At 63.4% G+C, this 230686-nt stretch carries 200 protein-coding genes, 1 tRNA gene and 3 pseudogenes; 92 read left to right on the top strand and 112 right to left on the bottom strand.

Annotation, left to right across the window (positions count from 1 at the left end):
* Window positions 1-60 precede the first annotated feature (60 nt).
* Genes CBW50_RS00985 through mpl form a run of 4 tightly spaced genes read right to left on the bottom strand, consistent with a single transcriptional unit; the run spans window position 61 to window position 4710 of the window.
* Window positions 61-2148 (bottom strand): RNB domain-containing ribonuclease, encoded by a 2088-nt coding sequence (locus CBW50_RS00985; protein ID WP_086143765.1) that lies wholly within the window; start codon window positions 2146-2148, stop codon window positions 61-63.
* Between the two features lie 2 nt (window positions 2149-2150).
* A complete protein-coding gene (locus tag CBW50_RS00980; RefSeq protein WP_086143981.1) occupies window positions 2151-2756 on the bottom strand; it encodes a chorismate lyase in 606 nt (201 codons plus the stop codon).
* Complete coding sequence (locus tag CBW50_RS00975) at window positions 2753-3337, bottom strand: YqiA/YcfP family alpha/beta fold hydrolase (RefSeq protein ID WP_086143764.1); 585 nt, start codon at window positions 3335-3337, stop codon at window positions 2753-2755. The genes CBW50_RS00980 and CBW50_RS00975 overlap by 4 nt, the downstream gene beginning before the upstream one ends.
* Window positions 3334-4710 carry a UDP-N-acetylmuramate:L-alanyl-gamma-D-glutamyl-meso-diaminopimelate ligase gene (mpl, locus tag CBW50_RS00970; RefSeq protein WP_086143763.1) on the bottom strand — a complete coding sequence of 459 codons (1377 nt, stop codon included), beginning with the start codon at window positions 4708-4710 and terminating at the stop codon, window positions 3334-3336. Before mpl ends, CBW50_RS00975 begins: the two co-directional genes overlap by 4 nt.
* 147 nt (window positions 4711-4857) lie before the next feature.
* Here mpl and CBW50_RS00965 point away from each other — a divergent pair, with 147 nt between their 5' ends.
* The 8 genes from CBW50_RS00965 to CBW50_RS00930 all read left to right on the top strand — a co-directional run bounded on the left by CBW50_RS00965 (window position 4858) and on the right by CBW50_RS00930 (window position 11806).
* Complete coding sequence (locus CBW50_RS00965; RefSeq protein ID WP_086143762.1) at window positions 4858-5496, top strand: hypothetical protein; 639 nt, start codon at window positions 4858-4860, stop codon at window positions 5494-5496.
* 19 nt (window positions 5497-5515) lie between these two features.
* On the top strand, window positions 5516-6067 hold the full coding sequence (locus tag CBW50_RS00960) for a TlpA disulfide reductase family protein (RefSeq protein WP_086143761.1): 552 nt from the start codon (window positions 5516-5518) through the stop codon (window positions 6065-6067).
* Window positions 6068-6149: 82 nt separating this feature from the next.
* Window positions 6150-6587 carry a type II 3-dehydroquinate dehydratase gene (gene aroQ / locus CBW50_RS00955; RefSeq protein WP_086143760.1) on the top strand — a complete coding sequence of 146 codons (438 nt, stop codon included), beginning with the start codon at window positions 6150-6152 and terminating at the stop codon, window positions 6585-6587.
* Window positions 6588-6677: 90 nt separating this feature from the next.
* Window positions 6678-7142 (top strand): acetyl-CoA carboxylase biotin carboxyl carrier protein, encoded by a 465-nt coding sequence (gene accB / locus CBW50_RS00950; protein WP_070222155.1) that lies wholly within the window; start codon window positions 6678-6680, stop codon window positions 7140-7142.
* Window positions 7143-7243: 101 nt separating this feature from the next.
* The gene (gene accC, locus CBW50_RS00945; RefSeq protein ID WP_086137069.1) at window positions 7244-8659 is read left to right on the top strand and encodes an acetyl-CoA carboxylase biotin carboxylase subunit; all 1416 of its coding nucleotides are present in this window, start codon (window positions 7244-7246) and stop codon (window positions 8657-8659) included.
* Window positions 8656-9600 carry a 50S ribosomal protein L11 methyltransferase gene (gene prmA, locus CBW50_RS00940; protein WP_086143759.1) on the top strand — a complete coding sequence of 315 codons (945 nt, stop codon included), beginning with the start codon at window positions 8656-8658 and terminating at the stop codon, window positions 9598-9600. Before accC ends, prmA begins: the two co-directional genes overlap by 4 nt.
* An 8-nt stretch (window positions 9601-9608) precedes the next feature.
* A complete protein-coding gene (locus tag CBW50_RS00935) occupies window positions 9609-10856 on the top strand; it encodes a DUF3426 domain-containing protein (protein ID WP_086143758.1) in 1248 nt (415 codons plus the stop codon).
* Window positions 10857-10867: 11 nt separating this feature from the next.
* The gene (locus CBW50_RS00930; protein WP_086143757.1) at window positions 10868-11806 is read left to right on the top strand and encodes a carbohydrate kinase family protein; all 939 of its coding nucleotides are present in this window, start codon (window positions 10868-10870) and stop codon (window positions 11804-11806) included.
* Between the two features lie 38 nt (window positions 11807-11844).
* On the opposite strand, the gene CBW50_RS00925 is transcribed toward CBW50_RS00930, so the two are convergent.
* The 9 genes from CBW50_RS00925 to CBW50_RS00885 all read right to left on the bottom strand — a co-directional run bounded on the left by CBW50_RS00925 (window position 11845) and on the right by CBW50_RS00885 (window position 22290).
* A complete protein-coding gene (locus CBW50_RS00925) occupies window positions 11845-12156 on the bottom strand; it encodes a DUF167 domain-containing protein (protein ID WP_216356295.1) in 312 nt (103 codons plus the stop codon).
* On the bottom strand, window positions 12146-12679 hold the full coding sequence (locus tag CBW50_RS00920) for a YggT family protein (RefSeq protein WP_253251889.1): 534 nt from the start codon (window positions 12677-12679) through the stop codon (window positions 12146-12148). Before CBW50_RS00920 ends, CBW50_RS00925 begins: the two co-directional genes overlap by 11 nt.
* 83 nt (window positions 12680-12762) lie before the next feature.
* Window positions 12763-14040, bottom strand: a complete 1278-nt coding sequence (locus tag CBW50_RS00915) for a transcriptional regulator (RefSeq protein WP_086143755.1) — start codon at window positions 14038-14040, stop codon at window positions 12763-12765.
* A gap of 781 nt (window positions 14041-14821) precedes the next feature.
* Complete coding sequence (locus CBW50_RS00910; protein ID WP_070218582.1) at window positions 14822-15973, bottom strand: ribonucleotide-diphosphate reductase subunit beta; 1152 nt, start codon at window positions 15971-15973, stop codon at window positions 14822-14824.
* A 117-nt stretch (window positions 15974-16090) separates the two neighbouring features.
* The gene (locus CBW50_RS00905) at window positions 16091-19048 is read right to left on the bottom strand and encodes a ribonucleoside-diphosphate reductase subunit alpha (RefSeq protein WP_086143754.1); all 2958 of its coding nucleotides are present in this window, start codon (window positions 19046-19048) and stop codon (window positions 16091-16093) included.
* 381 nt (window positions 19049-19429) lie between these two features.
* A complete protein-coding gene (ampD, locus tag CBW50_RS00900; RefSeq protein WP_086143753.1) occupies window positions 19430-20041 on the bottom strand; it encodes a 1,6-anhydro-N-acetylmuramyl-L-alanine amidase AmpD in 612 nt (203 codons plus the stop codon).
* Complete coding sequence (locus tag CBW50_RS00895) at window positions 20019-21101, bottom strand: sigma 54-interacting transcriptional regulator (RefSeq protein ID WP_086143752.1); 1083 nt, start codon at window positions 21099-21101, stop codon at window positions 20019-20021. The genes ampD and CBW50_RS00895 overlap by 23 nt, the downstream gene beginning before the upstream one ends.
* Window positions 21102-21229: 128 nt before the next feature.
* Window positions 21230-21490 (bottom strand): PP0621 family protein, encoded by a 261-nt coding sequence (locus CBW50_RS00890; RefSeq protein ID WP_086143751.1) that lies wholly within the window; start codon window positions 21488-21490, stop codon window positions 21230-21232.
* A complete protein-coding gene (locus CBW50_RS00885; RefSeq protein ID WP_086143750.1) occupies window positions 21487-22290 on the bottom strand; it encodes an inner membrane protein YpjD in 804 nt (267 codons plus the stop codon). The genes CBW50_RS00890 and CBW50_RS00885 overlap by 4 nt, the downstream gene beginning before the upstream one ends.
* 327 nt (window positions 22291-22617) lie before the next feature.
* Here CBW50_RS00885 and CBW50_RS00880 point away from each other — a divergent pair, with 327 nt between their 5' ends.
* Window positions 22618-23157, top strand: a complete 540-nt coding sequence (locus tag CBW50_RS00880) for a hypothetical protein (protein ID WP_086143749.1) — start codon at window positions 22618-22620, stop codon at window positions 23155-23157.
* Between the two features lie 68 nt (window positions 23158-23225).
* Here CBW50_RS00880 and CBW50_RS00875 read toward each other — a convergent pair whose 3' ends face one another.
* The 9 genes from CBW50_RS00875 to CBW50_RS00835 form a co-directional block, all read right to left on the bottom strand.
* On the bottom strand, window positions 23226-24149 hold the full coding sequence (locus tag CBW50_RS00875) for an ABC transporter substrate-binding protein (RefSeq protein ID WP_226935525.1): 924 nt from the start codon (window positions 24147-24149) through the stop codon (window positions 23226-23228).
* Between the two features lie 372 nt (window positions 24150-24521).
* Window positions 24522-26516 (bottom strand): MacB family efflux pump subunit, encoded by a 1995-nt coding sequence (locus CBW50_RS00870; protein ID WP_086143979.1) that lies wholly within the window; start codon window positions 26514-26516, stop codon window positions 24522-24524.
* Window positions 26517-26521: 5 nt separating this feature from the next.
* Complete coding sequence (locus CBW50_RS00865) at window positions 26522-27709, bottom strand: efflux RND transporter periplasmic adaptor subunit (protein ID WP_086143747.1); 1188 nt, start codon at window positions 27707-27709, stop codon at window positions 26522-26524.
* A 91-nt stretch (window positions 27710-27800) separates the two neighbouring features.
* Complete coding sequence (locus CBW50_RS00860) at window positions 27801-28142, bottom strand: DUF3325 domain-containing protein (RefSeq protein ID WP_086143746.1); 342 nt, start codon at window positions 28140-28142, stop codon at window positions 27801-27803.
* Window positions 28139-29836, bottom strand: a complete 1698-nt coding sequence (locus tag CBW50_RS00855; RefSeq protein WP_086143745.1) for a PepSY domain-containing protein — start codon at window positions 29834-29836, stop codon at window positions 28139-28141. The genes CBW50_RS00860 and CBW50_RS00855 overlap by 4 nt, the downstream gene beginning before the upstream one ends.
* Window positions 29833-30114, bottom strand: a complete 282-nt coding sequence (locus CBW50_RS00850; RefSeq protein WP_083287002.1) for a hypothetical protein — start codon at window positions 30112-30114, stop codon at window positions 29833-29835. The genes CBW50_RS00855 and CBW50_RS00850 overlap by 4 nt, the downstream gene beginning before the upstream one ends.
* A 110-nt stretch (window positions 30115-30224) precedes the next feature.
* The gene (locus tag CBW50_RS00845) at window positions 30225-32423 is read right to left on the bottom strand and encodes a TonB-dependent siderophore receptor (RefSeq protein WP_157792363.1); all 2199 of its coding nucleotides are present in this window, start codon (window positions 32421-32423) and stop codon (window positions 30225-30227) included.
* A gap of 110 nt (window positions 32424-32533) precedes the next feature.
* Entirely contained in the window at window positions 32534-33517 is a 984-nt protein-coding gene (locus tag CBW50_RS00840) for a FecR domain-containing protein (RefSeq protein ID WP_253251888.1), read from the bottom strand.
* A gap of 5 nt (window positions 33518-33522) precedes the next feature.
* Window positions 33523-34032, bottom strand: a complete 510-nt coding sequence (locus CBW50_RS00835) for a sigma-70 family RNA polymerase sigma factor (RefSeq protein WP_086143743.1) — start codon at window positions 34030-34032, stop codon at window positions 33523-33525.
* A 290-nt stretch (window positions 34033-34322) separates the two neighbouring features.
* On the opposite strand from CBW50_RS00835, the gene ffh reads away from it, so the two are divergent.
* Together ffh and CBW50_RS00825 are read left to right on the top strand one after the other, a co-directional pair.
* Complete coding sequence (ffh, locus tag CBW50_RS00830; RefSeq protein ID WP_034746567.1) at window positions 34323-35690, top strand: signal recognition particle protein; 1368 nt, start codon at window positions 34323-34325, stop codon at window positions 35688-35690.
* Window positions 35691-36121: 431 nt separating this feature from the next.
* Entirely contained in the window at window positions 36122-36517 is a 396-nt protein-coding gene (locus CBW50_RS00825) for an SWIB/MDM2 domain-containing protein (protein WP_086143742.1), read from the top strand.
* A gap of 79 nt (window positions 36518-36596) precedes the next feature.
* On the opposite strand, the gene CBW50_RS00820 is transcribed toward CBW50_RS00825, so the two are convergent.
* Window positions 36597-37223: a lytic transglycosylase domain-containing protein gene (locus CBW50_RS00820; protein ID WP_086143741.1), complete on the bottom strand. Its 627-nt coding sequence runs from the start codon at window positions 37221-37223 to the stop codon at window positions 36597-36599.
* Complete coding sequence (locus CBW50_RS00815; protein ID WP_086143740.1) at window positions 37220-38959, bottom strand: proline--tRNA ligase; 1740 nt, start codon at window positions 38957-38959, stop codon at window positions 37220-37222. Before CBW50_RS00815 ends, CBW50_RS00820 begins: the two co-directional genes overlap by 4 nt.
* Window positions 38960-39163: 204 nt before the next feature.
* Between CBW50_RS00815 and CBW50_RS00810 the strand changes: the two genes are divergently transcribed.
* Entirely contained in the window at window positions 39164-39796 is a 633-nt protein-coding gene (locus tag CBW50_RS00810; protein WP_086143739.1) for an RNA pyrophosphohydrolase, read from the top strand.
* A gap of 100 nt (window positions 39797-39896) precedes the next feature.
* Here the strand turns inward: CBW50_RS00810 and mqo are convergent, their stop codons facing one another.
* Window positions 39897-41495: a malate dehydrogenase (quinone) gene (mqo, locus tag CBW50_RS00805; RefSeq protein ID WP_226935428.1), complete on the bottom strand. Its 1599-nt coding sequence runs from the start codon at window positions 41493-41495 to the stop codon at window positions 39897-39899.
* Window positions 41488-41754, bottom strand: coding sequence for a hypothetical protein (locus tag CBW50_RS00800; RefSeq protein WP_086143737.1), 267 nt, complete (start codon window positions 41752-41754; stop codon window positions 41488-41490). Before CBW50_RS00800 ends, mqo begins: the two co-directional genes overlap by 8 nt.
* 214 nt (window positions 41755-41968) lie before the next feature.
* Here CBW50_RS00800 and CBW50_RS00795 point away from each other — a divergent pair, with 214 nt between their 5' ends.
* The 3 genes from CBW50_RS00795 to CBW50_RS00785 all read left to right on the top strand — a co-directional run bounded on the left by CBW50_RS00795 (window position 41969) and on the right by CBW50_RS00785 (window position 46105).
* Complete coding sequence (locus tag CBW50_RS00795) at window positions 41969-42391, top strand: DUF1841 family protein (protein WP_086143736.1); 423 nt, start codon at window positions 41969-41971, stop codon at window positions 42389-42391.
* 100 nt (window positions 42392-42491) lie between these two features.
* Complete coding sequence (locus tag CBW50_RS00790) at window positions 42492-44639, top strand: hypothetical protein (protein ID WP_086143735.1); 2148 nt, start codon at window positions 42492-42494, stop codon at window positions 44637-44639.
* Complete coding sequence (locus tag CBW50_RS00785) at window positions 44639-46105, top strand: virulence factor (RefSeq protein WP_086143734.1); 1467 nt, start codon at window positions 44639-44641, stop codon at window positions 46103-46105. Before CBW50_RS00790 ends, CBW50_RS00785 begins: the two co-directional genes overlap by 1 nt.
* 2 nt (window positions 46106-46107) lie before the next feature.
* Here the strand turns inward: CBW50_RS00785 and CBW50_RS00780 are convergent, their stop codons facing one another.
* From CBW50_RS00780 to nirK, 3 genes are read right to left on the bottom strand one after another with little or no spacing between them, the layout of a single operon-like run.
* Window positions 46108-48387: a nitric-oxide reductase large subunit gene (locus CBW50_RS00780; protein ID WP_086143733.1), complete on the bottom strand. Its 2280-nt coding sequence runs from the start codon at window positions 48385-48387 to the stop codon at window positions 46108-46110.
* A gap of 14 nt (window positions 48388-48401) precedes the next feature.
* The gene (gene ytfE, locus CBW50_RS00775) at window positions 48402-49079 is read right to left on the bottom strand and encodes an iron-sulfur cluster repair protein YtfE (protein ID WP_086143732.1); all 678 of its coding nucleotides are present in this window, start codon (window positions 49077-49079) and stop codon (window positions 48402-48404) included.
* Window positions 49080-49111: 32 nt separating this feature from the next.
* The gene (nirK, locus tag CBW50_RS00770) at window positions 49112-50605 is read right to left on the bottom strand and encodes a copper-containing nitrite reductase (RefSeq protein WP_086143731.1); all 1494 of its coding nucleotides are present in this window, start codon (window positions 50603-50605) and stop codon (window positions 49112-49114) included.
* A 150-nt stretch (window positions 50606-50755) separates the two neighbouring features.
* On the opposite strand from nirK, the gene norR reads away from it, so the two are divergent.
* On the top strand, window positions 50756-52312 hold the full coding sequence (gene norR, locus CBW50_RS00765) for a nitric oxide reductase transcriptional regulator NorR (protein WP_086143977.1): 1557 nt from the start codon (window positions 50756-50758) through the stop codon (window positions 52310-52312).
* A 13-nt stretch (window positions 52313-52325) separates the two neighbouring features.
* On the opposite strand, the gene CBW50_RS00760 is transcribed toward norR, so the two are convergent.
* Both CBW50_RS00760 and CBW50_RS00755 read right to left on the bottom strand, forming a co-directional pair.
* Window positions 52326-52667, bottom strand: coding sequence for a cytochrome c (locus CBW50_RS00760; protein WP_086143976.1), 342 nt, complete (start codon window positions 52665-52667; stop codon window positions 52326-52328).
* A 14-nt stretch (window positions 52668-52681) separates the two neighbouring features.
* The gene (locus CBW50_RS00755; RefSeq protein WP_076566305.1) at window positions 52682-53011 is read right to left on the bottom strand and encodes a cytochrome c; all 330 of its coding nucleotides are present in this window, start codon (window positions 53009-53011) and stop codon (window positions 52682-52684) included.
* A 220-nt stretch (window positions 53012-53231) separates the two neighbouring features.
* Between CBW50_RS00755 and CBW50_RS00750 the strand changes: the two genes are divergently transcribed.
* The 8 genes and pseudogenes from CBW50_RS00750 (at window position 53232) to CBW50_RS00720 (ending at window position 62727) form a co-directional block, all read left to right on the top strand.
* A complete protein-coding gene (locus CBW50_RS00750) occupies window positions 53232-54101 on the top strand; it encodes a MoxR family ATPase (RefSeq protein ID WP_076566303.1) in 870 nt (289 codons plus the stop codon).
* 9 nt (window positions 54102-54110) lie between these two features.
* Window positions 54111-54761, top strand: a complete 651-nt coding sequence (locus CBW50_RS00745) for a GNAT family protein (RefSeq protein WP_086143730.1) — start codon at window positions 54111-54113, stop codon at window positions 54759-54761.
* Window positions 54755-55924 (top strand): VWA domain-containing protein, encoded by a 1170-nt coding sequence (locus CBW50_RS00740; protein WP_086143729.1) that lies wholly within the window; start codon window positions 54755-54757, stop codon window positions 55922-55924. The genes CBW50_RS00745 and CBW50_RS00740 overlap by 7 nt, the downstream gene beginning before the upstream one ends.
* A 312-nt stretch (window positions 55925-56236) precedes the next feature.
* The gene (locus CBW50_RS00735; protein WP_172404640.1) at window positions 56237-57424 is read left to right on the top strand and encodes a cation:proton antiporter; all 1188 of its coding nucleotides are present in this window, start codon (window positions 56237-56239) and stop codon (window positions 57422-57424) included.
* Entirely contained in the window at window positions 57425-58555 is a 1131-nt protein-coding gene (locus CBW50_RS00730; RefSeq protein ID WP_086143727.1) for a YbdK family carboxylate-amine ligase, read from the top strand.
* 288 nt (window positions 58556-58843) lie between these two features.
* Window positions 58844-59326: pseudogene (locus CBW50_RS29850) on the top strand (sigma-70 family RNA polymerase sigma factor); the annotation flags it as partial.
* 81 nt (window positions 59327-59407) lie between these two features.
* A complete protein-coding gene (locus CBW50_RS29845; protein WP_367301818.1) occupies window positions 59408-60160 on the top strand; it encodes a FecR family protein in 753 nt (250 codons plus the stop codon).
* A gap of 95 nt (window positions 60161-60255) precedes the next feature.
* A complete protein-coding gene (locus CBW50_RS00720) occupies window positions 60256-62727 on the top strand; it encodes a TonB-dependent receptor (protein WP_086143725.1) in 2472 nt (823 codons plus the stop codon).
* Here the strand turns inward: CBW50_RS00720 and CBW50_RS00715 are convergent.
* Together CBW50_RS00715 and CBW50_RS00710 are read right to left on the bottom strand one after the other, a co-directional pair.
* The gene (locus tag CBW50_RS00715; protein ID WP_086143724.1) at window positions 62724-63821 is read right to left on the bottom strand and encodes an alginate lyase family protein; all 1098 of its coding nucleotides are present in this window, start codon (window positions 63819-63821) and stop codon (window positions 62724-62726) included. The genes CBW50_RS00720 and CBW50_RS00715 overlap by 4 nt on opposite strands.
* Window positions 63818-64813: a gamma-glutamyl-gamma-aminobutyrate hydrolase family protein gene (locus CBW50_RS00710; RefSeq protein ID WP_086143723.1), complete on the bottom strand. Its 996-nt coding sequence runs from the start codon at window positions 64811-64813 to the stop codon at window positions 63818-63820. Before CBW50_RS00710 ends, CBW50_RS00715 begins: the two co-directional genes overlap by 4 nt.
* Before the next feature lie 217 nt (window positions 64814-65030).
* Between CBW50_RS00710 and CBW50_RS00705 the strand changes: the two genes are divergently transcribed.
* Genes CBW50_RS00705 through CBW50_RS00695 form a run of 3 tightly spaced genes read left to right on the top strand, consistent with a single transcriptional unit; the run spans window position 65031 to window position 66911 of the window.
* Window positions 65031-65348 carry a hypothetical protein gene (locus CBW50_RS00705; protein ID WP_226935430.1) on the top strand — a complete coding sequence of 106 codons (318 nt, stop codon included), beginning with the start codon at window positions 65031-65033 and terminating at the stop codon, window positions 65346-65348.
* Window positions 65345-66382 carry a 4-hydroxy-tetrahydrodipicolinate synthase gene (gene dapA, locus CBW50_RS00700; RefSeq protein WP_086143722.1) on the top strand — a complete coding sequence of 346 codons (1038 nt, stop codon included), beginning with the start codon at window positions 65345-65347 and terminating at the stop codon, window positions 66380-66382. Before CBW50_RS00705 ends, dapA begins: the two co-directional genes overlap by 4 nt.
* Before the next feature lie 10 nt (window positions 66383-66392).
* Window positions 66393-66911 carry a cobyrinic acid ac-diamide synthase gene (locus CBW50_RS00695; RefSeq protein WP_253251887.1) on the top strand — a complete coding sequence of 173 codons (519 nt, stop codon included), beginning with the start codon at window positions 66393-66395 and terminating at the stop codon, window positions 66909-66911.
* Window positions 66912-67044: 133 nt separating this feature from the next.
* On the opposite strand, the gene CBW50_RS00690 is transcribed toward CBW50_RS00695, so the two are convergent.
* The 7 genes from CBW50_RS00690 to kdpF form a co-directional block, all read right to left on the bottom strand.
* Window positions 67045-67794, bottom strand: coding sequence for a TorF family putative porin (locus CBW50_RS00690; RefSeq protein WP_086143974.1), 750 nt, complete (start codon window positions 67792-67794; stop codon window positions 67045-67047).
* A gap of 144 nt (window positions 67795-67938) precedes the next feature.
* On the bottom strand, window positions 67939-68637 hold the full coding sequence (gene kdpE / locus CBW50_RS00685; RefSeq protein ID WP_071321986.1) for a two-component system response regulator KdpE: 699 nt from the start codon (window positions 68635-68637) through the stop codon (window positions 67939-67941).
* Window positions 68634-71387: a DUF4118 domain-containing protein gene (locus CBW50_RS00680; protein WP_086143720.1), complete on the bottom strand. Its 2754-nt coding sequence runs from the start codon at window positions 71385-71387 to the stop codon at window positions 68634-68636. The genes kdpE and CBW50_RS00680 overlap by 4 nt, the downstream gene beginning before the upstream one ends.
* A 116-nt stretch (window positions 71388-71503) precedes the next feature.
* Window positions 71504-72079: a potassium-transporting ATPase subunit KdpC gene (gene kdpC, locus CBW50_RS00675; protein ID WP_086143719.1), complete on the bottom strand. Its 576-nt coding sequence runs from the start codon at window positions 72077-72079 to the stop codon at window positions 71504-71506.
* A gap of 10 nt (window positions 72080-72089) precedes the next feature.
* Window positions 72090-74168, bottom strand: coding sequence for a potassium-transporting ATPase subunit KdpB (gene kdpB, locus CBW50_RS00670; protein ID WP_086143718.1), 2079 nt, complete (start codon window positions 74166-74168; stop codon window positions 72090-72092).
* A 9-nt stretch (window positions 74169-74177) separates the two neighbouring features.
* Window positions 74178-75983 (bottom strand): potassium-transporting ATPase subunit KdpA, encoded by a 1806-nt coding sequence (kdpA, locus tag CBW50_RS00665; protein ID WP_086143717.1) that lies wholly within the window; start codon window positions 75981-75983, stop codon window positions 74178-74180.
* Window positions 75983-76072 carry a K(+)-transporting ATPase subunit F gene (gene kdpF, locus CBW50_RS00660; protein WP_034746483.1) on the bottom strand — a complete coding sequence of 30 codons (90 nt, stop codon included), beginning with the start codon at window positions 76070-76072 and terminating at the stop codon, window positions 75983-75985. Before kdpF ends, kdpA begins: the two co-directional genes overlap by 1 nt.
* A gap of 463 nt (window positions 76073-76535) precedes the next feature.
* On the opposite strand from kdpF, the gene CBW50_RS00655 reads away from it, so the two are divergent.
* The 6 genes from CBW50_RS00655 to CBW50_RS00630 all read left to right on the top strand — a co-directional run bounded on the left by CBW50_RS00655 (window position 76536) and on the right by CBW50_RS00630 (window position 86792).
* Entirely contained in the window at window positions 76536-78533 is a 1998-nt protein-coding gene (locus tag CBW50_RS00655; RefSeq protein ID WP_086143716.1) for a DNA topoisomerase IV subunit B, read from the top strand.
* Window positions 78533-80242: a molecular chaperone HscC gene (locus tag CBW50_RS00650; RefSeq protein ID WP_086143715.1), complete on the top strand. Its 1710-nt coding sequence runs from the start codon at window positions 78533-78535 to the stop codon at window positions 80240-80242. The genes CBW50_RS00655 and CBW50_RS00650 overlap by 1 nt, the downstream gene beginning before the upstream one ends.
* A complete protein-coding gene (locus CBW50_RS00645; RefSeq protein ID WP_086143714.1) occupies window positions 80239-82011 on the top strand; it encodes a J domain-containing protein in 1773 nt (590 codons plus the stop codon). Before CBW50_RS00650 ends, CBW50_RS00645 begins: the two co-directional genes overlap by 4 nt.
* A 63-nt stretch (window positions 82012-82074) precedes the next feature.
* Window positions 82075-84012, top strand: coding sequence for a J domain-containing protein (locus tag CBW50_RS00640; RefSeq protein ID WP_086143713.1), 1938 nt, complete (start codon window positions 82075-82077; stop codon window positions 84010-84012).
* Window positions 84013-84060: 48 nt separating this feature from the next.
* A complete protein-coding gene (parC, locus tag CBW50_RS00635; RefSeq protein ID WP_086143712.1) occupies window positions 84061-86415 on the top strand; it encodes a DNA topoisomerase IV subunit A in 2355 nt (784 codons plus the stop codon).
* Between the two features lie 98 nt (window positions 86416-86513).
* Complete coding sequence (locus CBW50_RS00630) at window positions 86514-86792, top strand: helix-turn-helix transcriptional regulator (protein WP_086143711.1); 279 nt, start codon at window positions 86514-86516, stop codon at window positions 86790-86792.
* Here CBW50_RS00630 and CBW50_RS00625 read toward each other — a convergent pair.
* The 12 genes from CBW50_RS00625 to CBW50_RS00570 all read right to left on the bottom strand — a co-directional run bounded on the left by CBW50_RS00625 (window position 86789) and on the right by CBW50_RS00570 (window position 104564).
* The gene (locus CBW50_RS00625; protein WP_086143710.1) at window positions 86789-87136 is read right to left on the bottom strand and encodes a hypothetical protein; all 348 of its coding nucleotides are present in this window, start codon (window positions 87134-87136) and stop codon (window positions 86789-86791) included. The two genes, CBW50_RS00630 and CBW50_RS00625, sit on opposite strands and share 4 nt — an antisense overlap.
* Window positions 87137-87162: 26 nt before the next feature.
* Window positions 87163-89265: a M43 family zinc metalloprotease gene (locus tag CBW50_RS00620; protein ID WP_301178796.1), complete on the bottom strand. Its 2103-nt coding sequence runs from the start codon at window positions 89263-89265 to the stop codon at window positions 87163-87165.
* A gap of 375 nt (window positions 89266-89640) precedes the next feature.
* Window positions 89641-90117 (bottom strand): hypothetical protein, encoded by a 477-nt coding sequence (locus CBW50_RS00615; RefSeq protein ID WP_086143709.1) that lies wholly within the window; start codon window positions 90115-90117, stop codon window positions 89641-89643.
* A gap of 215 nt (window positions 90118-90332) precedes the next feature.
* Complete coding sequence (locus CBW50_RS00610; protein ID WP_086143708.1) at window positions 90333-91550, bottom strand: acetate/propionate family kinase; 1218 nt, start codon at window positions 91548-91550, stop codon at window positions 90333-90335.
* Window positions 91547-92962: a bifunctional enoyl-CoA hydratase/phosphate acetyltransferase gene (locus CBW50_RS00605; RefSeq protein WP_086143707.1), complete on the bottom strand. Its 1416-nt coding sequence runs from the start codon at window positions 92960-92962 to the stop codon at window positions 91547-91549. Before CBW50_RS00605 ends, CBW50_RS00610 begins: the two co-directional genes overlap by 4 nt.
* Window positions 92963-92971: 9 nt before the next feature.
* Entirely contained in the window at window positions 92972-95182 is a 2211-nt protein-coding gene (locus CBW50_RS00600; protein WP_226935536.1) for a DUF3141 domain-containing protein, read from the bottom strand.
* Window positions 95183-95283: 101 nt separating this feature from the next.
* Window positions 95284-96408 (bottom strand): ABC transporter permease, encoded by a 1125-nt coding sequence (locus CBW50_RS00595; protein ID WP_086143705.1) that lies wholly within the window; start codon window positions 96406-96408, stop codon window positions 95284-95286.
* A 4-nt stretch (window positions 96409-96412) separates the two neighbouring features.
* Window positions 96413-99169 carry a ribosome-associated ATPase/putative transporter RbbA gene (rbbA, locus tag CBW50_RS00590; RefSeq protein WP_086143704.1) on the bottom strand — a complete coding sequence of 919 codons (2757 nt, stop codon included), beginning with the start codon at window positions 99167-99169 and terminating at the stop codon, window positions 96413-96415.
* 2 nt (window positions 99170-99171) lie between these two features.
* Window positions 99172-100245, bottom strand: a complete 1074-nt coding sequence (locus CBW50_RS00585) for an HlyD family efflux transporter periplasmic adaptor subunit (RefSeq protein ID WP_086143972.1) — start codon at window positions 100243-100245, stop codon at window positions 99172-99174.
* Between the two features lie 19 nt (window positions 100246-100264).
* Complete coding sequence (locus CBW50_RS00580; RefSeq protein ID WP_086143703.1) at window positions 100265-101722, bottom strand: efflux transporter outer membrane subunit; 1458 nt, start codon at window positions 101720-101722, stop codon at window positions 100265-100267.
* A 10-nt stretch (window positions 101723-101732) separates the two neighbouring features.
* Window positions 101733-102515 carry an enoyl-ACP reductase FabI gene (gene fabI, locus CBW50_RS00575; RefSeq protein ID WP_086143971.1) on the bottom strand — a complete coding sequence of 261 codons (783 nt, stop codon included), beginning with the start codon at window positions 102513-102515 and terminating at the stop codon, window positions 101733-101735.
* 615 nt (window positions 102516-103130) lie between these two features.
* Window positions 103131-104564: an IgA Peptidase M64 gene (locus CBW50_RS00570; protein ID WP_172404639.1), complete on the bottom strand. Its 1434-nt coding sequence runs from the start codon at window positions 104562-104564 to the stop codon at window positions 103131-103133.
* 202 nt (window positions 104565-104766) lie between these two features.
* Here CBW50_RS00570 and CBW50_RS00565 point away from each other — a divergent pair, with 202 nt between their 5' ends.
* The gene (locus tag CBW50_RS00565) at window positions 104767-105381 is read left to right on the top strand and encodes a TetR/AcrR family transcriptional regulator (protein WP_086143702.1); all 615 of its coding nucleotides are present in this window, start codon (window positions 104767-104769) and stop codon (window positions 105379-105381) included.
* Window positions 105378-106580, top strand: coding sequence for a DUF418 domain-containing protein (locus CBW50_RS00560; RefSeq protein ID WP_086143701.1), 1203 nt, complete (start codon window positions 105378-105380; stop codon window positions 106578-106580). The genes CBW50_RS00565 and CBW50_RS00560 overlap by 4 nt, the downstream gene beginning before the upstream one ends.
* On the opposite strand, the gene CBW50_RS00555 is transcribed toward CBW50_RS00560, so the two are convergent.
* From CBW50_RS00555 to CBW50_RS00545, 3 genes are all read right to left on the bottom strand, one after another.
* Entirely contained in the window at window positions 106571-107824 is a 1254-nt protein-coding gene (locus CBW50_RS00555) for a cyanophycinase (protein WP_086143700.1), read from the bottom strand. The genes CBW50_RS00560 and CBW50_RS00555 overlap by 10 nt on opposite strands.
* A 156-nt stretch (window positions 107825-107980) precedes the next feature.
* Window positions 107981-110725, bottom strand: a complete 2745-nt coding sequence (locus CBW50_RS00550; RefSeq protein ID WP_086143699.1) for a TonB-dependent receptor — start codon at window positions 110723-110725, stop codon at window positions 107981-107983.
* A gap of 33 nt (window positions 110726-110758) precedes the next feature.
* Window positions 110759-111658 carry a MurR/RpiR family transcriptional regulator gene (locus tag CBW50_RS00545; protein ID WP_226935432.1) on the bottom strand — a complete coding sequence of 300 codons (900 nt, stop codon included), beginning with the start codon at window positions 111656-111658 and terminating at the stop codon, window positions 110759-110761.
* Between the two features lie 309 nt (window positions 111659-111967).
* Here CBW50_RS00545 and CBW50_RS00540 point away from each other — a divergent pair, with 309 nt between their 5' ends.
* Window positions 111968-113104, top strand: coding sequence for a succinylglutamate desuccinylase/aspartoacylase family protein (locus tag CBW50_RS00540; RefSeq protein ID WP_086143697.1), 1137 nt, complete (start codon window positions 111968-111970; stop codon window positions 113102-113104).
* Window positions 113105-113108: 4 nt separating this feature from the next.
* The gene (locus CBW50_RS00535) at window positions 113109-114497 is read left to right on the top strand and encodes a YfcC family protein (RefSeq protein WP_086143696.1); all 1389 of its coding nucleotides are present in this window, start codon (window positions 113109-113111) and stop codon (window positions 114495-114497) included.
* A gap of 24 nt (window positions 114498-114521) precedes the next feature.
* On the opposite strand, the gene CBW50_RS00530 is transcribed toward CBW50_RS00535, so the two are convergent.
* Both CBW50_RS00530 and CBW50_RS00525 read right to left on the bottom strand, forming a co-directional pair.
* Window positions 114522-114935, bottom strand: coding sequence for a GNAT family N-acetyltransferase (locus tag CBW50_RS00530; RefSeq protein ID WP_253251886.1), 414 nt, complete (start codon window positions 114933-114935; stop codon window positions 114522-114524).
* A 162-nt stretch (window positions 114936-115097) separates the two neighbouring features.
* Window positions 115098-115295 carry a hypothetical protein gene (locus tag CBW50_RS00525; RefSeq protein WP_076566245.1) on the bottom strand — a complete coding sequence of 66 codons (198 nt, stop codon included), beginning with the start codon at window positions 115293-115295 and terminating at the stop codon, window positions 115098-115100.
* A 265-nt stretch (window positions 115296-115560) separates the two neighbouring features.
* Here CBW50_RS00525 and argH point away from each other — a divergent pair, with 265 nt between their 5' ends.
* Entirely contained in the window at window positions 115561-116958 is a 1398-nt protein-coding gene (gene argH / locus CBW50_RS00520; protein WP_086143694.1) for an argininosuccinate lyase, read from the top strand.
* Between the two features lie 51 nt (window positions 116959-117009).
* On the opposite strand, the gene CBW50_RS00515 is transcribed toward argH, so the two are convergent.
* Window positions 117010-117666 carry a hypothetical protein gene (locus CBW50_RS00515; RefSeq protein ID WP_086143693.1) on the bottom strand — a complete coding sequence of 219 codons (657 nt, stop codon included), beginning with the start codon at window positions 117664-117666 and terminating at the stop codon, window positions 117010-117012.
* Window positions 117667-118338: 672 nt separating this feature from the next.
* On the opposite strand from CBW50_RS00515, the gene CBW50_RS00510 reads away from it, so the two are divergent.
* The 12 genes from CBW50_RS00510 (at window position 118339) to CBW50_RS00455 (ending at window position 131063) form a co-directional block, all read left to right on the top strand.
* Window positions 118339-120870 carry a M4 family metallopeptidase gene (locus CBW50_RS00510; protein WP_086143692.1) on the top strand — a complete coding sequence of 844 codons (2532 nt, stop codon included), beginning with the start codon at window positions 118339-118341 and terminating at the stop codon, window positions 120868-120870.
* Window positions 120871-121124: 254 nt separating this feature from the next.
* The gene (locus CBW50_RS00505) at window positions 121125-122318 is read left to right on the top strand and encodes a type II secretion system F family protein (RefSeq protein WP_086143691.1); all 1194 of its coding nucleotides are present in this window, start codon (window positions 121125-121127) and stop codon (window positions 122316-122318) included.
* Window positions 122319-122352: 34 nt separating this feature from the next.
* Complete coding sequence (locus CBW50_RS00500; RefSeq protein ID WP_086143690.1) at window positions 122353-124059, top strand: GspE/PulE family protein; 1707 nt, start codon at window positions 122353-122355, stop codon at window positions 124057-124059.
* Complete coding sequence (locus CBW50_RS00495; protein ID WP_139842365.1) at window positions 124046-124834, top strand: hypothetical protein; 789 nt, start codon at window positions 124046-124048, stop codon at window positions 124832-124834. Before CBW50_RS00500 ends, CBW50_RS00495 begins: the two co-directional genes overlap by 14 nt.
* Complete coding sequence (locus tag CBW50_RS00490; protein WP_086143688.1) at window positions 124825-125379, top strand: hypothetical protein; 555 nt, start codon at window positions 124825-124827, stop codon at window positions 125377-125379. The genes CBW50_RS00495 and CBW50_RS00490 overlap by 10 nt, the downstream gene beginning before the upstream one ends.
* A gap of 53 nt (window positions 125380-125432) precedes the next feature.
* The gene (locus CBW50_RS00485) at window positions 125433-125987 is read left to right on the top strand and encodes a type 4a pilus biogenesis protein PilO (RefSeq protein WP_226935434.1); all 555 of its coding nucleotides are present in this window, start codon (window positions 125433-125435) and stop codon (window positions 125985-125987) included.
* Window positions 125984-126529, top strand: coding sequence for a hypothetical protein (locus CBW50_RS00480; RefSeq protein ID WP_086143686.1), 546 nt, complete (start codon window positions 125984-125986; stop codon window positions 126527-126529). Before CBW50_RS00485 ends, CBW50_RS00480 begins: the two co-directional genes overlap by 4 nt.
* On the top strand, window positions 126526-128415 hold the full coding sequence (locus CBW50_RS00475) for a secretin and TonB N-terminal domain-containing protein (RefSeq protein WP_226935436.1): 1890 nt from the start codon (window positions 126526-126528) through the stop codon (window positions 128413-128415). Before CBW50_RS00480 ends, CBW50_RS00475 begins: the two co-directional genes overlap by 4 nt.
* On the top strand, window positions 128412-128882 hold the full coding sequence (locus CBW50_RS00470) for a type II secretion system protein (protein ID WP_301178795.1): 471 nt from the start codon (window positions 128412-128414) through the stop codon (window positions 128880-128882). The genes CBW50_RS00475 and CBW50_RS00470 overlap by 4 nt, the downstream gene beginning before the upstream one ends.
* 5 nt (window positions 128883-128887) lie before the next feature.
* On the top strand, window positions 128888-129271 hold the full coding sequence (locus tag CBW50_RS00465; protein WP_216356294.1) for a type IV pilin protein: 384 nt from the start codon (window positions 128888-128890) through the stop codon (window positions 129269-129271).
* Window positions 129258-129794 carry a type II secretion system protein gene (locus tag CBW50_RS00460; protein WP_226935438.1) on the top strand — a complete coding sequence of 179 codons (537 nt, stop codon included), beginning with the start codon at window positions 129258-129260 and terminating at the stop codon, window positions 129792-129794. The genes CBW50_RS00465 and CBW50_RS00460 overlap by 14 nt, the downstream gene beginning before the upstream one ends.
* Window positions 129795-129839: 45 nt before the next feature.
* Window positions 129840-131063, top strand: coding sequence for a Xaa-Pro peptidase family protein (locus CBW50_RS00455; RefSeq protein ID WP_086143682.1), 1224 nt, complete (start codon window positions 129840-129842; stop codon window positions 131061-131063).
* On the opposite strand, the gene CBW50_RS00450 is transcribed toward CBW50_RS00455, so the two are convergent.
* Complete coding sequence (locus CBW50_RS00450) at window positions 131060-131323, bottom strand: hypothetical protein (protein ID WP_139842364.1); 264 nt, start codon at window positions 131321-131323, stop codon at window positions 131060-131062. The genes CBW50_RS00455 and CBW50_RS00450 overlap by 4 nt on opposite strands.
* 404 nt (window positions 131324-131727) lie before the next feature.
* Here CBW50_RS00450 and CBW50_RS00445 point away from each other — a divergent pair.
* Window positions 131728-132801 (top strand): annotated as a pseudogene (locus tag CBW50_RS00445) (glycosyltransferase); the annotation flags it as partial.
* 7 nt (window positions 132802-132808) lie between these two features.
* On the opposite strand, the gene CBW50_RS29840 reads toward CBW50_RS00445, so the two are convergent.
* The 18 genes from CBW50_RS29840 to paaA all read right to left on the bottom strand — a co-directional run bounded on the left by CBW50_RS29840 (window position 132809) and on the right by paaA (window position 151132).
* On the bottom strand, window positions 132809-133924 hold the full coding sequence (locus tag CBW50_RS29840) for an acyltransferase (protein ID WP_086143679.1): 1116 nt from the start codon (window positions 133922-133924) through the stop codon (window positions 132809-132811).
* Between the two features lie 514 nt (window positions 133925-134438).
* Window positions 134439-136490, bottom strand: coding sequence for a phenylacetic acid degradation bifunctional protein PaaZ (gene paaZ / locus CBW50_RS00435; protein WP_086143678.1), 2052 nt, complete (start codon window positions 136488-136490; stop codon window positions 134439-134441).
* Between the two features lie 19 nt (window positions 136491-136509).
* Window positions 136510-137124, bottom strand: a complete 615-nt coding sequence (gene paaY / locus CBW50_RS00430) for a phenylacetic acid degradation protein PaaY (protein WP_086143677.1) — start codon at window positions 137122-137124, stop codon at window positions 136510-136512.
* Between the two features lie 104 nt (window positions 137125-137228).
* The gene (locus tag CBW50_RS00425; protein ID WP_086143676.1) at window positions 137229-137960 is read right to left on the bottom strand and encodes an ABC transporter ATP-binding protein; all 732 of its coding nucleotides are present in this window, start codon (window positions 137958-137960) and stop codon (window positions 137229-137231) included.
* Window positions 137960-138715 carry an ABC transporter ATP-binding protein gene (locus CBW50_RS00420; protein ID WP_086137156.1) on the bottom strand — a complete coding sequence of 252 codons (756 nt, stop codon included), beginning with the start codon at window positions 138713-138715 and terminating at the stop codon, window positions 137960-137962. Before CBW50_RS00420 ends, CBW50_RS00425 begins: the two co-directional genes overlap by 1 nt.
* Before the next feature lies 1 nt (window position 138716).
* The gene (locus CBW50_RS00415) at window positions 138717-139700 is read right to left on the bottom strand and encodes a branched-chain amino acid ABC transporter permease (RefSeq protein WP_086143675.1); all 984 of its coding nucleotides are present in this window, start codon (window positions 139698-139700) and stop codon (window positions 138717-138719) included.
* Window positions 139697-140575, bottom strand: a complete 879-nt coding sequence (locus tag CBW50_RS00410; RefSeq protein WP_086143674.1) for a branched-chain amino acid ABC transporter permease — start codon at window positions 140573-140575, stop codon at window positions 139697-139699. The genes CBW50_RS00415 and CBW50_RS00410 overlap by 4 nt, the downstream gene beginning before the upstream one ends.
* 72 nt (window positions 140576-140647) lie before the next feature.
* Window positions 140648-141799, bottom strand: a complete 1152-nt coding sequence (locus tag CBW50_RS00405; protein WP_086143673.1) for an ABC transporter substrate-binding protein — start codon at window positions 141797-141799, stop codon at window positions 140648-140650.
* An 84-nt stretch (window positions 141800-141883) separates the two neighbouring features.
* On the bottom strand, window positions 141884-143089 hold the full coding sequence (gene pcaF, locus CBW50_RS00400; RefSeq protein WP_086143672.1) for a 3-oxoadipyl-CoA thiolase: 1206 nt from the start codon (window positions 143087-143089) through the stop codon (window positions 141884-141886).
* A gap of 31 nt (window positions 143090-143120) precedes the next feature.
* Entirely contained in the window at window positions 143121-144449 is a 1329-nt protein-coding gene (gene paaK / locus CBW50_RS00395; RefSeq protein ID WP_086143671.1) for a phenylacetate--CoA ligase PaaK, read from the bottom strand.
* A 48-nt stretch (window positions 144450-144497) separates the two neighbouring features.
* On the bottom strand, window positions 144498-144950 hold the full coding sequence (gene paaI / locus CBW50_RS00390) for a hydroxyphenylacetyl-CoA thioesterase PaaI (protein WP_086143670.1): 453 nt from the start codon (window positions 144948-144950) through the stop codon (window positions 144498-144500).
* Entirely contained in the window at window positions 144940-146508 is a 1569-nt protein-coding gene (gene paaH / locus CBW50_RS00385; protein ID WP_086143669.1) for a 3-hydroxyacyl-CoA dehydrogenase PaaH, read from the bottom strand. Before paaH ends, paaI begins: the two co-directional genes overlap by 11 nt.
* A gap of 1 nt (window position 146509) precedes the next feature.
* Window positions 146510-147301, bottom strand: a complete 792-nt coding sequence (gene paaG, locus CBW50_RS00380) for a 2-(1,2-epoxy-1,2-dihydrophenyl)acetyl-CoA isomerase PaaG (RefSeq protein ID WP_086143668.1) — start codon at window positions 147299-147301, stop codon at window positions 146510-146512.
* Between the two features lie 113 nt (window positions 147302-147414).
* On the bottom strand, window positions 147415-148494 hold the full coding sequence (paaE, locus tag CBW50_RS00375) for a 1,2-phenylacetyl-CoA epoxidase subunit PaaE (protein ID WP_086143667.1): 1080 nt from the start codon (window positions 148492-148494) through the stop codon (window positions 147415-147417).
* A gap of 40 nt (window positions 148495-148534) precedes the next feature.
* Complete coding sequence (gene paaD / locus CBW50_RS00370) at window positions 148535-149062, bottom strand: 1,2-phenylacetyl-CoA epoxidase subunit PaaD (RefSeq protein ID WP_086143666.1); 528 nt, start codon at window positions 149060-149062, stop codon at window positions 148535-148537.
* Entirely contained in the window at window positions 149062-149829 is a 768-nt protein-coding gene (paaC, locus tag CBW50_RS00365) for a 1,2-phenylacetyl-CoA epoxidase subunit PaaC (RefSeq protein ID WP_264296468.1), read from the bottom strand. Before paaC ends, paaD begins: the two co-directional genes overlap by 1 nt.
* A complete protein-coding gene (gene paaB / locus CBW50_RS00360) occupies window positions 149829-150113 on the bottom strand; it encodes a 1,2-phenylacetyl-CoA epoxidase subunit PaaB (protein ID WP_070224239.1) in 285 nt (94 codons plus the stop codon). The genes paaC and paaB overlap by 1 nt, the downstream gene beginning before the upstream one ends.
* A gap of 29 nt (window positions 150114-150142) precedes the next feature.
* Entirely contained in the window at window positions 150143-151132 is a 990-nt protein-coding gene (gene paaA / locus CBW50_RS00355; protein WP_086143664.1) for a 1,2-phenylacetyl-CoA epoxidase subunit PaaA, read from the bottom strand.
* Window positions 151133-151399: 267 nt separating this feature from the next.
* Here paaA and paaX point away from each other — a divergent pair, with 267 nt between their 5' ends.
* A complete protein-coding gene (paaX, locus tag CBW50_RS00350) occupies window positions 151400-152329 on the top strand; it encodes a phenylacetic acid degradation operon negative regulatory protein PaaX (protein ID WP_086143663.1) in 930 nt (309 codons plus the stop codon).
* A gap of 235 nt (window positions 152330-152564) precedes the next feature.
* On the opposite strand, the gene CBW50_RS00345 is transcribed toward paaX, so the two are convergent.
* A complete protein-coding gene (locus tag CBW50_RS00345) occupies window positions 152565-152819 on the bottom strand; it encodes a hypothetical protein (protein WP_070224236.1) in 255 nt (84 codons plus the stop codon).
* A 141-nt stretch (window positions 152820-152960) separates the two neighbouring features.
* Between CBW50_RS00345 and CBW50_RS00340 the strand changes: the two genes are divergently transcribed.
* Together CBW50_RS00340 and CBW50_RS00335 are read left to right on the top strand one after the other, a co-directional pair.
* Window positions 152961-154085, top strand: coding sequence for a M14-type cytosolic carboxypeptidase (locus tag CBW50_RS00340; RefSeq protein ID WP_086143662.1), 1125 nt, complete (start codon window positions 152961-152963; stop codon window positions 154083-154085).
* Between the two features lie 399 nt (window positions 154086-154484).
* Window positions 154485-156194: a methyl-accepting chemotaxis protein gene (locus CBW50_RS00335; protein ID WP_086143661.1), complete on the top strand. Its 1710-nt coding sequence runs from the start codon at window positions 154485-154487 to the stop codon at window positions 156192-156194.
* A 22-nt stretch (window positions 156195-156216) separates the two neighbouring features.
* Here CBW50_RS00335 and CBW50_RS00330 read toward each other — a convergent pair whose 3' ends face one another.
* Both CBW50_RS00330 and CBW50_RS00325 read right to left on the bottom strand, forming a co-directional pair.
* Complete coding sequence (locus CBW50_RS00330) at window positions 156217-157527, bottom strand: aminotransferase class V-fold PLP-dependent enzyme (RefSeq protein WP_086143660.1); 1311 nt, start codon at window positions 157525-157527, stop codon at window positions 156217-156219.
* Between the two features lie 18 nt (window positions 157528-157545).
* Window positions 157546-159954 carry a TonB-dependent siderophore receptor gene (locus CBW50_RS00325; protein ID WP_086143659.1) on the bottom strand — a complete coding sequence of 803 codons (2409 nt, stop codon included), beginning with the start codon at window positions 159952-159954 and terminating at the stop codon, window positions 157546-157548.
* Between the two features lie 454 nt (window positions 159955-160408).
* On the opposite strand from CBW50_RS00325, the gene CBW50_RS00320 reads away from it, so the two are divergent.
* A complete protein-coding gene (locus CBW50_RS00320; protein WP_139842363.1) occupies window positions 160409-161407 on the top strand; it encodes a hypothetical protein in 999 nt (332 codons plus the stop codon).
* Window positions 161408-161526: 119 nt separating this feature from the next.
* Here the strand turns inward: CBW50_RS00320 and pmbA are convergent, their stop codons facing one another.
* Window positions 161527-162879 carry a metalloprotease PmbA gene (gene pmbA / locus CBW50_RS00315; RefSeq protein ID WP_086143657.1) on the bottom strand — a complete coding sequence of 451 codons (1353 nt, stop codon included), beginning with the start codon at window positions 162877-162879 and terminating at the stop codon, window positions 161527-161529.
* Window positions 162880-162975: 96 nt separating this feature from the next.
* On the opposite strand from pmbA, the gene yjgA reads away from it, so the two are divergent.
* From yjgA to CBW50_RS00300, 3 genes are all read left to right on the top strand, one after another.
* Window positions 162976-163575, top strand: coding sequence for a ribosome biogenesis factor YjgA (yjgA, locus tag CBW50_RS00310; protein ID WP_086143656.1), 600 nt, complete (start codon window positions 162976-162978; stop codon window positions 163573-163575).
* A 106-nt stretch (window positions 163576-163681) separates the two neighbouring features.
* The gene (mog, locus tag CBW50_RS00305) at window positions 163682-164314 is read left to right on the top strand and encodes a molybdopterin adenylyltransferase (RefSeq protein WP_086143655.1); all 633 of its coding nucleotides are present in this window, start codon (window positions 163682-163684) and stop codon (window positions 164312-164314) included.
* The gene (locus CBW50_RS00300; RefSeq protein WP_086143654.1) at window positions 164311-164979 is read left to right on the top strand and encodes an alpha/beta hydrolase; all 669 of its coding nucleotides are present in this window, start codon (window positions 164311-164313) and stop codon (window positions 164977-164979) included. Before mog ends, CBW50_RS00300 begins: the two co-directional genes overlap by 4 nt.
* A 56-nt stretch (window positions 164980-165035) precedes the next feature.
* Here the strand turns inward: CBW50_RS00300 and CBW50_RS00295 are convergent, their stop codons facing one another.
* The 6 genes from CBW50_RS00295 to CBW50_RS00270 all read right to left on the bottom strand — a co-directional run bounded on the left by CBW50_RS00295 (window position 165036) and on the right by CBW50_RS00270 (window position 172912).
* Window positions 165036-166583: a S1C family serine protease gene (locus CBW50_RS00295; protein ID WP_226935440.1), complete on the bottom strand. Its 1548-nt coding sequence runs from the start codon at window positions 166581-166583 to the stop codon at window positions 165036-165038.
* A gap of 249 nt (window positions 166584-166832) precedes the next feature.
* A complete protein-coding gene (locus CBW50_RS00290) occupies window positions 166833-167399 on the bottom strand; it encodes a carboxymuconolactone decarboxylase family protein (RefSeq protein ID WP_086143652.1) in 567 nt (188 codons plus the stop codon).
* A complete protein-coding gene (locus CBW50_RS00285) occupies window positions 167399-168247 on the bottom strand; it encodes a fumarylacetoacetate hydrolase family protein (RefSeq protein ID WP_086143651.1) in 849 nt (282 codons plus the stop codon). The genes CBW50_RS00290 and CBW50_RS00285 overlap by 1 nt, the downstream gene beginning before the upstream one ends.
* 118 nt (window positions 168248-168365) lie before the next feature.
* Entirely contained in the window at window positions 168366-170090 is a 1725-nt protein-coding gene (locus CBW50_RS00280) for a serine hydrolase (RefSeq protein ID WP_172404638.1), read from the bottom strand.
* 177 nt (window positions 170091-170267) lie between these two features.
* Window positions 170268-171554 (bottom strand): nitrate/nitrite transporter, encoded by a 1287-nt coding sequence (locus CBW50_RS00275; RefSeq protein ID WP_172404637.1) that lies wholly within the window; start codon window positions 171552-171554, stop codon window positions 170268-170270.
* Between the two features lie 2 nt (window positions 171555-171556).
* A complete protein-coding gene (locus tag CBW50_RS00270) occupies window positions 171557-172912 on the bottom strand; it encodes a KamA family radical SAM protein (RefSeq protein WP_086143648.1) in 1356 nt (451 codons plus the stop codon).
* 291 nt (window positions 172913-173203) lie between these two features.
* On the opposite strand from CBW50_RS00270, the gene CBW50_RS00265 reads away from it, so the two are divergent.
* Window positions 173204-173662 carry a cache domain-containing protein gene (locus CBW50_RS00265; protein WP_034780434.1) on the top strand — a complete coding sequence of 153 codons (459 nt, stop codon included), beginning with the start codon at window positions 173204-173206 and terminating at the stop codon, window positions 173660-173662.
* A gap of 84 nt (window positions 173663-173746) precedes the next feature.
* Window positions 173747-175447, top strand: coding sequence for a methyl-accepting chemotaxis protein (locus tag CBW50_RS00260; protein ID WP_086143647.1), 1701 nt, complete (start codon window positions 173747-173749; stop codon window positions 175445-175447).
* A 175-nt stretch (window positions 175448-175622) separates the two neighbouring features.
* Here the strand turns inward: CBW50_RS00260 and CBW50_RS00255 are convergent, their stop codons facing one another.
* Window positions 175623-176186, bottom strand: a complete 564-nt coding sequence (locus tag CBW50_RS00255) for a DNA-3-methyladenine glycosylase (RefSeq protein ID WP_086143646.1) — start codon at window positions 176184-176186, stop codon at window positions 175623-175625.
* A 273-nt stretch (window positions 176187-176459) separates the two neighbouring features.
* Here CBW50_RS00255 and CBW50_RS00250 point away from each other — a divergent pair, with 273 nt between their 5' ends.
* Window positions 176460-177326, top strand: a complete 867-nt coding sequence (locus CBW50_RS00250) for an HDOD domain-containing protein (protein ID WP_086143968.1) — start codon at window positions 176460-176462, stop codon at window positions 177324-177326.
* Window positions 177327-177424: 98 nt separating this feature from the next.
* Window positions 177425-178633: a hypothetical protein gene (locus CBW50_RS00245; RefSeq protein WP_086143645.1), complete on the top strand. Its 1209-nt coding sequence runs from the start codon at window positions 177425-177427 to the stop codon at window positions 178631-178633.
* Between the two features lie 15 nt (window positions 178634-178648).
* On the opposite strand, the gene CBW50_RS00240 is transcribed toward CBW50_RS00245, so the two are convergent.
* Together CBW50_RS00240 and CBW50_RS00235 are read right to left on the bottom strand one after the other, a co-directional pair.
* Complete coding sequence (locus CBW50_RS00240) at window positions 178649-179161, bottom strand: DNA-deoxyinosine glycosylase (protein ID WP_086143644.1); 513 nt, start codon at window positions 179159-179161, stop codon at window positions 178649-178651.
* Between the two features lie 65 nt (window positions 179162-179226).
* On the bottom strand, window positions 179227-180105 hold the full coding sequence (locus CBW50_RS00235) for a hypothetical protein (RefSeq protein ID WP_139842362.1): 879 nt from the start codon (window positions 180103-180105) through the stop codon (window positions 179227-179229).
* A 146-nt stretch (window positions 180106-180251) separates the two neighbouring features.
* Here CBW50_RS00235 and CBW50_RS00230 point away from each other — a divergent pair, with 146 nt between their 5' ends.
* Entirely contained in the window at window positions 180252-180680 is a 429-nt protein-coding gene (locus CBW50_RS00230) for a DUF962 domain-containing protein (RefSeq protein WP_086143642.1), read from the top strand.
* Window positions 180681-180821: 141 nt separating this feature from the next.
* Complete coding sequence (locus tag CBW50_RS00225; protein WP_046684332.1) at window positions 180822-181271, top strand: glycine zipper 2TM domain-containing protein; 450 nt, start codon at window positions 180822-180824, stop codon at window positions 181269-181271.
* A gap of 21 nt (window positions 181272-181292) precedes the next feature.
* Here CBW50_RS00225 and CBW50_RS30145 read toward each other — a convergent pair whose 3' ends face one another.
* Window positions 181293-181424 carry a hypothetical protein gene (locus CBW50_RS30145; RefSeq protein ID WP_264296469.1) on the bottom strand — a complete coding sequence of 44 codons (132 nt, stop codon included), beginning with the start codon at window positions 181422-181424 and terminating at the stop codon, window positions 181293-181295.
* A 182-nt stretch (window positions 181425-181606) separates the two neighbouring features.
* On the opposite strand from CBW50_RS30145, the gene CBW50_RS00220 reads away from it, so the two are divergent.
* The 3 genes from CBW50_RS00220 (at window position 181607) to CBW50_RS00210 (ending at window position 183832) form a co-directional block, all read left to right on the top strand.
* Complete coding sequence (locus CBW50_RS00220) at window positions 181607-182560, top strand: EamA family transporter (protein ID WP_086143641.1); 954 nt, start codon at window positions 181607-181609, stop codon at window positions 182558-182560.
* Window positions 182557-183063, top strand: coding sequence for a GNAT family N-acetyltransferase (locus CBW50_RS00215; protein WP_086143640.1), 507 nt, complete (start codon window positions 182557-182559; stop codon window positions 183061-183063). The genes CBW50_RS00220 and CBW50_RS00215 overlap by 4 nt, the downstream gene beginning before the upstream one ends.
* 589 nt (window positions 183064-183652) lie before the next feature.
* Window positions 183653-183832 (top strand): hypothetical protein, encoded by a 180-nt coding sequence (locus CBW50_RS00210; protein WP_034746290.1) that lies wholly within the window; start codon window positions 183653-183655, stop codon window positions 183830-183832.
* Window positions 183833-183837: 5 nt separating this feature from the next.
* On the opposite strand, the gene CBW50_RS00205 is transcribed toward CBW50_RS00210, so the two are convergent.
* From CBW50_RS00205 to CBW50_RS00165, 9 genes are all read right to left on the bottom strand, one after another.
* Window positions 183838-185271 (bottom strand): glycine betaine ABC transporter substrate-binding protein, encoded by a 1434-nt coding sequence (locus CBW50_RS00205; protein WP_086143967.1) that lies wholly within the window; start codon window positions 185269-185271, stop codon window positions 183838-183840.
* An 89-nt stretch (window positions 185272-185360) separates the two neighbouring features.
* Complete coding sequence (hutI, locus tag CBW50_RS00200; protein WP_086143639.1) at window positions 185361-186587, bottom strand: imidazolonepropionase; 1227 nt, start codon at window positions 186585-186587, stop codon at window positions 185361-185363.
* Window positions 186588-186599: 12 nt separating this feature from the next.
* Window positions 186600-187175, bottom strand: a complete 576-nt coding sequence (locus tag CBW50_RS00195; protein WP_086143638.1) for a HutD family protein — start codon at window positions 187173-187175, stop codon at window positions 186600-186602.
* Window positions 187175-188551: a formimidoylglutamate deiminase gene (locus tag CBW50_RS00190; protein WP_086143637.1), complete on the bottom strand. Its 1377-nt coding sequence runs from the start codon at window positions 188549-188551 to the stop codon at window positions 187175-187177. The genes CBW50_RS00195 and CBW50_RS00190 overlap by 1 nt, the downstream gene beginning before the upstream one ends.
* Window positions 188536-189339: an N-formylglutamate deformylase gene (hutG, locus tag CBW50_RS00185; RefSeq protein ID WP_086143636.1), complete on the bottom strand. Its 804-nt coding sequence runs from the start codon at window positions 189337-189339 to the stop codon at window positions 188536-188538. The genes CBW50_RS00190 and hutG overlap by 16 nt, the downstream gene beginning before the upstream one ends.
* A 20-nt stretch (window positions 189340-189359) precedes the next feature.
* Window positions 189360-190919 carry a histidine ammonia-lyase gene (gene hutH, locus CBW50_RS00180; protein WP_086143635.1) on the bottom strand — a complete coding sequence of 520 codons (1560 nt, stop codon included), beginning with the start codon at window positions 190917-190919 and terminating at the stop codon, window positions 189360-189362.
* A gap of 19 nt (window positions 190920-190938) precedes the next feature.
* Entirely contained in the window at window positions 190939-192642 is a 1704-nt protein-coding gene (gene hutU / locus CBW50_RS00175; RefSeq protein ID WP_086143634.1) for a urocanate hydratase, read from the bottom strand.
* A 106-nt stretch (window positions 192643-192748) separates the two neighbouring features.
* Window positions 192749-194422 carry an amidohydrolase gene (locus tag CBW50_RS00170; protein ID WP_086143966.1) on the bottom strand — a complete coding sequence of 558 codons (1674 nt, stop codon included), beginning with the start codon at window positions 194420-194422 and terminating at the stop codon, window positions 192749-192751.
* A 73-nt stretch (window positions 194423-194495) separates the two neighbouring features.
* Window positions 194496-195122, bottom strand: a complete 627-nt coding sequence (locus tag CBW50_RS00165; protein ID WP_086143633.1) for a GNAT family N-acetyltransferase — start codon at window positions 195120-195122, stop codon at window positions 194496-194498.
* 17 nt (window positions 195123-195139) lie between these two features.
* Between CBW50_RS00165 and CBW50_RS00160 the strand changes: the two genes are divergently transcribed.
* The 7 genes from CBW50_RS00160 (at window position 195140) to CBW50_RS00140 (ending at window position 198903) form a co-directional block, all read left to right on the top strand.
* Window positions 195140-196312, top strand: coding sequence for a hypothetical protein (locus CBW50_RS00160; RefSeq protein ID WP_139842361.1), 1173 nt, complete (start codon window positions 195140-195142; stop codon window positions 196310-196312).
* Entirely contained in the window at window positions 196287-196757 is a 471-nt protein-coding gene (locus CBW50_RS28575; protein WP_139842360.1) for a hypothetical protein, read from the top strand. Before CBW50_RS00160 ends, CBW50_RS28575 begins: the two co-directional genes overlap by 26 nt.
* A 52-nt stretch (window positions 196758-196809) precedes the next feature.
* Window positions 196810-197259 carry a hypothetical protein gene (locus CBW50_RS28570; RefSeq protein ID WP_172404636.1) on the top strand — a complete coding sequence of 150 codons (450 nt, stop codon included), beginning with the start codon at window positions 196810-196812 and terminating at the stop codon, window positions 197257-197259.
* 123 nt (window positions 197260-197382) lie between these two features.
* Window positions 197383-197769, top strand: coding sequence for a hypothetical protein (locus tag CBW50_RS00150; protein WP_139842358.1), 387 nt, complete (start codon window positions 197383-197385; stop codon window positions 197767-197769).
* 348 nt (window positions 197770-198117) lie between these two features.
* On the top strand, window positions 198118-198216 hold the full coding sequence (locus CBW50_RS30255) for a BPSL0067 family protein (protein ID WP_367301817.1): 99 nt from the start codon (window positions 198118-198120) through the stop codon (window positions 198214-198216).
* Window positions 198180-198476: a BPSL0067 family protein gene (locus CBW50_RS30250; RefSeq protein ID WP_172404635.1), complete on the top strand. Its 297-nt coding sequence runs from the start codon at window positions 198180-198182 to the stop codon at window positions 198474-198476. Before CBW50_RS30255 ends, CBW50_RS30250 begins: the two co-directional genes overlap by 37 nt.
* Window position 198477: 1 nt before the next feature.
* Window positions 198478-198903, top strand: coding sequence for an STY0301 family protein (locus tag CBW50_RS00140; RefSeq protein ID WP_086143628.1), 426 nt, complete (start codon window positions 198478-198480; stop codon window positions 198901-198903).
* Window positions 198904-198918: 15 nt separating this feature from the next.
* On the opposite strand, the gene CBW50_RS00135 is transcribed toward CBW50_RS00140, so the two are convergent.
* The 3 genes from CBW50_RS00135 to ada all read right to left on the bottom strand — a co-directional run bounded on the left by CBW50_RS00135 (window position 198919) and on the right by ada (window position 202388).
* The gene (locus CBW50_RS00135) at window positions 198919-200571 is read right to left on the bottom strand and encodes a mechanosensitive ion channel family protein (RefSeq protein WP_086143627.1); all 1653 of its coding nucleotides are present in this window, start codon (window positions 200569-200571) and stop codon (window positions 198919-198921) included.
* A 75-nt stretch (window positions 200572-200646) separates the two neighbouring features.
* Entirely contained in the window at window positions 200647-201336 is a 690-nt protein-coding gene (locus CBW50_RS00130) for a 2OG-Fe(II) oxygenase (protein WP_086143626.1), read from the bottom strand.
* On the bottom strand, window positions 201333-202388 hold the full coding sequence (ada, locus tag CBW50_RS00125; RefSeq protein ID WP_086143965.1) for a bifunctional DNA-binding transcriptional regulator/O6-methylguanine-DNA methyltransferase Ada: 1056 nt from the start codon (window positions 202386-202388) through the stop codon (window positions 201333-201335). Before ada ends, CBW50_RS00130 begins: the two co-directional genes overlap by 4 nt.
* A gap of 182 nt (window positions 202389-202570) precedes the next feature.
* Between ada and hutC the strand changes: the two genes are divergently transcribed.
* The 8 genes from hutC to CBW50_RS00085 all read left to right on the top strand — a co-directional run bounded on the left by hutC (window position 202571) and on the right by CBW50_RS00085 (window position 213158).
* Window positions 202571-203290, top strand: coding sequence for a histidine utilization repressor (gene hutC / locus CBW50_RS00120; protein WP_086143625.1), 720 nt, complete (start codon window positions 202571-202573; stop codon window positions 203288-203290).
* Window positions 203291-203613: 323 nt separating this feature from the next.
* The gene (locus CBW50_RS00115) at window positions 203614-206958 is read left to right on the top strand and encodes a PAS domain-containing hybrid sensor histidine kinase/response regulator (protein WP_253251885.1); all 3345 of its coding nucleotides are present in this window, start codon (window positions 203614-203616) and stop codon (window positions 206956-206958) included.
* 78 nt (window positions 206959-207036) lie between these two features.
* Window positions 207037-207504, top strand: coding sequence for a response regulator (locus tag CBW50_RS00110; protein ID WP_086143963.1), 468 nt, complete (start codon window positions 207037-207039; stop codon window positions 207502-207504).
* 302 nt (window positions 207505-207806) lie between these two features.
* Window positions 207807-208133, top strand: a complete 327-nt coding sequence (gene trxA, locus CBW50_RS00105; protein WP_077408631.1) for a thioredoxin TrxA — start codon at window positions 207807-207809, stop codon at window positions 208131-208133.
* Between the two features lie 156 nt (window positions 208134-208289).
* Window positions 208290-209552 (top strand): transcription termination factor Rho, encoded by a 1263-nt coding sequence (rho, locus tag CBW50_RS00100; protein ID WP_034746249.1) that lies wholly within the window; start codon window positions 208290-208292, stop codon window positions 209550-209552.
* Window positions 209553-209833: 281 nt separating this feature from the next.
* Window positions 209834-210103 carry a type B 50S ribosomal protein L31 gene (locus tag CBW50_RS00095; protein ID WP_034746247.1) on the top strand — a complete coding sequence of 90 codons (270 nt, stop codon included), beginning with the start codon at window positions 209834-209836 and terminating at the stop codon, window positions 210101-210103.
* A 152-nt stretch (window positions 210104-210255) separates the two neighbouring features.
* The gene (locus CBW50_RS00090) at window positions 210256-211980 is read left to right on the top strand and encodes a glycosyltransferase family 39 protein (protein ID WP_086143624.1); all 1725 of its coding nucleotides are present in this window, start codon (window positions 210256-210258) and stop codon (window positions 211978-211980) included.
* 197 nt (window positions 211981-212177) lie between these two features.
* Entirely contained in the window at window positions 212178-213158 is a 981-nt protein-coding gene (locus CBW50_RS00085) for a choice-of-anchor A family protein (protein ID WP_086143623.1), read from the top strand.
* 74 nt (window positions 213159-213232) lie between these two features.
* Here CBW50_RS00085 and CBW50_RS00080 read toward each other — a convergent pair whose 3' ends face one another.
* Window positions 213233-214912, bottom strand: coding sequence for an AMP-binding protein (locus tag CBW50_RS00080; protein WP_086143622.1), 1680 nt, complete (start codon window positions 214910-214912; stop codon window positions 213233-213235).
* Window positions 214913-215065: 153 nt separating this feature from the next.
* Here CBW50_RS00080 and CBW50_RS00075 point away from each other — a divergent pair, with 153 nt between their 5' ends.
* Complete coding sequence (locus CBW50_RS00075; protein WP_086143621.1) at window positions 215066-217426, top strand: DNA polymerase II; 2361 nt, start codon at window positions 215066-215068, stop codon at window positions 217424-217426.
* A 1-nt stretch (window position 217427) separates the two neighbouring features.
* Here CBW50_RS00075 and CBW50_RS29220 read toward each other — a convergent pair whose 3' ends face one another.
* Window positions 217428-217580: a hypothetical protein gene (locus CBW50_RS29220; RefSeq protein ID WP_172404634.1), complete on the bottom strand. Its 153-nt coding sequence runs from the start codon at window positions 217578-217580 to the stop codon at window positions 217428-217430.
* A gap of 109 nt (window positions 217581-217689) precedes the next feature.
* On the opposite strand from CBW50_RS29220, the gene CBW50_RS00070 reads away from it, so the two are divergent.
* Entirely contained in the window at window positions 217690-219006 is a 1317-nt protein-coding gene (locus CBW50_RS00070; RefSeq protein WP_086143620.1) for a hypothetical protein, read from the top strand.
* A 67-nt stretch (window positions 219007-219073) separates the two neighbouring features.
* Here the strand turns inward: CBW50_RS00070 and CBW50_RS00065 are convergent, their stop codons facing one another.
* Together CBW50_RS00065 and CBW50_RS00060 are read right to left on the bottom strand one after the other, a co-directional pair.
* Window positions 219074-219838 (bottom strand): SDR family oxidoreductase, encoded by a 765-nt coding sequence (locus CBW50_RS00065; protein ID WP_086143619.1) that lies wholly within the window; start codon window positions 219836-219838, stop codon window positions 219074-219076.
* An 87-nt stretch (window positions 219839-219925) separates the two neighbouring features.
* Complete coding sequence (locus CBW50_RS00060; protein ID WP_086143618.1) at window positions 219926-221896, bottom strand: APC family permease; 1971 nt, start codon at window positions 221894-221896, stop codon at window positions 219926-219928.
* A 147-nt stretch (window positions 221897-222043) separates the two neighbouring features.
* Here CBW50_RS00060 and CBW50_RS00055 point away from each other — a divergent pair.
* Window positions 222044-222130 (top strand) — tRNA-Leu (locus CBW50_RS00055).
* Between the two features lie 47 nt (window positions 222131-222177).
* Here the strand turns inward: CBW50_RS00055 and CBW50_RS28555 are convergent.
* On the bottom strand, window positions 222178-222393 hold the full coding sequence (locus CBW50_RS28555) for a hypothetical protein (RefSeq protein ID WP_172404633.1): 216 nt from the start codon (window positions 222391-222393) through the stop codon (window positions 222178-222180).
* A 175-nt stretch (window positions 222394-222568) separates the two neighbouring features.
* On the opposite strand from CBW50_RS28555, the gene CBW50_RS00050 reads away from it, so the two are divergent.
* Window positions 222569-222871: a hypothetical protein gene (locus CBW50_RS00050; RefSeq protein ID WP_139842354.1), complete on the top strand. Its 303-nt coding sequence runs from the start codon at window positions 222569-222571 to the stop codon at window positions 222869-222871.
* 249 nt (window positions 222872-223120) lie between these two features.
* Window positions 223121-223354, top strand: a complete 234-nt coding sequence (locus CBW50_RS00045) for a hypothetical protein (protein WP_086143616.1) — start codon at window positions 223121-223123, stop codon at window positions 223352-223354.
* Window positions 223355-223540: 186 nt separating this feature from the next.
* Here the strand turns inward: CBW50_RS00045 and CBW50_RS00040 are convergent, their stop codons facing one another.
* Entirely contained in the window at window positions 223541-223786 is a 246-nt protein-coding gene (locus CBW50_RS00040; protein WP_086143615.1) for a hypothetical protein, read from the bottom strand.
* Window positions 223787-224113: 327 nt separating this feature from the next.
* On the opposite strand from CBW50_RS00040, the pseudogene CBW50_RS29835 reads away from it, so the two are divergent.
* Window positions 224114-224271 (top strand): annotated as a pseudogene (locus CBW50_RS29835) (PLP-dependent aminotransferase family protein); the annotation flags it as partial.
* A gap of 89 nt (window positions 224272-224360) precedes the next feature.
* On the opposite strand, the gene CBW50_RS00035 reads toward CBW50_RS29835, so the two are convergent.
* Together CBW50_RS00035 and CBW50_RS00030 are read right to left on the bottom strand one after the other, a co-directional pair.
* On the bottom strand, window positions 224361-224939 hold the full coding sequence (locus CBW50_RS00035) for an NnrU family protein (RefSeq protein ID WP_086143614.1): 579 nt from the start codon (window positions 224937-224939) through the stop codon (window positions 224361-224363).
* A gap of 69 nt (window positions 224940-225008) precedes the next feature.
* Window positions 225009-225401: an Imm10 family immunity protein gene (locus CBW50_RS00030; RefSeq protein WP_086143613.1), complete on the bottom strand. Its 393-nt coding sequence runs from the start codon at window positions 225399-225401 to the stop codon at window positions 225009-225011.
* Window positions 225402-225548: 147 nt separating this feature from the next.
* On the opposite strand from CBW50_RS00030, the gene CBW50_RS00025 reads away from it, so the two are divergent.
* The 3 genes from CBW50_RS00025 to CBW50_RS00015 all read left to right on the top strand — a co-directional run bounded on the left by CBW50_RS00025 (window position 225549) and on the right by CBW50_RS00015 (window position 227294).
* Window positions 225549-225965: a GNAT family N-acetyltransferase gene (locus CBW50_RS00025; protein ID WP_086143962.1), complete on the top strand. Its 417-nt coding sequence runs from the start codon at window positions 225549-225551 to the stop codon at window positions 225963-225965.
* 7 nt (window positions 225966-225972) lie between these two features.
* Window positions 225973-226728 (top strand): M56 family metallopeptidase, encoded by a 756-nt coding sequence (locus CBW50_RS00020; RefSeq protein WP_086143612.1) that lies wholly within the window; start codon window positions 225973-225975, stop codon window positions 226726-226728.
* A gap of 65 nt (window positions 226729-226793) precedes the next feature.
* Window positions 226794-227294, top strand: coding sequence for a hypothetical protein (locus CBW50_RS00015; RefSeq protein WP_086143611.1), 501 nt, complete (start codon window positions 226794-226796; stop codon window positions 227292-227294).
* A 1-nt stretch (window position 227295) separates the two neighbouring features.
* Here the strand turns inward: CBW50_RS00015 and CBW50_RS00010 are convergent, their stop codons facing one another.
* A complete protein-coding gene (locus CBW50_RS00010) occupies window positions 227296-228096 on the bottom strand; it encodes a class I SAM-dependent methyltransferase (RefSeq protein WP_086143610.1) in 801 nt (266 codons plus the stop codon).
* A 274-nt stretch (window positions 228097-228370) separates the two neighbouring features.
* On the opposite strand from CBW50_RS00010, the gene CBW50_RS00005 reads away from it, so the two are divergent.
* On the top strand, window positions 228371-230686 hold a 2316-nt coding region (locus tag CBW50_RS00005), incomplete at its 3' end, for an MHYT domain-containing protein (RefSeq protein ID WP_139842377.1).

The raw sequence follows: 230686 nt of genomic DNA, 5'->3' as shown, positions 1-230686 counted from the left end.
TACGTCAAAGGGCGGCGCTGGAAACAGTTTTAGTCCCGTTTTTCGCGCCGCCCCGCGGCCTTACTTGACCTCGGGCTCGCTGACCACGTCTTCGCTGGCCAGTTCCGCCACTTCCGCGTCGGCGTCGCTGACCTGGTTCGCCGCTTGCGGCGACGCTTCGGCCGCGACTTCTCCCTCGTCGTCGCCTTCGTCGCCCGCGTCTTCCTCGTAATCGAGCTCGGCGTCGGCCGCCACGTCGGGCACGGCGGCGATTTCCAGCAGGCGCGCTTCAATGCTCAGGTCGACTTCATCCCAGCGCAGCAAGTCCAGTTTCACCTGGGCGCCGCGCGCCACCGATGGCATGCCCGGCAGCTTGATGACCAGCGGAATGTCGACCAGGCGCAGGATTTCATCTTTCAGCACGACAGCATCGACCTGGCGCGCGTTTTCCTGATGCAGCCAGCGCAGGCACCAGTAGCGTTCCATGTTCGACTGGAAATCGCCATACGCGGCATAGGCGGCGTCGAACGCCGAGACGATGGCGAACAGGTTCGCGTCGCGCGGCTTGAACGGGGCCACCAGGGGCGCCGTCACGCCATGCTCGGCGCAGGCGATGATTTGCCACTGGTTGACCAGGTCCGTATAGCGGCGCAGGGGCGAGGTGCTCCATGCGTACTGATCCACGCCCAGGCCCTGGTGCGGCGCCGCATGGGTAACCATGCGCACCTGCATCTTTGCCGCCCAGCTATTGCCGCTGCCGCCGCCCTGGCTGCGGTAGATGCCGGGCACGCCGTGGTCGTGCAGCATCTTGCCCCAGGTACTGTTGGCAAAAATCATCAATTCGGCGACGATCTTGTCGAGTGGCGCGCCACGCTTGCGGCGCGCCACGGTAACGATGTCGTTTTCCACATAGAAGTTGAAATCGACGCGGTTGTTCTGTTCCGGCTTCAAGCCAAACGCTTCGCGCTTCTTCATGCGGCCCTGCTCCAGCTGCTGCGCCCATTGCCACAGGATGGCGAAGTCGGCCTTGTGCGGGTATTCTCCCTCGCCGCTGGCAAGGGTTTCCTCGTTGACCAGGTCATCGAGCTGGTTATGGCGCAAATTGCTGGCGATCGGCACCAGTTCGGCGCGCGTCTGCGTACTGACTACCGCCCAGTCCGCTTTCGGGTCCAGGGTGGCGTACAGCGACAGGGCCGGGCACGTCGTGCCTTCGGCCAGCGTGAAAGCATTGACGATTTCGTCCGGCAGCATGGTGATCTTGTCGCCCGGCATGTAGACGGTGGACATGCGCTGGCGCGCCATCTTGTCGATCACGTCTTCCGGACGGATGCCCAGGCCCGGCGCGGCAATGTGAATACCCACTTTCACGGTGCCGTCCGGCAGCGGCTGCACGGAGAAGGCATCGTCGATCTCGGTGGTGGTCACGTCGTCGATCGAGAAAGCGGCCACGTCGGCCAGCGGCAGCTTGGCCGTCACGGACGGTACGGGCACGTTGGGGAAGCCGGCGCCCTTGGGGAAATTCTCGAAGAGGAATTTCGACAGGTGCAAATCTTTCGGTGAAGCAATACCACCGACGGCCAGCATCAGGCGCGCCGGCGTCGTGTGCAATTCCGTGCACGCCGCTTCCAGCGCCTTGTATTCGATGGTGTTCTTGTCCGGCTTGAACAGCAGTTGCAGCACCATGGGCTGCATCGAGGCGGGCAAGCGGTTCTGTTTCAGCTCGTCCACATAGCCTGCCTGCACCAGCGCCTGCTGCTTCTTCTTTTCGATGCCAGCCAGGGCCGCCTTCAGCGACGCTTCCGGCGCCGCCTTGTAGCGGCCGCGGCCCTTCTTGTAGAAATACACGGGCGCCGAATGCAGGGAGAGGATCAGTCCGGCAGCCTCGGCAGGCAGCGGCGCATGGCCGAAATACTCGGCGCCCAGTTCGGCAAAGCCGAATTCGTCTTCGCCCGCCACTTCCCACAGGAAATCGAGATCGATCTCGGCGGCAATGCTCTTGGCCTGCTCCAGCAGCTCGGCCGGGGCCGGCTTTTCATACTGCAGCAGCACATCCTTGATCTTGACCTTGGTGCGCTTGCCGCTGGCCATCTCGACCTGGTAAGCCTCGCCCGCTTGCGACAGGACCGTGCCGACCTTGAAATCGCCGGATTCTTCAAAAAATAGATTCATTGTTATGCTTTGTTTATTAATGTGTCGGTTGCAACGGTGCGAGTGAGCTCAAACACCGCCGGCAGAAATACTTCCGTTACCAGCAGCAATCCTTGATGGCGCTGATACAGGCAGCGCCTGGCAAAAAACAGCGCCTTGTCACTGGTGCGCGTCCCCTCCAGCGCCAGCGCCGCCTGCGCCCGCTGCACCAGCGGGTGCCCGGCGCGCAAGCGGGCAAACTCCAGTGGACCGCGGCGCACCATGCGGTCGCCGAACAGGGTCGTGCCCAGCGAGCGTTCGCCCAGCGCGGAAAACAGGGGCCAGTCCGTGGCCGTCGCCTGCATGGGCACGACGGTATGGCCAAACACGGCCGGCCTATTATCACACCGCAGCAGCACTTCGCGCTCCCACACCCGGCCCGGACGGTGCAGGCCGATGCTGGCCGCCTCGTCGCTCAGGCAACGCGCAGTTTCCTGATGTAAACATTGCACGCGAAAGGCCCGGCTATGCGCTTTCAGCTTGGCCGTCAGCGAACCGCCGCCCGTCAGCCAGTGACGCAAGGCGGGCGGCGCATTGACGGCGTTGACGTGCGCATGCCACTGCGCCTGCCGCAGCGAACCCGGCCTCACCGGCACGGGTCCGTACTGATGCCGCAAAATTCGAGCACGGGCGCCACATAATCGGCAAATTCGCTGATGCCGTGATCGCTGCCCTCGATGACGAGCTGGCGCGCGCCCTGATAATGCGCCACCATGTCGCGGTAGTCGAGCACTTCATCGCCGGTGGCGGCGATCAGGAAGTAACGTTGTGGGTGAGTAATTTTCTCTACGGCAAAGGCAGCCAGTTCGTCCATATACTCGCGCTTGAACTCGAATGGCTTGTCAGAATGGAACTCGGTCGTCACGCCCACATGCTGCTCCAGGTCGATCAGGGGCACGATGGCGGGATTGAGCAATATGGCGCGACAACCAAGCTGCTCGGCCAGCCAGGTGGCGTAATAGCCGCCCAGCGAGGAGCCGATGATCGTCAAGTCGGCTCGCGCCACGTCTTTCACTAATGCCAGGGCCAGCTCGATGGCCAGCTTCGGCGAGGCCGGCAATTGCGGGCACAGCCACTGCGCCTCGCGGCCCAGCGCCTGCATCTGCCCAGCCAGCAGGCGCGACTTCATCGACAGCGGCGACGAGCGGAATCCATGCAGGTACAGAATCATCGGCCCAGCGCCTCCAGCAATTTCTGGTGCACGCCGCCAAAGCCGCCATTGCTCATGACCACGATCTGGTCGCCGGGACGGGCCCCAGCGGCCACGGCGGCTACCAGCACGTCGATTTCTTCATACGCGCTGGCAATCTTGCCCAGCGGTGCCAGCGCCTCGCCCAGGCTCCAGCCCAGCGCGGCCTGGCTGCCGTAACCGAAGACCAGGTCCGCGTCCTTCAGGCTGCCCGGCAGCGCATCTTTCATGGCGCCCAGCTTCATGGTGTTCGAACGCGGCTCCAGCACGGCCAGGATGCGGCCCGTCTTGCCTATCTTCTGGCGCAAGCCGCCGACGGTGGTGGCAATGGCTGTCGGGTGGTGGGCAAAATCGTCGTACACGGTAATGTTGTTGACGACGCCGCGCACTTCCATGCGGCGCTTGACGCTCTCGAACGTAGCCAGCGAGGCGCACGCCTGGGCGATCGTCACGCCCACATGGCGCGCGGCGGCGATGGCGGCCAGCGCATTGCTGCGGTTGTGCTTGCCCGTGAGAGCCCACGCCACATGACCTTCCTGCTTGCCATTGAACAAGACATCGAAATTGCCGTCGGCCTGCTCTTGCAATTGCCAGTTGGCATCTTGTCCAAAGCTTTCCTTTTCGCTCCAGCAGCCGCGCGCCAGCACGCGCTGCAGCGAGGCTTCGTCGCCGTTGAAGACGAGCCGGCCGATGCCTGGCACCGTGCGCACCAGGTGGTGAAATTGCGTCTCGATGGCATGCAGATCGGGGAAGATGTCGGCGTGATCGTATTCGAGGTTATTCATGACGGCCGTCTTCGCGTGGTAGTGCACGAACTTGCTGCGCTTGTCGAAGAAGGCCGTGTCATATTCGTCCGCTTCGATGACGAAGAAGTCCGAATCGGCGCTTTTACCGTCGATTTTGCCGCTCAGGCGGGCGGAAATGCCGAAATTCATCGGCACGCCGCCGATCAGGAAGCCCGGCGCGTAGCCCGCGTCTTCGAGTATCCAGGCCAGCATGGCGGATGTTGTCGTCTTGCCATGCGTGCCGGCCACGGCCAGCACCCATTTGTTGCGTAATATATGTTCGCCGATCCACTGCGGGCCGGATACATACGGCAGGCTGCGGTTGAGGATTTCTTCTACCAGCGGATTGCCGCGCGACACCACATTGCCAATCACATACAAATCCGGGTTCAGCTTGGTTTGTTCGGGATCAAAGCCCTGGATCAGTTCGATTCCCTGCGATTCCAGCTGGGTGCTCATCGGCGGATAGACGTTGGCATCGCAACCGGTGACTTTATGGCCGGCTTCCTTGGCCAGGACGGCCAGGCCGCCCATGAAGGTACCGCAAATGCCGAGGATATGAATATGCATGTGATCAGTGCGAAAGGTGCGCGTTCAAGGTGTACAAGGTACACATGAAGGTGCACGGTTAAAAAATAAGTGGGGCAATTAAAATGGGCAAGTATGGGATTTTACCTGACGCCATGGTTTTTTCCGCTTCGGAGTATCATCTCGCTCATGACGACTGATGCATTTGACGATAGCGCGCTGGTGCGCCTGGAAATCGCCGCCGCCGCCGCGCGCCTCGTGGCGCAGGACGGCGCCGACTATGGCAGCGCCAAGCGCAAGGCGGCGCGGCAGGTTCTGGGCGACGCGCCGAACCGGCCCAACATCCTTCCTGACAACGACATGATCGAAGAACAGGTGCGGCAATACAATGCCCTGTTCCTGGCCGACAGCCAGCCGGCGCGCCTGTTCCAGCTGCGCACGATAGCCTTGCAGGTGATGGAAGCGTTGCAACAATTTCATCCCCTGCTCAGCGGCCCCGTCCTCAACGGCACGGCCGGGCCCCATGATGAGATCTATTTGCAGCTGTTTGCCGAGAGCGCCAAGGAAATCCACATCTTTCTGCTGAATAAAAATGTCGCGCTCGACATGTCGGAAAGCCCCCATTTCAAGGGAGCGCGTTATGATGCGGTCGAGACAGCCAGTTTCTTGTGGAAAAACGAAGGCGTGCACGCGGCCATGTATGAACTCGACGACATGCGCGGCGCGCTGAAAGCCAAGGCCGACGGCAAGGTGTTGCGCACCGATATCGCCGGGCTGCGCAGCCTGCTGGCCGCCAGCCTCGCCGATGGCGCGCCGGCTGCTGACTAACATTGATATAGATAAAGTTATGACAAAAAAGAATTGGATAGCCTGTGCCATCGTTGCCCTGATGTTCGGCGGCATGGGCGCCTACGTGGGCATGCATAAAGAGAAAGAAAAAGCAGGCCCCCTGACAACGACCATCGCGCCGGGCGCGACGGGGCCGGTGAATGAACTGTATGCACTGTCGCTGCCGGACGCGGCCGGTACCACGCAAGCCTTGTCACAATGGAAAGGCAAGAACCTGCTGGTCAATTTCTGGGCGCCGTGGTGCCCGCCATGCGTGGAAGAAATGCCGGAATTATCCGAGGTGCAAGGCCACTATGCGGCGAAAAACCTGCAGGTGATCGGCATCGGCATCGATTCGGCCAGCAATATTGCCACCTTTGCCAGCAAGTTCAAGATTGCTTATCCCGTCTACGTCTCCGGCATGAGCGGCACCGACCTGTCGCGCCATTTTGGCAATGCCACGGGCGGCTTGCCCTTCACGGTGCTGATCGGCGCCGATGGCGAAGTGAAAAAGACCTATCTGGGACGCTTGAAATTTGATCAGTTGCGCGCCGACCTGGACAATTTGTAAATTCGGAGCGTGCTTTTTTCTCTTGCCAATGCGTATCTTTGGCGGCAAAATGCGGAACTTTCGCTAAAACGGTCTTCCATACATGGCAAAAAACCTCCTTCTGCTCAACGGCCCCAACCTGAATTTGCTGGGGACGCGCGAGCCTGAGGTCTACGGCGCCAGCACCTTGGCCGATATCGAACAGGCAGCAGTGGCGCAAGCCATGGCGGCCGGCGCCAGCCTGGCTTGCTTTCAAAGCAACCATGAAGGCGCGCTGATCGACCGCATCCATGCCGCGCGAGCGGAAGGGATCGATGCCATCGTCATCAATCCGGGCGGCCTGACCCATACCAGCGTCGCCTTGCGCGATGCGCTGGCCGGGGTGGCCATTCCGTTTGTGGAAGTCCATATCTCGAATATTTATCAACGCGAAACGTTTCGACATCACTCATTTCTCAGCGCGATCGCGCAGGGGACGATCTGCGGCCTGGGTATCGAAGGATATCGGTTTGCCATCGACTTTGCGCTTAAAAAACGTTAATCTACGCGATCTGCACGCATTTAGCGCGGCGATAGGTTCTGGACATCACCGCATCACTCATAAAACAAACTACATTCCTAGGGGTTTTACATGGATCTACGAAAACTCAAGACCTTGATCGACCTGGTCGCCGAATCGGATATCGCAGAGCTGGAAGTTACCGAAGGCGAAAGCAAGGTTCGCATCGTCAAATCGTCGGCCATGCCGCAAAACCAGATGGTCATGATGCAGCCGCAAGGCATGCAAGCCCAATACCAGCCAGCCGCGCCAGCCGCCGCCCCCGCTGCGGCACCTGCCGTCGTGGTCGCCGCCGAGCCCACAGGCTATGTGGTCAAGTCGCCGATGGTCGGCACCTTCTACCGTTCCTCCGCTCCTGGCAGCGCCGCGTACGTCGAAGTCGGTTCCACCGTCAAGGAAGGCGATACCCTGTGCATCATCGAAGCGATGAAGCTGCTCAATGAAATCGACTCGGACAAAGCCGGTGTCGTGACCCAGATTCTGGTCGAAAACGGCCAACCGGTCGAATTCGGTCAACCCTTGTTTGTGATCGGCTAAAAACCAGTCCACACGGCCGGCAACGGCCGTTTGCAGTTTTAGCCCCTCACACTTGTTGTTTCGCCGGCTCGCCGGCTCTCACAGACATACGCGAACCTACCATGTTTGAAAAAATCCTGATTGCCAACCGTGGTGAAATTGCCCTCCGTATTCAGCGCGCCTGCCGCGAAATGGGCATTAAAACGGTTGTAGTCCACTCCGAAGCCGACAAGGACGCAAAATACGTCAAGCTGGCCGATGAGTCCGTTTGTATCGGGCCGGCACAGTCCGCCCTGAGCTACCTGAACATGCCCGCCATCATCAGCGCCGCTGAAGTGACGGATGCACAAGCAATTCACCCAGGCTATGGTTTCCTGTCGGAAAATGCCGACTTCGCCGAACGCGTCGAGAAATCGGGCTTCGTCTTCATCGGTCCCCGTTCCGAATCGATCCGTTTGATGGGCGACAAAGTGTCGGCCAAGCAAACCATGATCAAGGCTGGCGTCCCATGCGTCCCCGGTTCGGAAGGCGCGTTGCCGGACGATCCGAAAGCGATCGTGCAAATTGCCCGCAAGATCGGCTATCCGGTCATCATCAAGGCCGCCGGCGGCGGTGGCGGACGCGGCATGCGCGTCGTGCACACGGAAGCTGCCCTGATCAACGCCGTGGCGATGACCAAGACGGAAGCCGGTACGGCGTTCGGCAACCCTGAAGTGTATATGGAGAAGTACCTGGAAAATCCGCGCCACGTGGAAATCCAGATCCTTGCCGACGAACACAAGAACGCCGTCTGGCTGGGCGAGCGCGACTGCTCCATGCAGCGCCGCCACCAAAAGGTGATCGAAGAAGCACCGGCGCCGGGCATCCCGCGCAAGCTCATCGAGAAAATCGGCGACCGTTGCGCTGAGGCCTGCCGCAAGATCGGCTACCGCGGCGCCGGCACGTTTGAATTCCTGTACGAAAATGGCGAGTTCTATTTCATTGAAATGAATACCCGCGTGCAAGTGGAACATCCGGTCACCGAAATGATCACCGGTATTGATATCGTGCAAGAACAGATCCGCATTGCCGCCGGCGAAAAACTGCGTTATCGCCAGCGCGACGTCATGCTGTCGGGCCACGCCGTCGAGTGCCGCATCAATGCGGAAGATCCGTTCAAATTTACGCCATCGCCGGGCAAGATCGTGTCGTGGCACGCACCAGGCGGTCCTGGCATCCGCGTCGATTCGCACGCCTACGCCGGTTACTACGTGCCGCCGCACTACGACTCGATGATCGGCAAAGTGATCGCTTACGGCGCCACGCGCGAGCAAGCGATCCGCCGCATGCAGATCGCCCTGTCCGAAATGGTGGTTGAAGGCATCAACACGAATATCGCCCTGCACCGCGAGCTGATGATCGATGCGCGCTTCATCGAAGGCGGCACCAACATTCACTATCTGGAACAGAAACTGGCCGACATGCCGGACCTGGGCAAGAACCTCAATGGCGGCAGCCCCAGCATCGCCAAGAAATCCGAAATCAAGGCGGGCGCATGAGCTGGACGGAAATCGTCATCGAAATCGCCCGTGACAACGCCGAGGCCATGTCCGACGCGCTGATGGAAGCGGGCGCCCTGTCGGTGTCGGTGGAAGACGCCGATGAAGGCACGGAAGCCGAGCAGCCGTTGTTTGGCGAACCGGGCATGGAACCGAAGGAAGCGGCGTGGGAACGCAGCCGCGTGGTGGCGCTGACGGACGTCGACGCCGACCAGGCCGCCATCGTGGCTGCTGCCGCGCAAGCGGTCGGCATGGCGCAGGCACCGGCATTTACCGTGCGCCCCGTGGAAGAGCAGGACTGGGTGCGTCTGACCCAGTCGCAATTCGCGCCGATTCACATCGGCAAGAATATCTGGGTCGTGCCCAGCTGGCACGAGGCACCGGACCCAAGCGGTCTGATCCTGGAACTGGACCCGGGCCTGGCCTTCGGCACGGGCAGCCATCCGACCACGCGCCTGTGCATGGAATGGCTGGAAGCCCATCCCGCCCCAGGCAAGACCGTGCTCGACTACGGTTGCGGTTCCGGCATCCTGGCCATGGTGGCCAAGAAACTCGGTGCGCAAACGGTGGCGGGCGTCGATATCGACCCGCAGGCGATCGAATCGGCGCGCGACAATGCCGAGCGCAACCAGTGCGACATCGAATATTTCTTGCCAGACACGTTTGCCACCTCGGCACACGCCACGGCCAAGTTTGATATCGTCGTCGCCAACATCCTGTCGAGCCCCTTGAAACTGATGGCGCCGATGCTGTCGGGCCGTGTCGCCGACGGCGGCGCCCTGATCCTGTCCGGCGTGCTGGCACGCCAGGCGGAAGAGGTGGCCGCCGCCTACGCACCGTTCATCCAGCTGGCTGTGTGGGCCGAGCAAGACGGCTGGGTGGCCCTGCATGGCCGCCTCGGCGCCACGCAAGCCCCTGCGCCGCGCGCGGAAGGTGCATAAGCACAGCAATGGCACTCGCCACCAAATGCCCCCATTGCAACACGATATTTCGGGTCGCTGCTGACCAGTTGAAGTTACGTGGGGGCATCGTGCGCTGTGGCACGTGCAGGGAAGTCTTTGACGGCAATGCCGCACTGGTCGATCCAGCTGCGGCATCGCCGTTTTTAACGTCCGGCCTTGGCCCTGCCGCTCCATTTTCCACCGCGTACCCGGCTGAGAACAGCCTGCCGTCCGTCACGGACGATGAACCCATTTATTCCCTCGATTTCGACACCTCGTTCGACCCGTTCGGCATCCTGCCGGAAACGGCGCAGCTCAAGGGCGACGCAGACGATAACGAACACATCGAACTGGACCTCGACGTCAGCCTGCCGGCCGAGGTACTGGCCGACGCGCCTGCCGCCGCCCCTCTCGAAGTCCCTGCAGAAATACCGGCGGAGCCGCCCGAAGCTCCCTTGCCCCGGCCGATGGCGCCGTTCAAGCGCCGCCAGGTCGATGACGCGCCTGCCTTTGCCACGTATTTGCGCGACAGCCGCCGCGAACCGGGCCTGGACGCGGACGATGCACCTGCGCTGGCGGTGCAGGAAAAAGTCAGCCTGGACAAGCCTGTGCCGCCACCCGCGCGACAGGAGCCGAGCCTGAGCGAGCCATCGTTCGCGCCGCCGCCCGCCGCCGCCGTGCCAGACCCGGCCGGGGAAACCGGCACAACAGAGGCACCGTTGCCGCCGGCAGAGGATGAACCGGCGTTTGTGACCCGGGGCCGGCGCCGCGAACAAAGCAGCAAGGCCTTGCGCGTGGCCATGGCCATCGGCTCGCTGGTGCTGCTATTCTTGCTATCAGTGCAAGTGATGACCACCTTCCGCAATCCGCTGGCGGCGCAGTTTCCACAGTGGAAGCCCACCCTGGTGGCGCTGTGCAAGCTCAGTGGCTGCCAGGTGGACTTGCCGGCGCAAATCGAGGCGCTGGCCATCGAGCAGGGGGAACTGCAAACCCTGAAGGAACAGACGTTTTCGTATGTCTCGCTGCTGCGCAACCAGAGCCGCAGCGTGCAAGCCTGGCCCAGCATCGAACTGACCCTCAACGACGGCGACGACAAGCCGGTATTGCGCCGCGTCATCGCGCCGCGCGACTACCTGCCGTCCAGCATCGACGTGACCCGGGGTTTCGCGCCGCGCTCGGAACAAACCATCAAACTGTACTTTGCATTAGACCAGCTCACGGCGTCTGGCTACCATATCGCCATCTTTTATCCTTAAAGCACACTATCATGACCAAAACATCGTTGATCTGCGGCTCGCTCGCCACCGACACCATCATGCAATTCCCGGGCCGCTTCGGCGAGTCCCTGCTGGCCGACCAATTGCACAAGGTGAACGTTTCTTTCCTCGTGCCTACCATGCGCACGGAATTTGGCGGCTGCTCGGGCAATATCGCCTACAGCCTGAAAATGCTGGGCGGCGACCCGCGCATCGTCGGCGTCATGGGGCAAGATAGCGCCGCCTACCTGGAACGCCTGCAAAAGCTGGGCATTTCCACCGCCAACATCCTGATCAAGGCCGACAGCTACAACGCGCAGTGCTTCGTCACGGCCGACGCCGACAATAACCAGATCAATGCCTTCCACCCTGGCGCCATGTCGTACGCGCATGAAAATCCGGTGGCCAATGCGGGCCCGGCCAAGGTGGCCATCATTTCGCCGGACGGCGACCAGGGCATGCTCAAGCACGCCGCCGATCTGGCCGAGCTGGGCATCCCCTTCATGTTTGATCCGGGTCAACAGTTGCCACGCTTTAATGGCGAACAGTTGATCGATTTCATCAACAAAGCCACTTATGTGTCGGCCAACGACTATGAAATGGAAATGTTGATGGAACGCACAGGCTTGACCCTGCCGGACATCGCCAGCCGCCTGCAGGCGCTCATCGTCACGCGCGGCGAGAAGGGGTCGGAAATCTATACGGACGGCAAGCGCATCGATATTCCTGTCGTGACCGCCAAGGAAGTACTGGACCCGACCGGCTGCGGCGACGCCTACCGCGCTGGCTTGCTGTTCGGCATCACCAACGACCTGGGCTGGGAAACCAGCGGCCGCCTGGCCAGCCTGCTCGGCGCCATCAAGATCGCCACCCAAGGCGCGCAAAACCATGTGTTTACACCGGCCAGCATCGCCGACCAGTTTGAAACGGCGTTCGGCTACCGCTATTAATAAGTCCGGCCTGCCTGGCACACTCGTGTCAGGCAGGCTCACTTGCCTTCCAGCAATATCTGCTGCGCCAGCTCCGGCGTCAGCGACGCTTTCGCCACTTCCAGCAATTTACGTTTATTGGTGTGTCCGTGCGTCAATGTCACGGCGCTTTTCGGTACGCCCAGCGCCTCGGCCAGGTAACGGATCAAGGCCAGGTTAGCCTTGCCTTCGACAGGCTGCGCATGCAGCTTGATCTTCAGGGCGCCGTCATGCACGCCCAGCACTTCCGTTTTCTTCGCATTCGCGGCAATCTGCACGGCCAGGCGTATGCCGCCTGGCAATGCCGAACACCAGTCTTGTTTATCGGACAACAATAATCATCCCCACCAGCACTTGCGCGATCTGCAGCACGATCAGGGCCACCAGCAGCGACAGGTCCAGGCTGCCCACCAGCGGCACCACTTTGCGTATCGGACGCAGCAGCGGCTCATTCAGGGCCCGTACGAACGGCGCCAGCGGCGCATGCGGGTTGACCCAGCTGAAGATGGCTTCGATGATCAGCAAGGCCATGAAACCGTAGAGTATCCATTGCAGGAAGCGTTGCAGCGACTTGAGCAGCACCACTCCGACGGGATAGCCGGAAATAAACAGGACCGAGCTGGCCAGCAAGACGATCAGGAAGGCGCCGATCAGGCTGGCCCAGTCATACCCGCCCACGCCAGGTACCACGCGTCGCAGGGGACGTACCAGCCAGTCGGACAATTGAAAGGTGAATTGCGCCACGGACGAAGGCGGCCGCACGCGTACCGCCTGCATCCAGAAGCGCAGCAGCAGGACGCCGCCCAACAGCGTGGCAATGGTATCAACGATCAATGTAAGTATAACGATCAGCACGACAAATTCTCCAAAAAAAAACCGCTGTGTGATTGAGTCACACAGCGGCGTGTTGCCTCATCCAGGCATCCGTCTCGTTGGGATTACGATGGGCGGGTGCTGGTTGGGAATGGCCAGGCTGCAGCCGGTGCCAACACGGTTTTTGCTACAGGTGCGATAGGTGCCGATGGTTTGGCGACAGCAGCCTTCTTCGGTGCGGCCTTTTTAGGCGCAGCCTTCTTGGCGGCTGGCTTGGCGGCAACGGCGGCTGGCGCCGCCGGCGCTGCTGCCGGGGCCGCGGCTACCGGAGCTGGCGCCACCACTGCTGGTGCTGCAGCTGGCTTGGCGGCAGGTTTCGCTGCGGCTTTCGCTGCCGGCTTGGCGGCTGGCTTGGCTGCAGGTTTCGCTGCTGGCTTCGCTGCTACCTTGGCCGCTGGCTTGGCTGCAGGTTTCGCTGCCGGCTTCGCTACAACCTTGGCGGCGGGTTTCGCTGCCGCTTTGGCTGCCGGCTTGGCCGCGACTTTCGCTGCTGGCTTGGCTGCCGCTTTGGCTGCCGGCTTCGCTGCTGCCTTGGCCGCTGGCTTGGCTGCTGCTTTCGCCGCTGGCTTCGCTGCTACCTTGGCCGCTGGCTTGGCTGCTGCTTTCGCTGCCGGCTTCGCTGCTACCTTGGCCGCAGGCTTCGCTGCAGCTTTTGCTGCTGGCTTGGCTGCTGCTTTGGCGACGACTTTTTTCGCTGCTGGCTTGGCTGCCGCTTTGGCAGCCGGTTTCGCTGCAGCTTTGGCGGCAGGTTTCGCTGCGGCTTTTTTCACTGCTGGCTTGGCTGCCGCTTTGGCTGCTGGCTTGGCGGCCGCTTTTGCTGCTGGCTTCGCTGCTGCCTTGACGGCCGGCTTCGCTGCTGCCTTGGCGACGACTTTTTTCGCTGCTGGCTTGGCTGCTGCCTTGGCGGCAGGTTTCGCTGCCGCTTTTTTCACTGCCGGCTTGGCTGCTGCCTTGGCGGCAGGTTTTGCCGCGACTTTTGCTGCTGGCTTGGCGGCCGGTTTGGCTGCCGGTTTGGCTGCAGCTTTTTTCACTGCTGGCTTGGCTGCTGCCTTGGCGACAGGTTTCGCTGCAACTTTCGCTGCCGGCTTGGCTGCCGGTTTTGCGCTGGCCTTGGCGGCAGATTTCGCTGCGGCTTTCGCTACTGGCTTGGCTGCCACTTTTGCTGCTGGCTTGGCAACCACTTTGGCTGCAGGTTTCGCTGCGGCCTTGGCGACTGGTTTGGCTGCGGCTTTCGCAGCTGGTTTAGCGGCAACCGTCTTGGCTGCGGCTGCCGGCTTCTTCGCGGCAGGAGCAGCCTTGGCGGCTGGTTTCTTTACTTCTGATTTCTTAGCGGCTGTTGCCATTTGTCTCTCCTTCATCTGAGATGAGAAATTTAAGCTACAAGATTTAAACCCGTCCGACCCACCACAGGGATAGGCCAGGCGAATTATTCATCGGCACAAACGGTCGTTTGCGCTAATGAATTCGGCACCAGCTGAACTGCTGCAACTCCTCACGTTTGCAGCACTTCAGCCATCGTCGGTGCCACCCTGCTTTATCTCGCAGCTGGTGGCAAAGTCTGAATTCGGTCATTCGTTTTCGATGCCGTGCGTTTTTTCGCTCCTCGCATCGCGCTCGCCACAACACCCATGCGTCAAATAAAAAACCGCCATGCCTGAAAAAATTCGGGCACGGCGGCAGACGAAAACGGTGTGGTTTTGTGCATATCCGTGTAAATCTGTATCCCTGTTTTGCGAGGTTTTTTCGTTACCGCGCTGGTCAAAAAACCCCGCATTCTAACGCTCGCATTTGCAATCTCATAAAGTACACGAAAACCTTGTCAATGCGCAACCGGCACGACACGTTTTCACGGGCTTTTTTGCACGATACGCGCGCTATCGCACAATCGCGCGCCAAATGCCGCCGCCAGCGTGTCCGGAAACGCTATTTTCCGCCTCCGATGCGGCCGCGCGTGAGCACTGAAAAAGCTGGCGCGGGCCTCCTCATATCGGCGCGGCCGCAGGCGCTTTTCCGGCCGTGCCGCTGATGCTTTTCGGCGCCCACCGGCGGCGGCATTTTTCTCGGCCAGGCACAAAAAAAAGCGCCGTCACAGTGACGGCGCTTTTGGCTTTTGAAAGCGAAGGCTTATTCCCAGTTCAGCGCACCACCCGTTTGGTACTCGGTCACGCGCGTCTCGAAGAAGTTGCGCTCTTTCTTCATGTCGATCATTTCGCTCATCCACGGGAACGGGTTTTCTTCCTGGGCGAACAGCGGCTCGATGCCGATCTGCTGCGCGCGGCGGTTGGCGATGAAGCGCAAATAGCCCTTGAACATCGGCGCGTTCAGACCCAGCACGCCGCGCGGCATGGTGTCTTCCGCGTACGCGTATTCCAGTTCCACGGCCTTCATGAACAGGTCCTTGATCTCTTCGCGGAAGGCGGCCGTCCACAGCTGCGGGTTTTCCATCTTGATCGTGTTGATCAAGTCGATGCCGAAGTTGCAGTGCATCGATTCGTCGCGCAGGATGTACTGGTACTGCTCAGCCGCGCCCATCATCTTGTTCTGGCGGCCCAGCGCCAGGATCTGCGTGAAGCCCACGTAGAAGAACAGGCCTTCCATCAGGCAGGCAAACACGATCAGGGATTTCAGCAGCTTCTGGTCGTTTTCCACCGTGCCCGTGACGAACGCCGGGTCGGTCAGGGTGTTGATGAACGGGATCAGGAATTCATCCTTGTCGCGGATCGACTTGACTTCGTTGTAGGCGTTGAAGATCTCGCCTTCGTCCAGGCCCAGCGATTCGACGATGTACTGGTAGGCGTGCGTATGGATCGCTTCCTCGAACGCCTGGCGCAGCAGGTACTGGCGGCACTCGGGCGCCGTGATATGGCGGTAGGTGCCCAGCACGATGTTGTTGGCGGCCAGCGAGTCGGCCGTCACGAAGAAGCCCAGGTTGCGCTTGACCAGGCGGCGCTCGTCGTCCGTCAGGCCGTTCGGGTTCTTCCACAGCTCGATATCGCGCTGCATGTTCACTTCCTGCGGCATCCAGTGGTTGGCGCAGCCGGCCAGGTATTTGTCCCACGCCCACTTGTACTTGAACGGCACCAGCTGGTTGACGTCCGTCTTGCCGTTGATGATGCGCTTGTCATCGGCATTCACGCGGCGCGCCACTTGCTCGGCGTTCGCTTCGGACGGCTCGGCGCCGGCCGGCAGGTTCAAATCGGTATTTCCCAGTGGCGCTTGCTGCGCCGGACGCGGCACAGCTGCCGACGTGGTTTCATCATCCCAAGACAACGACATATTCTTCTTCCTTTCCATGCCGGCTCACCGGCGTCTGCAACAGGCCCGTTGAATCGGACAATACAGACATTAACAACATTGAATCAACCCGGCCGTGCCGGGCTGACAACTAAAATCTTACTGGCAGGCTTCGCATTCTTCAAAGCCGTCATCACCGGGACGCAGGTAGCAGGCTTCACCATCGGCGTCGTCCGCTGCAGCGGCCACCGCTGCCGCCGGCGCCACGGCGGCAGCGGCTGCCGCCACGACCGCTGCCTGGGCGCTCTGCGCGCTGGCCGACATGCCGCCGTCGACTGCCACGGCGTTCAGGGCACCCGTCTTGGAGGTCGATTTCTCCATGTGGGTAGCGGCGATGGTGCGCAGGTAGTAGGTGGTTTTCAGGCCGCGCAGCCATGCCAGCTTGTAGGTCTCGTCGAGCTTCTTGCCCGATGCGCCAGCCATGTAGATGTTCAGCGACTGTGCCTGGTCGATCCACTTCTGGCGACGCGAAGCCGCTTCCACCAGCCAGCTTGGCGACACTTCAAAGGCCGTGGCGTAGATATCGCGCAGGTCTTGCGGGATGCGGTCGATCTTCACCAGCGAGCCGTCGAAGTACTTCAGGTCGGAGATCATGACTTCATCCCACAGATCGCGCGCCTTCAGGTCGCGCACCAGGTAGCCGTTGATCTCGGTAAATTCGCCCGACAGGTTCGATTTCACGTACAGGTTCTGGAACGTCGGCTCGATACAGGCCGAAACGCCGATGATGTTCGAAATCGTCGCCGTCGGGGCGATGGCCACGCAGTTCGAGTTGCGCATGCCGAACTTGGCGATGCGTTCGCGCACCGGGGTCCAGTCCATGGCCGACGAGGAATCGACTTCCAGGTAGCCGCCGCGCTCCTCAAGCAGCAATTTGACCGAGTCCTGCGGCAGGATGCCGCGGTCCCACAGCGAACCGGCGTACGACTCATAGCGGCCGCGCTCTTCGGCCAGTTCCGTCGACGCCAGGTAGGCGTAGTAGCAGACGGCTTCCATCGAGGTGTCGGCAAACGACACGGCGGCGTCCGAGGCGAACGGCACGCGCATCATGTGCAGGCAGTCCTGGAAGCCCATGATGCCCATGCCGACCGGACGGTGGCGCATGTTCGAATTGCGCGCCTTGTCGACGGCGTAGTAATTGATGTCGATGACGTTGTCTAGCATGCGCATGGCGGTGCGGATGGTCTTGGCCAGCTTGACGTGATCGAGCTTGCCTTCCTTCATGTGCGCCGGCATGTTGACGGAACCGAGGTTGCAGACGGCGATTTCGTCAGGGCCCGTGTTCAGCGTGATTTCCGTGCACAGGTTCGAGCTGTGGACGACGCCGACGTGCGACTGCGGGCTGCGGATGTTGCACGGATCCTTGAACGTGATCCATGGGTGGCCCGTTTCAAACAGCATCGACAGCATCTTGCGCCACAGGTCCAGCGCCGCGATCTTCTTGAAGACGCGGATTTCGCCGGCGGCGGCCTTGGCTTCGTAGCCCAGGTAAGCCTGTTCAAAGGCCTTGCCGACCTTGTCATGCAGATCCGGTGTGTCCGACGGCGAGAACAGCGTCCATTCGCCTTTTTCCATGACGCGCTTCATGAACATGTCGGGAATCCAGTTCGCCGTGTTCATGTCGTGCGTGCGGCGGCGGTCGTCGCCCGTGTTCTTGCGCAGGTCGAGGAATTCCTCGATGTCCATGTGCCAGGTTTCCAGGTAGGCGCAGACGGCGCCCTTGCGCTTGCCGCCCTGGTTGACTGCCACGGCCGTGTCGTTGACCACTTTCAGGAACGGCACCACGCCTTGCGACTTGCCGTTGGTGCCCTTGATGTGGGCGCCCAGGGCGCGCACCGGCGTCCAGTCGTTACCCAGGCCGCCGGCGAACTTGGCCAGCAGCGCGTTGTCCTTGATGGCGTCGTAGATGCCTTCCAGGTCATCGGAGACGGTGCTCAGGTAGCACGACGACAGCTGCGAGCGCAGGGTGCCCGAATTGAACAGGGTCGGGGTCGAGCTCATGAAGTCGAACGAGGACAGCAGGCTGTAGAACTCGATGGCGCGCGCTTCGCGGTCCGCCTCGTTCAGCGCCAGGCCCATGGCCACGCGCATGTAGAACGCTTGCGGCATTTCGATGCGCACGTCCTGGATGTGCAGGAAGTAGCGGTCGTACAGGGTTTGCAGGCCAATGTAGCCGAACTGCAAGTCGCGGTCGGCAACGATGGCTTTCGCCAGGCGCTCGAGGTCGAAACTGGCGAGTACCGGGTTCAGCAGCTCGGCGGCGATGCCCTTGGCGATATAGGCCGGGAAATACGTCAGGTATTCGGCGGCAGCGGCCGCTTGCGGCACTTCCTTGCCGAACACTTCCTTGCGCACCGTGTGCAGCAGGATGCGGGCCGTGACCTGGCTGTAGGCCGGGTCTTTTTCCATCAGCGCGCGCGCCGCCAGGATGGCCGACTTGTGCAGTTCTTCGACGGGCACGCCGTCGTACAGGTTTTTCACGGTTTCAGCGAGGATGGCGTCGGCATCGACGTGCTTTTCCAGGCCGGCGCAGGCGGCGTTGATCAGGTCGCGCACTTCCTGCATGTCCAGCAGGCGGCGCACGCCGTTGTCGGTGACATTCAATTGCGGTGCGGAAACTTGCGCGGCAGCGCCCTGCGCTTCCTTCTGCAGACGGCGCTCTTCCATGTGCTTGGCGCGGTACAGCACGTAGGCACGCGCCACGTCGTGCTCACCCGAACGCATCAGCGACAGCTCCACCTGGTCCTGCACGTCTTCGATGTGGAAGGTGCCGCCGCCCGGCTGGCGGCGCACCAGCGCCGCGACGACGCCAGCGGTCAGCTGTTCCACCAGTTCGCGGATACGGGCAGAGGCAGCGCCCTGGCCGCCGTTAACGGCCAAAAACGCCTTGGTCATGGCGATGGCGATCTTCGAAGGCTCAAATGCCACCACCGCACCGTTGCGGCGGATGATGCGATAGTCGCCCAAGGCCGCGCCCGTGCTCGCCACGCTATTGGCCGCGCTGGGCGCTGGCGATGCTGGCGTTGGATGGATGGAAATATCTTGAGGTGATTGCATTGAAGCTCCCGTTGTCAGCTAAAGTCAGCCTGCAGTTTTGCTGCCGCGTATGTTGTTGAATAGAACGCCCGATGGTCAGGGTTTCTTCAGGTATTTATTGCTAAATAGTAAATAATTCACAGTCAGAATTCATACAGCCAACCCGCACTGCCCGGCTGGCGTGAAACACGATCAAGGGTGATAAACCGCCAGTTCCAGTGCTTTATCAGCAATCCGGGTAGCTTTGACAATAATTATGAAAACGTCTGTGATGGCACTACATATAGTCGTTGAATCCAAATTCCGCACTAATTGTAGTACCCATCGAAAGGCGATGCAATAGTTTTCAGGCATCGCCCCTGGTAATTTTTTGTTCTTTCTTCTACGATTTCGGTTGACTTTTCAGCGCGCCGACGGGAAGCCCAATACCCGCGAAGTAAGCGCTAACGCCGGCCGTTCGCGCAGCGCTCCCAACCAACATTCCTGGTAGCAATTCCAGTCAAAATATGGCCCCGGATCCGTCTTCCTGCCAGGCGCGATATGTTCATGTCCGCGCACATGGGCCAGCCCGTAGCGCGCCGCCAGCGCGGCCGTCAATGCCGCCAGAACATGATATTGCCGCGGCTGGAAGGGAGTAATATCCGAGCCTTCCATTTCGATACCGATGGAATATTCATTGCACTGCGGGCGTCCCTCGAACGTGGACGTGCCGGCATGCCAGGCGCGCTGGTCAGCCGAAACATATTGCAACAACGCGCCATCGCGCCGCACAAAAAAGTGCGCCGACACCTGCAAGCCACGCAGGTCGGCGAAGGAAGGATCGGCATTATAATCTACCCGGCCCGTAAACAAGTCCGACACATGCGGCCCGCCAAAATGTCCCCCGGGCAAGCTGATGTTGTGAATCACCAGCAAGTCGATTTGCGCGCCTTCCGGACGCGCATCACAATACGGCGAGTCGTAGCGCACGGCGCCGTCGCACCAGCCGTCTTCATCTATCTTCCATGCCATCATCAAGCCAGGACTCCTGTATCATCAACTTTTGCATCCGGTAACGCAACTGGCGCGCACTGAGCCCCAGTTGCCGCGCCGCCCGTGCGCGGTGGTAGCGCTCGCGTACCAGCGCCAGCGTGATCATTTCACGCTCGGCCTGGCGCAAATACAAGGCCAGCGGCAGAAGCGGCGCCGCGTCGCGCGTCGCCATACCCGGCAGGGACAGTTGCCGCTCGACGCCCGGCAGGACCGTCTTCAAGGGCGTGACCGAGGCCGTCGCCGTGCTCGGCAAGCCCAGACCATCGAGTGCGATCACGCCATCGTCGGCAAAGGCCAGTGCCCGTTCCAGCAGGTTTTCCAGTTCGCGCACATTGCCCGGGAACGCGTAGTGGCGCAAGGCGTCCAGCACCGGCGGCGCCAGGCGCACGCTTTGCCGTGGCGCCAGGCGCGCCAGAATTGCCTCACATAATACAGGCAGATCGCCGAGCCGTTCACGCAGCGGCGGCAGGACCAGTTCAATCACATTGAGCCGGTAATACAGGTCCTGGCGAAAGGTACGCGCCGCCATGCCACGCGCCAGACCATGCTGGCTGGCGCACAGGATGCGCACATCAACGGCCTCATCGGCGCTGCCGCCGAGCTTGCGCACGCGCTGCTCCTGCAGCGCGCGCAGCAGCTTCACCTGCATGGCCAGCGGGAGGTCGTCGACCTCGTCAAGCAGCAGGCTGCCGCCGTTGGCCGCCTGGAACAGCCCTTCCCGCTCATGCAGCGCGCCCGTATACGCTCCCTGGCGGCAGCCGAAGAACTCCGCCTCCATCAGCGCCTCGGGGATGGCCGCGCAATTGACGGCAATGAACGGGAAGCGGGCGCGCTCCCCTTGCGCATGGATGGCGCGCGCCGCCAGTTCCTTGCCGCTGCCCGATTCGCCGCGGATAGCCACCGGCGCGCCGCAGCGGGCGATGCGGCCGATCTGCGCGCGCAAGGCCTGCATGGCGGCCGAGTCGCCAATCAGCTGCGGCGCAGGCGGCAAGCCCCTGGCCGCCTGCGTGCGGGCGGCCGACACAGTATGCGAATTGGACATATTCCCGGCTCCCTGCGATGGCGATATCGGATCGCTGCATGCAGATGGTACGCCTGGCGGGCGGCGGGGGGCGTTACGATACGGATGAGCAATGCAGACGCGGCGGCGAGGCCGGCGCGCCGCCCGCGCTACAGCGTGGCGTGCGCGTGGCTGCAGTAATCGTGGCCCTTGGCCTGCACGTTTTCGGAGGCCGGGTAATACACGCCGCAGTGGGCGCAGCACAGCATCAGCTCGGCATCGGGCAATTCCCGCGCCCGGCCTGGCGGCGTAAACGGCTGAGACGGCGGTTGCCGCTGTGCGCGGGCGCGCTGCTGCATGCCCCGGATCTTGCTGCGGATAGCAAACAGCACCAGAAACACCAGCGCCAGCCAGAACAAAACACGTGTCATGCGAATCCTCGGTGTAAAACCACTTCCAGTACAAAACGGCTGCCGACATACGCCAGCAGCAAGGTGGCGAAACCGGCCAGGGTAAAGCTCAGGGCCGTCTTGCCGCGCCAGCCGCGGAAACGGCGTCCTGCCAGCAAGGCGGCAAACAATAGCCACGACAGCATGGTAAACACCGATTTGTGATCCCAGTTCAGGGCCTTGCCAAACAGTTGTTCGGAAAACACGATACCCGACAGCACGGTCAGGCTGAGCAAGATGAAGCCCAGGCCGATCATGCGGAACAGCAACTTTTCCATCGTCAGCAGCGCGGGCAGCTGATCGAGCGCGCTGCCGATGAAACCGCGGCTTTCGCTGCGCGTGTGCAAACGCGATTCCTGCAGCGCCATCAGCACGGCGTGGAAAGCGGCGATCGTCAAGGTGCTGTAAGCGAGCACGGCCACCGCAATGTGCCAGCCGAAGACGGCCGACTTGCCTTCCATGCTGACCTGGCTGCCGGGAAAGGCCCACGCCAGGCCGATGGCGATGACGGCGCTGGGCATGACCATGCGGCGCAGTCCATCGAGACTGAAATTGCGGTTCTCTATCCAGTAAGCACCGACCGACACCCACAGCGCGGCCGAGAGCATGGCGGAAAAGCCGAAACGCAAGGTGCCCGGCGCCATCAGGTCGAACCACAGGGTGACGGCGTGCGCCAGCCACGCGACGCCCGTCAGGCCGGCGATGAGCCTGGCGCGGGACGAGGGAAGCACGGCACACGCTGCATACAGGAGGGCGGCAAGAAGAAAGAAATAGGTCTGCATATGTTAAGTTTACACCATAGCCGGCAAGCGCGATTCAAGCGACAGCCCGGGTGACAGGCATTCCGCCGCCAGCCAATGCTGCAAGCCTGCCATGATATCGCGCCTGAGGCGCAACGGGGTGGCGCACCCTCAAGATTTCCGCAATCTTTCCTTGCACTCCCTGTCGCTGGCAGCGGACACGTTGCCATCCTGACTAGCCAGTCCTATAATCGTGTCCGCAAAGCAATATTTGTCCACCCTTACTTCACCGCCGATCTCGCCATGTCTTTTCGAAAACTCTCCTGGACCTGTATCCTGCTGGTCGCCTGCACTGTATTAAGCGGTTGCATGAAAGACGCGCCTTCCCAGTCCACGTACGAGGAGTATTTCCGTACCTCGATCCAGGGCTATGACTTGTACAAGGATTACTTCGACATCGCGAAGCTGGAAAAGCTGAACGGCTGGAAAGAGAATGAGCAGTACGAAATCAAGGGCTCGGCCGTGCTGCGCGCCAAGGTGGGCTACCTGGAATTGCTGGCCGACGTGGCCGACAAGCTCGAGGCGCAGGCCAGGACGGACAGCACCGTCGGCATGAGCATGGGCCTGGGCTTGATGGCGCGCGGCATGGGCGGCGAAAACAAGGTTTTCCGCGAATTCTGGGCGCAGCAGCAGGAAAAGAAAGCGATTCCCGCGCCGCTGCTGGCGCGCCAGGCGGCGATGACGGCCGAGCGTTTCGAGAACCTGCTGCAATGGTCGGACCAGCTCGTGCAAGACAACTACGGCGCCATCATCAACCGCCAGTTGAAGAAGGGCGATGAGCTGACGCGCATCTATACCCTGAGCTTCCGGCAGACGGAGAAGGGCTGGATGGGTTTTAACGCCCGCTAAGGCCGTCTCCCCATCAAAAAACCTCCGCACCATTGCTGGCGCGGAGGTTTTTTTAATGGTTGCTTGATTTACTTCACATTCAGGCTCTTTTTCGCCTGCTCCAGCAAGTCCGTCTTGACCCAGTCCTTGGCCACGGGCGGTTTCGTCATGCGTCCCACGCCCGTTTTCACCATCACATCGGTGGTCACCTGGATATGCTCGGGCGAGATGTCATATGAATACGGCGAATTGCTGATCGCATCGTCGAAGTCGTCCTTCGTGATCTGGCCGCGGAACACGACTTCGCGCACGTATTTTTCCGCCGTCGCCTTGCTGTCGATAAAGGTTTTCGTCGCTTCGACGAAGCAGCGCATGAATTTTTCCGCCACGGGACGGCGTTCCTTGTAGAACTTCTCCGTCATCACCATGGTGCGCACGGGCTCGCCGATGGGCGTGTCGTACGGCTTTAATATTTCCACGCCGAAACCCTTGTTGATCGCCTGCGACGATTGCGGCTCCGACTGCATCATGGCGTCGATATTCTTGCCCATCAGCGCCTGGTTCAAGTCGGCGTAGGCCAGAAATACGAGCTGCACGTCCTTGCCCTTGGTTTCGGAATACGTCAGGCCCGCCTGCGCCAGCTCGGCCAGCAGCAGCACTTCCTGGATGCCGCCGCGCGTCACGCCCACGCGCTTGCCCTTGAGTTCCTTGACGCTGGCGATCTTTTGCCCCGCCCCCGCCACCAGGCGCGCGCCGCCCTTGGCAAAGCCGGCCACCACGTAGATAGGCGCGCCGCCGGCGCGGCCGGAAATGGCCGCCTCCGAGGCCGTCGCCCCCACGTCCAGCTCGCCCGCGATAATCGCCTGCATCACGTCGAGACCCTTGGCAAAGATATGCTCTTCCACCTTGATGCCGCACTTGGGGGCGATTTCCTTGATATATGACACGGCGCCGTAATGGGCAAATTTCAGGTTGCCCAGGCGCACTACTTCCTGGGCCTGGACGGCGCCCATGCCGAACGCCAGCACGAGGGCGGCGGCGATTCCGGTCTTCAAGGTTGATTTTTTCTGCATCGGGTTCTCCTGTGGTGGTGGGTATATGCCCGCAAGGGCATAAAACACGAAACACTGCTTTTTGTTATGGGGAGATAGTACCGCGTGTTAAGTAACCCTCGGGAAATTATTGTGAATTTATGACGAACAGAACCGGATGCTGTGCAAGGCGCCCGCTGCGACGCAGTGCGAGCACTGCTAGCTGCGGGCAACACCGCACAGCGCCGGTTATGGAAGTCAGAAATCACAATAATTTATTGGGGGTTACTTAAAGCCAGGGCAACATTTTTTTGCCGGCAGCCACGCTGCCGGCGTTGTTGCTACTCCCTGTTATTACTGTCCCGCCAGCGCCACCACCGGATCGAGTCCCGACGCCTTGCGCGCCGGCATGAAGCCAAACACCAGTCCCGTCACCACGGCGCAGGCAAACGCGCCGCCGATGGCGCTGAGCGAAAAGATCACGGGCACTTCCCACACAAGCAGCGCAGCGGCAAACGCCACGCCGGCCACGATGCCGGCCACGCCGCCCACCACCGACACCAGCACCGCTTCCGTGAGGAACTGGCGCAGGATGTCGCGCCGGCGCGCGCCCGTCGCCATGCGGATGCCGATTTCACGCGTGCGCTCGCGCACCGTCATCAGCATCACGTTCATGACGCCGATGCCGCCCACCACGAGCGAAACGGCCGCGATCAGGCTGAGCATCATGGTCATATTGTCCTGCGTGCGCGCTTCGGCCGCAATAGAAGCGGCCGCGTTGCTGATGCCGTAGTCGCGGATGCGGTGGCGCTCGAACATGACGGCGTCGACCGCCTTCTCGGTTTCGGCGATGCGCTTCACGTCGTCGGCCGCCAGCACGATATACGTGGGCTCGCGCTGGCCGAAGACGCGGATACCTGCCGTGGAAAACGGCAGCAGCAGCACGTCATCCTCATCCTTGTCGCCAGTCAGCGCGCCCTTCTCGCTCATTACGCCGATCACCTGGAACGGCACGTTGCCGATCAGAATATTCTGTCCCACCGGGTTGGCAATGTCAGGCATCAGCTTGTGCGCCAGGCGCCAGCCCAGTACGGCAACGGTGGCCATCTCGCGCTCGTCCTGCTGCGTGAAGAAGCCGCCATGCGCCAGCGGCCAGGTCTGGATCTGCGGCAGCGCCGCGCCCGTGCCCCGTACATAGGTTTGCACGTCGAGGTTGCCATGGCGGATTACCTTGTTGCCGGTAACGTTAGGCAACACGTGGGAAATGCCGGGCACGCCCTCAAGCGCCTCGAGGTCGGCCAGGGTGATGCTGCGCCCGGGGATGCGCGAGCTTTCGCCGATCGACGACATATATAAGAGGTTCGAGCCGAAAGCGCCCAGCTGCGCCATCACCTGCTGGCGCGTGCCCAGGCCGATGGCCAGCATGACGATCACGGAAGCGACGCCAATGATGATGCCGAGCAGGGTCAGACCCGTGCGGAAGCGGTTGATCCACAGCACGCGCCAGGCGGCGCGCGCCGCGTCGAGCAATTCCGTGCCCAGCGACGCGCCGGTATCATGAGCGGCGCGCGACATGTCCAGCGGCGGCAGGGCCGTCGACGTGGCGGGAATGGCGATGGCGCCCGTGTCCGCGATGATTTCGCCGTCGCTGATCTCGATCACCCTGCGCGCCTGGGCCGCCACCTTGCGGTCATGCGTAATGAGGATGATGGTGTGGCCCGCATCGGCCAGTTCCCCCAGCAGGGCCATGACTTCGGCGCCGCTGCTGCTGTCCAGGGCCCCCGTCGGTTCATCGGCCAGGATGATGCGCCCGCCATTCATCAGGGCGCGGGCGATCGACACGCGCTGCTGCTGCCCGCCGGACAGTTGATTCGGCCGGTGGTCGAGCCGGTCACCGAGTCCAAGGCGCTTGAGCAGCGCCTCGGAACGGGCATGGCGCGCCGCGGCCGGCATGCCCGCGTACAGGGCCGGCACCTCCACGTTCTCGCGCGCCGATTCGGTGGCGATCAGATGATACCCCTGGAAGACGAAACCGAACGCTTCGCGCCGCAGCCACGCCAGTTCATCGGGATTCAGGCTGGCCACGTCCTGCCCGGCAAAACGGTAGGAGCCGTCGCTGGGCCGGTCCAGGCAACCGAGCAAGTGCATCAGGGTCGACTTGCCGGAACCGGACGCGCCGACGATGGCGACGAATTCGCCGGCGCCGATAGCCAAGGTCAGGCCGCGCAGCACTTCCACGGCCGGCGCGCCGTCATGGCCGCCGTAGCGCTTGCGGATGCCTTGCAATTCAATCAACGGCGCCGCCGGACCCGCGTCGCCGGACGGGCCCAGCGACGCCACTTCGCTCATGGCGCTCATAGCTGGAACCTGCTGGCGCCGCCACCGGCCGGCTGCTCGCCCGTGACCAGCAATTCGCCTTCGCGCAAGCCTTGCAGCACTTCCGCGCTGAGGCGGTTGCGCACGCCCACGGTGACGGTGCGCGTGTCGACCTTGCCGTCGGCATCCATCACGCGGGCCGTGAACTGGCCAGGCGGCGCGCCGTCCTCGGTGGACGGTTTCAGGGCCGGCAGGGGCACGGCCAGCACATTCTTCTTCGCGGCCGTAACAAATACCACCTGCGCCGTCATCTGCGGCATCAACTCGCCATCGGCGTTGTCGACATCGAACAGCACTGTATACAGGATCACCTTGCTGGTCGACGGCGCCAGGGCCGTGCCGGCGCTGGTGCCGCCCGGCACCGGCGGCGCGGGCAGCACCTGCCGCACCTTGCCGCTCCAGCGCCGCTGGTCGCCGCCCAGGGTGGTGAAGTACACGGGCATGTCCGCGCGCACGCGGCGCACGTCCGCTTCCGACACTTCCGTCCACACCGTCATGGCCGACAAGTCGGCAATGCGCAGGATATTCGGCGTCTGGTACGTCGCGTTCAGGGTCTGCCCCTCTTTCGCATCCAGGCCCACGACGCTGCCGCCCATCGGCGCGTAGATGCGCGTATAGCCGAGACGCGCCTCGTCGGCCTTCAGGCTGGCCTGGGTCTGGTCGATCTGCGCCTTCAGGTGGTCGATCTTGGCGGCCGCCGAGGCCAGGGTGGCTTCCGCCGTTTCCAGGTCGGCCAAAGGCGTCGAGTCGAATTTCGCCATCTGCTTCTGGCGCACGTGCTGCTGGCCCGCCAGCCGGTGCTGCGCCTGCTGGTCGGCCAGCTGCGCGCGCAAACCGGCCAGCGCTGCGCGGCCCGCATCGACCGTGGCTTGCTGCACGCTGGGGTCGATCTCGGCCAGCAGCTGGCCTTTTTCCACGGCGCTGCCGGGCTGCACGTGCAGACGCGTGATCTGGCCCGACACCTGCGCGCCCACGTCGACATAGGTTTGCGGCTGCAGGGTGCCGATGGCCGTGACGCTCGCTTCGATATTGCCGCGCTTGACGGGCGCCGTGTCGAACACGGTGGCCGGGCCGCGCGTGGCCCATAGAACGCCGGCGCCAAACAGCGCCAGCAAGACCGCGCCGCCCAGGATGCGGGCGCGGCGGGAAGGCAGGCGGGCCGCCATCAGGAAGCCACTTTCAATACATTCAAAACATCAAACGGTGTCGCCAGGCGTAAAAAGTGCATCAGTCTATCCTTGAAAATGGCAGTCAACATTACTGCAGGAACGTCACAAGACCTGCCAGCGCGGCGACGGCTGCCAGCAGGGAACTACGAAACAGCAAGCGGGGCGCATACGGCAGCAACAGGGCCACCAGCAGCGCGCCGGCAGAAATAAAACCCAGCCAGGCGACCACGCCGACGGTGGCGCTCCAGCCGGCCACGCAGGGCCAGATGGCCAGCGCCAGCAGCAACGCACCGGCCAGCTGCAGCGCGCGCCGCACGTTCGGCGCCGCGTCGCGCCCCCATACCTGGCCGTGATGACGGTCCATGGCCAGCGAGAGGCTGGCCATGCCCGCATACGACAGACCCAGCGCGCAAAGGATGGTGTTGATCATGACTGTCCTTCCGTATTGACCTGCAGGCTGGCCACTGGCGTTGCCCTGGCGGCGGCCTTTTTCACCGGTTTTTCCTTGCGCTTGTGGACTTTCCACGCGCCCCAGACGGCCAGCAGGCCGAAGGCCATGCTGCCCAGTTCCACGCCGGCGCTTTCCCAGTCGCCGCGCGCGACCTGTGCCATCAGGTTGTCGCCCGTGCTCAGCACATTGAGGACGGGCAGCAACAGGCACAGGGCGGCCAGCAGGCACAGTTGCTCGATCCACGCGCGCTTTTCCGCGCGCAGGCAGGCGTGCACAAGCATCAAAAACCAGACGCCGAAGAAGGCGCGCACTTCCCAGCCGGCGCGCTGCTCGATGCCGACGGGGATCAGGCGGTTGGCCCACAGGAAGCCCACGCAGGCGATGGCCAGGCCGGCGATGGCCGCCACGTTCAGGCATTCGATGACGCGGTACACGCGCTGCGTATAGGCGCCGAACTCGCCGCCCGACTTCTGGCGGCGCTTGACCATGAACAAAATGGCGCCCGTGCCCATCATGACCGTGCCGGCCAGACCGCAAAAGAAGTACAGCCAGCGCATGGGCGTGCCGCCAAAACCCACCATGTGCAGGTTCGACATGACGGAGCGCGTCAGGCCTGCGCCGCCCGTGTCCGACTCGCCAGGACGGCGCAAGGCGGTCTGCTCGCCCGTGGCCAGCGCATAGCAGGCCCTGCCCGTGTTGGCGCTGATGCGCTCCATCGTATCCGTTTCTTCATTCCAGCCGTACATGCAGACGCGCATGGAGGCGTCGTTCGGATTGTCCAGCACCACGGCGCGGATTTCCTGGCCGATGGCCTGCTCGGCGCGCAGCGCGAACGATTCCAGCGCGGGAATGGCCAGCGGCTGGCCCGTCTTCACAGGTTTGCCCGCATCGTTCCAGTCTGCCAGGAAGGCTTTCTTTGGATTGTCCATGCCGTACTGCGCCGCCACGGGCGCCGGCACATAGTCGTCGCTGTAGAACGCCAGGCCCGTGTAGGCGATCATGAACTGGAACGGCAAGGTCAGCACAGCCACCGCGTTGTGCGCATCGAGCCAAGAGCGCTGCCCTTTTGCCGGGCGGAAGGTGAAGAAATCCTTGAAGATGCGCTTGTGCGTGATGACGCCGCTCACCAGCGCCACCAGCATGATCATGGTGGTGATGCCGACGATCCATACGCCGATGCGGCCCGCGTGCAGCTCATAGTGGAAATCGACGAAATGGTGACCGCCGATGGTTTCGCGCTCCGTTGCTTCGCGCGCATGTTCGATGACGGCGCCCGTCAGCGGATCGAGGTCCGCCGAGCCATAGCCGCCGCTGGGCTGGAACCAGTAGGCGGACAGGCCGTGGCCGGGACGCTGCACGGGCCAGATTTCCCACATGTCCGCCTTCGGGTGCTCCTTCGCCATGAAGTCGAGCGCCAGCTCCAGGCGGTGCGCGCGGTCCGTGACCTTCGGCAGCGGCGGATCGTTCGCATGCGCCGCCTCTTCCAACGCGTGTTCGGGCGTCATCCAGTGGCCGATCGGGTCGTCGAAGACGGCCAGGGTGCCGGTCAGAAAGATGGCGAACAGCAGCCAGGAAATCCACAGGCCGCTCCACGTATGCAGCCAGGCCATGGCCTGGCGCAGGCCGCCCTGCTGTGGCGTTTTCACCACTTTGTCTACCTTGACGGCGTTCATGCGGCCCCCCGCGACAGCAGCAGGCCGATGCCGCCGCACAGGATCGCTGGCAGCAGCATGCCGAGCCAGGCGCGGCGCAGGTCTTGCACGGCAAAGACCCAGATCACGGCGCAGGTGTAGACGACAAAGGCGCTCAGGGTCGCCGTCAGCACGGCTTCGGCGCGCGACAGCGGCAGCACGGCCGCCAGCAGCACGGCCACGCCGGACGTGAGCGCATAGCCGCCGAAAACGGCGGCGAGCACGCGCGAAAACAACATCATATTGGCCGATTTCATCATCGCGGCGCTCCCTGTGGCATACGCTGGCCCGCGCCGTCGCGGGCCAGATTCAACTGCACATCCATAAGCCATGCATCCTTCATCAAGATAGGTCATTCAAAAGTGATTGTTTACAGTTTGTAGTTCAATGTCAGCATCACGTTGCGCGGCGCCCCTGCCAGGTTGCCGAAGACATCGGAATAGATGCTCTGGTAATAGTGCTTGTCGAGCGCATTGTTGACGTTCAGGCGCAGCTCGGCGCGGCTGTCGATCTGCCAGGCCGCGTTCAGGCCCACGATCGCATAGCGGCCCTGGCGCAGATGGTAGGTGCCGTCGCTCGACTCGGTCGCGCCCTGGCCGTACACCGAGGCGCCGACGCGCCAGCCCTGCGCCGCGCCGGACAGGCGGTAGCTGGTGGCCAGCTTGAGCTGCTGGCGCGGATAGCGGCTATTAAAATCCTTGCCGATATTGGCCGGATCGCTGTCGCGCGTAAATTGCGCCTTCACATACGTAAAACCGGCCGACAGCTGCCAGTTCGGCGTCAGCGCGCCCGCCACGTCCAGTTCCACGCCTTCGCTGCGCACTTCGCCCGAGGCGCGCTGGCAATAGCCCCAGGTGCTGCCGGGGCAGGGAGTCGGGCCGGCCAGATCGTCCACGCCGCGGTTCTGCTGGCGGATCTGGAACACGGCCGCGCTGGCATTGAGAGCGCCGCCGAAATATTCGCCCTTCACGCCAGCTTCATAGTTGGTGCCGCTGATCGGCTTCAGGGGCTGCGCATGGACGTCCGTGGCCGCCTGCGGCTGAAAGATCTCGGTCCAGCTGGCGTACACGGAATGCTGCTTGTCGAGGTCATACACGACGCCGGCGTAGGGCGTGAATTCGCGCGCCACCGAATAGCCGGCGTCGTCCTTGTACCAGCTTACGCGCCCGCCCAGCACCAGCGACAGCGGGTCGGCCAGGCGCAGGCGCGTGCCCGCATATATGCCGCTTTGCTCGGTGATGCTGGCCGTGCGCCACTGCGCGTAGTTGATGACGGGGCGCGCCACGCTGCCCGCGTCCCAGTTGTACGGGTCAAGCACGGGCGCGTTCGCGCCCCAGCTGTACGGCGCCCATCCGCCATAGCTGTTTTTCGACGAACGGCGGTGGCTGGCGCCGACCGTCAGCTCGTGCTGGCGGCCGAACAGGCCGTAGCTGCCGCTCGCATACGCGTCGTAGCTGGTGTTGGCCAGTTCGGCGCGGTAGCTTTGCGAATTGAAGCGCAGGGTGTCGCCACGACGGTTGATGCCGGAAAACGTGGTATCGATCTCCGGCGTCTTGCGCGTGGCCGCCAGCCTGGCCTTCCAGCCGTTGCCGAAGCGGTGTTCCAGTTCGGCGAAGATGGTTTTATCGGTCTGGCGCCAGCCGTCGAAGTCGCTGCCCAGGTAAGTCGAGCGGGGCAAATTCAAGAAGCGGCCGTCGGCGGCCGTGACCACGCCCGTCGTGACGCCGTCGTTATCGGTCTTGCGGTAATGCGCACCCAGGGTCAACGTGGTGTCAGGGCGCAGGTCGGCCTCGATGACGCCGTACAGCTGGTGATTGCGGCCATGCAGCACGTCGACAAAATCCTTCTTGTCCTGCAGCGTGACGACCATGCGCCCGCGCACGGTCTTCGCTTCATTGAGCGCGTTGGCGGCGTCGGCTTCCAGGCGGTAGTTGCTCCAGCTGCCCACGCTGGCCGAGAACGACGCCTGCGGCGTGGCCGTCGGGCGCTTGCGCACCATATTGATGGCCGCGCTGGGCGTGCCGCTGCCCGTGGTCAAGCCCGTGGCGCCGCGCACCACCTCGATGCGGTCGTAGATGGCCAGGTCGTCATTGTCGCCATTAAAAGTATTGTTCGCACCGAGGCTGGTGGGCAAGCCGTCGAGCAGGATGTTGTCGACTGGAAAGCCCCGTGCGCTGAAACTGCCCGAATCGCCCGTAAAGTTGCCTTTTTGCATGACCAACCCCGTGATCGACTGCACGGCGTCGTCCAGCGTGGTGATGCCCAGGTCGTCGATCTGCTGGCGCGTCAGCACGCTGACCGACTGCGGCGTCTCGCGCAGCGACAGGTTCAGCTTGGTTGCCGTGTTGCTCACGCCCGTCGTATAGGAGCCGCTGCCTTCTGTCGTCGCATCGCGCCCCGCGGTGACGGAGACGCCGGCCATGGTCTGCTCGGACGCAGGGCCGGCTGGCGCCTGCTGGGCCAGCGCCGGCAGGCCCGCGGCCAGGCACAGGGCCGCAGCCGCCTGCGCCAGCGGGCGCAGTCTGGAAAGATGCGATGTCGAAATAGCAATTTGCAAAGCTTGTGGCATGAAAAATCCTGAAAATGGCGTCATGAGACGGTAAGAAATAGGCGCCTACTCTGTAGGTGCCGCGAAAACTAAAAACGGGCAATCGAACTGTAAATATTTTTACGGGCCTGCTATGGGGCGGGCTCCACCGTCACCCAAAACGGCGTGCGGCTGCGCACCTGCACCGGCAGGGAATGGGGCAGCATGGTCAGGATGCGCTGGGTGTCGTCCAGCGGGAATACACCCGACAGGCGCAACCGGGCGACCTCCGGCGCACAATGAATCACGCCGGGGCGATAACGGGCCAGGTCGGCCAGGAAATCGCCCAGGGTCACGTCGTCGACGATCAGCTGCCCGCGCGACCAGCCGTCGGCAGACGCATCGATGGCGTGCGGCGCGCCGGGCGCGTGGCGCGAAAACGCCACGCCACGCCCGGCCGCCAGCCGCATTGGCACGCCATCGCCGTCGCGGGGGCTGATGTCAACGGCGCTTTCAAACACGTCCACCGTGCTGGTGCCATCGTGCTGGCGCACGGCAAAGCGCGTGCCCAGCGCGCGCACCACGCCTTCGCGCGTGACCACTTCCAGCGGCGCGGCGCTGCCGGCGCCGTGGCCGCTGGCGACGAGGATTTCACCAGCCAGCAGCTCGATCAGGCGGCGGCTGGCGTCAAAACGCACGTTCACGGCCGATCCCGTATTCAGGCTGAGCATGCTGCCGTCGTCCAGCGCCACCTCGCGCCGCTCGCCCGTGGCCGTGCGGTAGTCGGCGCGCACGGTGCGGACTGCATCCCAGGCGCCCGTCTGCGCGGCCAGCAAACCGCCGCCGGCCGCCACGCCCAGCCACGCCAGCAACTGGCGCCGCTTGCCGTTGGCGGCGTTCTGCTGCGTGCCGGCCAGCGCCTGCGCGGCCGCGCTGCGATGCAAGCCGTTGAAGCGCTGCGATACCGCTTCAATATGCCGCCAGGCCCGTTCATGTTCCGGGTCGGCTGCGCGCCAGCGCTGCCAGGCCGCGTGCTCCGCTGCGCTGGCCGCGTCCGACATCAGCACGGTCAGCCATTCGGCCGCCTGCTGCTGCACTTCCTCGTGGATCGCTGCCGGGGCCGTGGATTCTGCCACCGCGCTCATGCCGGCAGCGAGAAAAACACCTGGCGGTTGGCGCGCGTCAGGTATTGCTTGACCGAGCTGGCCGACACCTTCAGGCGCGCGGCGATCTCGGCATAGCTGAGGCCCTCCAATTGCGCTAGCAAAAACGCCGTGCGCACGGGCGCGGGCAAGCCTTCGAGGGCCTGGTCGATTTCCTGCAACGCTTCCAGCGCCAGCAGCCGCGCTTCGGGCGCGGGCGCTACCTCGTGCGGCAGGCAAGCGAGCGCCTGCAGGTAGGCGTCTTCCAGCACTTGCCGGCGGTAGCGGTGCGCCACCAGGCGGCGCGCGACAGTGGCAAGAAACGGCCGCGCTTCGCGGATCTGCGGCGCCGTACCGTTGCTCAGCACGCTGATGAAGGTGTCTTGCGCCAGATCCGCCGCATCGCCCGCATGGCCCAGCTTATGCCGCAGCCAGCCCTGCAGCCAGCCGTGATGGCTGCTGTAGAGCGCGTGCAGGTCTTGTTGCTGGGCAAAATCGGCGGCCGACATGGCATCCCTTTCCGGTCAAGCGCGGCGCGCCTGCGAATGTAAATAAGAATTATTCTCATTTTAACCGTGTTTTTGACTTTCATGCAATCGTGGCATTGCCAGAAATACCAACTCATTCAAAAGCAGGCCAACCGTCAGGCGCTGCTGCGCGGGACCGCCAGCCAACCGCGATAAGGTAAAATGACGCCCATCGTCCGGTTTAGAGCCTCCCGCCCAGTAGATGAATACATCTCCTGCTGGGCTAAGCTCCTAGCGCCGCCCACTCCCAAGCTTTTCATTGCAGGTTCATCATGCTAGATAATCTCACCCAACGGCTTGCCAAAGTCGTCAAGACCATGCGCGGCGAGGCGCGCCTGACCGAAGCGAACACCGCCGACATGCTGCGCGAAGTGCGCCTGGCGCTGCTCGAGGCCGACGTCGCCCTGCCCGCCGTGCGCGAATTCATCGCCAAAGTCAAAGAAAAAGCCATGGGCGAGGATGTCATTTCCTCGCTCACGCCAGGCCAGGCCCTGGTGGGCGTGGTGCAGCGCGAGCTGGCCGCCCTGATGGGCGCCGACCTGGGACCGGAAGCGTCGCAGATCAGCTTTGCCCAGCAGCCGCCCGCCATCATCCTGATGGCCGGTTTGCAGGGTGTGGGTAAAACCACCACCGTCGGCAAGCTGGCGAAGTACCTGAAGGAAGAAAAGAAGAAGAAAGTGCTGACCGTCTCGGCCGACGTGTACCGTCCCGCCGCGATCGCCCAGCTGCAATCGGTCACGGCCCAGGTGGGCGCCGACTTCTTCCCGTCCACCAGCACGGACAAGCCGGTCGATATCGCGCTGGCCGCGCTGGACTGGGCGAAAAAGCACTACCACGACGTACTGATCATCGATACGGCGGGCCGCCTCGGTATCGACGAAGAGATGATGCGCGAAATCGCCGCCGTCCACGGCGCCGTGAAACCGATCGAAACCCTGTTTGTCGTCGACGCCATGCTGGGCCAGGACGCCATCAACACGGCGAAAGCCTTTAACGATGCGCTGCCGCTGACCGGTATCGTGCTGACCAAGCTCGATGGCGACGCGCGCGGCGGTGCGGCCCTGTCGGTGCGCCACATCACGGGCAAACCGATCAAGTTTGCCGGTGTCTCGGAAAAACTCGACGGCCTGGAAGCGTTCGACCCGACCCGCATGGCCAACCGCATCCTGGGCATGGGCGACATCCTCGCGCTGGTCGAAGAGGCGCGCAAGGGCGTCGACAGCAAGGCGGCGGCCGATCTGGCGCAAAAGATCAAGGTCGGCGGCAAGTTCGACATGAACGACTTCAAGGCGCAGCTGGGGCAAATGAAGAAAATGGGCGGCATGGCCAACCTGATGGACAAGCTGCCGGCCCAGTTCCAGCAGGCGGCAGGCGGCAAGAACATGGATCAGGCCGATAAGCAGGTGCGCCGCATGTGCGGCATCATCGATTCGATGACGCCGCAGGAACGCGCCAAGCCTGAACTGATCAAGGCGACGCGCAAGCGCCGCATCGCCGCCGGCGCCGGCGTGCAGGTGCAGGAAGTGAACCGCATGCTGACGCAATTCGAGCAGATGCAGACGATGATGAAGAAATTGTCGGGCGGCGGCATGATGAAGATGATGCGCTCCATGAAGGGCATGATGCCCGGGATGAGGTAAGGCTTCAAAATCCGCTGCGCGGGGCGCCTTGCGGCCGGCGATGCTCAGCGCACTAGAGTGCGCTTGCGCTTCTCGGCCACAAATCATCCCCGCTCGCTGTGATTTTGAAGGCCTTTTTTACGCCGCGTGAGGCGTAGTTCGAATCCAGAAACACCGTTATAAAATAATGCCGGATTGCATTTTCAGGTGTCCGGCATCACGCTCCCCTCCCTCCGCAGTCCCCCTCCCCGCATAGCCAGCAACCATGCCATTTACGGGCAAAAACGCCGTTCTGCGCTCCCAAGCGGTGCGCCCGGGCGACAGCATTGCCATTTCCCTGCTTTTTCCTCGTGAAAACGTGAAAAACACTTGCATACTAGGTAAATCCACACCAATATTAGCCGTGCGATTAATTGCGCAATTTCCCATGTGTTTGTTAAGGAGGCTCGAAGATGGCAACAGCCAAAAAAACCCCAGTAGCAGCGCCAGCCAAAGCAGCAGCAGCCAAGCCTGCAGCCGCCAAGAAAGCAGCACCCGCAGCCAAAGCAGCAGCGAAACCAGCAGCGGCGAAGAAAGCGGCAGCACCGGCAACACCACGCAAGCCAAACGCAGCATTCATGAAAGCGATGACGCCATCCGCCTCCCTGGCAGCCGTCGTTGGCGCAGCACCGCTGCCGCGCACGGAAGTGACCAAAAAGGTATGGGATTACATCAAAAAACTCGATCTGCAAGATCCGGCCAACCGCCGCATGATCAATGCGGACGACAAGCTGAAAGCAGTTTTCGGCGGCAAAGCCCAAGTCTCCATGTTTGAAATGACGAAACTGATCTCCGATCATTTGAAATAAATCAGATACGCGCCGGCTTCAACCGCCGAGCGAGTGCCCCGCCGCATCACTGCGAGCGGGGCATTTTTTTGCCTGCCGGTCAACTGGCTGGCTTGAATTCCCACTGCCGCCACGCCGCCCGCACGGCATTCGGGTACTCGGCCCGCCCCCGGCTGCCGTTGTAGCGCCCCAGCGCCAGGTATAAGTCGCCCTTTTCCATGTCCAGGTACATGCGCAGGATGGCGCAGCCGTAGCGCAGATTCGTCTGCATGTGGAACAGCTTGCTGCGGTCATGGTCGCCGATGACGCCCGTCCAGAATGGCATCACCTGCATGTAGCCGCGCGCGCCGGCCAGCGAAACGGCGTATTTGCGATAGGCCGACTCGACCTGGATCAGGCCCAGCACCAGGGCCGGCTCCAGGCCCGCGCGGCGCGACTCGTACCAGACGGTTTCCAGGAATTCCGTGCGCAGCTGGGCGTCCGGCAGCTTGCGCTGCAGGCGTTGCGACATCTGCGCCAGCCATTGCTGGTAGCGCTGCAAGTCGGCGCGCGTGGCAAATTTGGGTTGCGGCGGGCGTTCGTCGCGGATCGCGTGCGACAGGGCCAGGCGGACGGAGTCGGCCAGCGCCTCCTCCTTCTGGTTGCCGGCCTGTGCCAGGGGAGCGCAGGCCAGGCAGGCGGCCAGCGCGAGCGCGCCGGCCGTTTTACTTAGCGATGGGCGCTTCACTGCGCCATTTTGCCCTGGATGAAGGCGACGATCTCGTCCGGCGCCACGCCGGTCGCTTCCACATCGCGGCGGCCCTGGTATTCCAGCTTGCCTTCTTTCAGGCCGCGCTCGCCGATGACGATGCGGTGCGGCACGCCAATCAGTTCCCAGTCAGCAAACATGGCGCCAGGGCGCAGGCCGCGGTCGTCGACGATGACGTCCACGCCAGCGCCTTGCAGGGCCGCGTACAGCTTCTCCGTCTCTTCCTTGACCAGTTCGCTGCGGTCCATGCCCATCGGGCACAGCACGACTTCGAAAGGCGCGATCGACGCTGGCCAGATGATGCCCTTGTCGTCGAAGTTCTGTTCGATGGCGGCGCCCAGGATGCGCGTCACGCCGATGCCGTAGCAACCCATCTGCAGTGGCGCCGGTTTGCCGTTTTCGTCGAGGAAGGTGGCTTTCATGCTTTCCGAATACGCCGTCCCCAGCTGGAACACGTGGCCCACTTCGATGCCGCGCTCGATGGCGAGCAGGCCCTGGCCGTCCGGCGACGCGTCGCCGGCAACGACATTGCGCAAGTCGGCCACGATGGCAGGCTCTGCCATGTCACGGCCCCAGTTGGCGCCCGTGTAGTGGAAACCGGCCGCATTCGCGCCGCAGACGAAATCATTCATGAGGGCAACAGTGCGGTCCGCCACCACGGTGACCGGTGCTTGCGTGCCGATCGGGCCCAGGTAGCCGGGGATGGTGCCGTAGACTTCCAGGATTTCCGCTTCCGTCGAGAAACGGTGACCGGCCAGGCCGGCAACCTTGCCCACCTTGATCTCGTTCAATTCATGGTCGCCGCGCAGCAGCAGCATGAAATGCTGCTTCGTGACTTTCTCGTCCTTGCCCGTCGTTTCCACCGTCAGGGCGATGGTTTTCACGGTGCGCGACAGATCAATACCCAGCAAGGCTGCCACGGTTTCGCACTTGACGGTGTCCGGCGTGGCCGTTTTCGTCAGGGCCTGGGTGGCGGCTGGACGCGCGCCCGCTGGCGGCAGCGCTTCGGCCGCTTCCATGTTGGCCGCGTAGTCGGACGTCGGGCAGTACACGAGCGCGTCTTCGCCCGTATGGGCGATGACGTGGAATTCGTGCGAACCGGAACCGCCGATGGCGCCGTTATCGGCCGCCACGGCGCGGAATTTCAGGCCGAAACGCGTAAAGATGCGCGTGTAGGCGTCAAACATGACTTTATACGACGCCTGCATGCCGGCCAGGTCGCGGTCGAACGAATAGGCGTCTTTCATGGTGAATTCGCGGCCGCGCATCAGGCCGAAGCGGGGACGGCGCTCGTCGCGGAACTTGGTCTGGATATGATAAAAGTTCAGCGGCAGCTGGCGGTAGGACTTGATTTCCGTGCGCACGACATCCGTGATGACCTCTTCCGACGTCGGCTGGATCGCGTATTCGCGGCCGTGGCGGTCCTTCACGCGCATCAGTTCGTCGCCCATCTTGGTCCAGCGGCCCGTCTCCTGCCACAGTTCGGCTGGCTGCACGAGCGGCATCAGCAGTTCGATGGCGGCGGCTTTGTTCATCTCGTCACGGATGATGGCTTCCACCTTGCGGATCACGCGCAAGCCCATCGGCATGTAGGTATAGATGCCGGAACCGAGGCGTTTGATCATGCCTGCACGCATCATCAATTGGTGGCTGACGATTTCCGCGTCAGAAGGTGCATCTTTAAGTGTGGAAATAAAAAAACGGGAGGCGCGCATAACGGTGAATTCTTTTTAAAAAGAGAGGGTTATAATCAACCTAATTTTAAAGGATTAGCTGGCTGATGCGTCCATACTTTACACAAATGCGCTCAATTGGTGCGATTCCGGCGCTTTTCGCACCCCGAAAAGGCTGCCGGCTTGCGGAGTTGTGGGCAAAAATGTAAAAAAAGACGCGATGTCGCAGAAAGTTTGAGGTGCATTATGCTCGACCGTGAAGGGTTTCGGCCCAACGTCGGCATCATCCTGCTAAACGCCCAGAACGAGGTGTGGTGGGGCAAGCGGGTGCGCGAGCACTCTTGGCAGTTTCCGCAGGGCGGTATCAAATATGGCGAAACACCGGAACAAGCCATGTTTCGCGAACTTGAAGAGGAAATCGGACTCAGACAGGAACACGTCAAAATTGTCGGCCGCACCCGCGACTGGCTGCGCTATGAGGTGCCAGACCACTTCATCAAGCGCGAGATTCGCGGCCATTACCGTGGCCAGAAGCAGATTTGGTTTCTGCTGAGAATGTGCGCGCGCGATAACGACGTCAATCTGCGCCTGACCGACCATCCCGAGTTCGACGCCTGGCGCTGGCATGAGTACTGGGTCCCGCTCGATGTCGTGATTGAATTTAAACGCGATGTGTACCAGCGCGCCTTGCAGGAGCTGTCCCGCTTCCTGACCTGGCCCGTGCATGGCAACGCACAGCAAGCGCACCGCCACACGTCGCGCTACCTGCGCCAGCCCCATGCGCCCCGCGCGCAGGACGCTGCAGCGCTGGCCAAGCCTTGCGACGGCATTGCCGCCGAAGGGTGTACGCCGGAGCTGATTCTGCCGGGCAAGGAGTAGTCCGAAGCAATGAACGCACTCTCCCACGCAAAAGGGGCAGCCTGAACAGGCTGCCCCTTTTTTCATGCCGACAGGAAACTCCCCTGCCGCTCAGGCTGACTTAATTTGCTGTCGGCGCTGGCGCAGCGGCGGGAACATCGAGCGTGATCGCTTTCAAGCCCAGGATATTGCTGCTGTAGTGGCGGATCTTGTTGGCCAGGGCTGGGTCATTGTTCAGCTTTTGACCATACGACGGCACCATTTCCACCATCTTTGCCTGCCATTCCGGGGTTGCCAGGCGGCTCTTGAATGCCGTTTGCAGCACCTTGATCATGATCGGCGGCGCGGTCGAGGCGCCTGGCGAAGCGCCCAGCAGGGCAACGATGCTGCCATCGGCGGCGCCGACGACTTCCGTGCCGAACTGCAGCAAACCGCCTTTGACAGGGTCATCCTTGACGATCTGCACGCGCTGGCCCGCGTTTTGCAGGGTCCAGTCTTCCATCTTGGCGTTCGGCAAGTATTCGCGCAGGGTCTTCAAACGGTCTTCCGGCGTGTTCATGACCTGCTCGACCAGATATTTCGTCAGCGGAATATTGTCGTAGCCGGCTTGCAGCATCGGTTTGACGTTGCCCGTGCCGATCGAGGCAGGCAGGTCGATCCAGGAACCGTTTTTCAGGAATTTCGTCGAGAAGGTGGCGAACGGGCCAAACAGCAGGGCTTTCTTGCCGTCGATGATGCGCGTATCGAGATGCGGCACGGACATCGGCGGCGAACCGACGGAGGCCTTGCCATACACCTTGGCCGCATGCGCCGCCACCAGTTCCGGATTGGTCGTGACCAGCCATTGGCCGCCTACCGGCACGCCGCCGTAGCCCTTGGCTTCAGGAATGCCCGATTTTTCCAGCAGCGGCAGCGAGCCGCCGCCGGCGCCGATGAAGACAAACTTGGCGCGCATGGTCTTTTCCTTGCCGGCGGCCAGGTCTTTCACCGTCACGTTCCACACGCCATCGGCGCCGCGCCGGATGTCTTCCACCTGGTGGCGCAGGTGCAGCACCATGCCGTGGCTGTCCGTCAGGTACTTCACCAGGCCGCGCGTGAGGTTGCCGAAATTGACGTCGGTACCGATGTCCATGCGCGTGGCCGCCACTTTCTGGCCCTTGTCGCGGCCTTGCATGACCAGCGGCGCCCATTGCGCGATCTGCGCCGGGTCTTCCGAGTACAGCATGCCCTTGAACAAGTTTTCCTTTTGCAACGCTTCATAACGTTTGTGCAAGAAAGCAATATTTGCATCGCCCCAGACAAAGGCCATGTGCGGCACGTTGTTGATGAAGGTGTGCGGCGCGCCCAGGTGCTTGTTAGCTACCTGATAAGCCCAGAATTGCTTGGAAATTTCGAATTGCTCGTTGATGGCAACGGCTTTCTTGGTCTCGATGCTGCCGTCGGCCGCTTCCGGCGTGTAGTTCAGTTCGGCAAACGCCGAGTGGCCCGTGCCGGCATTGTTCATCGCGTCCGAGCTTTCGGCGGCCACGGAATCGAGGCGCTCGACCATTTCCATCGTCAGCGAGGGGTCGAGTTCCTTGAGCATGCTGCCCAGGGTGGCGCTCATGGTGCCGGCGCCGATCAGCAGCACGTCGACCGGTTTCTCGGACGAGGCCGGAGGGGTCTTGTTACATGCCGCCAGGATCAGGCACGACATCAAAAGTAATAGCGATTTACGCATACGTAACTCCGTTTATGAATACTGAAGGATGATTCTTGCGCGCCACCGTGGCGGCACCATCGCGGCTATCGGCGAATCTGACGAAAAACAGCCAGCGCTCCGGCGCGCCGAGACGGCCGGACAGCTCAATGTCGATGGTGATAGGCATGCTGCCGCGCTCCGGGATAAGCCAGGAGCAAGATCTGGTGGCAAAGGTGCGGGCTATGGACAGCGCGGACATCGTTGTCGGCTGAAAAACCGGCAATGAAATCGCCGTCATGTCCAGTGCAAATATCAAGAGCGGCGATTTTATCACCGTTATTTGGCGCCGCCGGGCTGCGGCGGTAGTGGATAATACTTACTGCAGGGTATTAAATTGCGGTGACTATCGGGTCATGCAAGCGCGTGCCAGACGGCAAAAAGGGCATCGTCGATGCCCTTTGTTTATGTACGCGGTACAATGCCGGCTGCCCTTTAGTCCTAGCCCTTCAGCCATGTTCAACCCCTCTTCCGACGATGTGCGCCGTTTCTTTTGTGAAACATTGCGCAAGCACCGCGCCCATGAAATCCTCACGCCGATGGAAGCCATCGCGCTCGACTGGATACTGGAACACCCCGAATATGAAAACGAGCTCTCCGACGTGGAAGCGGCGCTGGCGCGCGACTACTCCGTCGAAGGCGGCCTGGCCAACCCGTTCCTGCACCTGTCCATGCATCTGTCGATCACGGAGCAGGTGCAGGTGGACCAGCCGCGCGGCATCCGCCCGGCTGTCCAGCAGCTGACCCAGCGCCTCGATTCGGCCCATGCGGCCCAGCACGAAGTGATGGAATGCCTGGGCCAGATGATCTGGGCTTCGCAGCGCTCGGGCTTGCCGCCCGATACGGACGCGTATATCGACTGCGTGCGCCGCCGCTAAGCCCAAGGTAGTATTCTGCACAAGTTTGCTTGATCTGGCATAAGACGTGCAGATAAGCAACACTCTACAGTGGCAACTCCAGCCATGAACAGGGTGTGCCATGAGCGATCCCAGCAACGGACCGGTTAAGCCCGCTATCGATCCCCGCCTTATCATGGCAGGCAAGATCTGCGGCAGCACCAATTTCAGCCACAGCCTGCTGGAATGCCTGCAGCAGGTGCCGTCACCGGGCATCGTTATCTTTGTGCATGGCGTCAATTCCGATGGCGAGTGGTACCGCCAGAGCGAGGAAGGCCTGTGCAAGGGCTTGAATACCCGCCTGAAACGCTGCGATGAGCACCTGGCCTACCCCAGCGTGGAAGGTGGACAGTTATGGCCCATTACCTACCGGCGCGAATTGACGGATGACGGCTTTATCGACCCCGACCGCACGCCCAACACCTTCATTGCCGACGCCGGGCACCACTCGCCCGTGATCCAGTTCCGCTGGGGTTACAAGGCCAGTGACCTCGAATTACAGGAATACGGCGCTTCCATTTATCTCAACGAATATGAGTACTGGGGCGGCGGGCCATTCGCGAACGGCTGTTCTTCCTTGCCTGACCTGTGGGGCAATGGCTTGCTCGATACCTTGTTTCTGTGGATACATATCGAACACCTCAACCCCCTCAACGACGCCATGGTGTTTTCGGCGCCGCCCCGCCCGTATTTTGTGCTGGCCGCGCTGCGACTGGCGAAGCTGGTCGAATCGATACGCAAGGAACAGGCCGACGTGCCGATTACCCTCGTGTGCCATAGCCAGGGCAATATGATCGGCATGGCGGCCGCCTTCCTGGGCGACAAGATGGCAGATGTGCAAGATGCAGCAGGGATCAAGGGCCGCTGCGTGGCCGACACCTATGTGCTGTGCAATCCGCCATACAGCGTACTCGAAGACAACAGCACGGAAGACTGGGTGCAAGGCCAGGAGGCGGATCCGGACGGCAACGTGGGCCGGCAGACCTGCCAGGCGCGCATCGATACCTTGAAAAACTTCTTCAAGATCGTCGGCCAGCAGGCCGATGTGCCGCCGCATTCAACCGCGCTGGCGCAACTGGCCGCCAACCACGCGCACGGTTTTACGCTGGATAGCGACAGCAACAAATACCGCTGCGGCCCCGTCACCACCACACGCGGCAAGGTCACCTTGCATTGCAATCCGCATGACCAGATCATCTCCTCGACCGCCATCCAGGGCATGGGCTGGCGCGGCCTGTGCGCAGCCGAAATCCAGGCGGCGCAAGGAAAGAATGTATTCACGCAGCGGGTGTTTTCCCAAGGCTACCCCGTCGGCAAGCCCGGAATTTATGATTACTGGAGCAAGCAACACAATCATCCGGAACGGGGCAGCCTGGACTTCTGGGTGCCGCATTCGAAGATCGCCGACTATTCCAGCCAGAAAGGGCGATTGGCCAACAGCACAGGAAGCGGCCGCGCCATGACGCAAGTCGCCGCCCTGGCCTTGATTCCCCTGGCGAAAGGAGCGGCCGTGCGCATCAACGCGCTGCCGCCGCGCGACTGGAGCATCCCCGTCAATGCGCCGGCGCTGCCCGAACCGTTCTTACCGCAGGCAGTGCAGTACGGCGTGGCCAGCGAGGACTTCGACCAGCTATACAATCCGCGCGGCAGCCTGCGCGATCCACGGCGCAGCCATGCCGCCGGCGATCCATACCAGGCCTTGAGCGACGAGCAGATAGGCGCGCCCAAGGGCGACCGCGACAGCCACGCCACCATGCTGTACGAAGACCACGCCCGCGTGCGCTTGATGGCCAAACGCACGGGTCGCACGCCGATGGGAGAGAAGGTCAGCGAGGAAGACATGCCGGCCACCGCCAGCGAAGAGCACAAGCGATGGCGCGGCGACCTCATCACCGCCAATCTGGCCGCCAACCTCGACACGCACGCCACCGATCATTCAACCATCATGACCAATGGCATGCATGCGGAAAAGGCATTGGCGTATGACGTGGCGGTGGGGGTAAGCCATATTCAAGAAAAGGCGTTGCGCAAATTGCGAGTGATAGCCGATTGGCGATTGTTGAAGAACTTGGATGACAGTCATTCGCACAAGATATTTTATGAATACTTTAGAACTGGAAAATTCAAGACAATGAGTGTATTCGATTGGGTTCATAGTCCTGGCAGCACTGGCGCGTTACCAGATTCCATCGTTAACAAACGCAGGAACTCGCGCTGGAAGGATCACTGATGCGTGCACTGATCGCCACTCCCCTACGCCGCCTGGCTTGGAGCTGCTGTGCATTTTTCCTGCTTGCCAGCATGGCAGTCTGGTTCGCCAGCCAGTCCGACGCCGCTCCCCTCACCGATGGAGACATGATGAAACGCTATCTCGTGATGCCGTTCTTATTTGCCCTGATGATATTTTCCTTGCTCAGTGCTTGCGCGATCAAGCCAGCCACGAAAGGCGATGTCGCGACAGCGACGCCTGCGCAGCCAGCCAGGCCTTATATGGCCCAGGTGGTGGGCGTGCAATGGCTCAATCCCTTGCAACGGCGCGACTATTCGACGGAGTGGCAATTGTTGTGGACCTTGGGGCTGGCCAAGCCGAACCAGAACGATGACAAAGTCAGGGAAAATCCAGCGCGCTTCAGCAAGGTGCAATCCATCGGCATGATTGCATCGGGAAACGATGGCGAGGAGACCTTCAAAGGCTATCACCATAAATACGTGGATGAGCTGACACTATTGTTCCGTCAATCCTATTTCGCCAATGGCAGTTACTTCTACAACGCGCACTCGCTGAAAGACAAATCGACCCGGCGCGAACTGGCCGGCATCCATATCGAGTATGCACTGCCCGCCGGAAGGCTCGATCCAGTGGAAGCGGGCAACTTTGTGCGCGACAATATCAACGATACCTTCAGCATCGGCAATCCCCACTTCCCCAATTCCTGGACCACGGCAACGCCGCCCGATGTGCGCGTGACGATGGGCGGCGCGAACGCAGGTTTTACCTCGCTGGCGGCGGGCCTTGCATATTTGCAGGCGCATCCCGATAAAACCGTATGGGTGATGAACTGGGACGCGCCCAGCTTTCCGCCCAAGGATGAGCAGATCGATGAAAACATCGCTCTCTTGATACTGGCCGGTCCCGACTTCAAGACGCAGCGCGCGCCGCTGGCCTGGCTGGGCTTCCCGGCAACGGCCGCCGTCGCCGACTACCAGGCGGCGAAAGGTCAACCGCCGCGCGCGGTACAGGCATGGGCGGCGGCCATCGAACAGGCGGCGGAGCAGGCCAATCTCGATACTGACAAGATAGCCTATGTGATCCACGATGCGGGCAATAGATATCCGGCATCTTCCGAGCGCATCGGCTCGCTGGCGCAAAGCCTGACCCTGAATTTACCCGATCTGGACTTTACCAAGCAAACCTTCAACACCTCGGCCCTGCTGGGCGAGATGGGGGCCGGTACGGCGCTGACGAATGTGGCGCTGGCCGTCGCCTATGCGAATCATCAGGGCCGGCCGGTGCTGGTGGCGGGCACGGGCGACCTGGAGGCGCCCGTTGCCGTGCTGGTGGCGCCACCTGCAGTGGCGCGCCCCATCGATCCGGAAAAACCCTGGTTCCGCGCACGCGGCGAAGCTTCAGTCTTTTTACCGTGGTGGGGACTGCGCCACGATGCAAAGACCTTGATGCAGGGCTATTCGAACTGAGCTCACAATGGTATGCCGGCAGCCGCCGGCCGCGTGCCCTCGCTCACCTGCGGCCTTAGCAACCCCAGCACCACCTGCAGCGCCATGGCCACCGCGCCGACGATGAACACCACGTCGCCGAAGGTACGTATCCAGCGCAGGTTCTGCAACAGCGGCTGCTGCATGAATGCCTCGCTGCGCGCATGCCACAGGCCTTCCGTCACGCTGGCGTGGAACTGGATGATGCCAATCGGCAACAGACTGGTAAAGATCATCAGCGCCAGGCCCCCGTTCAAGCCCCAGAACGCCGTCTTCATCAACGCAGGGCTGAAGCGGTAATCGGGCCGCAAATAGCGCAGCACCAGCAAGGTAAAGCCCAGCGCCAGGAAGCCGTACACGCCGAACAGCGCCGCATGCGCATGCACGGGAGTCGTGTTCAGGCCCTGGATGTAGTACAAGGCCACGGGCGGATTGATCATGAAGCCCAGCACGCCCGCGCCCAGCATGTTCCAAAAGGCGACGGCGACAAAGCACATCAGGGGCCAGCGCAGGTTTTCCATCCACGGCGCGCGTTCCTTCAGGCGCCAGTTCTCCCACGCTTCATGGCCCAGCACGATCAGCGGCACCACTTCCAGCGCGCTGAAGCTCGCGCCGATGGCCATCACGGGCGTGGTGGTGCCGGCAAAGTACAGGTGGTGGAAGGTGCCGGGTATGCCACCGAGCATGAACAGCGAAGCCGACGCCAGGCTGGCCGTCGTGGCCATGCGCACCGACACCAGGCCCAGGGTCGAGAAAATGAAGGCCAGCGCCGTGGTGGCGAACACTTCAAAGAAACCTTCCACCCACAGATGCACCACCCACCAGCGCCAGTATTCCATCACCGATAAATGCGTGCGTTCGCCGTAGAACAGGCCGGCGCCATAGAACAGCCCGATGGCGCCCACGGACGCAGTCAGCAGCGCCAGCAGGTTCCTGTCGCCGCCCGGCTGGCGCAGGGCCGGCACGACGCCGCGCAGCATCAGCACGAGCCACAGCAGGATGCCGACGAATTTGCCGATCTGCCACAGCCGTCCCAGGTCGACATATTCATAGCCCTGATGACCGAGCCAGAAATTCCACTCGGGCGGCATCACTTGCGCGATGGCCAGGTAATTGCCGATAAACGAGCCGACGACGACCGCGACCAGGGCCCAGAACAGCACGTCGACGCCGAGGCGCTGCCACTTCGGGTCCTTGCCGCCGTTAATCAGGGGCGCGAGGAACAGGCCGGCGGCCAGGAAGCCCGTGGCGATCCAGAACAGCGCGGCCTGGATATGCCAGGTGCGCGTAAGCGCATACGGGAACCAGCGCGACACGTCGATGCCGTAGAACTGCTGTCCTTCCACCGTGTAGTGCGCCGTAAAGCCGCCGATGAAGACCTGGAAGATGAACAGCGCCACCACCAGGAACAGGTATTTGCCCAGTCCGCGCTGCGAAGGCGTCAGCGCGAAAGTGGTGAGCGGGTCGCGCGGACCGGCCGCCGGCAGCGCTTCGTCATGGTCGCGCAAGAAGGCCCAGCCCCAGACGAGGAAACCCACGCCGGCCAGCAGCACCACCACGCTGGCGACCGACCAGACGAGGTTTTCGCCGCTGGGCTGGTTGCCGATCAGCGGCTCGTGCGGCCAGTTGTTCGTATAGGTCACTTTCTGGCCCGGACGCTCGGTGGCGGCAGCCCACGCCGTCCAGAAGAAGAACTGCGTCATCTGCGCGCGCCGCCCGGCGCTGGGCAGGGTGTTTTCCTTCATGGCGAAATGCTCGCGGCTGGCGTGCAGCGCAGGCGCGTCCGAGAACAGCTGGTCGTAATAGTGCGCCGTGCTGGCCATCGCCTGCACGCGGCGCGCCGACAGATGCAGTACTTGTTCTTCATCGACCCGGTTGGTGCGGTATTCCAGCTTGAGCGCCTCGCGCAGCGCCGCCTGCGCGGGGCCGTCGAGCGCCGCGTATGCCTTGCCATGCTGCTCTTGCGCGGCCAGTTCCAGCCAGGCCGTCAGTTCGCGGTGCAGCCAGTCGGCTGTCCAGTCAGGCGCCTGGTAGGCGCCGTGGCCCCAGATGGAGCCCAGCTGCATGCCGCCGACGGATTGCCAGGCCGTCTGGCCGTCGAGGATGCCCTCGCGGTCGAACAGCTGCCGGCCGTCCTGCGCCAGCACTTGCGCGGGAATCGGCGGCGCCTGCCGGTAGACTTCCGTGCCGTAATAGCCGAGCAGCGAGAACGTCACGATCAGCACACCGATCAGGGTGAACCAGAGTTTCTTGTAGGGACCCATGGGTCTTTCCTTTGTCAGTGCACCACAGCCGGCGCAAAGCGCTCGAACAGGATATTGTTTTCAGTATGGATATGCGCCATCAGATCCTCGCGGAAGGTGCGCAAGCCCGTGTACAGCGCGCGCCAGGTGGTGCAGGCGCCGGCCGGCGCGGTGATGTCGTTCGTCATCGCCTCCATCGCGCGCAAGGCCACGCCATGGTCGTCATGCTCCATGCGCATCACGTTGATGGGCGCGCCGGCCCTGGGGCCCTGGCCGCGCACGATCATGGGGAACAGCACGTCTTCTTCCTTGCGCATGTGGCTTTCCAGCTCCTGCGCCATGGCCGACAGGTGTTCCGCCAGCCCGTGCGGACAGTCGGCGCGGTCGCCGTGCACCTGCTCGACCTTGCGCGCCAGGCGTATCAGCTCGGGCAGCTGCTCGCGATGCACGGCGTGGTAGCGCGCCAGGATGTGTTCCACCAGCTCGGTGGCCGAAGCGTCCTGCCAGTCACGCGCGCCGCTGGCGTCAATCCGTCCGGCCAGCACTTCCAGTTCCTTGACGATGGGCGCCGGGTCCACGCCGGCCGCTTCGGCCGCCGCGCGCAGGGTCTTGTTGCCGCCGCAGCAGAAATCGAGGCGGTGCGCATCGAACAGGCGCGTGGCGCCGGGGATGCGGCGGGCCAGCTGGCCCAGGGATTGTTCGATCATTTCCATAACAGTTCCTTGATGATGAATGGGGGGTTGTTTTATTGGACGGCGCCCGCGTGGTAGACGCCGGGCACGGCTTCGCCCGTCACTTCCAGCACGCCCACGGCGCCCTTGCCGGCGCGCGACAGCGCATGGTCGACCAGCAGATAGCTGCCAGGATGCTGTACCTTGAGTTCGACGATGGTCGCGCCGCCCGGCGCCACCAAGGTGGTTTGCACGTCGTGTTTCGGGCTGCTGATGGAGCCTTCGCTGTACACCTTGTCGAAGATCTCGCCGATGATGTGGAACGATGAAATCTTGTTCGGGCCGCCCACGCCGAAATAGATGCGCACCGTCTCGCCGACTTTCGCCTGCAATTTGTGCGTCTTGCTCAGGGCCCCAACTTCGCCGTTGAAGACGTAGTAGTCGGGTAGTTCATTGGCCATTTTTTCCAGGTTCGGTTCCTGGTGCACGGGCGCGCCGTGTGGACGTCCCGTATACATCTCGCCCTGCATCACGTAATACTCGCGGTCGACTTTCGACAGGCCGCCTTCCGGTTCGACCAGGATCATGCCGTACATGCCGGCCGCGATATGCTGCGGCACCAGCGGCGTGGCGCAGTGGTAGACGAACAGACCCGGATTGAGCGCCTTGAAAGTGACGGTCTTTTCCTGCCCCGGCGCCACCTGCGTATGCTGTCCGCCGCCATGGCCGCCCGTCACCGCGTGCAGGTCGATCGAGTGGATCATCTTGCTGTCCCTGGCGTTGAACAGGGTCAGTTCCACCGTGTCGCCCACTTTCGCGCGCAGCATGGGGCCGGGCACTTGCCGGTTGAAGGTCCAGTAGGTAAAGCTGGTGCCGTCATCGAGCTTGCCCGGCAATTCAACCGTCTCCATGCGGTATTTCAGGGTTTGCGGCGCGCGCGCGCCGATGGCGGAAGGCACTTGCGCCGGATTGGCCGCCACGCTGACGGCCGACGGATCGGGGCCGCGCATCGGCGACGGCGCGGGCGTGTACAGGGCCAGCGCGGCGGCCTGGCTCGATTCGCCCGCTGCGCTGCCGGCGCCAGCGGCCTTCGGTGCCCCGGCTTCGGCCAGCGAGGCGCCGGCGACTTCCAGCTTGCCTTCCATGCCGATCTGGCGGTGGCCGGGAATCGAGCAGTAATAGGTGAACGTGCCGGCGCGCGTGACCTTGAAGCGCACGGTGGTGCTGCCGCTGTTGGCGCTGAATTTGCTTGATGCCACATTGAGTTCCGGGATCAGCAGGTCGTGCTCGGCGCCTTCGCCGCTTTTCAGCACGAGTTCGACCGTGTCGCCCACCTTGGCCGCCAGCACGGGATTGACCTGCCCTTTGGCATCGATGAAGACCATCTTGCCGTCGACGATATTGGTCTGCAGCTCATAGCGCTTGAGCGTGGCGGCGGCAGGTTTGGCCGCAGTGGCGGCAGTGGCGGCGGCGCTGGCCGGCAGGCTCGCCTGGGCCTGCACGGACAGGGGCATGGCCAGGACACAGACGGCGGCGGCAATGGCGCGGAGGGAGGGAGTCGTTTTCATCAGGCTTTCCTTGGTCTTGTATGCCGGTTTGGCCCCCTTACCTACGCAAACGGCGTGCCAGGAAAAACTTGTTTTAAATCAATGATTTGAAAAATGCAGGGTAGTTACAACCCTGGCCGGACATGGTTGCATATACCATTCATGGTGAATATGACCACTTCCGCCACCCACCTGCTGTTGCTCACCGACCTGGTCGCCGACTTGCCCGTGGCCGTGCGCCTGCAGCGCCTGGTCGGCAGCCTGCGCGCGCACTTCGGCTGCGAGGCCGTGGCCTTGCTGAAACTCGACGGCGAGCATCTGCGCCCCGTGGCGATGGCGGGCCTGGCCAGCGATGCGCTGGGACGCCGCTTTTCCGTCGCCGACCATCCGCGCCTGGCCGCCATCCTGCAGCGGCGCGGCGTGTTGTGCTTTCATCACGACAGTTCCCTGCCCGATCCCTATGATGGCTTGATCGCCGAGCGGGCCGGCGAGCCGCTGCCTGTGCATGACTGCATGGGCATGGCACTGGACCTCGAAGGCGAGCGCTGGGGCGTCATCACCCTCGACGCCCTGCGCGTCGGCACCTTCGATACCACTGCGCAGCGCGAACTCGCAGAACTGGCTTGCGCCATCGAGGCGGCCGTGCGCGTGACCCGGCTGGAGACGGAAATCCGCGCCCTGCGCCTGTCGGGCGGCGCCATGCAGGCCGCTGCGCAGGCGCCGCGCGAGGAACACGACTTCGTGGGCCAGAGCGGCGCCATCACACAGCTGCTGCACGAATTGCAGGTGGTGGCCGATTCCGAACTGCCCGTGCTGCTGCTGGGCGAAACGGGCGTGGGCAAGGAACTGTGCGCGCACCGCCTGCACCGGCTGTCGCGCCGTGCGGGAAAACCATTGATTCACGTCAATTGCGCGGCCTTGCCGGAATCGCTGGCCGAAAGCGAGCTGTTCGGCCATGTACGGGGGGCCTTTTCCGGCGCCGTCAGCGACCGGCCGGGGCGATTCGAGGCGGCCGAAGGGGGCACGCTGTTTCTCGATGAAGTGGGAGAATTGCCATTGTCCATCCAGGCCAAGCTGCTGCGCACCTTGCAAAATGGCGAAATCCAGCGCCTGGGCGCGGATCGGCCGCGCCGGGTCAACGTGCGCGTGATCGCCGCTACCAACCGCAGCCTGCGCGAGCATGTGCGCGACGGCACGTTCCGCGCCGACCTGTATCACCGTTTATCCGTGTATCCCGTGCCGATTCCGCCGCTGCGCGAACGGGGCAACGACGTGCTGCTGCTGGCCGGTGGCTTCCTGGAATTGAACCGCGCACGCCTGGGCTTGCGCAGCCTGCGCCTGTCGGCCGCGGCGGAAGACGCGCTATGCCACTACCGCTGGCCGGGCAACGTGCGCGAACTCGAGCATGTGATCAGCCGGGCCGCGCTGAAAGCCGTGATCCGCGGTGCGGACCGCAAGGAGATTGTAACGCTGGAGAAAGATATGCTTGACCTCGATGCGCTGGAGCCGCCGGCCGGCGCGGGTGCGACGGCGACCGTGCCGGCAGCGTGCGGCACGTCGGCGGCGCCACTGCTCAGCATGCATCAAATCGTGGAAACAAGCCAGCGTCAAGCCATCCGGCAAGCGCTGGCCCTGCATCAGGATAACTGGGCCGCTGCTGCGCGCCAACTGGGACTCGACGCCAGCAACCTGCACAAGCTGGCGCGCCGGGTCGGCATCAAGGCCTGAGCAAGGCCAGAACTCAGCGGTGGATGACCAGGGTGGTCGGCAGACTGTGGAAGTAGGCAGCCAGGTCCTTGATGTCCTGATTGGTCAGCGGCTTGACCTGGCCCGTCATGATGGCGTTGTTGCGGCCGTTGGCCTTGTCGCCCCGTTTATACGCCGTCAGGGCATGTTCCAGGTAATCCTTGTGCTGGCCCGCCAGTTTCGGGTACGAAGGGTCGATGGGCGAACCGTAATCCTTGCCGTGGCAGGTGGCGCAGCTGTATTTTTCCGCCAGGGCCTTGCCCGTGTTGATGTTGCCGGCAGCGAGGGCGGAAAACGAGACGGTGGCGCAAACCAGGGCGGCGAGTAGTGTTTTCATCATCTGGCTGGTCCTCAGTTCGGCTTGGCTTGTTGCGAATAATAGGCGGCGACATCGGCGATATCCTGATCCGACAGGCTGCTGGCGATGCCCTTCATGCTGGGGTGTTTGCGATCGCCCTTCTTGTAGGCTTGCAGCGCATTCTCGATGTATTTCGCCGACTGGCCGCCGATCATCGGCACCTGGAATACTTCGGGGAAGGTCGCCTTGTAGCCAGGAATGCCGTGGCAACCGATACACATTTCCACCTTGGCAGTGGCTGCCTTGGCGTTTCCTACAATGTCAGCCGCTGTGACGGCATTTGCGATGCCGGCAAGCACGAGAAGTGCAAATATTTTTTTCATAGTGGCAAAGTGAACAAAGGTAATCGGAGAAACGCCAGAGCTGGTTTTTATTGATTTTATGTGTTGACAATTAATCTGCTGCTTGCCGATTCTAGCCAAGATATTCTTGCAAGTCCACCTATAAAACCCGCATTGTGTGCGGGTGGGTACAGGCCACCGGCGTGACGCCGCGCCGCAGTTCTGTTTATACTCACCCTTTCATTTCTTTGGCAGACCGCTCATGCAAGCAAAGCACCCCCAGCAAAGCCTCCGCTTCGAAGGTTCCGACAGCTACGTCGCCACCGCCGACCTGAAACTGGCCGTGAATGCGGCGCTGACCTTGCAGCGCCCCTTGCTGATCAAGGGCGAGCCAGGCACGGGCAAGACCATGCTGGCCGAGGAAGTGGCCGCCGCGCTGAACATGCCGCTGATGCAATGGCATATCAAATCGACCACCAAGGCGCAGCAGGGCTTGTACGAATACGACGCCGTGTCGCGCCTGCGCGATTCGCAGCTGGGCGACGAGCGCGTGCGCGACATCCAGAACTACATCGTCAAGGGCGTGCTGTGGCAGGCATTTACGGCACCCGAGCCGGTGGTGCTGCTGATCGACGAAATCGACAAGGCCGACATCGAATTCCCGAACGACCTGCTGCGCGAACTGGACCGCATGGAATTCTACGTGTACGAAACGCGCGAAATGGTCACGGCGCGCCACCGGCCGCTCGTCATCATCACCTCGAACAATGAAAAGGAATTGCCGGACGCCTTTTTGCGCCGCTGCTTCTTCCACTACATCAAATTCCCGGACAAGGATACGATGGAGCAGATCGTCGCCGTCCACTACCCGCACCTGAAACAGGAATTGCTGGCGCAGGCGCTGCAAACCTTCTACGAAGTGCGCGACGTGCCGGGCCTGAAGAAAAAGCCGTCGACGTCGGAATTTCTCGACTGGCTCAAGCTCCTGCTGGCCGAGGACATCCCTGCCGAAGCGCTGCGCAGCAAGGACAACAAGGCCGTCGTGCCGCCCCTGCACGGCGCGCTGCTGAAAAACGAACAGGACGTGCACCTGTTCGAGCGCCTGATGTTCATGTCGCGCACCAACCGCTAAGGAGCGCCGGTGAACGACATCAGCCCGGACAAGGTCTTCGTCCCCCTGGAACTGCACGGCATCCGCCTCGAAGCGCTGGCGCCGCATCACGCACCGGGCCTGCGCGCGGCGGCCATGGATGGCGAACTATGGAATCTGCGCGTCACCTCCGTGCCCGAACCGGACCAGGTGGACCAGTACATCTTCAAGGCCATCGAGATGCGCCCTGCGCGCTTCGCCTTTGCCGTCATCGACGCGGCCAGCGGCGACGTTATCGGCACCACCAGCTACCACGACGTGGTGCCAAACATAGGCCGCCTGGAAATCGGCTACACCTGGTATGCGAAGCGCTGCCAGCGCAGCCACGTCAACACCACCTGCAAATTGCTGCTGCTGGCGCACGCCTTCGATACCCTCGGCTGCGCGCTGGCAGGTTTTCGCACCGATAATTTCAACCATGCTTCGCAGGCGGCCATCGAACGCCTGGGCGCGAAAAGGGATGGTGTGCTGCGTCACCATGCGCTGCGCCGCGACGGCACCGTGCGCGACACGGTCATGTACAGCATCACGCGCGGCGAATGGCCCGAAATTGCCGCCCACCTGCGCTACAAGCTGGCGCAGCGCCCCATCGCCGCACTGCCCCGCTTGGGAGACCCTGGGACAGAGGAAGCACCATGCTGATTGATTTCTTCTTCACGCTCAAGGATGCGAAGATTCCCGTCTCGATCAAGGAATTCCTGACTCTACTTGAAGCGCTGCAAAAGAATGTCATCGACGCCTCGATGGACGATTTCTATTATCTGGCGCGCCTGACCCTGGTCAAGGATGAAGCCCATTTCGACAAGTTCGACCGCGCCTTTGCCCAGTACTTCAAGGGCGTCAATGCGGCCTTCGACACGAACGCGGCGATTCCCCTCGACTGGCTGCTCAAACGCATGCAGCGCGAATTGTCCGAGGAGCAGAAGGCGCAGCTGAAAAAATTCGGCTACGACAAGCTGATGGACCGCCTGAACGAGCTGCTGAAGGAGCAGAAGGAGCGCCACGAGGGCGGCAGCAAGTGGATAGGCACGGGCGGCACTTCGCCGTTCGGCAATGGCGGCACGAATCCGGAAGGCATCCGTATCGGCGGCAAGGGCGGCAACCGCACGGCCGTGAAAGTATGGGAAGCGCGCAGCTACAAGGATTACGACGGCGAGCGCGAACTGGGCACGCGCAACATCAAGGTGGCCTTGCGCCGCCTGCGCAAGTTCGCGCGCGAAGGCGCGGAAGACGAGCTGGCGCTCGACGCCACCATCGCCGCCACGGCCAACAACGCGGGCTATCTCGACATCAGGATGCGTCCCGAGCGCAAGAACCGCATCAAGGTGCTGATGCTGTTTGATGTGGGCGGCAGCATGGACGACCATATCGAACGCACCGAGGAACTGTTCTCGGCGGCGAAGACAGAATTCAAGAACATGGAATTCTTTTACTTCCATAACTGCGTCTACGACTACCTGTGGAAGAACAACCGGCGCCGCAACACCGAGCGCTTTCCCACCTGGGACGTGCTGCGCAAATACCCGCCCGACACCAAGCTGATTTTCGTCGGCGACGCCACCATGAGCCCCTACGAAATCCTGCAGCCGGGCGGCAGCGTCGAATACAACAACGAGGAAGCCGGATCGGCGTGGCTGGCGCGCTTTACCCAGGCGTTCCCGAAATTCATCTGGCTCAATCCGGAAGCGGAAGGATTATGGCAGTACCGCCAGTCCATCGGCGTGATGCGGCAGTTGATGAACAACCGCATGTTCCCCCTGTCGATCGACGGGCTGGAACGGGGCATGCGTCTGCTCAGTAAATAAGAGCACGCAACAAAAAGTCCATGGCGGCATGCCGCCGCCATGCCGTACACTGCGGTGCAGAACTACCGTGCGGAGCATCTCCGCTGCGGGCGGGTACCATAGACTGATATCGGCCCCGCCCCAATTTGCTGCATCTTGTGCGCGGCCGCCATGGCCGCGGCACTGTTCGATTGCGCACATTGTGCGCGCCTTCTGCTCCGGTAGAATCGGCGCATCGCTCTGCGCAAACAATGCACCATCGCTGCACCACGACATTGCCGCGCCAGCTCCCATGCTGCCGGCCGGTGCCAGCGCTATTTCAAAGGAATGAGCATGCAAAGTCTCCTCTCGATCGCCGCCGACCTGTCCTGGCCATTCGCCATTACCCTGGCCTGGGTGGTGGGCGAATTTGGCCACCGCTGGACGGGCCTGCCGCGCATCAGTTTTTATGGCGTGATCGGCTTCATCCTGGCGCAGACGCAGGTGGGTATCCTGCCGCAGACGGACGCGGGCCCCATGCTGGTGCTGGCTGACGTGGCCTTCGGCCTGATCCTGTTCGAGGTCGGCTACCGCATCAACCTGCGCTGGCTGAAGAACAACCCGTGGATCGCCGTCACCGGCCTGGTCGAATCGCTGTTCACATTTGCCGTCGTCTACTTCATCGGCATCGAATTCGGCACCACCTCGATGACGGCGCTGCTGCTGGCCTCCCTGGCCATGTCCACCTCGCCGGCCACCATCATGCGCGTCATCAACGAAGAACGCAGTTCGGGCCAGGTCACGGAACGCATCGTCCACCTGACGGCACTCAATTGCGTGCTGGCCGTGTTCACCTTCAACATCATCATCGGCTTCTGGATGTTCCAGAGCTCCACCGACCTGATCGAGGCGACCAGCAGCAGCGCCGCCGTGCTGGCCGCCTCGGTGGCCGCCGGCACCGTCTTCGGCATCGTCGTGCCGGCCATGCTGCGCCGCCTGGGCAATATGGCGCAGGACGCCACCGTGGCGTTCGCGCTGTCGGTAATGCTGCTCGTCGCGCTGACCTACACCACCAGCCTGTCGCCGCTGCTGGCCACCCTGACATTCGGCCTGGTGGCGCGCCACCGCCGCGTCGCCTTCAGCCAGGCGCAGCGCAATTTCGGCGCGCTGGGCGAACTGCTGACGGTATTGCTGTTCGTGTATGCCGCCTCGACACTGGAATGGGCCAGCGTAACGGCTGGCGCGACCCTGGCCCTGGCCGTCGTTGGCGGACGCCTGCTGACGAAAGTCGTCGGCGTGGCCGCGTTTTCGCATGTGAGCGGCATTTCCTGGCGCAAGGGGGTGCTGACGGGCGTGGCCCTGACGCCCGTCTCCGTCTTTATCATCCTGCTGCTCGAGCACGCGCGCCAGCACGGCGTGAACTTCGGCGACGAATTGAACGCCCTGGCCGCCGTCACCCTGGGCCTGGAACTGGTCGGTCCCGTGCTGGTGCAGCGCGTGCTGATGCTGGCAAAAGAAACCCACGAAATCAAGGAGCGCTAAATGCCGCTGGAACCCTTTGGCCAATCGGCCGCGCTGACCTTCGGCGTCGAACTCGAACTGCAACTGGTGAACCTGTCGGACTATGACCTGACGGCCGCCAGCCCCGACCTGCTGCACCTGCTGGGAAAAAAACCGTTTCCCGGCAACGTCACGCCGGAAATCACCGAGAGCATGATCGAGATCAACTCGAGCGTGCACACGCATCACGGCCCCCTGCTGGAACAGCTGCAGGAAATCCGCGACACCTTGATCACGGCGGGCGACAAGCTCAATATCGGCATCGCGGGGGGCGGCACACACCCGTTCCAGCAATGGTCGTCGCAAAAGATCTTTTCCAAGCCGCGCTTCCAGGAGATTTCGGAACTGTACGGCTACCTGGCCAAGCAGTTCACCATCTTCGGCCAGCATGTGCACATCGGCTGCGCCTCGGGCGACGACGCCATGTTCCTGCTGCATTCGCTGAACCGCTACATCCCCCATTTCATCGCCCTGTCGGCCTCCTCGCCCTACGTGCAGGGACGCGACACCCTGTTCGATTCGGCCCGCCTGAACTCCGTATTTGCGTTCCCCATGAGCGGACGCGCGCCGTTCACGCTGAGCTGGGAGCAGTTCTCCAACGAGTATTTCGCCAAGATGGAGAACACGGGCATCATCAAGAGCATGAAGGATTTTTACTGGGATATCCGTCCCAAGCCGGAATTCGGCACCATCGAACTGCGCGTGTGCGACACGCCGCTGACGGTGGAGCGGGCCGCCGCGCTGGCCGCCTACCTGCAAGCCCTGTGCCGCTACCTGCTCGAACGGCGCGAAGCGCCGCCCGTGGAAGACGATTACCTCGTATATAACTACAACCGCTTCCAGGCCTGCCGCTTCGGCCTCGATGGCGCCATCACGCATCCGAAAACCTACGAAACGATGTCGCTGCGCGAAGACATCATGACCACCCTGCGCAAGATGGAGCCGCACGCCGAGGCGCTGGGCAGCACGCCGGCCCTGAAACACCTGTCGGACGTGGCCAAGCAGTGGAGCGATGCGCAATACCTGCGCAAGCAGCACAGCCTGCAGGGCAGCGCCGAGGGCATGGTCGATTCGGCCATCCGCTGCTTCCGGGGCGAACCCATGAATTACTGACACGGCACGCGCTGGAAGCGTAGGTCGGATTAGCCCATAGAGCGTAATCCGACAATATTGTTAGCGCCAGTGGTGGCGTCGGATTACGCGCCTGCGCGCTAATCCGACCTACAGCCTGGCCGAAGCGACGTCGCGTCCATGCAGTCTGGCCCGCCGGGTCAGACCCCGGCATTCAGCAGCGTCAACCAAAAAAACCACACCCGCCGTTCCCGTCATTTACAGCCACCTCCCCCGCTTGCTACAATGAGAATGATTCTTATTATTGTTTAAAAGCGCAAGGGGAATGCGATGCCGCTGGCAAAGCCGCTACAACGCCACGACATCGCGACACTGTATGCCGACCACCACGGCTGGCTGCAGGGCTGGCTGCGCAAAAAACTCGGCAGCACGGCCTGCGCGGCCGATGTGGCGCACGATACTTTCATGCGCCTGCTCGACCGCGAAGACGCCGTCGCCGCGCGCGAGCCGCGCGCCTTTCTCGCCACCGTGGCGCAGCGCGTGCTGTTCAACCATTACCGCCGCCAGAAACTCGAACAGGCTTACCTGGACGTGCTGGCGCAGCTGCCGCCCCGGCATGCGCCGTCGCCCGAGGAACGCGCGCTGCTGCTGTCCACGCTGTTTGAACTGGACCGCATGCTCGACGGCTTGCCGCCGCCTGTGAAACGGGCTTTCCTGCTGCGCCAGCTCGACGAGCTGCCGCAGGAAGACATCGCGCGCCAGCTCGACATCTCGCTGGCCACGGTAAAACGCCATCTGCAGCGGGCCGGCAGCGCCACACAGGCGTGGCAGCAGCTGCAAACGCAGCACGAACACCTGCCGCCCGCGGCGCACGCGAGCCTGCTGCGCGCTTGCATGCAAGCGAATGCGCCGCGGCGCCACGCCGTCAAGACCCTGGCCCTGCTGCTGGCCTGCGGCGCCTCGCTGTATGCGTTCGAACGCCGCAGCCCGCAGCGCGGCTGGATGGCAGATTACCGCACGGGCGTCAACCAGCGCCGCGTCGTGACCCTCGATGACGGCACGCAGCTCACGCTCAACACCAGCAGCGCCGTCAATATCGTTTACAGCGGCGCGCAGCGCCGCATCGACCTCCTGGCCGGCGAAATCTTCATCGCCACCGGCAAGGATGCCGCGCAACGGCCGTTCTTCGTCGACACGCCGCACGGCAGCCTGCAGGCGCTGGGCACGCGTTTCACCGTGCGCCTGCACGAGCAATACGCCAGCGCCGGCGTGCTCGAAGGCGCCGTCGCCGTGCTGGCCGATGACGGTAGCCAGCGCCTGCTGCTGCGTCCCGGCGATGGCGCCCATTTCGACAGCGCGGACTTGCACCGCCAGGCGCTGGCGCCCTATGGCGGCGCATGGCTCGATGGCATGCTGGTGGCGCGCGACATGCGCCTGGCCGATTTCCTCGCCGAGCTGTCGCGCTACAGCGACCATCCGCTGGGCTGCACGCCCGCCATCGCCGGCCTGCGCGTGTCCGGCTCCTACCCGCTGGCCGACGTCGGCGCCGTCCTCGACACCGTCTGCGCCAGCCTGCAACTGCGGCGCAATACCGTCACGCGCTTCTGGGGCCATCAGGTGGTGCGCATCGAACTGGCTGCCCGCTGAAAAATATTTTCTGCAAAGTGAGCTGTTTTACCGTGCTCGCGTGACTTGGTAGAGAGGTAGTTTCCATCTTGCGCATCCACGAAAGGCTTTATTCCATGCACCACGCTTCGCGTTCCCTCCTTACCCGCACCGTTTTGGCCTGCGCCCTGGCGCAGATCGGCATGGCCCTGGCCCTGCCGGCGCCAGCCCAGGCGCAAAGCCGGCAAGTACGCGCCTACAGCATTCCGGCCGGCGCGCTGGGCGACGTGCTCACGCGCTTCGGCAGCGACAGCGCCATTTTGTTGTCGTTCTCCAGCGACACCACGCAAGGCTTGCACAGCGCCGGCCTGCAAGGCAGCTACAGCCTGCACGATGGTTTCCGCGCGCTGCTGGCCGGCAGCGGCCTGCAAGCCGTGCCGCAGGCGAATGGCGGCTACCTGCTGCAAAAGATCCCCGCCAGTGCCAGCGCACCCACGGCGGACAGCCGCGGCGTCGCTGTCATGAGCGGCGTCACCGTGGTGGCGGAGGCCGAGCGCAGCGCCGCCACCAGCGGCACGGGCAGCTATACGGGCGGCCCCGCCAGCGGCGCCACGGGCCTGGCGTTGACGCAGCGCGAAACGCCGCAGTCGCTGACCATCGTCACGCGCCAGCAGATGGATGACCAGAACAGCAACGCCGTCTCCGACGTCATGAAGAACGTCAATGGCGTGAGCGTGCAAAACTACGACAGCGACCGCTGGAGCTTCCAGGCGCGCGGCTTTGCCGTCACCAATTTCCAGTACGACGGCGTGTCGGCCATCTATGACGGCGTCTACGATTGGGGCACGACCAACAGCGACATGGCCATCTATGACCGCATCGAAGTACTGAAGGGCGCGACGGGCCTGATGAGCGGCTCGGGCGACCCGTCGGCGACCGTCAACATGGTGCGCAAGCGCCCCACCGCCAGCTTCGAGGGTTCGGCCACCCTGGGCGCGGGATCGTGGGACAACTACCGCGGCGAAGCCGATGTCTCCGGCCCCCTGAACGACAGCCGCACGGTGCGCGGCCGCCTGGTGGGCGCCTACCAGGACAAACACTCCTACCTGGACCGCTACACGCAGCAGAAATCCGTCGCCTACGGCATCATCGAGGCGGACCTGACACCCGTCACCCTGCTGACGACCGGCTTCACGCACCAGGATTACAAGCCGCGCGGCTCGACCTGGACGGGCTTCCCCGTGCTGCTGGCCGACGGCTCGCGCACGGATTTCCCCACCGCGTGGAATCCGGCCACCGGCTGGAGCCGCCGCGACATGCAGAACACCACGCTGTTCACCTCAGTCGAGCATAGCTTCGCCAACGCGTGGAAACTGACACTGAGCGCCAACCAGTTGCGCAGCAAGCATGACAGCGTGCTCGGTTCGGCCAGCGGCGGCAATCCCGACCCCGTCACGGGCGAAGGCGCCTATTTCTTCATGGGCAAATACAAGGGCGACCGCCGCCAGACCACCGTCAACGTCGACGCCAGCGGGCCGTTTACCGCCTTCGGCCGCCGCCATGAAGCGATGCTAGGCTACTCCCATTCCAGCGCGAAGCAGGACGGCCCCGTCTACGAATCGGTCTACCCGCCCGTCGCAGGCAGCTATTTCGACTGGCGCGGCCAGTACGCCGAACCGGCCTTCATGCGCCTGGGCAACGACAACGACAGCACGCGCCAGAGCGGCCTGTATGGCGCCGTGCGCCTGCATCCGGCCGACGCGCTGTCCGTCATCGTCGGCGCGCGCGTGAGCAACTACAAGCAGGAGCAGGACCGCAGCTTCTTCGACCCCAAGACCGCGCGCATCACCTCGCGCATCGAGGAAAGCAAGGTCATCACGCCATATGCGGGCGTCGTATATGACCTCGACAAGACCTATTCCGTGTTCGGCAGCTACACCAGCATCTTCGCCCCCCAGAGCAACCGCGACATCAACCGCAACGTCCTCGCCCCCGTGCGCGGCAAGGGTGTGGAGGCGGGCGTAAAGGCCGAATACCTCGATGGCAAGGTCAATGCCAGCGCGTCCCTGTTCCAGATACGCCAGAGCAACGTGGCCAGCTCTGTGGGCGAAGTCAACGGCGAAGAAGCGTATACAGCCATCGACGGCGTTACCAGCCGCGGCGTGGAAATGGAGGTGACGGGAGAGGTGATGAAGGATGTGAAGCTGAGCGCCGGCTATACCTACACCCACGTGCGCGACGCGGATGGCAAGGATGTCTTTTCCACCATGCTGCAAACGACGCAGCCTGCCCATCTGGTGCGCGTGCAAGGCACGTGGCGCCTGCCCGCCAGCCTGGACAAGCTGACCGTCGGTGGCGGCATCAACTGGCAAAGCAGCTACTACGGCAATATCTGGAACCCCGCCATCGAGGACAATGCACGCATCAAGCAGGGCGGCTACGCGCTGGTCAACCTGATGGCGCGCTACGAGATCAGCAAGAATGTCACGGCCAGCCTCAACGTGAACAACCTGCTGGACAAGAAGTACTTCACGGGACTGGGCCTGTTCCAGACGGGTTTTTACGGCGAACCGCGCAATGTGATGTTCACCGTGCGCACGAAGTTTTAACCAATAAGTTTTAATTCACTGCCGTACAGCGCCAGCGCCCAGGCTGGCGGGCGCAATTCCAGCGCCAGGGACAGGTAAGCGGGATCGAAGCGCGCCGCCAGCAGGTACACATTGGCGGCGCCCTTCGGCTCCCAATTCCCTGTAAATCCCTTTTCTCCGGCCGCCACGCGCTTGCGGTCGAAGGGCACGGCGCTTTTCGCGAACTCCTCGTGCGTCTTTTTACCCTGCGCATACGGCGCCAGCCAGGCCAGCGCCTCGCCCAGGCGCCGCGCTTCCGGCGCGCCATACCAGTCGTCGCCGTGCGCCTGCGCCATCAGGGCTGTCGTCAGCAGCGGCTCCAGGCTGTAGGTGGTGTAATGCAGGGCGTCGCGCTGCTCGAAGTCGAAGGGCATGCCGCCGGCGCCGATATTGCGCGGCACATGTGCCAGAAAGCGTTCCTTCGCCCGCGCGACCAGCAAGGCGTCGCCCGTGACATACGCGGCGGCGGTACCAATCTTGATGCGGTGGCTGTGCCAGTTGTTGCGCGCCGTGGACGGGCCTCCGACCTTGACGGGATCGCTCAGATAACCCTGCGCCAGGGTGCGGCAAAACGCCTGCACCTGCTCGCGCTCGACGCCGTTCAAGCGCTCCTGTACCAAATCAAAACCCATCAGCAGGCTGGCCAGCTCCGTCTCGTCGACGGGGCTGAACGACGGCTGGTAGGCGCCGCTCCAGGCCAGCAGCAGCTGGCGCGCCGCCTCGAAATGCGGCATTTCGCCCGACAGGCGCCAGGCCAGCGCCTGCAAGCGCGCCTGGCGCCAGTCTTCCTGCGCCTGCTGGCTGGTTTCGCGTCCGCCCTCCCCCTTCAGCAAGCCGCCCGTGCGCACTTCGGCCATCAGGTGCACGGGCCGCGCCGCGTCCTTGCGCGCCGCCTTGACCACCTGTTCGGCGATGGCCGGCGCCACCCGCGCCTTGAGCGTGCGCGCGCGCACGGCGGACGTCAGCGCAAACGGCAGCGCGCCCTCATGCGGGCGCGGCGCCGCGCGCAAGCCCGCCAGGGGCAGCGCCAGCAAACCGGCCAGCACCGTGCGCCGGCGGATCAGATGCGTACTCAAAACCGCGTCTCCCGCGCCGCGCGCAAAAAGTTATCGAGGATGGGCGTGCAATCGAGCAGCTCGACGCCGCCCGCCGAATGGAATTCCGGGTGCCATTGCAAGCCCATGACGAAGCGCGCCCGCTGGTAGCGGATGGCTTCGACGATATTGTCGCCTTGCGAATATGCTTCCACGGTGATGTCGCGCCCCAGGTCCTTGACCGACTGGTGGTGGATGGAATTGACGAGCGCCTCGCCTGTCTTCGGGAACATGCCTGCCAGCGACGAGCCTTTCGGGAAGACGATGCTGTGGCGGTGGCGGTCATACAAGTCATTGACGTGGGAAGTGGCACCCTCCACGTCCGAGGCGATGTCCTGGTACAGCGTGCCGCCAAAACCCACGTTGATCAGTTGACAACCACGGCAAATGCCCAGCACGGGCTTACCGGCGTCGACGAATTCGTGCAGCAGTTCCAGTTCGTACAGGTCGCGCGCGCGGTCGCCGCTCCACTCGGGCCGCGTGGCCGTCTCGGAATACGTCTGCGGCGAGACGTCGGCGCCGCCCTGCAGCACCAGGCCGTCCAGGTGGCGCGCATAGTGGCGCAGGGTGATGTTACTCGGGTGTAGCAGGCCGCTGGTATTGACCGTCGGGATCATGAACACCAGCACGTCGCGCGACATGACCCACTGGGCGATCGACTCTTCCAGGTATTGCAGGTTCTTGCTGCGCAGGCCGGTGGCGCCCGGCTCGGGGTGGAAAATGCGCGCCGAGATGCCGATGCGCAGGGTGCGCCGCATGAAATCGCGGCTGGCCTTGTCGCGCATCGAGCGGTAGCGCGACGAGATCACCCGCCAGGCCAGCGCCAGCGGCGTGTCATTATCCTTCAGGTAGCGGGGTGCCGCGTCGCGCGCACGGTGCTCATCATCGGGCGCCCGGCGGCCCACCCGGTCAGGCCGCACCGGCGCTGCAGAATCAGTGGAAGAGCGAAGCTGGGGATCTTTTTCGTCTGACATGGCAAGGCTGACTGAAAGCGGAGACGTTTTCAATATAAACCCCCGCCCCCGAAAGCACGATTCAATTTTGTAACAAAAGCATACGCACTGGCATCTGCGCAACATGCCCACGTCCGACGCATACAGTCCGTTTACGCCCACGGCCCCGCTTTTTAGAGAATCTTTACGCCCCCGCTGCTAATCTTGAACGTACCTCAACCACCGCTGCAAAGCCACCATGGAACCCCATTCACGCCTGCAAACGCATCAAGCGCATCAAGCGCATCATGCTCTGCCCCACCGCCATCCCCGCCTGCCCACCTTCCTCATGCATATCACGGTCGACAAATCCTGCCTGGCCGAGCTGCGCCAGCTGGTCGTCAGGACCTGCGGCAGCATGCTGTCGTTCATGCGCGTCGAGGCGGTCGACCATGCCGAGCGCATGAAGGTATGGTTGTGCGTGACGGAACCGGCCCTGCGCCTGACCATGGATGCCGTCATGCGCCTGCTGCCGGCAGCTGAATTTGGCCGTATTAGCCAGGGGAAATCACTATGAACCAGTATGCCTGCGACCAGGCGATGTCTTCATCGCGCATCACCGCGCACTTTCAGGGCATCTGGGTGCCCATGGTCACGCCATTTCATGATGGCGATGGCGACATCGACTTCGACGCCGCGCAGCAGCTCGCGTGCGAACTGGCCACCAGCGGCATTGACGGCCTGGTGGTGTGCGGCACCACGGGCGAAGCGGCCATGCTGAGCGCCGCGGAAAAAACCATGCTTTTAGACAGCGTGCTCGAAGCCGTCGGCCCCCGCTTCCCCGTCGTGATGGGGATAGGCGGCAGCGATACGCGCGGCGTTGTCGCCTCCGTGCAGCGCTATAACGACCATCCGCTGGCCGGCCTGCTGATTTCCGCGCCCGCCTACGTGCGCCCCTCGCAGGACGGCATCGTGCGCCACTTCCAGGCCATCGCCGCCGCCACCGACCAGTCCATCGTGCTGTACAACGTGCCGGCGCGCACGGGCGTCAATATCGAGCCGCAGACGGCGGCGCTGCTGGCGCGCGACTCGCACTTCGTCGCCATCAAGGAAGCCGGCGGCAAGCTGCAGCAGCTGGGCGAACTGCTGCTTGAGACGCGCCTGGACGTCTTGTGCGGCGACGATGCGCTGCTGCTGGCCAGCCTCACCATGGGCGGCCACGGCGCCATGTCGGCCGCTGCCCAGGTGCGCCCCGACCTGTACGCGCAATTGTTCGACCTCGTCAAATCCGGGCGCCACGGCGCCGCCAGCGCCCTGTTCAAGACAATGCTGCCCGTCATTCGCCTGTTGTTCTCCGAGCCGAATCCAGGCCCTGTCAAGGCGGCCCTGGCCTTGCAGGGCAAGGCGCGCGACGAACTGCGCCTGCCGATGACCGCCATGTCGTCCGCCGGCCAGGCCAGGCTGGCTGCGGCACTGGAACCCTTGATGGACCTGCCCCGCTGGACTGCCAGCGACAAAGAAGAGCCGCGCGCAGGCTGTCTGCTGCAGCTGGTCTCCACCGCCAACATCATGCCAGCCGTACGCCAAGATGATCATCGCCATCACGGATGAACGCGGGGGCATGGAGAAGTCCATCGTGGCCGGGCGGTTGGCCGCCTCGCGCGCGCTGGCCGGACGCAAGGTATTGCTGCTCGATGCCGATCCGCGCCAGGGAGCCATGGCACAGGCCAGGAACATGCACGACGGCGCCATGCACGGCAGCGTGACGCGGCCGCGCCTGATGGCGCGCGCCATCAGCGCCAAGGGCGTGCAGCCGGAACTGGAGCACCTGGTGACCTGCTACCACGACATTGTCATCGACAGCGAAGGCCGCGACTCCATGGGCAGCCGCTCGGCCCTGATCGCCGCGCGCGTGCTCGTGGTGCCGCTCGACGGCGTTGCTGACGCCGCCGCGCAGGCTGGCCTGGCGCGCCGCATCGCGCATGCACGCAGCTTCAACCCGGGGCTGCGCGTCCTGTTGGCGACAGATACGCAAGCGGCAGCCGCCCATGCCCTGGCCACGCAGATTCCGGCCGCCCGCGTGGTCGGCCTGGGACAGCTGTATTGCGCCGTCTTCGACAGCCATCACCGCCCCGCATAGCTCCCGACAGCCGGGGTCTGACCTGACGGGGGAGCGCGCCCCAATGGGACGCGCTCCGGTCACGCAGTGACTGACCCTGTTTTTAGCGCAAAAAAGGCGGCGCATGCGCCGCCTCTCCTCTCATCTCCGTCAATTAAAACGTCTTGCTGACCGTCAGCTGCAGTGCCGTCTTGCCCATAAATTTGCCATTTACGGGCGAGGCATACGCCGACTTGCCCGCGTTCGTGCCGATCACGGCCAGCGCGCCCGAAACAAAGCCGAAGTCGCGCGCGACGCCGACTTTCCAGTCCGTGTAGCTAGCCGCGTCATTGTTTTTCACTTTCTGGTGGCCCGCATGCAGGTTGCCGGTCCAGCCGTTCGTCAGGTCGATGGTCGCGCCGATATCGAGGTAGCCGCTGTTCTTGCTGTTGACGATGCCGAACAGGTTCGAGACGGCGTGCGAATACTTGACGTAGGCGGGGCCGTACGACAGCTGGCCGTAGACTTCCTGCGTATCCGCGTCGGCCAGGCCGGCGATGTGCTTCAAGCCGTTGTCCGCATACACATAGGCGAGCACGCCGACGTCATAGCCCACATCGCCGCCCAACTGCCCGCGCTTGCCCGCATACAGGTCCACTTCCACGTCGCCGCTGCCGCCCGCATCCTTGGTCCACTTGATGGTGGAAGCCCAGGCGCCCGCATACAGGCCAGTCGGGTTGTTGATGTAATCCACGCCGCCCTGCAGCGCGGGCTTCAAGCGCGTCTGCGAGATGCCCCGATAACGGTAGTCGGACACGCCGGCCACGTTGAAACTGACTTCATTGTCGGGCTTGGTCTCTTCCGCGTGGGCCAGGCTGCCAGTAAAGGCGGTCGCGACGGCAAGTGCAAGTAACATTTTATTCATGGTTTTTTCTTCTTCATGGGTGGTATGGGCCTTTGCCAACATGGCGCAGCTGGCCCGCTGCTGCAAAAATTCGCTGCAAAAATTTAAAGTAAAGCGTCCCCCTGGCGCGCGCGGCGCCTGTTTTCCAACAGGGGATATCAGGTGTTAGAGCGGCAGCAGCAGCCGGTAGCCGACGGCCGTTTCCGTCAGCAGGTACTGCGGCTGGGCCGGATCGGCTTCCAGCTTCTGGCGCAGATGGCCCATGTAGATGCGCAGGTAGTGGCCGTTTTCGCTGTTCGACGGCCCCCATACTTCGCGCAGCAGCTGCGGATTGGTGACCACCCTGCCCGCGTTCTTCACGAGCACCGACAGCAAACGAAATTCCGTCGGCGTCATGTGCACCAGCTGCTTGTTGCGCGTCACCAGCCGGTCCTTCAGGTCGACCCGCACGTCGCCGAACTGCACCACGCCATCGTCGCTGGCGGCGGGCTGGCGCTGGCGGCGCAAGGTGGCGCGCACGCGCGCCAGCAGCTCGCCCACGCCGAACGGCTTGGTCAGGTAATCGTCGGCGCCCGCATCGAGCGCGCGAATCTTGTCCTGCTCGTCAACCCGCGCAGAGAGCACGATGATGGGCACCGCCGACCATTTTCGGATATCGGCAATGAAGTCGATGCCGTCTCCGTCGGGCAGGCCCAGGTCCAGCACGATCAGGTCCGGCCGGCGCGTGCCGGCATCGATCAAGCCCCGCTGCATGGTAGCGGACTCGAAGATCTGCCAGCCTTCGTCCTCCAGCGCGGAGCGCACGAAGCGGCGAATTTGCGGTTCATCCTCGACCAGCAAGGCCGTGGCGGAAGGTTCGTTCATGATGGTTTTCCTGTTTCAAATACGTTGGCGTCGTCCAACTCCGCGTCAGGCAACGCCGGCGGCGTACCCAAGGGCAGACTGAAGACGATGGCAGCGCCCTGTCCTGGCGCTTGCGGCTGCGCATGAATGGTGCCGCCGTGCGCTTCAACGATGGCGCGGCAAATGGCCAGCCCCAACCCGACGCCGGGCTTGTTCGATTCGCGCTCGCCGCGCGTGAATTTTTCAAAGATGGCTTCTTCACGGCCAGGCGGCAGGCCCGGACCATCATCGAGCACCCTCACCTGGAGGAACTGGCCGTGCACCCCGGCCGCGACAGTGATGGTGCTGCCAGGCGGCGTGTACTTGGCCGCGTTTTCCAGCAGGTTGCACAGCACGCGCTCGATCAGCACGGCGTCGTAACGCACCAGCGGCAAGTCTGGCGCCAGTTGCGTCTGCACCCGATGGGCCTGCAACTGCGGGCCGCTGGCGCGCAGCGCGCTGCCCACTACCTCCTCCAGCGCCTGCCACTGCAGGTTCAGGCGCACCTGGCCACTCTCGATGCGCGCCATGTCCAGCAGGTTCGCCACCAGGGCGCTCATGCGCACTGTTTCGGACTGCAGCGAACGCGCCATGTCCAGCTGCGCGGGCGACAGCGCAGGCCGGGACAGGGCCAGCGATTCTGCCAGACCCACCAGCGACGTCAATGGCGTGCGCAAGTCGTGCGACAGGGCCGCCAGCAGCGAATTGCGCAGCCGCTCCGATTCCATCTGCACCAGTGCGCCCTGCGCCACGTCGATGTAGTGCACGCGTTCGAGGGCGATGGCCGCCAGCGCGGCAAAGGTGTCGAGATGCTGGCGCTGCTCCGGCACCAGCAGCCAGCGCCCGTGGGTTGGCGCCTCCAGCGGCAGCAGCGCCAGCAAGCCCCGCGTGCGCATGGGCGCGATCAGCGGCAGGTAGAAAATGCTCGACCCGGGCAGGGTGTCGGTGCCCGTGCCGGCCGCCTGGGCTTGGTCGAAAGCCCACTGCGCAATGCCCATGTCCAGCTGCTCGCCTCCCATGGCCGTGCCTTGAGGCTCCTGCAAGCGGCCTTCATCGTCAGGCAGGAGCAAAGTGGCGCGGGCGCGGAAAGCCCGTTCGATGGCGCTTTTCGTGATATCGAAAATCTGCTCCGTCTGCAGCACGCCAGACAATTCACGCGAAAATTCATACAGGGCGCGGGCACGCGCCTCACGGTGCGAGGCCACGCGTGCCTGGAAGCGCAGGCCCGCAGTCAGGTGCCCGGTGATCAGGCCCACGGCCAGCATCACGCCAAAGGTGATCACGTACTGGAAGTCGCCCACGGCAAACGAGAAGCGCGGCGGCACGAAGATGAAATCAAAGCAGGCCACGCCCACCAGGCTGGCCAGCGCCGCCGGCCCGCGCCCCAGGCGCACGGCCACCAGCACCACCGTCAGCAGCGACAGCATGGCGATATTGGCCAGGTCCAGGTAGGGCTGCAGTGGCACTGAGGCCAGGGCAGTGGCCAGGCTGGCGCCGGCGGCCGACAGGTAGCGCCAGTGGCGCGAGGGGCGTCGCGGTGCGGGCGCCTCGTCGCCCGCCGTGCGCCGGACAGCCACGTCAGCCGGCGGCAAGCCCACTTCGATCAGGTCGATATCCGGCGCCAGGCTGGCCATGCGCGCGGCCGGCGGCGCATTCCACAGGCGCGCCACGACGCTGCCTTGCCCCCTTCCGACGATGACTTTCGAGATATTCGCATTGCGCGCATAATCGACCACGGCGCCGGCGATGTCGCCCGATGGCACGATGGCCGTGCGCGCCCCCAGGTCCTGCGCCAGTTTCAACGTCTTGAGGATGCGTTCGCGCTGGCGCGCCGGCAGCCGTTGCAGGCGTGGCGTTTCCACGTACAGCGCGTGCCATTCGGCGTTCAGCTGGCTGGCCAGACGTGCCGTGCTGCGGATTACATGTTCACCGCCCGCGCGCGGCCCCACGCAGGCCAGCAGCGCAGCGCCCGTCTTCCAGACGGGATTGATGGATTTCTCGACGCGGTAGGCCTGCACGTCGTCCTGCACGCGGTCTGCCGTGCGGCGCAAGGCCAGTTCGCGCAGGGCGATCAGATTCCCCTTGCGGAAAAAATGCTGCGACGCCCGCTCCGCCTGCTGCGGCTGATAAACCTTTCCCTGCTTCAGGCGGCGCAGCAGTTCATCGGCCGGGATATCGACCAGCACCACTTCGTCGGCGCGGTCGAACACCGTGTCGGGCAGGGTTTCGGCCACGCGCACGCCCGTGATCCCGCCCACCACATCATTGAGGCTTTCCAGGTGCTGCACATTCACAGTCGATAGCACGTCGATGCCGGCCGCCAGCAATTCCTCGACATCCTGCCAGCGCTTCGGATGACGCGAACCGGCCACGTTCGAGTGGGCCAGTTCATCCATCAGTATCAGCGACGGAGCGCGCGACAGCGCCGCGTCCAGGTCGAACTCGAACAGGGTCTTGCCGCGGTACTCGACGGCTTTGAGCGGCAACAGCGGCAAACCATCCAGCAGAGCGACCGTATCCTGGCGCCCATGCGTCTCCACCACACCCACCAGCAAATCCTGGCCATCGGCCAGCAATTTGCGGGCGGCAGCCAGCATCGCGTAGGTCTTGCCGACGCCGGCCGAAGCGCCAAAATAAATGCGCAGCCGGCCGCGCGCGGCTTTCTTTTCCTGCGCCTGCACTTGTGCCAGCAGGGCATCAGGGTCTGGGCGTTGGCTGTCGTTGGGGAGCATGGGGCATCTTTTTAAATTAAACCAACTTGAAAGCAAAATCTAGGGTCAGACCCGGCGGGGGAGCGCGCCCCGATGAGACGCGCTCCGATCACGCATCGACTGACCCCGCTATCATCTTACTTCGCGGCCGCATCGAGCGCCAGATTCAGTTCCAGCACATTCACGCGCGGTTCGCCGAAAAAGCCGATATACGCTGTTTTCTGCACCTTGGCGATCGCGTTCTCCACGTGCGCCAGTGGCACGGCGCGGACGCGGGCCACGCGTGGCGCCTGGTACAGGGCGGCCGCCAGGCTGATTTCCGGATCCAGGCCGCTGCTCGACGCCGTCACCAGGTCGACGGGGATGGCGCGCGTGTTGCCGGGGTCGACTTCCTTCAGCGCGGCGATGCGCGCCTTGACGGCGTCCACCAGGGCCGGATTGGTCGGCCCCTGGTTCGAGCCGCCCGAACCGGCGCCGTTATTGGCCATCGGCGCGGTGGCCGATGGACGGCCCCAGAAGTACTTGGGCGAGGTGAACGACTGGCCGATCAGGGTCGAGCCGATGGGCTTGCCACCACGTTCGACGATGCTGCCGTTGACTTCATCGTTGAAGGCCAGCTGCCCGATGCCGGCCGTGGCAAACGGATAGACGACGCCGCAGATCACGGTCAATGCGGCAAACAGGACCAGGGCGGGACGTACGATAGTGCTCATGGTGGTTCCTTTAGACTAAATTGAGTGCGGACAGCAGCATGTCGATCAGCTTGATACCGATGAAAGGCAGGATGATGCCGCCCAGGCCGTAGATCAGCAGGTTGCGGCGCAACAGGCTGGCCGCGCCGATGGCCCGGTATTGCACGCCCTTCAACGCCAGCGGAATGAGCACGACGATGATCAGTGCATTGAAGATCACGGCCGACATGATGGCCGAGGCAGGGCTGGCCAGGTGCATGACGTCGAGCGCCTTCAATTGCGGATACGTGCCCACGAAGGCGGCCGGGATGATGGCGAAGTACTTGGCGATGTCGTTCGAAATCGAGAACGTCGTCAGCGAACCGCGCGTCATCAGCATCTGTTTGCCGATTTCTACGATTTCCAGCAACTTGGTCGGGTTCGAGTCCAGGTCGACCATATTGCCCGCTTCCTTCGCCGCCTGCGTGCCGGAGTTCATGGCAACGGCCACGTCGGCCTGCGCCAGCGCAGGCGCATCATTGGTACCGTCGCCCGTCATGGCCACCAGACGGCCTTCGGACTGATAGCTGCGGATAAGTTTCAGTTTGTCTTCCGGCGTCGCTTCGGCCAGGAAATCGTCCACGCCCGCCTCGGCGGCGATGGCCGCCGCCGTCAGCTTGTTGTCACCCGTGATCATGACCGTCTTGATACCCATGCGGCGCAGCTCCGCGAAGCGCTCCTTGATGCCGCCCTTGACGATATCCTTCAGTTCCACGGCGCCCATGATGCGGCCATCGTCGACCACCACCAGCGGCGTGCTGCCGCGGCGGGCGATATCGTCAACGGCGCGCGCCACTTCATCGGGATACGGCTGCCCCAGCGCTTCCACATACTTTTTCATCGAGTCGGCCGCTCCCTTGCGCAGCTGGCGCACATGCTCGCCGGCCGGGATATCCACGCCGCTCATGCGCGTCTGCGCCGTGAACGGGACAAACGTGGCGTGCAGGCTGGCCATCTCGCGTTCGCGGATATTGAACTTCTGCTTGGCCAGCACGACGATGCTGCGCCCTTCCGGCGTTTCATCGGCCAGCGAGGCCAGTTGCGCCGCGTCGGCCAGCTGCTGCTCCGTCACGCCGGGCGCCGGCACGAAACTCGATGCCTGGCGGTTGCCCAGGGTGATGGTGCCCGTCTTGTCGAGCAACAGCACGTCCACGTCGCCCGCCGCTTCCACGGCGCGGCCCGAGGTGGCGATCACATTGGCCTGCATCATGCGGCTCATGCCGGCCACGCCGATGGCGGACAGCAAACCGCCGATGGTGGTCGGGATCAGGCACACGAGCAGCGCGATCAATACCGTGATGCTGACGGGTGCGCCGGTGCCGGCCGCCGCCACGGAAAACAGCGAGTACGGCAGCAGGGTCACGGTGACGATCAGGAAGACGATCGACAGAGCCACCAGCAGAATCGTCAGGGCGATTTCATTTGGCGTCTTCTGGCGCTTGGCGCCTTCGACCATGGCGATCATGCGGTCAATGAAGGCTTCGCCCGGATTGACGGACACGCGCACCAGCAGCCAGTCCGACAGCACGCGGGTGCCGCCGGTGACGGCGGAAAAATCGCCGCCCGACTCGCGGATGACGGGCGCCGACTCCCCCGTGATGGCGCTCTCGTCGACGGAGGCCACGCCGGCCGTCACTTCGCCGTCAGCTGGAATCACGTCGCCTGCCTCGACCAGCACGGTCATGCCCTTGCGCAGGTCGGTCGCCGGCGTGGGCAGCCAGGAAGTGCCGTATTTCGGCGTTTGCATTTTCTTTGCCATCACCGTCTGCTTCAGGGCGCGCAGGGATGCTGCCTGCGCCTTGCTGCGGCCTTCAGCCAGCGCTTCGGCGAAATTCGCGAAGAGCACGGTAAACCACAGCCACACGGCGACGGCAACGATGAAGCCGAACGGCGCTTCACCCTGACCGTTCAGGGCCTGGATGGCCAGCAGGGTCGTGATAATGCTGCCCACGTAGACGACGAACATCACTGGGCTGCGCCACTGTGTGCGCGGGTCGAGTTTTTTGAATGCATCGACGACGGCGGGGCCGATCAATGCGGAGTCGAACAAGGTCAGGCTTGTGCGTGACATGGTAGCCTCTTATTTTATGAAAAGTTGCAGGTGTTCGACGATCGGGCCCAGGGCCAGCGCGGGAACGTAATTCAATACACCAACCAGCACGACAACGCCGATCAGCAGGCCGATAAACATGGGACCGTGCGTGGGCATGGTGCCGGCATTGGCCGACAGGCGCTGCTTGGCCGCCAGCGAACCGGCCACCGCCAGCACTGGCACGATCACGCCGAAGCGGCCGAACCACATGGCGATCGCCAGCATCACGTTATAAAACGGCGTATTGGCGGACAGGCCGGCAAAGGCACTGCCGTTGTTGTTGGCCGCCGAGGTGAAGGCGTACAGGATCTCCGAGAAACCGTGCGCGCCCGGATTGGCCACGCCGATCTTGCCCGGTTCGACCATCACGGCAATCGCCGTGCCCGTCAATACGAGCGCTGGCGTGACCAGGATGGCCAGCGACACCATCTTCATTTCATAGGCCTGGATTTTCTTGCCCAGGTATTCAGGCGTGCGGCCTATCATCAGGCCGGCGATGAAGACGGCCAGGATGGCGAACATCAGCATGCCGTACAGGCCCGTGCCCACGCCGCCGAAAATCACTTCGCCGAACTGCATCAGCAGCAGCGGCACCATGCCGCCCAGTGGCATGTAGGAGTCGTGCATGGAATTGACGGCGCCGCACGATGCGGCCGTCGTCACTGCCGCGAACAGGGTCGAGGAGCTGATGCCGAAGCGCGTTTCCTTGCCTTCCATATTGCCGCCCGATTGCAGGCTGCTGGCCTGCTGGTCTACACCCAAGGCTTGCAGGGCGGGATTGGCCTGTTGCTCGGCGCTCATCACGCCAGCCGTCATGACGACAAAAATCAAGGTCATCGCGGCCAGCACGGCCCAGCCCTGGCGCAGGTCGCCCACCATGCGGCCGAACGTGAAGCACAGGCCGGCGGGAATGATGAAAATGGCCAGCATCTGCAGGAAGTTCGACAGCACGGTCGGGTTTTCGTACGGGTGCGAGGAATTGGCATTGAAGAAGCCGCCGCCGTTGGTACCCAGCAGTTTGATCGACTCCTGCGACGCAACGGGCCCCATGGCGATCGTCTGCGTTGCCGCCACTTGCGCTTCCATCACGGGTTTGCCGGCCGCGTCCAGCACCGGCTGGCCGTCAGCCGTCACTTTCGGCGTTGCATACGCCACGTGATCGAGCAGGGTCACTTCCTTGTAGGCGGAAAAATTCTGGATCATGCCTTCGCCCATGAAGACGACGGACAGCGCCAGCGACAGCGGCAACAGGATGTACAGGGTCGAGCGCACCAGGTCGACCCAGAAATTGCCGATCGATTTGCCCGAGCGCGAGGCGAAACCGCGCAACAGCGCGAAAATCACGGCGATGCCGGTGGCCGCCGAAAAGAAGTTCTGGCACGCCATGCCCAGCATCTGTGTCAGGTAGCTCATGGTCTGTTCGCCGCCGTAGCCCTGCCAGTTGGTATTGGCGACGAAGCTGACGGTGGTGTTGAACGAGGAATCGGGGCTGACGGCGCCGAGACCCTGCGGATTGAGTGGCAGGAAGCCCTGCAGGCGCTGCAGGCCGTAGACGAAGACGGCGCCCACGGTATTGAAGACGATCAGGGCGATGGCATAGCTTTTCCAGCCCATGGCCTTGTCGGCGGGCAGGCCGGACCAGCGGTACAGCAGGTTTTCCAGCTTTTGCAGCCAGCCCAGGCCGCGCACGGGGCCGTCGCCAGCCACCCTGGCCATGTACAGGCCCAGCGGATAGCCGGCGGCCAGCAGCACGGCCAGGAAGGCCACCAGTAACAATATCGATTGCGTCGTCATCACAGCTCCTCCGCCTTCAGCAGCGCCACCAGCAAATACACGAGCAAACCGGCCGACACGACGGCGCCCAGCACATAAAAGGCATTCATTTGACGCTCCCCAGTTTGTCGCAGGCCACGGCAAAGCCGGCCGCCACGACGAAAAACACGGCAATCAAGCCCAGATACACGAGATCCATTCCCACCCTCATTCAGGTTTGTTTTGATAGTGAGCAGATTAGCCAAAAGGGTCTAAAAAATTCGTAAAGACTGGGGAAGGGGCTGTAAACAAGATGTAAAAACGGCGGCTTTACCGCATAAAATCCTTCACAATTGACGCAAAATCACGCGCGCAGCGCACTGTTGTTGCCTTGGAGTAGCGCTATTGCTCGCAGGACAAGATAGAATGCGCGAGCGTCCGCACAAGGACGCCATGCCTGCCGCACTGCCCTCCCCCAGTGACGCTGGACGGGATATACTGTATATTCATACAGTTATCGCCGCCGTTGTCATTGCGCCCCGCAGTGCCCAGGCCTGGCGTTCCAACCACTGTCTTTACTTAGCTTGAACACGTATGGCCACTAAAAAACCAGCATCCGACTACAGCGAATCATCCATCCGTGTCCTGAAAGGACTGGAACCCGTCAAGCAGCGCCCGGGGATGTACACCCGCACTGAAAATCCGCTGCACATCATTCAGGAAGTGATCGACAATGCCTCCGACGAGGCGCTGGGAGGTCATTGCACGCATATCGCCGTGACGCAAAACACGGATGGCAGCATCACCGTCGAAGACAATGGCCGCGGCATTCCCGTCGGCCTGCACCCGGAAGAAGGCGTGCCGACGGTGGAAATCGTGTTTACAAGGCTGCACGCGGGCGGCAAATTCGATAAAGGTTCGGGCGGCGCCTACGCGTTTTCAGGGGGTCTGCACGGCGTCGGCGTGTCCGTCACCAATGCGCTGTCCTCGCGCCTGGAAATCACCGTCTGGCGCAAGGAAAGCGACGGCAACGGCCTGCATCACATGGTGTTTGCCAACGGCGACGTGATCGAGCCCCTGAGTTCCCGTCCCGCCCCGCGCGACGGAAAAAAATCCGGCACGCGCGTCACCGCCTGGCCCGATGCAAAATACTTTGATTCGCCGAATATCTCGCAAACGGAGCTGCAGCGCCTGCTGCGCTCGAAAGCCGTGCTGCTGCCCGGCGTGACCGTCACCCTGACCAACGCGAAGACCGGCGATACGCAGACCTGGCAATACGCGGAAGGCTTGCGCGGCTACCTGACCGAAACGCTGGCGCAGGTATCGAATGGCGAAACCCTGATTCCCCTGTTCGAAGGCGCGCAATACGCGGGCCCGGACTCGGAAGGCTTTGCCGAAGGCGAAGGCGCGGCCTGGGTAGTGGCGTGGACGGAAGAAGGCGCCATCGTGCGCGAATCGTACGTCAACCTGATTCCCACCTCGAACGGCGGCACACACGAATCGGGTTTGCGCGACGGCCTGTTCGGCGCCGTGAAAAACTTCGTCGAAATGCACTCGCTGCTGCCCAAGGGCGTGAAACTGCTGCCGGAAGACGTGTTCGCGCGCGCATCGTTCGTGCTGTCGGCAAAAGTGCTGGATCCGCAATTCCAGGGCCAGATCAAGGAACGCCTGAACTCGCGCGACGCCGTGCGCCTGGTCTCGACCTTCACCAAGCCGCCGCTGGAGCTGTGGCTGAACCAGCACGTCGACTACGGCAAGAAGCTGGCCGAACTGGTCATCAAGCAGGCGCAATCGCGCCAGCGCTCACTGCAAAAAGTGGAAAAGAAAAAATCCTCGGGCGTCGCCGTGTTGCCGGGCAAGCTGACCGACTGCGAATCATCGGACATCGCGCGCAATGAACTGTTCCTCGTCGAGGGCGACTCGGCGGGCGGTTCGGCCAAGATGGGGCGCGACAAGGAATTCCAGGCCATCCTGCCCCTGCGCGGCAAGGTATTGAACTCGTGGGAAACAGACCGCGACCGCCTGTTCGCCAATAACGAGATCCACGATATCGCCGTGGCCATCGGCGTCGATCCGCACAGCATCGGCGACTCGCCCGACCTGTCCGGCCTGCGCTACGGCAAGATCTGCATCCTCTCGGACGCGGACGTGGACGGCTCGCACATCCAGGTACTGCTGCTGACCCTGTTCTTCAAGCATTTCCCGGCGCTGATCAATAAAGGGCACATCTGCATTGCCCGCCCGCCTCTGTACCGCGTCGATGCGCCCGCGCGCGGCAAAAAACCGATCCAGAAAATCTACGCGCTCGACGACGGCGAACTGGTCGCCATCGAAGACAAGCTGCGCAAGGAAGGCGTGAAACAGGGCGCCTGGTCCATCTCGCGCTTCAAGGGCCTGGGCGAGATGAATGCCGAACAGTTGTGGGAAACGACGATGAATCCGGACACGCGCCGCCTGCTGCCAGTGACCCTGGGCGAAATCGACCACATGGCCTCCGCCGCCCGCTTCAATATGCTGATGGGCAAAGGCGAAGCGGCCGGACGCCGCGCCTGGATCGAAGAGCACGGCAATGAAGCGGAGGCGGATATCTGATGATCATCGGCATCGACCTCGGCACCACCAACAGCCTGGTCGCCATCTGGCGCGACGGCAAGGCATCCATCATCCCGAACGCACTGGGCGAACACCTGACGCCATCGTGCGTGAGCATCGACGACGACGGCACCGTGCTGGTGGGCCGCGCCGCGCGCGAACGCCTGCAGACCCACCCGCAACTGACGGCGGCCGTCTTCAAGCGCTATATGGGCAGCGAAAAGAAGATCGTCCTCGGCACCCAGCAATTCCGTCCGGAAGAGCTGTCATCGATGGTGCTTCGCGCACTGAAGGAAGATGCGGAAGCCTTCCTCGGCCACAAAGTCGAAGAGGCCATCATCACCGTGCCCGCGTATTTCAGCGATGCACAGCGCAAGGCCACGCGCATCGCTGGCCAGCTGGCGGGCCTGCGCGTGGAGCGTTTGCTCAACGAACCGACGGCTGCCGCACTGGCCTACGGCATCCGCGACAAGGAACAGGAAAGCAAATTCCTCGTCTTCGACCTGGGCGGCGGCACCTTTGACGTGTCGATTCTGGAGCTGTTCGAGGGCGTGATGGAAGTGCGTGCCTCGGCCGGCGATAATTTTTTAGGGGGCGAAGACTTCGTCACCGTGCTGGTCGACGCCTTTCTGGACAACAGCGGCTTGCGCAGCGCCGTCGGCAGCCGCCCGCTGGACCCGCGCCAGCAACAGCTGCTGCGCGACGAGGCGGAACGGGCCAAGCGCTTGCTGTCGGACCAGCCGTCCGTGCGCATGGCCACGCGCTACCAGGACAAGGAATACAGCTGGGAGATCAGCGAAGACAAGCTGGCGCAATTGTGCGAACCGCTGCTGGCGCGCCTGCGCCTGCCCGTGGAACGCGCGCTGCGCGACGCCACCATCCGCGCCGCCGAATTGAATGAAGTGGTGCTTGCCGGCGGCGCCACGCGCATGCCGCTGGTACGCAAGCTGGTGTCGCGCATGTTCGGCCGCTTCCCCGCCATCCATCTGGACCCGGACGAAGCCGTGGCGCTGGGCGCCGCCGTACAGGCGGGCCTCAAGATGCGCGACGCCGCGCTGGACGAGGTGGTCATGACAGACGTGGCGCCATATTCCCTGGGCATCTCGATTTCACGCCAGATCGGCCCGAATCAGTATGAAGGCGGCCATTACCTGCCCATCATCGAGCGCAACTCCGTGGTGCCCGTCTCGCGCACGGAAAACATCACCACCATCTACGACAACCAGAAGGAAATCAACGTGGCGATCTTCCAGGGCGAGTCGCGCCTGGTGGCCGATAACGTCTTCCTTGGCAAGATCAGCTTCCCGATTCCCCCAAAAAAAGCGGGCGAGATCGGCATTGACGTACGCTTCACTTATGACATCAGCGGCGTGCTGGAAGCGGAAGTGACGGTGCTGGCCACGCAGGAACGGCACAAGATGGTCATCAGCGACAATGCCGGCGTGATGACGCCGGAGCAGATTGAACAGCGTTTTCTTGAGCTGGCCGACCTGAAAATCCACCCGCGCGAGCAGCTGGAAAACCGTACCCTGGTCACGCGCGCGGACCGCCTGTACGAACAGTCGCTGGGCGACGTGCGCAACTACATCGCCGCGCATACAGCCAACTTCCAGGCCGCGCTGGAGACGCAGGACCCAGCCGTTATCCGGCAGGCGCGTACGGCGTTTGCGGCGATACTCACGGAAATAGAAAGTGACAGTTTCCTGTGACGGGTAACGAGACGCTGGATATCTGGAATGTCCTGGACATCGCCAAGACGAGCGATGAACGCGACATCAAGCGCGCCTATGCGCGCCAGTTAAAGCTGAACCGTCCTGAAGACGGTGCGGCAGCATTCCAGCGCCTGCGCGATGCCTATGAATATGCATTGCGCGTCGCGGCGCACAGCCAGGAACAACAGCAGCCTGCCGACGCCGGAACAACGGCGCTGCCAGTCGCGGCGCCTGAGCCCCCGGCCGCCACGGACACGCTGCCGACACTAGCCCCACTGGCTGCCGCGAAGCTCGACTTCGGCAAAGTGCCGCCTGCGGCGCGTCCACCGGCACCGCCAACCCTGACAGTCGATCCCCTGAAGGAAGCGCAGATCCTGTGGCAGGAATGGCTGAACTCCGGCACTGGCATCAAGCTCTCAACGCTGGAAAAGCGTGAAGCGATGACCCGCCTCGCCGTGCGCGAGGAATTTGAACGCCTGGCCCTGCGCTACTGCGCCACGGCTGCGTGCCATGACGCCACACGCGGCCGGTTCATCGAGCACTACCAGTGGGACCAGCGGCTGCCGCAATTGCACAAAATGGATGCGGACGCGGCACGCGTCATGGTCGGGCGCCACAACGCGACGTCTTCGCTGGCCTATTTGCGCCGCAGCGCAGAGTACGGTGCATGCCTCGATCTGCTGCTGGCCACGCCGCCGGCATCCGCGTTCTGTCTGCGCGATGGCACATTGACGCAGACCATGCTGGCACTGATCGAGGGCATGCGCGCGCATCATGGCGACCTGCTGGCCTACAAGATCGATCCCGCATCGATCACCTGGTGGGAGGGCAAAGCCCGCGCCAAAAAATATTTCACCAGCACCGCCGTACGTTCCGCGGTGACCGGCCTCGCCGTCTACGGGCTCGCGCTGCTCATGCATGAACGCTGGGGGCTCTTCGGCATCGACTCCTTTTATTCTATTTTTTTCGTGCTGTCACAGCTGCTGTCCTTCTCGGCCTACGCCGCGTTTACCTTTTACCGCCCCACCGCGCTGCTTGAGCGGATGGCGCAGTTCAGGCAGCAGCACTTTGGCGTCTACCTGCAGCAGCACCGGTATCGGCACCAATGGCAATTCGGCTGGGTGTATGCCTATGCCGCTCTGTCGCTGCTGCTGTTTGTCAACAGACCATCGCCGATACTGGTCTCTGGCGCCACGATCCTGCTTGCAGCCTGCGCGCTGCTGGCGACATTTGCCGCCTCAGCGCATTTCAAGCCGGGCGCCTATCTGCTCCTGCTGCCGATTGCATCGCTGCTGACCTGGCTGATGCGGGAAACCGCCTTCGAGTCCTTTCCTGCCAGTGCCTGTTTTGCTTTCAGCCTGTGCCTGTTGATACTGCTGGCGCGCGGCGGCGCGCAACTGTATCCGGCCCTGGGCTTGCCAAAGGCATGGCGCCACCGATTGCGCATTACCTGGCTGATGGGCGGCACCTTGCTGTTTTTTGTCGCAGCGGCAGGCGTGCTGCCGGCCGGCCTGGCGCCGGTGCTGGCCTGGCTGTGGTGCCTGGCCGGGGTGCCGCTGTACCAATTCACGATGCCCAGCGTGTCCCGGCATCTGCTATGGCCGGCCCTGCTGCTGGTCAAGCTCACGCTGGCATCAAGTACCTCCTTTTTTTCCAATTTGCCCGATAGCCGCCTGATGATGCCGGAAGCCCTGCTGCCGCTCATCGCCACGCTGATTCTGGCCAATCTGTATTATGAAAACCAGCAAGAGAACGTCCATGCCTGAACGCGCGCCCATGCCCCTGCAAACCACTTTACCCGACCTGTCCCAGAACGGGAGTGACCACTGATGGACGGCGGCACGTACAGCGCTGAACGCAACCTGTGGGACATCCTGGACACGGCGCCGACAGGCGACGAGCGCGTGCTCAAGCGCGCCTACGCGAAACGCCTGAAGGTAACGCGGCCGGAAGACGACCCGGCCGCCTTCCAGGAGCTGCGCGACGCCTATGAATATGCGCTGCGTCATGCGCCGCGCTTTGCCGCCGAGCTGGCAGAGCGGCACGCCATGCCAGCGGCTGAACGACCGGAGTCAGACCCGGCGCGTCTGCCTCCTGCCCTTGCATCCGGCTTAAAGACAGACACCGGCTTGACGCCACCGGCGCCAACGCAGACGCCGGCAGTAGACATACCAGCGGAAGCGCCGGCGGCCGAACTGTGGGGCGTTCTCGCCGACGCGGCGCAAGAGACACACGCGGCGCAGGAGGCGCCTGCGGAGCTGTGGGGCGTCCCCGATGAGCCAGCACCGGAATGCATGCCGCCACCGGAACAATGGGGCGTGGTCGCCATCGATCCCGTCGAGGAAGCGGCCAGCCTGTGGCAGGCATTCCTGGAACAGTCGCGGCGCCGCGATGCGGCCGCCGTGCTGGCCGGCTTCCTCGAGCGCGAAGAATTGCTCAACCTCGACGTGCGCGAGGAATTCGACGTGTGCGCGCTGCGCTATTGCGCCAGCGCCGGCTACAACCTGTCGCTGCGCAACGCGCTGTTCGAGCAGCTGGGCTGGGAATACGATTTTTCCTACCTGGCACGCCGCCATGGCGACCTGGTACGCGCTGCCGTGCAGCGCTACCGGGCCGACCGCTCGTTCGCCCATTTCAGCAACAACCGCGACAGCTATCCCGGCCTGGACTGCATCCTGTCGCAACAGCCGCCGTCGGCGTATGTGCGCCAGATGCTGGACAAAAAATTCAACCTGCAGCTGCGCGGGCTGCTGCAGACGATACGCTGGCAGCATGGCGACATGCTGGCCTATAAACTCGATACGGATTTGTTCGAGCAATGGGAGCAGGCGGTTTTTTCGCGGCGCTATTTCAAACAGACGGCCTTCGCATCGGCAGGCCTGGGCTTCGTGCTGCACCTAATCCTGTCCAGCCTGTTCAAGGTCGCCGGCGTCAGCCTGGGCGACATGGGCGCGTATGCCAGCCTGCTGGGATTCCAGGTGCTGGCCTTTTCCCTGCTGGCCATGCATGCGCTGCGCTGGCCCGCCCCCCTGTTCACGCGGCTGCAGGCACTGCAGGAAGCGCTGCAGAAACGCCTGCCCATGCTGCAAGCGCGGCCCGGGCTGCTGCAACTGGCCTGGATCGTGCCCTATCTGCTGCTGGCGCTATTGCTGTTTTTACCCGAACGGGGCGAGGCGCTGCGCATCGCGACCTCGGTGGGCTTGTGCGCCTCGGCGCTGCTGGCATATGCCATGAACCGCCAACTGCTCAACGGCGTGCTGCTCGCCGCTGCCCTGGGCCTGGCAATGGTCGCCGCCATGTTCATGAACGGCAAAGGCTCTACGGCACTCGTCATCGCCAATGGCATGCCGATGATGTTCTGCCTGTTATTGCTGGCCTTGCGCAGCGCCGGCGGCCTGTATGAAGAATGCGGCTTGCCCGTGGAGCGCTTGCCGCGCCTGCGCGTAGCATGGCTGATCGGCTGCGCCGGCCTGCTGCTGCCCCTGTACCTGCAGCTGCTGCCAGCCGTGCCGCTCGGTGCCGCGCTGTATGCCTGGTCGTGCGCCGGTCTGCTGATCTCGCCCAGCGATTTGCGCTGGAGGACGGTCTGGCCGCTGGTACTGGTGCCATCCCTAGGCAGCGTCTTGCTGGCCGGCCAGGCCGCGCCCGTCCGTGCCATGTCGATGATGCATAACGGCGTCGAGCTGGCCCTGATCGTGCTGTACTTCACCGTGCGCTGCATCTACCTGCGCTACGGCGCCGCCTTATCCAGACCCGGGCTGTCATAATCAGCTCCATGAATTCAACCGCAACCACTTAACACCGAAATAAGCGCCATGTCCACACAAACCAATTTATTTGACGATGCCCAGCCTGAGCCGACCGAGCCGGATGAACCGGTATTCGACGGCGAAGCGCTGACCCTCTCCACCTTCGCCGAGCGTGCCTATCTCGATTACGCCATCTCCGTCGTCAAGGGCCGCGCCCTGCCCGACGTCTGCGATGGCCAGAAGCCCGTGCAGCGCCGCATCCTGTATGCGATGAATGAGCTGGGATTGAATGCCACGGCGAAGCCCCGCAAATCGGCGGCCGTGGTCGGCGACGTGCTGGGTAAATTGCACCCGCACGGCGACCAGTCCGTATACGATGCGCTGGTGCGCATGGCGCAGGATTTCTCGCTGCGCTACCCGCTGATCGACGGGCAGGGCAACTTCGGCTCGCGCGACGGCGACGGCGCGGCGGCAATGCGCTACACGGAAGCACGTTTGACGCCGATCGCCAAACTGCTGATGGATGAAATCGGCATGGGCACGGTGGATTTCCAGCCCAACTACGATGGTTCGACGGAAGAACCAAAGCTGCTGCCCGCCCGCCTGCCGATGGTGCTGCTCAATGGCGCCTCCGGCATCGCCGTGGGTCTGGCGACGGAAATCCCGTCGCATAACCTCGCGGAAGTGGCCAAGGCGGCCGTGGCCATGATCCGCGATCCGAAGATCACGCACGCCGAATTGATGGCCATCATGCCCGGCCCCGATTTCCCCGGCGGCGGCCAGATCATCACGCCGCCATCGCAAATCCAGGACATGTATGCGAGCGGCCGTGGCAGCATGAAGGTGCGCGCGCGCTGGAAGATCGAGGAACTGGCGCGCGGCCAGTGGCAAGCGGTCGTCACGGAACTGCCGCCGGGCACCTCGTCGCAAAAGGTCCTGGAAGAAATCGAGGAACTGACGAATCCGAAAATCAAGCTGGGCAAGAAGGCGCTGTCGCCGGACCAGGTGGCCCTGAAGGCGCTGATCCTCAATTCGCTCGACACCATCCGCGACGAATCTGGCCGCGCCGCACCCGTGCGCCTCGTGTTCGAACCGAAGTCGAAGAACCAGGACCAGACGGAATTCATGCTGATGCTGCTGGCGCATACGTCGCTCGAATCGTCGACCTCGATCAATCTGGTGATGATAGGCGGCGATGGCCGTCCGCGCCAGAAAGGCCTGGGCGACATCCTGCGCGAATGGATCGATTTCCGCTTCGAGACCGTCACGCGCCGCACCGGCTACAAGCTGGGCAAGGTCAAGGACCGCATCCATATCCTGGAAGGGCGCGAAGCGATCCTGCTCAATATCGACAAGGTAATCCAGATCATCCGCAATTCGGATGAGCCGAAGGCGGCCCTGATCGAAGCCTTCAAGCTGTCCGAGCGCCAGGCCGACGATATCCTGGAAATCCGCTTGCGCCAGCTGGCGCGCCTGGAAACGATCAAGATCCAGCAGGAACTGGCCGAGCTGCGCAAGGAAGAAAAGTCGCTGCAAGACCTGCTCGACAACCCGGGTTCGATGAAGCGCGCCATCATCCGCGAAATCGAAGCGGACGCCAAGCAGTTTGGCGATGCGCGCCGCACCCTGATCGAGGAAGCGCAAAAAGCCGTGGCGGAGCAAAAAGTGGTCGATGAACCGGTCACCGTCATCATCTCGGAAAAAGGCTGGGTGCGCGCGCGCACCGGCATCGGCCACGATGCGGCGCAGTTCACGTTCAAGGCGGGCGATACCCTGCATGGCGCCTTCGAGTGCCGCACGGTGGACACACTGCTCGGCTTTGGCAACAATGGCAAGATTTACTCGGTGCCCGTCTCGGCGCTGCCCAACGCGCGCGGCGACGGCGTGCCGATTACGACCTTGTGCGACCTGAGCGGCGGCACGCCCGGCAACGCCGTGCGCATCCTGCATTACTTTGCGGGCAATGGCGCCACCAGCTTGCTGCTGGCGTCGAGCGCCGGCTACGGCTTCATCGCCAAGGCGGGCGACATGGTCAGCCGTCTGAAGGGAGGCAAGGCCTTCATCACCCTGGATGACGGCGACGTGCCGCTCGAACCGAAGGTCATCCCGGAAGCCGCCAGCGCCGTGGCCTGCCTGACGGAAGGTGCGCGCCTGCTGGTATTTGGCTTGCTTGAGATGAAAACCCTGTCCAAGGGCGGTACAGGCGTCAAGCTGATCGAACTGGAAGGCAAGGACAAGCTGCTGGCTGTGCAGCCGATCAGCCAGCGCGGCGTGGTCGTCTCCGGCATCGGCCGGGCCTCGAAGCCGCAGGATGCCTCGCTCGGTGCAACCGCCCTGGCCGATCACATCGGCAAGCGCGCGAAGAAGGGCAAGGCGCTGGCGGCCAAGCTGAAACCGGTGTCCATGACCCCCATCGGCTGACCGCCATCAAGCGAGACAAAAAGACAGGCTCGCCTGTCTTTTTTTTTGCCCATCGCACCTGGCGGCGGTAGGGGAAAATAAATTTACAGATACGCGCCATGCTCCCGTTATCCCTGCAGGCATGCCACCGGCATGCCGCCCACGGACAGGAGAGCAAGGATGACAAACAACGTTTCAGGCAGGCCGCCATGCAGCGCCTGACCCCGGCAGAACGGCTGGTGGCGGCCATGGCAGCCGAAGGTCTGCCGTATAAAAGCATCGCCAGGGAACTGGGCAAGTCACCGGCCACCGTGCGCAACCAACTGCATGCAATTTACGAGAAGCTGGACGTGGGCAACCGCACGGCGCTCGCGCACAAGCTGCGCGGCCAGCCTTAATGCCGCGCCAGGCGCAGCACGTCGGGTGTCGCTTCGACGATATCGATCACATCCTGCTTCCCGGCTGCATCCCCCAAGGCATAGCGGCCCATGCCCAGCGGCACCAGCTTGGTAACGGGGCCGGCGCGGGGACGGTCGTCGGGGCCGGGCGCCATCGACGTCAATGTCGCCTCCCCTTGCGCCATGGCGCCGGCGGGTGCGCCGAATTCGAGTACCTTGCGCCCTTTGCGGCTGGGAGGAAAGGCAAACGTGGCGGTGGGCCGGTACACCTCGATACCATCGGCATCCTCCTCGAAGGAATGCGTCCAGCTGCCGCTGGGAAGTACCGTTGTCATATCATGCATGCCGCCTCCCGTTTACAATATTGCCATCAGAAACACGATACCACGCCGCCCAGGCTTTCATAGCCGCTCACGGATGGCGACCAGGCCGTACCGTTCCACGCCTTGTGGAACAGGGCGCCATTCGTGCCAGTGACAAAGACATCAAGGCGATTCGCCGCCCAGGCCGTGGCGCGCGGACGCGAGGTGCACACGCCGCCCAGGCTCTCAAAGCCCGTCAGCGACGGCGTCCAGGCCGAGCCGTTCCACGCCTTGTGGTACAGCGCGCTGTCCGTGCCGATGACGAACAGGTCGAGACGGTTGGCCGCCCACGACACGGCGTCCACCTCGCCCACGCAGATACCGCCCAGGCGCTCGAAGCCGTCAACGGACGGCCCCCATTTCGCGCCATCCCACCATTTATGGTACAGCGCACCGTCGGTGCCGCTGACGAAGACGTCGAGCCGGTTCGGTCCCCAGGCCACCGCCTTCGGCGACGAGGTGCAAATGCCACCCAGGCGCTCGTAGCCCGTCAGCGACGGTCCCCAGGCCGTACCGTTCCACCACTTGTGGTACAGGGCCCGGTCCGTGCCGATGACGAACACGTCGAGGCGGTTCGGCCCCCACGCCACGGCTTCCGGCTGGCCCAGGCAGATGCCGCCCATGGCTTCGTATCCCGTCAGCGACGGCCCCCAGGCGGACCCGTTCCACCATTTGTGATACAGGCCGCGGTCCGTGCCGACGACAAACACGTCGAGGCGGTTCGGCCCCCACGCCACGGCGCGCGGGTCGCCCACGCACAAGCCGCCCATCGCTTCGTAGCCCGTCAGCGACGGTCCCCAGGCCGTGCCGTTCCACCACTTGTGGAACAAGCCGCTGTCGGTGCCCGTGACAAACACGTCAAGCCGGTTCGGCGCCCACGACACCACCTGCGGCGCGCTGGTACAGATGCCGCCCTGCCCTTCATAGCCGGTGACGGACGGCGCCCAGGCCGTGCCGTTCCAGGCCTTGTGGTACAGCGCGCGGTCCGTGCCCAGCACGAAGACGTCGAGGCGGTTCGCGCCCCAGGCCACGACGGGTGAAGAACTCTGGCGCGGCGTGGCGCCCGTGCCGCCCGTCCCCGTGCCGATGCTGGCGCGCGGCCCATCGAGACAGGCTTGCATGCGTGCCACCTGGCCCGCCGTGAACATGAACATGGCGGGGTCGTCCACATAATCCATGTAGTTCATGAACATGTCGCCATTCGGCCCATTGCTGCAGGAAATATGGGGGAACGAAGGCTGGCCCGTGTTCGGCCCGCCCTGGTTCGGTGTGTCGGCCACGTTGTCCGTGCCCGAACACCCCGTGCCGTCGTCGCCCCAGATATGGTTCAAGTTCAGCCAGTGGCCGATTTCGTGCGTGGCCGTGCGTCCCAGGTGGAAGGGCGGCGCCGCCGTACCGGTCGTGCCGAAGGCCGATTGCAGGATTACCACGCCGTCGGTAGCGGCCGGGCCGCCGGGAAACTGCGCATAGCCGAGCAGGCCGCCGCCAAGCTGGCAGACCCAGACATTGAGGTAGGTGTCCGCCGGCCAGGCATTCATGCCGCCCGTCGCCTGCGATTTGACGGCATCGTCGGCACCGAAGGACGTCACTGTCGTCTGGCGCCGCTCGATGCCGCTGGTGGCCGCGCCATTCGGATCGATCGCGGCCAGCGCGAATTCCACGCGCGCATCGGCCGTCAGCGGCAGGAAGGGTGCCGGCGTGTTGTTAACATCCGGGTTGACGCGCCGGTAATCACGGTTCAGCACATCGATCTGGCTGGCGATCTGCGCATCCGAGATATTCTGCGCCGCCGTGTTCCACACTACGTGCACCACCACCGGTATCTGCGTCACGCCGGAGCGCCCGGCAATGCTGCTGTCGCCCTCATACAGTCCTGCCAGGTTTTCAATATCGGCGCGGATATTTGCATAGGACGGATCCTCGGTCAGCAAGCGGCGATGCACATCCATCGTGGCGCAGGTGCGCACCTGAGGCGTGCCACTGCCCTGCCCACCACCGTCGCCGCCCATGCCCCCTGCGCCGCCCCCGCCATCGCGGTCGCCGCCCATGCCGCCGCCATCACCCACGTGCATGCAACTGGCGCCGGCCATGCCCTGCGATGCCTGCTGCATGCCGCCACCGGGCATGGCGCGGCATCCACGGCGCCGGCATGGATGGCAGCCTGGTCCGCATAGGACACGCCCAGGCGCGGCCCCGGCATGGCGTCTGCGTCGTCCACATCAGTGCCGGCATGCACGTCTCCCTCCACCGGCATGGACTGCATGGCAGGCGCGCCTTCAGCCGAACCGGTTGCCGGTGTCTTTTTCGTTTTAGCGGTGCTCATGATGTCTCCCTTCGTCTGTCTGCCAGTTCACTATGGCACGCCGATCAGGCAGGGAATTGAGGCACATCAAGGATGGCAAGGCCGGCACAAAAGGCCGACAAAAAAAAAGACAGCCGAAGCTGTCTTTTTTTCTGCAGGGAAACCTGCACGCGCAAATGGCGAATTATTTTGCGGCGGCAGCCTTGACTTCAGCGTCGGCCTTGGCCTTGGCTTCTTCCGTTTTGGTGGCGGCGATGGCCTTGTCGGCGTTCGCTTCGACTTTTTCCTTGGCGACCTTGGCATTCGCTTTCACAGCGGCCTTGGTCGCTTTCGCATCGGCCTTGGCATCGGTCTTGTCTGCCTTGGCTTCCGCTTTCAGCTTGTCTTCCGCATCGGCGTTGACAACTTTATCGTGGGCCTTGGCCTTGGTTTTACTTGCCTTGTGATGGGCGTCAGCTTTCTTTTCGTCAGCCTTCATCTCGGCCTTGGCGACATTGGCGTCAGCCTTGGCATCGACCTTGGCTTCCGAAGCGGCAGCCTTGTTGACGTCTTTTTGCGCGGAAGCCTGGGCTTTCACGACAGCTTCCGTGGCCGGCGCGGTTTGAGCGAAGGCGGCGGTAGCGAACAGGGTAGCGATCAGGGCGGCGAGTAATTTGTTCATGATGAGACCTTTCAATATGGTTTAATTTTATTCTTACTAAAGGCGGGCAAAATGTTCAAAATTTGCCAGGCATCGCGCTGTTTCTTGATGTAGCGCAATGGCATGACTTCATAGTAAAGACAAAACAAAAACCAGACTGTGCGTTATCGCACTCAACGGAAAATATGTGCATTTCAGCAAATTTCCCATCGAGCGCTGCCCTACGCTTCAGATCTTCATGCGCCCACGGCCAGGGCCGCGTGGCGTGCCGCCACCCACTCCTCGTTGGCCGGCTCCACGCCTACCACGATGCGGCTGGCGTCGGTGGAGATACGGCTGGCGTTGCGCGCATTGGCCTGCGCATCGAGCACGGGGCCGAGGAAACCCAGCTCGGCGCAAATGCGCTGCCGCAACTCGGCGCTGTGCTCGCCGATACCGGCCGTAAACACCAGCATGTCCAGTCCGCCCAGCACGGCCGTCAGGGCGCCGATCTCGCGCACGATGCGGCGGATATACAGGGCCAGCGCGGCGCGGATGCGTTCGCCCGTGGCATCCTGCCGCTCCTGCTGCGCCAGCAGCACGGGCGGGTCGGCCGACACGCCCGACACGCCCAGCAAGCCAGACTCGTGGTAGAGCACATGCGCCACTTTTTCCAGCGACAGCTTTTCGATTTCCATCAGGTAGATCACGGCGCCCGGATCGAGCGAACCGCAGCGCGTGCCCATCATCAGGCCGTCGAGCGCGGAAAAGCCCATGGTGGTGGCGACGCTGCGCAAATTGTCCATGGCGCACAGGCTGGCGCCGCTGCCCAGGTGGGCCACGATGACCTTGCCGCGCGCGACAGCGCCAAAACGCTGTTCCAGCACCAGCGACTGGTATTCGTACGACAGGCCGTGGAAACCATAGCGGCGCAAGCCCCGTTCCCATGCATCGTAAGGCAGGGCCAGCATCTGCTCGACCTGCGGCACCGTATGGTGGAAGGCCGTGTCGAAGCACGCCACCTGGGCGATGTCGGGCCGCGATGTGAGCAGCACCTCGATCGCTTCCAGTGCGAACGGCTGGTGCAGGGGCGCCAGCGGCACATAGCTTTTCAGGTCCGCCAGCACGGCGAAATCGATGCGCACTGGGGCGAAATACTTGCTGCCGCCATGCACCACGCGGTGCGCCACGGCGCGCAGCGCACGCCCGTCCAGCTGCGCCACCACTTGCGCGCGGATGTATTCGAGCGCCGCGTGATGCGGCTGCTGCGGGTCCAGCTGCAAGGCGACCGCCGGCAGGCCGCCGGCGCGGTACGTGGCGCTTTCGCGGCCGATGCCTTCGACCTTGCCGCTCCATTGCGCCTGCTGCGGCAGCACGCCGCCCGTCTGCTCGAACAGGGCGAACTTGATGCTCGACGAACCGCAATTGAGCACCAGGATCAGGGTGCCGTCGGCGTGGGTGAATGGCGCGTTCATGGCGGCGTGCTCCGGTAATGGTTGGCCAGCATCACGGCGATGGCGCACGAGGCGATGCGGCTGGCGCGCGAATCGGCGCGGCTGGTGAGGATGACGGGAACTTTCGCGCCCAGCACGATGCCGGCGCTGTCCGCGTCGCCCATGTATTCAAGCTGCTTGGCCAGCATGTTGCCGCTTTCCAGGTCGGGCACCAGCAGGATGTCGGCACGCCCCGCCACTTCCGAGACGATGCCCTTGACGGTGGCGGCGGCGATCGACACGGCGTTATCAAAAGCCAGCGGGCCGTCGAGGATGGCGCCCGTGATCTGTCCGCGGTCGGCCATCTTGCACAGGGCGGCCGCGTCCAAAGTCGCCGGCATGTCCGCGTTCACCGTTTCCACGGCGGCCAGGATGGCCACGCGCGGCCGGGCCACGCCGATCACGTGCGCCAGGTCGATGGCATTGCGCACGATGTCGGCCTTCATGGCCAGGTTCGGCGCGATATTGATGGCGGCATCCGTGATGATGAAGGGGCGCGGATAGGCGGGCGTCTGCATCAGGAAGCAGTGGCTGATGCGGCGCTTGGTGCGCAAGCCAGCACTGGCCGATAGCACGGCCGACATCAGTTCATCCGTGTGCAGGCTGCCCTTCATCAGCGCCTCGACTTCCCCCTTGCCCGCCAGTTCGGCGCCGCGCGCGGCGGCCGCATGGCTATGCTCGACGTCCTCGATGGCGATGCCGGCCAGGCTCAGGCCCGCTTCGGCCGCCACCGCTTCCAGGCGCGCGCGCGGCGCCACCAGCACGGGCGTGATCAGGCCTGCCGCATACGCATCGAGGGCTCCCGACAGGCTCAGTTCATCGCAGGGGTGGATCACGGCCACCCTGATGGGGCCCAGCGTGCGCGCGTGCTCCAGCAGGCGCCGCGTGCCGTCGCCGTTATGCAGGCGGACTTCCGGCAGGGTAGCGCGCGCGCGTTCGATCTGCTCGGCGGGCGCAATCACCTGCGCTTCGCCGTCGAGCACCACGGCGCCATGCTGGTTGACGCAGCGGCAAGCCAGGGTCACGTGGCGGCTGCGCGGCTCGCGCGCCGTGACGGTGACGCTGATGTCCAAGGTATCGCCCACGCGCACGGGTTGCAAAAAGCGCAGGGTCTGGCCCGTGTAGACGGTGCCGGCGCCGGGCAGGCGCGTGCCCAGCACGGCGGAAATGAGGGCCGCGCCCCACATGCCATGGGCGATCACGCCCTGGTAGCGGCTGGCGGCGGCAAATTCCGTATCGAGATGCTGCGGATTGTCGTCGCCCGACATCACCGCGAACAGGGAGATATCGTCCATGCTCAAGGTGCGCGTAATGCTGGCAGTGTCGCCGATGGCGATCTGCTCGAAGGTGCGGTTACGCACGATATTCAAATCATCGTCTTGGGTAGTAGTCATCGTGGTCTTCTAGACAGGGGTAATGTGTTTGGCCGGTTTGGCTTTGGGTCCGGCATGGGAGGCGCGCGCGTCCGGCTGCGGTGCCTTTTCCTGCGCCGTGGCGGCGCGGTCAAAGACGCCCAGCATCTGCTGCAGGCTCGCCTCCTCGTCCGGCGTCGGCGCTTCGGGCACCTGCAGCACCTGCTGCAGCCACTCGGCCAGCGCGCCGATGTCGTCCGGATCGGCGCGCGACAGCAAGGCCGGCAAAGCGGCGATGGCGGCATCGAAATCATGCAGCATCAGGCGCGCCTGCTGCCTCACGATGTGGCGGAACTCCTCCATGCTGACATCCTGCCGGTATTGCGGCTTGATCAGTTTCAGGGCCAGGTTGACCCTGCGTTCGTCGGCGATCATGCGGAAGCGGTAGATATAGAACAGCGCACGCACGGCTGCCTCCACCAGGCCGCCGCGCTGCATGTCCTCGTCCATCTTGCGCGTTTCGCAACGCACGTATTCGCAATGCTCGGGCGAGATGCCTGGATGGGGGCGCGGCGGCGCGGTATCGCCGATGGCTTGTCCCGTCAATGCCTGCACCAGCGGCGAACCATACACCAGGTCAAAGGTCGTTTCCTGCAGCGTATCGCGCCAGTCGCGCCAGCTGTTCAAGCCAGCCGTAATGGCGCCGGAAAACGCCTCCTGCATGGCCAGCAGCGGGTTGTCGGGCGATACCGGCTGACGCTGGGCGCGCACTTTTTCCGCTTCCCTGGCCACCAGTCTGGCCAGCGGATTGTGATCGGTCCAACGCTCGTACGATACGCGCAGCGGGTGCGCGAGCTGCAGAAACCGCGCCGACTGCGGCGTGACCATGGCGCGCACCAAAGGCTGCGCAAACGTGCGGTACAAGGCCAGGTTCACTTCGGACACGCGCGCGGCGGCAGCGAACTTGCGGTCGTTTTCCACGCTAGGCTGCACGATGGCGCGCACGTCCTCGATGCCGCGGTGCTCGACCTGCAGCACATAGTCGCCGCTGGCCAGGTCCGCGTTCGGCGTATCGGGCGTCTTGTCGACGATCCTCGCTTCATAGATACCGGCCGGCAGCAGGTTGATCAGGTCGATATTGCTGGCGAATTTCTGGTGTTCCTTGTGCCCCACCTTGGCCGAGACGAAAATGCCCAGGTGGCCGATGCTGTCGTGCACGGCATACACGATGGTCTGGTCGTGCATCAGCACGTCGTTGTCGTCGCGGTACAGGTCCGTGATCCAGCCCAGCGCCTGCGGCGGCGGCGTGATGTTGTCGCCGTTCGAGCAGAACACGACGATGGGCGAACGGATATTGCGCAAGTCCAGGCGCACGCCGTCGGAGGTAATCAATTCCGCCGTGGCCAGGCGGTTGCCGATGAACAGATTGTCGACGATGTACTGCATCTCGACGTCGTTCAGGAACACATGGCCGCCCCAGTATTTTTCAAATTCCAGGTAACGGGGCGCCTCCGTATCGATGTTCGCATACAAGTTGTACTGCTTGCTCCACAGGGTGTTGGCCGGATTCAGCTTTTCGAAATTCTGCACCAGGCTGGCGCCGTCGAAGCGGCCCTTGCCCAGGTCGCCCGCCAGCGCCGTGGCCCAGCTGCCGCCCATCAGGCCGCCCGCATAGCGCATCGGATTGCGGCCGTGCCAGCCGGCCCAGTAGGACACGGGCGCGCCGGCCACGATGATGGGGCCGAACAATTCCGGACGCATGGCCGCCGTCATGAGGATTTGCCAACCCGCCTGGCAATTGCCGATGACGACGGGCTTGCCCTCGCTGAGCGGATGCAGGGCGATGACTCTCTCCAGGAAGGCCGCCTCGGCGTGCATCACGTCTTCCACTGTCTGTCCCGGCACGGGATCTGGCAGAAAACCGATGAAATAGCAAGGGTGGCCGGCGCGCAGCGCCACGCCGATCTCGCTTTCCGCCTTGAAGCCGCCGATGCCGGGACCGTGGCCGGCGCGCGGATCGACGACGACGAACGGGCGCTTCGATGGATCAGGCTCGGGCGCATCAGGCGTCAATATGCGCGCCAGGCCGTAGTTGACGGGACGGGCCAGTTCCAGGCCCGACATCACCACCTCGGCGGGAAAATCGAGCACGTTCGGCACTTCCTCGGCCAGGTGTTCCTGGTACTGGTTGCCGCGCCGGCGCATCACGTCAGCGTACAGCACGATGCGCTGCCACGAGTCGCGCGCATAGTCGCCCAGCATGCCCAGGGACGGCAAGCCGCCGCTGGAGAAAAATGGAGCAGATTCTATCTTCATGGCTATCCTTTAGATGCAAAAAAACGCCGGGCGATCCGGCACGGAACCTACGCCATCTGGCTGATGGTCTTGCGAAAGCGGGCAAGGGCGAACGTGAACAGGGCCGTGCCGATCGCCAGCAGGGCCAGGAAAGGCTTCCACACCACATCGATGCCGGCGCCCCGGTACAGAATCGCCTGGCTCAATTCGACGAAATGCGTGGTGGGCGCGATCAGCATGATGTTCTGCACCAGCTCCGGCATGCTTTCGCGCGGCGTGCTGCCGCCCGAGAGCATCTGCAGCGGCAGCAGCACGAGGATCAATAGCATGCCGAACTGCGGCATGCTGCGCGCCACGGTGGCGAGGAAAATCCCCATCGAGGTGGTGGCGAACAGGTGCAGGGCCGCGCCGCACAGGAACAGCGCGATCGAGCCCTCGATCGGCACGTGCAGCATGCCGCGCACCACCAGGTTCAGCGACAGGGCCGCGGCCAGCAGCACCACGAGGCCCATCGACCAGACCTTGCCCAGCATGATCTCGGCCGGTGTCACGGGCATCACCAGCAGATGCTCGATAGTGCCGTGTTCGCGCTCGCGGATCAGGGCTGCGCCCGTAAGGATGATCGACAGCATCGTCACCTGGTTGATGATTTCCATCAGCGAGCCAAACCACGCCTGGCTCAGCGAAGGATTGAAGCGCGCGCGCATCACCAGCTCCACCGGCGAGACGGTCGCGCCCCGATAGCGTTTGGCGAATTCGGACACCTCGCCGGCGACGATCTGCTGGATGTAGCCGCTGCCGCTGAAGGCCTGGCTCATGCGCGTGGCGTCCACGTTCAGCTGCAATTCCGCGTGGCGCCCGCCCAGCACGTCGGCCTGCAGCTTGGGCGGTATCGTCAGCACGAAGGTGTACTGGCCCGCGTCCAGGCCCGCGTCGACCTGGCTCTGGTTGATCATGGCCGGCGGCGTGAACTGCGGCGGGAAGAAGGCCGAGGCGATGCGTCCGGACAGCGGCGAGCCGTCCTCGTCGACGATGGCGATCGAGGCCATGTGCAAGGTTTCCGGCTTGGCCGTAGCGGCCACATAGATGGCCAGCGTAAACGTGTAGAGGATCAGGATCAGCATCATCGGATCGCGGATCAGGCTCCAGATTTCCTTCACGCCCAGGCGGTAGATGTTTTCAAGGTGGCGCATACGCTTACGACTCCTGTTTCTTCAGCAGCGCCACGGTCACGCCGAGGATCACGGGAATGGCGACGATCAGGGGCCAGAACGAAGCGTGCAAGTCGCCGAAGCCCAGCGCCTTGTTGAACACGCCGCGGCTGATGTTGAGCATGTGCGTGGCCGGATACATCAGGCCGATGGCCTTGCCCACGCCTTCCATCGACGAGACGGGATTGAGCAGGCCGGAAAACTGGATGGCCGGGATCATGGTGCCGATCATGGTCACGAACAGGGCCGCGATCTGGCTGCGCGTAAACGTCGAGGCGAACAGGCCGATGCCGGTGGCGCAGATATTGAAGATGAAGGTGGCGCCGATCAGGGTCGGCAAGCTGCCCTTGATCGGCACGCCGAAGGCGGTGACCGCCAGCAGCGCCATGAGGACGAAGTTGAACATGGCCAGCACGACGTACGGCACTTGCTTGCCGAGCAAGAATTCCAGGCGCGTGACGGGCGTCACGTACAGATTGATGATGGAACCGAGTTCCTTTTCGCGCACCACGGACAACGCCGCCAGCATGGCCGGCAGCATCAGCAGCAGCAAAGGAATCACGGCCGGCACCATGGCGGGCAGGCTTTTCACGTCCGGGTTGTAGCGGTAGCGCGTCTGGATGGCGACCGGGTTGCTCATCGTGATGCCGTAGCGGTGCAAGGCCTGGTCGGCCAGCCACAGCTGATGCATGCCCTGCACGTAGCCCTGCACGGTTTCGGCGCGCATCGGCATGGCGCCGTCGATCCACGCGCCCACCTGCGCCGGCGCGCCGCGCTGCACGTCGCGCGCGAAGCCGGGCGGAATCTCGATGGCCAGCGACAGTTCGCCGCTGCGCATGCGCTTGTCGATATCGGCGTAGTCGCGCAGCGGCGCCTTCTCGACGAAGTAACGCGAACCGGCCAGGTTGTTCGTGTAATTCTGGCTCAGGGTCGTCTGGTCGTGATCGAGCACCGCATAGCTGAGGTCTTCGACGTCCAGGCTGATGCCGAAGCCGATGACGAACAGCAGCAGCACCGAGCCGCCCAGCGCCAGCGTCAGGCGCACGGGGTCGCGCCGCAACTCCAGCGTTTCGCGCCACATGTAGCTGAGCATGCGGCCCAGGCTGAAGCGGCTGCGCTGCTGCTGCTGCTGCTGCTGCTGCTGCGGTGCGGCCGTTTCAGCTTTCTGCACGGGCGCTTCGCTTTCCTGCGCCGCCGGCGCCGTGCCGCCGCCCGCCTCTTCCAGGTAGGCGATGAAGGCCGCCTCCAGCGACGGTGCGCCCTTCTTGCGCACCAGTTCCGCCGGCGCATCGCTGACCAGCACTTTACCCGCATGCATCAGCGATATGCGGTCGCAGCGCTCGGCCTCGTTCATGAAGTGGGTGGAGATGAAAATGGTGACGCGGTCGCGCCGCGCCAGCTCGATCATCAGGCGCCAGAAATTGTCGCGCGCGATCGGGTCGACGCCGGAGGTCGGCTCGTCGAGGATCAGCATTTCCGGTTTGTGCACCATGGCCACGGCCAGCGACAGGCGCTGGCGTATGCCCAAGGGCAGGCTGTCGGGCAAATCCTCCATCACGTCGCACAGGTCGAAGCGCTGCGCCATTTCGTCGATCCTTGCCGCGATCTCGCCCTCCGGCACGTGGAACAGGCGCGCGTGCAGCACCAGGTTCTGGCGCACCGTCAGTTCGCTGTACAGGGAAAACGCCTGCGACATGTAGCCGACCCTGCGGCGCGTGTCGATGTCGTTGGAATCGACCTCCTTGCCGAACAGCCAGGCCTTGCCTTCCGTGGCCGGCAGCAGACCCGTGAGCATCTTCATGGTGGTCGACTTGCCGCAGCCGTTCGAGCCAAGAAAACCGAAGATCTCGCCGCGGCCGATGCGGAAATTCACATGGTCGACGGCCGTGAAGTCGCCGAAGCGCATGGTCAGCTCCTGCGCCTCGATGGCGACGTCCTGCGCGCTGGCCGCGTCCAGCGGCGTGATGACCACGGGCTGGTGGCCCGCGCGCTTGGCTTCGGGCAGCAGCTTGATAAAGGCCGCTTCCAGGTTGTCGCTTTGCGTGCGCGCCAGCAGTTCAGCCGGCGTGCCCGTGTCCAGGACCTTGCCGTCATCCATGGCGACGAGCCAATCGAAACGCTGCGCCTCGTCCATGTAGGCGGTGGCCACCATCACGCTCATTTGCGGGCGCTGCACGCGAATGCCGGCGATCAGGTCCCAGAACTGGGCGCGCGCCAGCGGATCGACGCCGGTGGTCGGTTCATCGAGAATGAGCAGGTCGGGATCGTGGATCAGGGCGCAGCACAGCCCCAGTTTCTGCTTCATGCCGCCCGACAGCTTGCCCGCCGGCCGCGCGAGGAAGGGCTGCAGGCCCGTGCTGCGGGTCAGCTGATCGATGCGGCGACGGCGTTCAGCCGCGTCGTGGCCGAACAGGCGCGCGAAAAACTGCAGGTTTTCCTCGACCGACAGGGTCGGATACAGATTCTTGCCCAGGCCTTGCGGCATGTAGGCGATACGCGGGCAGACGTCGTCGCGATGGCGCACATCCTGCATGTCGCCGCCCAGCGCCATCACGCTGCCCTGCTGCACGGCGCGCGCGCCGGCCACCAGCGACAGCAGGCTCGATTTGCCCACGCCGTCGGGACCGATCAGGCCAACCATGCGGCCGGCCGGCACGTCCAGGTCGATGGCGTCGAGCGCCACCGTCTTGCCGTAATGCTGGCTGACGCCCTTGATGCTGACGACAAAGGGGGTTGCGTCCATGCTCACTGCGGAACCTTGGCCGTCAGTTCAGCGGGCCATGCCTGCTTTGCATCAAGACGCACCCAGGCCACGCCGGGCAAACCCACTTTGACGAGGGCCAGATGCTTTAGCAGCAGTTCGCGGCTGATCTGCGCTTTCACGCGGAACATGAGTTTCTGGCGCTCGCTGGCCGTTTCCACCGTCTTTGGCGTGAACTGCGCGCTGGCGGCAACGAAGGAAATCGTCGCTGGAATCACATAATTGGGCGCCGCATCAAGGATGATGCGCACTTCGCCGCCCAGCGCCACCTTGCCGGCCGCCGTCTCGGGCAGGAAGAAGGTCATGTAGACGTCCGACAGGTCGACCAGGTTGAGCACCTTGCCGCCGCCCGCCAGCACCTCGCCCTGCTGCGCCACCAGGTATTGCACGCGGCCGTCGCGCGGCGCCGTCAGCTGGCCATCGGCCAGATCCGAATCGATGCGCGCCGTGGTCGCCTCGGCGGCCACCACGGCGGAACGCGAGCCGACCACTTGCGCTTTTGCCGCGTCGATGGCAGCCTGCGCCGCCGTCACCTGCGCCTTGGCCGCATTCAGGGCGGCGGCCACGCTGCGCACGCGGGCGCGGTCGTCGTCGAGCTCCTGCACCGAGGAAGCCCCCTCCTTCGACAGGGTTTCGGAGCGTGCCAGGCGGCGCTTGGCCGCATCGAGTTCGCTTTCGCGCTGCGCCACCATGGCCAGCGCGGCCGCCTTGTCGCTCTCGCGCACGGCCACCTGCGCCTGCGCGCCGACCACGGCATCGGACGCCTGCTGCTGGCGTGCGCGCGCCTCGTCGCGCTGGGCCGTCAGGGAATCGACCTGCATGCTGGCCAGCGGCTGGCCCGCCTTGACGAAGTCGCCCTCGCGCACGAGGATCTCCTTGACCCTGCCGGCCAGCTTGGTGGCAACGTCGATTTCCGTCGCCTCGATGCGGCCATTGCCGCTGACAAAGCCTTCGCCAGGGCCCGTGGGGCGCATTTTTTGCCAGGCCACGTAGCCCAGCACGAGAACGGCCACGACCAGCGCGGCGGGAATGAGTTTTTTCTTCAGTTGTGGAGTCATGGGTATCAGGGCGATCAAATTAGTGGGCGGAAGCGGTGGCTGAACTGGCGGAGGTGACGGGCGCACCGCCGCCCAGGGCCGCATACAGGCTGACCTGGCTCGAGAGCAATGCGCGGCGCGTCTGCACCAGCTGCTGCTCCACCGTCAGCAGGTCGCGCTGGGCATCGAGCACTTCCAGGTAGGGCGCGGCGCCATTGTCGTAGCGCAGCTTGGCCAGGCGTGCGCGTTCGCTCTGCGCGGCCAGGGTGGTTTTGCCGATATCGACCTGCAGCGCCAGCCAGCGCCGGTTCGACAGCGCGTCGGCCACTTCACGGAAGGCGCCCTGCACGCTCTTTTCATAGTTGGCGACGGCGACGTCGCGGCGCACTTCGGCCAGCTCCATGTTGGCGCGCAGGCGGCCTGCATCAAAAATCGGCAGCACCAGGCGCGGCGCAAAATTCCAGGCGCCGCTGCCCGAATCGAACAAGCCGCTCAGTTCCGCGCTGGCCGTGCCGTAGCCCGCCGTCAGCGAAATGGTGGGAAAGAAGGCGGCGCGCGCGGCGCCGATATTGGCCTGCGCGGCGCGCAGCTGGTGCTCGGCGGCGATCAGGTCGGGGCGCTGCGTGAGCAAGGCCGACGGCAGGCCCGCATGCAGCGGCTGCAGCACGCTGGCGTCGTCGAAGCGGCGCACCTCACCAGCGACCGGCGTCAGGTCGACGGGACCGCCCACCAGCTGGGCCAGCGCGTGCGCCTGCACGGCGCGCGCCTGCTCCAGCTGGGCCGACAGCGACAGGGCCTGGCTGAGCAGGGTTTCCACCTGCGTCAGGTCCAGCTTGGAAATCGAACCGACTTCGAAGCGGCGCGTAAAGATGCGCAGCGATTCGGCGCGGCTGTCGACCGTGGCGCGCGCCAGTTCCACGCGTTCGTCGAGTTCGCGCAAGCCCAGGTAGCCATTGGCCACCTGCGCCACCAGGGCCACGCCGACGGCGCGGCGCGCCTCGTCGCTGGCCAGCAGGGTTTGCAGCGCGCTGTCATTCAGGCTGCGCACGCGGCCCCAGAAGTCGAGTTCCCAGGCGCTCACGTTCAAGCCCGCCTGGTATTGCGCGCTCGTCATGGGACGGCCCGTCACGCTCAGGTCAGCCGGCACCCGCGCGCGGCTGCCGGAGGCGCCCAGCGCGATGGTGGGAAACTGTTCCGCGCGCTGGATGCCGTACGCCGCGCGCGCCTCTTCCACGCGCAGGGCGGCAATACGGATGTCGCGGTTGCCGGCCAGCGCCCGCGCAATGAGCGCCTGCAGGCGCGGATCGGCAAAGTAGGCTTGCCAGGCCACGTCGGGCGCATGTGCGCCGGCAGCGTCATTTTCAGGATACTGCGCCGCCACGGGCAGCGGCGGTGGCGCATATGGCGGCGCCAGCGAGGCGCAGCCGGCCAGCAGCAAGCTGGCAGCAAATGCCGCCATTCTGGCGCAAGGGGGCAAAGCAGAAACAGCCATGGTCATCATCTTCCAGTCAATTCAGAATGTTGTAGCCGCCATCGACATACAGGGTGCCGCCCGTGATGGCGCGCGCGCCATCGCCGGCGAGGAAAGCGCACAGCGCGCCCACGTCCTCGATGGTGGCCAGGCGGCGCAGGGGCGAGCGTTCGATGGCGTCAGCCATCAGGCGGTCGAAATGGGCAATGCCGGAAGCGGCCCGCGTCTCCAGTGGCCCTGGCGAAATGGCGTTGACGCGGATGCCTTGCGGCCCCAGTTCGGCGGCCAGGTAGCGCACCGACGCTTCCAGCGCCGCCTTCACGGGGCCCATCAGGCCGTAGTCGGCGATGACTTCCTCCGCACCCAGATAACTCATGGTCATCAGGCTGCCGCCGTCCGGCATCAGGGGTTCGGCCAGCTTCGCCATGCGCATGAAGGAATGGCAGGAGATATCCATCGCCTGCGCAAAACCGTCGGCCGAACTGTCCGCCACGCGGCCATGCAAGTCCTGCTTCGGCGCGTAGGCGATGGAATGGACGACGAAATCAAGCGTGCCCCATTGCCGTTCAATCTGCGCGAACAGGGCTTCCAGCTGCCCCGGCACGGACACGTCGAGCGGTGCCATGATGGCAGCCTGCACCTGCCGCGCCAGCGGCTCCACATGGGGGCGGGCCTTGTCATTGAGCCAGGTCACGGCCAGGTCGGCGCCCGCTGCGCGCAGTGCGCTGGCGCAGCCCCAGGCGATGCTTTGCATGTTGGCGATACCCACCACCAGCCCCCGCTTGCCCTGCAACGTCGGAGACGGCGACACGGGCGCCATCATGACCTGGACGGACGCAATGGCGGCCAGGGCGTGGCCGCGTGCACGCACGGCACCGCGCCAGCGCAGACGGCGGCGGCGCCAGTGGCCAGCGTCATGCCGCCGGCACGCGCATAGGGCAACACGATGGGAGTGTGGGGATGGAGGGTACTGCACGCGTCGGGCGCGGGGATCGGCATCTTCATGAATCTGGCTTCCGTCACTGAAATTCGAAGCCCGCACCAGTGCATTCTCGGGGAACTGGTACGGGGCGAAAATTACTCTACAGCATTTCGATGCGTGATTCGCGATGTGTCCGATCCGCATGCAGAACGCTTTTGAGCTAGGTCAACTATAAGTGCGATTGCGGCGATGCAACATTGATGTACATCAAATTCTACATCAATATTATTTAAATGAAATAATTTCTAAGCAATCGAATCGTCATATGTATTTAATAACAGTATCGGGCTGACGGGAAGAAAAGGGCAGCAGCAAACGTAAATTGGTATTGCTGGAAACACCAGCACAGATGCACGGCTGCGACGCAGGAAGGGGAGGAAAGGCAAAAAAGGCGGCCATGCTATTGCATTGCAACATGGCCTACCATGAATTACAGGAATGACAGAAACGGCATTATTTGCCCGGCGCTGCCGCAGGACGCGAATACAGGTCGATGATGGTGCTGATGCCATCCCGGCACACGGAACAGAAGGTCTCGCTGCGGTCAAACATGATGCATTGCATCTCGGGCCGGTAGTAACCGGACGATTCGTAGTTCGCCCCCTCGAACGCGCCCACCGCATGACGCTGCGGGGCCTTGGAAAACAACTGCTGCGTGTAGGCCAGGTCGGCCTTGAACAAGGCGCTCATCTCGCTTTCCGGGCGGTTCGCCGCCCGCAGGGCCGCGCGCTGCTGCTGATACTCACGCGCATGGCTGTCGTACGCTTCCTTCGGCCATGGCGTCGGCAGCGGCGTGCCGGCCTTGATGTGGCTCTTCCATTTCAGTTTGGACGGATCGCGCAGCGCCGTGGCGTTCGGCTCCCACGGTTCCTGGCGCTCGCCATTCGACTGATAGGCCACGGGCGAAGTGTAGTACTCGTCGGCCAGGCCGGCGAAATGGTGGCCGAATTCATGCACGAACAGGTAATTGGCCCAATCGTTGTTCGCCGCCGCCGTGCTGAACTGGCCGAAGATGCCGCCGCCGCCATAGGTATCGTTATTGACGAGGATTTCGATGAACTCATACGGCGCGTATTGCGCCAGGTCGCGCAGGGCGCGGTTGTCCGTCGTCAGCACATAGCGCTCGCTGCCGAAGATATCGTAGCGCGTGCCCAGCGGCGAGGCGTGGTGCACGCCCGTCGATGGACGCGACACGCCTGACTCCTGCGTCGGCGCGGCCATGGCCCACAGGTTGAAGTCATTGGCCCGCTCGCGAAATGGCGAGACGGTAAACAGGTGCTCGGCCAGCTTGCGCGCCGTCGCCTCGAACTTGTCCATTTCGGCCGCCGTGTAGCCGTCGCCCATGATCAGCAGGTCGACCTTGTCGCTCGATGGCCCACTGATGCGGATCGGTATCGGCTTGACGGGCGCCGGCGGCTGTTTGTGGATCACATCCTGCGCGGCAGGGTCGACATCGGTGCTCCACACAATGGAAAACAGGCCGCGCTCGTCGCGTTTCAGGATGCGCACGCGCACCGGGCGCTCGGGCTGCGGGAAGCGCACGGATTCCTGGAAGGCCCGCGTGGTGGTTTTCGCTTCGTCGGTGCTGGCCCATTCGCCGAAAATGGTGGAAAAACCACGCGAATACAGCACCTGACCCGACTTGATGTCGACCACTTCCAGCATGTTGTTGCCGCGATTGCTGTCGTCGATGGGGCGCGCCAGGTTGCCCGGCCATGGCAAGGGCTCGACCAGCACGCGCTCGACCGCATAATGTTCACCCAGCGCATTGCCGCTATGCTGGTAATCGAGGCGCATGGTGGCTGGCTGGGCCGCCTGCACGGCGGGAACCATGCCGGCGGCCAGCGCCAGCGCGCACAGGAGGGATCGGATCGGGGTCTGCTGCATCTCATTCCTAACACGGTAGAAAAACGGGTAAAAGAAACGGTTTTCCGAACAAACAGCGGCGCCGGCGGCGGGCATGGAAAAATCCGGTGCGGCACATTGTAGCGACAGGAATCGGCGCTGCAAAGCACCCAGCTTGACCGCGTCGCGTAATCCCTTTATATTAGACTAATTAATCGATTAATTAAAAGGGCCGCCAAACACCATGCGCACCATCGATCCCGACAAACATGCGGCGCGCCGCGCCGCCATTCTCACGGCGGCGCGCAGCTGCTTCGCCCGCAAGGGCTTTCACCAGACCAGCACCGCCGCCATCTGCGCGCAGGCGGGCATGAGTCCCGGCAACCTGTTTCATTATTTCCCCACCAAGCAAGCCATCATCGGCGCCATCGTCGACCAGGAAGGCAGCGAGACGGCAGCCTATTTCGCCGGCCTGCAAGGCAGCGCGGATGCATACGGCGCCTTGCTCGACTTCATGGACCTGGTGCTGGCGCTGGCGGCCGACGCGGACTTTGCGGGCCTGACGCTGGAAATTTCCGCTGAAGCGATGCGCGACACGGACATCGCGGCCAGGGTGGCGCGCAATGACGCCGGCCTGCGCGGCGGCCTGCAAACCTTGCTGGAAGAGGCGGCGGCAGCAGGCCAGATCGACGCGGCGCTGGACCCCGCGCAAACGGCCGGCTGGATCGCCGCGCTGATCGACGGCATCTTCAACCGGGTCGCCGTCGATCCCGATTACGCGCCGCTGGCGCAGCGCGCCGGTTTGCACCTGCTGCTGGCACGCTTCCTGCACCCGGTCCGGGCAACAGCGGCGCCATGAAAGTCCCGCCCACGCGCATCGCCGACGTCGACGCCCTACGCGGCTGTGCCCTGTTCGGCATCCTGGTCGTCAATATCGGCGCCTTCGCCACGCCGTGGTTCGGCCTGGGCTTGAGCGATCCGGCCTTTCACGGCGGCGTCGACCGCGCCACGCATTTTCTCGTCGCGCTGCTGTTCGAGACCAAGTTCTATCTGCTGTTTTCCTTCCTGTTCGGTTACAGCTTCACCTTGCAGATGCAGGCGGCCACGCGCGCCGAGGCGCCATTCGTGCCGCGCATGCTGCGCCGGCAAGCAGGCCTGTGGCTGATTGGCGCCATGCATGCCGTGTTCCTGTTTCATGGCGACATACTGACCACCTACGCCGTGCTGGGCATCGTCCTGCTGGCGCTGCACCGCTGCGGCGAACGCCAGGCGCTGTCCCTGGCCCTGGTGCTAGTCGTCGTCTGCGCGGCATTCTGGTCAGGCATGGCCTGGCTGCAAAGCCTGCAGCCGGCGGGCGACGCTGCGGACAGCGCCGTGGCGATGGCCCAGAAAGCGGCAAGCGCGCTGGCCGCCTACCGCGCCACGCCGGCCGCCGTCGTCAATCAGCACCTGCGCGAACTGAGTGAAATCTGGATCGTCCTGCTGCTGGTGCAGGCGCCCTGCGCGCTGGCCATGTTCCTGTGCGGCCTGGCTGCCGGCAAGCGCGAGATGCTGCTGCACGCCGCCGACTATCTGCCGCTGCGCCGGCGCCTGCTGTGGGCCGGCGCGCTGGTGGGTGTGCCCGGCGCGGCCATTTATGCGTGGACCTCCGTGTATGTCGACAGTCAGGCATGGCAGGTAGCGGGACTGGCCGTCGGCCTGGCGAGCGCGCCGCTGCTGGCGGGCGCCTACCTGGCGCTGGCGCTGGCCCTGTTCGAGCGCCTGCGCGACAGCATGCTGTTTGCGCTGCTGGCCGACACGGGCCGCATGGCCCTGTCGAACTACCTGCTGCAGTCGGCCGTCTGCGCCTGGCTGTTCCTCGCGTATGGCGCGCGCTTGATGGGCAGCGTCTCGCCGCTGGGCGCCCTGGTGCTGGCCGCCATCATCTTCAGCCTGCAGCTTCCATTGAGCCGCTGGTGGCTGCGCGGCCACGCGTATGGCCCCGTCGAGTGGCTGCTGCGGGCCTTGACGATCGCGGCCCGGCCCCGCTGGCGGCGTGCCGGCGCAAGCTACTTGTAGCGGTACAGGGGCTGGCGCAGCTGGATCGGGCGGATGTCAAGGCGCAGTTTCAGTACCGAGTACGCTTCCGCCTCGGTCGAGCTGTAGCCGACGCTGTTGACCGTTTTACTGAAGCGGAATTCGAAGCCCAGGTCCGGATACGGGTCGCGCGGGTTGCCGAAGGCGATGCCGATGGCTTCCTGCTGGGCATTGTCGATCAGGTTACCCATCAGGTCCAGCACGGCGTTGTTGCCGAGGATATCGTTGGTAAACACGGGTTCGCGCATGTCGGGCTGGTTCGGATCGAGCTTGTTGTCGGCCTTGTCGGGTGAGGGCGTAAACACGCGCGTGACGAGATTGAATTTGTCGCCCCGGTCCAGGTAACTGATGGCCGCATTGCTGATATTGAAATTCTTCACGCCGCGATCGCTGATGGCGCCCGACAGGTCGATCAACAGGGCGCCACTGTAGCCGATGACCTCCACATCGCGCATGGCGTCGACCACCATGGCGCTGTTTTCATCGATGCCCAGTCCCAGGTGATAGCCTTTTTTCAGCATCACGGGAATCATGCGCGCGAAACGGCCACGCACCAGCAAATGCTGGTCGACGAAGACGTCGCTGCCGATGAAGCCCAGGCCCGGCGCGATTTCGCGGCCATCCGTCACGCCCATTTTCAGCATGTCCAGCACGGGCTTGGCATCATAGAACATGGTGGTGCTCATGATGGCCGCGCCGGCGCTGGAACCGGCGATCACGCCGCCGTTGCGGTAGACCGACCAGATGGCTTCCAGCGCGGCCGTGCGGCTGCCGTCCGGGCGCAGCAGGGCTTGCGTGATGCGGCCCTGGTCGCCGCCGGCAAAATAGATGCCGGTGGCCGACTTGATCTGCGTCACGATGGCCGGGTCTTCTGCAGCCTTGCGGTAATCGCGATTGGCCAGCTTGACGGCCAGCGGCACGAAAAAGGCATCGGCGCCATATTGATTGAGTTTTTTGATAATGCTTTCACCCGATTTTTCCGGGTTCATCGCGGCCGAGGCCAGCACGGCGATGCGCGCGCCTGGACCACCCGACAACTTGACGATGCGCTGCCACACTTCGGCATTGTCGGCACGCAGGCCGCCGCCGATAATGACGAGGGTGCCCTGCGGCGCACTGCCGATGGCGCTGCCGCCGGGCGCCGCCATGGCGTGGAAGCAGCACAACGCCAGCGCGGACAGCAGCGTGGCACAGAATTTCTGATACAGGCTTGCGGATGATTTCATGGTGCCTTTCAAATGCAAAGAAAGTGGCGCACACTTGTTGATACTGGCATGCGCCTTTGCTGCCAATACTGCTGCTTGCAATCCAACTCCATCGAACTACGATACTACCCGCTGTGTGTGACAGCGGTATTGCGGTATCTCGTGTTTTCCGGCCGTTTACCTGAAACTGTAACTGGCGCTGGCATAGAAGCGCCGCCCACGCGGGTCCGCGTAGCTGGGGTCATAGCCGGACAGGAAAAAATACGCCTGGTTCGAGTATGGCGGACTGGTATTGAACAGATTCTGGATGCCGGCGCGCAGCTTGAACTGCTGGCTGACCGCATACGCGCCCGACATGTCCCACAGCGTATAGGCCTTCACCCGGTTCGCTTTGACCACGCTGCCGTCGTCGGTATTGATGGCCGAGTTCTGGTCATCGTAGCCGCTCGAATACGTGTTCGACAGGCTGGCCGAATACGGCCCGTGGTCCCAATCCAGGGTAATCGTGTGGCGCCAGCGCTGCACCACGCCGTCCGTGACGAATTTATTGAGATTGCTGACAAAAGTATCGCCAGGGCTGGTCTGGATTTTCGAATCGAGCACGTAGGTGCCGCTCAGGTGGCCGCCGAAATGCCCCCATGCCGTTTTTACGCCATGCAGGTCGGCCGTGATATCGATGCCCGAGGCTTTTTGCGCGCCGCGGTTTTCCTTGCGCAGCTCGATGTAGCGGATTCCATTGTCTTCGTCGCGGTGTACGAGGTTGCCGTACTTGGACAGGTTGGACAGGATGATGTCGTCGCCGATTTCGCTGATCAGGTCCGTGCGCCTGATATTCCAGTAATCCAGGCTGAAGGTCCAGTGCTGGCCGGGTTCGAGCACCACGCCGGCCGTGAACTGGCGGCTGCGCTCCGGTTTCAGTTTGTCGTTGCTGTAGCGGCGCGTACGCCAGTTGTCGGCGCAGACAGAGTAGTCGTTGTTCTCGGCTTCGCAGTACACGGGATCGGGCAGGGTCGCCGTCTGGCTATAGACAGTGGGCCGGTGCAGGTCCGACATCGACGGCGCCCGGAAACCCTTGCCGGCCGAGGCGCGCAGCAGCACCTGCTTGCTGGGCATGTAGGTCAGGCCGACCTTCGGACTGAGGGCGCCGCCCACCTGCTGGTAATGGTCATAGCGGCCGGACAGCTGCGCCTGCCATTGCTTGCTGAACGGCAATAACAATTCACTATAGATGGCTTGCACATTGCGGCTGTCGCTGGTGGCCACGCCGCCTTCGGGCGCGTCATCGTTGGTGATGTTACCGCTCATTAGCAATGCGGATGGCCGGAAGTCCGTGCGCTCGCGCCGCACTTCGCCGCCCACCGCCAGCGCCATGTCGCCGCCGCCCATGGACATCAAGGCACGCGACACCTTGAAATCGAGCGCATCCATGACGCCGCGCGCATGCCGCACTTCGTCGTTGACCTGGATGTTCTCAAGCAGCGCCTTACCCGCAGCGCTGGAGGGGCCGAAGGGATTGATGGTGCCATCCGTGATGCCCTTTTGTAGCTGGTCGGCCAGGAGGTAGCCGTGCGTGTCCTTGTCCCTGACCACATTGACACTGTGATTCAAGCCCACGTCGTAATCCCAGCCGCCCACGGTGCCGGTGGCGCCCACCACGTAGCGCTGGCTTTCGCTGGTCAATTCGCTGGTGCGCATGCCCGCTTCGTTCAGGCGGATGCGCAGGGCCAGCGTGCCGGTCAACCCGGCAGCGCTCAGCTGCGGCACCATGCTGGCATCGATTTCGCCATCCGGCCGCGCTGTCGATCCCACGTAATAGCTGCGCGAACGGCTCAACGCCACTTCCGCATACAACTGGTGATCGTTGTTCAATTTGAGGACGCCGCGGGTCAGCAGGTTCTGCTTGTCCGTTTTCGGATACAGCTCGGTGTCGCCCATATAGTTATAGGTACACGCATCGACGCCGCCCGTGCCGGCCGGCAGGTACACATTGGCCGGTCCGCTGCAGCCTGGAATCGACAGATTGATCAGGCGATTCGTGATCGGCTGGCCATTGAGCAGAAAACCCTGCTCCTGCAGGTAGTCGCGCTGGTCGCTGCTCAGGCGGATATTCGCCGGACTGGTGTAACTGGACAGCAAATGACCGAGGCGCTCCGGCACATGCAGGTTCGGAATGAACTTGCGCTGCGAGGTGCTCAGGCGGTCAGTTTTCTGCAGGTCGACCACGGCAAAGATATTATAGCCATCCTCCGCCAGGTCGCCCGTGCCTGCCGTGATGCTGGCCGTGCGCTTGCCGGCCCCGCCTTCCTGCGTGCCGCCGCCGTAGGCATTCAGCTCCACGCCCTGGTAATCCTTGCGTGTAATAAAATTAATGACGCCGCCGATAGCGTCCGTGCCGTACAGGGCTGAAGCACCGTCGAGCAATACTTCCACGCGCTGCAGGGCGGCGGCGGGAATGTTGTTCAGGTCAACGCCCGCATCGTCACCGGGCGAGGCAAAGTTGGCCATGCGCCGGCCATTAAGCAGCACCAGGGTCGATGACGTGCCCACGCCGCGCAGGTTGGCGCTGTTGAAGCCGCGCTGGTCGCCGCCCACGTTGATGCTGGCCCCATCGGTCAGTCCGCCCACGTTGGCCGACACGCGCGCCATCAGCTCGGCCGCCGTCGTCACGCCCGCTTTTTCGATATCGGCGCGCGTGATGATCTGCACCGGCAGCGCCGTCTCCGATTCCAGGCGCTTGATGGCCGATCCCGTGATTTCCACGCGCTGCAGTTTGGGCTGCGCCAGCTCTTGCGCCAGCGCGGCGCTGCCCGGCATGGCCAGCGCCGCCGTGGCGCTCAAAATGCCCAGCGTCAGGCGCACGGCATGCGCCAGTACCGCTTCACGTGGCAGCGCAGTTCCGTCCTGTTGTTTTTTCGTCTGCATTCCCGCTCTCCCGGATGGTGTTGACCCTGATTTTTATAATGACTGCTTTTTAGGTACCGCCTTGCGCTGCTGTGCTGCCGTTTTCCTGGGGGGCTGCACCCCGTATTCGCCGCCATAGAGGTAGGCGGCGATCACCTCGCTCAGGCGTGCGGCCTTGTCGACGTTGTCCCTGTTCGATACCATCAGCGCCACGGCCAGCGCCTCGATCATGGCCAGCGCCGTGCTGGCGCTGCTGGGCAGAACGGGATGCCTGCTTTGCGCATACAGCGCGTGGTCGGCCAATTCGGCCAGTGGCGACGCGGGAGAGTCGGTGAGCGCCACGATGCAGGCGCCGCGGTCGCGCGCAAAGCTGGCCAGGCCGACGCAGTCGAGCGTATAGCGGGGGAAGGAAATCACCAGCAGCACGTCCTGTGCCGTCAGGTTGACGAGGTGGCCGGCCGCCACTTCCGAGCCGCCGATGCCCACCACTTCCACCACATGCGGGCAAAACGGTTGCAGATGCTGCACCAGCATGCCTGCCAGGTTGGCAGACAGGCCAAAACCCATCACATACACGACCTTGGCGTGCGTCAGGCGCCGTACCACGGCGTGCATATCGGGCAGCGACAAGGCGGCGGACGTGGCGGCGATGTTCGCGGCCGCATATTCCAGACTTTCCGTGACTGGCGAAGTGGCGCGCGCGCGACGCTCTATCGTATGCCGTAGCTTGTCGACCGGCTGCAGCAGCGCCTGCAAGGTTTCGGCCATGGCGCCGCGCATGGCCGAATAATTCTTCTGGCCGATGTCGCGCGCGAAGCGGCTGATGGTGGCCGTCGACACCTGGCAGCTGTCGGCCAATTCTTCGATACCCAGCGCAATGACGCGCATCTGGTTGCGCAGCAGGTAGTCGGCGATCTGCCGCTGCGAGGCAGAACCGCTGGCCAGCACATGCATCAACGCCTGTCCCAACGAAGACTGAGCGAAGGCGGCATCGGGCGACGACTGCGTTGTGGCAGGTGTTGTGCGGCCGCTGCTTCTGGCAGGACTGGCGGATGCTTTCATATCACTGGCGGCCTGTGTTCTTGGATACTGGGGATCAATGGCGGAAAGGCGAAATCGGGTCGCTGGAACTTACTCTACTCATATCAAAAAGAAAACTCAACAAATATTTGTAAAAGGATTTTCACTGATTTACTTCGTGAAAATATTGCTACATAATCGACCGCAAGCCATCAACCGCGCCCCATGTAGGAGCGAATCACCATGCAAGCACACCAGCACCCCATCTCCACGCCGCACGCCAGCGTCGCCTGCCAGTTGAGCAGTTTTCACTTTGGCGGCGCGGCCGCAGACAGCCGCAGCGGCAAAAAGGTTTACATCCAGGCGGCGCTGCACGCGGACGAGGTGCCGGGCATGCTGGTGTCGCAATTCCTGCGCCGCGAGCTGCTGGCGCTGGAGGCCGCCGGCAAGGTACACGGTGAAATCATCCTGGTGCCGGCCGCCAATCCCATCGGCCTGGCGCAGGCCATCCATGGCGCGCCGTTCGGCCGCTTCGACCTGACCACCGGCATCAACTTCAACCGCGCCTACCGCCACGTGGCCGATGAACTGAAAACCACGCTCGACGGCCAACTGGGACAGGATGCCAAGGCCAACGTGGCCCTGATACGCGAGCATGCGCGCGCCGCCGTCGCCGCCTGGCGGCCGGGCACGGATGCGGAAACGCTGAAAAAAACCCTGCTGGGCATGGCCATTGACGCCGACATCGTCCTCGACCTGCACTGCGATAACGAGGCGGCCCTGCATATCTATACGGGCACGCCGCTGGCGGCGCAGATCTCGCCCCTGTCCGCCCTGCTGGGCGCGCGCGCCGTGCTGCTGGAGCTAGCAGCCGGCGAAGAGCCATTCGACGAAGCCTGCAGCCGCCTGTGGTGGGACCTCGACAACCACTTCGGCGGCCGCTATCCGATTCCCGCCGCCTGCCTGTCAACCACCGTCGAATTGCGCGGCGAAGTGGAAGTAAGCTACGCCCTGGCCGAACGCGACGCCGCCGCCCTGCTGCGCTTTCTCGCCATCGAGGGCGTGCTGGACATCGCCGGCGCCGGCGACGACCTGCCCGCGCCGCAATGCGAACCGACACCGCTGGCCGGCGTGGAACCGATCCTCGCGCCGCATCACGGCGTGCTGGTCTACCTGCGTGAAATGGGCGACATGCTGGCCGCCGGCGACGCCGTGGCCGACCTGATCGACCCAGTCAGCGGCGAGACAACGACCTTGCGCTGCACCGTCGCCGGTGTCTTTTTCGCGCGCAGCGCGCATCGCCACGTCCTGCGCGGCATGAACGTCGGCAAGGTCGCCGGCGCCGTCGCCTTCCGCGGCGGCAGCCTGCTGAGCCAATGACGCCATGAGAAAATTCAAGCTCCCCAATACCTTTGTCCTGCTGTGCGGCATCCTGGCCATGATCGCCCTGGCGACCTGGCTGGTGCCGGGCGGGAAATTCGACACCCAGCTGGTGAACGGCAAGCAGTTGATCATCCCCGGCACGTTTCATTACGTCGACAACAAGCCGCAGGGCCTGGCCGCCCTGATGATGGCGCCCATCAAGGGCTTCGTCGACGCCAGCCTGATCATCGGCTTCGTGCTGATCGTCGGCGGCGCCTTCGCCGTGCTGCAAAAGACGGAGGCCTTCGACTCGCTGATCAAGGCCATCGCCAAGGCGCACACCAGTTCGCGCTTCGTGCGCGCCGCCATCATTCCCGTCTTTTTCACCATGTTTTCTCTGGGCGGCGCCACTTTCGGCATGAACGAGGAAGCCATTCCCTTCATCCTGATCTTCGTGCCGCTAGCCCTGGCCCTGGGCTACGACACCATCACCGGCGTGTCGATTCCCTTCATCGGCTCGCAGGTGGGCTTTTCCGCCGCCTTTTTAAATCCGTTCAACGTCGGCATCGCGCAGGGCATCGCCGGCGTGCCGATCTTTTCCGGCATCGGCTACCGCCTGATCGTATGGGCCATCGCCACGGCGGTCAGCATCGTGTTCTTGATGTGGTACGCGGCGCGCATCAAGCGCCATCCGGAAAAAAGCCCGACCTACCTGCTCGACATCGAAAAGCGCAACGAGCACTCGATGGACCTGGACAGCTTTGCCGGCATGACGCGCACGCACCGCGCCGTGCTGTGGATTTTCATGGCCACCCTGCTGACGATGGTCGTCGGCGTCGTCAAGTACGACTGGTTCATCGATGAAATCGCCGCCCTGTTCCTGGTGATGGCCATCATCGTCGGCCTGGTCGGCCGGCTCGACATGGACAGCCTGGTCGCCTCTTTTGTACAGGGCGCACGCGACATGGTCAGCGTGGCGCTGGTCATCGCGCTGGCGCGCGGCACCATGATCCTGGCGCGCGACGCACAGATCATCGACACCATCCTGCATGCGCTCACGCCCCTGGTGGCCTCGTCGAGTCCCGTCTTCGCCGCGCAAAAAATGTTCTTCATGCAGTCGGTGATCAACTTCTTCATCCATTCGGGCAGCGGCCAGGCGGCTCTCACCATGCCCATCATGGCGCCGCTGGCCGACCTGGTGGGCGTGACGCGGCAGACGGCGATCCTGGCCTTCCAGTTCGGTGAATTCACCACGCCGATGATCCCCACCTCCGGCATCACTGTCGGCGTGCTGGCGCTGGCACGCGTGCCCTGGATTACCTGGGCCAAGTGGATGATCCCGCTGCAGCTGATTTACCTGGTGCTGGCGCTGCTGCTGCTGATTCCCCCCTGCCTGATGCACTGGCAGTGAGCGCCAGCCTATGGGCGCAGGCCATCAACGCTGGTAGATGCCCGGCACATACCGCTCCATCAGCGTCTCCGGCTTGAGCGGTGCCGTAAAACCGAAGCGCGCATACAGGCCATGCGCCGTGCTGGTGGCCAGCATGAAACGGCGCAGGCCCTGCAAGCCGGGATGGGTCATCACGGCCGCCATCAGGCGCTGGCCGTAGCCACGGCCGCGGTATTCGTCCAGCACATACACGTCGACCAGATAGGCAAACGTGGCGTAATCGGTCACCACGCGGGCGAACGCCACCTGACGGCCGTCCAGCGTGCCGCCAAAGCAGAGAGAATGGTCGATCGCGCGCTGTACGGTAGCCAGCGGGATGCCGATGGCCCATGTCGATTGCGTGCTGAGAAATTGGTGGATGGCTGGAACGTCGAGTTCCGCCTTGTCGGTGCTGATCATCAAATCTGACATCGCGCAGGCCCTGCTATCGTTGAAAACTCGATCATCTGCCTTTTTGCTGCGGCTGTCACCAGGGCCGGATAGAACCGGGGGCGCCGCCCGTTCTGCCTGTCCGTGATGCGGTGTTGCTGTTTGCTGCGAATGTTTTTCGTACTGCCTGCATTACAGCGCAGCTTTTTCTTCGGCGCTCAAGCGCTTGGCGCTGACGTACACGGTGTGCATGGTGGCTTGATCGGCGCTGGCGACGATGGGGGCGGGCGCGGCGCGGAACTTCGGCACGGCGGCGGTGGCCAGGCTGGTGGCGGCAGCGACGGCGATGATGGCAACGAAGATGGCTTCCATGTTTTTGGCGATGTTCATGATGGTGTCCTTTGAGTGGCTGGTTGTGTGCTGCGATGATTGAACTGTAGGCCGATCCCCCCTGAAGCGCCATCGGATTGCGACCAAACGCACGATTTTGGGGACAGAATACAAAAAGCGCGGATGGAACGCACAAGCTGCCCACGCCGTGGCATTTGAGGCTTGCCAGCCCCATTCCTGGCCATTTACGCGCCCTGCAAGCCCCGAAAAGCCCTACCGCCGGCCAACCTTGTTTATAATCGCCCTACACTAAAGGACTTCTTTCATGACTGATCAATTCTCCAAAAAGGGCGAAGCCTGGTCGGCCCGGTTTTCCGAACCGGTCTCGGACCTCGTCAAGCGCTACACAGCTTCTGTATTTTTTGACAAGCGCCTGGCGCTGTTCGACATCGAAGGCTCGCTGGCCCATGCGGAAATGCTGCATGCGCAGGCCATCATCAGCCCGGCCGACTACGCCGAAATCCAGCGCGGCATGGCGCAAATTTCGCAGGAGATCGCCGCCGGCCAGTTCGAATGGCTGCTGGACCTGGAAGATGTCCACCTGAATATCGAAAAGCGCCTGACCGAACTGGTAGGCGATGCGGGCAAGCGCCTGCACACGGGCCGTTCGCGCAACGACCAGGTAGCCACCGACATCCGCCTGTACGTGCGTGCCGCCATCGACGACATCACCGCCCTGCTGGCGACCTTCCGCAGCGCGCTGACGGACCTGGCCGAACAGCATGCCGACACCATCATGCCGGGCTTTACCCACATGCAGGTGGCCCAGCCGATCACCTTCGGCCACCACATGCTGGCGTATGTCGAGATGTTCGGCCGCGACGCCGAGCGCATGGCCGACTGCCGCAAGCGCGTCAACCGCCTGCCGCTGGGCGCCGCTGCCCTGGCCGGCACCACCTTCCCCATCGACCGCCTGCGCGTGGCAAAAACGCTGGGCTTTGACGACGTCTGCCACAACTCGCTCGACGCCGTCTCGGACCGCGATTTCGCCATCGAATTCTGCGCCGCTGCCGCCGTGCTGATGATGCACGTGTCGCGCATGGCCGAAGAACTGGTGATCTGGATGAGCCCGCGCATCGGCTTCATCGACATCGCCGACCGCTTCTGCACCGGCTCGTCGATCATGCCGCAAAAGAAAAACCCGGACGTGCCGGAGCTTGCCCGCGGCAAGACGGGCCGCGTCTACGGCCACCTGACCGGCCTGTTGACCCTGATGAAAGGCCAGCCGCTGGCCTACAACAAGGACAACCAGGAAGACAAGGAACCGCTGTTCGACACCGTCGATACCGTCATCGACACGCTGCGCATCTTCGCCGACATGGCCGGCGGTATCACCGTCAAGCCCGAAGCCATGCGCGCGGCCGCCCTGCAGGGCTATGCCACGGCGACCGACCTGGCCGACTATCTGGTCAAGAAAGGCTTGCCGTTCCGTGATGCCCATGAAGCGGTGGCCCTGGCCGTGCGCGCCTGTGTCGACGCCGGCTGCGACCTGGCCGACCTGTCTTTGGAACAGCTGCGCGCCTTCTCCCCATTGACGGGCGAAGATGTGTTTGAAGTGCTGACCCTGGAAGGTTCCGTTGCCGCACGCGACCACGTGGGCGGCACCGCGCCACGCCAGGTGCGCGCGGCGATCGCCCGCGTACGCACGCAACTGGAAAAATAAGCAGGCTGCGTCCCTCCAGCGCCCCGCCGCAGCGATGCAGCGGGGCGTTTTTCATTGCGCGACGATTTTCGACAGTGCGGAAAACGCCGCCCCCGTCTGCGACGCTTCCAGCAGCAGCGTCAGCTCCGTGTAGGTGCAGAAGATGTTAATCAGATTAATGCGGTCCCAGGCCAGGCGCTTGAGGATGGCGTGATACACGCCCGGCGTATAGCAGGTCTCGGGGGCCAGGTGCAGGGTCACGGCCGTCACCCGTTCCAGGCGCGCCAGCTCCTGCTCCGCGCCGAAGACCTCCTCCACCAGCGCGTGCAGGCTGCGGCTGCAGATCACCATCACCTCGTTGACGCCCCGCGTCACCGTGATGAAAGTGCCACGCTGGGGCGCGGCCAGCGCCAGCAACTGGCGCTGGCAGGCATATGTCTGGTCGGAATAGCGATAGGTAAAAACCATCAGCTCACTGCGCGTGCTCAGTTCTCCTGCGCGGTGCGCCAGCACGATCTCGCCACCTTTCTGCTGCGGCATCCGCTCGGCCAGGCGACGCAGCGCCATCACCACGGCAGCCTGGCCCACCGGTTTCCATAGGTCGGTCTGCAATTGCGGTTGCAGCTGGCGCGCCAGCTCCGACAGGTTGAGCAAACCCCGGCCCAATCCCTCGCTGAGAAACGCCGATTCCATCACGATCTGTTCCACTTTGGTCGCTATCGAAAGCATAGTTCATAGGGCCGGTGATGCCGGTGCACGCACCAGGAGCCGGCAACCCTTCCTGAAAAAGAGGATGCACTGCGCCAGCGGCCACGCCGGACGACGCGGTCGGACTCGTTGAAAAATCCCCTTACGGGGGAAGAACCAAGGTAGTGACGGCTAGGACGGTGGATGCAGCATTAATGCCGCTCCAGAGGGAAAATGGCTGAAACCAACAGCAGAAAACAGAACTGATGTCATGTGAAACTCCCGATTTTTTCCCGATGCGCCGTATCTGGACGCGGTCATTGCCGCGTGCGCTTTTTTGTCTGCGCGTGATCCGCTGGGAACCACGCGAAGACCTAGTGTAGATCGCAATATTTAAAAAATGCAACAGTGTTTTTCCAACAGAACACACCATTGAGAGAAGTAGTCCAAAACAAAATTTGCAGCTTGCGACAAATCAAACTTTCCTACGATGCATTGTCAATAAATGTTCAATTTTTAACAAAAATTCGCCTAGTGACCCATTTCTTAAATTTTTTGACATGGCGATCTCGACAAGTTTAGTGTCCCCCTACCCGGCGTCATGCCAGAAAAAAAACGGCAGGCCATGCGCCCGCCGCCAGGCAAGCCGGGGTGGCCATCAGACATTGCGGCCAGCTCATTCACCATTTCCTTAACCGATACCATGGAGCAGAAATGAATTTACGTTTGACGATAGTTGCCGCATCCATCGCCGCCCTGCCGCTGATGGCCACGACGGCCGATGCCGCCACGCCGCTGCCACAAACCCTGATGGCCGCTCCGGTCACCCAGGCCTCTCCACAAGAGAACGCCAGCCTGGTCAACAAGCTGGGAGCACAGGCGCGCAGCCGCGGCCTCAATACCGAACACGGCTTCGCCGTCGGCGCCCAGCATCCGGGCGTCAGCGGCACGCGCGTGAGCCGCGTACAGCACACCTATAAGGGCCTGCCTGTCTTCGGTTCCGAGACGGTGGTGGTCAGCAACAGCGCCGGCGACATCGTCAGCGAATCCGTGTCGGACCGCGCATCGGGCCTGGGCAGCGGCGGCGTCAATTCCGTCACCCGCAGCGCCACCACCGATATCGACACCGCGCCGGCCATCAGCGGCGCCGCCGCCATCGCCGCTGCCGTGAAAAGCATCGGCGTGCCGGCCGTCGACCATGTACCGCCCCATGCGCAGCTGCTGATCTACCCCGTCATGAAAACCGTACGCGTGGCCGGCGCCGAAAACAAATCGGAAGCCGCGCTGAATGCTCTCGACGTGCAGGACGTGGTCGACCACTACGAGCTGGCCTATCTGGTGCAGACGCGCATGATCAGCGGCAGCAAGCCGGTCTACTACGACACCATCGTGAGCGCCAGGGATGGCCGCATCCTGCGCCAGTGGAAAGCCCTGAAAACCGTGGCCGGCATCGGCAACAGCCAGTACAACGGCCAGGTGCCGCTCAATACCACGCTCACGGGCAGCACCTACACCATGAAGGACCCCAGCCGCGGCACGGGCGGCAGCTTCGGCGGCATGGCCATCACGAACGCCAACCACGGCACCACCTCGGGCAGCGTGTACAGCAACACCAGCAACACCTGGGGCGATGGCCAGCAGTACATCAGCGGTGGCAGCACCACCAACGCCAACGGCCAGACAGCGGCCGTCAATGCGATGTGGGGACTGATGAACACCTACGACACGCACAAGAACGTGCTGGGCTGGTCCAGCCTGGACGGCAACAACACGGCCACCCACATCGCCGCCCACGTCAACACGGCCTACGACAACGCCTACTACGACAGCAGCTGCAAATGCATGTACATCGGCGACGGCGGCAGCGCGTTCAACAACCTCGGCTCGATCGACGTCATCGGCCATGAAATGGGCCATGGCATCACGGATGCCACTTCTGGTCTGATCTACTCGCAGGAATCGGGCGGCTTGAACGAATCGAGCTCGGACATCGCCGGCGAAATGGTGGAAGCGTATGCGCGCGCCGGCGGCACGGGCACCACGATTCCCAACACAGGCAACGATTGGATGACGGGCAAGGAAATCGCCAAGAATGGCCAGCCGCTGCGCTGGCTGTACAAGCCGAGCAAGGATGGCAGCAGCCCGAATGCGTGGAGCAGCAGCATCAAGAACCTCGACGTCCACTACAGCAGCGGCCCGAACAACCGCATGTTCTACTTCCTGTCGCAAGGCTCGAACTCCACCTCGAGCAGCGACTACTACAGCTCCTACCTGAACAAAAGCCCGCTGGCCATGACTGGTATCGGCAGCGACAAGGCTTACCGTATCTGGTTCAAGGCCGCCACCACCAAGTTCACCTCGTCGACCAACTACGCCGACGCGCGCAACAAGGTGCTGCAGGCAGCTGAGGAACTGTACGGCGTGGGCAGCGCAGAATCGATCGCCGTCAAGCGCGCATATGCGGCAATCAACGTTGGCACCGACGTCGATGAATCGACGACGGGCGGCGCGGTGAGCATCACCAGCCAGCCGGCCAGCATCAGCGTCGCACCGGGCGCCACCGCCTCGTTCGCCGTGGGCGCGGGCGGCGGCACGGCGCCGTACACCTACACCTGGTACCGCAACGGTGCCGTGATCAGCGGCGCCACGTCGCCCGCCTACAGCTTCACGGCGCAGGCGGCGGACAATGGCGCCGTCTTCAAGGCCTCGGTGACGGATTCCTCGTCGCCTGCCGTGACGGCCACGTCGAACAACGCCACCCTGACGGTCGGCACCAGCAGCGCCACCGAACGCGTGACGAACGGCGGCTTCGAGTCCGGCGCCACCGGCTGGAGCGGCACCACGGGCGCCATCGGCACGTTTGCTGGACAAGTCGCGTACGAAGGCACGAAGTACGCCTGGCTGGGTGGCAATGGCGCCACGGCCAGTGAATCGCTGACGCAAAGCGTAGCTATTCCGGCAGCCGCCACCTCGGCCAGTTTGAGCTTCGCGCTGCATATCGACACGGCGGAAACGGGCAATACCGTGTACGACAAGCTGGTCGTCACCGTGAAGAACAGCACCGGCACCGTGCTGGGTACCCTGGCCACGTACTCGAACGTGAACAAGGCGGCCGGCTACCAGATCCGTACGTTTGACCTGATCGCCTACAAGGGCCAGACGGTGCAGATCTCGTTTGCCGCCACCGAGGATGCATCGCTGCAAACCTCGTTCGTGATCGACAAGGTCAGCCTGGTCACCCAGTAAGCAGGTAAGTGCGTGCAGACTGGCCTGGCCGGCTTTCTGCACGCACACGTCACACAACACGATTGATTTTCTTGCAATTCCAGTCTACCCTGAGGCAACTGCTTTTTGCTTGCTGCTTGTTTTCTGCCGGTACCCGCGACGACTTGAACTTTTTTTGGATTGTTCCCGACCGATGCCTACTTTGACCGCACGCGCCTTCCTCCATAGCAGCCTGTCCATGTCCGCTCCTGTCGCCATGCTCAGCTGAGCCGACGATGCAGTTCCACCTCCAGGTGCAGGGCCCGGCGGGCAGCCAGGCACTTTCCGTCGACGCCGCCAGCGAGGCCGAGGCCATCCGCGCGGCCGTGCGCGGCGGCTGGCGCGTACTGGCCGTGGACGACGGCGCCATCGGGAATGCAGGCGCCGCAGCCCGTCCCGGCAAGCAGGGCCTGAACCTGCTGCAATTCAGCCAGGAGCTGCTGGCCCTCCTAGAAGCGGGTCTGAACCTGGGCGAGGCCATGGCCACCCTGCACAACAAGGAAACGCGCACCGGCGCGAAGAGCACCCTGGCCGCCATCGTGCTGACGCTGCAGCAGGGACAAAGCTTTTCCGACACCCTGGCCGATTTCCCCGACATCTTCCCCGACATTTACATCGCCACCGTGCACGCGGCCGAACGCTCAGGCAACCTGCCCGAGGCGCTGGCGCGCTTTGTCGCCTACCAGCTGCAGTTCGACGCCATCCGCAAAAAACTCATCTCCGCCGCCATCTACCCGTGCATGCTGCTCGTCGTCGGCGGACTGGTGACCCTGTTCCTGCTCGGCTACGTGGTGCCGAAGTTCAGCGTCGTGTATGAAAGCTCGGGCCGCGAGATTCCCTGGATGTCGCAAATGCTGCTGGGCTTTGGCCAGACCCTGGCGGCCCATCCGCTGCTGTGCGCCAGCGCGCTGGCCGCCGTGGTGGCCGCCGTGGTCTTTGGCATCACCAATGCCGGCGCGCGTCAGGCGCTGGTGCTGCACCTGCTGCGCCTGCCCGTGCTGGCGGACAAGGCGGCCGAATTTCGCCTGGCCCGCTTCTACCGGGCCCTGAGCCTGCTGCTGCACGCGGGTATCCCGCTGCACAAGGCGCTGGCCATGGTGGCGCCCATGCTGCTGCCGGCGCAGCAGGAGCAGCTGGCGCAGGCGCGCCGCGCGGTGCAGGAAGGCATGCCGTTTTCCAGCGCGCTGGAACAGGCCGGCATGGCCACGCCCGTGGCGCAATCGCTGCTGAAGGTGGGAGAAAACACGGGCCGCCTGGGCGACATGCTGGAACGCTCGGCCAAGTTCCACGACGAGGAATTCGCCCGCTGGGTGGACTGGGCTTCGCGCCTGCTCGAGCCGCTCTTGATGACCATCATCGGCGTGGTGATCGGCGGCGTGGTCGTGCTGATGTACATGCCGATCTTTGAACTGGCCGGGAGTTTATCGTGAACCTTGTCGTGAACCTTATCGTGAAGGTCCTGGCATGAACGCGCGCGAGGAGGAACGCACCGTGCTCGACGCAGCCATGCTGCGTCAGGCCCATGCCAGCGCACTGGCCCAGGGTCGCCCGCAAATAGCCGTGCTGCAGGAAACGGCGGCCCTGCCACCCGAAGTCTTTTTGCGCCAGCTGGCCGCCCTGTTCCGCTATCCGGCCTGGACGATGACCGAACTGCAGGCCGCCCTGCCCGCCTTTGCCCTGCTGCCCTACACCGATTGCGCCCAACGCGACTGCGTGCTGCTGCAACCTGGCGTTCCGGACGCGCCGCCCGTGCTGGTCATCGGCAATCCCTTCAGCGAGGACCTGCTGCAGTGGGCCGACTTCGCCCTGTCCACGCCCTTCACGGTGGCGCTGGCGCATCCGGACGACCTGGCCGCCTACCTGCAGCAGCAGGAAAGCGTGCAGCAGGCGATGCAGGAAATGCAGCACCAGGATGACGACAGCGACGTGCCGGGACTGGACCAGAGCATCGAGGATATCTCGCTGATCCGCATCAGCGAGGACAGCAGCCCCGTGGTCAAACTGGTGAACTCCACCATCTACGACGCCCTGAAATTCCAGGCCAGCGACATCCACCTCGAATGCGACGTGGCCAGCCTGGTCATCAAGTACCGCGTCGACGGCGTGCTGGTGCAGGCGGGCCAGGTGCAGGGGCTGCAGATGGCCGAACAGATCATCTCGCGCATCAAGGTGATGGCCGACCTCGACATCGCCGAGCGCCGCATCCCGCAGGATGGCCGCTTCAAGGTGCGCGTGAAAGGGGCGGAGATCGATTTTCGCGTTTCCATCATGCCCAATATCTTTGGCGAGGATGCCGTGCTGCGCCTGCTCGACCGGCGCGCGCTGACGGAGGCGGCGCAGGCGCTGCGCCTGGAAAGCCTGGGCCTGAACGAGGATGCCATCGAACAGATCCGTCGCCTGGCCGCCAAGCCGCACGGCATGCTGCTGGTGACGGGTCCCACGGGTTCCGGCAAGACCACCACCCTGTACGCGGCCATCACGGAAATCAACACGGGACGCGACAAAATCGTCACCATCGAGGACCCCGTCGAATACCGGCTGCCGCGCGTGCTGCAGATCCCCGTCAACGAAAAGAAGGGACTGACGTTCGCGCGCGGCCTGCGCTCCATCCTGCGCCACGATCCCGACAAGATCATGATCGGCGAAATCCGCGACGACGAAACGGCGCAGATCGCCGTGCAGGCCGCGCTCACGGGCCACCTGGTGTTTACCACCGTGCATGCGAACAACGTGTTCGACGTGGTCGGCCGCTTCCTGCACATGGGCGTCGATGCCTACAGCTTTGCGGCGGCCCTGAACGGCATCGTGGCGCAGCGCCTGCTGCGCCTCAATTGCGCCCATTGCGCCGTCGACGCCAGCGCCGAGGTGCTGGCCGACGCGCAGCAGCTGCGCGACAGCGGCCTGGCCCTGCATCAGGTGCAGGACTGGCAATTCATGGCCGGCAAGGGCTGCGGCCACTGCCGCGGCACCGGCTACAAGGGCCGCAAGGCCGTCGCCGAGGTGCTGATGCTCAGCGATACGATGCGCGAAATGATCTGCACGCGCGCGCCCCTGAGCCAGATGAAGGAAGAGGCGGCGCGCAACGGTTTTCGCCTGGCGCGCGAAGCGGGCCTGGACCTGGTGCGGCGCGGCGAAACCACTTTAGCGGAGCTCAATCGTGTCACTTATTGAACGCCTTACCCGCGCCACCGTGTGCCTGCACCTGGCTCCGCACGGGCTGCACGGCGTGCTGCGCCGCGCCGGCCATCCCTTGCCCGACAGCGCCTTTCACCTGCCCATTGCGAATCCCGACGCCAGCTGGGAAGTGGCGCTGGCCACCCTGCGCGGCTGGCTCGAACACGATGGCGGCAAAAAACTGCCGCTGGCCGTCAGCCTGGCCAGCCGCTGGTGCGCCATGCTGATGGTGCCATGGAGCGGTGCCCTGCTCGACCGGACCAGCGCACAGCGCTTCCTGCACAGCCAGTTCGGCGCCGTCTACGGCGAGGGCGCGCGTGCCTGGCGCCTGGCCGCCGACGATGCACCTTACGGCACGCCGCGCCTGGCCTGCGGCATCGATGCGGCCCTGCTGCAAGGCGTGCAGGATGCGGCCGCCGCGCAGGGCCGGCGCTGCCTGTCCATCGAACCGATCGCCGGACCGGCCTGGCGCAGCATCGCCAGGGGAAAACCCGCCGCCTTCGCCCTGGTGGAAGCGGGACGGCTGCTGCTGGCGACAAGCAGCGGCGGGCGCATCACGGCCCTGCACAGCCAGTCCTGCGCCGCCGCCTGGGGCGACGAACTGGATCGGGCGTGGCGGCGCTGGAACTTGCGCGCGCCGCAGCTCGACGCCATCGAACAAGTGGCCTTGATCGACCTGAGCGGCGTGCCGCAGGCGAACCTGCACGAACGCTTCGTACCCGTTGCCGTGGCCGACGCCGCCCACCTGATGCGGGAGGCCGCATGGGCCTGAGCCGTCTGGAATTCCTGCCGCCCGGGGCGGCACAGACTTTCCGCGGTTGGCGCCTGACCCTGTGCCTGGCGGGCGGCTTGGTGCTGCTGCCGGCCGCCATGTACTGGCTGGTACAGGCACAGGAAACGCGGCGCCTGGAGGCGCAGCTGGCGCAGCTTCAGCCCGCGCATCCCGTACGCGCGCCCCTCTCGGCGAGCCAGCAGCGCGAACGCGACATCGAACTGAAACAGGTGGCCGCCGCCGTGCGCCAGCTCAACCTGCCCGTCACGCGCCTGGTCAAGACCGTACAGGCGCCGCGCGACGTACGCGTGGCCCTGCTGGGGCTGGACCTGAACGCGCAGCAGGGACAGGATGGCGCCAGCGTACTGAAAATTGCTGCCGAAGCGGAAACCCCGCAAGACATGCTCAACTACCTGGCCTTCCTGAATCAGCAGCCCATGTTCAGCTCCGTGTATCTGCTCAAGCACGAGATGAACAGTAACGCGAATGCGAACGCGCCCGCACACCCTTACCGTTTTCAGCTGGAGGCGCAATGGCGGCAATAAAACCCGTGTTAAAAGCCGGCGCGCCCAGGACCCGCGCACGCCTCCAGCTGCATATGCCTCCTCGCCTGGCGTGGGAAGCGCGGCGCCTGTGGCGTACCCTGGGCTGGCCCAGCGCCATCGGCGCGGCCTGCCTGGCGCTGGCCGCCGTCGCCGTGCAGCAGGGCGATGCCCTCGCCGGACGCCAGCAGCCATTGCGCGCGCAACTGGCCGTGATGGCGAAACAGGCGGCGCTGCCGCCCGCCCCCGTCACCCTCGATGCGGATGCCGACAGCCTGGCCGCCTTCCACGCCTACCTGCCCGCGCATGACAGCATTCCCGAGCAGCTGAAAACCTTGCTGGAAGTGGCGCAACAGAGCGGCGTCACCCTGGCCAAGGCGGACTACAAGCCGCAGGAAGACGGCAACACGGCCTTTTTGCGCTACCAAATCATCCTGCCCGTAAAGGCCGAATACGTGCAGCTGCAAGCCTTTATCGTCGACGCCCTGCAGGAGCTGCCCACCCTGACGCTCGACTCCGTGCTCTTCAAGCGCGAGCAGATCGAGGCGGGCGAGATTGACGCGCGCATCCAGTTCATCCTGCTGGTAAAGAAGGCGGAGGCGCGCCCATGAAAAAAGCCGTACTGGGAGGCGCCGCCGTGGCGACCTTGCTGGCCGCCCTCTTCGCCCCAGAGGACGAAGGCAGCATCGTGGGACCGGCCACGGCCACCACGCGCCAGGTGGAGCGGGTCGCACCAGCGCTCCTCGCTGCAACCACTGCCACTGCCGTCTTGCAAACCAATCGGGCACTGGCCATCGCCCCGCGCCGGGGACCCGACGACGAGGAAGCGGCCACCCTGTTCGCCAAGCAAAGCTGGCAGCCGGATACGCCCAAAAAAATCATGCTCGACCAGCAGGCCGCGCAGGCCACGCGCGCTGTCGCCGCCGTCGACGCGAACGCGCCGCCGCCGCTACCCTTTCAATTCCTTGGCCGCTTTGTCGACGAAGGCAAGGCCGCCTACTTCCTGCAGGCGGGCGAACGCAACGTGGTGGCGCGCCCCGGCGACACGCTCGAGGAGCGTTACCGCTTCGACGGCGTGGTGCAGGGCGCCCTGCAATTTACCTATCTGCCGCTCAACCAGAAACAGACACTCGCCGTAGGGGACCTCAATTGAAACGACGCACACCACGTACTGGCATCACCCTGCTGCCGATGCTGTCCCTGCTGGCCGCCTGCGCCGGCAACCAGGCCTACAACGACGGTCAGGCCATGCTGGGCGCGGGCCGCACGGAACAGGGCCTGGCCCTGCTCGAACAGGCGGCGCGGGCCGAACCGACCAATGCCAAGTACCGCATCGCCGTCACCAATGGAAAAATGCGCGCGCTGAACAACCTCAATGGCCGCGCCGAGGCGCTGCGCCAGCAGGGCAAGCTGCCCGAAGCGCAGGCGCTGTACCAGCAAGCGCTGGCACTGGACGCCAGCAACGACGTGGCGCAGCGGGGCCTGGCCGGCGTGGCGCAGGACGAGCGGCACCACAAGCTGGTGCAGGAGGCGCAGTCCAGCTACCAGCGCGGCGGCGAAGCGAATGTGGCGCAGGCGCAGGAAGCCTTGCGCCAGGTGCTGCAGGAGCGGCCCGCGCAGCGCGAGGCGCTGGCCCTGAAAGGCCGCATCAGTGACGAACAGGCGAAAGCCCGGCCGGCCGGCGGCAAGCTGGCGGCCGCCTACCGCAAACCCGTGACCCTCGAATTTCGCGACGCCCCCCTGCGCTCCGTGTTCGACTTCATCAGCAAGGTATCAGGACTGAACTTCGTCTTCGACAAGGAAGTCGATCCCGCCCTGCGCGCCACCATTTCCGTGCGCGACACCAGCATCGAAGAGGCGATTGCCATGCTGCTGGGCGCCAACCAGCTGGAACAAAGTGTCACCAGCGACAAGTCGATCACGATTTACCCGAACACGCCACAAAAAGTGAAGGATTACCAGCAACTGGTGGTGCGCACCTTCTTCCTTGCCAACGCGGACGTCAAGACAGTGGCGTTTTCCATCAAAACCCTGCTCAAGGCCAAGGACGTCGTCACCGATGAACGCCTGGGCATCATCATGCTGCGCGATACGCCGGAAATGGTGCGCATGGCCGAGCGCATCATCAACGTGCAGGACCTGGCCGACCCGGAAGTGATGCTGGAAGTCGAGGTGCTGGAAGTCAAGCGCACGCGCCTGATGGAACTGGGCGTACGCTGGCCGGAGCAGGCCAGCCTGACACTGGCCGGCGTCGCAGGCAGCACGGGAGGCCTGGGCGGCCTGAAGGTGGCGGACCTGCACCGCATCAATGGCGACAATATCAATCTGGGCATCGGCGGCGTCACCGTCAACGCCAACAAGACGGACAGCGACAGCAATATCCTGGCCAACCCGCGCATCCGCGTGCGCAACAAGGAAAAGGCGAAGATCCTCATCGGCGACCGCGTGCCGGTGATTACCGTCACGACGAATAACGGCGTCAGTTCCGACAGCGTCAACTACATCGACGTGGGCCTGAAACTCGACGTGGAGCCGAACGTCTACCTGGACGACGAGGTAGCCATCAAGATCAACCTGGAAGTGTCGAACGTCGTCAAGGAAGTCATCAGCAAGACGGGCACGCAGGCTTACCAGATCGGCACGCGCAGCGCGTCGACCGTGTTGCGTTTAAAAGATGGCGAGACGCAGGTGCTGGCGGGCCTGATCAGCGACGAAGACCGGGGCACGGCCAACAAGGTGCCGGGCGTGGGCGAACTGCCTGTGCTGAACCGTCTTTTCGGCAGTCAGAAGGACGACGCCATGCGCAGCGAGATCGTGCTGTCGATCACGCCGCGCCTGCTGCGCAGCATCCGCCGCCCGGACCTGGTGACGGCCGAATTCAGGTCCGGCACCGAGGCGTCCGTGGGCGGGCGCGCGAGCGTGGGCGGCACACAGGAAGCAATCGCCGCGCCCGAGCAAGCCCCGCCGCGCGCCGGCTCGCCCATGACGGGCGGCGACGAAGCGCCCGCCGCCGACAAGACAAGCAAAGGTGGCCAGTGAAGCATAAAGGCTTTACCTTCATCGAACTGATGATCACCCTGGCCATCATGGCGACCCTGGCCACGGTGGCCGTGCCGATGGCGCAGGTGGCCTTGCAACGGGCGAAGGAGCAGCAATTGCGCAATGCCCTGATCGAGATGCGCGAGGCGATCGACGCCTACAAGCGCGCCTCGGACAATGGCCGCATCAAGCTGTCGCTGGGCGCCTCGGGCTATCCGAAGAAGCTCGAGGAACTGGTCGAGGGCGTACCCGACCAGCGCAGCGTCTCGAAGCAGAACATCTATTTTTTGCGCCGCCTGCCGCGCGACCCGTTCCAGCCCAGGGAAGCCGGCAGCGCGGCCGACAGCTGGAGCAAGCGCGCCTATGCCTCGCCGCCCGACAATCCCAGCGAAGGCGAAGACGTGTTCGACGTCGCCTCGCGCTCGACCAAGGCGGGCCTGAACGGCGTGCCGCTCAATCAATGGTGACCGCCATGCCTACCACGACCATACGCCGCGGCTTTACCCTGGTCGAACTGCTGGTGGTGCTGGCCATCATCTCGCTGCTGCTGACGATCGCCATCCCCCGCTATTTCGGCTCGGTGGAAAAGTCGAAGGAAGTCGCGCTGAAGGAAAACCTGCAGGTGCTCAGGAGCGGCCTGGATAAATACTATGCCGACAAGGGAGAATACCCGGCCGCGCTGGCCGACCTGGTCACTCACCACTACTTCCGCAGCGTGCCGCTGGACCCTGTTACAGAGTCGGCCGCCACCTGGCAATTGATCCCTTCGCCGAATGGCGAGATCGGCGGCGTGGCCGACGTGCGCAGCGGCGCCAAGGGCAAGACGCGCGAGGGCATTCCGTTTGAACAGCTCTAGTTTCCGGCGCGGCACACGGGGCTTCGCGTATATCTGGACCCTGATGCTGGTGGCCTTCATGGGCGTGGGTCTGGTGCTGGCCAGCGAACTATTTGCCACGGCCGCGCGGCGCGAGAAGGAACGCGAGCTGCTGTTCATCGGCCATGAATTCCGCAACGCGCTGGGCCGCTACTACGACAGCACGCCGGCCGACGGGCGGCCCCGCTACCCGTTGACCCTGCAGGAACTGCTGCGCGACCCGCGCTTTGCCAACGCCCGGCGCCATCTGCGCCGCCTGTATGCGGATCCCGTCACGGGCAAGGCGGAATGGGGCCTGCTGCGGCAGGAGGGACGCATCGTCGGCATCCATTCGCTGTCGCCACAGCTGCCCATCAAGCAGGACAACTTCCTCGACGAAGACGCCAGCCTGCGCCGCAAGCAGCGCTACGCGGACTGGCAATTCACCTATCCGCATGACCTCGTGCTGGCCCCGCCCGATGCGGCCGGCGGCGCGCCGGGGCTCAAGCCGAAAGACGCGAACTGATATCATGCCCGCATTCCATATTCAGCATCGAGCAAAGGAGCAGGCATGAGCATAGGTGGCACTTCCATCGAACAGGCATTGGCATCGCTGTCGGACATGACGGGCGGCATGGTCGCCATAGGCAAGGACGAACATGCGCAACGCATCGCCAAGGCGCAAGCGTTCATGCGCGAACAGGGTATCGCCGCCATCTACCTGAACGCGGGCGCCAACCTCACCTATTTCACGGGCACCAAATGGTATGCCAGCGAACGCATGGTGGGCGCCATCCTGCCGGCCAGCGGCGCCATCGAGTATATCGCGCCCGCCTTCGAGGAAAGCACCCTGCAAGGCTTCATGCTCGTCGAAGGCCGTGTCAATTGCTGGGAAGAGCATGAAAGCCCGTACCAGCTGTTCGCCGACGTGCTGGCGCGCATGGGAATCGCCCAGGACGCGAATCAACCGCCGCGCGTGGGCATCTGCGAAAGCGCCGCCTTCTTCATCTATGACGGCATCAAGCCACTGGCCCCTGGCTACACACTGGAAAACGCGCGCGCCGTCACTGCGTACTGCCGCAGCCGCAAATCCGAGGCAGAAATCGCCCTGATGCAACGCGTGATGGACATGACCCTGGCCGTGCACATGGCTACGGCCAGCATGCTGTACGAAGGCGTCACGACAGTCGAGGTGGAAGAATTCATCCAGCGCGCGCATCGCAAGGTGGGCGCGCCCCGCTCGTATTTTTGCATCGTGCTGTTCGGCGAGGCGACGGCCTACCCGCATGGCGTCAATTACGTGCAAACCTTGAAAGCGGGCGACACGGTGCTGATCGACACGGGCTGCCAGGTGATGAACTACATCTCCGACATCACGCGTACCTATGTGTTTGGTGCGATCAGCGAACGCCAGCGCAGCGTGTGGAATAGCGAAAAGGCCGCGCAGGCCGCCGCATTCGCGGCCGCCCGTCTGGGCGTGCCCTGCGGCGACGTGGACCGCGCCGCGCGCGTGTCCCTGGAAGCGGACGGTTACGGCCCCGGCTACAAACTGCCCGGGCTGCCGCACCGCACGGGTCATGGCATCGGCCTCGATATCCACGAATGGCCTTACCTGGTGGGCAATGACACGACGCCGCTCGACGTGGGCATGTGCTTCTCGAACGAACCGATGATCTGCATCCCCGGCGAATTCGGCGTCCGCCACGAAGACCATTTTTATATGACGGAAAATGGTCCGCGCTGGTTCACGCAGCCGGCGCACAGCATCGACGATCCGTTCGGGCTGCAGGCCTAAACCTCCCTCGCCAATGCCTGCCGCTGTGCCTTTGGCACGGTGGCAATCGGCGCCAGGCCGCCCTGCGCCAGCTTGAACACGGCCAGCTCCGCGCCCAGCTGCATGGCGTATTCCTGCAGCGATTCGGCCGCCGCCGACGCTTCTTCCACCAGCGCGGAGTTTTGCTGCGTCATCTGGTCCATATCGCCCTTGGTGGTGACCACCTGGATCACCACCTGCCGATGACGCGATATCGGACTCCATACTGCCCAGTTTTGCATACATGTCCGTCAGTGCCGCCAGCAGGCTGGCCTGATCGGCCGCCTCGGCGGCGATCTCCCTCAACAGGTCGCCGTTGGCCAACGCCATGGCGATGCTGGTATTGCAGGCATTGTGCACGTTGGACACGCAGCGTTCCATGCCCTGCTTGAATTGCACTTGCGCCAGCTCATTCATCTTTGCCAGATCGCCGATCGGCATAGCCAGCGTGCCTTGCATGCTCACCACGCTCGCTCGCGGGCCATCCTCCTCCATTTGCGATACTCCACCACACCGCACCCAGCGCAGAATACCCGCGCGCCCCCTCTGGTGCGACGACATTGCAAATAAATACAAATTAACTTTTTAATAAAAAAATTTACATCTTTGCCACAGTCTGCTGTAATGGCCATCCAGGGAGAATAATATGGCCAAGATACGCGTGATTCAATTTCATCCTTATGATCCAACCCACCCAAATGTTGGCGGCATAGGCAGCATTATTCGTGCGCTGATTAAATTTGCGCCATCGGACTTCGATATCTATTTCGTCGGTGTCAGCGTCGATATCCAGCTTCACCCGGTCGGCCAATGGCAGCGGCTGAAATTGGATGGGCGCAGCTTTCATTTCCTCCCGGTCATGGAGGCCCCTGTCGGTCGATTCGAAAAAATACCACGAACCCTCAAGTTCGCCTGGGCCTTGTGGCGCCATCGCGCACAAATTGACTTGCACGACGCCCTGTTGGAATTTCATCGGATCGAGCCCAGCGCCATATTCTGGTTGGCGTCCAACCATAAAGTCCTGTTCCTGCACGGCCATCATGGGAAAGACTATTACAACCCAAAATCCGAAGTGAAATGGTCCCGCTTCCCAGCCATCTATTTCTGGCTGGAGCGCCATTTGATCGTGCGGATCAAGCAGGTCTATATTGTCAGAGCGGACGCGGTCGCGCATTACCAACAGCGTTATCCGGCCATGCGCGACTGCATCCAGTTCATTCCCACTTGGGTCGATGAGACGATCTTCCGTCCGTTGCCGGCCACCGGACGCAGGCAGCTGAAACAGCAATTCGCCCGCCAACACCAGTTTGATCGGGGCAAGAAAATACTGCTGTTCGTGGGACGTTTTGTCGGTCAAAAGGATCCGCTGTTATTGTTGCACGCGTATCAGGAATTCAAACGCCATCGCGACGACACCATTCTGGTCATGATAGGCGCGGGAGAGCTGGAATCGGACATGCGACGCTTTATACGCGAGCAGGGACTGGAGGCAAACGTTCGCATACTTGCCCCCCGTTCCCATCAGAAGATTTCAGAATGGATGAATGCCGTCGACTGCCTGTGCCTGTCATCGGCCTTCGAGGGCATGCCCGTGGTTCTCCTGGAAGCCCTTTATTGTGGCGTGCCGGTGGTCAGCACCGATACTGGCGAGGCGTCCCGCCTGATTCCCAACGATAGCATCGGACGCCTGGTACGAGAACACGCGCCCCAGCCGTTCATGCAGGCGCTCAGGCAGATTTTGTCGCAGCCGTCGGATCCTTGGGCGTGCCAGCAGCAGGCAACTCCGTACACGGCGCAGACGGTACTGCATAGGCTACACTCCCGCTATCGCGAATTGGCCGAAATCGTCGACGCAAAGCCGCCGTCAATGGCCGCTCGATAACCAGGTAGACGGCATACCCCAAGCCCATGGTCCCCAACAATACCAGCAGATAGGTGCAGCGGGGCCCGAGCAGCGCCGCCAGATGGCTCTTGATCAGCAGCTTCAGCAACAAGCCCTGGAGTTGCTCGTGGATCAGGTAAATGGTATAGGATGCGTTTCCCAGTGCGACCAAGATTGCTGGCACGCGGAGATATCGTGACGTCTCCAACTTGGCCGCGCCAGCCAGCAGGAAAGCAAAGCCCAGTATCAGTCCCATATATGATAGCTCATGGGGCATTGGCGCAACCCACAGTGCGGCTGCCGATATCGCGCCTCCCGCCGCCAGTTCGATCCAGCCGCGCCCGCCGCGACGGTATAGGTAGAACGCCCCCATGCCAAACAGGAAATACAAATTATAGGCAGCGGTATAGACATTCCCCGCGCTGCGCTGCGCTACGGCCGGATAGTTATAGTAAATAATGCTGAACAGGGCGGCCGCTGCAAATCCAGCTACGCCCAGGCGCCGGTTAAGAATCAACAGCGAAAACACGGCATAAAATGCCACTTCATGAAACAAGCTCCAAGCCACCGTCAATGGCGGTACAGCGGAGGTGAATCGTATCAAGGTCAATGATGTTATCCAATCCCCCAAGCTAGAGGGAATGCGCGCATCAGTGCCCAAGCCGGCAGCCACCAGCAGGCAAAATGGGATGTTATATAACCAATAAATGGGATACAGGCGAATAAAGCGCCGGTAGATATAGGGCCGCCAAGCCGACGGCTGGCCTATCTCGTGGTAATGGGCAAACAGAATAATAAAACCGGAAAGGACAAAGAAGAACCGCACCCCGCCAATATGGCGCGTCCATTCATAAAAAACCGGCTCACCACCATAACGCGGCACTCCCATGGCGATCGACAGATGAAAGGCGGCGACACTGATGGCCGCCAGCGCCCGCCCAGCTTGTAGTGTTTTTAGCATTCCATAATATTAACATTGAATATTTTAGGATGGCCTCAAATTATCCGTCAATCGTCCTTCCCCGTAGGCGAATCGCCGACCATGAGCGTGGTCTGTGTGCTGCCGAAAAACAGCATCACGAGACCATGTTCGGCCGCCGCGTTTTAGGGTGGCGGCGGACTTGCCCTTCACGTATTCAGTCAAATCGGGCCCCGTAGCCAGGGACGCCTTGCCACGGTCCAGCGCCAACTGCGTAGTGATGCGAATGTCACCCGCTAAACTGGCAGGTGCCGTCGATACTGTTAAAAGCGCCTGCGAATACATTTCGCAGCGCTGACGCTGCATGTATCCGCACAGCCGACATTGCGGCAATCGAAAGTCATGAAGACAGGCAGGCCGAAGCGCACGCTGAAGCTGTCCGACACTCCGCAAACGAATCACACGGTGTAGCGCCCATCGTCCGCCGCGTGCAAAAAAATGCCGCCCACGCAAAAAATCGCGGGCGGCACCGGGCTGGCCACTGCTGCGGTAACGCTTACTCGCGCTTCGACACCAGGGTCAGGATGTCATAGCTGGCCACCAGTTCCTCGTTCTGGTTGGTTACCTGCACGTCCCACGCCACCACGCCCTGGCCCACGCCAAACACGTCCTTGCGGTTGCGGTCGACCTTGCGCTTGCACGTCAGGCGCGCGCGGATGGTGTCGCCGATGGCGACGGGGGCGACGAAGCGCAGGTTGTCCAGGCCGTAGTTGGCCAGCACGGGGCCGACGCCCGGAGATACGAACAGGCCGGCAGCGGCCGACAGCACGAAGTAGCCATGGGCGATGCGCTTGCCGAACTGCGACTCCCTGGCCGCGATTTCGTCGAAGTGCATGTAGAAGAAGTCGCCCGAAATGCCGCCGAAGGCGACGATGTCCGCTTCGCTGACCGTGCGGCGGTGCGTCAGCAGCGAGTCGCCCGTCTTCAGGTCCTCGAAGTGCTTGCGGAACGGGTGGATCGGGCTTTCATTGACGTCCGCGCCACGCACATACTCACCGGTGATCGCCGCCAGCATGGTCGGCGAACCCTGCACGGCCGCCCGTTGCAGATAGTGGCGCACGGCGCGCACGCCTCCCAACTCCTCGCCGCCACCTGCGCGGCCAGGACCGCCGTGCTTCAGTTGCGGCAATGGAGAGCCATGGCCCGTCGAATCGACGGAAGCCACGCGCTCGAGCACGTGCACACGGCCATGCGTGGCCGCCACTTGCGGCACCACGCGCGCGGCGATCTTCGGATCACGCGTCACCAGGGTGCTTACCAGGCTGCCCTTGCCGCGCGCGGCCAGGGCCAGCGCCTCGTCGATATCGTGGTAGCCCATCATCGTGCTGACAGGCCCGAACGCTTCCACGTCATGCACGGCATCGTTGCCGAAGGCGTCGCGGCACAGCAGCAAGGTCGGCGAGAAGAAACTGCCGTCCTGCGCGCCATCGCCGAGCGGATTGAATCCGTCGGCCGCGCCGAACACCACTTCATTACCCTGCGACAGGGCGGCAACCCGTTCAGCCACGTCATTTTGCTGCTCTTTCGACGCCAGCGCGCCCATGCGCACGCCTTCGATGGACGGGTCGCCCACCACCACCTTGGCCAGACGCTCGCGCAGGCGCGTGCCGACGGCATCCATCAGGTGCTCGGGCACGATGATGCGGCGGATCGCCGTGCACTTCTGGCCCGACTTGCCCGTCATCTCGCGCACGACTTCCTTGACGAACAGGTCGAACTCCACGTCGTCGGGCGTGACGTCCGGCGCCAGGATGGCGCAATTGAGCGAATCGGCTTCGCCGTTGAAGGGCACGGACTGGGCGATCAGGTTGGAATTCGTGCGCAGCTTGGCGGCCGTGGCGGCCGATCCCGTGAAGGTGACGAAATCCTGGCCATTCAGGCGGTCCAGCAAGTCGCCCGTGGAACCGATCACCAGTTGCAGGCTGCCGGCCGGCAGCAGGCCCGATTCATGCATCATGCGCACGACGGCCTGCGTCAGATAGCTCGTCGCCGTGGCCGGCTTGGCGATGCAGGGCATGGCCGCAAGGAAGCTTGGCGCGAATTTTTCCAGCAGACCCCAGATGGGGAAGTTGAAGGCGTTGATGTGCACGGCCAGGCCGCCGCGCGGCACCAGGATGTGCGTGCCGGCGAAACCGCCCTTCTTGCCCAGCGCGATGGCCGGGCCTTCATGCAGCACGTTCGACGACGGCAGCTCGTTGCTGCCCATGCTGGCATAGGCGAACAGGGTGCCCGTGCCGCCTTCAATGTCGACCCAGCTGTCGGCGCGCGTGGCGCCCGACAGGTGCGAGATCGCATACAGTTCTTCCTTGCGCTCGACCAGGTACAGGGCCAGTGCCTTCAGGCGCGCGGCGCGCTGCTGGAAATCGAGCGCCATCAGGCCCGGCACGCCCGTCTTGCGCGCATACGTGACGGCTTCGTCGAAGTCGATTTTCTCGGCATGCGTGTGATAGATGACGCGGTTGTTCAAGGCGCTGTGCAGGGGCACGGCGGCGCTTTCGCCCAGCCAGCGGCCGGCGATCAGGCTTTGCAGGGTGGATATGTGAGCCATGTTTTACTCCTATGTTGGTTTACTGTGCTGCGGCGTTCTTGTGCAAATGCAGCGGCAAGGCGGATTCGAAACTGAGACGCTGGCGGTTCGCCTCGACTTGCGTCAAGGCTTCCACTTCGCGCATCGTTTGCATCGAGCGCACGGCCAGTTCGTGGTACTGGCCCGTGCCCGAGCTTTTCCATTTGATTTCATCGTCGGTCAGCGCGCGGATGATCTTGGCGGGCGTGCCCACCACCATGCTGCGTGGCGCGACGATCATGCCCGCCTTGACGAAACTCATGGCGGCGACGATGGATTCCTCGCCGATGACGGCGTTATCCATCACCACGGCGTTCATGCCGACGAGCGCATTGCGGCCGATGCGGCACCCGTGCAGCACGGCGCCGTGGCCGATATGGCCGTCAACTTCGACCACCGTGTCGCAGCCGGGAAAGCCGTGCATGACGCAGGTATCCTGCAGGTTCGCCCCCTCTTCCAGGATCAAGCGGCCGAAATCGCCGCGGATCGAGGCCAGCGGGCCGATATAGCAGCGCGGGCCGACAATCACGTCGCCGATCAGCACGGCCGATGGGTGCACATAGGCGCTGGGGTGGACGACGGGGGTAACGCCGTTGATTTCGTAGACTTTGACCATGTTGTTCTCCTATTCATGCATTGGGGTGACGCTTCCCTGCCCCCCAAACCTTGCACTGCCGGGGTCGGACCCTCAGGGTCCGACCCCAGTATTTGCCCTTCGGGTTACATACCCAGGTACGCGCTTTGTACCTGCTCGTTATGCAGCAATTCGGGACCGGGACCGGACAAGGTGATGGCGCCCGTCTCGATCACATAGCCGACGTCCGCGATCGACAGGGCCGCGTGCGCGTTCTGCTCGACGAGGAAAATGGTGATGCCCTGGTCGCGCAGTTCGGCCACGATGCGGAAGATTTCCGCTATCAGCAAGGGCGCCAGGCCCATGCTCGGCTCGTCGAGCAGCAGCAGTTGCGGGCGGCCCATCAGCGCGCGCGCCATGGCCAGCATCTGCTGCTGTCCGCCGGAGAGCGTGCCGGCCAGCAGCAGGCGCTTTTCCTTCAGGATCGGGAACAGGCCGTACATGCGCTCCATGTCGCCTGCCACGTCCTGGGCCGGGCGTGTAAAGGCGCCCAGGCGCAGATTGTCTTCCACCGTCATGGGGCCGAACACTTGCCGTCCTTCCGGCACCTGGCATATGCCGGCGCGCACGCGTTTGTCGGCGCTCATGCGGCTGACATCCTGGCCGGCGAAGGTGATGCTGCCGGCGCTGATCGGCTGCACGCCGGAAATCGCCCGCAGCAGGGTCGTCTTGCCGGCGCCATTCGCGCCCACCAGCGCCACCAGCTGGCCCTGGCGCACTTGCAGGTCGATGCCGTGCAGGGCCTGGATGCGGCCGTAATGGCTGGTCAGGCCGGCGATATCGAGCACCAGCGGCGTTTGAGGTTTTTCCATCTTCATCATGCCGCCACTCCCAGGTATGCCGCCACCACGTCGGGATTGGCGCGCACTTCGGCGGCAGTCCCTTCGGCCAGCTTCTTGCCATAGTCGAGCACCAGGATATGGTCCGACAGATTCATCACCAGTTTCATGTCATGCTCGACCAACACCACCGTCACGCCCGATTGCGCCACCTTGCGGATCAGGGCTTCGATCTCGCCCGTTTCCGTGTGGTTCAGGCCCGCCGCCGGTTCATCGAGCAGCAGCACCTTCGGCTTGGCCGCCAGCGCGCGCGCGATTTCCAGGCGTTTTAATGCGCCATACGACATCTGTCCCGCCTCGTCGTCGATGTGCCGGCCCACGCCGACGAATTCCATCAGGCCCGCCGCCTCGTCGCGGCATGCCGCGTCGGCACGGCGCACCGACGGCAAACGCAGCATGGAGGCGAACAGGTTCTGGTTCAGGCGCAGGTGCGCGCCCACCATCACATTGTCGATGGCCGTCATGTTCATGCACACCTGCAGGTTCTGGAAGGTGCGGCTCATGCCGCGCCGCGCCAGCGCATCGGGCGGCATGGCGGCCACGTTCTCGCCATTGAGCAGGATCTCGCCTCTGGTCGGCGTATAGACACCGGTGATCAAATTGAACAGGGTCGTCTTGCCAGCGCCGTTCGGCCCGATCACGGAGTGGATATTGCCTTCCTTGACGGTGAAGCTCACGTCCTGCACAGCGTGCACGCCGCCGAAGCTCTTGCTCAGGTTGTTAATCGTCAGCATCTCACACCTCCCGTGCAGATTGAGGCGGTGCTTTCGGGGTAGCAGAACGCTTGCGCGAACGGCTGGCCAGGCTCGGCACCAGGCCCTTGGGCATGAAGATCATGGTCGCCATCAGGATCACGCCAAACACCACCGTTTCCCAGCCTTCAAAACTGGACAGCAGTTGCGGCAAGACCGTCAGCAGCGCCGCGCCGATGATGGAACCGAAGATCGACGCCATGCCTCCCACCACCACCATCGTCACCAGCTCGATCGAGTGGAAAAAACCGGCCAGATTCGGGGTGATGAAACCGATGTAATGGGCGCTGATGCTGCCCGCGATGCTGGCGATGACGGCCGACAGCACGAACACGCGCACCTTGAAGCGCGTCGTATCGACGCCGACCACGCGGGCCGCCACTTCCGAACCGTGGATGGCCTGCAGCGCGCGGCCGACAGGCGAATCGATCAGGTTCAGCGCCAGCCACGTGACCAGCAACAGCAGCACGGCGCACACCAGGTACCACGATTTTTCACCGGCGATTTCCAGGCCGGCGACACTGAAGGCGGAGACGCCGATGCCGTCCGGACCGCCCGTCCATTGCGTCTCGTTGTTGATGACGATGGAAATGATGATGCCCAGTCCCAGCGTCGCCATGGCCAGCGTATGGCCCTTGAGTTTCAGCACGGGGCGGGCCAGCAGCAGCGCCAGCAAGCCCGTGGCGACGGCGCCGGCGGCCAGCGCGGCCAGCGGCGGCCAGTTGTAGTGCGTGGTCAGCACGGCCGACGCATACGCGCCCAGGCCGTAGAAACCCGCGTGACCGAGACTGATCTGTCCCGTGTAACCCATCAGCAGGTTCAAACCGATGACGACGATGGCGTTCAGCGCAATGCGGATCGCCACGTCATAGTAGAACGCATTAGAGAGGAACAGCGGCAGGATGGCCAGCACGAGTGCCAGCACCAGCAAGCCGCCATGGCGCGAGCGGGTAAGGAAATGCTTCATACACGCTCCGAATTTTTAGCGCCAAACAAGCCTTGCGGCAGGAAGAACAGGATCAATAAAATCAGCACGAACGGCACGGCGTCCTTGTAGGCCGACGAGATGTAACCGGCCGTCATGGCTTCGGCGATGCCGAGGATCAGGCCGCCGGCAATCGCGCCCGCGCCGCCACCGAGGCCGCCGAGGACGGCGGCGACAAAGCCTTTCAGCCCCAGCATGATGCCCGCGTCATACGAGGTGTAGGTGATCGGTGCGACGAGGATGCCGCCCGCCGCGCCCAGCAGGGCCGACAGGCCGAACGAGAGCAGCAGCACCTTGCGCGTGTTGATGCCCACCAGTTGCGCGGCCAGCTTGTTGTGCGAGGTGGCCAGCATGGCCTTGCCCATCAGCGTGCGGCCGAAGAACCAGCCCAGCACCAGCACGATGACGACGGTCACGCCCAGCACCCACAGGCTTTGCGGCAGCAGGCTGGCGCCCAAAAAATCGATCGGCGCGTCGCCGGAAAAGGCCGGCAGCGAGTGCGTATCCTTGCCCAGCCAGATTTGCACGACGCCGCGCAGCACCAGCGAGGCGCCGATGGTGATGATCAACAGGGTGATGACCTGCGCGTTCTGCGCCGGTTCGATCACGGTTTTTTCCATCAACAGGCCAACGATACCGGTGGCGATGACGGCCAGAATGATGGCCAGCGGCAGCGGCACGCCGGCGGCCGACATCACGGCGGCCAGCATCCCGCCCAGCATGATGAATTCGCCCTGGGCGAAATTGATCACGCCGCTGGTGTTGTAGATGATGGTAAAGCCCAGCGCCGCCAGCGCGTAGGCGGAACCGACCGTCATCCCGGAATACAGAAATTGTAAAAATTGAGCGACTTCCATGGTGTCTCCATTATGTTCGGCTATGCGCGGGCCGCCTTCGAGGGCGGCCTCGCGCAGGTACTCTGGCTTACATCACTTCGACAATTGCCATTCGCCGTTCTTCACTTCCACCATACGGAAAGCCGACAGGTCCAGGCCCATGTGGTCCTTGGCCGACATGTTGAACACGCCGGTGGTGCCCACAAAACCCTTGGTCTGTTCCAGCGCCGCGCGCACTTTTTCGCGGTCCGTGCCGCCGGCGCGCTTGATGGCGTCTACCGACAGGTTCAGGGCGTCGAGCGCATAGCCGCCGAAGGTCGACGGATCGATCTTGTAGCGCTCTTTATACGTCTTGTCGTAGCCGACGACGACAGCCTTCTGCGCGTCGCTGTCGGGCAGCATGGCGCCGATCAGAAGGGCCGGCGTCGGCAGGCGCACGCCTTCGGCGGCCTTGCCCGACAGTTTCAAATACTCGTCCGACGCCACGCCGTGCGACTGGTACAGCGGCAGCGCGGACATGCCCAGCTGGCCATAGTTCTTGGTCACCACGGCCGGGCCCTGGCCCAGGCCGAAGACGAATATGGCTTGCACGCCGGCCGTGTTCTTGATGCGCGTGAGCTGCGCCGTGATGTCCGTGTCTTTCGGACCGTAGGTTTCATCGGCCACCAGGGTGATGCCGTATTTGGAAGCGACGATCTGCGATTCCTTGCGGCCCGAGGCGCCAAAGCCGCTCGTTTCCGACAGCAGGCCCACCTTGCTGATGCCGCGCTTCTTCATGTCCTCGAACACCTTCTCGGCCGCCATGCGGTCCGTGTGCGGCGTCTTGAACACCCACTTCTTGACCGGGTCGATGATGACCACGGCGCCAGCCAGCGAGATGAACGGCATGCTGGCGCGGTCCACCAGCGGCGCCATCGCCATCGTCGCGCCGGTGGTGGTGCCGCCGATCAGCACGTCGACCTTGTCCGACTCGATCAGGCGCTTGGTAAAACCGTTGGCCTTGGCCGCGTCGCTGCCATCGTCATAGTGCACCAGTTCCAGCTTGCGCCCCAGCACGCCGCCGGCCGCGTTGATCTTCTCGATATACAGCTGCAGGGTTTTCAGTTCCGGGTCGCCCAGGAAGGCGGCTGGCCCCGTGACGGACAGCACGGAACCGATCTTGATGTTATCGGCCGCGTACGCGCTCGCGGCGGACATGGCCAGCACGCCGGCGATCAGGGTTTTCTTGAAGATATTGGCAATCATTGTGGTCTCCACCAGGTTGGCACTACGGTCAATTATGGTTGGCGCTTTTTTACAAGCCTGCGCCTTTTTTGTTTTTTTACTTTTTTATACGCGTTCAATGACGACAGCAATACCCTGCCCCACGCCGATGCACATGGTGCACAGCGCATAGCGCCCTCCCGTGCGCTCCAGCTGGTTCAGCGCCGCCATCACCAGGCGCGCGCCCGATGCGCCCAGTGGATGGCCGATGGCAATCGCCCCGCCATTCGGGTTCACGTGGGCCGCATCGTCGGCCAGGCCCAGGTCGCGCGTGACGGCCAAAGCCTGCGCGGCAAACGCTTCATTGAGTTCGATGACGTCCATCTGCTCAATGCTCAATCCTGTCTGCGCCAACACCTTGCGCGACGCCGGCGACGGGCCAAAGCCCATGATGCGCGGTGCCAGGCCGGCCGTGGCCATGCCCAGCACCTTTGCGCGGGGCGTCAGCTTGTATTTGTCGACGGCGGCAGCAGACGCCAGCAGGATCGCGCAGGCGCCGTCGTTCAAGCCCGAGGCATTGCCGGCCGTGACCGTGCCGTCCGCTTTCACCACGCCTTTCAATTTCGCCAGCATTTCCAGCGAGGTATCCGGACGCGGATGTTCATCCATCGTCACCATCTTCGGCTCGCCCTTTTTTTGCGGCACGGCGACGGGCACGATTTCGCGATCGAACACGCCGGCCGCGTTGGCGACGGCCCAGCGCTGCTGGCTGCGCAAGGCCAGCGCATCCTGGTCGGCGCGGCTGATGCCAAATTCCACGGCCACGTTTTCCGCTGTTTCCGGCATGGTGTCGATGCCGTACTGCTCCTTCATCTTGCCGTTCACAAAACGCCAGCCCAGGGTGGTGTCTTCGATTTTCGCCGCGCGCGAAAACGCGCTGTCGGCCTTGCCCATCACGAAAGGCGCGCGCGTCATGCTTTCCACGCCGCCGGCAATGATCAGCTCAGCCTCACCCGCCTTGATGGAGCGGGCAGCCATGCCGACCGCGTCCAGGCTGGAGCCGCACAGGCGGTTGATGGTATTGGCGGGTACTGCTGCCGGCAAACCAGCCAGCAGCGCGGCCATGCGGCCCACGTTGCGGTTGTCTTCGCCCGCCTGGTTGGCGCAGCCGTAGAACACGTCGTCGATGGCGGACCAGTCGACGGACGGGTTGCGGTCGATCAGCGCGGCGATCGGCAACGCGCCCAGGTCATCGGCGCGCACGCCGGCCAGCGCGCCGCCATAGCGGCCGAAGGGAGTGCGCACAGCGTCACAGATAAAAGCTTCGTTCATGTTGTTTCCTGCAGTGTCGGTGAGGAGAAAATTAGGAGAAAACCTTAGGACGCTGATCGACCACGCGGCGCGCCTTGCCCGTCAGAGTGCGTTCGATGCCGGCGGCGGCCACCAGGCGCACGCGCGTGCTCACGCCCACGTGCGTCTTGATGCGGTGTTCCAGCTCGCGCGCCAGGGTGTCCGTTTCGCTGGCAGAGATGGTGGATGTCAGGTCGATGCGCAGCTCGGCGATCACTTCCAGCTTGTCGAGGTGGCCGTCACGCGTGACCACCAGCTGGTATTGCGGCGCCAGCTTCGGCATTTTGAGGATCAGCTCTTCGATCTGCGTGGGGAACACGTTCACGCCGCGGATGATCAGCATGTCGTCGGAACGTCCCGTTATCTTGCCGATGCGGCGCATGGAGCGCGAGGTCGGCGGCAGCAGGCGGGTCAGGTCGCGCGTGCGGTAGCGGATGATGGGCAGCGCCTCTTTCGACAAGGAGGTAAACACCAGTTCGCCCTCTGCGCCGTCCGGCAGCACCTCGCCCGTTTCCGGATCGATGATCTCCGGGTAAAAATGGTCTTCCCAGATGACGGGGCCGTCCTTGCTCTCGATGCACTCGGACGCCACGCCAGGCCCCATCACTTCGGACAGGCCATAGATGTCGACGGCGTCGATGCCGGCGCGCGCCTCGATTTCCGAACGCATGGCGTCCGTCCACGGCTCGGCGCCGAAGATGCCTACCTTCAGCGACGATTCCGCCGGGTCCAGGCCCTGGCGCGTGAATTCCTCGATGATATTGAGCATGTACGACGGCGTGACCATGATGATCGATGGCTTGAAATCCTGGATCAGCTGCACCTGCTTCTCCGTCTGCCCGCCGGACATCGGGATGACCGTGCAGCCCAGGCGCTCGGCACCGTAGTGCGCGCCCAGGCCGCCCGTGAACAGCCCGTAGCCATACGAAATGTGCACCATGTCGCCCGAACGCCCGCCGCCGGCGCGGATCGAGCGCGCCACCACGTTGGCCCAGGTATCGATGTCGTTCTGCGTGTAGCCGACCACCGTTGCCTTGCCCGTGGTGCCGCTGGACGCGTGGATGCGCACCACTTGTTCGCGCGGCACGGCGAACAGCCCGAAGGGATAATTGTCGCGCAAGACTTTTTTATCGGTGAACGGAAATTTCGACAGATCGGACAGCGACTTCAGGTCGTCCGGATGCACGCCCGCTTCGTCAAAAGCGGCGCGGTAATGGGGCACGTTGTCATACGCGTGCTTGAGCGTCCATTTCATGCGTTCGAGCTGCAGCGCCTGCAGTTCATCCTTGCTGGCGCGCTCGATCGGCTCGAGGTCATTCGGGGCGGGAATTCGTTGGACCATCATTGTCTCCTAATCGGTTCTTTTACTATGTAATGCTGCAACGGCAGTTCAAGCCTGCTCTTGTATGACTTCACCCGCCACGCGGATCGACTTGCCGCGGAAGAGCGCGATGGCGCGGCCTTCCTGGTTGCTGACCTTGACGTCGTAGACGCCGCTCTTGCCGGCCAGCGCCTGCTCGACGGCGTGCGCCGTCAGCACGTCGCCTTCGCGGCCGGGCGCCAGGTAGTCGATGGTGCAGCCGGCGCCCACGGTATTCATGTTGTAGCTGTTGCAGGCGAAGGCGAAGGCGCTGTCGGCCAGGGCAAAGATAAAACCGCCGTGGCAGGTCTGGTGGCCATTGAGCATGTCGGCGCGCACCGTCATCGTCATGCGCGCATGGCCCGGTCCCACGTCGGCCAGGGCGATGCCCATGGCGGCGGTGGCGTTGTCGCGCGACAGCATGGAGGCGGCGGCCGCTTCGGCCAGGGCCTGTGCGGTCATGTTGTGGTCTTCATTCGGCATGAAAGCGATCTCCATTGGCGAGTTTTCGGCGCAGCAGCGGCGAGACCCGGTAGCGGTCTTCGCCATAACCTTGCGCCAGGTGGTGCAGCACTGTCACGATGTGCTGGACGCCCACCTGGTCGGCCCAGGCCAGCGGTCCGCGCGGGTAATTGACGCCCTTCTGCATGGCGATGTCGACGGCATCCGCCGTGCACACGCCCTGGTTGACGGCGTCGGCCGCCTCGTTGGCCAGCATGGCGACCGTGCGCATGACGGCCAGGCCGGCCACGTCGTCCAGCCGCGTGACGGTAAAACCGGCCGCCTGGAACAGGCCGACGACGGCCGCATAGGCGGCGTCGCTGCACTGGTCGGCGCGGGCCACGGCGATGCGTTTTGCACCTGCGTAGTCGAGCGCCAGGTCGAACAGCACCGTATCCGGATGCTGGTTATCGTGCGCGCGCTGGGTGGCGCTGCGGCCATCGGTGAGATAAATCGCGGCGCCGTTGCAATGCAGGGCCGGCGCTTCGTCATGCGTCTGGCCTTCCTGCGTGACGCGGCGGCTGACCGTGATGCCAGCCTGCTCCAGCCGTTGCACCAGGCTGCGGATGATGCCGCTATGGCCACGCCCATCGCCGCCGACGGCGGCCGACAGGGCGACGAATTCCGGCTTCGGCTGCTGGCCTTCCGCCTGCGCGACAGGGGCAGGCGCGCCTTCGCCATACAGGTAAAAACCACGGCCCGACTTGCGGCCCAGGAAGCCGGCGTTGACCATTTCCTGCTGCAGCACGGACGGCGTGAAGCGCGGGTCGTTGAAGTAGGCGCCGAATACGGATTGCGTAACGGAGAAATTCACGTCGTGGCCAATCAGGTCCATCAGCTCGAATGGGCCCATGCGGAAACCGCCCGCCTCGCGCAGCACGGCATCGATGGTGGCGGGATCGCCCGCCTGCTCGCTCAACAGGCGCCAGCCTTCCGCGTAGAACGGACGCGCGACGCGGTTGACAATGAAGCCGGGCGTCGATTTCGCGTGCACGGGACTCTTGCCCCAGGCAATCGAGGTGTCGTAGACGGTGGCGGCAACTTGTTCACTGGTGGCCAGGCCACTGATCACTTCCACCAGCGCCATCAGGGGTACGGGATTAAAGAAGTGCATGCCGACCAGGCGTTCCGGCCGGCGCAGCCTGGCGGCAATCGCCGTGACGGAAATCGACGAGGTATTCGTCGCCAGGATGCAGTCGTCGCTGACTAACGCTTCGAGTTCGGCGAACAGGCCGCGCTTGACGTCGAGGTTTTCCACGATGGCTTCCACCACCAGGGCAGCATGGCTCACGTCGGCCAGGCTGCCGGCCGCCTGCAGGCGCGCCGTGGCGGCAGCGGCTTCGTCCAACGTCATGCGGCCCTTTTCGGCCAGCTTCGCATACATTTTGCCAATGTCCGCCAGCGCCTTGCTCACCGCTTCCGCGCGCGTGTCGTACAGTTTGACTCTGTAGCCGGCGGCAGCGGCCACCTGCGCGATGCCGGCGCCCATGGCGCCGCTGCCGATGACGGCGACGATACTGTTGTTGTCCAAAGCTGCCATATCAGTGTCCCTTGAATTGCGGCGCGCGCTTTTCCATGAAGGCGGCCACGCCTTCGCGGTAATCGTCGCTGTTACCGAGTTCGCTCATCATGCGCGCTTCCAGCGCAAGCTGCTGCGGCAGAGTATTGGCGCCACTGAGAGCCAGCGCCTGCTTGGTGTACGCCAGGCCCTTGGTCGGCGCCGTGGAAAAGTGCACGGCCAGCTTGCGCGTCTCTTCCGCCAGCTGCGCGTCGTCCACGCATTTCCAGATCAGGCCCCAGTCCTCGGCCTTTTCCGCCGTGAGTTTTTCACCGAGCATGGCCAGGCCCATGGCGCGCGCCGAACCGATCAGGCGAGGCAGGAAGAAGGTGCCGCCCGTGTCCGGGATCAGGCCCAGCTTGCAGAACACTTCGACGAAACTGGCCGACTTGCCGGCGATGACGATGTCGCAGGCCAGCGCCAGGTTGGCGCCCGCGCCGGCGGCCACGCCGTTGACGGCGCAAATCACGGGCATAGGCAGGGCCTTCAAGGCCAGCACCAGCGGCGCGTAGTTTTTTTCCACGGACTCGCCCAGGTCCACGCCCTTCGAGCCCGGTTCCACGGCGCGGTCGGACAAATCCTGGCCCGCGCAAAAGCCGCGGCCCGCGCCCGTCAGCACGAAGACACGCACGGAGCTGTCGGCATTGACTTTCGCAATCGCGTCGCGCACTTCCTCGTGCATGGCTTGCGTAAAGCTATTGAGCTTGTCGGGACGGTTCAGGGTGAGCGTCGCAATGCCCTGCTCGATGGTGAAGAGGATGTTTTGGTAGGTCATGGCGTGTCTCGCTATTTTAGTTATTGGCCCGCAGCGGAAATCTGAGGTTAGACCCGACGGGGTAATTCGCCCCAATGGGGCGAATTACGATTCCGCAGGAACTGACCCCGGCTTTATTCTGCCTGATCGAAGTCGACGACGACCTTGTCGGTCAGCGGAAAACTCTGGCAGCTGAGGACGAAACCGCGCGCCACTTCATAGTCTTCCAGCGCGTAGTTGACGTCCATCTCGACCTTGCCGTCGAGGATCTTGCAGCGGCAGGTCGAGCATACGCCGCCCTTGCACGAGTAGCGCATGTCCAGCCCGGCGCGCAGGCCGGCGTCAAGGATGGATTCCTTGTCCTTGTCCATCGTGAAGGTAGTGTGGTTGCCATCCATGACGACGGTCACTTCCGTTTCCTTCACGGCATCCGCGGCCAGCTGGGCGCGCGGCTTGTGGGCGTTTTTCGGGATGCTGGCGGCGAACAGTTCGATCTTGATATTCTGCTTCGGCATGCCGGCCGCCTGCAGGGCGGCGGACACGCCCAGCATCATGTCTTCCGGGCCGCAGATGAAGGCGTTGTCGTAGTCTTCGACTTTGATCCAGTGCTGCAGGAACTGCTCGCATTTTTCCTGCGTGATGCGGCCGTTGAACAGTTCGATGTCCTGCTGCTCGCGGCTCATCACGTAGACGAGGTTCAGGCGCTCCAGGTACACATCCTTCAAATCCGTCAATTCTTCCTTGAAGATGACGGACGACGAGGCGCGGTTGCCGTAGAACAGGGTAAAACGGCTCAGCGGTTCCGTCAGCAGGGTCGTCTTGATGATGGAGAGTATGGGCGTGATGCCGCTGCCGGCCGCAAAGGCCAGGTAGTGCTTGCGGTTGAGGCAGTCGAGCGGCACGTTGAAGTGGCCCATGGGCGGCATCACCTCGATGGTGGCGCCGGCTTTCAGGGTGTCGTTGGCCCAGGTGGAAAAGGCGCCGCCTGGCGTGCGCTTGATGGCCACACGCAGGGTGCCGTCCTGCACTGCCGAACAGATGGAATACGAACGGCGCACGTCTTCCGCATTGATATGGGCGCGCAGGGTCAGGTGCTGGCCCTGCTGGAAGCGGAACTGCTGCTGCAATTCTTCCGGCACGTCGAACGTGACGGCGATGGTGTCGCGCGTTTCGTTACGCACGCTCGCTACGCACAGCGGATAAAATTTACTCATGCTTCATCTCCAGTTTCTTCGGAACGTGTGCCTGATTTTTTTAGTGGCACTTGAAGTAGTCAAACGGTTCGCGGCAAGCCAGGCATTTGTACAGGGCCTTGCACGGCGTGGAGCCGAACTGGCTGGTCAGCTGCGTATGCGTCGAGCCGCAGTTCGGGCAAATGACGTCCAGTTTCGGCATGGCCTGGCGCTTGACTCCACCACGCAAGCCGCTGATGTCGATCACCTGCTGCTGCGGCGGGGCGATGCCATAGCCTTGCAGCTTGGCCTTGCCCGCCTCGCTCATCCAGTCCGTGGTCCAGGCGGGCGCCAGCTGGTTCACCAGGGTCACCCTGGCCACGCCATGGCTGCGCAAGGCATCGGTGACGGCGTCGGCGATCACCTGCATGGCCGGACAGCCCGAATACGTGGGCGTGATCGTCACGATGCACGCATCGACATCCGTGACTTCGACGGCGCGCACGATGCCCAGGTCCACCACCGAAATGACGGGGATTTCCGGGTCGGGCACGTCGCCCAGCCAGGCCCATACCTGGGCCGCGTCCAGCGCTGCCACGGGCGGGTTCATTACCACTCCGCCCCGGGATAGGCGCGCTGCAGGAACTGCATCTCGGCCAGAATAAAACCCAGGTGCTCCGTGTGCGTGCCCTGCTTGCCGCCCTTTTGCATCCACGCGTCGGGCGCCGGCATGACAAGCGTCGCTTCGGCGAAGATCTCGGCCACGTGTTCGAGGAAGGCCCGGCGCAGCACGTCCGATGGCGGCGCGATGCCGGCGGCGACCATGGCCTGGTCGACGGCGTCGTACCTGAACATCTCGCCCGTGTACATCCACAGCTTGTCTGCGGCCGCCTGCGTTTTCGCGTGGCTGTCCGCCGTGCCGTCGCCGAGGCGCACGATGAGGTCGCCGCTGCGGCGCAGGTGATACGTCACTTCCTTGATCGACTTTTGCGCCACTTCGACGATGCGCGCATCCGTCGATTTCGTCAGTTCCAGCAGCTGGAAGTAGTGCCAGCTGTCGAAGAAGAACTGGCGCATCATGGTGTCGGCGTAATTGCCGTTCGGCTGCTCGACCAGCAGGCAATTCTTGAAGTCGTGGGCGTCGCGCAAGAAGGCGATGTCGTCCTCGTCGCGGCCCGCGTTTTCCAGTTCGGCCGCATAGCTGAACCACAAGCGCGTCTGGCCCAGCAAGTCCAGCGACACGTTGCTCAGCGCCATGTCCTCTTCCAGCGCGGGCCCCTTGCCGCACAGCTGCGACAGCTGCTGGCTGAGGATCAGGGCGTTGTCGCCCAGGCGCAGCAAGTAGTTAACCTTGTCATCCATTGCAGGCGCTCCCATCACAGGTTCTTGACTTCTTCCGGCATCGGGAAGAAGGTGGGGTGGCGGTACACCTTGCTGTTCGACGGTTCGAACAGGGCGCCCTTGTCGCCGGGGCTGCTGGCGACGATGTCGGCCGCGCGCACCACCCAGATGCTCACGCCTTCATTGCGGCGCGTGTAGACGTCGCGCGCATGGTTGACCGCCATGGCGGCGTCGGAGGCGTGCAGGCTGCCCACATGCTTGTGCGCCAGGCCGTGCTGGCTGCGGATGAAAACTTCCCACAATGGCCATTCTTTGCTCATGTTGCTATCCCCTCTAGTCGTATTTATATTCAGGCTACCGCTTTGTTAGCGGCTTGCTTGTCGGCGTAGGCAACCAGTGCATCGCGGAACCACTCACCATCCTCGTACGCTTTCACGCGCGTTTGCAGGCGTTCGCGGTTGCACGGGCCATTGCCCTTCAGGACATTGTTGAACTCGGACCAGTCGATTTCGCCGAATTCATAGTGGCCCGTTTCCGCATTGAACTTCAGGTCGGGATCGGGCACGGTCAGGCCCAGGTATTCGATTTGCGGCACGGTCTGGTCGACCATGCGCTGGCGCAATTCATCGTTCGAGAACAGCTTGATGCGCCATTGCGCCGACTGGGCGCTGTTGACGGAGGCGGCGTCCGACGGGCCGAACATCATCAAGGACGGCCACCACCAGCGGTTCAGCGCATCCTGCGCCATGGCTTTCTGTGCTGGCGTGCCCTTGCACAGCGACATCATGATGTCGTACCCCTGGCGCGCATGGAACGATTCTTCCTTGCAGACGCGGATCATGGCGCGCGCATACGGACCATACGAGCAGCGGCACAGGGGAATCTGGTTGATGATGGCCGAGCCGTCGACCAGCCAGCCGATGGCGCCCATGTCGGCCCACGACAGGGTGGGATAGTTAAAGATGCTGGAATACTTGGCTTTGCCCGAGTGCAACGCGGCCAGCAAGTCGTCGCGCGACACGCCCAGGGTTTCCGCGGCGCTGTACAGGTAGAGGCCGTGGCCCGCCTCGTCCTGGATCTTCGCCAGCAGGATCGATTTGCGTTTCAGGGTCGGCGCGCGCGTGACCCAGTTACCTTCAGGCAATTGGCCGACGATTTCCGAGTGCGCGTGCTGCGAAATCTGACGGATCAGGGTCTTGCGGTAGGCGTCCGGCATCCAGTCCTTGGCCTCGATCTTGATGCCTTCGTCGATGCGCGCCTGGAAAGCGCGCTCTTCCGATCCCATCTCGTCGATGGAACGGACGTTCTTGAGGCCGGTTTCAACCATTTGTGCGTACATGATGTGTCTCCCATGTCTTTGATTTTGCGCAGCAACGCGGTGCGATGAACAGATAATACGATACAAAAAACGATTTGCATACACTTGATGTGAGTCATTTTAAAAATTCGTATCTTGTGCAGCTTTTTTGTGCGTATGATATTGCTTATGAGAAAACACCCAGGGGACGCCACCAGCGTCCCGGCAAATTATTGCCGCGCTACCCGCGCAGCCAAGTAAACTGCTGCTTTTATTGAATCGACCGCAACACGGCCAGACCGGAACCACATGAAGAACACCCGCTGCACGGCATGGATAGCCGATTTCCTGGAAAGCGACCCACCGCGCTCGAAGTCCCTGGTGATGACCATCTTTGGCGACGCCATCGTGCCGCGCGGCGGCGCCATCTGGCTGGGCAGCCTGATCGAACTGCTGGCGCCGTTCGGCGTCAATGACCGGCTATTGCGCACCAGCGTGTTCCGCCTGGCACAGGAAGGCTGGCTCAGCTCGCAACGCGACGGCCGCCGCAGCGCCTATGCAATACGCCCGGAGGCGCTGGCCCGCTTCGAACGCGCCTACCGCCGCATCTATGCGCCGCTGGTGGTGCACTGGGACGGCAGCTGGACCCTGGTGATCGGTCCGGCCGGCAGCATCGGCGCGGCCGAACGGGGCGCACTGCGCAAGGAATTATTGTGGGCCGGCTATGGCTTGATCTCGCCCGGCATCTTTGGCCATCCGGCCAGCAATACGGAGGCGCTGGAAGATATCCTCGTGCGCAACGAGGTGCAGGGCAAGCTGTATGTCTGCCACACAACAGAGTTGCCCGGTGTCAGCACGCGTCCCCTGCGCGACATGGTGGGCGACTGCTGGGACTTGTCGGAAGTGATGGCCGGCTATGCAAAATTCATCGCCAGCTTCCAGCCCCTGCTGACCTTGCTCCAACAGGAACCCGTATTTGACGCGGAACAAGCGTTCGTCATCCGTTCGCTGCTGACGCACGCCTACCGCCGCGTGCAGTTGCACGACCCGCAACTGCCCGTCGAACTGCTGCCCGAACCATGGCCCGGCACGCAGGCCTATGCACTGGCGCGCGCCCTGTACCGCATCACGTATGCGGCCGCGGAAGAACATATCCTGGCCACCCTGCGGCGCGAGGATGAACAGGCACCGGACGTGGAGCCGTGGTTTTTTGAACGTTTTGGCGGACTGAACACCTGATTAAACGTCCATGGCGGCGTTGCAGGGCCTGGGCGTACGTTCGTACTGCCTGCGGCCCTGCGCCTTGCCCTGGCTATTTTTCACGTGTTCAGGAATAAGAACACCTATCAAAACCTACTGCGCGTCGGTATTTGCGGCCTGCGATGCTCACTGTACCTTCGTACAGTTGCGCTTCTCAACCACAACTCCCTTCCGCTCGCTACGGTTTTACTAGGTGTTGCAAGTCACCGCCTGCTCACTGTTTTGCCACCACCTGCTTGGCCCCCGCCAGCAAATCCTGCCCCAGCTTTTCCAGCGCATTGGCCTGCACCAGCATGGTGTCGAGGATGGCGACGTTGAAGGTGAACTCGGCCGGCGTGGTGTAGCCGGGGAAACGTATAATACGCAGCAATTCCTGCAAGGTCGTGCCCTTGCCCAGGTGCGCCAGTGCGTCGCTGAGGGCGCTGATTTTCTTTTCCAGTTCGCGTATGTGGTTGCTATGGTCGTCCATGATGCTCTCCCCGTGTCCGAGCTTCCACGTTAGCAAAGCATGTCCCGCCTCGTTTGCGCCAGCACAAAGGCGTGGCTAAAACGGGTATCATCGCGCCATTGCACACGATGCAAAACCCATACGTTTTTATCAGGAACACTCATGACCATTAAAATCAGCCAGCAATTCGACGCCGGCGCGATCGAGGTGCTGCGCGCCGACGATGCCCAGTCCATCGAGCTGAACATCCGCAAGGATTCCCACGCCGACATCACGCAGTGGTTTTACTTCCGCCTGCAAGGCGCGCAAGGCGAGGCGTGCACGATCCGCTTCATGAATGCCGGCAAGTCGGCCTACCCGGACGGCTGGAAAGATTACCAGGCCGTGGCCAGCTACGACCGCGAAACCTGGTTCCGCGTGCCGACCAGCTTTGACGGCACGGTGATGACCATAGCACACACCCCCGAGGAAGAAAGCGTCTACTACGCCTATTTCGAACCGTACCCATGGGACCGCCACCTGGCCCTGATCGACAGCGCGCAAGCGTCGCCGCTGGTGCGCCTGATCGACCTGGGCAGCACGGTAGAAGGCCGCGACATGAATCTGCTGGTCGTCGGCGACGCCGATGCCGAGAAAAAAGTCTGGGTCATCGCGCGCCAGCATCCCGGTGAAACGATGGCCGAGTGGTTTGTCGAAGGCATGCTCGAAGCGCTGCTGGACCAGGCCAATCCGTTTGCCCGCCAGTGCCTGCAGGACGCCGTCTTCTACGTGGTGCCGAACATGAACCCGGACGGTTCCGTGCACGGCAACCTGCGCACCAACGCGGCCGGCGCCAACCTGAACCGCGAATGGATGACGCCGACCATGGAGCGCAGCCCGGAAGTATTCCTGGTGAAACAGAAAATGCATGAAATCGGCTGCGACCTGTTCCTCGACGTGCATGGCGACGAAGGCTTGCCCTACGTCTTCGTGGCCGGCAGCGATGCGCTGGAAACCTTCACTGCTGAACAAAAGGCGGAGCAGGAACGCTTCATCGCCGACTTCAAGGTGGCCAGCCCCGACTTCCAGGATGAGCACGGCTATGAAGACGGCCCGTTCACGCCGGAAGTGCTGACCATGGGCTCGCCCCACATCACCCATGCCTTCGGCTGCCTGTCGCTGACCCTGGAACTGCCGTTCAAGGACAATGCCAACGATCCCGACCCGCAAACGGGCTGGAGCGGCGCCCGCAGCGCCGCCCTGGGCGCGGCCGTGCTGCAGCCTATCCTGTCCACCTTGCGCGCCTGAGTACCTGGGCCGACACGGCCTGCCTGATCCCATGCCCCGCACGCCGGGGCATTTTTTATGCCTGCACGGCAAGCGTTGTTGAAGCAGCGCTTTTTTTCGCGAACATCTTGCCCGCCAGAAATTATCGTCCTACACTTGACGACAGATTCGGGCCGCGCCACGCTGCGCTGCCCCGCAAGAATACACCGCCGGGCCAGTCGCCACGACTTTCCGGCCAAAGGAAATACGCATCCATGGCCTCGGCCATGGCATCACGGCCCTATCCCTGCCGCGCCAGCTCTCTGTAACGCAAACTGACCGCATCAGCACCGTCATCGACGCCGCCTGCCCGCATGGCCGGCCAAGGCCGGGACGGCGCCGAGCGCACGCTTTCCGCTTTTCGCCCAGGATGGATGACCTATGTCTAAGCTCAAAATCAGTACGCGCCTGGCCTGCAGTTTCGGGCTGATCATTGCCTTGCTTGCCATTGTGGCATTTGTTTCCGTAAGCCGCATTCGCAACATCAACGCATCGACGGAAAAAATCCTCAATGACCGCTATGTCAAGGTCATGCTGTCCAATACGATCCAGTCCGAAATCAATATCCAGGCCCGTCTGCTGAGCAACGCCATCATCGGCGCCAACGATGCAGACGAAGTCAGTAGCGCCATAGGAAAACTGGAGGCGTCGCGGAAAAAGAACGTGGAATTGCTGGCGCGCCTGAAAACCCTGGTCAACACGCCCAAGGGCCAGGAACTGTTCCAGGCCGTGATGAACAGCCGCGAAACGTACAGCAAGACGCGCGATGCGAACATCAAACTGTTGCAAGAAGGAAAATCAGAGACGGCGGGCATCTTCCTGCTGACACAGCTGCGCTATCCGCAAGAAAAATTCCTGACAGCACTGGCAGCCATGGCCAGCTTCCAGGAAGGGCTGATGGCCGCCGAAGGCAAGCAGGCGCTCGCCGACGGGCGCATGGCCATCATCCTGACCCTGTCCCTGTCCATTGCCGCGACGTTCATCGCCATTGCCCTGGCCATCCTGATCAGCCGCTCCATCAGCCGCCCCCTGGCCGAAGCCGTCAAAGTGGCGCAGCGCGTGGCCTCGGGCGACCTGTCGGGCAGCATCGACGCGCGCGGCAGCGATGAAACCGGCTTGCTGCTGCAGGCCCTGAAGGCCATGAACGACAATTTGCAAGGCATCGTGGCCCGCGTGCGGCACGGCACGGACGCCATCGCGCACGGCTCGCGCGAAATCGCCTCCGGCAATATGGACCTGTCCTCGCGCACGGAGCAGCAAGCCAGTTCGCTTGAGGAAACGGCCTCGTCGATGGAAGAACTGACGTCGACCGTCAAGCAGAATGGCGAAAACGCGCGCCAGGCCAATCAAATGGCCCAATCGGCCTCCAGCGTGGCCAGCAAGGGCGGCCAGGTGGTGGCGGAAGTGATCTCGACCATGGATTCCATCAATGCCTCGTCGAAGAAAATCGTCGACATTATCAGCGTCATCGACGGCATCGCCTTCCAGACCAACATCCTGGCCCTGAATGCGGCCGTGGAAGCGGCCAGGGCCGGCGAGCAGGGCCGCGGCTTTGCCGTCGTCGCCACGGAAGTGCGCAACCTGGCGCACCGCTCCGCCGCGGCCGCCAAGGAAATCAAGATCCTCATCGACGATTCCGTGCAGCAGGTCGGTCTCGGCAGCACCCTCGTGCATCAGGCGGGCAGCACCATGGAAGAGATCGTCAGCAGCGTGCGCCGCGTTACGGACATCATGGCCGAGATCACCTCCGCCAGCAACGAACAGGAAGCGGGCATCGAGCAGATCAACCAGGCCATCACGGAAATGGATGCCGTAACGCAACAAAATGCCGCCCTCGTGGAAGAAGCGGCGGCCGCCTCCGAAGCCCTGCAGGGCCAGGCAGGCAGCCTGGCCGAAGCCGTCAGCGTCTTCAAGCTCGACGGCACGCAGGCGCTGCCAGCGGCGCAGGTGCAGGCCATCCGCGCCCCGGCACGCGCGCCAGCCAAGCCTGCCGCCGTACCGCGCGTCACGGCCACCGCCGCACCCGCCAGGAATGCAGACAAGGCGGGCGCCCTGGCCGTGGCCGCCGACGCCGAATGGGAACAATACTGAAGCAGCGCTTGCAGAGCCAGCCTCAGCCCTTGGCCACCTTGCGCAAAGCATCGACCAGCTGGTCCAGGTGCGCCTCTGGCGTAAAGATGCCCGGCGTCACGCGCAGGCAGGCGCCCGACGCCAGGCCATCGCGCGGCACGGCAAAGATGCCGTGCTCCTGCACCAACTTTTTTGACAAGGCAAAGTTGTCAGCCGCGCTCGTCTTGCCTTTCAGGCGGAACGAGGCGATGGCGCTCGTCAAGCGCGGATCGGCCGACGCCAGCACCTCGATGCCTTCGATGCCGCGTGCCGCTTCCACCCAGCGGTTGCGCAGCAGCCGCAGCCGCGCCTGCTTGTTGGCCACGCCTATGTGCGCATGCAAGTCCAGCGCCGTCGGCAAGCTCAGGTAGGCGGCGAAATTCACCGTGCCCGTATGCACGCGCGTGCGGATATCGTCCCCCGCAGCGTCTCCCATGTAAGGGTCGATATCGGCCACCCGGCCCCGCTTGATGTAGGCGGCGCCCACGCCCACGGGCGCGCCTATCCATTTATGCAGGTTGATGCCGGCAAAGTCCGCCTGCAAATCGGGGATGGTCATGTCCAGCTGGCCAAAACCATGCGCTGTATCAACAATCACGTCGATACCCCGTTCGCGCGCCAGGCGGCTGATCTCGGCCACGGGCAAGACCATGCCGTTGCGGTGATTCACATGCGTGAGCAGCATCAGTTTCAGCTTCGGCTGGCGTTCCATGGCGGCAACATAGGCGGCCACCACATTGTCATGCGTAAACGGTTCCGGGATGGCAATGGAGACCACCCGGGCGCCGCGCCGCTGCTCCAGCCAGCGCGTGACGGTGATCATATTGTCGTAATCGATATCCGCATACAGCACCGTGTCGCCCGGCCGCAGGCGGTTGTAGCCGGCGATCAATATTTGCAGCGCTTCCGTGGCGCCCCGCGTGAGGACGATTTCATCGACGCCCACGCCCAGCGCCTTGGCGGCCGCCGCGCGGGCCGCCTCGAAATCCGCGGGAAAGCGCATGCGCGCATACCAGGCGTTGTCGCGGTTGACCATGTTCAATTGTTGCTCGTAATGGGCCAGCACGGGCCTGGCCATGGAACCCCAGAAGGCGTTGTCCAGTTGTACCACCGCATCGGTCGTATCGTATTGCGCGGCGACCGCTTTCCAGTACGCCTGGTCGGTGGCCAGCATCTCCGGCGTAGTGCCGGCCGCAACTTTGGGCAAGGCTGGCAGGGCGGCGGCCGGCGGCGCGGCAGCCGCGCCGCCGGCGGCAAACGGCAGGGCCGCCGCCAGCGGACCGGCGCACAGCAGCGCGCGGCGTTGAGGATTCATTTTCAAAAAAGTTCCCCCTTAGAATTTAATTTTGTATTCTACATACAGATTGCGGCCATCCGTGTCGTATGGCGCATTGCGCGAATAAATCAAACCGCGGCTGGCCTGGAACGTCGCTTCATCGGGATAGCTATCGAGCACATTGTCGACGCCCACACGCACGGATTGCTTGTCGTCAATCTTGTAGCTGGCCGCCAGGTCGAGAAACTGCATGGCGCCGAAGCGCTGGAAGATATCGCCCGTGGCATTGCCCGAATTGTCCGTCCATGCCCCGTAGTAGCGCACGCGGGCCAGCGCATTCCAGCGGCCGGTATCGTAAATTGCGCTGAGGGTGGCCTTCTGGCGCGGCAGGCGCTCTTCGAAGACCTGGCGCTGGGCCGGATTGGTCACCAGGCTGGACTTGCCGCCATCGACCTTCGTCGTGTTGTAGTTGTAGGCCAGGGTGAGGTTCAGCTTGCCGTCGCCGTCGCCGACGCGGCTCAGGTGGCTGCCGACGATATCGATGCCGCGCGTGGTGGTGTCGAAGTCGTTCGTGAAATAGCTGACGGAGGTGTAGCGCAGCGGATTGGCCACGCCGGCCGGCACGGCAAACGCAGCGGAGGTGCTGAAGCGGTCGCTGACCTTGATGTCGTACACGTCGACGGAACCGGAAAAACCGGCCGGCGTCTTCCACGTCAAGCCCAGCGACAGGTTTTTCGATTTTTCCGGCTTCAGCGCCTGCGCGCCGAGCAGGATGGCCAGCGGATCGCTGTTGGCCAGGCGGCCGCTGGTAAACAGCAGCAAGGTCTTGGTGTCGAGGCCCTGATTCGTGCTGTTGGTGTTCGACTGGCCCGGCGTTGGCGCACGGAAACCCGTCGAATACGAGCCGCGCAGGGCCAGGCTCTCGCTCAGGGCATAGCGGGCCGACAACTTGCCGTTGACGGTGCTGCCGAACTCCGAGAAATGTTCATAACGGGCCGCCCCGCCCAGGCGCAACGCCTTCGTCACGGGCACTTCCACGTCCAGGTAAGCCGCATAGCTGTCCTGGCCCCAGCTGCCCGCCTGGCGATCGCTGAAGCCGGGCGCGCCGTTGGCGTTCGCGTCCAGGCCGATGGCCGCGCCCTGCCCCACCGTCCAGGAGGCCGCATCGCCCGCCTTCACGCCATACGTTTCATTGCGCGCTTCCGCGCCAAAGGCGATATTGACCGGCTGCGGCAGCGACGCCACGGGCAATTCATAGTTGAAGTTGGCGTTGAGAATCTTTTCCGCCTGCGACAACTGTCCCAGGTAGAACGCCGTCGGGCTGGCCGGCCCCATGGAGGCGTTGATGGAATTGGCCAGGTGGTAATCGATGCGGCTGCGGCCGTAGGAAGCGCTTACGTCCCAGCCGAAGCGGTCGCTGAAGCGGCCGCGCAGGCCTGCCACCACTTGCAGGTCGTCCTGCTCGTTCGAATAGCTGGGGCTGAAACCGAGCGGATACAGGCTGCGCAAGTCCCAGCCGGGGAACAGGCTGCTGGTTTTATACGCACCCGTGCTGGTGTCGGGATTTCTCCAATTAAAATCCGAGCTGCCGTCGCTGCGGCTGAACAGGCCGAAACCGTACAGTTCCAGCGTGTCGGACAGGGCCATGCCGGCATTGAAGCCGAGGCGTTTGCTGTCGAGTTCAGGCTGGCCCCAGCGCTGCACGGGATTGGGCACCTTCAGTGCCGGATGGGCGTTCTGGAAGGCGATGGCGTCGGCCCGCTGGCGCGTGCGCGACGTGGGGTCGGACTTGGCCAGCGCGCCGAAAATCGTCGCCTTGCCTGTCTCGCCAAACGCAAAGCCCGTCTTCAGATTGAGTTCGTTACCCTTGCCGTCGCCTTCCGAATATTGCGAATGGTGCAAGGAAAGCTCCGTGCCGACCGTGTCGTCGAGGATGATGTTGATCACGCCGGCAATCGCGTCGGAACCGTACTGGGCCGAAGCGCCGTCGCGCAGCACTTCGATGCGCTTGATGGCGGATACGGGAATCTGCGCCAGGTCGGGCGCCTGCGCGCCGCGCGCGCCCAGCAAGGCGCTGCGGTGGAAGCGCTTGCCATTGATCAATACCAAAGTCTGGTCCGGCGACAGGCCGCGCAGGGTGGCCGGGCGCACGAAGACTTGCCCATCGGCCATTGGCAGGCGCTGCACCACGTACGAGGGCACGAGTTGCGCCAGCACATCGTTCAAGTCCGACGACTCGACGGCGCCGATATCCTCGCGGTTGAACACATCGACGGGCGCCATGGTGTCGAACTGGGTGCGGTTGCTGCCGCGCGTGCCGGTGACAATCACGGCTTGCGGTACATCAAGGGAGTCGCTGGCGGACACCGGGACAGCGGACGCGGCTTGCGCCTGGCCGGCAAACACGGCGTGCATGGCGCACAACAGGGCCGCAGCGCGGGCGATGCGGGTACGGGAACAGGTCATGGGAAAGTCTCTATGCAGTGATCGATCAAACAACGACGTGCTGCTGCAAGACTCGCATCTTGCATGAAATATCACGAAGTTCGGCCTACTTACATTAAAAACATCTAAATCACGCAAATAACGTCAGATGGCGCCATCATACGAAGCGATTGTTTCCGCCGTATGACGTGCTGATCACTGCCTGAAAAACGCCGCACATGCCCTCCACTGCGGCTCCGGCGCGAGGATGCAGCGGAAGTGCGCACCGTTTGCTCGCCGTTGCAGCCATGCAGCCGGCATGTCTTCACTCTCCAGACAACCATGTTTTCATTCCTGCGCATCGAGCAATTGGCGCCGCATTGAGAGAGGAAAGTAAGAGTGCGGTGAGACAATTCGATAGATTTCCTACAATCAACACTCCCTATAATGCGGCGGCGTAACGACACGCATTCTTGTCGCTAGATTAGGTTTAAAGATGAAGAAACACACCATATTGTGCGCTCTCGTCAGCTTGCTCGCCGCATGCGGCGGCGGCGGTGGCGACGGTGGCAGCGGCGGGAATGGCGGCAGTCCGGATCTCAAACCGGTGGTTCCACCGGCACCGGTGCTGACATCCATCAATGCCGCAGATGCATTAAAGAAATTCCTGGGCAGCGACCTGACCATTTCGAATCTGGCATCCAATGATGGCAGTCTTGGCACCGCGACGCTCATCATCAGCCAGGAGTTGGGACAGCCAGCCCCATTCGTTACCAATGGCGTGTCGCAACAAGCGGCATCCGTCAAAGTCATTTCACTGCTGCGTAGCAATGCCAGCGGCAAGCTGCAATACCGCAATACCTGGAAACTGCATCTGGACGCGAATATGCAGCCTATCGGCATGGCCATCGGCTACGCCGATGCCGGCTACAAGGCATGCATGTCCGTCACGGGCCGCAATGAGTTGCCCACGCTCAGCAATGCATCCGGGACGTATTTTTCGGGAATTCAAACGTCCACGTATACCGAAGGTTTCAAGGCAGGGAAATACGCGAATTACTGCGATCCTAGCGGCACGGCGACCGCCGACGCGGAATGGTCAGTCGCCGCAGGTTCGCCAAATCCCTATTTCTGCCTGACGATGCCTGGCAGTTTGTCCACGGCCAGGACGAGAATGTGCATTCCAGTCGATGCGGCGGGTACGCAGAATCATTCCGCGTGGGTTAGACTCATCAACCCCGATGGCAGTGTCGCGATCGATTACAAGAACACGGCCTTGAACAAACCGATCGAACAGCTGGGTACCGTCATCGATGCCAACAACTATTGGTATGGCGCAGTATGGCGTCCGCTGGACGGCTATATTTACCAGCGCTACCAGGATACCAAATTTGCATCACAGCAAGCATGCAGGGATCAGACGGCGATTAACTGGAAAGCGACCTGGGATGCTGCGAATATTTCGTGGACCTGCGTCAACGTCAAAACACTGTAAGAAGTTAACGCAGCACTTCCCCTGGCACCGTTACCGGTGACAGGGGCGGTATCGAGTCACCATGGCCGCGTCACTTGAAGCCGCTTGTCGCTGGCAAATGTGCTGCGCACAGGCAGGCCTCAGCCGCCGGCCACCACCATGCGCTCGATGAGGATGGAACCGGTCTGCTTGGTGCCCCGGCGCAGCACGTCGGCGCCCACGGCAACGATGTTGCGCAGCATATCCTTCATGTTGCCGGCGATGGTGATTTCCTCCACCGGATACTGGATCACGCCATTTTCCACCCAGAAACCTGACGCGCCGCGCGAATAATCGCCCGTCACGTAATTGGTGCCCTGCCCCATCAGTTCCGTCACCAGCAAGCCCGTGCCCAGCTTTTTCAGCATGGCAACAAAATCGTCGGTGGCCGCCGTCTGGCTGGACGTCAGGTACAAATTGTGCGAGCCGCCCGCGTTGCCCGTCGTCTGCATGCCCAGTTTGCGGGCGGTATAGGTCGACAGGAAGTAACCTTGCACCACGCCATCCTTGACGACGTCGCGGCTGACGGTTTTCACGCCCTCCTCGTCGAACGGCGCGGAACCGACGCCGCCGATCACGTGCGGGTCTTCGAAGATCTGTACGTGCGACGGCAGCACTTGCGTGCCGAGCGAGTCCAGCAGGAAAGTGGATTGGCGGTACAGGGCGCCGCCCGAGGTCGCCTGCACGTAGGTCCCCAGCAAGCCGGCCGCCAGCGGCGCCTCGAACAGCACGGGACAAGTGCGCGTGCCCAGCTTGCGCGCGTTCAGGCGCGACAGGGCGCGCTCGGCGGCATAGCGGCCGATGGCTTCCGGACTCGACATTTTTGAGGCGTCGCGCACGGAGGAATACCAGTCGTCGCGCTGCATCTTGGCGCCCTTGCCGGCGATGGGCGCCACCGACAGGGTGTGGCGGGAAAAMGGGTAGCCGCCGATGAAACCGCGCGAATTGGCGGAAACAAAGTGCGATTGCTGCACGTGCACGCTGGCGCCCTCGCTGTTCGTAATGCGCGGGTCGACGGCGAAGGCGGCCGCTTCGGCCCGCTGGGCCAGTGCGACGGCTTCCTCGGCGGAAATCAGCCAGGGATAGAACAGTTGCAAGTCGCGGGGCGCCATTTCCAGCATGTCCGCGTCGGCCAGGCCCGCGCAATCGTCCTCGGCCGTAAAGCGGGCGATGTTGTAGGCCGCGTCCACCGTGGCGCGCAGGGCGGCAGGGGAAAAGTCGGACGTGCTGGCGTTGCCGCGTTTCTTGCCGACAAACACGGTCACGCCCATGCCCTTGTCCTTGTTTTGCTCGATCGTCTCGATCTTGCCTTTTCGTACAGAAACGGAAAGCCCGCCGCCTTCGCTGACTTCGACGGCGGCGTCCGTGCCGCCGGCGTCCCGCGCAAAAGACAACACATCACGGGCTAGTTGCTGCAATTGCTCTTGGCTATGGGTAAATACGGAGTCGTTCATGCGCTGTTTTCTTCGGAAAGCCGCTAAAAAGGTTATCATAGCAGTCGTTTACAGTTTACAGGAGCGGTCCACAAGTCCTCTCCCGCCTTATATATCATGCCAAATCCAAACCGGGGAGCTTGCGGCTTCCAATCCTCCGAATTCGAACAGGAATATGAACGTCCGTCGAAATCGGAACTCAAGCGCCAGATGACCGTCCTGCAAAAGCTGGGCGAAGAACTCGTCAATGAAGCACGCGACCGCGTCAAGCGCGTCCCGATGCCGGAAGACGTGCGCGACGCCATCCTCGAATGCCAGCTGATCAAGGATCACGAAGGCCGCCGCCGCCAGCTGCAATACGTGGGCAAGAAAATGCGCACCCTGGACGAGGAAGAAGTGGCCGCCATTCAACGCACCATCGATAGCTGGAAAGGCTTGTCGAAAGCCGACACGGCCGCCATGCACGCGATGGAACGCCGCCGCGACAAACTGTTGACGGATGACAAAGCCCTGACCGTCTTGCTGTCGGAAAACCCGGAACTGGACGTGCAGCACCTGCGCACCCTGATCCGCAATGCCCGCAAGGAACAAGCCGAGAACAAGCCGCCAAAAGCCTACCGCGAAATTTTCCAGATCCTGAAACAGATCGCCAAGAAGCAAAACGGCGGCAAGGATGATGCGGATGAAGATGGCGTCGAGCCAGAAGCAGACGAATAAGCAACTGGGGGGCAGACCCGGCGGGTCTGACCCCGAAATGAGCTAAAAACCGGGATAATCCCGGTTTTATTGTTTTTACGACACTCCAGACTTTTATAGGCGACCGATGTCCACCACTCTCGAAGACGAATTGATTATCGGCCTCGTGTCGATCTCCGACCGCGCCAGCGGCGGCGTGTATGAAGACCTGGGCGTCCCGGCCCTGGAGAGCTGGCTGTCCGCCGCCATCCGCACGCCGTTCCGCCTGGAAAAACGTTTGATCCCCGACGAGCGCTCGCAAATTGAACACACCCTGATCGACATGGTCGACCTGAACCACTGCCATCTGATCCTGACGACGGGCGGCACGGGCCCGGCGCGGCGCGACGTGACGCCGGACGCCACGCTCAGCGTAGGGACCAAGGAAATGCCCGGTTTCGGCGAACAGATGCGCCAGATCAGCCTGCAATTCGTGCCGACGGCGATCCTGTCGCGCCAGGTGGCCGTGATCCGCGAAACGCCCGAGCGCGCTTGCCTGATCATGAACCTGCCGGGCCAGCCCAAAGCCATCAAGGAAACCCTGGAAGGCTTGAAGGATGTTGATGGGAATCAATTGGTAAACGGCATCTTTGCCGCCGTTCCCTATTGTATCGACCTCATCGGTGGTCCCTACATGGAAACCGACCCGGCCATCTGCAAGGCCTTCCGTCCCAAATCGGCGCTGCGTCCGGCGCAACCACTACCAGAGGAAAATACATGAGCACCTTGCTGGAAACCATAGAACTCGACAGCGCACCGAATCCCGCCGTCTCCATCATCTGGATGCACGGCCTGGGCGCCGACGGCAACGACTTCGTGCCCTTGGTCAAAGAGCTCGATTTGCGCGGCTGTCCCGCCATCCGCTTCATTTTCCCCAGCGCCGGCACCATGCCCGTCACCATCAACAACGGCTATGTGATGCGTGCCTGGTACGACATCCTCGTGAGCGACCTCGTGCGCCGCGAAGACGAGAGCGGCCTGCGCGCCTCGCAAGTACAGATCGAGGCGCTGATCGCGCGCGAAAAGGCGCGCGGCATTCCCGCCAGCCGCATCATCCTGGCCGGCTTTTCGCAAGGCTGCGCCATGACCCTGCAGACGGGCTTGCGCCACGCGGAACCGCTGGCCGGCCTGATGTGCCTGTCCGGCTACCTGCCGCTGGCCGACAAGACGGCGCTTGAACGCACGCCGGCGAGCCTGCAGACGCCGATCTTCATGGCGCACGGCACGGCCGACCCCGTGGTGCACATCGCCCGCGCGCAGCAGTCGCGCGACTTGCTCACCGGCATGGGCTACAAGGTGGAATGGCACGAATACATGATGCAGCACTCGCTGTGCCAGGAAGAGATCGACGCCATCGGCGCGTGGCTAAAAAAAGTACTGGCCTAACATAAAACAGGCGCGGCTTGCGCCACGCCTGTCCTCCTACGAAACGCCGGGAACGATCAGTTCGCCGGCGTTTTTTCGTTCCAGATTTTCAGCATGTCGGCCGACGCTTCCGAGCGGATACCGTTGTCCGTCAGCACCGATTCCGTGGCCGCCAGCATGTCCTTGCGGGGCACGACGACCATTTCGGCGTCGCGCTGCTGGAAGCGGAAGGTCAGCAACTCATCCGTCTGGTCACGCAGCAGGGCCACCAGGTGCGCCAGGCTGCGCACGCGCACGCCATTGACGGAATCGACGACCGAGAAGAAACGGGTGCTGTAGCCATTCATCAGCTTGTGCGGGAAGAACGGCGCGGCGATCACCACCAGTTCCTCGCGCTCGGCATCGGGCGCGTCGCCGCGGCGCGTCATCAGCGGATTGCCTGCAAAACTCATGCCCGTCAACACGCCCGCATTGCCATTCGGACCGGCCATGAATTCCGTGGTGGCGCGCGAAAACACCATGGGGCCGAAGATGAAATACGAAGGATAGTTGCCCTGCAGGCTAGGAATGAGCATCGGGTGCGCCGCCGAGACGGGCACCTTGATTTTCAGGGGCGCGCCCTGGCGCACCACGCTCAAAGGCAACTGGCCGTCTTTCGCCAGCTGCTGCACGCGGTACTGGAAGCGCACGCGGCTGTTGGCATTCAGCTTGACCATGCCCTGGTTATCGATAGGAAATTCACCGATCTGCGTGATGACATCCCACTCCTTGAGCGGATAGGCGGCGTCCTTGCTGGCAGGCGTCATCACGACGGCGCCCTCGACGCCCTTGGCCAGCTTCAGGTAGCTGCGCAGCGCCGGATTTTCCAGCGTTTGCGTTACATCAAGCAAGGCCGGCTTGCCCTTGGGCACGCCGCTTTCCTGGTCGCGCAGGAACAGCTCGATTTCCTCGTTGGGAATGATGTAGCCGATGTTTTGCGCATTGAGCATGCCGGCAAAGGCCAGGCCGATCATCTTGTCGCCGGCGATCACGGGACCGCCGCTGTTGCCCGGGTTGATGGCCGCGTCGATCTGGATGCGCAGGCCGGAGACGGGGAAGTTGTAGCGCACGAATTCGATGCGCGATACGATGCCCTTGGTGATCGACAGCGAGGTGCCGCCCGTCGGATAGCCATAGGCCAGCACGGCATCGCGCACGTCCGGCAAGACATTGGCGCGCGGCACCGGCTTGTGGCTGGCGAAAAAGCCGTCATCGTCGATCTTCAGCAAGGCCAGGTCCATGCCCCGCGAAATGGCCAGCACCGTGGCCGGTATCTTGTCGCCCGCACCATTCGCCTGGATCTGCACCTGGCTCGCATAGCCGACCACATGCGCGTTGGTAAGGATGCGCCGGCCCTCGATGACGACGCCGGAGCCCGTCACCTCCTGCGGCTGGGCCTTGCTCCAGGGTTTATAGGGGTCCGGCCCGCGCAGGGTGGAAAACACTTTGACGACGGAATTTTCCAGCGCGGAAGCGCTGGCGGTCGTCTCGGCGGCCAGCGCCCGCAGCGTCGTCAAGGGGGAAAAAGAAAGGGCCAGCGCCAGCAAGGCGCGGCCCATCAGGGTGAAGCACGGACGAGTTTTCATTGAGCAATTTAGCAATGGAAGGGAAGCAAAATTATATATTGAATAATTGCAACTTCATTACACTTTGTCCATCTTTACCCGAAGAACGCCTCTAAGTAATCCTCAGGAAATTATTGTGAATTTATGAAGAACAGAACCGGATGCTATGCAAGGCGCCCGCTGCTAGCAGCGGGCAAGCCTCGTCGGCCACCTTGCAGAGCGCCGGTTATGGAAGTCAGAAATCACAATAATTTATTGGGGGTTACTGCATCAGGCCGGCAGTGGCGGCACGCCCAAGGCCGGCACGGCCGTCTGCGCGCCATTCATTACCATGGCTAAAAATGTGTAATAGCCATTGATACCCATCAAGTCGACCACGCCCTGCTCGCCGAACAGCGCCAGCGCGCGCGCGTACGTGGCGTCGCTGACCCGCTTGTTCTGCTGCAACTCGATACAGAAGTCATGCACGGCTCGCTCGTCGTCTTGCAGGGCCGCGGGCGGGCGCCGCTGCGCGATGGCGTCCACGGCCGCCTGCGCGATGCCGTTCTGCACGGCCAGCGGCGCGTGGATGGCCCACTCGACCTGCTGGTCCCACTGGCGCGCCGTCACCAGGATGGCCAGCTCCGACAGCCGCGTGCCGATGGCGCTGCGGTAACGCAAATACTCGCCCATGCGCTGCGCCGCTTCCATCAGCTCGGGACTGCGGATCAGCGGCACGAAAGGGCCGTACAAGGCCCCGCGCGGGCCGTCGATGATGGCTTGCGCGGCCGCGCGCTGCTGCGCATCGAGCTGCGCCAAAGGCAGCGGCGGCAGCCGGTCGATAGCAAAACCGGCCATCAGGCGGTCCAGGCGACGACGTCCTGCTGCTGCTCGCCCAGGCCGGCGATGCCCAGGCGCAGGCTGTCGCCTTTCTTCAGGAAGCGCTGCGGCTTGCGGCCCTGGCCCACGCCCGGCGGCGTGCCAGTGGCGATGATGTCGCCCGGTTCCAGGGTCATGAATTGCGACAGATAGCTGACGATCTGCGCCACGGTGAAAATCATGGTTTGCGTATTGCCTGTCTGCATGCGCTTGCCGTTGACTTCCAGGTACAGGTCCAGGTCCTGCTCGTCGATGACTTCATCGCGCGTCACCAGCCACGGGCCGACGGGTCCGAAAGTGTCGCAGCCCTTGCCCTTGTCCCACTGGCCGCCCCGCTCCAGCTGGAACGAGCGCTCGGAAATATCGTTGACGACGCAGTAGCCTGCCACGTATTTCAGCGCATCGTCTTCGCTCACGTATTGCGCGCGCGTGCCGATGACCACGCCCAGCTCCACTTCCCAGTCCGTCTTTTTCGAGCCTTTCGGCAGCACGACATTGTCGTCCGGGCCATTCAGGCAGCTGATTGCCTTCATGAAAACGATGGGTTCGGCCGGAACCGGCATGCCTGCCTCGGCGGCGTGATCCGCATAATTGAGGCCGATGCCGATGAATTTGCCGACCTTGGCCAGCGGCACGCCGAAGCGCGGATTGCCGCGCACCAGGGGCAGGGTCTGCTCATCAATCCTGGCCAGCTTGCGCAGGGCCTTGTCGGACAGTTGCGCGCCGTCAATATCGGCAATCACGCCGGACAGGTCGCGCAGTTTGCCTTCTTCATCGATCAGGCCCGGTTTTTCCTTGCCTGGACGTCCATAACGAACGAGTTTCATAGTCTTCCTTGGAGTTGATCATTGCCGCTGTGCAGGCTGCCATTTTACCGGATGGCCCGGCGCGCCTGTAGCGGTCCATGAAAAACACGGGAATCGGGCCATGCATGCGCAGGAGCAATCAGGGCACGGCGGTGTTGCCGGCCGCGCCGGTGAGGGCCACTCGCGTAAAGGCTACCTCGTTCGCGCGGCTTTCCGTGACCGTGAATCCTGCGCAGGGCTTCGATGCCATGCACTGGAACGTCACCAGGCCAAATGGCCAGGGGCCAACGAAACGCTGCTTGCCGAACGGCGCCAGCGCGACGTCGCCACGCGCATAGCCCAGCACCACGCTGCCCTCCTTCGCCGTGACAGTGTAGAGCGCATGCAGTTCATCGCTGTAGTATTCGCCCAGCAAAGGCTGCAGTTCCTGGCCGGACAGCCGCGCGGGCGCAAGGCGCCTGGCGCGCACGGCGCGCGCATTACGCAGCCAGGTGCCGCTGCCGATGACGCCAGCCTCATCGGGCGCATCGAAACGGAAGCTGGCGTTGCTCAGCTTGACGAAGAACTCGCGCTCGCTCGCCGGGTAGAACTGCATCTTCTCGTCGCCTGCCGTCCAGCCGAACAACTGGCCTTGTTCCCTGGCAAATGTGATCGCCGAACCGTTTTCCAGCGCATAGGTGCCGAGCAAGGCGTCCAGGCGGGCGGGAGCAAGCGACACCTGCACGCCGTCCGAATAGTCGGGAACAGGTTTCGGCAGGGGTTCGAGCTGGCCAGCGAGATAAATGTCGGCTATGCGCTGGCCGAGCCGGCCAGCCTGCACGTCGGCGCCGTTGGCGGCGACGATGATCGTCAGCCGCTGCTGGGGAAAGTAGGCCAGATAGCTGCGGAAGCCGGCATCCGCGCCGCTGTGATCGATGCTTTTCAGGCCGCGGTAAGTGCCGACCTCGACACCGCCGCCATAGGCGGTGGGCGTGCCATCGTTAAAGGTGGCCGATGTTTGCATCTGAGCAAGCAAGGCAGGGCCGCCGACGCGGGCATCGTCGAAATTGTTTGCCCACAGTAGCAGGTCCTCCGCAGTCGTCAACAGGTTGCTGGGACCGACCGTGGAGTACGACAGGGCGACGCTGGCGTAGCCGCCCGCCGGTGCCGGCTGGTAGGACCGCGCGCGGCGCGCGACCAGGGTCCCATATTGCTCATGGAAAACGGTATGCCGCATGCCGAGCGGCTCGAAGATGCGTTCCCGCGCAAACGCGGCCAGCGGCTTGCCCGCCACGTTCCTGACGATGGCCGCCAGCAGCGTGTAGCCGGTGTTGTTGTAGGCGAAATCGCTGCCGGGCGCAAAATTGAGGGCGCGCTGGCGGCGCACCAGGCGCATCACGTCCTCGTCCGTGATGACATCGTCCATGCGCCATCCAGCCATCGCCAGCAGATTCCACTGGTCGCGCAGGCCGCTCGTGTGACTCAGCAGGTGACGGATGCGTATCGTCTGGCCGAATTCCGGCAGCTCAGGCACGTACTTGCGCACGTCGTCGTCCAGCGACAGCTTGCCCTCCTGCGCCAGCAGCAGGATGGCGAACGCGGTGAACTGCTTCGACAGCGAAGCGACGTGGATGGGCGTAAACGAGGTGATCGCGCGGCCCTGCTCGATGTCGGCCATGCCGAAATTGCCCCGGTAGCTAATCTGGCCATCCTGCACGACTAGCACCGCCGCGCCCGGGGAATCGGGCCGGTTCCATGCTGCAAACAGGGCGTCCACCAGCTGTCCCCGGGCGGCATCCTGCGCAGCCGAAGGCGCCACAGGGTTGGCCTGGGCAGGCGGCTGCAGCGCCAGCAAAACGAGCGCGAGGTAATAAAGTGCCTTCATGTCTTTAATTTCCCTACGGAAATGGCTGATGACTGGAATTGTATAATATTTAATTGTCATAAAAATACAAAATCAGCTAGCTGACCGGCAGCCAGCGGCATCGCACCTCGCGCATGGCGCATTCTTATTGCCAGCACAGGCCTTGCCTTGCCGGTTGACGGACACGATCGAGCCCGACTAATCATCCTTGGCGTTGATCATTGCCGCCGTGCCGGCCCCGATCTTGCAGGTAGCCCCGGCACGCTTGCGCTGGCGCATGAAATACATCGCCAGACCCGGCAGTTGCAGCGCCACGAGCACGCCAAACGCCGCCTGGTAGGCCTGCGGCGGATACTGCTGCGAGCTGTTCAGGGGCCAGCAGCCGAGGATCAGGCCAAAGCCCGCCTGCACCAGGAAGGCGCCCGTAAAAATGAGCAAGTTCAGGCAGGTGGCCGCCCTGCCCGTCAGGCTGGCCGGCATGCTTTGCGCGACGATCGCATACTCGAGGCCCGTCACCGTACCCAGCAGGGTAAACAGCACGGACAGCATGGGCAGGCCGGGCACGACGTTGCACGCCATCGCCACTTGCACGGCAATAAACAGGGCGATGCCCACGGCCGCCAGTTGCATGGGGGCCATGCCGCGCCGGCCCGCCCATTCTGTCAGCATGCCCATGCCGATGGCGCCAAAAATGACGGCCGCCATCCCCAGGTACAGCAGAAACGCCACGTTATGCTCGGACAGGCCGTCCACGTCGGCCAGCCAGCGCCCTATCCACAAGCCCTGCACGCCAAAAAACACCGTATGCGGCAGCAGGATCAGCGCGATGGTGCGGCGAAAGGCCGCGTCGCGATAGACACCCCATACGCTGGCCTTGTTCACGGCAGCGGCCGGCACTGGCATGGCCGGCGACAGCAGGCGGATCAGCACGCCGATGGCCAGCGCGGCCAGCGCCAGGCCCAGGAACACCCCGCGCCAGTCCGTGTAGTGCAGGGCCAGCCTGACGGGCATGGTGGCGGTGGCCGCGCCCAGGCCGCCGACGGCGATCAGGTAGCCGTGCACGGAAGGCAGGCGCGACGGCGCGACGGCGCACGAGACCGCCTTCACGGCGGCCATGAAACAGCCGCCGAGCCCGGCGCCCATCACGGCGCGCGCCCACATCAGCTCGGCAAAACTGTGGCCCCGGCTGAACAGCCACACGCCCAGCGCCGCCAGCGCCATCAGCCACACTTGCACGGCGCGGGGACCGTAACGGTCGAGCGCCATGCCGACTGGCAATTGCACGCACGCAAAAGCGAGGAAGAAGGCGCTGGTCAGCAAGCCCAGCTGCGCTGGCGTCAGGGCGATGGAGGCCAGCAATTCCGCCGTCAGCACGGCATTGACGCCACGCAACAAACACGACAGGTAATGCCCGAGCGCAAACGGCAGGAAGACCAGGCAGAACACGGCCACGCCGGAGCGGGCTGGTGCGCCGGCGCCACGCATGTTCAGGCAGCCTGCGCCAGGCGGATGACTTTATGCGGCAGTTGCGGCACGGGCTCATCCGTTTCGAAGAAGAATTTTTCCTGGCCGAACGCGGGTTTCAGATGATCCATCCACGTCGCTTCCGCATCGAACTGTGCATAAAACGGCCGGCGCACCCAGTCCGGGTTGCGCGCCTGCAAGAACTGCAGGGCGAACAGCTTTTCGCCATGGATGGTGACGACGCCATCGATGACGACCTTGCCGGGAAACGCGCTCATCGATGGTCCCCGCACCGTGCGCGACAGGCCCGACACCTTCTGGTAGGCGGCCTGGAAAATTTCATGCGCGCGGGCCAGCGGCAACTCGAAATAGCCGCGCGGGCCCGTGTCCCGTTCGACAAACATATAGTAAGGAATCGCCCCCAGGCGCGTGCCCGTCTGCCACAGCTCGGCCCAGCTGTTCGGGTCTTCATTGATGTGACGGATCAGCGGCCCCTGCATGCGCAGGGTGGCGCCCGTGGACACGATGCGCTTGACGGCTTGCTGCGCGATGTCCTGGCGCAACTCGACGGCATGGCTGTAATGGCCCATCACGGCCAGGTTCTTGCCCGCCTTGACGATGCGCTCGAACAGCCGCATCAAGTCGTCCGCATCGCGGTCGGAGACGAAACGCTGCGGCCAATACGCCACCGCCTTGGTGCCGATGCGAATGTTCTGGATGTGCTCGAGGCCCGGCGCCAGCAGCGGTTCCAGGTAGGCGGCCAGTTGCCGCGTATTCATGATCATCGGGTCGCCGCCCGTGATCAGCACGTCCGTCACCTCCGGATGCAGTCTCAGGTAAGCGGCCAGCTCGTGCGATTCGCGCGCATCGAACTTCATGTCGTCCATGCCGACGAACTGGGGCCAGCGGAAGCAGAAGGTGCAGTACGCGTGGCAGGTCTGGCCGGCGCTGGGAAAAAACAGCACCGTTTGCGCATATTTGTGCTGCAGGCCGCGCACGGGCGCGTCGTTGACCCGGGGCACGTTATGCGTCATCTGCCCGGCCGGATGGGGATTCATGCCCAGGCGCAAGCCATGCACATAGGCGTCGATGGCGGCCTTGTCCTGTTTGCGCAGTACCAGGTCGCGCAAATGCGCGTACTGCTCGGGCGGCAGCATGTCGCGGTGGGGAAAGACGAGGCGGTAGATGGGATCGTCAGGAATATTGTTCCAGTCGATCAATTGATCGAGCACATATTCATTGGTGCGAAATGGCAACACGTGCGAGACCACTTGCACGGCTTCGCGCAGCTCTTGCGGCAGCCATTCCCACTGCCGCGCCTGTTGTATGGTTTGCCGGGTGTACGGCTTGAACTTGGGTGAAGACGGTTCGGTGATCAATGCGGACACGGTCGGCTCCTTGCCAGTAAATAGCGATAACGTCCATGAAATCAGCCAAAAACCGGCCAATTCCACCCTGTTTCTTGCCATGCAGTCAGACCCTGGCATGCTGTGAAAGTCATCATAATTCTTGCCAGAAGGAACCAAATTGCCACATATCAACAAGCTTGCCGATAGGCAGAGAGATGCAATTCGGCAAGACCTTAGTTTGTTCCATCGCAATTTGATGGAAGCGGCGCCGACGTAAATTACGACTTGGCAACACTTCCCTCGATTTCACAAGGAGCTGTCATGAAACGCTTATTCACGGGTAGCCTGCTGTGCCTGGCATTTGCCGGCGGCAGCGTCAGTGCCGCGGTCGAACCGACGGAGAAAGACGCCATCGCCATGGCGGAACGGGGCGCCGCCTTCATGAAGGCGCATGGCAAGGAAGAAATGATGAAGAAAATCACGGCGAAAGACCCGGACTTCGTGCAGGGTTCGCTGTACGTGGACATGCGCGACATCAAGACAGGCATCGTGCTGGCCCACCCCATCAACCCTTCCATCGTGGGCAAGGATTTGACGGACGTGCCTGACGCGAATGGCAAGAAATATCGCCGGGAAATCATTGAGCTGGCGCAAAAGCAAGGCAAGGGCTGGGTCGACTACCAGTACAAGAATCCCACCAGCGGCAAGATCGAGCCGAAGACCACGTATATCTTGCGCGTCAACGATGTGGTGCTGGAAGCGGGCATCTACAAGAAATAAGGCTGTCCCGGCGCAGGCGCGGCGGGCGGCGCGAGCCGGCCTGCCGCTGGGCGCCGTTTGCTCAGCCATAGCCAGGAGTCAAGCATGCTCAATCAACTACGCCTCGGTCCAAAATTACTGCTGGCGCCCGCGCTGGTCTTGCTGCTGCTGATACTCAGTTCAAGCGGCGCCTGGTATGGCATGGTGCGGCAAAATGCCTCGCTGGAAAACATGGTGCGGGTGCGCATCGCCCATCTGAAGGCCGCCGCCGACGTACTTGGCGAGGCCAGGCATGTGCACGGCAATATGTACCAGTTGCTGTCGTGGACCAATGGCAGCTTTGCGAAAGCCCGCATCGATGCGTTGGAACAACAGATCAAGGCGCGCCACACCGCCATCGGCACCCAGCTGGCCGCGCTGCGGGGCACGGCCACGGGCGCCGAGCGCAGCTTGCTCGACACGGCCATCAAGGCCCTGGCCGGGTACCGCAAGGCGGTGCTGGAAACCATGGAAATGGCGCAGATGGACCAGTCGATCGCCACCAACTCCATGCTCAAGGCGGAAACCCAGTTCATCCAGTTCAATGCGCAGCTGGCGCAACTGTCCGCCCTGGAAACGACGCTCAGCAGCCAGGCCCATGCGACGGCCAGCGCGGAGTTCCGCAGCCTGGGCTGGAGCCTGCTGCTGACGGTGCTGCTGTCGATTCTCGTCTCCATCGTGGTGACCATGCTGGTGCGCCGCGCCATGCTGGCGGAAATCCGCGGCATCGCCGACGCCGTGCAAGACCTGGCCGCCGGCAAGCTGACCGCCGGCGCGCCCCGGCAGGGCAACGATGAAATCGCCGACACGTCGCGCGTGCTGGACCAGGCCATCGCGCAGTTGAACCAGACCTTGCGCACCATCATGGACGCCGTGCAATCGATCGACACGGCATCGCGCGAAATTGCCACGGGTAACCTCGATTTGTCGGCACGCACGGAAATGCAGGCGAGCTCGCTGGAAGAAACGTCGAGCGCCATGGAAACCTTGACCATAGCCGTCAACGACAATGCCGGCAATGCCCAGCTGGCCTGCGACCTGGCGGCACAGGCATCGAGCCTGGCCGTGCAAGGGGGCACGGCGATGCAGCAGGCAGTGGCGACGATGGCGACGATACGGGCCAATTCGCGCCAGATCGTGGATATTATCGGCGTGATCGACGGCATTTCCTTTCAGACCAATATCCTCGCGCTGAACGCCGCGGTGGAAGCGGCGCGCGCGGGCGAGCAGGGCCGCGGCTTTGCCGTGGTGGCGTCCGAAGTACGCACGCTGGCGCAGCGCTCGGCGCAAGCCGCCAGGGAAATCAAGACCCTGATCGCCACGTCCGTCAGCACCATCGACGGCGGCAGCGTGGCCGTGCAGCAGGCAGGCGAGCGCATGGGCGCCATCGTGGCCTCGGTACAGCAAGTCAACGACATCATCCAGAGCGTCAAACAGGCCAGCGCCGAGCAGGCGTCCGGCATCACGGAAGTGAACCAGGCCGTCACGCAGATGGATGACGTCACCCAGCAAAACGCGGCCCTGGTGGAGCAGGCGGCGGCAGCCGCCGCCAGTTTGCAGGACCAGGCCGTCAAATTGTCGGCGGCAGTCAGCGTCTTTACCCTGGATTCAGCCACGCCGGCGGCGCGCGCCGGCGCGGACGAGGACGCCTTTCAAGACCCCGCCAGGACGCCCGTCCAGGAACGGCGCGCGCTGCACAGCCCGCTACGCGGCAGGCCACACAACAATGCGCCAGGTAACGCCTCCCGCCGCCAACGCGGTGTTTAATGCCAGCATCCAGCCGCAGGCACGTACCGGCACACTCAAGAACGCCTAACAAAACCGTAGCGAGCGGCAGTGATTTGTGGCGGAGAAGCGCAGCTGTGCTGAAGCACGGGGCCGCCGAGGCAGCGAGCATCACAGGCCGCAAAGCGCGACGCGCAGCAGGTTTGCTTAGGTGTTTCTAGATCGGCTTGCTCAGATAGGGCGAGCCGGCCAGCGCGAAGCGCCACGGCGTGTCCATCGCCCTGGAAATGCCGATGCGCGGGCCCGCCTGTACCGTAACATCTTCCTCGCGGGCCAGCAGCATGAAGGGCGGCGCATCGAGCGCCAGGCGGTTCTGCAAATGGCTCACACCGAGCGCCTGGCACACCTTGCCCGGCCCTGAACACAGCTGCCGCGCCGGCTCCACGCCGCGCCGTTCGCGCATGGTGTCGAGGCCCGCCAGCGGCTCGATGGCGCGGATCAGCACGCCCGCGCCATGGCCCGCTTCGCGGCAGACAAAATTCAGGCACCAGTGGATGCCGTACGAACGGTAGACATAGGCGTGCGCGGGCGGACCGAACATGGCCGCATTGCGCGGCGTCAAGCCGCCATATGTATGCGAAGCGGGGTCCAGCCGGTCATACGCTTCCGTTTCCACGATGCGCCCGCCCACGCCGTCGACCAGCACGGTCACGCCGATCAGCTGGCGCGCCACGCTGCAGGAATCGTCGATAAAATCGATACCGGCCAGGATTTTTTTCATCCGGCAATTGTACCGCCGCACCTCCCGCCGCACGCCTTGCCTGCCTTGAAAACAAATACAACTTAATATTTTGATCATCACTTCCCAAATAAGCATCGTCGTAAAATGATGAAAATCGCGGTTGAAGCAGGTTAAAACGGGGATTTTTTCCAGAATAGTTTGCAGAGACGAACTATTGCTGTGCATAAACAGCGATAATCGTCGGGCACTGCGCCGAACGCCCACGAGGCCGGCAGCGGCAGCGCGACAGAATAACCACCATGTAGGGCAATGATGATGAGAGCGGCAGCGCAAAAGCAGGTAGTGCAGGAAGATCCGGTTGACGCCCTGATGCGTTCCATCCGTATTCCGCCGCGTCCCAGCCTGCTGGTCGACTTGCAGCGCGAATTGGCCGAGGAAGACCCTTCTCCGCGGCGGATTGCGCGCATTATCGCCGACGATGTGGGCATGTCGGGCGCCCTGCTGAAACTGGCGAATTCGCCGTTCTATGGCGCCGCGCGCAAGGCCAAGTCGGTTGAGCAAGGCATCAACTTCCTCGGCATCAACCAGTGCAGCGCCATGATGACAGGCTTGCTGGCGCGCCAGGCGCTGGAAGCGGAAGGCGTGGAACTGACCAATTTCTGGGATGTGTCGGCCAAGCGCGCGCGCGCCCTGGTATTTACCTCGCGCAAGCTGCGCATCGCCCCGCCCGACATCGCCCATACCTTCGGCCTGTTCTGCGATATCGGCGTGCCCCTCTTGATGAACCGCTTCCCCGACTACGTCAACACGTACGCGGCGGCGGCCAACGATGCGCACAACTGTTTTACCCGCCTGGAAGACGCGCGCCACCAGACCAACCACGCGGCCATCGGCTGCTTGCTGGCACGCAACTGGGGCCTGTCCTCCGATGTCTCGTGGGCGATCTTGCATCACCACGACTACACGGTGCTGGCCGACCCGTCCACGGACGACGCCATCCGCTCGCTCGTCGCCCTGTCGCTGCTGGCCGAAAAGGGCATTCAGCGCTACCATGGCAACAGTACTTCGCTGGAATGGGACAAGGGCGGCGAACTTGCCTGCCAGCATCTTGGCCTGTCGCAGGAAGAAGCGGCCGACCTGCTCGACGAATTGCACGAGATGTTCGATACCGACCATTGATGTGCGGGGCCAGGCCCCCTGTATCATTCCCCCGGCGCGAGGCAAGCCGCCTCGCCGCCCGTTCGCCTGACTTTTACCCTGATAACTAATTGACCGCCATGCCCAAAAATAAGCGCCCTGTCCCCCGCAAATCCGCCAACACCCCTGAAGACAAGGATGAAGCCGTCACGCGCATGCTGTGCACGATGGCCCTGAACCTGGCGGAACAGGAAGACAGCGAATCGCAGGGCACGGTACTGGCCGAGCAGGCCGTCGAGTTCGGCCGCATCATCCGCAAGGCCTTGAATCAAAAGAAGGATGAAGTGCTGTACGACGCCATCGAGCGTTCCAAGTACGAGGATGTGGGCGCCTACCAGTACCTGCGCAGCCATATCGAGGAAGCGGCGTCCATTTCCGTGATCCGCCGCGAAAATGCCCCGGCCATGGAAATCAACGCCTTCGTCGTGCCCCTGCTGGTGCAAAGCACGGGCGGCCTGCGGGAAACGGACAGTTTCCAGGACCAGGACGCGTTCGAAGCGCTGGTAAAAAGTTTCCAACAGGCACAATTGGAAAGCGCCAAGGCCAAGGTGGTCCTGATGAACCATGCCTACGACCTCGATGAAATCGACCGCATCACCTACAGCCACCTGCACGACATGGTGCGCGACGCCTATGCCTCGATGACGGACAAGAAGATCGCCGCCACGCCGGGCCTGGAACGCAGCATCGTCGGCTGGAGCGAGACGGCCTTCGGCCCGCAGGACACGGCCGTCGAACTGCGCTTCCTGCTGGGCTTTGCGCTGAAGCGCGTGGACGACCCGTTCTATCTGGAACCGCAGGATGAAGCGGCGCTCGACGCCTGGTTCGACGCCCGCATGGCGCGCTACCAGCAGTGGACGACGGAAGTGGGCGACCTGGTGAAACGCTGCCTGGCGCCGGCCGGCAGCGCCCTGGAAGTGAGCTTCCTTTACCAGGATCTGTTCCATGGCGGCAAGGAACAGGGCATGAGCGAGTATGCGATGCTGCAAATGATGTCCGGCATCAACCATGCGCTGGCGGAAAACAAGGTCGATGCGGGCGACGTTTCCGTCGTCGTCGGCCCGGCCGACGAGCACGGTGAAATGTTGTTGCGCGTCAATGTCAGCACGGCGGGCGGCGCACTGCTGCACAGCGCCGACAAGCCGCTGGACCTGGCCGCCGACCTGCAGGAAGAAGTCGACGATATCTGCGACGCGCTGGCCACCATCGGCGTGACGCAACTGTCCGTGGCCCTGAAATTCGATGCCAAGGGGCAACCGCTGGAAGTGCAGGCCTACGCGCCGGCGTAAGGACCGGCAACACGATCAGCGCGCGGCCGGCTCCGCTAGGCCGCGCAGCGACAGCCACGCCTGCAATTTCTGCGCATACGCCAGGGTGTAGGCCGGGCTGCTCGAAGGCAAGCTGACGATGCGGTAGCGCTGCGCATGGTCGCCCAGCACCTTGACGCCCAGCTTCGCCGCCGTGCCGCCATTGAAGGCGATCGTCTGCAGCCGCGGCAGGCTGGCGGCCAGGGCCACCAGGTCGTTGTCGTCTCGGAAGCGGATATTGCTGTCGAGGCTGCCCGTGCGCTGTGCCTGCGCCACCACGTCCCACAGGCCCACGCCATGCGCCAGCAAGCTGGCCAGACGCTCTTCATAGGGCAGGCTCTTCAAATCCACGCCCAGCACCTCGCCCAGCAGCGTCCAGAACTTGTTTTGCGGATGGGCATAGTACTGGCTGTGCGCCAGCGATTTTTCACCGGGCAAGCTGCCCAATATCAACAAGCGCGTGCCGGCGTCGACGACGGGGTCGAAACAGCGCTTGCGGGTGTCCGGCATGGCCGGTTCAGCAGACAATAAGCGGGGCAAAAGAGCATCCTGCGGGAGTGGGGCCAGCGTCTATTTTACTGGGGCCACCGCACGGGCACGGACAGGATGCCCTTGTCATCCCACACCAGCACCTGCGCCGTATAAAACCGGCCTTCCGGCACGACGGACTCGCCGACGCCATTGACATGGTATTGGTAGCCCGCACCATAGCGCTGCGCCACTATCGCGCGCGCCTGCCGGGCCGTCTCGCCCTGCAAGGCCGCCAGCCCGACGACGACGCCGCAGGCACCAAGGATCAGCCCGGCAATGGCGGGTATGCGCAGATCGGGCCGCCGGTATCCCCTGGCATCGCAGGCGGCCATGACGGCAGGCATGCCCAACTGCCGGCAGACGTAGTGTATGAGCCACAGCAAGAGCACGGTTTCCAGCACCAGCCAGCCATGACGCACGGGCGCCAGCTTGAACTGCGTCAAGGTCAGGGACAGCGGCTGCATGAACAGGGAATCGAGCACCAGCACGGTGGGCACCACCGAGAAAACCGCCAGCCAGCGCAGCCATCTCGCCGCGCGCAGGTTGCCGCGCAACAAGAATATGCCAAAAATCAATAATTCGATACCGCCAACGAAATAATTCCAGCTATCGGCCAGCACGATGTCAAACCAGGCACTCACTCTCAACACGACCCATGTGAACAGCAGCGCATAGCCCGCGGACCGCAAGTGGGGCTTGGCCGCATCCTGGAGTGCGGCGGCGGCGGGATCGAGCGGCTGGTCCTGCGGCCGCGCCGCCCACTGGCGCTGCTGTGCTTCCAGGTCATCCTGCTGGCGCTGGGCAATTTCCGCTTCGATGCGCTGGCGCCGCGCCGCATCGGCTCCGTCGGCGCCGGACAGGGCTTGCTGCAGGGACGCCATGGAATAGCGCTGGTAATCTGGATGGCGGTCTGGCGATGTCACGGATGCCTTTGCAATGCACGGAAATATTTCCAACAGGAAATAATAGCGCAAAAATACCATTTCGACAACTCGCCACGACATGCCGCGTGGGGCAACGGGTGTTCCGGTGTAAAATTTCCAACAAGAACAACACGCGGGAGACGCCCATGCGCACCATCGACACCCTGCTGGCCCGGTATGGCGAAAGCCACCGCAACCACGTCAATGAGCGGGTGCACATCGTGTGCGTGCCGCTGATCGTTTTCAGCCTGCTGGGCTTGCTGTGGAGCGTGCATGCCAGCGTGGCGCTGCTCGGCAGTATTCTGGCCTTATACTACTATTACAAGCTGTCGCGGCCGTTTGCGGCGGGCATGCTGCTCATGCTGGCCGCCATGCTGGGCCTGCTGCTGGCCATGCCGGCGCTGACCATCCTGCCCGTGTCGCTGGGCGTGTTCGTGCTGGCGTGGATAGGCCAGTTCATCGGCCATCAGATCGAAGGCAAGAAACCGTCCTTCCTCGACGATATGCGCTTCCTGCTGATCGGCCCGCTGTTCGTGCTGGCGTTTCTGTACCGCCGCCTGCGTCTGGCGTATTGAGCGGCAGGTGGTCCCGCGGGACCGGTAACAGTTTTTTACTATTCGCAACTAGTTATCTTAAGCAAGTGTCCTTATGATAAGTAAGTCCAACTTGCCGGTCGACGTAATCGGCAGACCAACTTTTGTCCAAGGGAGTTCCATATGAAAGCACCAATTATTGCAGTGGCATTGCTGGCCACCCTGGCCGGCTGCGCCGTACAACCGAACTCGGCGAATGTGTACAACGCGCGCCAGGCGCAAAATGAGCAGTCGGTTCGCATGGGCACGGTTGAATCCGTGCGCCAGGTCACCATCGACAAGGGCGAAACGGGCACGGGCGTGCTGGCTGGCGCGGCGCTGGGCGGCGTGGCCGGCTCGGCAGTCGGCGGCGGCAAGGGCGCCATCGCGGCCAGCATCCTCGGCGCGGTCGCCGGCGGCATGGCCGGCAAGAGCATCGAAGCGAATGCCTCGAACAAGCCCGGCCTGGAAATCACCGTGCGCCTGGACAATGGCGACATGCGCGCCATCGTGCAGGACGCGGACGAGCTGTTCCGCCCGGGCGAGCGCGTGCGCCTGCTGTCGGATGGCCGCAAGACCCGCGTCACGCACTGACGGGATCGCCGGCGCATGCGCTCAGCCGAAGGCGCCGGCAGCCATCAGCAAGGCCGACGGTGCCATGCCGTCATGCAGCCAGATGGCAACCCAGGTTGCCACGACGACATACACAAGCACGCTCCATATTTTGATCTGCAGTGAGGCTGGCATGGCGGTCTCCGTTCAAAGATGCAATTCAGAAAATATTTACTTGATATTAATATAAATATTTTCAGAAATTCAACATTCTCCAGAAGCACTGCGCTGGCTCAATGCGGCGTGTCTCCTGACGCTGCATCGAGCAAGCTCGACCAAGACTCGCCATCCCCGCGCGATGTCCGTATACTTGCGCGATGTCCTCTCCTCTCCTGTTCATCATTGCCTGCCTGATCTGGGGCTCCACCTTCTGGGCCATCACCTTGCAGCTGGGCGACGTCGCTCCCGCCGTCTCCGTCGTCTACCGCTTCGGCCTCGCTTCCGCCACCCTGTTCGCCTGGTGCGCGCTGCGCGGCGACCGCCTGCGCCTGCCCTGGCGCGCGCAACAATGGATGCTGCTGCAAGGCCTGGCCTCGTTCGCCCTCAGCTATGTGTGCACCTACAGTTCCGAGCAATACCTGGTCTCGGCCCTCGTCAGCGTGCTGTTCGCGCTGATGGTGTTCTGGACGCCCTTGCTCAACCGCATCGCTTTCGGCACGCCCATCACCTGGAGCACCTGCTGCGCGGCCTTCGTCGCCATCTGCGGCATCGTGCTGCTGTTTTACCAGTCTATCGGCGCGGCCCTGCACGATATTTTCGGCGGCGGCAATGGCGGCAATGGCCATTTCCTGCTCGGTTTTATCCTGGCCCTGGTCGCCACCATTTCCAGCACCTGCGGCAACGCCCTCGTCATGAAGGTGCGCGAGCAGTCCGGCAACGTGATGCTGACCATGGCCTGGACCATGCTGTGGGGCACGCTCATGGTGGCCGCCTGGGCCATCGTCACGGGCCAGTCCTGGCAATTGCCCGCGCGCCCCAGTTACTGGATGGGCTTGCTGTACCTGGCCATCTTCGGCTCGGTAATCGCCTTCAGCGCGTATTTCACGCTGATCGCCCGCATCGGCACGCAAAAGACCGTATATATCGGCGTCGTCACGCCCGTCATTTCCGTGCTGCTGTCAATGCAGTTCGAACATTACCGGCCCGCCCCCATCGAATGGGTGGGCATGGTGCTGTGCCTGTCCAGCGTCGCCTGGGCCCTGACGTCGGGCGCGCGCAAGACGAGTAGCATTGCTTCCCTTTCCACCACTCCATCGACAAAGGCAACATGAGCACTTCTTCCTCCCTCGCCATCCGTCCCGCGGCCGCATCCGACGTGGCCGCCATCTTCGGCATGATCCATGAACTGGCCGTATTTGAAAAACTCGAACACATGATGATCGCCAAAGAGTCGATGCTGCACGACAGCCTGTTCGGCCCGCACCCCGCGTGCGAAGCGCTGGTGGGCGAGGAAAACGGCGAGGTGGTGACGTTCGCCCTGTTCTTCCACAACTTTTCCACCTTCCTGTGCCGCAAGGGCCTGTACCTGGAAGACCTGTACGTGAAGCAGTCGGCGCGCGGCAAGGGCTATGGCAAGCAGATGCTCGTGGCGCTGGCGCAACTGGCCGTCGAGCGCGATTGCGGCCGCTTCGAATGGTCGGTGCTGGACTGGAATGACAACGCGATCAACTTCTACAAGGGCATGGGCGCGGACGTGATGCCGGACTGGCGCATCTGCCGGGTCGCGGGCGATGCCTTGACGCAATTGTCGGCAGGCACGCCGAAAGCGGCCTGATTGGAATTGTAGCGAAGGTCTGACAATGCAAGTTCCCAAAAAAATCCCCGCGGGCTAGCGGCACCGCGGGGTGAACCCATTGTCAAGTGGGAGGGGGAGAATGCAATCAACGGTTATCAATATAAACGCTACGACTGGTCACCGCGCGGACCTTTACATTTGCTTACCGGGCCTTACATTTCCCTTAAATCCGCCAGCCACGGTCCATGGCAGGCAGTGATTATTTCCGTGGTTCAATCAATGTGCCATGCAGGCCTATGTGTTGTTGCGCAACACCGTCACCACCCTGCGATTTTTTATGGATTTGGTACACTGTCAAGCAAGCGATGCAGCCAGCAAGGAAGGCGGAAATGAGCATGCGACAATCTCCTGGATGGGGTCCGCTGCGGCAAGGACCGGTATGGGGGTCTGCGCATAACAGACAACTTATGCTTGCAGGGAAGATTCAGTGTGGCATCTCCAGCCCATCGGGCCTTGCGGAAGATCAAACGCGCCACATTGGCCGCAGGAGGGCGTTTGATGCGACGCAAAGTGGCGGCATTGTGCGCACACAAAATGAACGAATTGTTATGACTCTGGGAGCCACATCATGAATGTCTCTGCCAAACCGCTGGTCATGAAAATCTACCGCGCCTACCTGCGTTCCCGATTGGAACGCTACACGCGCGACTTGCAAGCCATCGCCGAACAGCGCGAAAACGACTTCCAGGCCGAACGCATCCTGCACCAGGCCGTCGTCTCGGTGCGCTCGAAACTGCACTCGCTGTGACGCGTTCAGCGCTGGCCGGCCACGGCCCAGCGCTCCACCAGCTCGAACAGGCCTTGCGTCAGCAGGGCCAGCACGGCTGCGGGGATGGCGCCGGCCAGCAGCATGTCGTTGTCGTTCAGGGCCAGGCCGATGGTGATGCGTTCGCCGTAGCCGCCCGCGCCGATGAAGGCGGCGATGGTGGCCGTGCCCACGCTCATCACGGCCGCCGTTTTCACGCCCGCCAGCATGACGGGCAAGGCCAGCGGCAAGTCCACGTGCAGCAGGCGGTCGCGCCGGCTCAGGCCCAGCGCCAGCGCAGCCATGCGCAAGCCTTGCGGCACCTGCAAGATGCCCGTGCACGTGTTGCGCACGATGGGCAGCAAGGCGTAGACGAACAGGGCCGCCAGGGCCGGCACGGTGCCTATCATGCCCAGCACGGGGATCAATATCGCCAGCAGGGCCAGCGACGGCACCGTCTGCAGCACGCCGACCAGCGCCAGCACCGTTTGCCGCAGCGGCGCCGAAAACGCCGCCAGCACGCCCAGCGGAATGCCGATCAGGCACGCCAGCGCCACCGACAGCAGCACCAGGGTCACATGCTGGCGCGTCAGGGTCCACAGGTCGTCGCCGAGGAGTTTGGCCAGCAGCTTGCTGCGCCCGGCGGCGGGCGCCGGTTTATGCGCCTGCATGCCGGACGCCAGCCACTGCCGCGCCACGCCGGCAAAGCTCTTGCCATCGATTTCCACGGCCGCATTCATGGCGATCATGTCGGCCTCGCTGATGCGTCCCTGCAGCGCCTGCAAGGCTTGCCAGGCGGCGGGAAAGCGCCGCGGCACGTCGAGCCGGTACAGCAGCATGGCATCGTAGCGGGGGAAATACTGCCGCGTGTCGGCCAGCACGCGCAAGCCGTACCGGCCGATCTTCGCGTCCGTCGAATAGATGTCGATCACATCCACCTGGCGCTGCGCCAGCGCCTCATAGGCGATGCCGTGATCGAGGCCGCGCGGGCGCTGCGGCAAGCCATAGCGCGCGGCCAGGCCCGGCCAGCCATCGAGCCTGCCGATGAATTCATGCGACAGGCCGAATGTCAGGGCCGGGTGCTGGGCCAGCTGTCCCAGCTGCGTCACCGAAGCATCATCGCCGCGCATGGCCAGCGCATAGGTATTGTTAAAGCCCAGCGGCACGCCCACGCCCAGGCCCAGCGGCGCCAGCTCGCGCCGCATCTGCGCCAAGTCGATGGCTTGGTCGTGCTTGAGGATTTCGCTGGCGATGGTGCCCATGTATTCGGCATACACGTCAATGCTGCCCGCCTGCAGCGCGGCCAGCACGATGGCCGTGTTGCCCAGGCCCTGGCGGTGCTGCGTCCTGGCGTGCGGCGCGGCGCTCTGCTTGATGATTTCGCCGAGAATATACGATTCCGTGAAGCGCTTCGAACCCACCTTCAGGGTGCCGCCATCCATGGCATGCGCGGGCGCGGCGGCGAAGACCAGCAACAACGGCAGGTAAAACAGCAAATAAGCAGCACGCACGCGGCGCTCCGGACGGATGATCAATCCGCCAAGCTTACCACCGGCGCGCGCCAGACACCGCCATGCACCACGCCCGCGCACGGGTTCAGGCCCAGCGCATACGCCAGGTCCGCCGGGCGCGCGATGCGCCACAGGGCGAAATCGGCGCGCTTGCCCACTGCCAGGCTGCCCGTTACATGCTGCAAACCGAGCGCGCGCGCCGCGTGGCACGTGACACCGGCCAGCGCTTCCTGCGGCGTCAAGCGCCACAGCGTGCACGCCATGTTCATTGCCAGCAGCAAGGACGTCAGGGGCGAGGTGCCAGGGTTGCAATCGGTGGACACGGCCATCGGCACGCCGGCCGCGCGCAAGGCCGCGACCGGCGGCGGCTGCGTCTCGCGCAGAAAATAATACGCGCCCGGCAGCAGCACGGCCACCGTGCCATGCTGCGCCATGGCGGCGACGCCCTCCTGCGACAAAAATTCCAGGTGGTCGGCCGACAGGCCGCCGTAGCGGGCGACCAGCGCCGCGCCGCGCAGGTCCGACAGCTGCTCCGCATGCAGCTTGACGGGCAGGCCCAGCGCCTGCGCCGCGTCAAACATGCGCTGCGTTTGCGCCGGCGTAAAGCCGATGCGCTCGCAAAACGCGTCGACGGCGTCAACCAGGCCATCGCCGGCCAGCTTGGGCAGCATCTGCGCGCACAGCTGGTCGATATACGCATCGGCCTGGCCCGCGTATTCGGGCGGCAGCGCATGCGCGCCGAGAAACGTGGTGCGCACAGTGACCGGAAGCTGTTTCCCTATCCTGCGCGCCACGCGCAGCATCTTCGCCTCGCTGTCCGCCTCCAGGCCGTAGCCGGACTTGATCTCCACGGTGGTCACGCCCTCGGCCAGCAGCGCCAGCACGCGGGGCAGGCTTTGCCGCAGCAGTTCGTCGTCGCTGGCCGCGCGCGTGGCGCGCACGGTGGACATGATGCCGCCGCCGGCGCGGCTGATGTCTTCATAGCTGGCGCCATTCAGGCGCGCCTCGAATTCGTCGCTGCGGTTGCCCGCGTGGACGATGTGCGTATGGCAGTCGATCAGGCCCGGCGTCAGCCAGCAGCCCTGGCCGTCAATCAGCACCGCGCCGCTGGCCGGCAGCTCGTCGCCGGGGCCGAACCAGGCGATGCGGCCGTCCTTGACGGCGATGGCCGCGTCCAGCAGCTCGCCGTAGCCGTGCTCCATGGTGGCCAGGTGGATGTTGTGGATGACCAGATCCCAGTCTTGCATGGTGTGCCCCTCTCAGGTGAACAGGTCGACGCTCAGCACGGCCGAGCGCTGCAAGGCTTCCAGCCGCCATTCCTGCGCATCGTCCGCATCGAGCAGCAGCGCGTCATGGCGGGCCAGCGCGAACTGCTGGCCGCCTCCGCGCGCCAGCACGGCGCCATCGCCGGCGACAAACAGCAGGGTCGTCGCGCTGCGCCGCGCCAGCTTGGCGGGCGCCGTGATTTTTTCCAGCTGGTGGCGGCAGCGGTCGCGCCGCGTCATCACATTGAAATCCGTCGTCGGCCCCCTGACCTGCGCCACGACGGCCGCTTCGCCGGGAAACCACAGCATCGGTTGCGCCGCGCTCAAGGTTACCTTGCGCGCGCCGTCGAGCGTCAGCTGCACGCTGTCGCCATCGACCAGCATCAGGCTGCGGTCGATGCCGGGAAAGCTGGAAAACGGCCCGCTGGCCGTGATGGTCGCCAGGCTGATGCGCCAGTCAAATTCCATCAGGCCGGCAGCGGGCGGGGAAATGGCGATTTCCATCGTGCTGCCGCCGCCATTCTTCCACGGCGCGGCGCGCAGGCATTCGTGGGGGATGAAGGTCGCCATCAGAGCGCCCTCAGTTGCGCCAGGGTGCGCCGGTAGGCCGCCGCAATGGCGTCCTGCGCCACGTGTCGCCCGCCGCGCACCTGCCACTGGCCGCCGCACAGGACGTCGCGCACCAGGTTGTCGTTGCCGCAGAAGAGAAAACTGCCCAGCACATCGGCGATGGCCACGCCGCACAGATTGACGTGCGCAGCGTCGAGCACCAGCAGGTCGGCGCGGCAGCCCGGCGCCAGCGCACCGAGCTTGCGCCCGGACGCCTGCGCGCCGCCCCGCAAGGCCGCCTGCCACAGGTAGTCGCCCACATGGCGTGCATCGGGCGCGGCGGCGACATTGCGCTGCTGGCGCTGCAGACGCTGGCCATATTCGAGCCAGCGCAATTCTTCCACCGGCGACTGCGACACATGGCTGTCGCTGCCGACGCCGAAGCGCCCGCCGGCGGCGATGAATTCGGCCAGCGGGAACAGGCCGTCGCCCAGGTTCGCCTCCGTCGTCGGACACAGGCCCGCCACGGCGCCGCTGGCGGCGATCCGCGCCACCTCGTCGGGCTGCACGTGCGTCGCGTGCACCAGGCACCAGCGCGCATCGACCTCGACCTGATCGCACAAATACTGCACCGGGCGCCGGCCGCTGTAGTCCAGACACTGGCGCACCTCGCCCTGCTGCTCGGCGATGTGGATGTGGATCGGGCGGCCCGCGGGCAGCGCCGACGCCACCTGTTTGATCTGCGTCACACTGGCCGCGCGCAGCGAGTGGGGCGCGAAACCCACTTCCACCTGCCCGCCGCGCTGCGGCGCCAGCGCCTCGATGATGCGCAGCACGTCGTCCGCACCGGTGCGAAAGCGCGCCTGCTGCGCTGTCAACGGCTGTTCCCCGAAGCCCGCATGGCTGTACAGCACGGGCAGCATGGTCATGCCGACGCCGCTGTGGCGCGCCGCCGCCAGCACCCGCTCGGCCGTCTCGGCGGGACGCGCATACAGGGCGCCTGCCGCATCGCGCTGCAGGTAGTGGAATTCGCACACGGACGTGTAGCCGTGGCGCAGGCATTCGGCAAACAGCTGCGCGGCGATGGCCTCCATCTGCTCCGGCGTGATGTGACGCGCGAAACGGTACATCAGCTCGCGCCAGGTCCAGAAGCTGTCAGGGCCGTCACCTGCAATCTCCGTCATGCCGCCCAGCGCCCGCTGGAAGGCGTGCGAATGCAGGTTGACCATGCCGGGCAAGACATATTCGGCCACTTCCGCGCCGGCGGGCGGCGTGGCGCCTTCCTCGACGCGCGTCAAATCGCCGGCCGCATCCCATTCCAGCAGCACGTCGCGGCGCCAGCCTTGCGGCAGCAGCGCATGACGCGCGAACAGACAGGTACTCAATGCGCCACCCATGCCACGGCCGCTTCCATCATCCGGCGCAGCAGCGGCTGCACCTGGGCGGCCAGGTCGGGCCGGTAGCCGAACGGCGCCGATTCGTCCATGCCAGGTTCATTCATGTACAGGCACTGGCACATCTCGAGCTGGATCGCATGCACGCGGCTTTGCGGCTGGCCGTAATGGCGCGTGATGTGGCCGCCCTTGAAGCGGCCGTTCAGCGCCACGGTGAATTGTTCCTGCGCGCGCGCCACGTCCACCACGGCGGACGTCAGGCCGCTATCGCAGCTGGCCCCATCTGCCGTGCCGAAGTTCAGGTCGGGCAGCTTGCCGTCAAAGAAGCGCGGCACGCGCGAGGCGATGGAATGGGCGTCCCACAGCACCACGGCGCCATGCACGCGCAGCAGGCGGTCCAGTTCCGCGCGCAGCTGCCGGTGGTACGGCGCCCAGTAGCGCTGCAGGCGGCGCCGCACGTCGGCCGCATCGGGCTCCTTGCCGGCCAGGTACAGCGGCTCGCGGTGGAAGGTATCGCCGGGCAGCAAGCCCGTCGTATCCTGGCCCGGATACAGATTCGTGTCTTCCTGCGGGCGATTCAGGTCGATGGTGTAGCGCGACCAGCGCGCCGACAGCACGGACGCATCCATCTCCTGCAAAAAGCCGTACAGCTCGCGCAAATGCCAGTCCGTGTCGGCCTTGACCAAGGCCTGCGGCGTCATGCGCGCGGCGATATCGTCCGGTATGTCGGTGCCCACGTGGGGCATCGACACGAGCAGCGGGATGCTGCCCTCATTAAAGCGGAAATCCATGCCTGTCTCCTTGCGCCCGCTCAAGCGTACAGCGGGGCGAACAAATTCTTGCAGGTGCTGCTCAATTCACCGTGCAGCACCATCTGCTTGGCCGCCTCGATATCGGGCGCGAAGAAGCGGTCGGCGTCGAAGAACGGCACCTTCTGCCGCAACTGGTGGTGCACGTGTTCCAGGTGCGGCGAGGTTTTCAGCGGACGGTGGAAATCGATGCCCTGCGCGGCGGCCAGCAGCTCGATGCCGACGATGACGGCCGTGTTGTGCGCCATGTCGTCCAGGCGGCGCCCGGCGAACGTGGCCATGCTCACGTGGTCTTCCTGGTTGGCGGACGTCGGCAGGCTGTCGACGCTGGCCGGGTGCGCCAGCGACTTGTTTTCCGAGGCCAGCGCGGCCGCCGTCACGTGGGCGATCATGAAGCCGGAATTGACGCCCGGGTCGCGCACGAGGAAGGGCGGCAGGCCCGAGAGCGTGGCGTCGATCAGCAGCGCGATGCGGCGCTCGGCCAGGGCGCCGATTTCGGCGATCGCCAGCGCCAGGGTGTCGGCGGCAAACGCGACAGGCTCGGCATGGAAATTGCCGCCAGAGACGATCTCCGCCTGGCCGTTGGGACCATCCTGGAAGATCAGCGGGTTGTCCGTGACGGCATTGGCCTCGATCAGCAGGGTACGGCCCACATTGCCGATCAAGTCCAGGCAAGCGCCCATGACTTGCGGCTGGCAGCGCAGGCTGTACGGGTCTTGCACGCGCTCGTCGCCTTCCAGGTGCGAGGCGCGGATGGCGCTGTTGGCCACCAGCTGGCGGTACATCTGCGCGGCCAGTATCTGCCCCGGCTGCCCGCGCACGGCGTGCACGCGCGCGTCAAACGGCGAATCGCTGCCCTTGGCCGCGTCGAGCGACAGCGCGCCCGTGACCATGGCCGCTTCCAGCAGGCGCTCGGCCATGAACAGGCCGTGCAGCGCCAGCGCGTTCGACACCTGCGTGCCGTTGATCAGGGCCAGGCCCTCTTTTGCCGCCAGCACGACGGGCGCGATGCCCGCCTGCGCCAGCGCCTCGGGCGCCGCCATCAGTTCGCCGTTGACGCGCACTTCGCCCACGCCCAGCATGGCCAGGGTCATGTGCGACAGGGGCGCCAGGTCGCCCGAGGCGCCGACGGAGCCCTTGGCGGGGATGGCCGGCATGATGCCCGCGTTGTACAGGGCGATCAGGGTATCGACGATCAGCGGCCGCACGCCGGAAAAGCCGCGCGCCAGGCTGCCGATCTTCATCAGCATGATCAGGCGCACGACGGCGTCCGACAGCAGTTCTCCCGTGCCGACGGAATGCGACAGGATCAGGTTGCGCTGCAATTGCTCCAGCTTTTCATCGGGAATGCGCGTCTTGGCGAGCAGGCCGAAGCCCGTGTTGATGCCGTAGGCCGCATCGCCCTTGGCGACGATGGCTTGCACGGCGGCGGCCGACGCCTCGATGACGGGATAGGCCTCGGCGGCGAGGATCAGTTTCGCGGGCGCGGCCCAGACGGCGCGCAGGTCGCCCAGGGTCATCGCGCCCGGCTTCAGGGTCCAACTTTTGGCATGCTGTGTCATAGTCATTCGAGTCTAGGTCTCAAGGAATCATGGGAAGAATCAGGCCGTTGCGCTTGGCGCAGGCGGCCGCTGTTTCGTAGCCGGCATCGGCATGGCGCATCACGCCCGAGCCGCTGTCGTTGACCAGCACCCTGGCAAGGCGCTTCGCCGCCGCTTCCGTGCCGTCGGCCACGATGACCATGCCCGCATGCTGAGAATACCCCATTCCCACGCCGCCGCCATGGTGCAGCGAGACCCAGGTGGCGCCGCCGGCCGTGTTCAGCATGGCGTTGAGCAGCGGCCAGTCGGAGACGGCGTCCGTGCCGTCCTTCATGCTTTCCGTCTCGCGGTTCGGGCTGGCGACGGAACCCGTGTCCAGGTGGTCGCGGCCGATGACGATGGGCGCCTTCAGCTCGCCCGTGCGCACCATCTCGTTGAAGGCCAGGCCGGCGATGTGGCGCTCGCCCAGTCCCAGCCAGCAGATGCGCGCCGGCAGGCCCTGGAAGGCAATGCGCTCGCGCGCCATGTCCAGCCAGTGGTGCACCTGCTTGTGGTGCGGGAACAGCTGCTTGATCTTCGCATCCGTTTTATAGATGTCTTCCGGGTCGCCCGACAGGGCCACCCAGCGGAACGGCCCCCGCCCCTCGCAGAACTGCGGGCGGATATACGCGGGAACGAAGCCGGGGAAGTCGAAGGCGTTCTGCACGCCCTGGTCGAACGCCACCTGGCGGATGTTGTTGCCGTAATCGACGGTGTGCACGCCCATGGCGTGGAAATCGAGCATGGCCTGCACGTGGGCGGCGCAGGAATCGGCGGCGGCCACCGTCAGGCGCGCGTGGCGCTGCGGGTCCTGCTGCGCCGCCTTCCAGTCCGACACGCTCCAGCCGCGCGGCAGGTAGCCGTTGACCAGGTCGTGGGCGGAGGTCTGGTCCGTCACCAGGTCCGGCACCAGGCCGCCCGCCTTGGCGCGGCGCACCAGTTCCGGCAGCACTTCGGCCGCGTTGCCCAGGAGGCAAATGGAAATGGCTTCCTTGCGCTGCGTATGGTATTTGACCAGCGTCAAAGCTTCGTCCAGGCTGGCCGCCTGCTTGTCCAGATAGCGCGTGCGCAGGCGGAAGTCGATGCTGCTTTGCTGGCATTCGATGTTGAGCGAGACGGCGCCGGCCATGGTGGCGGCCAGCGGCTGCGCGCCGCCCATGCCGCCCAGGCCCGCCGTCAGGATCCAGCGCCCGCCCCAGTCGCCGCCGAAATGCTGGCGTCCCGCCTCGGCGAAGGTTTCATACGTGCCTTGCACGATGCCCTGCGTGCCGATGTAGATCCAGCTGCCGGCCGTCATCTGGCCGTACATGAACAGGCCCTGGCGATCGAGTTCGTTGAAGTGCTCCCAGTTCGCCCATTTCGGCACCAGGTTGGAGTTCGCGATCAGCACGCGCGGCGCATCGGCGTGGGTCCGGAACACGCCCACCGGCTTGCCGGACTGGATCAGGAGGGTCTGGTCGTCTTCCAGTTCGCGCAAGGAAGCGAGTATCTGGTCGAAGCAGGCCCAGTTGCGGGCGGCGCGGCCGATGCCGCCATAGACGACCAGGTGCTGCGGATTTTCCGCCACTTCCGGGTCCAGGTTGTTTTGCAACATGCGGTAGGCCGCCTCGGCCTGCCAACTCTTGCAAGCCATGACCGTGCCGCGCGGGGCGCGGATGGTACGGCTGGCATCAAAGCGTGGATCGGTGTCCATTGTGCTGTTCATGCTGTCTCCTCGTAGGGTGCGAGCGGACATGCGTGGTCCGCTCTGGTACTCCCAGCATAGGTTGTCTATACAACCAAGTCAACAGGTTTTTGCAGCTGTCAAATCCTTACTTTTTCTCGAACACGCGCTTGCCCGCCACCCACGTCTGCAGCACCTGCGTCTTGCCGATGGCCTTGGGCTCGACGGTGAACAGGTCCTGGTCGACGACGATAAAATCCGCCCATTTGCCCGCTTCCAGCGTGCCGATGACCTTTTCCTGGTGCGCCGCCCAGGCCGCGTCGAGGGTGAAGCAGCGCAGCGCTTGCGTCACCGTCATGGCTTGCTGCGGATACCAGCCGCCGGCAGGGAACCCGTCGCTGTTCTGCCGCGTGACGGCCGCGTGGATACCCTCGAACGGGTTCGGCGACTCGATCGGGAAGTCGGAGCCGCAGGCGATGCGCGAACCCTGCTTGAGGAAGGTGCGCCACGCATACGCGCCCTTGATGCGTTCATGGCCGACGCGCTGCTCCGCCATGTTCTGGTCCGACGTGGCGTGCGTGGGCTGCATCGACGGCACGATGCCCAGCGCCTTGAAACGGGGGATGTCGGACAACTGCACCACCTGCGCATGCTCCATGCGGTGGCGCAGGCCCGCGCTATGGTACTGCGCGATCAAGGCTGCATAGCCGTCGAGGATTTGATGGTTGCCCGCGTCGCCGATGGCGTGCACATTCACCTGGTAGCCGGCGCGCATGGCTTTTTCCATCTTCGCGCGCATGGCGTCGTCCTTGTAGAACAGCAGGCCGCGGGTAGACGGATCGTCGCTGTACGGCGCCAGCAGGGCCGCGCCGCGGCTGCCCAGGGCGCCGTCGGACAGCAGTTTGACGGCGCGCAAGGCGTACATGTCGCGCGCATAGCTGTTTAATGGGCCGCTTTTTGACAATGTGTCGAAGTCTTCCGTCGTGTCGGCGATCATGCCGTACACGCGCACCGTCAGCGTGCCGTGATCCGCGTAGTCGCGGAACAGCCGGTCCTGCATCTGGCCGATGCCCGCATCGTGCACGCTGGTCAGGCCTACTTGCGACAGCTGCGCCAGCGCGCCATCGAGGGCGGCGCGGTTTTCCACGTCGCCCGGCTTGGGCAGCACGGCGTCCATCAAGTCCATGGCGCTGTCGACCAGCACGCCGGTGGCGTTGCCGTCCGCGTCGCGTTCGATCTTGCCGCCGGCCGGATCCGGCGTGGCGCGCGTGATGCCGGCCAGCGCCAGCGCGCGGCTGTTGGCCCAGCCCGCGTGGCCATCGACCCGGCGCAGCCACACTGGCCGCGCGCTTTCCGCCGCATCGAGTTCCGCGGCCGTGGGAAAGCGCCCCAGCTTCCAGATTTCCTGGTTCCAGCCGCTGCCGACGATCCAGCTGCGCTCGGGATGCGCGCGGGCGAAGTCGCCCACGGCTTGCACGGCGGCAGGCAATGAGGACGAACCGTACAGCATCACGCCGCTGGCGATCGTCCCCAGGCCGAACACGTGGCCGTGCGCGTCGATCAGGCCCGGCAGCACGGTCTTGCCCTGCACGTCGATGTGCAGGGCGCCCTTGGCCGCCTTGCGCTTCACCTGCGCGGCGCTGCCGACGGCCAGCAGCTTGCCAGCGTCGTCAAACGCCAGCGCCGTAAAACGCACCACCTTGCCGTTGGCGTCGAGCGTGTAGCCGTTGGCATTGTCGATGACGGTATCGGCATGCGCGTGGCCGATGGCCCCCAGGCAGGCGAGCGTGAGCAGGGTGCGGCACAAGGGCAAGGTCGGCATTTCCATCTCCAGGTCTTTTAATTGAAGTCAATGAACGAAAAGACGAGTGTATAGAAATTGGCAAAATGGTCAATCAGGCAGCAGTGGGTTTCCGTACCATCAGCCAGTAATCGCAGCCCGTGACGGCTTCCGCGTAGCGTCCCGCCACCGCGAAGCCCAGGCGGCCGTAGAACGGCAGGCTGCGCTCGTTGTACGTCTCCAGGAAGCACGCGGCCCCCGCCGCATCGACGGCCGCCAGGCCCGGCGCCAGCACGAATGCGCCCCATCCCCGGCCCTGCGCGTCCGGGTGGATGCCGGCGATCGACAAATACCACGCGTCTTGCAGACCATGCGGCGCCAGTGCGTGCTCCATGTTCGCGACGATGGCCGTGAAATGCGCGAAGCCCTGCTCTCCCAGCAGCACGCGCAAGGCATCCTCGCGCTGCGCGTAGGCGGCCTGGCGCAGCGCCGCCGGCGTATCCGTCGTCCAGATGGCGGCACCATTGCCTACCTCATTGCACCCATCGCCGGCCAGGTCGACGCGCCCCGCCTGCCAGCCCTCGGCCAGCGCCAGCGCAAAATACGCTTCCAGCATGGCCAGCCGCGCCGCCTCGTCGTCGCCGCACGCCACCGTGACGGCGCGGTAGAACGGGTCGCCGATCAGGGCGACGGCCAGGCTGCGGGCGGTGCGGGAGGCTTCGATGTTGGATGGGCTGGACATGGGATCTCTTTCTTTTCATGAAAACGCCCGGCATCTTAACGCAAGCGCCCAAGCCTTGCGCCCAGTCAATACTTCCCCGCCGCCGCTGGCCTACGCTGGCGTTTTATCGCGGAGTTTCCATGGCCAGGCACCATGTCATCAGCACCACCGCGTGCGACGTGTTCTTCAAGCTCGTGGCCCACCAGAAGAAAAGCCTGGGCGCGCGCTTCGACAGCATGATCGTCACCTTCAGCGCCGACGGCCGACCCGTGCTGGGCGCCACCCTGCGCGACGCGACTAGCGGCTGCGAACTGCACCGCCTGGCCGGCCAGCCCGACGAATGCTGGTGTTGCGGCTACGACGAACAGCTGGAATTCGTCTCGCAAAACAAGATGCCGCTGGCGCACGCCGACTACCGGCTCACCTTGAGCAATGGGGAAACGTGGACGGGGACGACGGATGCGAAGGGACGTACGGGGCGCGTGGCCAGCAAGCAGGAAGCGCTGATTACCCAGGCCGAATTCCTGCCGCACGCGGACAAATCGCCATGCTGCGCCGCCGCGCCAAAACACGCGGCGCCTGCCGTCAAGCTCGTCCAGCTCGATGGCATCGAGACCACCGACAAGGATGTCGGTTCGTCCGTCAAACAGGTCAAAGTCAAGGACAAGGTCCGCCCGCTGACCAGGGGCGAGATCGACATGGCGTGGATGCTGTTCCAGGATGCGATCGACTACGGCAAGGTCAAGGTGCATGGGGAGCCGTATCTATGGTTCGGCTTGCAACCGAAGGATGTGGCCATGACGCCGGATGGGGAGATTTACTTTCATGAGTCGGATTACAAAGAGGACTTTTCCAAAGAAAAAGATAGTCTGAAACACTGGTTTATGCACGAAATGGTTCATGTTTGGCAGTACCAACTCGGATATTCAGTAAAACTGCGGGGAGCCATTCGCCTGGGGCTGGACTACAAATATACCTTGCTCCCCAATCAGAAATTATCCAGCCATGACATGGAAGCGCAAGGTGATTTATTGGCGGGCTACTTTGTGCTGAGGTTTTTAACTTCCACTCGCGCCATGCGCCAACAGCGCTATAAAAACTCCGGAGAACTGTTTAAAAAGGTACTCAATGATTTTTTTAACGACCGTAAGAGCCCGAAAAACTTGCCTGGCAACGATATTGACCATGAGCCTATATTCGATATTCCCTGACACATGGGCATATTCCCGCATGGCAGAAGCAGTTATCCAGTCGGCGCAGGGCATACCCTGCTTCTCGATTACAAAAAAGGAAGAGACGCGCAATGGCCTGCCATTTCTTGGCGCACTCATGGTTTCAGACATGTCCGTGCAACCAGTAAAAGAAGTATGGGGATTCTCCCTACCGCCAGACATGGCGTTACCCATCCGTGCCAGCACATGCATCCGCTATGGAAACCTGCCTACCGGCGCGACGGGCATACGCGCTGAAAAACTGATACCCGGGCATTTTTATCATGTGTTCCTGAATGGCAGCCCTAAAGATCCGTCCGATCCAACCTATGGTTACCAAGGAAAATTCTGCGTGAGAGCTACGGCGGATGGCGGCCAGCAAGTCATCCCCATCAACAGCGACATGCAGGCCTGGATCGATGAAGTCTGTCCGACGCCTCCTTAACATTATGTCCTTATGCCATAAAACACTGCTAATACTGCTTGTATTCTCGAGCATGAACAGCAACGCGCGCTCACGCATGGCCGATGCCGACGTTACCTCGATCAATGGCGTGCCCTGCTTCAGCATTTCCAAAAAAGAAGAGAGGCGCAACGGCCAGCCCTTCCTCGGCGCCTTGAGCGTGTCCGACGTGACGGTCAAGCCAACGACGGGAATATGGGGGGTTCTCATGACGGACGGTAAGAAAATTCCGCTGTCTTCAACAAATTGCATTCCTTATGGGAATATTCCGGCACATGCCGACGCCGCGTCCGCGCCTGAATTGAAGACCGGCAGGGTGTACGAGGTATTTCTGAATGGCAGGCCTGCCGATCCTACCTATGGATATGTGGCAAAATTCTGTCTCGTACAGCAGGTCTCTGCCAAGCCACGCCTCGTCGTCATCAAAAGTCATACACAGGCCTGGCTCGATGATACGTGCCCAGCCAGAAATTCTGCCCGATAGCACAAGGCATGCCATGAATCATCGCCACCTTATTCTTTGTCTGCTGGCGACCTTGACGAGCATGGATGCCTCGGCGAGGTCGCGCATGGCCGAAGCCGAGATTAGCTCATTCAAAGGCATACCATGCTTTACCATTTCAAAAAAGAAGAACGCCGCAATGGAACGCCAATGCTGGGCGCACTCATGGTTTACGATATTTCCATAAAGCCGCCTGCAGAGGTCTGGTCCTTCATTCTCCCTGGAGCGACGACCCTCCCCATGCATGCAAAAACCTGCTATTTGTATGGCCAAGTATCAGCAGGAGCCGAATCGACTGCCGCGACGATGTTGAGAACAGGCAGGATGTACAGCGTCTTCTTGAATGGCAGGCCGGATGACTCGTCTGACTCGACCCGTGGCTATAAAGGGAAATTCTGTCTCGTCGCGACAGCTAACGGTGGTCAACAGGTCATTCCCATCAAGCGCGATATGCAGGCCTGGATAGGTGAAATCTGCCCCGTTCAGAAATAGGAAAAACATGGTCTCCTTGCAGCAGAAAGCCCTGTTCATACTGCTCATGTTCCTCGGCATGCAGCCTGTGCAGGCAAGTTTTGCCTGATCCCCGGCGCCTCAGGTCGTCCCAAGATCGCTGCTGTCAGCAGGGACGCCCCGGCATGGATTGCTGAACTCTGCCCCGGCCAGCCATCGCTACGATCATTATCCCGCTCCGTATCGAATGCTGCAGCATGGCTATTTGCGTATGCGCAATACACTTTTCCCATTCCGCATAAGAATATCCATAAGTAAGCCGATCCATAAGGAAGCGCTTTGGAATATCGATACAAGGGCGACTTGAACGCTCTGCAAGGTCATGACCCGGTGGGAACAGGCGAATGCGTCGCGCTCGTGCAAGCGTACGCCCAAGCCCCCCGCACCATCCATTGGCGTCCAGGCCAGCACGTCCTGCACGCCGGGTAATCGCACCGGGGACTGCCATCGCCACGTTTTCCAGTCCGACCGCCGCTTTTCAACCCACGCATGGCAACCACGCAGCCCTGTTCATGTATGCGGGTCCGAAAGACCCTGCCTCGAATCGCCCCAAATACATCGTGGTGATGGATCAGTGGCAAGGGCGCCGGGTAAAGTCGCGTCGTATCGACTACTACAGTCCCGAAGTTGCCAAGGCAAGGCGCATCCTGGACTCAGATAATGCCGCCGCGTTCTATGTGATTCATTAACATGAGCAACGCCCTTCTCATCTTCATCCTCCTCACGGTGGCCGCGCCGGCCGCCATTGCGCAGGTGCCGCAGTGTCCGCGCGAGCTGAGCCCAGCTTCGGTCCAGGTGCGGCCTGCATCCGGATGGCTCGGTATCGTGCCTGCGCGCTTGCTGCTGTCCGGCGCAGGCATCGTGGCCGGGCCGCCCGAGGTAGAACCCCGGGCCGAGTTGCGCGGCGACACTGGCCGCCTCGGCAAATACGTTACCGAAACCACATACCCGCACCTGAAATCGATGGAAAAATGGTTGCTCTGCACCTATGGACGAGGAGGAGAGATCGAACTGGCATACCGCTTGCCCGTACAGGCTGATCGCTGCGTCATCCGAATATCTCGCAATCAATACAACGACACCGATATCGCCATTTCCTGCAACATGGTTCCCTAAAGGAAAACGTAAGGGCTATTGTTCCTCCCCCCGCTTCGCCGGCGCCCTGAACCATTCACCGGGCGGCACCACGTGCGACTCTTTCGGGTCGTCGATGTAATGCGGCGAGGTGATCTGCACGTCGAACTCGTTGAAGACGTCGATGATGTTCTGGTGCAAGCGGTTCAGCACTTCGGCGCGCTGGCGGGGGACTTCGGCGCTGGCGTAGGCGACCAGGCGGTATTGCACGTAGTAATCCTGCAAGGCCAGCTGCATCACGTACGGTTTCGGCGTGGTCGACAGTTCCGGCGTGCGGGCGGCGGCCAGTTCCAGCATGGCGTGCACTTGCCGCCAGGGCGTGGCGTAGCCGATGGTGACGGTGGAGTCGAGCACGAAGCCGCCGCCGGGCTGGGCGCGCGAATAGTTCTTCGTCGTTTGCGACATCACCCAGGCGTTCGGCAAGGCGACTTCCTCGCCCAGACCCGTGCGCAGGCGCGTCTCGAACATGCCCACGTCAACCACCGTGCCTTCGCTGTCGCCCACGCGCACGTATTCTCCCTTGCGCAGGGCGCGCGTGTACATCAGGATCAGGCCGCTGGCGCCCTGGCCCACGATGCTCGACGCGCCGATCGACACCATCAAACCGACCAGCACGGACAGGCCCTGGAAGGCGGCCGTGTGCGAGCCGGGCAGATACGGATACGCCATGGCCAGCGCGAACAGCCAGATCACCACGCTGGCGATGCGGCGCGTGGGCAGGGCCGTGTCCTTGTCCAGCCAGCCGATCTGCAGTTCACCGCTTTCCACACGCTTGAACAGCGAAGCGGCCGTGGCGGCGATCAGGCGCGCGATGGCGAAGATCACGCACACCAGCACCAGCCCCGGCAAGGCGCCGATGATGGCGTGGAAGACGTCGGCCGCCACGTCGAACAGGTAGCCGCTCAGGCTTTCGCCCCACGAGCGCGTGTACGGCAGGCGGCCCAGCACGAAGGCGGCCCACAGATAGGTGGCCATCAGGCGCAAGCCCCACAGCACGGCGCTCAGCAGCTGATACGCGAAGGCGATGTAGTGTTCGGCGTCGAGCACGCGCACGTTTTTCAGACGCACGTCGCGCAGGCGCGAGGCCAGCAGCACGCCGCTGCGGCGCTTGGCCCAATGGTACAGGCGCGTCAAGCCCATCCAGACCAGCCAGAACACGAGGGTGGCGGCCGCGCACACGGCGGCGGCGATGGCCAGGTAGCGCCAGCTGCCCTGCTCGCGATAGTCGAGCACGGCCTTGCTCAACTCGCCGGCCGCCGTTTTCGCCACGCTTTCCGTCGTGTCGCCGGCCAGCTGGTTGACATCGCCAGGCACGACGACGAACAGTTGCACGCCGTCGAGCAGCACCTGCGTGCCTTCGGGAATCGTGCGCGTGCTTGCCTGCAGCGGACCGTTTTTCGCCAGTACGCCTTCCAGGCGGCGCTGCGCGCCGATGGCCCGTTCGTCGGGCGGATAGCCGGCCAGCGCGGCGCGGAAGACGAATACCTTGCGGTTGGCGAACATCAATGGCGCCGTCCTGACGGCCGCGGCATGCGCGGGCGCCAGGACGGTCGCGGCTTCCGCAACGAGCGGGGATGCGTCCTCGTCCGCGTAGGCTGCGGGCAGCAGGAAGATCGTCAACAGGCACAACAGGCGAAGCAACACGGACATGGCAGAAATGAAAGAGTGACAAGAAGCAGCCATCATGCCATGTAATTGCGGAAACTCAAGCGCCGCGGCTACCGTTCAGCTCGCATCATGAAAAATGATGCCCAGGGTGTGGCGCAAGCCCGAGCGCAGGCGCGACACGCCATGGCGCATGTTGACGCGGTAACTGCCGCGCGTGCCGTTGACAGGCCGCTGCGCCACGGGAAAGAGCACGGCGTCGCCCTGCGCCAGCGGCACGACCTCCAAGCGCGACTGCATGCGCGGGCGCTGCTCCGTCAGCACGAACTCGCCGCCCGTGAAATCGTCTTGCGGGCGCGACAGCAGCACGGCCAGCTGCAGCGGAAACACGTGCTCGCCATACAGGTCCTGGTGCAGGCAATTGTAGTCCCCCTTGCGGTAGCGCAAGAGCAAGGGCGTGGGGCGCGTCTGCCCCGCCGCATGGCAGCGCGCCAGGAAATCGGCGTGACCGGGCGGAAAGCGCGTTTCCAGGCCCATGCTGGCGTGCCAGCGGTTGGCAATCGCCGCCAGCGGCCCGTACAGCTGTTCGCGCAAGGCGGCCACCACATCGGGCAGCGGATAGGCGAAATACTGGTACTCGCCCTGGCCAAAACCATGGCGCTGCATCACCACACGGCTGCGAAAGCGCGACGCCTCGTCATACTGCGCCGCCAGCGCCGTGCAGGCATCCGCAGCCAGCAAGCCCGGCACGACGGCGCAGCCGTATTGATTCAGCTCATCCTCTATCTGCCGCCAATCGAGCGCCCTCACCGTCCGCCCTCGCGTTCGAGCAGCGCCTGCTTGCGCTCCACGCCCCAGCGGTAGCCGGACAGCGCGCCATCGTTGCGCACCACCCTGTGGCAGGGGATGGCGACGGCCAGCGCATTGGCGGCGCAGGCGCCCGCCACGGCGCGCGCGCCTTGCGGGGCGCCGATGCGGCGCGCCAGTTCGGCATAGCTGACCGTGCTGCCGGCAGGAATCTCGCGCAATGCTTGCCACACGCGCTGCTGGAACACGGTGCCGCGCACGTCGAGCGGCAAGTCCAGGCCGATCGCGGGCGCCTCGACCAGGCCCACCACCTGCGCCACCGTCCGTTCATAGTCGGGCTCGGCGCCGCGCAGTTCGGCGCGGGGGAAACGGTCCTGCAAGTCGCGCAGCAGCACTTCCGGGTCGTCATCGATCAAAATCGCGCAGATGCCCTTGTCCGTGCTGGCCACGAGGATGGCGCCCAGCGAGCAGGCGCCGATGGCGAAGCGGATCACGGCGCCGCTGCCGCCGTCGCGGAATGCGCCCGGCGTCATGCCCAGCAAGCCCGGCGTGGCCGCATACAGGCGGCCGCTGGAATTGAAACCGGCCGCATACAACGTTTCCGTGACGTTCGCCGCGCCCTGCAAGCCGGCCTTCAGGCGCTCGCCGCGCCGCGCCGCCGCGTAGGCTTTCGGCGTGATGCCCGTGTGCGCCTTGAAGACGCGGTGAAAGTGAAAGCGGCTCATGCCGGCGGCCCGGGCAAGGCTGTCCAGGTCAGGCAGCTCGTCGCAGGCGTCGATCAGGCGGCAGATATCGGCCACGATGGCCGCCTGGCGCTGGGCCAGGGGCGGCAAGTTCGGCTTGCAGCGCAGGCAGGGGCGGAAACCGGCCGCCTCCGCCTGCTCGCAACTGGCGTGGAAAGCCACATTGCGGCGCAGGGCGGGGCGCGCCGCGCAGGAAGGGCGGCAATACACGCCCGTCGTGCGCACCGAATAGTAAAAGACGCCGTCGGCGTCGGGCGCGCGCCGCTGCAGCGCATCCCAGCGTTCATCGTCAGTCAGGTAAGCGTGTTCCATGGCGAACTCCATGCAGGTCAATAGTATGCAGCCAGCATAGCCAGTGCCGGCCGGCGCCACACTCCGGCGCTTGCTTTTGAATTCAAAAAAAAGGCTGGCGGCAGGCATCGCGCTCGGTGCTAAAATCGGCCATCGCGCCTCCAGCCGGCGGCGCGCCCTGCCCGCGCCCCGGAGAAACCGCATTGGACGATCATACTACCCAGGAAAATACGCCCATTTTCCAGCGCATCAAGGATTATCTGCTGGCCGGCATCGCTGCCGGGCGCTGGAAGGAAGGCGACGTGATTCCCTCCGAGCAAGCCCTGGTGAAACAATTCGGCGTCTCGCGCATGACGGTCAACCGCGCCGTGCGTGAACTGACCAGCGAGCAAATATTGACGCGGCGCCAGGGTTCCGGCACCTATGTGGCGCAGCAAAAATACCAGGCGACCTTGTTGGAAATCAAGAGTATCGCCGATGAAGTGCGCGCGCGCGGACATATCCACCGCAGCAGCCTGCAGCTGCTGGAGCGCACCAAGGCGTCCGACTTGCTGGGCAAGCAATTCGGCCTGGCCGCCGAGCACCCGCTGTTCCACTCGCTGATCGTGCATTTCGAGAACGGCGTGCCCATCCAGGTGGAAGACCGCTGGGTCAATCCCGAGTGCGCGCCTGACTACATGACGCAGGACTTTTCCAGCATCACGCCGAACGAATACCTGATGGCCGCCGCCCCCCTGCAAGGCGCCAGCTACAGCATCGAGGCGCTGTCGGCGCCGCGCGACATCGCCGAAATGCTGGCCATCGACACCAAACAGCCTTGCCTGGTGCTGCGCCGCCAGACGCGCTCGGGCGGCAGGATCGCCTCGATCGCCACCATGTGGCATCCAGGCCACCGCTATCAGTTCGCCGGCAGCTTTTCCTGAGAGCAGCTGAAAAACCGGCTGATTCAATAGCACGATTTCGCGCAAACTTTCTCACGAATTCTCACCGGATCGCGAAAAAAACAGCCATTTCGGGGCAAAAAAAATCCCGTTTTGGCTGTTTCAGAACTTAAATACTCCGACTAAATATTCGATGCTATAGTTGCCGCCAGAAAGCGCCGCAGGCGTTTGTTTGAGCGCGCGTCATGTACTGCCAGCCTAGTCCAATCACGCCCCAGAAAGGGATGCATTTGTCGTATTGCCGCCACACGAGTTCCAGCGCACCACGCCCCCGGCGCCTTGCGTTGCGCAGGCTCGCGCGTACGATGCTCGCGGCCGGCATTCCCTTGTCCCTGCCGGCAGTGGCGCAGGCGGCCGTGCCGGCGGCGGCGCACGTGCTGCTGTGGCCGTATGCAGCGGCCAGCGCCACGGCCCTGGCGGGATGGGCATGCTGGCAAGCCTGGCGACTGCGGCGACAATTGCACGGCGCGCGGGCGCCAGCGGACAGCGTTGCCGGAGCGCATGCCCCGCAAGCCTTGCGTGGCGCGGCCATGGCCGCCTGGACCTGGCAACGCCAGTCCGACCAGCTGCTGTTTTCTCCCCTGTACCAGGACGTGCTGGGCGACCGGCAGGCTCGGCTTGAACACACGCTGGCCGACTGGCTGGCCGAAGTGCACCGCGATGACCGCGCACGGCTGAGCCTAGCCTTCCGCCAGCATTTCGACGGCCAGGCGCCGGGCACCTTCAACTGCGAATTCCGCCTGCGCCACAGCGACGGCCACTGGCGCTGGCTGCTGGCGCGCGGCGCCGTGCTGACGCGTGCTTCCGATGGCGCCGCCATCCAGGCCAGCGGCATCGTCTGCGACATCAGCGAGCGCAAGCTCGACGAGGAGTCGCGCATGCGCTCCATGCTCGAAGCGGCCCCCGAAGCCATGCTGGTGGCCGATGTCGAGGGCAAGGTGCACTACGCCAACCAGATCGGCGCGCGCTGCTTCGGCTACCCGCTGGCCGAACTGACGGGCATGTCGCTGGAGCAACTGGTACCGGAAAGCACGGACAGCCACCCGGCCGGCGACCCGCAAGCGCGGCACAGCCTGCCCGGCAGGGTCATGATGGCGCGCCGCCGCGACGGCACCCACTTCCCCGCCAAGGTCAGCCTGTCGCCGCTGCGCATGGCCGGGCAAGTGTTTTCCATCGTCTCGCTGCGCGACATGACGCAGCGCCAGCGCGCCGAGGAAGCCCTGCACGCCAGTTCGGAACGCTACCGCCTGATCGTGCAGACGGCGGCCGAGGGCATCTGGATGACGGATGCGGACGGCAAGACCACTTTCGTCAATCCGAAGATGGCGCACATGCTCGGCTACACGGTGCAGGAAATGCTGAACCGTCCCATGCTCGACTTCATGGACCGCGACAGCCAGCTGCTGATGCAGCGGCGTCTGGCCAGCCACGGCAGCCTGGCCAGCCAGCCGGACCAGGTCGACTTCCGCTTCTTCCGCAAGGACTTGTCCAGCCTGTGGGGCTTGCTGTCGAGCACCAGCATCCAGTCGGAGAACGGCGAACCGGGCGGCACGCTGGCGATGATTACCGACATCACGGAGCGGCGCCAGGCGTCGATCGCGCTGTCGAACTCGAGCCAGCGCATGGCGTCCGTGTTCGGCGCCGTCACCAACGGCCTGGTGGTGCAGGACAGCCACGGGCATATCCTGGAAAGCAATGCGGCCGCCGAGCGCATGCTGGCCGCCAGCCCGGCCGGCAACAGCCTGTGGCAAGCCATCCGCGAGGACGGTTCCGCCTTCGACCAGCGCAGCCATCCCGTGCACATCACCCTGTCGACCGGTGTCGCCATGCGCGACGTGCTGATGGGCGTGAAGCAGCCCGACGGCAGCCTGTCGTGGCTGTCCGTAAATACCGAGGCCATCCGCGATGAATACGGCAAGGTGGGCATGGTGGTGGCCAGCCTGACGGACATCACGTATCACAAACGCAGCGAGAGCGCCTTGCGCGAGCTCAATGAACATCTGGAAGAGCGCGTGGCGCAGCGCACGGAGCAACTGGACCAGGCCAAGCAGGTGGCCGAAGAGGCCAGCCTGGCGAAGGGACAATTCCTGGCCAACATGAGCCATGAGATCCGCACGCCGATGAACGGCGTGATCGGCATGGCCTACCTGGCCCTGAAGACGGACCTGGAGCCGCGCCAGCGCGATTACCTGGAAAAGATCCGTTTTGCCGGCGAGCATCTGCTGGGCATCATCGACGACATCCTCGACATCTCGAAAATCGAGGCGGGCAAGCTGGAAATCGAACGCGTCAACTTCAGCTTCGACCATGTCGTGCAAACCCTGATGACGGTGGTGGCGCCGCGCGCCGCCGGCAAGAACCTGGAACTGCTGTTCGAGATCGACCCGCAATTGCCGGCCGTGCTCGTGGGCGACCCGCTGCGCCTGGGGCAGGTGCTGATCAACTACGCCAATAACGCCATCAAGTTCAGCGAACAGGGCAGCATCACCGTGAAAGTCCACAAGGTGGTGGCCGATGCAAAACACTGCCTGGTGCGCTTTGAAGTGTGTGACCACGGCATCGGCCTGTCGCAGGACGAGATGAGCAAGCTGTTCCAGTCCTTCCAGCAGGCCGACACCTCCACCACGCGCGAGTACGGCGGCACGGGCCTGGGCCTGGCCATCTGCAAGCAGCTGGCCCAGCTGATGGGCGGCGACGTGGGCGTCGACAGCCGCCCGGGCGCCGGCAGCACCTTCTGGTTTACGGCCAACCTGGGCATTTCCGACCAGGCGGCGCCGGCCATGCTCGACAGCATGGTGCAGACGGCGGCGGCCATGCGCGCCAGCGCCGACGCGGCCCTGGTGATGCGCACGCTCAAGCATGCGCGCATCCTGCTGGTGGAAGACAACACGTTTAATCAGCAGGTGGCGCTGGAATTGCTGGAAGAAGCGGGCGCCTCCGTCTGCCTGGCCAACAATGGCGAGGAAGCGCTCGACCTGCTGCGCCAGACGCAGTTCGACTGCGTGCTGATGGACGTGCAGATGCCGCTGATGGATGGCTTGCAGGCCACGCGCCACATCCGCGCCGACCCGCAGCTGGCCCATTTGCGCGTGCTGGCCATGACGGCCACGGCCACCAGCGAGGACCGCGTGCGCTGCCTGGACGCGGGCATGGACGACTTCATTTCCAAGCCCATCCAGCCGGCCATGATGTACCAGACCATCGCCAGCTGGCTGCCGGCGCGCGAGACGCCGCCGCCGCCGGCGCGCAGCCGCGCCGTGCCCGCCTTCAAGACGACGCTGGCCGGCGACCCGCAGGTGATCGACCTGTCCATCCTGGCAAAGTTGCTGGGCTACAACCCGCAAAAGGTGCGCAAGTTCGCCTTCAAGTTCCTGCAGACGACGCAGGATGGCTTTGCCGACATCGACGCGGCCCTGGCGCGCGGCGACGTGGGCCAGGTGCGCGAACTGGGGCACCGCATCAAATCGTCGGCGCGCACGGTGGGTGCGCTGGGCCTGGCGGAACTGTGCCACAGCCTGGAAACCCTGCCGCCGGGCGCGCCGGCCGACGAGGCGGAGCGGGCCCAGCGCATCGTCGCGCGCCTGTGGCCGCTGCTGGACCAGATTACCGAGCAAATCATGAACAACACCAGCTTTGCCAATGACGATTAGCTACCGCCAGTACGTTGCGGCAAGGCGCCGGCATCGACCACGATGCTGCATACAAACCAGGAACAGAAGGACATCACGATGAATAATGTATCCAGTCAACATCCTGAGGCCCTGGCCCAGGGCGAAGCGGGCCTGGCGCCACTGCGCGTGCTGCTGCTCGACGACGACGTCTTCATGCTCGACGTGCTCAGCGACATGCTGGAGCAGCTGGGGCAATTCGACATCCGCTGCGAGTCGCACAGCGAACAGGCGCTGTCCACGCTGAAGCAGCATCAGCCCGACCTGCTCATCTGCGACCTGTCCATGCCCGACATCGACGGCATCGAATTTTTGCGCATGGCGGCCGACAACGGCTTCCGCGGCGGCGTGGTCCTGCTGTCGGGCCTGCATTCGGCCGTGCGCCTGGCAGCCGAACGCCTGGCCGTGGCCAATGGCCTGTATATATTAGGCACCTTCCGCAAGCCGATGGAAAGCGCGGAATTGCAGCTCATGGTGAACATGCAACTGCAGCACACGGCGCGCCTGTCGCACGGGCAAGGACGATAGCGGCGGCCGCCCGACGGGCAGGGATGGAGGCGCTGCAAGCGAGCAGGCATGCGGCTTTGCCGCCCTGCCGGCGGGCGCGGGGTCGATATGCCTCAAGTTTTTCTGCAATAATCGCCACGCTTTGAAAAAATGGGTTATTATTTCAGCCATCCCCGCCTGCATACCTCTGGTCGCACCTTCCAAGAACATTGAAGTCGTGCCCATTGCCCCCATCTGCTAGCTGCATTCCAGGAAGCATGGATGGCGAACCAGCGTATGGTTAATTCCAGGCATTATTGATCCCACCCTCATTTGAGGAAAATATGAGCGAAAATATCAAACACATTAGCGATGCATCTTTTGAAGCAGACGTCCTGAAATCCGACTTGCCCGTCCTGGTGGACTTCTGGGCCGAGTGGTGCGGTCCCTGCAAAGCCATCGCGCCTATCCTGGAAGAAGTGGCCAAGGAATACGCCGGCCGCATCCAGATCGCCAAGATGGACGTGGACGCCAACCAGGCCGTGCCTGCCAAGTTCGGCATCCGCGGCATTCCGACCCTGATCCTGTTCAAGGATGGCGTCGCGGCTGCGCAAAAAGTGGGCGCCATGGCCAAGGGCCAGTTGACCGCTTTCGTCGACAGCAACATTTAATGTATGATAGGCAGCGCTGCGCCCGCAGCGCCGCCTGATTGGATAGACCGGGAAGCGGTTTTCGTACCATTCGTGCACAAGCTTCCCCAATAATTAATCAACGCCACGCAGTCCCCTCCCCTACCTTTACATCCCGTCTCGGGACACTCAACACATATGCATTTATCCGAACTAAAGGCCTTACACGTATCCGCCCTGCTTGAGATGGCGATCGGTCTTGACATTGACAACGCAGCCCGCTTGCGCAAACAGGAGCTGATGTTCGCTATCCTGAAAAAACGCGCCAAGTCCGGCGAACAGATTTTCGGCGACGGCGCCCTGGAAGTGCTGCCTGACGGCTTCGGCTTCCTGCGCTCGCCAGACGCCAGCTACATGGCGTCCACCGACGACATTTACATCTCCCCTTCGCAAATCCGCCGCTTCAATCTGCACACCGGCGATTCGATCGAGGGCGAGGTACGGACCCCGAAAGATGGCGAACGCTATTTCGCACTGGTCAAAGTCGACAAGGTCAACGGCGAATCGCCGGAGATGTCGAAACACCGCATCCTGTTTGAAAACCTGACGCCGCTGCACCCGAACGAGCCGCTGCGCCTGGAACGTGAAATGAATGGCCAGGAAAACATCACCGGCCGCATCATCGACCTGATCGCCCCGATCGGCAAAGGCCAGCGCGGCTTGCTGGTGGCGTCGCCGAAGTCCGGCAAATCCGTGATCCTGCAGCACATCGCGCATGCGATCACGGCCAACCACCCGGACATCACCCTGATCGTGCTGCTGATCGACGAACGCCCGGAAGAAGTTACCGAAATGCAACGTTCGGTGCGCGGCGAAGTCGTCGCCTCGACCTTCGACGAACCGGCCACGCGCCACGTGCAAGTGGCCGAGATGGTGCTGGAAAAAGCCAAGCGCCTGGTCGAAATGAAAAAAGACGTGGTGATCCTGCTCGACTCGATCACCCGCCTGGCGCGCGCCTACAACACCGTCATCCCGGCCTCGGGCAAGGTGCTGACCGGCGGTGTCGACGCGAACGCGCTGCAACGTCCAAAACGCTTCTTCGGCGCCGCGCGCAATATCGAAGAAGGCGGCTCGCTGACCATCATCGCCACGGCGCTGATCGAAACGGGTTCGCGCATGGATGACGTGATCTTTGAGGAATTCAAGGGTACCGGCAACATGGAAGTGCATCTGGAACGCCGCCTGGCTGAAAAACGTGTCTATCCGGCAATTAACCTGAACAAATCGGGTACCCGCCGCGAAGAACTGCTGATCAAGCCGAACGAGCTGCAAAAAATCTGGATTTTGCGCAAGTTGCTGTACTCGATGGACGAGATCGAGGCGATGGAGTTCATTCTCGACAAGATGAAGGCGACCAAAAACAACGCCGAATTCTTCGACATGATGCGCCGGGGCGGGTAAACCTACTGCGCGTCCCGCTCTACGGCCGGTGTTGCTCGCTGTACCTTCGTACAGCTGCGCTACTCGGCCGTATATCGGGCCTGCTCGCTACGGTTTCCCGCTCCCCGGTGCCGGATCGTAGTGCAAGCCGCTTTCGAGCGGCTTTTTTATTGCCTGCGATGGGAAAGCGCTATATAATCGACGGTTGCATTATTTTAAACCCTGGCAAGTGATCGGCAATCGGGTCAAGAAGCAGGAAGACCGACGAAGTGCTGTTTGGCTACCAAACTAGAGAGAAGACCATGAAAGTCGATACCCATCCAGAATACCGCGAAGTTGTTTTCCACGATCTGTCGTGCGATTTCAAATTCGTTACCCGCTCGACCATCCAAACCCGCGAAAAAATCACCCACGACGGTAAAGAATACCCACTGGTGAAGATCGAGGTTTCGGCTGAATCGCACCCATTCTTCACGGGCAAGCACAAAATCGTCGATACCGCTGGTCGCGTCGAGAAGTTCCGTCAGAAGTTCGGTTCGGTTGGTTCGAAAACCGCAGTCGCAGCAGGCTGATTTTTGCCGCTTTGCGGCAAAGCAGGGCAGCTTCGGCTACCAGAGAAAAGGCAGCTTCGGCTGCCTTTTTTGTCTTTGGCCGCTTTACTTTATACTCGCGCATACCCGACGCCATTCGTCGCGTCTTGCCACCATTCTGATACCGATTATCGATGAAGCCAGTCCGCCTTCCCGCCGCCGCCACACTCGCGCTGCCACGATGGGCCTTGTTTGCGCTCGGCCTGCTGTACATCCTGCCTGGCCTGATCGGCCGCGAACCGTGGAAAAACGATGACGCCGCCAGTTTCGGCATCATGTGGTCCATGGCCCATGGCGGCCTGAACGACTGGCTGTGGCCCAACGTGGCCGGCCTGTCGCTGCCCGATGAGGGCCCGCTGGCCTTCTGGCTGGGCGCCATCGCCATCAAGCTGTTCGGCTGGATCGATGGCGACGTCTTCGGCGCGCGCATGTCGACCATCGGCATTTTCGTCGTCAGCACCCTGTCCGTCTGGTACACCGCCTTCAACCTGGGCCGCCGCAATGACGCCCAGCCGCTGCGCCTGGCCTTCGGCGGCCAGCCCGAACCCGACGATTTCGGCCGCACCCTGGCCGATGCCGCCGTGCTCATCTACCTGGGCTGCCTGGGCCTGCTGCAGCACAGCCACGACATCACGGCCGAGGCCCTGCACGTTTCCCTGATGGCCTACCTGCTGTACCGCGCCGTGCGCTACGTGGAAGGCCCGTCCGTGCGCAATGCCGCCCTGCTGGGCCTGGCGCTGGGCGGCCTGACCCTCACGCGCGGCTGGATCACGCCGGCGGCGCTGAGCATCGCCATGCTGCTGTGCAGCGTGTTCCTGCGCCTGCCGCTGCTGCGCAGCGTGCGCCACCTGGCGCTGGCCGTGCTCGTGGCCCTGGCGCTGACCCTGGTCTGGCTGCTGCCAGGCGAACTGCTGCAACCGTACGGCCATTCGCCGCTGCAAGCGTGGATGGAGTGGAATTTCCGCCAGTTCAGCGCGCCCAGCGTGAAAAGCCTGCAATATTTCTTCCGCGTCGGCATCTGGTTCTTCTGGCCCGCCTGGCCGTTCGCCGCCTGGGCCGTGTATGCCTGGCGCCGCCAGCATCACGTGCTGCACATCGTCGTGCCGCTGACCTTTGTCGCCATGCTGGCCATCCTGGGCCTGTGCCACCCCGATCCCGAGCCGAGCCAGCTGCTGCCCCTGCTGCCGCCGCTGGCCGTGATGGCCGCGTTTGGCCTCTTGACCATGAAACGGGGCGCCATCAACGCCATCGACTGGTTCTCCGTGATGGTGCTGACCATCTGCGCCCTCGTGATGTGGCTGTTCTGGTTCGCCACGCTGACAGGCTGGCCGCCGCGCCTGGCCTACAATGCATTGAAACTGGTGCCGGGATTCAAGCCTGAACTGGAACTGGTGGCCTTCTTCGTCGCCGCCAGCGCCAGCGCGGGCTGGGTGGCGCTGGTGCACTGGCGCATCTCGCGCCAGCCTGCCGTGCTGTGGCGCGCCGTGGTGCTGTCTTCCGGCGGCCTGATACTGATCTGGGTCCTGATCATGACCCTGTTCCTGCCCGAGCTGAACTACAGCAAGAGCTACGCCAGCGTGGCGCACCAGATTTCGGTCAACTTGCCGCCTGGCAGCAAATGCATCAACAGCAACGTCGGACCGGCCCAGCGCGCCTCGTTCGCCTATTACGGCCACCTGCCGTTTGCCCATGTGGACCAGCAGCAGTGCGATGTGTTCTTGTTGCAAGACAGCATCAAAATCCCGGACAACCGGGAACAGCTGCCCGAGCACCACGGCGCCGACTGGATCAAGCTGTGGGAAGGCCGCCGCCCCACGGATGACGTAGAGCGCTTCCGCCTGTATCAGCGTATCAGGTAAGCAACAAAAAACCGGGGTCACCCGGTTTTTTTATGTCCGCAAGACAAGCTTCGGCAGCAGAAAAAATGTTGCATTAAAATATAGTTAATTACCTAAAATGAACTAACATTGTTTTTTAGATTATAATAGCGGCCTGCGCGATGGCGGTGTCTTGCTTTCCCGCCCGATTCGTCCCCCAATTCACTATGAGATAGTCCATGAAATTATTTTCCGCCCGTACCTTGCCGCTCATCAGCGCCGCCCTGTTCGCCTTTTCCTTCAGCGCCTCGGCGCAAGCGACCGTGATCGACCTCGGCGTTGCCAATGGTTATTCCGCCTTTATCTTCGGCAACATCGGCAGCAGCTCGGCCACAGGCTTTACCAGCGTCGGCGGCAGCATTGCCGCTGGCGGCAATATCTACCTGGACAACTACAACGTCGGCACGAGCAAGAAGCCAGGCAGCGCCAGCAACGCCATCGTCGCTGGCGGCAACCTGAACACGGGCTGGGGTACGCTTGGCGGTTCGGCCGTATATGGCGTCAGCAATCCCAACGCCACGCTGACGGCGCCACAATGGTTCCCAAAAGACAACATTAGCAAAGGCAATGCCTCCACCCTGAACTTTGCGGCAGCCCAGCAACAATTGACGACGCTGTCGGGCGACGTGGCCAAGCTGCAGTCGAACGGTACCGTGATTTCGCAATACGGCAACATGACCCTGGTAGGCAACGTCAACGCCGACGTGAACATTTTCAACATCGATGCGTCGAATCTGCATAACCTGACCCTGGACCTGTCTTCGCTGAAAAGCACGGCCAGCATCATCATCAACGGCACGGCCACCAACATCACCATGAGCGGCGGCTTCGACAATTTCGGCGCCTTCGCCGACCGCACCTTGTTCAACTTTGCCAATGCCACCACCACCAGCCTGAACAATGTTGGCATCAACGGCAGCATCCTCGCGCCGCACAGCGCGTTCTCGGGTTCGGGCAGCATGAACGGCACCCTGGTCGCCAATTCGGTCAGCTCCATCAATTATGGCCACGTCTCGATGAACGGCTCCGGCTTCAACACCGTAAACGTGTCGGCCGTACCGGAACCCGGCACCTATGCCATGCTGCTGGCAGGCCTGGGCTTGCTGGCCTTCATGCGCCGCCGCACGCCAGCGCGCGCGCCGCAAGCCGCGATGGCCTGAGCTTTACGCTATATCAATAAAAAACACCGGGCCGCGCGAGCGTCCCGGTGTTTTTTTATGTGCCGGCGAAAAACTTAATCCGCGCTCAGTCCCAGGTCCGTCGCCACCTGCTTGCGCAATACATATTTCTGTATCTTGCCCGTCACCGTCATGGGGAATTCCTCGACGAAGCGCACATAGCGGGGAATTTTGTAATAGGCGATCTGCCCGTCGCAAAAGGCGCGGATATCCTCGCTGGTGGCCTGCGTGCCCGGGCGCAGGATGATGCAGGCGCACAGTTCTTCGCCGTACCTGGCGTCCGGCACGCCCACGCATTGGACGTCGAGCACGCTCGGGTGGCGGTACAGGAATTCCTCGACCTCGCGCGGATAGATGTTTTCGCCGCCGCGGATGACCATGTCCTTCGAGCGCCCGACGATGCTGCAAAAGCCGTTCTCGTCGATGACGGCCAGGTCGCCCGTGTGCATCCAGCGCGCCGCGTCGATGGCTTCGGCTGTTTTTTCAGGGTCGCCCCAGTAGCCCTGCATCACGGAATAGCCGCGCGTGAGCAACTCGCCCTTTTCGCCGCGCGGCACGATACGGCCTTCCGCATCGATGATTTTCACTTCCAGGTGCGGGTGGACGCGGCCGATGGACGAGACACGCATCTCGCGCGGGTCTTCGATCGCCGTCTGGAAGCTGACGGGCGATGTTTCCGTCATGCCATACGCAATCGTGATTTCCGCCATGTGCATCAACTCGATGACCCTCGTCATGACTTCCATCGGGCAGGGCGAGCCCGCCATGATGCCGGTGCGCAAGTTCGACAGATCGTATTGCTTGAAATCAGGATGATCGAGGATGGCGATGAACATGGTCGGCACGCCATGCAAGCCCGTGCAGCGCTCGGCCTGCACCGTTTCCAGCACGGCCTTCGGGTCGAAGCCTTCGCCGGGAAACACCATGGCCGCGCCATGCGTGACGCAGGCCAGGTTGCCCAGCACCATGCCGAAACAGTGGTACAGGGGCACGGGGATGCACAAGCGGTCCTGCTGCGTCAGGCGCATGGCCTCGCCGATGAAAAAGCCGTTGTTCAGGATATTGTGGTGCGTCAAGGTGGCGCCCTTGGGCGCGCCCGTGGTGCCGGAAGTGAACTGAATGTTGACGGCGTCGTCAAACTGCACGGTGGCGCTCACTTCTTGCAGGCGCGCCAGGTCGGCGTCCGTGATGCCGTCCATCATGGCGTCGAAGTTGTGCATGCCCGGCGTGGCGGCCGTCCCCAGGCGGATGACGTGGCGCAATTGCGGCAGGCGCGGCGATTGCAGGGCGCCGGCGCGCGAACGGGCGATTTCCGGCACCACGTCCTGCACGATGGCCAGGTAGTCGCTGGACTTGAAGCTGGGCGACAGGATCAGCGCGCTGCACTGCACCTTGTCGAGCACGTATTCGAGTTCCGAACGGCGGTAGGCGGGGTTGATGTTGACCATGATCAAACCGGCTTTCGCCGTGGCAAACTGGGTCAGCACCCATTCGGCGCAGTTTTGCGACCAGATGCCGACCCGGTCGCCCGGCTGCAAGCCCAGCTTCAGCAAGCCGGCAGCCAGGCGGTGCACGCGCTGCTGGAACTCCAGATACGTCCAGCGCACGTTCTGGTGCGCCACGATCAGGGCGTCGTGCTGGCCGTGGCGGGCGGCGACGCCGTCCAGGTAGGCGCCTATCGTTTCGCCGATCAACGGCGTCTCGTGGGCGCCGTGTACATAACTCATTGCTTGCATACCGTCTCCAGGATGATGGCGCTTCAGCGCTCTTCTTGTGGTGATAGACATCAATAGCAAAAATTATAGCCGCAACCGCACCCGCCCGGCAGTGGCTTGCTGTAATGTGCAGGCCGGTGCACACTCCCGGCGCACGATACCGACACGACAGGCATGGACAGCACAGCATCCCCTCCCGCACAGGGCTTTATCCTCACCCGCCACTGGCGCGATACCCGCGACGGCACGGAGGTCGATTTCTGGCTGGCCACGGACGCCGGCCCCCGCCATGTGCGCCTGCCCGTGCAGACGTCGGTTGCCTTCATTCCCATGGAGCAGCGCGAACAGGCGGAACGGCTGCTGCGCGGCGAGCGCCACGCGGAGCTGCGCCCCCTGTCGCTGTGCGACTTTCATCATCGCCCCGTGCTGGGTCTGTACTGCAAGCAATACCGGCACTTGCTGAAGCTGGAAAAGCAGCTGCGCGCGCACGGCGTCGACGTGTACGAAGCCGACATCCGCCCGCCCGAGCGCTACCTGATGGAGCGTTTTATTACGGCGCCGGTGAGCGTCAATGGAGAAGCCGGGCAGGAAGTGCAGCTGAAACCGGCGCCCGGCTACCGGCCAGGCTTGAAACTGGCCTCGCTCGACATCGAGACGACGGCCCATGGCGAGCTGTACTCGCTGGCCCTGGAAGGCTGCGGCCAGCGCCAGGTCTACATGCTGGGGCCGCCAAACGGCGGCAATGAAACGCTCGATTTCGACCTCGAATACTGCGACACGCGCGCACAGATCCTCGAGCGCCTGAACACCTGGATGGAGCGCCACGATCCGGACGCCATCATCGGCTGGAACCTGGTGCAGTTCGACTTGCGCGTGCTCAAGGAACATGCTGAGCGTTATCAAGTGCCCTTGAAACTGGGCCGCGGCGGCGCCGTGATGGAATGGCGCGAACATGGCGGCAGGCAGGAACACTATTTTGCCGCCGCCGCGGGACGGCTGATCATCGACGGCATCGAAGCGCTCAGGTCGGCGACGTGGAACTTTTCCTCGTTCAGCCTGGAAAACGTGGCGCAGACGCTCTTGGGAGAAGGCAAGTCCATCGACAATCCCTACCAGCGCATGGCCGAGATCGACCGGCGTTTCCGTGAAGACAAGCCCGCGCTGGCGCGCTACAACCTCAAGGATTGCGAGCTGGTCACGCGCATCTTCGCCAAGACGGAATTGCTGACTTTTTTGCTGGAACGGGCCAGCGTGACGGGGCTGGCGGCCGACCGCAGCGGCGGCTCCGTGGCCGCGTTTGAACACCTGTATCTGCCGCTGATGCACCGGCAAGGTTACGTGGCGCCCAACCTGGGCGATGTCTCCGGCGACAACAGCCCCGGCGGCTTCGTCATGGATTCCCAGTCGGGCCTGTACGACTCCGTGCTCGTGCTCGACTACAAAAGCCTGTACCCGTCCATCATCCGCACTTTCCTGATCGATCCCGTGGGGCTGGTGGTGGGCACGAACGGCGATGAGGCCGATACGGTGCCCGGCTACCGGGGCGCGCAGTTTTCGCGCGTGAAACATTGCCTGCCCGCCATCGTGCAACAGGTGTGGCAGGGCCGCGAGGCGGCCAAGCGCGAGCGCAACGCGCCGCTGTCGCAAGCCTTGAAAATCATCATGAACGCGTTCTACGGCGTGCTGGGGTCCAGCGGCTGCCGCTTTTTCGATCCGCGCCTGGCTTCGTCGATCACCCTGCGCGGCCACGACATCATGCACCGCACGCGCGAGCTGATCACCGGGCAGGGTTATCAGGTCATCTATGGCGATACGGATTCCACCTTCGTGTGGCTGAAAACGGCGCATACGGATGAAGAGGCGGGCAAGATCGGCCGCGCCCTGGTGGCGCATGTGAACGCCTGGTGGGAACGCCACCTGCGCGAGGAGTTCGGCCTCGACAATGCGCTGGAACTGGAATTCGAGACGCATTACCGGCGTTTCCTGATGCCCACCATCCGCGGCTCGGAAGAAGGCAGCAAGAAACGCTACGCGGGTCTCGTGGGCAAGCCGGACGGCAGCGAGGACATGGTCTACAAGGGCCTGGAAACGGTGCGCAGCGACTGGACGCCGCTGGCGCAGCAATTCCAGCAAGAGCTGTACCGGCGCATCTTCCAGCGCGCCGCCTACCAGGATTATGTGCGCGACTACGTGGCGCGCACGGTGCGCGGCGAGTTCGACGCCTTGTTGGTCTACCGCAAGCGCTTGCGCCGTCCGCTCGACGATTACCAGCGCAACGTGCCGCCCCATGTGCGCGCGGCGCGCACGGCGGACGCCTACAACCTGGCACAGGGCCGGCCGCTGCAATACCAGAACGGCGGCTGGATCAGCTATGTGATCACGGTGGCGGGGCCGGAACCGCTGGAGACGCAGCGCTCGCCCATCGACTACCAGCACTACCTGACGCGCCAGCTGCAGCCGGTGGCCGACGCCATACTGCCCTTCCTGGGCGACGACTTTTCACGCCTCGTGTCGGGCCAGCAGGATTTGTTTTAGGTCAATTTTGCTGACCAGCACGGCCAAGCTGAGGTAATATCGGCGCCTGCCGGGCCAGTCCGCGGGCGCTGCGCGCCGCGGCAGCGTAAAATACGCCTTGGCGAAAGAATAAGAGCTGCATGAAGAAGAAGATGCCATTCCAGACGAGAATCATTCGCAACAGGATTTTCCCCGCTGAAATGGCGCATAATTTAACACTATGTTGAACCAGCGGGCAGCGCGTTTAGCCATCTGCCCTGCTAATTTTTGAATGAATTGATACCATGACCGAGATCACGTCCCTGAGAGACATCCCGCAAAAAAATATCTTCCGCAAGGGCGACACCTTTGTGCTGTTCGGCGAGCTGTTCGGCCGCGGCTATGTGAATGGCTTGCTGGACGAAGCGCGCAAGGCGGGCATGAACATCGTCGGCATGACGGTCGGCCGCCGCGATGAAAACCTGGCCCTGCGCCCGCTGAACGCGGAAGAGCTGGCCGAAGCCGAAGCCAACCTGGGCGGACGCATCATCAATGTGCCGCTGATGGCCGGTTTCGACCTCGACGCGCCGGCCGGTGAACCGACGCCGACGGCCCTGCTGGCCGACATGACCCTGAAAAGCTGGCAAGAAGACAAGCTGGACTGGGCGCAGATCGAACGCTGCCGCGAAGCCGGCATCGCCCGCTTCAGCGCTTCCGTGGCGAAAGCCATGGCCGAGCTGGACAGCCTGATTCCTGACGGCAGCAATGTCTATTTCGCCCACACCATGGCCGGCGGCATTCCGAAGGTCAAGGTCTTCCTGGCGATTGCCAACCGTATTTATAAAGGCCGCGGCGAGCGCTTCATGTCCTCGCGCGCCCTGCTCGACAGCGACCTGGGCAAACTGATCCTGATGAACTTCGACGAAGTCACGGCCAACACCCTGCAGCACCTGATCGACGGCAGCGCCGCCATCCGCGCGCGCATCGAGCAATCGGGCGGCCAGGTGCGCTACAGCGCCTACGGCTACCACGGCACCGAGATCTTGATCGACGGCAAGTACCAGTGGCAAACCTACAGCAACTACACGCAAGGCCTGGCCAAGATGCGCCTGGAAAACGTGGCCAAGGCCGCGTGGGAAAAAGGCATCAAGGCCACCGTCTTCAATTGCCCGGAAATCCGCACGAATTCGTCCGACATTTTCGTCGGCGTGGAACTGTCGCTGTTCCCCCTGCTCGACGCGCTGAAAAAAGAAGGCGGCGCGGCCTGGGCCGAAGAGCAATGGAAAATCTGCCAGGGCTTGCTGGAAGACGGCGTCTCGCTGCAGGACTTGCTCGACCGTATCGCCGCCTACAATGGCGATGCCACCAGCGTGCAGTTCCGCAACTTCGCCGCCTGGCCGATGGACAACACGCCGGAACTGGCCGACGTCATGATCGGCACCTCGGACGACATCACCAAGCTGCACAAGGACCGCAAGGAACTGATCACCGACCACCTGAGCTCGCTGGTGCTGGAAGGCACGGGTCCGCTGATGTTCCACGCCATGTCCGAGCCGCAAGCGCCCGTCGTCTGGCTGAACCACGACATCATCGCGCGCCTGCTGAACTCGGTTCACAACTGAGTTTGATCTAGCGCAAAGCACCGACGGCCCGGCTCATCCCCGGGCCGTCGGCGTTTCTGCGCAGGCGTTACGCGCGCAGAATGGATACGCCGCCGTCGGCCAGCAGCGCCGTGCCGGTGGTAAAACTCGATGCATCGGACGCCAGGTACAGCGCCGAGCGGGCGATCTCGTCCGGCGTGGCCAGGCGTTTCAAGACATGCAAGCCCGCCACGAAGGCCTGCGCCTCGGGCGTATTCGCCACTGCCCGCCCCATCGGCGTGTCGGTGCCGCCCGGCAGCAGGGCGTTTACCCGCACGCCGGCCGCGCCATACTCGGCCGCCAGGGCCTTCGTCAGGCCGATCACGCCGGCCTTGCTGGCCGCATACGCGGCCATGCCGGGCATGCCCACCGTATGGCCGACGAAGGTTGAAGTAAAGATCAGCGAGCCGCCGCCGCGCGCCGCCATGGCCGGCAGCTGGCATTGGGCGGCCAGGAAGGCGCTCGTCAGGTTGATCTCCAGCGTGGCGCGCCAGTCGTCGATGGCGACCTCGGGCGTGGCGCCCATGGGGCCCAGCGTGCCCGCATTGTTGAAGGCGATATCGAGGCCGCCAAAGCGCTCCATCGCCAGCGCGACGGCGCCGCGCGCGCACGCCGCATCGGCCACGTCGCCCACGCAGGCGACGGCCTGCGCACCGCTTTGCGCCAGCTGCGCCGCCAGCGCCTCGAGTTCCTGCCGCCGGCGCGCCACCAGCACCAGCCGCGCGCCCTCGCGGGCGAACAGCCGCGCCGCCGCATGGCCGATGCCCGAACTGGCGCCCGTGATGATGGCGACCTTGTTTTCCAATTGCAACATTTGCTTCCCCTTCAAGTGATTGAAAGGGAAAAGATAGGCCGGCAAGCCGGGCGCGGCACTCCGCTTCTTGCGCTGGAATCGATGCCGTCAGACTTTCATCGGCAATATCACCATCTGCAAGCCTTCCAGGTGCAGCCGCCGCTGCACGGCCAGCGAAGCCTGGTTGTGCAGCACGCGCGTAAACCAGTTATCGGTGGTAAAAATCAGCTTGCTGGTGAAAAAGATGCAGTTAGGAAATTCTTCATTGATCGCTTCGCACAGCTTGGTGATTTCATCGACGGCGTCCGTGCCGAAACCCAGGTAGGACGACGAAGCCATGCCGTGGCTGTGGCAAAAGTCGACGAAGAATTCCAGCGTGTCCGCCGCTTCCTGGCGCATCTGCGCCATCGCCCCTTCGCCGCCATACGCGTGCGAATCGACGGTGCGCGCATTGACGAACAGAAAATTCTTGAAGTGGCCGGGGAACATGCGCTGCACCCACAGCAGCGCGTGCAGGCCGCCGCCGCGCGAGGTGCCGACGATGAACACGGCCGTCTGCGCGTCCGGCTGCGGCTCGATGGGCACGATGGGGTCCACGTTCGCGCCGAAGGGCTGGTGCGCGAAGACTTCGTCGACTTCGAGGATGGCCTGCTTGGTGCGCCGGTAATGACGGCGGATGGCGATGCACAGGGCCGCGATGGCGGCGATGATCAGCACTGCGGCCCAGCCGCCGTGCATGAAGCGCTCGACCAGCAGAATGATCAGGATGCCGGCGCAAATGACGAAGCCGACCAGCGACAGCAGCAGGCGGCGCAGCCAGTGCGTGCCCGGCGTGCGGTTGCGCAGCCAGTACAGGCACAGGCCGAACAGGGAAATGGCGAACGTGAGGAAGACGGAAATCGAGTACAGCACGACCAGCAAGGTCACGCTGCCGCCCGTCCAGAACAGGATGGCCAGCGCCGCCAGGCCCATGACGACGATGCCGTTCTGCGTGACGAGGCGCGTCGACAGGTAGCGGAACTTGTGCGGCACCCAGGAATCGGCCGCCATGTTCGACAGCACCGACGGCCCGCCCAGGAAACCCGTATTGGCGGCGACGAACAGCAGGCCCGCCTCGAAGGCCAGCACGATCACCAGCAGCGCCTGGTTGAGCATCTCGCCGCCCAGGCCCATGCTGGCGATGATGGTTTTAAACGTCGAGGCGTTCAAGGTCTCGCCCGGCGTCGGCGTGGCGTTCCACAGCAGGTACAGCAGGATGATGCCGCCCGCCGTGAACGCCAAGGACAGGGCCATGTAGAGCATGGTGATCTTGCCGGTGCGCACCCGCGGTTCGGCCAGCAGGTTGACGTTGTTCGAGACGGCTTCCAGGCCCGTATAGGTGCCGCCGCCTTGCGAATACGCTAGCAGCAGCATGCCGGCCACGCCGGCCCAGCCGATGCTGCCGGCCAGCGCCTGCGTTTCCGCCATGGTCACGGGCAGCAATTCGGGCAAGTGCGACGAGTGCGCGACGACGCCGTAGACGATCAGCACCAGGTGCGTGATGACGAAACCGATGAAGATGGGCAGCAGGATCTGGATCGCCTCTTTGAGCCCGCGCAAATTCATGATGATCAGCAAGCCGATAAAACACATCTCGGCCCACAATTTATAAGGCTGGAAGCCCAGCGGCAGGAACGAGGCCAGCGCGTCGACGCCGGAAGCGATGGAAATGGCGATCGTCAGCACGTAGTCGAGGATCAGCGCGCAGCCGGAAATGAGGCCCAGGTACGGTCCCACCAGCTTGGTGGCCACGCGGTAGCCGCCGCCGCCCGTGGGAAACAGCTCGATCACCTGGTTGTAGGCCAGCGCGATGATGAAAACGGTGACGGCCGTGGCCAGCGCCAGGTACAGGCCCAGGTGGGCGTGCGGCCCCAGCGCGCGGAAGGTTTCTTCCGGTCCATATGCCGACGAAGACAAGCCATCGGCGCCCAGCCCCACCCACGCCAGGAAAGCCACCAGCGCCATCGAATGGCGCGTCTCAGCCTTCATCGGGTCGAGCGGCTTGCCGAGGATAATTTCGCGTATCTTCTTGTATTTCATGCGTCTGGCCGGCATGCAGCGCCAGCATCGGGCCGGCAATACCGCCGATGATACCCGCAAATAAGCGTTGCCGGACGTTATGCAAAACACACGCCAAGCAAAAAACTTGCCGGATTGTGACAAATCAGTGATAATGCGTCTCGCGTTGCCGGGATGGCGGAATAGGTAGACGCACGGGACTCAAAATCCCGCGCTGGAAACAGCGTGCCGGTTCGATTCCGGCTCCCGGCACCACAATCATGTATCACACGGTCTCACCAAATATCAAAACCCGCATGCTTTCAGGCTTGGCGGGTTTTTTGTTGTCCGTATTTGTCCGTCGGCGTACAGTCAAAGCCATGAACTTTGTTGGTACTTTTTGCCGGATTTAGGATTTTCTCTAAAAAAATACCATCAGGGAGTGCGCCATGCCACTGTCCGATCTGCTTATCCGCCATGCCGTCTACAAGGGCACGCCCAGCGGCGACAAATATCCCGGTAAGTTGCCGTATCTGCACGGGACTATTTTCCCAAAAAAGCATTTCCTTTAATGTATGATCCTCGATAGGTCTGATACCGCTTCGATAACTTTCCGATAATGGGAAGAAAAGGCATCAGTCAACCGTCTGGTGCCTGGATTTGACCGATATGCTCATGCCGAGCCGAATAAAATTACAAATAAAAAGTTGGATTATGAATAAAAAATTCGCTCTCTTTTTACTTTTAAACATGTTCGCCTTTTCTGCCTCGGCTCAGTGGAAAGCGACGACGAAGCAGGAATGTACCAAAAGGTGTGTCGAATCGGATGCTGGAAATCCAAGGAAAACGGCATTTGACGAGAAATTAAGGAAAATCCGCGAAAAGAAAATCATAGAGCAAGATGACGATAAACTTCAAGGATTGCTAAAAGAGGAAAAGCAGGAGGTCGAAAATTACAAGGACAACGTCGAAAAGATATGTACGTCCATTTGCAAAGGCAATCCTGAGGCCAGGTAATTAGCGCGTCACTCGTGGCCATGCTGGGTGCAAACAGACGGGTTCTGCGGGCCTAGTTGTACACATCATCTGTACCGGCGGCCGAACTGTGCCATGCATCAGCTACACGGCATGACATCTGTGACATATTATTTATCATCGTTTGGCTTGGCAACATGCCGCCGTCCGGCAATGCCAACCGTCCCGAGTCAGCCAAAGGGCGACCTCATTGCCATTTCACGACACACAGACCAAAAAGATGAGGCCAATATGAACTACGAAGAAATCGGCAAATTCATCTATGGAGCATGCCGCAGTGGCGCCGCACCGATGGATATTGAGAACTGGATGGCCGATGATTTAGGGATTGCCCGCATACCAACCAGCGATAATGACGCCGCCGCCAGGCTGATGACTGCTTTTTTTGCCAAGTACGACGATAGCGAGAAGCTTCAGGAAAACTATGACCGTTTCGTAGCAGAACTAAACAATCGGCAATCATAACGCTACCGGCCGCGCCTCTGCGGCGGCTCAGGAACACAGCCTGACATCGACGGCAACCGGTCAAAAGCAGGCTGTTGCCGCACGTCAGGGCAGGGCCGCTGCTCGAATGCCGGGAGCCCAAGGCAGCCGGCGGCACCTGCGCTCAGCGGCGCGACAAGACCGGGATCGGCCGACTATTCCTTGCCATCATGGAAAGATGATTTCCAAACCGAGCACCTTGACGAAGAAGAAGGTGACGATCCCCAGGCCCAGCAGCAACAGCGTGAAGATTGCGACCACCTTGCCGCTCGCGCGCAGCACCGCGCGGTTCTGCTTCGCCTTGTTCTCATCCTTCTTACCTTGATCGTAATGCCACTTGATGGCGAAGAACATGCCCGTGACGAGCACGAAGGCCTTGAATGTCACGAAGACTATAGGAGTCCAATCGATCATTTTGCGTATTTCCAGTCTATTACTTGACACTATCTATCGTGAGGAGCACTGCCTCAATACGCTGCCTCAGCAGCTTCCGTGCAAACCATCCCCTACGGGCATCCTGTTTGAATCTTGCATTATATCCAGCCATGGAATAAGCATGGCATTCTGCAAAGTAATAGGCCGAATACGATGAGCGGGGGGAAAACGTCAGCGACCGTCATACAAGAATGGTGTTGCTGCATGTGCTGATGCATACTACTTCAAAACAATTTCCATACATTGAGACAAAATGTCCCAGTTGAAAACCATGCAAGATGAACATTTGACTATCTGGCTGCCGCGCTTGTCCGTCCCGGTGCGCAAGCGGCAATCGCCGCATTGATCCTTGCGCTGACGCCGCCTGGCGACGGGATCCTCGCTTGCGTGCCGCAGCGCCCCAATTCGGCCGGCACATCATCGCGGCGGAAGCGGACCGGCACCGGATGGCGCGCGACATCCTGGCGGGGCGCTGCAACGGCGCGGAAGACGGCCTGCATGTCAGGCTCGGGTTGCCGGCGTACAAGGAACTCCCCGCAGCTGGCGCATCCGTCTAGCCGAACGGCCGCACGCCAAACAGCACGCCATGCAGCCAGAACGCCAGCAGCAGCCACAGCGCACAGCCCGCGGCTATGGCGGCCAGGGTGCCTGGCGCGGTGCCGCCCTGGTAGCTGACGCCGGCCGCGCGGTCGCGCCGCACGGCGCAATACAGGTCAACTGACGACCAGACGAGGAAGCCGCCGAACAGCAGCACGTCGGCCACGCTGCCGTTGGCCAGCAGGTGCGCGACGGCCCAGAATTGCGTGCCCAGCAGCATGGGATGGTGGACCCAGGTCTTGATGCGGTTGCGCGGCACATTGGCCGCCGCCAATAAAATCAGCGAGAACAGCATCAGCAGGCCGCTGGCGTGGCGCAAGCCCATGGGTGGCGTCCACAGCACCTGCGGCTGCTGGCGCGCCAGGGCGTAGCCCCAGATGATCAGGCCCAGGCCGGCAAACGCCACGAGCGAATAGACGCCCTTCCAGCGCTTTTCGCCGAGGCGCGCCAGCTGGGCGCTGCGCCAGCCGTCGGCGACGATGCGCACCGAGTGCACGCCCAGAAACAGCAGCAAACCGAGTATCAGCACCGTCATCGTGTTCTCCCGCAGTCAATACCAGTTATCGAGCATAGACGAGGCCATGGCCGGCGTCGTGCGCGCAGATCAACGTTCTTCGCGATAGTAGTCGCAGCCTTCAAACGTCGCGCGCAGCGCCTGCTGCAGCCGGGCGTAGCGCTCGGGCGTCAAGTTGAAACGCACATCGATCTGGCCGTCGTCATCCATCTGCATGGCCGCCTCGGCATCCATCTGCACGGACAGGCGGTTCGGATGCAGGATCACGGCATGCATGTGGCCATACCAGGCAAATTCCTGGCCGCCGTATTCAATATACGGTTCGTCCATGCCCATCGCCGCGTCCTGCGCGTCGTATGCGTCGGCGCGCTGCAGCATCAGGTAGACCGGCTCGCCTTTGCCGGCTGGTGCGGCCAGGGTGGTGATCAGGGCGTCGTCTTCATGGATGACGGACAATTCGGTGGCGGTAAATCCTGCGGACATGGCATGCTTTCAACAATTCAAGGGATGGCGCCACCATAGCGCAAAAGCGCCTCGGACGACATAGGGCGCGGCGAATAAAGCGTGCCGCCTCCAGCCGTGCTGGCCGCCTATAATGGCCATTCCATCCATATTGCACAGGAGAACGCCTTGTCCGCAGCATCGCCCTACACCACCCGCCTGGCCATTCCCGCCATCGCCACCTACCAGCAGCTGCGCGTTGCCGCCGGCCTGAGCGCGAAAACCACGGAGGCGGCGGCCAAAGGCTTGCCGAACTCGCTGTTTGCCGTGCAGGTGCTGCTGGGCGACACGGTGGTGGGCATGGGCCGCATCATCGGCGACGGCGGCTGTTTTTACCAGGTGGCCGATATCGCCGTGCTGCCGGCCCACCAGGGCAAGGGCCTGGGCAAGCTGATCATGCGCGAAATCATGCGCTTCATCGACGGCGAAGTGCCGCCCAGCGCCTACGTCAGCCTGATCGCCGACGGCCAGGCGCAGGACCTGTACGCCCAGTTCGGCTTCAGGCACACGGCGCCCGCCTCCGTCGGCATGGCGCTGAAGCGCTAGGCGCCCGATGCCTGCCTGGCTGCTGAGTAGTATGGCGCTGGCGCTGCTGCTGTCGGCCGGCGCCTGGCGGATTGAGGCCCTGCTGCAGCGGCGCGGCCAGCCACGCCGCCGTACGCGCTGGCTGTGGCTGGCGGCCATGGCCGCGTCCGTTCTGCCGCCCCTGGCCTGGCTGCCCGGCGTGCTGGCCAGCCTGCCGCCCGAGCTGTCGCAGCTGAAGCTGGCCTGGCTCACGTTATCAAGCGGCATGCTGACGCTGCTGGCGCTGCGCAGCATCTGGCTGCTGTCGCACCAACGCCGCTGGCAAAGAACCACCTTGCTGGGCACGCCTGTATTCTTGAGCGGCGGCATCGGCCCCTGCGTGGCGGGACTGCTGCGGCCCCGCATCGTGATGCCCGTGTGGCTGCAACTAATTCCCCTCAAGCAACAGGCGCTGCTGCTGGCGCACGAGCAGTGCCGGGTCCGGGCGCGCGACCCGCAACTGCTGGCCCTGGCCTACGCCTTGATCCTGATCATGCCGTGGAATGTGCCGCTGTGGTGGCAGCTGCACCGGCTGCGCTTTGCCATCGAAGTCGATTGCGACGCGCGCATGCTGGCGCAGGGCCACGCGCTGCGCGACTATGCCTTCGTCCTGCGACGGCACGGCCAGTATTATTCGGGGCTGACGGGCGCCTCGCCGCTGGTGCTGAACGACCCGCTGGCATTGCGCCGGCGCCGCCGCATCATGGCCAGGTTTCCCCGGGACGGCGCGGCGAACTTGCTATAGTAGCGGCCATGGCGCACAGCGCGCCGCCGCCCCCGGCCCATCCCCCAAGAAATCAGAGAGATACCATGCTTTACCTGCTAGCCATCGCCGTCGTCATCGCCCTGCTGTACTACGTCTTCAGCGGCCGCGCGCCCGCCCAGCCGCTGCACAAGCCGCTGCTGTCGATACGTCAGTACGTGCCGGCGATTCCCGCGGGCGCGCCCGTGCACCACTGGAGCGACGAGGGCCGTTTTGCGTCGGAGGTGGAAAACGAAGCGATGTACCAGAGCGCCATCGCCAAACTGGCCGGCGAACACGGTCCCGGCAACGCGGAAGAAAAATGCCTGGCCCTGCTCGTCTGCGACGACGCCAACCCGTTCCAGGACAAGGCCATCGCCGTCTTCATCGACGGCCAGCTGGTGGGCTACCTGTCGCACAACGACGCGCTGCGCCTGCGCCGCAACCTGGGCCGCCAGGACCTGGTGGGCCAGCTGACCTCGTGCGACGCCGTCATCCGCGGCGGCGGCCTGTGGAACGGCAAGCGCCTGGCGTATGCCGTCTGGCTCGACCTGCAGCCGTACAACTGAGTTACACGACGCGCGCCTGTCGGATGGCGCGCGTGGCGATAAAGCTGGGCAGGTATTTTTCAATTTCAAAGCGCGGCTGCGGGTGCATTTCCTCGTGGTAACCCGCCAGCACGAAACCGGCCGCCAGCTGCCCGCCGAGCTGGCTGTCGAGGCCGTGGCCGAAGACCAGCGCCTCGCCCTTCTCCATGCGCGCCGCCAGCACGTCCGCCGGCATATCGTCCACGTCCGAATACGGCAGCACGAAGCGGGGCCGTATCAAGCCCTGCTGTGCCCATTGCGGATCGCGGTCGCCGATGAACACGGCCGGATTGAAGAAGCTGCTCAGCAGCACGCCGCCATCGGCCAGCACGCGCGCGCATTCGCGCCACACGGGGGCGATGTCGGGTACGTACTGGTTCGACACGGGATGGACGATGACATCGAAACTGGCGTCGGAAAAACAGGCCAGGTCGCGCATGTCGCCCTGCACGGTGGCCAGCCGCAAGCCGTCGCGCGCAGCCACCATGCGGTCTTGCGCCAATTGCTGCTCAGATAAGTCAAAGACGGTCACGTGCGCGCCGGCGGCCGCCAGCACGGGCGCCTGCTGCCCGCCCGCACCGGCCAGGCACAGGATGCGCTGGCCCCGCACCTCGTCCAGCCAGCCGTCCGGAAGCGGCCCCGGCGTCAAATGGATTTGCCACTGTCCGGCGCGCGCCGCCGCGATGGTGGCGCTGTCGACGGGCTGCGACCACGGGCTGTTGCGGGCAGCCTGGGCATCCCAGGCGCGCTGATTATGCAGCAAGAAGTTGTTACTTAAAGACATAGTCATCCCTTCAGAAAAGCAGGGCGCAAATGTAGCACGAGGCACGGCCAGACGTCGCAGTTTGCAAAAAAACCACACAATTCCTGACCGCAACTTCCCGGCTTGCGCCGCCCTGCCACGGGCGCGGCGCGGTTTTCCGGCCGGACCCGCGATTACGCGACAGAGAAAATAATTATAATTAAGATATTTGTTTCCAGAAATCTGGTAAGGTAATCCGCATCGATCACCCACAGTGGCAGCGAGCCTACACGCGGCGCCGCGCCGTTTGCCCACGATGATACCTGCCAGCGTACAACAGCTGTTCCGCCTGCCCGCCGATCCGGCCCTGCTCCACGCCGGCCAGTATGCGCCGGGGCTCGTGCTGCTGTCGCTCGTGATCGCCATTTTCACGTCGTGGATGGCCTTCCAGATGACGGCCTACAGCCGCGCGCAGGCCAGCGTCAGCGGCCTGCTGCACCTGCTGTGTTTGCTGGCCGGCAGCCTGGCCCTCGGTTGCGGCGTATGGGCCATGCATTTCATCGGCATGCTGGCCTTCGAGCTGTGCACCAGCGTCGATTACGCCCCGGGCCTGACCTTGCTGTCCATCGTGCCCAGCGTGGCCGCCTCGTTCGTGGCCCTGGCCACCATCAGCCGGCGCGCCGTCACGGCGCCGCTGCTGCTGTGGAGCGGCCTGCTGGTGGGCCTGGGCATCGGCGCCATGCACTACACGGGCATGCACGCCATGCGCGTCGGCCTGGCGCTGCGCTACGACCCGCTGCTGTTCGCGCTGTCGCTGCTCGTCGCCGTGGTGCTGGCTACCCTGGCCCTGTGGATACGCTTCGGCCTGCGCGGCTGGAACACGGCGCCGGGACCGTCGCAGCGCCAGCTGATCAGCGCCTGCGTCATGGGCGGCGCGATGACCGGCATGCATTACATGGGCATGCAGGCGGCCCGTTTCGTGGGGACGATTCCGCCGGGCCACGACGCCGATGCGGACCGCCCCATGCTGGTCGTCGGCGTGACCGTGCTCACCGTCGCCCTGACCATCTTCGTCGCCTCGGCCGTGGGCGTCCTGCGCTACCGCGAACTGTTCCGCCACCTGCACCAGAGCGAGAACTGGATGCGCTCGTTGCTCACGAGCACCATCGACGGCGTCATCACCATCGACAAGGCGGGCGGCATCATCGACTTCAACGGCGCCGCCGAGCGCATCCTGGGCTGGCGCCAGGCCGACATCGCCGGCCGCCACATCAGCGTGCTCGTCAGCGACGTGCGCCAGTCCGGGCAGCATGGCTTGCTGCACTACCTGCGCACGGGCGAGGGCGACGCCTTCCAGTCCAGCGAGGAAATCCTGTACCTGCGCAAGGACGGCGCCCCCGTGGCCGTGCAGCGCTCGATGGCCAGCGCGCGCCTGGCCGACCAGGATGTCTATGTGCTGTTCATAACGGACATCAGCGAGCGGCGCGCCATGCTGGCCGCCCTGCGCGACAGCGAACAGCAGCTGCGCTCGCTGATCGGCAACCTTCCCGGCATCGCCTTTCGCTGCACCACGGCCGAAAACCAGCCCATGCTGTTCATCAGCGACGGCGTGGAAGCCGTCACCGGCTATCCGCCCGCCGACTTCCTCGGCGCCGCGCCACGGCGCAGCATCATGGGCCTGATCGCCGTCGAAGACCGCGCCTACGTCACCGACGTCTTCAAGCGCAGCGTCGCCACGGGCGAGCCGTATCTGCTCGAATACCGGCTGCTGCACGCGGACGGCAGGCCGCGCTGGCTGTGGGAGCGCGGCAGCGTGGTGCACGACCCCGTGGGCGCCGTGCGCTGCGTCGACGGCGTCATCCTCGACATCAGCGAGCGCCGGCAAATGGAGGAAGACTTGCGCATGGCCAAGGAGAAGGCGGAACTGGCGGCCGCCACGGGGGCCAGCTTCGTCGCCAACATGAGCCATGAAATCCGCACGCCGATGAATTCCATCCTCGGCTTCACGGACGTGCTGCTCGATTCGCCGCTGACGCCGGAACAGCGGCGCCACCTCGACACGGTACGCCAGTCGGGGCGCTCGCTATTGCGCCTGCTCAATGAAGTGCTCGACACGGCCAAACTGGACAAAGGCGCCGTGGCGCTGGAACTGCGCGATTACAGCCTGCTGGCGCTGATTGACGAGCTCGCCTCCACCTACGGCATCCATGCGCGCGCCAAGGGCTTGCGCATGGAAGTGCAGTACGACCCGCGGCTGCCGGCCCTGCTGCACGGCGATGAATTGCGCATGCGGCAAGTGCTGGGCAACCTGCTCGACAACGCCATCAAGTTCACGGCCAGCGGCGCCGTCAGCCTGGCGGCCCGCCTCGACGACGGCCAGCTGCACTTGCTGGTGCAGGACAGCGGCATCGGCATCCCCGCCGGGCGGCGCGACGCCATCTTTGAACCGTTCGTGCAGGCCGACGCCTCGACCACGCGGCGCTTTGGCGGCACGGGCCTGGGCGCCACCATCAGCCGGCAGCTGGTGACCCTGATGCAGGGGCGCATCCGGGCCGATGCCGCCGTGCCGCACGGCAGCGTATTTCACGTGACGCTGCCCCTGCGCCCGGCGCGCCGGCAGGCGCCGCCGGCC

It is taken from the genome of Janthinobacterium sp. GW458P (assembly GCF_002127585.1).
Classification (GTDB): domain Bacteria; phylum Pseudomonadota; class Gammaproteobacteria; order Burkholderiales; family Burkholderiaceae_D; genus Janthinobacterium.
Note: the sequence above shows the minus strand (reverse complement) of the source record. Positions and strands in the feature narration are given on the sequence as shown.

Bases quoted from the DNA above. Each gene is read 5' to 3' on its own strand.
- CBW50_RS00285 (WP_086143651.1), bottom strand. From the start codon at position 168,247: ATGAAACTCGTTCGTTATGGACGTCCAGGCAAGGAAAAACCGGGCCTG.
- rho (WP_034746249.1), top strand. From the start codon at position 208,290: ATGCATTTATCCGAACTAAAGGCCTTACACGTATCCGCCCTGCTTGAG.
- paaC (WP_264296468.1), bottom strand. From the start codon at position 149,829: ATGGGAGCGCCTGCAATGGATGACAAGGTTAACTACTTGCTGCGCCTG.
- norR (WP_086143977.1), top strand. From the start codon at position 50,756: ATGACCACTTCCGCCACCCACCTGCTGTTGCTCACCGACCTGGTCGCC.
- CBW50_RS00300 (WP_086143654.1), top strand. From the start codon at position 164,311: ATGAGCACCTTGCTGGAAACCATAGAACTCGACAGCGCACCGAATCCC.
- CBW50_RS00810 (WP_086143739.1), top strand. From the start codon at position 39,164: ATGCTCGACCGTGAAGGGTTTCGGCCCAACGTCGGCATCATCCTGCTA.
- paaD (WP_086143666.1), bottom strand. From the start codon at position 149,062: ATGAACCCGCCCGTGGCAGCGCTGGACGCGGCCCAGGTATGGGCCTGG.
- CBW50_RS00320 (WP_139842363.1), top strand. From the start codon at position 160,409: ATGAAGAAACACACCATATTGTGCGCTCTCGTCAGCTTGCTCGCCGCA.
- CBW50_RS00140 (WP_086143628.1), top strand. From the start codon at position 198,478: ATGAGCAACGCCCTTCTCATCTTCATCCTCCTCACGGTGGCCGCGCCG.
- CBW50_RS00570 (WP_172404639.1), bottom strand. From the start codon at position 104,564: ATGCAGCAGACCCCGATCCGATCCCTCCTGTGCGCGCTGGCGCTGGCC.
- CBW50_RS00550 (WP_086143699.1), bottom strand. From the start codon at position 110,725: ATGCAGACGAAAAAACAACAGGACGGAACTGCGCTGCCACGTGAAGCG.
- CBW50_RS00960 (WP_086143761.1), top strand. From the start codon at position 5,516: ATGACAAAAAAGAATTGGATAGCCTGTGCCATCGTTGCCCTGATGTTC.
- prmA (WP_086143759.1), top strand. From the start codon at position 8,656: ATGAGCTGGACGGAAATCGTCATCGAAATCGCCCGTGACAACGCCGAG.
- CBW50_RS00455 (WP_086143682.1), top strand. From the start codon at position 129,840: ATGAGCATAGGTGGCACTTCCATCGAACAGGCATTGGCATCGCTGTCG.
- CBW50_RS00420 (WP_086137156.1), bottom strand. From the start codon at position 138,715: ATGCTGACGATTAACAACCTGAGCAAGAGCTTCGGCGGCGTGCACGCT.
- paaK (WP_086143671.1), bottom strand. From the start codon at position 144,449: ATGGTCCAACGAATTCCCGCCCCGAATGACCTCGAGCCGATCGAGCGC.
- CBW50_RS00855 (WP_086143745.1), bottom strand. From the start codon at position 29,836: ATGAACGCCGTCAAGGTAGACAAAGTGGTGAAAACGCCACAGCAGGGC.
- paaI (WP_086143670.1), bottom strand. From the start codon at position 144,950: ATGCCGAATGAAGACCACAACATGACCGCACAGGCCCTGGCCGAAGCG.
- CBW50_RS00610 (WP_086143708.1), bottom strand. From the start codon at position 91,550: ATGAACGCGCCATTCACCCACGCCGACGGCACCCTGATCCTGGTGCTC.
- CBW50_RS00655 (WP_086143716.1), top strand. From the start codon at position 76,536: ATGGCCACTAAAAAACCAGCATCCGACTACAGCGAATCATCCATCCGT.
- CBW50_RS00580 (WP_086143703.1), bottom strand. From the start codon at position 101,722: ATGACCATGGCTGTTTCTGCTTTGCCCCCTTGCGCCAGAATGGCGGCA.
- paaE (WP_086143667.1), bottom strand. From the start codon at position 148,494: ATGAGTAAATTTTATCCGCTGTGCGTAGCGAGCGTGCGTAACGAAACG.
- CBW50_RS00530 (WP_253251886.1), bottom strand. From the start codon at position 114,935: ATGATCAGCACCGACAAGGCGGAACTCGACGTTCCAGCCATCCACCAA.
- CBW50_RS00160 (WP_139842361.1), top strand. From the start codon at position 195,140: ATGAAAACGCCCGGCATCTTAACGCAAGCGCCCAAGCCTTGCGCCCAG.
- CBW50_RS00050 (WP_139842354.1), top strand. From the start codon at position 222,569: ATGAATAAAAAATTCGCTCTCTTTTTACTTTTAAACATGTTCGCCTTT.
- CBW50_RS00510 (WP_086143692.1), top strand. From the start codon at position 118,339: ATGAATTTACGTTTGACGATAGTTGCCGCATCCATCGCCGCCCTGCCG.
- CBW50_RS28570 (WP_172404636.1), top strand. From the start codon at position 196,810: ATGAACAGCAACGCGCGCTCACGCATGGCCGATGCCGACGTTACCTCG.
- kdpC (WP_086143719.1), bottom strand. From the start codon at position 72,079: ATGAGCACTATCGTACGTCCCGCCCTGGTCCTGTTTGCCGCATTGACC.
- trxA (WP_077408631.1), top strand. From the start codon at position 207,807: ATGAGCGAAAATATCAAACACATTAGCGATGCATCTTTTGAAGCAGAC.
- CBW50_RS00230 (WP_086143642.1), top strand. From the start codon at position 180,252: ATGCGCACCATCGACACCCTGCTGGCCCGGTATGGCGAAAGCCACCGC.
- mog (WP_086143655.1), top strand. From the start codon at position 163,682: ATGTCCACCACTCTCGAAGACGAATTGATTATCGGCCTCGTGTCGATC.
- CBW50_RS00275 (WP_172404637.1), bottom strand. From the start codon at position 171,554: ATGCGTGGCGCCGGCGCACCAGCCCGCTCCGGCGTGGCCGTGTTCTGC.
- CBW50_RS00170 (WP_086143966.1), bottom strand. From the start codon at position 194,422: ATGCCGACCTTGCCCTTGTGCCGCACCCTGCTCACGCTCGCCTGCCTG.
- CBW50_RS30145 (WP_264296469.1), bottom strand. From the start codon at position 181,424: ATGCCAGCCTCACTGCAGATCAAAATATGGAGCGTGCTTGTGTATGTC.
- CBW50_RS29220 (WP_172404634.1), bottom strand. From the start codon at position 217,580: ATGATTCTCGTCTGGAATGGCATCTTCTTCTTCATGCAGCTCTTATTC.
- CBW50_RS00515 (WP_086143693.1), bottom strand. From the start codon at position 117,666: ATGCTTTCGATAGCGACCAAAGTGGAACAGATCGTGATGGAATCGGCG.
- CBW50_RS00070 (WP_086143620.1), top strand. From the start codon at position 217,690: ATGACCGAGATCACGTCCCTGAGAGACATCCCGCAAAAAAATATCTTC.
- CBW50_RS00210 (WP_034746290.1), top strand. From the start codon at position 183,653: ATGAATGTCTCTGCCAAACCGCTGGTCATGAAAATCTACCGCGCCTAC.
- CBW50_RS00010 (WP_086143610.1), bottom strand. From the start codon at position 228,096: ATGTCTTTAAGTAACAACTTCTTGCTGCATAATCAGCGCGCCTGGGAT.
- hutU (WP_086143634.1), bottom strand. From the start codon at position 192,642: ATGAACAGCACAATGGACACCGATCCACGCTTTGATGCCAGCCGTACC.
- CBW50_RS00910 (WP_070218582.1), bottom strand. From the start codon at position 15,973: ATGTCGTTGTCTTGGGATGATGAAACCACGTCGGCAGCTGTGCCGCGT.
- CBW50_RS00695 (WP_253251887.1), top strand. From the start codon at position 66,393: ATGGAGAAGTCCATCGTGGCCGGGCGGTTGGCCGCCTCGCGCGCGCTG.
- CBW50_RS00505 (WP_086143691.1), top strand. From the start codon at position 121,125: ATGCAGTTCCACCTCCAGGTGCAGGGCCCGGCGGGCAGCCAGGCACTT.
- CBW50_RS28575 (WP_139842360.1), top strand. From the start codon at position 196,287: ATGAGCCTATATTCGATATTCCCTGACACATGGGCATATTCCCGCATG.
- CBW50_RS00525 (WP_076566245.1), bottom strand. From the start codon at position 115,295: ATGAACATCGCCAAAAACATGGAAGCCATCTTCGTTGCCATCATCGCC.
- paaG (WP_086143668.1), bottom strand. From the start codon at position 147,301: ATGACCTACCAAAACATCCTCTTCACCATCGAGCAGGGCATTGCGACG.
- CBW50_RS00875 (WP_226935525.1), bottom strand. From the start codon at position 24,149: ATGGGCGCCGTCCAGGCCCAGGAAGTAGTGCGCCTGGGCAACCTGAAA.
- kdpB (WP_086143718.1), bottom strand. From the start codon at position 74,168: ATGTCACGCACAAGCCTGACCTTGTTCGACTCCGCATTGATCGGCCCC.
- CBW50_RS00555 (WP_086143700.1), bottom strand. From the start codon at position 107,824: ATGAAATCATCCGCAAGCCTGTATCAGAAATTCTGTGCCACGCTGCTG.
- CBW50_RS00045 (WP_086143616.1), top strand. From the start codon at position 223,121: ATGAACTACGAAGAAATCGGCAAATTCATCTATGGAGCATGCCGCAGT.
- kdpE (WP_071321986.1), bottom strand. From the start codon at position 68,637: ATGAACGAACCTTCCGCCACGGCCTTGCTGGTCGAGGATGAACCGCAA.
- CBW50_RS00015 (WP_086143611.1), top strand. From the start codon at position 226,794: ATGCTTTACCTGCTAGCCATCGCCGTCGTCATCGCCCTGCTGTACTAC.
- CBW50_RS00110 (WP_086143963.1), top strand. From the start codon at position 207,037: ATGAATAATGTATCCAGTCAACATCCTGAGGCCCTGGCCCAGGGCGAA.
- CBW50_RS00540 (WP_086143697.1), top strand. From the start codon at position 111,968: ATGCAAGCACACCAGCACCCCATCTCCACGCCGCACGCCAGCGTCGCC.
- CBW50_RS00790 (WP_086143735.1), top strand. From the start codon at position 42,492: ATGAGCGATCCCAGCAACGGACCGGTTAAGCCCGCTATCGATCCCCGC.
- CBW50_RS00885 (WP_086143750.1), bottom strand. From the start codon at position 22,290: ATGCAGACCTATTTCTTTCTTCTTGCCGCCCTCCTGTATGCAGCGTGT.
- CBW50_RS00740 (WP_086143729.1), top strand. From the start codon at position 54,755: ATGCTGATTGATTTCTTCTTCACGCTCAAGGATGCGAAGATTCCCGTC.
- parC (WP_086143712.1), top strand. From the start codon at position 84,061: ATGTCCACACAAACCAATTTATTTGACGATGCCCAGCCTGAGCCGACC.
- CBW50_RS00240 (WP_086143644.1), bottom strand. From the start codon at position 179,161: ATGCCGGACACCCGCAAGCGCTGTTTCGACCCCGTCGTCGACGCCGGC.
- CBW50_RS00850 (WP_083287002.1), bottom strand. From the start codon at position 30,114: ATGATGAAATCGGCCAATATGATGTTGTTTTCGCGCGTGCTCGCCGCC.
- CBW50_RS00690 (WP_086143974.1), bottom strand. From the start codon at position 67,794: ATGAATAAAATGTTACTTGCACTTGCCGTCGCGACCGCCTTTACTGGC.
- CBW50_RS00705 (WP_226935430.1), top strand. From the start codon at position 65,031: ATGGAACCCCATTCACGCCTGCAAACGCATCAAGCGCATCAAGCGCAT.
- CBW50_RS00080 (WP_086143622.1), bottom strand. From the start codon at position 214,912: ATGCAAGCAATGAGTTATGTACACGGCGCCCACGAGACGCCGTTGATC.
- ytfE (WP_086143732.1), bottom strand. From the start codon at position 49,079: ATGGAAATGATCGAACAATCCCTGGGCCAGCTGGCCCGCCGCATCCCC.
- CBW50_RS00040 (WP_086143615.1), bottom strand. From the start codon at position 223,786: ATGATCGATTGGACTCCTATAGTCTTCGTGACATTCAAGGCCTTCGTG.
- kdpF (WP_034746483.1), bottom strand. From the start codon at position 76,072: ATGAATGCCTTTTATGTGCTGGGCGCCGTCGTGTCGGCCGGTTTGCTC.
- CBW50_RS00760 (WP_086143976.1), bottom strand. From the start codon at position 52,667: ATGAAAACACTACTCGCCGCCCTGGTTTGCGCCACCGTCTCGTTTTCC.
- CBW50_RS00490 (WP_086143688.1), top strand. From the start codon at position 124,825: ATGGGCCTGAGCCGTCTGGAATTCCTGCCGCCCGGGGCGGCACAGACT.
- paaA (WP_086143664.1), bottom strand. From the start codon at position 151,132: ATGTACGCACAAATGGTTGAAACCGGCCTCAAGAACGTCCGTTCCATC.
- paaX (WP_086143663.1), top strand. From the start codon at position 151,400: ATGAAGAACACCCGCTGCACGGCATGGATAGCCGATTTCCTGGAAAGC.
- pcaF (WP_086143672.1), bottom strand. From the start codon at position 143,089: ATGAACGAAGCTTTTATCTGTGACGCTGTGCGCACTCCCTTCGGCCGC.
- CBW50_RS00615 (WP_086143709.1), bottom strand. From the start codon at position 90,117: ATGAACAAATTACTCGCCGCCCTGATCGCTACCCTGTTCGCTACCGCC.
- CBW50_RS00545 (WP_226935432.1), bottom strand. From the start codon at position 111,658: ATGCATGTGCTGGCCAGCGGTTCTGCCTCGCAGCGGCAGATCGCCGAC.
- accC (WP_086137069.1), top strand. From the start codon at position 7,244: ATGTTTGAAAAAATCCTGATTGCCAACCGTGGTGAAATTGCCCTCCGT.
- CBW50_RS00935 (WP_086143758.1), top strand. From the start codon at position 9,609: ATGGCACTCGCCACCAAATGCCCCCATTGCAACACGATATTTCGGGTC.
- CBW50_RS00085 (WP_086143623.1), top strand. From the start codon at position 212,178: ATGAAATTATTTTCCGCCCGTACCTTGCCGCTCATCAGCGCCGCCCTG.
- CBW50_RS00985 (WP_086143765.1), bottom strand. From the start codon at position 2,148: ATGAATCTATTTTTTGAAGAATCCGGCGATTTCAAGGTCGGCACGGTC.
- CBW50_RS00620 (WP_301178796.1), bottom strand. From the start codon at position 89,265: ATGCAGCAGGCATCGCAGGGCATGGCCGGCGCCAGTTGCATGCACGTG.
- CBW50_RS00150 (WP_139842358.1), top strand. From the start codon at position 197,383: ATGCTTTACCATTTCAAAAAAGAAGAACGCCGCAATGGAACGCCAATG.
- CBW50_RS00835 (WP_086143743.1), bottom strand. From the start codon at position 34,032: ATGTCGGCCGCCGATTTTGCCCAGCAACAAGACCTGCACGCGCTCTAC.
- dapA (WP_086143722.1), top strand. From the start codon at position 65,345: ATGAACCAGTATGCCTGCGACCAGGCGATGTCTTCATCGCGCATCACC.
- CBW50_RS00710 (WP_086143723.1), bottom strand. From the start codon at position 64,813: ATGTCAGACGAAAAAGATCCCCAGCTTCGCTCTTCCACTGATTCTGCA.
- ada (WP_086143965.1), bottom strand. From the start codon at position 202,388: ATGGAACACGCTTACCTGACTGACGATGAACGCTGGGATGCGCTGCAG.
- CBW50_RS00325 (WP_086143659.1), bottom strand. From the start codon at position 159,954: ATGACCTGTTCCCGTACCCGCATCGCCCGCGCTGCGGCCCTGTTGTGC.
- CBW50_RS00625 (WP_086143710.1), bottom strand. From the start codon at position 87,136: ATGCATGATATGACAACGGTACTTCCCAGCGGCAGCTGGACGCATTCC.
- CBW50_RS00255 (WP_086143646.1), bottom strand. From the start codon at position 176,186: ATGAAAAAAATCCTGGCCGGTATCGATTTTATCGACGATTCCTGCAGC.
- CBW50_RS00735 (WP_172404640.1), top strand. From the start codon at position 56,237: ATGCAAAGTCTCCTCTCGATCGCCGCCGACCTGTCCTGGCCATTCGCC.
- hutH (WP_086143635.1), bottom strand. From the start codon at position 190,919: ATGACACAGCATGCCAAAAGTTGGACCCTGAAGCCGGGCGCGATGACC.
- CBW50_RS00640 (WP_086143713.1), top strand. From the start codon at position 82,075: ATGGACGGCGGCACGTACAGCGCTGAACGCAACCTGTGGGACATCCTG.
- CBW50_RS00565 (WP_086143702.1), top strand. From the start codon at position 104,767: ATGCGCACCATCGATCCCGACAAACATGCGGCGCGCCGCGCCGCCATT.
- hutI (WP_086143639.1), bottom strand. From the start codon at position 186,587: ATGCAAGACTGGGATCTGGTCATCCACAACATCCACCTGGCCACCATG.
- CBW50_RS00930 (WP_086143757.1), top strand. From the start codon at position 10,868: ATGACCAAAACATCGTTGATCTGCGGCTCGCTCGCCACCGACACCATC.
- CBW50_RS00585 (WP_086143972.1), bottom strand. From the start codon at position 100,245: ATGACTCCACAACTGAAGAAAAAACTCATTCCCGCCGCGCTGGTCGTG.
- CBW50_RS00815 (WP_086143740.1), bottom strand. From the start codon at position 38,959: ATGCGCGCCTCCCGTTTTTTTATTTCCACACTTAAAGATGCACCTTCT.
- CBW50_RS00090 (WP_086143624.1), top strand. From the start codon at position 210,256: ATGAAGCCAGTCCGCCTTCCCGCCGCCGCCACACTCGCGCTGCCACGA.
- ampD (WP_086143753.1), bottom strand. From the start codon at position 20,041: ATGATGGCATGGAAGATAGATGAAGACGGCTGGTGCGACGGCGCCGTG.
- CBW50_RS00500 (WP_086143690.1), top strand. From the start codon at position 122,353: ATGAACGCGCGCGAGGAGGAACGCACCGTGCTCGACGCAGCCATGCTG.
- CBW50_RS00295 (WP_226935440.1), bottom strand. From the start codon at position 166,583: ATGAAAACTCGTCCGTGCTTCACCCTGATGGGCCGCGCCTTGCTGGCG.
- paaY (WP_086143677.1), bottom strand. From the start codon at position 137,124: ATGGTCAAAGTCTACGAAATCAACGGCGTTACCCCCGTCGTCCACCCC.
- CBW50_RS00865 (WP_086143747.1), bottom strand. From the start codon at position 27,709: ATGGCGGCCCGCCTGCCTTCCCGCCGCGCCCGCATCCTGGGCGGCGCG.
- CBW50_RS00020 (WP_086143612.1), top strand. From the start codon at position 225,973: ATGCCTGCCTGGCTGCTGAGTAGTATGGCGCTGGCGCTGCTGCTGTCG.
- CBW50_RS00650 (WP_086143715.1), top strand. From the start codon at position 78,533: ATGATCATCGGCATCGACCTCGGCACCACCAACAGCCTGGTCGCCATC.
- CBW50_RS00905 (WP_086143754.1), bottom strand. From the start codon at position 19,048: ATGCAATCACCTCAAGATATTTCCATCCATCCAACGCCAGCATCGCCA.
- aroQ (WP_086143760.1), top strand. From the start codon at position 6,150: ATGGCAAAAAACCTCCTTCTGCTCAACGGCCCCAACCTGAATTTGCTG.
- CBW50_RS00195 (WP_086143638.1), bottom strand. From the start codon at position 187,175: ATGGCGACCTTCATCCCCCACGAATGCCTGCGCGCCGCGCCGTGGAAG.
- CBW50_RS00450 (WP_139842364.1), bottom strand. From the start codon at position 131,323: ATGCAAAACTGGGCAGTATGGAGTCCGATATCGCGTCATCGGCAGGTG.
- CBW50_RS00340 (WP_086143662.1), top strand. From the start codon at position 152,961: ATGACCATTAAAATCAGCCAGCAATTCGACGCCGGCGCGATCGAGGTG.
- CBW50_RS00795 (WP_086143736.1), top strand. From the start codon at position 41,969: ATGTTCAACCCCTCTTCCGACGATGTGCGCCGTTTCTTTTGTGAAACA.
- CBW50_RS00280 (WP_172404638.1), bottom strand. From the start codon at position 170,090: ATGAAGGCACTTTATTACCTCGCGCTCGTTTTGCTGGCGCTGCAGCCG.
- CBW50_RS00035 (WP_086143614.1), bottom strand. From the start codon at position 224,939: ATGACGGTGCTGATACTCGGTTTGCTGCTGTTTCTGGGCGTGCACTCG.
- mpl (WP_086143763.1), bottom strand. From the start codon at position 4,710: ATGCATATTCATATCCTCGGCATTTGCGGTACCTTCATGGGCGGCCTG.
- CBW50_RS00780 (WP_086143733.1), bottom strand. From the start codon at position 48,387: ATGGGTCCCTACAAGAAACTCTGGTTCACCCTGATCGGTGTGCTGATC.
- CBW50_RS00785 (WP_086143734.1), top strand. From the start codon at position 44,639: ATGCGTGCACTGATCGCCACTCCCCTACGCCGCCTGGCTTGGAGCTGC.
- CBW50_RS00720 (WP_086143725.1), top strand. From the start codon at position 60,256: ATGCACCACGCTTCGCGTTCCCTCCTTACCCGCACCGTTTTGGCCTGC.
- CBW50_RS00215 (WP_086143640.1), top strand. From the start codon at position 182,557: ATGAGCACTTCTTCCTCCCTCGCCATCCGTCCCGCGGCCGCATCCGAC.
- CBW50_RS00465 (WP_216356294.1), top strand. From the start codon at position 128,888: ATGCCTACCACGACCATACGCCGCGGCTTTACCCTGGTCGAACTGCTG.
- CBW50_RS00755 (WP_076566305.1), bottom strand. From the start codon at position 53,011: ATGAAAAAAATATTTGCACTTCTCGTGCTTGCCGGCATCGCAAATGCC.
- CBW50_RS00135 (WP_086143627.1), bottom strand. From the start codon at position 200,571: ATGTCCGTGTTGCTTCGCCTGTTGTGCCTGTTGACGATCTTCCTGCTG.
- kdpA (WP_086143717.1), bottom strand. From the start codon at position 75,983: ATGACGACGCAATCGATATTGTTACTGGTGGCCTTCCTGGCCGTGCTG.
- CBW50_RS00075 (WP_086143621.1), top strand. From the start codon at position 215,066: ATGGACAGCACAGCATCCCCTCCCGCACAGGGCTTTATCCTCACCCGC.
- CBW50_RS00845 (WP_157792363.1), bottom strand. From the start codon at position 32,423: ATGCCACAAGCTTTGCAAATTGCTATTTCGACATCGCATCTTTCCAGA.
- CBW50_RS00680 (WP_086143720.1), bottom strand. From the start codon at position 71,387: ATGCTCCCCAACGACAGCCAACGCCCAGACCCTGATGCCCTGCTGGCA.
- nirK (WP_086143731.1), bottom strand. From the start codon at position 50,605: ATGAAAACGACTCCCTCCCTCCGCGCCATTGCCGCCGCCGTCTGTGTC.
- CBW50_RS29845 (WP_367301818.1), top strand. From the start codon at position 59,408: ATGCAAGCGAATGCGCCGCGGCGCCACGCCGTCAAGACCCTGGCCCTG.
- CBW50_RS00225 (WP_046684332.1), top strand. From the start codon at position 180,822: ATGAAAGCACCAATTATTGCAGTGGCATTGCTGGCCACCCTGGCCGGC.
- CBW50_RS00030 (WP_086143613.1), bottom strand. From the start codon at position 225,401: ATGTCCGCAGGATTTACCGCCACCGAATTGTCCGTCATCCATGAAGAC.
- CBW50_RS00630 (WP_086143711.1), top strand. From the start codon at position 86,514: ATGCTCCCGTTATCCCTGCAGGCATGCCACCGGCATGCCGCCCACGGA.
- CBW50_RS00260 (WP_086143647.1), top strand. From the start codon at position 173,747: ATGCTCAATCAACTACGCCTCGGTCCAAAATTACTGCTGGCGCCCGCG.
- CBW50_RS00825 (WP_086143742.1), top strand. From the start codon at position 36,122: ATGGCAACAGCCAAAAAAACCCCAGTAGCAGCGCCAGCCAAAGCAGCA.
- CBW50_RS00595 (WP_086143705.1), bottom strand. From the start codon at position 96,408: ATGCGCCACCTTGAAAACATCTACCGCCTGGGCGTGAAGGAAATCTGG.
- CBW50_RS00890 (WP_086143751.1), bottom strand. From the start codon at position 21,490: ATGACACGTGTTTTGTTCTGGCTGGCGCTGGTGTTTCTGGTGCTGTTT.
- CBW50_RS00095 (WP_034746247.1), top strand. From the start codon at position 209,834: ATGAAAGTCGATACCCATCCAGAATACCGCGAAGTTGTTTTCCACGAT.
- CBW50_RS00895 (WP_086143752.1), bottom strand. From the start codon at position 21,101: ATGTCCAATTCGCATACTGTGTCGGCCGCCCGCACGCAGGCGGCCAGG.
- CBW50_RS00345 (WP_070224236.1), bottom strand. From the start codon at position 152,819: ATGGACGACCATAGCAACCACATACGCGAACTGGAAAAGAAAATCAGC.
- CBW50_RS00115 (WP_253251885.1), top strand. From the start codon at position 203,614: ATGCTCGCGGCCGGCATTCCCTTGTCCCTGCCGGCAGTGGCGCAGGCG.
- CBW50_RS00190 (WP_086143637.1), bottom strand. From the start codon at position 188,551: ATGGGTGGCGCATTGAGTACCTGTCTGTTCGCGCGTCATGCGCTGCTG.
- CBW50_RS00915 (WP_086143755.1), bottom strand. From the start codon at position 14,040: ATGGCAACAGCCGCTAAGAAATCAGAAGTAAAGAAACCAGCCGCCAAG.
- paaH (WP_086143669.1), bottom strand. From the start codon at position 146,508: ATGGCAGCTTTGGACAACAACAGTATCGTCGCCGTCATCGGCAGCGGC.
- CBW50_RS00165 (WP_086143633.1), bottom strand. From the start codon at position 195,122: ATGTCCAGCCCATCCAACATCGAAGCCTCCCGCACCGCCCGCAGCCTG.
- CBW50_RS00060 (WP_086143618.1), bottom strand. From the start codon at position 221,896: ATGAAATACAAGAAGATACGCGAAATTATCCTCGGCAAGCCGCTCGAC.
- CBW50_RS00535 (WP_086143696.1), top strand. From the start codon at position 113,109: ATGAGAAAATTCAAGCTCCCCAATACCTTTGTCCTGCTGTGCGGCATC.
- CBW50_RS00425 (WP_086143676.1), bottom strand. From the start codon at position 137,960: ATGAAGATGGAAAAACCTCAAACGCCGCTGGTGCTCGATATCGCCGGC.
- CBW50_RS00205 (WP_086143967.1), bottom strand. From the start codon at position 185,271: ATGGATGGCGGCACCCTGAAGGTGGGTTCGAAGCGCTTCACGGAATCG.
- ffh (WP_034746567.1), top strand. From the start codon at position 34,323: ATGCTAGATAATCTCACCCAACGGCTTGCCAAAGTCGTCAAGACCATG.
- CBW50_RS00600 (WP_226935536.1), bottom strand. From the start codon at position 95,182: ATGCTGGGCGACTATGCGCGCGACTCGTGGCAGCGCATCGTGCTGTAC.
- CBW50_RS00880 (WP_086143749.1), top strand. From the start codon at position 22,618: ATGAAAGACGCGCCTTCCCAGTCCACGTACGAGGAGTATTTCCGTACC.
- CBW50_RS00605 (WP_086143707.1), bottom strand. From the start codon at position 92,962: ATGACTACTACCCAAGACGATGATTTGAATATCGTGCGTAACCGCACC.
- CBW50_RS00485 (WP_226935434.1), top strand. From the start codon at position 125,433: ATGCCTCCTCGCCTGGCGTGGGAAGCGCGGCGCCTGTGGCGTACCCTG.
- CBW50_RS00405 (WP_086143673.1), bottom strand. From the start codon at position 141,799: ATGATTGCCAATATCTTCAAGAAAACCCTGATCGCCGGCGTGCTGGCC.
- CBW50_RS00860 (WP_086143746.1), bottom strand. From the start codon at position 28,142: ATGATCAACACCATCCTTTGCGCGCTGGGTCTGTCGTATGCGGGCATG.
- CBW50_RS00290 (WP_086143652.1), bottom strand. From the start codon at position 167,399: ATGGCCGGTTTTGCTATCGACCGGCTGCCGCCGCTGCCTTTGGCGCAG.
- CBW50_RS00480 (WP_086143686.1), top strand. From the start codon at position 125,984: ATGAAAAAAGCCGTACTGGGAGGCGCCGCCGTGGCGACCTTGCTGGCC.
- CBW50_RS00410 (WP_086143674.1), bottom strand. From the start codon at position 140,575: ATGGAAGTCGCTCAATTTTTACAATTTCTGTATTCCGGGATGACGGTC.
- argH (WP_086143694.1), top strand. From the start codon at position 115,561: ATGACTGATCAATTCTCCAAAAAGGGCGAAGCCTGGTCGGCCCGGTTT.
- CBW50_RS00335 (WP_086143661.1), top strand. From the start codon at position 154,485: ATGTCTAAGCTCAAAATCAGTACGCGCCTGGCCTGCAGTTTCGGGCTG.
- CBW50_RS00560 (WP_086143701.1), top strand. From the start codon at position 105,378: ATGAAAGTCCCGCCCACGCGCATCGCCGACGTCGACGCCCTACGCGGC.
- paaZ (WP_086143678.1), bottom strand. From the start codon at position 136,490: ATGGCTCACATATCCACCCTGCAAAGCCTGATCGCCGGCCGCTGGCTG.
- CBW50_RS29840 (WP_086143679.1), bottom strand. From the start codon at position 133,924: ATGCTAAAAACACTACAAGCTGGGCGGGCGCTGGCGGCCATCAGTGTC.
- CBW50_RS00750 (WP_076566303.1), top strand. From the start codon at position 53,232: ATGCAAGCAAAGCACCCCCAGCAAAGCCTCCGCTTCGAAGGTTCCGAC.
- paaB (WP_070224239.1), bottom strand. From the start codon at position 150,113: ATGAGCAAAGAATGGCCATTGTGGGAAGTTTTCATCCGCAGCCAGCAC.
- CBW50_RS00220 (WP_086143641.1), top strand. From the start codon at position 181,607: ATGTCCTCTCCTCTCCTGTTCATCATTGCCTGCCTGATCTGGGGCTCC.
- mqo (WP_226935428.1), bottom strand. From the start codon at position 41,495: ATGCGTAAATCGCTATTACTTTTGATGTCGTGCCTGATCCTGGCGGCA.
- CBW50_RS00415 (WP_086143675.1), bottom strand. From the start codon at position 139,700: ATGAAGCATTTCCTTACCCGCTCGCGCCATGGCGGCTTGCTGGTGCTG.
- CBW50_RS00870 (WP_086143979.1), bottom strand. From the start codon at position 26,516: ATGAGCGAAGTGGCGTCGCTGGGCCCGTCCGGCGACGCGGGTCCGGCG.
- CBW50_RS00250 (WP_086143968.1), top strand. From the start codon at position 176,460: ATGATGAGAGCGGCAGCGCAAAAGCAGGTAGTGCAGGAAGATCCGGTT.
- CBW50_RS00975 (WP_086143764.1), bottom strand. From the start codon at position 3,337: ATGATTCTGTACCTGCATGGATTCCGCTCGTCGCCGCTGTCGATGAAG.
- fabI (WP_086143971.1), bottom strand. From the start codon at position 102,515: ATGGCGCCCGTGTCGCCGTCTCCGACGTTGCAGGGCAAGCGGGGGCTG.
- yjgA (WP_086143656.1), top strand. From the start codon at position 162,976: ATGCCAAATCCAAACCGGGGAGCTTGCGGCTTCCAATCCTCCGAATTC.
- accB (WP_070222155.1), top strand. From the start codon at position 6,678: ATGGATCTACGAAAACTCAAGACCTTGATCGACCTGGTCGCCGAATCG.
- CBW50_RS00730 (WP_086143727.1), top strand. From the start codon at position 57,425: ATGCCGCTGGAACCCTTTGGCCAATCGGCCGCGCTGACCTTCGGCGTC.
- CBW50_RS00800 (WP_086143737.1), bottom strand. From the start codon at position 41,754: ATGACGGCGATTTCATTGCCGGTTTTTCAGCCGACAACGATGTCCGCG.
- rbbA (WP_086143704.1), bottom strand. From the start codon at position 99,169: ATGGACGCAACCCCCTTTGTCGTCAGCATCAAGGGCGTCAGCCAGCAT.
- hutG (WP_086143636.1), bottom strand. From the start codon at position 189,339: ATGGATTTCCGCTTTAATGAGGGCAGCATCCCGCTGCTCGTGTCGATG.
- CBW50_RS00065 (WP_086143619.1), bottom strand. From the start codon at position 219,838: ATGTTGCAATTGGAAAACAAGGTCGCCATCATCACGGGCGCCAGTTCG.
- CBW50_RS00265 (WP_034780434.1), top strand. From the start codon at position 173,204: ATGAAACGCTTATTCACGGGTAGCCTGCTGTGCCTGGCATTTGCCGGC.
- CBW50_RS00965 (WP_086143762.1), top strand. From the start codon at position 4,858: ATGACGACTGATGCATTTGACGATAGCGCGCTGGTGCGCCTGGAAATC.
- CBW50_RS00245 (WP_086143645.1), top strand. From the start codon at position 177,425: ATGCCCAAAAATAAGCGCCCTGTCCCCCGCAAATCCGCCAACACCCCT.
- CBW50_RS00330 (WP_086143660.1), bottom strand. From the start codon at position 157,527: ATGAATCCTCAACGCCGCGCGCTGCTGTGCGCCGGTCCGCTGGCGGCG.